The sequence below is a fragment of the Halopiger goleimassiliensis genome (genome assembly GCF_000455345.1).
Classification (GTDB): Archaea; Halobacteriota; Halobacteria; order Halobacteriales; family Natrialbaceae; genus Halopiger_A; species Halopiger_A goleimassiliensis.
The window spans coordinates 194,696-423,478 of sequence record NZ_HG315691.1 but is presented as its reverse complement, the minus strand read 5'-3'; the positions used below and the strand labels follow the sequence as shown (position 1 = coordinate 423,478).

The 228,783-nt window shown below is 64.2% G+C and carries 214 protein-coding genes, 4 tRNA genes, 2 pseudogenes and 2 CRISPR repeat arrays; of the genes and pseudogenes, 113 read left to right on the top strand and 107 right to left on the bottom strand.

All coding sequences use genetic code 11. The features are described 5' to 3' along the window. Positions 1-149: 149 nt before the first annotated feature. On the bottom strand, positions 150-380 hold the full coding sequence (locus TX79_RS16785; protein WP_049928785.1) for an Lrp/AsnC family transcriptional regulator: 231 nt from the start codon (positions 378-380) through the stop codon (positions 150-152). Positions 381-391: 11 nt separating this feature from the next. Here TX79_RS16785 and TX79_RS19435 point away from each other — a divergent pair, with 11 nt between their 5' ends. Both TX79_RS19435 and TX79_RS16780 read left to right on the top strand, forming a co-directional pair. Then, a complete protein-coding gene (locus TX79_RS19435) occupies positions 392-580 on the top strand; it encodes a hypothetical protein (protein ID WP_154660573.1) in 189 nt (62 codons plus the stop codon). 26 nt (positions 581-606) lie between these two features. Then, positions 607-1,737, top strand: a complete 1,131-nt coding sequence (locus tag TX79_RS16780; protein WP_049928784.1) for an ORC1-type DNA replication protein — start codon at positions 607-609, stop codon at positions 1,735-1,737. A 211-nt stretch (positions 1,738-1,948) separates the two neighbouring features. Beyond that, positions 1,949-3,883: direct repeats of the CRISPR family, unit length 37 nt; unit sequence GTTTCAATCCCGTTCTGGGTTTTCTGGTCCCTGCGAC. A gap of 117 nt (positions 3,884-4,000) precedes the next feature. On the opposite strand, the gene cas2 is transcribed toward TX79_RS16780, so the two are convergent. From cas2 to cas6, 8 genes are read right to left on the bottom strand one after another with little or no spacing between them, the layout of a single operon-like run. After that, positions 4,001-4,273, bottom strand: coding sequence for a CRISPR-associated endonuclease Cas2 (cas2, locus tag TX79_RS16775; protein WP_049928783.1), 273 nt, complete (start codon positions 4,271-4,273; stop codon positions 4,001-4,003). 2 nt (positions 4,274-4,275) lie between these two features. After that, the gene (gene cas1, locus TX79_RS16770; RefSeq protein ID WP_049928782.1) at positions 4,276-5,280 is read right to left on the bottom strand and encodes a CRISPR-associated endonuclease Cas1; all 1,005 of its coding nucleotides are present in this window, start codon (positions 5,278-5,280) and stop codon (positions 4,276-4,278) included. After that, positions 5,277-5,870 carry a CRISPR-associated protein Cas4 gene (cas4, locus tag TX79_RS16765; protein ID WP_049928781.1) on the bottom strand — a complete coding sequence of 198 codons (594 nt, stop codon included), beginning with the start codon at positions 5,868-5,870 and terminating at the stop codon, positions 5,277-5,279. Before cas4 ends, cas1 begins: the two co-directional genes overlap by 4 nt. After that, positions 5,867-7,750, bottom strand: a complete 1,884-nt coding sequence (cas3, locus tag TX79_RS16760) for a type I-D CRISPR-associated helicase Cas3' (RefSeq protein ID WP_049928780.1) — start codon at positions 7,748-7,750, stop codon at positions 5,867-5,869. The genes cas4 and cas3 overlap by 4 nt, the downstream gene beginning before the upstream one ends. Next, complete coding sequence (locus TX79_RS16755) at positions 7,751-8,458, bottom strand: hypothetical protein (protein ID WP_049928779.1); 708 nt, start codon at positions 8,456-8,458, stop codon at positions 7,751-7,753. Beyond that, the gene (gene cas7d / locus TX79_RS16750) at positions 8,451-9,389 is read right to left on the bottom strand and encodes a type I-D CRISPR-associated protein Cas7/Csc2 (RefSeq protein WP_049928778.1); all 939 of its coding nucleotides are present in this window, start codon (positions 9,387-9,389) and stop codon (positions 8,451-8,453) included. The genes TX79_RS16755 and cas7d overlap by 8 nt, the downstream gene beginning before the upstream one ends. A gap of 2 nt (positions 9,390-9,391) precedes the next feature. Next, complete coding sequence (locus TX79_RS16745; RefSeq protein WP_230198610.1) at positions 9,392-11,803, bottom strand: hypothetical protein; 2,412 nt, start codon at positions 11,801-11,803, stop codon at positions 9,392-9,394. A 5-nt stretch (positions 11,804-11,808) separates the two neighbouring features. Beyond that, positions 11,809-12,573 (bottom strand): CRISPR system precrRNA processing endoribonuclease RAMP protein Cas6, encoded by a 765-nt coding sequence (cas6, locus tag TX79_RS16740; RefSeq protein WP_230198609.1) that lies wholly within the window; start codon positions 12,571-12,573, stop codon positions 11,809-11,811. Positions 12,574-12,851: 278 nt separating this feature from the next. Between cas6 and csa3 the strand changes: the two genes are divergently transcribed. The 4 genes from csa3 to TX79_RS16720 all read left to right on the top strand — a co-directional run bounded on the left by csa3 (position 12,852) and on the right by TX79_RS16720 (position 19,368). Continuing rightward, on the top strand, positions 12,852-13,502 hold the full coding sequence (csa3, locus tag TX79_RS16735) for a CRISPR-associated CARF protein Csa3 (RefSeq protein WP_049928776.1): 651 nt from the start codon (positions 12,852-12,854) through the stop codon (positions 13,500-13,502). 111 nt (positions 13,503-13,613) lie between these two features. Continuing rightward, a CRISPR array of direct repeats spans positions 13,614-17,252; the repeat unit is 37 nt; unit sequence GTCGCAGCGGTCAGAAAACCCAGGACGGGATTGAAAC. Between the two features lie 380 nt (positions 17,253-17,632). Next, positions 17,633-18,409, top strand: a complete 777-nt coding sequence (locus tag TX79_RS16730; protein ID WP_049928775.1) for a TrkA C-terminal domain-containing protein — start codon at positions 17,633-17,635, stop codon at positions 18,407-18,409. Between the two features lie 78 nt (positions 18,410-18,487). Further along, positions 18,488-18,886, top strand: coding sequence for a DUF2267 domain-containing protein (locus TX79_RS16725; RefSeq protein WP_049928774.1), 399 nt, complete (start codon positions 18,488-18,490; stop codon positions 18,884-18,886). A 65-nt stretch (positions 18,887-18,951) separates the two neighbouring features. Further along, positions 18,952-19,368: a DUF2267 domain-containing protein gene (locus tag TX79_RS16720; protein ID WP_049928773.1), complete on the top strand. Its 417-nt coding sequence runs from the start codon at positions 18,952-18,954 to the stop codon at positions 19,366-19,368. Between the two features lie 341 nt (positions 19,369-19,709). On the opposite strand, the gene TX79_RS16715 is transcribed toward TX79_RS16720, so the two are convergent. After that, complete coding sequence (locus TX79_RS16715) at positions 19,710-19,976, bottom strand: DUF7553 family protein (protein WP_049928772.1); 267 nt, start codon at positions 19,974-19,976, stop codon at positions 19,710-19,712. A 172-nt stretch (positions 19,977-20,148) separates the two neighbouring features. Here TX79_RS16715 and uvrB point away from each other — a divergent pair, with 172 nt between their 5' ends. Further along, on the top strand, positions 20,149-22,206 hold the full coding sequence (uvrB, locus tag TX79_RS16710) for an excinuclease ABC subunit UvrB (RefSeq protein WP_049928771.1): 2,058 nt from the start codon (positions 20,149-20,151) through the stop codon (positions 22,204-22,206). A 418-nt stretch (positions 22,207-22,624) separates the two neighbouring features. Here the strand turns inward: uvrB and TX79_RS16705 are convergent, their stop codons facing one another. Together TX79_RS16705 and TX79_RS16700 are read right to left on the bottom strand one after the other, a co-directional pair. Then, positions 22,625-23,158 (bottom strand): hypothetical protein, encoded by a 534-nt coding sequence (locus TX79_RS16705; RefSeq protein WP_049928770.1) that lies wholly within the window; start codon positions 23,156-23,158, stop codon positions 22,625-22,627. Between the two features lie 87 nt (positions 23,159-23,245). Next, entirely contained in the window at positions 23,246-23,728 is a 483-nt protein-coding gene (locus tag TX79_RS16700) for a GNAT family N-acetyltransferase (RefSeq protein ID WP_049928769.1), read from the bottom strand. A gap of 134 nt (positions 23,729-23,862) precedes the next feature. On the opposite strand from TX79_RS16700, the gene TX79_RS16695 reads away from it, so the two are divergent. Then, positions 23,863-24,282 (top strand): hypothetical protein, encoded by a 420-nt coding sequence (locus TX79_RS16695; RefSeq protein ID WP_049928768.1) that lies wholly within the window; start codon positions 23,863-23,865, stop codon positions 24,280-24,282. Between the two features lie 21 nt (positions 24,283-24,303). Here the strand turns inward: TX79_RS16695 and TX79_RS16690 are convergent, their stop codons facing one another. Then, a complete protein-coding gene (locus TX79_RS16690) occupies positions 24,304-24,780 on the bottom strand; it encodes a GNAT family N-acetyltransferase (RefSeq protein WP_049928767.1) in 477 nt (158 codons plus the stop codon). 135 nt (positions 24,781-24,915) lie between these two features. Here TX79_RS16690 and TX79_RS16685 point away from each other — a divergent pair, with 135 nt between their 5' ends. After that, positions 24,916-25,938, top strand: a complete 1,023-nt coding sequence (locus TX79_RS16685; RefSeq protein ID WP_049928766.1) for a hypothetical protein — start codon at positions 24,916-24,918, stop codon at positions 25,936-25,938. 14 nt (positions 25,939-25,952) lie between these two features. On the opposite strand, the gene TX79_RS16680 is transcribed toward TX79_RS16685, so the two are convergent. Continuing rightward, a complete protein-coding gene (locus TX79_RS16680; protein ID WP_049928765.1) occupies positions 25,953-26,459 on the bottom strand; it encodes an AAA family ATPase in 507 nt (168 codons plus the stop codon). A gap of 99 nt (positions 26,460-26,558) precedes the next feature. Between TX79_RS16680 and TX79_RS16675 the strand changes: the two genes are divergently transcribed. Then, positions 26,559-26,903, top strand: coding sequence for a cupin domain-containing protein (locus TX79_RS16675; protein WP_049928764.1), 345 nt, complete (start codon positions 26,559-26,561; stop codon positions 26,901-26,903). Between the two features lie 169 nt (positions 26,904-27,072). Here TX79_RS16675 and TX79_RS16670 read toward each other — a convergent pair whose 3' ends face one another. The 3 genes from TX79_RS16670 to TX79_RS16660 form a co-directional block, all read right to left on the bottom strand. After that, on the bottom strand, positions 27,073-28,113 hold the full coding sequence (locus TX79_RS16670) for a hypothetical protein (protein ID WP_049928763.1): 1,041 nt from the start codon (positions 28,111-28,113) through the stop codon (positions 27,073-27,075). A gap of 110 nt (positions 28,114-28,223) precedes the next feature. After that, positions 28,224-29,252 (bottom strand): hypothetical protein, encoded by a 1,029-nt coding sequence (locus TX79_RS16665; RefSeq protein WP_049928762.1) that lies wholly within the window; start codon positions 29,250-29,252, stop codon positions 28,224-28,226. A 112-nt stretch (positions 29,253-29,364) separates the two neighbouring features. Further along, positions 29,365-30,387 (bottom strand): hypothetical protein, encoded by a 1,023-nt coding sequence (locus tag TX79_RS16660; RefSeq protein WP_049928761.1) that lies wholly within the window; start codon positions 30,385-30,387, stop codon positions 29,365-29,367. 181 nt (positions 30,388-30,568) lie between these two features. On the opposite strand from TX79_RS16660, the gene TX79_RS16655 reads away from it, so the two are divergent. Beyond that, positions 30,569-31,615, top strand: a complete 1,047-nt coding sequence (locus TX79_RS16655; protein WP_049929247.1) for a hypothetical protein — start codon at positions 30,569-30,571, stop codon at positions 31,613-31,615. Between the two features lie 7 nt (positions 31,616-31,622). Here the strand turns inward: TX79_RS16655 and TX79_RS16650 are convergent, their stop codons facing one another. Beyond that, positions 31,623-32,681: a hypothetical protein gene (locus TX79_RS16650; RefSeq protein WP_049928760.1), complete on the bottom strand. Its 1,059-nt coding sequence runs from the start codon at positions 32,679-32,681 to the stop codon at positions 31,623-31,625. A gap of 260 nt (positions 32,682-32,941) precedes the next feature. Between TX79_RS16650 and TX79_RS16645 the strand changes: the two genes are divergently transcribed. Then, the gene (locus TX79_RS16645) at positions 32,942-33,451 is read left to right on the top strand and encodes an FxLYD domain-containing protein (RefSeq protein WP_049929246.1); all 510 of its coding nucleotides are present in this window, start codon (positions 32,942-32,944) and stop codon (positions 33,449-33,451) included. A 66-nt stretch (positions 33,452-33,517) separates the two neighbouring features. On the opposite strand, the gene TX79_RS16640 is transcribed toward TX79_RS16645, so the two are convergent. The 3 genes from TX79_RS16640 to TX79_RS16630 all read right to left on the bottom strand — a co-directional run bounded on the left by TX79_RS16640 (position 33,518) and on the right by TX79_RS16630 (position 37,347). Next, positions 33,518-34,357, bottom strand: coding sequence for a PspA/IM30 family protein (locus TX79_RS16640; protein ID WP_049928759.1), 840 nt, complete (start codon positions 34,355-34,357; stop codon positions 33,518-33,520). A gap of 105 nt (positions 34,358-34,462) precedes the next feature. Next, the gene (locus tag TX79_RS16635) at positions 34,463-36,085 is read right to left on the bottom strand and encodes a M23 family metallopeptidase (protein WP_049928758.1); all 1,623 of its coding nucleotides are present in this window, start codon (positions 36,083-36,085) and stop codon (positions 34,463-34,465) included. Next, positions 36,082-37,347, bottom strand: a complete 1,266-nt coding sequence (locus tag TX79_RS16630) for a serine hydrolase domain-containing protein (RefSeq protein WP_049928757.1) — start codon at positions 37,345-37,347, stop codon at positions 36,082-36,084. The genes TX79_RS16635 and TX79_RS16630 overlap by 4 nt, the downstream gene beginning before the upstream one ends. Before the next feature lie 143 nt (positions 37,348-37,490). Here TX79_RS16630 and TX79_RS16625 point away from each other — a divergent pair, with 143 nt between their 5' ends. The 5 genes from TX79_RS16625 to TX79_RS16605 all read left to right on the top strand — a co-directional run bounded on the left by TX79_RS16625 (position 37,491) and on the right by TX79_RS16605 (position 42,950). Then, positions 37,491-38,420 carry a winged helix-turn-helix domain-containing protein gene (locus TX79_RS16625; protein ID WP_154660572.1) on the top strand — a complete coding sequence of 310 codons (930 nt, stop codon included), beginning with the start codon at positions 37,491-37,493 and terminating at the stop codon, positions 38,418-38,420. Positions 38,421-39,022: 602 nt separating this feature from the next. Then, positions 39,023-39,679, top strand: coding sequence for a dienelactone hydrolase family protein (locus TX79_RS16620; protein ID WP_049928756.1), 657 nt, complete (start codon positions 39,023-39,025; stop codon positions 39,677-39,679). 158 nt (positions 39,680-39,837) lie between these two features. Beyond that, positions 39,838-40,725 carry an FRG domain-containing protein gene (locus TX79_RS16615; protein ID WP_049928755.1) on the top strand — a complete coding sequence of 296 codons (888 nt, stop codon included), beginning with the start codon at positions 39,838-39,840 and terminating at the stop codon, positions 40,723-40,725. A 79-nt stretch (positions 40,726-40,804) separates the two neighbouring features. After that, complete coding sequence (locus TX79_RS16610) at positions 40,805-41,539, top strand: class I SAM-dependent methyltransferase (RefSeq protein WP_049928754.1); 735 nt, start codon at positions 40,805-40,807, stop codon at positions 41,537-41,539. A gap of 175 nt (positions 41,540-41,714) precedes the next feature. Further along, entirely contained in the window at positions 41,715-42,950 is a 1,236-nt protein-coding gene (locus TX79_RS16605; RefSeq protein ID WP_049928753.1) for an MFS transporter, read from the top strand. A gap of 190 nt (positions 42,951-43,140) precedes the next feature. Here TX79_RS16605 and TX79_RS16600 read toward each other — a convergent pair whose 3' ends face one another. The 3 genes from TX79_RS16600 to TX79_RS16590 form a co-directional block, all read right to left on the bottom strand. Next, positions 43,141-43,803, bottom strand: a complete 663-nt coding sequence (locus TX79_RS16600) for a helix-turn-helix domain-containing protein (protein ID WP_049928752.1) — start codon at positions 43,801-43,803, stop codon at positions 43,141-43,143. Between the two features lie 177 nt (positions 43,804-43,980). Beyond that, the gene (locus TX79_RS16595; protein WP_049928751.1) at positions 43,981-44,310 is read right to left on the bottom strand and encodes a cupin domain-containing protein; all 330 of its coding nucleotides are present in this window, start codon (positions 44,308-44,310) and stop codon (positions 43,981-43,983) included. Positions 44,311-44,497: 187 nt separating this feature from the next. After that, on the bottom strand, positions 44,498-46,411 hold the full coding sequence (locus TX79_RS16590; protein WP_081655629.1) for a multicopper oxidase family protein: 1,914 nt from the start codon (positions 46,409-46,411) through the stop codon (positions 44,498-44,500). Positions 46,412-46,790: 379 nt separating this feature from the next. Here TX79_RS16590 and TX79_RS16585 point away from each other — a divergent pair, with 379 nt between their 5' ends. The 4 genes from TX79_RS16585 (at position 46,791) to TX79_RS16570 (ending at position 49,812) form a co-directional block, all read left to right on the top strand. Beyond that, positions 46,791-47,801, top strand: a complete 1,011-nt coding sequence (locus tag TX79_RS16585; protein WP_049928750.1) for an AIR synthase family protein — start codon at positions 46,791-46,793, stop codon at positions 47,799-47,801. A gap of 137 nt (positions 47,802-47,938) precedes the next feature. Continuing rightward, positions 47,939-48,313, top strand: a complete 375-nt coding sequence (locus TX79_RS16580; RefSeq protein WP_049928749.1) for a cupin domain-containing protein — start codon at positions 47,939-47,941, stop codon at positions 48,311-48,313. 138 nt (positions 48,314-48,451) lie between these two features. Then, positions 48,452-49,510 (top strand): DUF2249 domain-containing protein, encoded by a 1,059-nt coding sequence (locus TX79_RS16575; protein WP_049928748.1) that lies wholly within the window; start codon positions 48,452-48,454, stop codon positions 49,508-49,510. A 2-nt stretch (positions 49,511-49,512) separates the two neighbouring features. After that, entirely contained in the window at positions 49,513-49,812 is a 300-nt protein-coding gene (locus tag TX79_RS16570; protein ID WP_049928747.1) for a hypothetical protein, read from the top strand. A gap of 78 nt (positions 49,813-49,890) precedes the next feature. Here TX79_RS16570 and TX79_RS16565 read toward each other — a convergent pair whose 3' ends face one another. From TX79_RS16565 to TX79_RS16555, 3 genes are all read right to left on the bottom strand, one after another. Beyond that, on the bottom strand, positions 49,891-50,364 hold the full coding sequence (locus TX79_RS16565) for a redoxin domain-containing protein (RefSeq protein ID WP_049928746.1): 474 nt from the start codon (positions 50,362-50,364) through the stop codon (positions 49,891-49,893). 193 nt (positions 50,365-50,557) lie between these two features. Beyond that, positions 50,558-50,782 carry a hypothetical protein gene (locus TX79_RS16560; RefSeq protein ID WP_154660571.1) on the bottom strand — a complete coding sequence of 75 codons (225 nt, stop codon included), beginning with the start codon at positions 50,780-50,782 and terminating at the stop codon, positions 50,558-50,560. 173 nt (positions 50,783-50,955) lie between these two features. Continuing rightward, entirely contained in the window at positions 50,956-52,818 is a 1,863-nt protein-coding gene (locus TX79_RS16555; RefSeq protein WP_049928744.1) for an ATP-binding protein, read from the bottom strand. Positions 52,819-53,030: 212 nt separating this feature from the next. Here TX79_RS16555 and TX79_RS16550 point away from each other — a divergent pair, with 212 nt between their 5' ends. Next, complete coding sequence (locus TX79_RS16550; RefSeq protein WP_049928743.1) at positions 53,031-54,281, top strand: glycosyltransferase; 1,251 nt, start codon at positions 53,031-53,033, stop codon at positions 54,279-54,281. A 931-nt stretch (positions 54,282-55,212) separates the two neighbouring features. On the opposite strand, the gene TX79_RS16540 is transcribed toward TX79_RS16550, so the two are convergent. Next, positions 55,213-55,827 carry a DUF7344 domain-containing protein gene (locus tag TX79_RS16540; protein ID WP_049928741.1) on the bottom strand — a complete coding sequence of 205 codons (615 nt, stop codon included), beginning with the start codon at positions 55,825-55,827 and terminating at the stop codon, positions 55,213-55,215. Between the two features lie 240 nt (positions 55,828-56,067). Here TX79_RS16540 and TX79_RS16535 point away from each other — a divergent pair, with 240 nt between their 5' ends. Further along, positions 56,068-56,412 (top strand): DUF7113 family protein, encoded by a 345-nt coding sequence (locus tag TX79_RS16535; protein WP_049928740.1) that lies wholly within the window; start codon positions 56,068-56,070, stop codon positions 56,410-56,412. A gap of 52 nt (positions 56,413-56,464) precedes the next feature. Here the strand turns inward: TX79_RS16535 and TX79_RS16530 are convergent, their stop codons facing one another. The 3 genes from TX79_RS16530 to TX79_RS16520 all read right to left on the bottom strand — a co-directional run bounded on the left by TX79_RS16530 (position 56,465) and on the right by TX79_RS16520 (position 60,974). Then, the gene (locus tag TX79_RS16530) at positions 56,465-57,286 is read right to left on the bottom strand and encodes a hypothetical protein (RefSeq protein WP_081655628.1); all 822 of its coding nucleotides are present in this window, start codon (positions 57,284-57,286) and stop codon (positions 56,465-56,467) included. 63 nt (positions 57,287-57,349) lie between these two features. Beyond that, the gene (locus TX79_RS16525) at positions 57,350-59,566 is read right to left on the bottom strand and encodes a bifunctional metallophosphatase/5'-nucleotidase (protein ID WP_049928739.1); all 2,217 of its coding nucleotides are present in this window, start codon (positions 59,564-59,566) and stop codon (positions 57,350-57,352) included. Between the two features lie 133 nt (positions 59,567-59,699). After that, positions 59,700-60,974, bottom strand: a complete 1,275-nt coding sequence (locus tag TX79_RS16520; RefSeq protein ID WP_049928738.1) for a DNA double-strand break repair nuclease NurA — start codon at positions 60,972-60,974, stop codon at positions 59,700-59,702. Between the two features lie 242 nt (positions 60,975-61,216). Here TX79_RS16520 and TX79_RS16515 point away from each other — a divergent pair, with 242 nt between their 5' ends. The 9 genes from TX79_RS16515 (at position 61,217) to TX79_RS16480 (ending at position 70,545) form a co-directional block, all read left to right on the top strand. Then, a complete protein-coding gene (locus TX79_RS16515; protein WP_049928737.1) occupies positions 61,217-61,471 on the top strand; it encodes a hypothetical protein in 255 nt (84 codons plus the stop codon). Positions 61,472-61,947: 476 nt separating this feature from the next. After that, positions 61,948-63,522 (top strand): 2,3-bisphosphoglycerate-independent phosphoglycerate mutase, encoded by a 1,575-nt coding sequence (gene gpmI / locus TX79_RS16510; protein WP_049928736.1) that lies wholly within the window; start codon positions 61,948-61,950, stop codon positions 63,520-63,522. Between the two features lie 211 nt (positions 63,523-63,733). Next, on the top strand, positions 63,734-64,147 hold the full coding sequence (locus TX79_RS16505) for a hypothetical protein (protein ID WP_049929240.1): 414 nt from the start codon (positions 63,734-63,736) through the stop codon (positions 64,145-64,147). A gap of 375 nt (positions 64,148-64,522) precedes the next feature. Continuing rightward, on the top strand, positions 64,523-67,171 hold the full coding sequence (locus TX79_RS16500) for an alkaline phosphatase PhoX (RefSeq protein ID WP_049928735.1): 2,649 nt from the start codon (positions 64,523-64,525) through the stop codon (positions 67,169-67,171). Between the two features lie 5 nt (positions 67,172-67,176). After that, a complete protein-coding gene (locus tag TX79_RS16495; RefSeq protein ID WP_049929239.1) occupies positions 67,177-67,872 on the top strand; it encodes a hypothetical protein in 696 nt (231 codons plus the stop codon). Positions 67,873-67,939: 67 nt separating this feature from the next. Beyond that, positions 67,940-68,116 (top strand): hypothetical protein, encoded by a 177-nt coding sequence (locus TX79_RS19430; RefSeq protein WP_154660570.1) that lies wholly within the window; start codon positions 67,940-67,942, stop codon positions 68,114-68,116. 109 nt (positions 68,117-68,225) lie between these two features. After that, the gene (locus tag TX79_RS16490) at positions 68,226-69,512 is read left to right on the top strand and encodes an O-acetylhomoserine aminocarboxypropyltransferase/cysteine synthase family protein (RefSeq protein ID WP_049928734.1); all 1,287 of its coding nucleotides are present in this window, start codon (positions 68,226-68,228) and stop codon (positions 69,510-69,512) included. A 98-nt stretch (positions 69,513-69,610) separates the two neighbouring features. Beyond that, on the top strand, positions 69,611-69,979 hold the full coding sequence (locus tag TX79_RS16485) for a hypothetical protein (RefSeq protein ID WP_049928733.1): 369 nt from the start codon (positions 69,611-69,613) through the stop codon (positions 69,977-69,979). Next, a complete protein-coding gene (locus tag TX79_RS16480) occupies positions 69,976-70,545 on the top strand; it encodes a hypothetical protein (RefSeq protein WP_049928732.1) in 570 nt (189 codons plus the stop codon). The genes TX79_RS16485 and TX79_RS16480 overlap by 4 nt, the downstream gene beginning before the upstream one ends. A gap of 361 nt (positions 70,546-70,906) precedes the next feature. On the opposite strand, the gene TX79_RS19425 is transcribed toward TX79_RS16480, so the two are convergent. Together TX79_RS19425 and TX79_RS16475 are read right to left on the bottom strand one after the other, a co-directional pair. Beyond that, positions 70,907-71,971, bottom strand: a complete 1,065-nt coding sequence (locus TX79_RS19425; RefSeq protein ID WP_154660569.1) for a hypothetical protein — start codon at positions 71,969-71,971, stop codon at positions 70,907-70,909. A gap of 279 nt (positions 71,972-72,250) precedes the next feature. Beyond that, entirely contained in the window at positions 72,251-72,517 is a 267-nt protein-coding gene (locus TX79_RS16475) for a MarR family transcriptional regulator (RefSeq protein ID WP_195892541.1), read from the bottom strand. 626 nt (positions 72,518-73,143) lie between these two features. On the opposite strand from TX79_RS16475, the gene TX79_RS16470 reads away from it, so the two are divergent. From TX79_RS16470 to TX79_RS16460, 3 genes are all read left to right on the top strand, one after another. Then, complete coding sequence (locus tag TX79_RS16470) at positions 73,144-73,845, top strand: transposase (RefSeq protein WP_230198608.1); 702 nt, start codon at positions 73,144-73,146, stop codon at positions 73,843-73,845. A gap of 170 nt (positions 73,846-74,015) precedes the next feature. Next, the gene (locus tag TX79_RS16465; protein WP_049928729.1) at positions 74,016-74,912 is read left to right on the top strand and encodes a hypothetical protein; all 897 of its coding nucleotides are present in this window, start codon (positions 74,016-74,018) and stop codon (positions 74,910-74,912) included. Positions 74,913-75,226: 314 nt separating this feature from the next. After that, positions 75,227-75,616 carry a DUF7522 family protein gene (locus TX79_RS16460; RefSeq protein WP_049928728.1) on the top strand — a complete coding sequence of 130 codons (390 nt, stop codon included), beginning with the start codon at positions 75,227-75,229 and terminating at the stop codon, positions 75,614-75,616. 23 nt (positions 75,617-75,639) lie between these two features. Here TX79_RS16460 and TX79_RS16455 read toward each other — a convergent pair whose 3' ends face one another. Then, complete coding sequence (locus TX79_RS16455; protein ID WP_049928727.1) at positions 75,640-75,870, bottom strand: hypothetical protein; 231 nt, start codon at positions 75,868-75,870, stop codon at positions 75,640-75,642. A 139-nt stretch (positions 75,871-76,009) separates the two neighbouring features. Between TX79_RS16455 and TX79_RS16450 the strand changes: the two genes are divergently transcribed. Continuing rightward, positions 76,010-76,558 carry a DUF5813 family protein gene (locus TX79_RS16450; RefSeq protein WP_049928726.1) on the top strand — a complete coding sequence of 183 codons (549 nt, stop codon included), beginning with the start codon at positions 76,010-76,012 and terminating at the stop codon, positions 76,556-76,558. Between the two features lie 533 nt (positions 76,559-77,091). Here TX79_RS16450 and TX79_RS16445 read toward each other — a convergent pair. From TX79_RS16445 to TX79_RS16430, 4 genes are all read right to left on the bottom strand, one after another. Continuing rightward, on the bottom strand, positions 77,092-77,322 hold the full coding sequence (locus TX79_RS16445) for an Lrp/AsnC family transcriptional regulator (RefSeq protein WP_049928725.1): 231 nt from the start codon (positions 77,320-77,322) through the stop codon (positions 77,092-77,094). Continuing rightward, positions 77,322-78,023, bottom strand: coding sequence for a potassium channel family protein (locus TX79_RS16440; protein WP_049928724.1), 702 nt, complete (start codon positions 78,021-78,023; stop codon positions 77,322-77,324). Before TX79_RS16440 ends, TX79_RS16445 begins: the two co-directional genes overlap by 1 nt. Before the next feature lie 184 nt (positions 78,024-78,207). Continuing rightward, positions 78,208-80,751 (bottom strand): efflux RND transporter permease subunit, encoded by a 2,544-nt coding sequence (locus tag TX79_RS16435; RefSeq protein ID WP_049928723.1) that lies wholly within the window; start codon positions 80,749-80,751, stop codon positions 78,208-78,210. 9 nt (positions 80,752-80,760) lie between these two features. Beyond that, on the bottom strand, positions 80,761-82,407 hold the full coding sequence (locus tag TX79_RS16430; RefSeq protein WP_049929237.1) for a COG1361 S-layer family protein: 1,647 nt from the start codon (positions 82,405-82,407) through the stop codon (positions 80,761-80,763). 277 nt (positions 82,408-82,684) lie between these two features. Here TX79_RS16430 and TX79_RS16425 point away from each other — a divergent pair, with 277 nt between their 5' ends. The 10 genes and pseudogenes from TX79_RS16425 (at position 82,685) to TX79_RS16385 (ending at position 104,950) form a co-directional block, all read left to right on the top strand. Continuing rightward, on the top strand, positions 82,685-83,284 hold the full coding sequence (locus TX79_RS16425) for a TetR/AcrR family transcriptional regulator (protein WP_049928722.1): 600 nt from the start codon (positions 82,685-82,687) through the stop codon (positions 83,282-83,284). Positions 83,285-83,690: 406 nt separating this feature from the next. Beyond that, positions 83,691-86,498: a BGTF surface domain-containing protein gene (locus tag TX79_RS16420; protein ID WP_081655626.1), complete on the top strand. Its 2,808-nt coding sequence runs from the start codon at positions 83,691-83,693 to the stop codon at positions 86,496-86,498. Between the two features lie 409 nt (positions 86,499-86,907). Beyond that, positions 86,908-89,997, top strand: a complete 3,090-nt coding sequence (locus TX79_RS16415) for a BGTF surface domain-containing protein (RefSeq protein WP_154660568.1) — start codon at positions 86,908-86,910, stop codon at positions 89,995-89,997. Positions 89,998-90,100: 103 nt separating this feature from the next. Further along, positions 90,101-90,733: a hypothetical protein gene (locus TX79_RS16410; RefSeq protein WP_049928719.1), complete on the top strand. Its 633-nt coding sequence runs from the start codon at positions 90,101-90,103 to the stop codon at positions 90,731-90,733. 226 nt (positions 90,734-90,959) lie between these two features. Continuing rightward, positions 90,960-91,277 (top strand): annotated as a pseudogene (locus tag TX79_RS20120) (surface glycoprotein); the annotation flags it as partial. A 561-nt stretch (positions 91,278-91,838) separates the two neighbouring features. Continuing rightward, positions 91,839-94,415 carry a BGTF surface domain-containing protein gene (locus tag TX79_RS16405; protein ID WP_049928718.1) on the top strand — a complete coding sequence of 859 codons (2,577 nt, stop codon included), beginning with the start codon at positions 91,839-91,841 and terminating at the stop codon, positions 94,413-94,415. A 518-nt stretch (positions 94,416-94,933) separates the two neighbouring features. Beyond that, entirely contained in the window at positions 94,934-97,753 is a 2,820-nt protein-coding gene (locus tag TX79_RS16400; RefSeq protein ID WP_081655625.1) for a BGTF surface domain-containing protein, read from the top strand. Between the two features lie 450 nt (positions 97,754-98,203). Further along, positions 98,204-98,857 (top strand): hypothetical protein, encoded by a 654-nt coding sequence (locus TX79_RS16395; RefSeq protein WP_049928716.1) that lies wholly within the window; start codon positions 98,204-98,206, stop codon positions 98,855-98,857. Positions 98,858-99,335: 478 nt separating this feature from the next. Next, a complete protein-coding gene (locus TX79_RS16390) occupies positions 99,336-102,176 on the top strand; it encodes a BGTF surface domain-containing protein (protein WP_049928715.1) in 2,841 nt (946 codons plus the stop codon). Positions 102,177-102,418: 242 nt separating this feature from the next. Beyond that, positions 102,419-104,950, top strand: a complete 2,532-nt coding sequence (locus TX79_RS16385) for a hypothetical protein (protein WP_049928714.1) — start codon at positions 102,419-102,421, stop codon at positions 104,948-104,950. Here TX79_RS16385 and TX79_RS16380 read toward each other — a convergent pair. Then, on the bottom strand, positions 104,947-105,855 hold the full coding sequence (locus TX79_RS16380) for a universal stress protein (protein ID WP_049928713.1): 909 nt from the start codon (positions 105,853-105,855) through the stop codon (positions 104,947-104,949). The genes TX79_RS16385 and TX79_RS16380 overlap by 4 nt on opposite strands. Before the next feature lie 139 nt (positions 105,856-105,994). Between TX79_RS16380 and TX79_RS16375 the strand changes: the two genes are divergently transcribed. From TX79_RS16375 to TX79_RS16355, 5 genes are all read left to right on the top strand, one after another. Then, positions 105,995-107,254: an ABC transporter ATP-binding protein gene (locus TX79_RS16375; RefSeq protein ID WP_049928712.1), complete on the top strand. Its 1,260-nt coding sequence runs from the start codon at positions 105,995-105,997 to the stop codon at positions 107,252-107,254. Between the two features lie 6 nt (positions 107,255-107,260). Next, positions 107,261-108,223, top strand: a complete 963-nt coding sequence (locus TX79_RS16370; protein WP_049928711.1) for a carbohydrate ABC transporter permease — start codon at positions 107,261-107,263, stop codon at positions 108,221-108,223. A gap of 2 nt (positions 108,224-108,225) precedes the next feature. Then, entirely contained in the window at positions 108,226-109,185 is a 960-nt protein-coding gene (locus tag TX79_RS16365) for a carbohydrate ABC transporter permease (protein WP_049928710.1), read from the top strand. 219 nt (positions 109,186-109,404) lie between these two features. After that, positions 109,405-109,959 (top strand): DUF7342 family protein, encoded by a 555-nt coding sequence (locus TX79_RS16360; protein ID WP_049928709.1) that lies wholly within the window; start codon positions 109,405-109,407, stop codon positions 109,957-109,959. Positions 109,960-110,124: 165 nt separating this feature from the next. Then, positions 110,125-110,412, top strand: coding sequence for a hypothetical protein (locus TX79_RS16355; protein WP_049929235.1), 288 nt, complete (start codon positions 110,125-110,127; stop codon positions 110,410-110,412). 67 nt (positions 110,413-110,479) lie between these two features. On the opposite strand, the gene TX79_RS16350 is transcribed toward TX79_RS16355, so the two are convergent. The 4 genes and pseudogenes from TX79_RS16350 to TX79_RS16335 all read right to left on the bottom strand — a co-directional run bounded on the left by TX79_RS16350 (position 110,480) and on the right by TX79_RS16335 (position 114,218). Beyond that, positions 110,480-110,800, bottom strand: coding sequence for a hypothetical protein (locus TX79_RS16350; RefSeq protein ID WP_230198607.1), 321 nt, complete (start codon positions 110,798-110,800; stop codon positions 110,480-110,482). A 1-nt stretch (position 110,801) separates the two neighbouring features. Beyond that, positions 110,802-112,088 carry an ABC transporter substrate-binding protein gene (locus TX79_RS16345; RefSeq protein ID WP_049928708.1) on the bottom strand — a complete coding sequence of 429 codons (1,287 nt, stop codon included), beginning with the start codon at positions 112,086-112,088 and terminating at the stop codon, positions 110,802-110,804. A gap of 302 nt (positions 112,089-112,390) precedes the next feature. Further along, positions 112,391-113,203, bottom strand: a pseudogene (locus tag TX79_RS16340) (DUF7121 family protein); the annotation flags it as partial. Positions 113,204-113,420: 217 nt separating this feature from the next. After that, positions 113,421-114,218: a DUF5806 family protein gene (locus tag TX79_RS16335; protein ID WP_049928706.1), complete on the bottom strand. Its 798-nt coding sequence runs from the start codon at positions 114,216-114,218 to the stop codon at positions 113,421-113,423. Positions 114,219-114,427: 209 nt separating this feature from the next. Between TX79_RS16335 and TX79_RS16330 the strand changes: the two genes are divergently transcribed. Then, the gene (locus TX79_RS16330) at positions 114,428-115,564 is read left to right on the top strand and encodes a thiolase family protein (RefSeq protein WP_049928705.1); all 1,137 of its coding nucleotides are present in this window, start codon (positions 114,428-114,430) and stop codon (positions 115,562-115,564) included. A 244-nt stretch (positions 115,565-115,808) separates the two neighbouring features. Here the strand turns inward: TX79_RS16330 and TX79_RS16320 are convergent, their stop codons facing one another. Beyond that, positions 115,809-116,066, bottom strand: a complete 258-nt coding sequence (locus TX79_RS16320) for a hypothetical protein (RefSeq protein WP_154660567.1) — start codon at positions 116,064-116,066, stop codon at positions 115,809-115,811. Positions 116,067-116,406: 340 nt separating this feature from the next. On the opposite strand from TX79_RS16320, the gene TX79_RS16315 reads away from it, so the two are divergent. Next, entirely contained in the window at positions 116,407-116,748 is a 342-nt protein-coding gene (locus TX79_RS16315) for a hypothetical protein (RefSeq protein ID WP_049928702.1), read from the top strand. A gap of 32 nt (positions 116,749-116,780) precedes the next feature. On the opposite strand, the gene TX79_RS16310 is transcribed toward TX79_RS16315, so the two are convergent. The 4 genes from TX79_RS16310 to TX79_RS16295 are packed head-to-tail and all read right to left on the bottom strand — an operon-like array spanning position 116,781 to position 121,854. Beyond that, positions 116,781-118,466 (bottom strand): aldehyde ferredoxin oxidoreductase family protein, encoded by a 1,686-nt coding sequence (locus TX79_RS16310; protein WP_049928701.1) that lies wholly within the window; start codon positions 118,464-118,466, stop codon positions 116,781-116,783. Positions 118,467-118,521: 55 nt separating this feature from the next. Next, positions 118,522-119,337: an energy-coupling factor transporter transmembrane component T family protein gene (locus TX79_RS16305; RefSeq protein ID WP_049928700.1), complete on the bottom strand. Its 816-nt coding sequence runs from the start codon at positions 119,335-119,337 to the stop codon at positions 118,522-118,524. Then, the gene (locus tag TX79_RS16300) at positions 119,334-121,064 is read right to left on the bottom strand and encodes an ABC transporter ATP-binding protein (protein WP_081655624.1); all 1,731 of its coding nucleotides are present in this window, start codon (positions 121,062-121,064) and stop codon (positions 119,334-119,336) included. Before TX79_RS16300 ends, TX79_RS16305 begins: the two co-directional genes overlap by 4 nt. A 7-nt stretch (positions 121,065-121,071) precedes the next feature. After that, positions 121,072-121,854, bottom strand: a complete 783-nt coding sequence (locus TX79_RS16295) for a hypothetical protein (RefSeq protein ID WP_230198606.1) — start codon at positions 121,852-121,854, stop codon at positions 121,072-121,074. A gap of 249 nt (positions 121,855-122,103) precedes the next feature. Between TX79_RS16295 and TX79_RS16290 the strand changes: the two genes are divergently transcribed. Together TX79_RS16290 and TX79_RS16285 are read left to right on the top strand one after the other, a co-directional pair. Further along, the gene (locus TX79_RS16290) at positions 122,104-122,838 is read left to right on the top strand and encodes a 2-phosphosulfolactate phosphatase (RefSeq protein WP_049928698.1); all 735 of its coding nucleotides are present in this window, start codon (positions 122,104-122,106) and stop codon (positions 122,836-122,838) included. Beyond that, positions 122,825-123,625 (top strand): sugar phosphate isomerase/epimerase family protein, encoded by an 801-nt coding sequence (locus TX79_RS16285; protein WP_049928697.1) that lies wholly within the window; start codon positions 122,825-122,827, stop codon positions 123,623-123,625. The genes TX79_RS16290 and TX79_RS16285 overlap by 14 nt, the downstream gene beginning before the upstream one ends. A gap of 32 nt (positions 123,626-123,657) precedes the next feature. Here the strand turns inward: TX79_RS16285 and TX79_RS16280 are convergent, their stop codons facing one another. Next, positions 123,658-123,921 carry a hypothetical protein gene (locus tag TX79_RS16280; RefSeq protein WP_049928696.1) on the bottom strand — a complete coding sequence of 88 codons (264 nt, stop codon included), beginning with the start codon at positions 123,919-123,921 and terminating at the stop codon, positions 123,658-123,660. A 160-nt stretch (positions 123,922-124,081) separates the two neighbouring features. On the opposite strand from TX79_RS16280, the gene TX79_RS16275 reads away from it, so the two are divergent. Further along, on the top strand, positions 124,082-124,507 hold the full coding sequence (locus tag TX79_RS16275; RefSeq protein WP_049928695.1) for a hypothetical protein: 426 nt from the start codon (positions 124,082-124,084) through the stop codon (positions 124,505-124,507). Positions 124,508-124,688: 181 nt separating this feature from the next. Here the strand turns inward: TX79_RS16275 and TX79_RS16270 are convergent, their stop codons facing one another. The 3 genes from TX79_RS16270 to TX79_RS16260 all read right to left on the bottom strand — a co-directional run bounded on the left by TX79_RS16270 (position 124,689) and on the right by TX79_RS16260 (position 129,531). Beyond that, a complete protein-coding gene (locus tag TX79_RS16270) occupies positions 124,689-125,246 on the bottom strand; it encodes a DUF7344 domain-containing protein (protein ID WP_154660566.1) in 558 nt (185 codons plus the stop codon). 245 nt (positions 125,247-125,491) lie between these two features. Next, complete coding sequence (locus TX79_RS16265; RefSeq protein WP_049928693.1) at positions 125,492-126,199, bottom strand: hypothetical protein; 708 nt, start codon at positions 126,197-126,199, stop codon at positions 125,492-125,494. 191 nt (positions 126,200-126,390) lie between these two features. Continuing rightward, positions 126,391-129,531: a S8 family serine peptidase gene (locus TX79_RS16260; protein ID WP_230198605.1), complete on the bottom strand. Its 3,141-nt coding sequence runs from the start codon at positions 129,529-129,531 to the stop codon at positions 126,391-126,393. A gap of 588 nt (positions 129,532-130,119) precedes the next feature. Here TX79_RS16260 and TX79_RS16255 point away from each other — a divergent pair. Next, entirely contained in the window at positions 130,120-131,445 is a 1,326-nt protein-coding gene (locus tag TX79_RS16255; protein ID WP_049929231.1) for a hypothetical protein, read from the top strand. A 234-nt stretch (positions 131,446-131,679) separates the two neighbouring features. Here the strand turns inward: TX79_RS16255 and TX79_RS16250 are convergent, their stop codons facing one another. The 7 genes from TX79_RS16250 to TX79_RS19750 all read right to left on the bottom strand — a co-directional run bounded on the left by TX79_RS16250 (position 131,680) and on the right by TX79_RS19750 (position 137,708). After that, positions 131,680-132,540, bottom strand: a complete 861-nt coding sequence (locus TX79_RS16250; RefSeq protein WP_049928691.1) for an aldo/keto reductase — start codon at positions 132,538-132,540, stop codon at positions 131,680-131,682. 287 nt (positions 132,541-132,827) lie between these two features. Continuing rightward, positions 132,828-133,439, bottom strand: coding sequence for a hypothetical protein (locus TX79_RS16245; RefSeq protein WP_049928690.1), 612 nt, complete (start codon positions 133,437-133,439; stop codon positions 132,828-132,830). Between the two features lie 139 nt (positions 133,440-133,578). Continuing rightward, positions 133,579-134,793, bottom strand: coding sequence for a hypothetical protein (locus TX79_RS16240; RefSeq protein WP_154660565.1), 1,215 nt, complete (start codon positions 134,791-134,793; stop codon positions 133,579-133,581). Next, positions 134,790-135,428, bottom strand: a complete 639-nt coding sequence (locus tag TX79_RS16235; protein ID WP_049928688.1) for a DUF3592 domain-containing protein — start codon at positions 135,426-135,428, stop codon at positions 134,790-134,792. Before TX79_RS16235 ends, TX79_RS16240 begins: the two co-directional genes overlap by 4 nt. A 167-nt stretch (positions 135,429-135,595) precedes the next feature. After that, a complete protein-coding gene (locus TX79_RS16230; RefSeq protein WP_049928687.1) occupies positions 135,596-136,174 on the bottom strand; it encodes a hypothetical protein in 579 nt (192 codons plus the stop codon). A 40-nt stretch (positions 136,175-136,214) separates the two neighbouring features. Further along, positions 136,215-136,883: a hypothetical protein gene (locus TX79_RS16225; RefSeq protein WP_049928686.1), complete on the bottom strand. Its 669-nt coding sequence runs from the start codon at positions 136,881-136,883 to the stop codon at positions 136,215-136,217. Positions 136,884-137,222: 339 nt separating this feature from the next. Then, the gene (locus TX79_RS19750) at positions 137,223-137,708 is read right to left on the bottom strand and encodes a pentapeptide repeat-containing protein (protein ID WP_195892525.1); all 486 of its coding nucleotides are present in this window, start codon (positions 137,706-137,708) and stop codon (positions 137,223-137,225) included. Between the two features lie 93 nt (positions 137,709-137,801). Between TX79_RS19750 and TX79_RS20045 the strand changes: the two genes are divergently transcribed. Next, entirely contained in the window at positions 137,802-137,927 is a 126-nt protein-coding gene (locus TX79_RS20045) for a hypothetical protein (protein ID WP_268257997.1), read from the top strand. Positions 137,928-138,363: 436 nt separating this feature from the next. On the opposite strand, the gene TX79_RS16215 is transcribed toward TX79_RS20045, so the two are convergent. Together TX79_RS16215 and TX79_RS16210 are read right to left on the bottom strand one after the other, a co-directional pair. Continuing rightward, on the bottom strand, positions 138,364-139,023 hold the full coding sequence (locus TX79_RS16215; protein WP_049928684.1) for a tetratricopeptide repeat protein: 660 nt from the start codon (positions 139,021-139,023) through the stop codon (positions 138,364-138,366). Between the two features lie 170 nt (positions 139,024-139,193). Beyond that, on the bottom strand, positions 139,194-140,192 hold the full coding sequence (locus tag TX79_RS16210) for an SMI1/KNR4 family protein (protein ID WP_049928683.1): 999 nt from the start codon (positions 140,190-140,192) through the stop codon (positions 139,194-139,196). A gap of 376 nt (positions 140,193-140,568) precedes the next feature. Between TX79_RS16210 and TX79_RS16205 the strand changes: the two genes are divergently transcribed. Continuing rightward, a complete protein-coding gene (locus TX79_RS16205; protein WP_081655623.1) occupies positions 140,569-140,904 on the top strand; it encodes a putative quinol monooxygenase in 336 nt (111 codons plus the stop codon). A gap of 359 nt (positions 140,905-141,263) precedes the next feature. Here the strand turns inward: TX79_RS16205 and TX79_RS16200 are convergent. Then, a tRNA-Phe gene (locus TX79_RS16200) sits at positions 141,264-141,337 on the bottom strand. A gap of 200 nt (positions 141,338-141,537) precedes the next feature. Here TX79_RS16200 and TX79_RS16195 point away from each other — a divergent pair. Continuing rightward, the gene (locus TX79_RS16195) at positions 141,538-141,984 is read left to right on the top strand and encodes a DUF7344 domain-containing protein (RefSeq protein ID WP_049928681.1); all 447 of its coding nucleotides are present in this window, start codon (positions 141,538-141,540) and stop codon (positions 141,982-141,984) included. 477 nt (positions 141,985-142,461) lie between these two features. Here TX79_RS16195 and TX79_RS16190 read toward each other — a convergent pair. Further along, positions 142,462-142,535 (bottom strand) — tRNA-Val (locus TX79_RS16190). Between the two features lie 61 nt (positions 142,536-142,596). Between TX79_RS16190 and TX79_RS16185 the strand changes: the two genes are divergently transcribed. Both TX79_RS16185 and TX79_RS16180 read left to right on the top strand, forming a co-directional pair. Further along, positions 142,597-143,085 (top strand): DUF192 domain-containing protein, encoded by a 489-nt coding sequence (locus TX79_RS16185; protein WP_049928680.1) that lies wholly within the window; start codon positions 142,597-142,599, stop codon positions 143,083-143,085. An 82-nt stretch (positions 143,086-143,167) separates the two neighbouring features. Continuing rightward, positions 143,168-145,123 carry an ABC transporter ATP-binding protein gene (locus tag TX79_RS16180; RefSeq protein WP_049928679.1) on the top strand — a complete coding sequence of 652 codons (1,956 nt, stop codon included), beginning with the start codon at positions 143,168-143,170 and terminating at the stop codon, positions 145,121-145,123. An 18-nt stretch (positions 145,124-145,141) separates the two neighbouring features. Here the strand turns inward: TX79_RS16180 and TX79_RS16175 are convergent, their stop codons facing one another. Beyond that, positions 145,142-145,486, bottom strand: a complete 345-nt coding sequence (locus TX79_RS16175; RefSeq protein WP_049928678.1) for a DUF5789 family protein — start codon at positions 145,484-145,486, stop codon at positions 145,142-145,144. A 109-nt stretch (positions 145,487-145,595) separates the two neighbouring features. Here TX79_RS16175 and TX79_RS16170 point away from each other — a divergent pair, with 109 nt between their 5' ends. The 6 genes from TX79_RS16170 to TX79_RS16150 all read left to right on the top strand — a co-directional run bounded on the left by TX79_RS16170 (position 145,596) and on the right by TX79_RS16150 (position 149,082). After that, positions 145,596-145,805, top strand: coding sequence for a hypothetical protein (locus TX79_RS16170; RefSeq protein WP_049928677.1), 210 nt, complete (start codon positions 145,596-145,598; stop codon positions 145,803-145,805). Positions 145,806-145,924: 119 nt separating this feature from the next. Next, complete coding sequence (locus TX79_RS20040; protein ID WP_268257996.1) at positions 145,925-146,053, top strand: hypothetical protein; 129 nt, start codon at positions 145,925-145,927, stop codon at positions 146,051-146,053. 149 nt (positions 146,054-146,202) lie between these two features. Further along, positions 146,203-146,466, top strand: a complete 264-nt coding sequence (locus TX79_RS16165; RefSeq protein ID WP_049928676.1) for a glutathione S-transferase N-terminal domain-containing protein — start codon at positions 146,203-146,205, stop codon at positions 146,464-146,466. A gap of 566 nt (positions 146,467-147,032) precedes the next feature. After that, the gene (locus tag TX79_RS16160) at positions 147,033-147,503 is read left to right on the top strand and encodes a type IV pilin (protein WP_049928675.1); all 471 of its coding nucleotides are present in this window, start codon (positions 147,033-147,035) and stop codon (positions 147,501-147,503) included. Between the two features lie 20 nt (positions 147,504-147,523). Next, positions 147,524-148,042, top strand: a complete 519-nt coding sequence (locus TX79_RS16155) for a type IV pilin (RefSeq protein WP_394324999.1) — start codon at positions 147,524-147,526, stop codon at positions 148,040-148,042. Positions 148,043-148,275: 233 nt separating this feature from the next. Further along, positions 148,276-149,082, top strand: a complete 807-nt coding sequence (locus TX79_RS16150) for a hypothetical protein (RefSeq protein ID WP_154660564.1) — start codon at positions 148,276-148,278, stop codon at positions 149,080-149,082. A 544-nt stretch (positions 149,083-149,626) separates the two neighbouring features. Here TX79_RS16150 and TX79_RS16145 read toward each other — a convergent pair. Together TX79_RS16145 and TX79_RS16140 are read right to left on the bottom strand one after the other, a co-directional pair. Then, a complete protein-coding gene (locus tag TX79_RS16145; RefSeq protein ID WP_049928672.1) occupies positions 149,627-150,691 on the bottom strand; it encodes a tyrosine-type recombinase/integrase in 1,065 nt (354 codons plus the stop codon). Further along, positions 150,688-150,930, bottom strand: coding sequence for a hypothetical protein (locus tag TX79_RS16140; protein ID WP_049928671.1), 243 nt, complete (start codon positions 150,928-150,930; stop codon positions 150,688-150,690). Before TX79_RS16140 ends, TX79_RS16145 begins: the two co-directional genes overlap by 4 nt. An 876-nt stretch (positions 150,931-151,806) precedes the next feature. Here TX79_RS16140 and tcmP point away from each other — a divergent pair. Further along, positions 151,807-152,835 carry a three-Cys-motif partner protein TcmP gene (tcmP, locus tag TX79_RS19100; RefSeq protein WP_081655621.1) on the top strand — a complete coding sequence of 343 codons (1,029 nt, stop codon included), beginning with the start codon at positions 151,807-151,809 and terminating at the stop codon, positions 152,833-152,835. Positions 152,836-152,850: 15 nt separating this feature from the next. Here tcmP and TX79_RS19095 read toward each other — a convergent pair whose 3' ends face one another. After that, entirely contained in the window at positions 152,851-153,900 is a 1,050-nt protein-coding gene (locus TX79_RS19095; RefSeq protein ID WP_081655620.1) for an SPL family radical SAM protein, read from the bottom strand. A gap of 182 nt (positions 153,901-154,082) precedes the next feature. Here TX79_RS19095 and TX79_RS19090 point away from each other — a divergent pair, with 182 nt between their 5' ends. Next, on the top strand, positions 154,083-155,366 hold the full coding sequence (locus TX79_RS19090; RefSeq protein WP_081655619.1) for an SPL family radical SAM protein: 1,284 nt from the start codon (positions 154,083-154,085) through the stop codon (positions 155,364-155,366). An 83-nt stretch (positions 155,367-155,449) separates the two neighbouring features. Here TX79_RS19090 and TX79_RS16135 read toward each other — a convergent pair whose 3' ends face one another. Next, positions 155,450-155,635, bottom strand: a complete 186-nt coding sequence (locus TX79_RS16135) for a hypothetical protein (RefSeq protein WP_049928670.1) — start codon at positions 155,633-155,635, stop codon at positions 155,450-155,452. A 94-nt stretch (positions 155,636-155,729) separates the two neighbouring features. Between TX79_RS16135 and TX79_RS16130 the strand changes: the two genes are divergently transcribed. From TX79_RS16130 to TX79_RS16105, 7 genes are all read left to right on the top strand, one after another. Next, on the top strand, positions 155,730-156,161 hold the full coding sequence (locus TX79_RS16130) for a hypothetical protein (RefSeq protein WP_049928669.1): 432 nt from the start codon (positions 155,730-155,732) through the stop codon (positions 156,159-156,161). A gap of 13 nt (positions 156,162-156,174) precedes the next feature. Continuing rightward, on the top strand, positions 156,175-156,300 hold the full coding sequence (locus TX79_RS20035; protein WP_268257995.1) for a hypothetical protein: 126 nt from the start codon (positions 156,175-156,177) through the stop codon (positions 156,298-156,300). Position 156,301: 1 nt separating this feature from the next. Further along, positions 156,302-158,170, top strand: a complete 1,869-nt coding sequence (locus TX79_RS16125; RefSeq protein ID WP_049928668.1) for a hypothetical protein — start codon at positions 156,302-156,304, stop codon at positions 158,168-158,170. A gap of 2 nt (positions 158,171-158,172) precedes the next feature. Continuing rightward, positions 158,173-158,736: a hypothetical protein gene (locus TX79_RS16120; protein ID WP_049928667.1), complete on the top strand. Its 564-nt coding sequence runs from the start codon at positions 158,173-158,175 to the stop codon at positions 158,734-158,736. Beyond that, positions 158,733-159,542, top strand: coding sequence for a hypothetical protein (locus tag TX79_RS16115; protein ID WP_049928666.1), 810 nt, complete (start codon positions 158,733-158,735; stop codon positions 159,540-159,542). Before TX79_RS16120 ends, TX79_RS16115 begins: the two co-directional genes overlap by 4 nt. Before the next feature lie 41 nt (positions 159,543-159,583). Further along, complete coding sequence (locus TX79_RS16110) at positions 159,584-160,762, top strand: hypothetical protein (RefSeq protein ID WP_049929230.1); 1,179 nt, start codon at positions 159,584-159,586, stop codon at positions 160,760-160,762. A 160-nt stretch (positions 160,763-160,922) separates the two neighbouring features. Further along, positions 160,923-161,306: a hypothetical protein gene (locus TX79_RS16105; RefSeq protein WP_049929229.1), complete on the top strand. Its 384-nt coding sequence runs from the start codon at positions 160,923-160,925 to the stop codon at positions 161,304-161,306. A gap of 68 nt (positions 161,307-161,374) precedes the next feature. Here TX79_RS16105 and TX79_RS19085 read toward each other — a convergent pair whose 3' ends face one another. After that, a complete protein-coding gene (locus tag TX79_RS19085) occupies positions 161,375-162,526 on the bottom strand; it encodes a restriction endonuclease (protein ID WP_081655618.1) in 1,152 nt (383 codons plus the stop codon). Positions 162,527-162,584: 58 nt separating this feature from the next. Then, positions 162,585-162,872 carry a DUF7692 domain-containing protein gene (locus TX79_RS16095; protein WP_049928664.1) on the bottom strand — a complete coding sequence of 96 codons (288 nt, stop codon included), beginning with the start codon at positions 162,870-162,872 and terminating at the stop codon, positions 162,585-162,587. A 324-nt stretch (positions 162,873-163,196) separates the two neighbouring features. On the opposite strand from TX79_RS16095, the gene TX79_RS19080 reads away from it, so the two are divergent. Both TX79_RS19080 and TX79_RS19420 read left to right on the top strand, forming a co-directional pair. Further along, a complete protein-coding gene (locus tag TX79_RS19080) occupies positions 163,197-164,528 on the top strand; it encodes an ATP-binding protein (protein WP_081655617.1) in 1,332 nt (443 codons plus the stop codon). 2 nt (positions 164,529-164,530) lie between these two features. After that, complete coding sequence (locus TX79_RS19420; RefSeq protein WP_154660563.1) at positions 164,531-165,109, top strand: hypothetical protein; 579 nt, start codon at positions 164,531-164,533, stop codon at positions 165,107-165,109. A gap of 388 nt (positions 165,110-165,497) precedes the next feature. Here the strand turns inward: TX79_RS19420 and TX79_RS16090 are convergent, their stop codons facing one another. The 10 genes from TX79_RS16090 to TX79_RS16050 form a co-directional block, all read right to left on the bottom strand. Beyond that, a complete protein-coding gene (locus tag TX79_RS16090) occupies positions 165,498-167,420 on the bottom strand; it encodes a DUF7845 domain-containing protein (RefSeq protein ID WP_049928663.1) in 1,923 nt (640 codons plus the stop codon). Then, positions 167,417-167,614 (bottom strand): hypothetical protein, encoded by a 198-nt coding sequence (locus TX79_RS16085; RefSeq protein WP_049928662.1) that lies wholly within the window; start codon positions 167,612-167,614, stop codon positions 167,417-167,419. The genes TX79_RS16090 and TX79_RS16085 overlap by 4 nt, the downstream gene beginning before the upstream one ends. A 2-nt stretch (positions 167,615-167,616) precedes the next feature. Beyond that, on the bottom strand, positions 167,617-168,144 hold the full coding sequence (locus tag TX79_RS16080; RefSeq protein ID WP_049928661.1) for a DUF488 family protein, N3 subclade: 528 nt from the start codon (positions 168,142-168,144) through the stop codon (positions 167,617-167,619). Beyond that, positions 168,141-168,659, bottom strand: coding sequence for a hypothetical protein (locus TX79_RS16075; RefSeq protein WP_049928660.1), 519 nt, complete (start codon positions 168,657-168,659; stop codon positions 168,141-168,143). The genes TX79_RS16080 and TX79_RS16075 overlap by 4 nt, the downstream gene beginning before the upstream one ends. Then, on the bottom strand, positions 168,656-168,913 hold the full coding sequence (locus TX79_RS16070; RefSeq protein WP_049928659.1) for a hypothetical protein: 258 nt from the start codon (positions 168,911-168,913) through the stop codon (positions 168,656-168,658). The genes TX79_RS16075 and TX79_RS16070 overlap by 4 nt, the downstream gene beginning before the upstream one ends. Next, complete coding sequence (locus tag TX79_RS16065; RefSeq protein WP_049928658.1) at positions 168,910-169,515, bottom strand: J domain-containing protein; 606 nt, start codon at positions 169,513-169,515, stop codon at positions 168,910-168,912. The genes TX79_RS16070 and TX79_RS16065 overlap by 4 nt, the downstream gene beginning before the upstream one ends. After that, positions 169,508-169,747, bottom strand: coding sequence for a DUF7563 family protein (locus TX79_RS19930; protein ID WP_081655616.1), 240 nt, complete (start codon positions 169,745-169,747; stop codon positions 169,508-169,510). Before TX79_RS19930 ends, TX79_RS16065 begins: the two co-directional genes overlap by 8 nt. A gap of 55 nt (positions 169,748-169,802) precedes the next feature. Next, positions 169,803-169,875: transfer RNA gene (locus TX79_RS16060), tRNA-Pro, on the bottom strand. Positions 169,876-169,954: 79 nt separating this feature from the next. Next, positions 169,955-170,545: a tRNA (pseudouridine(54)-N(1))-methyltransferase TrmY gene (gene trmY, locus TX79_RS16055; protein ID WP_049928657.1), complete on the bottom strand. Its 591-nt coding sequence runs from the start codon at positions 170,543-170,545 to the stop codon at positions 169,955-169,957. Positions 170,546-170,611: 66 nt separating this feature from the next. Continuing rightward, positions 170,612-171,325 carry a lipoyl protein ligase domain-containing protein gene (locus TX79_RS16050; RefSeq protein WP_049928656.1) on the bottom strand — a complete coding sequence of 238 codons (714 nt, stop codon included), beginning with the start codon at positions 171,323-171,325 and terminating at the stop codon, positions 170,612-170,614. Positions 171,326-171,433: 108 nt separating this feature from the next. Here TX79_RS16050 and TX79_RS16045 point away from each other — a divergent pair, with 108 nt between their 5' ends. Continuing rightward, positions 171,434-172,312 (top strand): hypothetical protein, encoded by an 879-nt coding sequence (locus tag TX79_RS16045; protein ID WP_049928655.1) that lies wholly within the window; start codon positions 171,434-171,436, stop codon positions 172,310-172,312. 12 nt (positions 172,313-172,324) lie between these two features. Here the strand turns inward: TX79_RS16045 and TX79_RS16040 are convergent, their stop codons facing one another. Further along, positions 172,325-172,798: a hypothetical protein gene (locus tag TX79_RS16040; protein ID WP_049929227.1), complete on the bottom strand. Its 474-nt coding sequence runs from the start codon at positions 172,796-172,798 to the stop codon at positions 172,325-172,327. Between the two features lie 193 nt (positions 172,799-172,991). Beyond that, entirely contained in the window at positions 172,992-174,479 is a 1,488-nt protein-coding gene (locus TX79_RS16035; RefSeq protein WP_049928654.1) for a serpin family protein, read from the bottom strand. Positions 174,480-174,611: 132 nt separating this feature from the next. On the opposite strand from TX79_RS16035, the gene TX79_RS16030 reads away from it, so the two are divergent. The 7 genes from TX79_RS16030 to TX79_RS16000 all read left to right on the top strand — a co-directional run bounded on the left by TX79_RS16030 (position 174,612) and on the right by TX79_RS16000 (position 181,996). After that, on the top strand, positions 174,612-175,097 hold the full coding sequence (locus TX79_RS16030; RefSeq protein WP_049928653.1) for a PaaI family thioesterase: 486 nt from the start codon (positions 174,612-174,614) through the stop codon (positions 175,095-175,097). A 286-nt stretch (positions 175,098-175,383) separates the two neighbouring features. Continuing rightward, positions 175,384-177,303 carry a TAT-dependent nitrous-oxide reductase gene (gene nosZ / locus TX79_RS16025; protein WP_049928652.1) on the top strand — a complete coding sequence of 640 codons (1,920 nt, stop codon included), beginning with the start codon at positions 175,384-175,386 and terminating at the stop codon, positions 177,301-177,303. Between the two features lie 6 nt (positions 177,304-177,309). Next, the gene (locus TX79_RS16020) at positions 177,310-178,155 is read left to right on the top strand and encodes a hypothetical protein (protein ID WP_049928651.1); all 846 of its coding nucleotides are present in this window, start codon (positions 177,310-177,312) and stop codon (positions 178,153-178,155) included. 2 nt (positions 178,156-178,157) lie between these two features. Further along, the gene (gene nosD, locus TX79_RS16015; protein WP_049928650.1) at positions 178,158-179,537 is read left to right on the top strand and encodes a nitrous oxide reductase family maturation protein NosD; all 1,380 of its coding nucleotides are present in this window, start codon (positions 178,158-178,160) and stop codon (positions 179,535-179,537) included. Continuing rightward, complete coding sequence (locus TX79_RS16010) at positions 179,518-180,489, top strand: ABC transporter ATP-binding protein (RefSeq protein ID WP_049928649.1); 972 nt, start codon at positions 179,518-179,520, stop codon at positions 180,487-180,489. The genes nosD and TX79_RS16010 overlap by 20 nt, the downstream gene beginning before the upstream one ends. Beyond that, positions 180,486-181,406: an ABC transporter permease gene (locus TX79_RS16005; protein WP_049928648.1), complete on the top strand. Its 921-nt coding sequence runs from the start codon at positions 180,486-180,488 to the stop codon at positions 181,404-181,406. Before TX79_RS16010 ends, TX79_RS16005 begins: the two co-directional genes overlap by 4 nt. Continuing rightward, a complete protein-coding gene (locus tag TX79_RS16000; protein WP_049928647.1) occupies positions 181,403-181,996 on the top strand; it encodes a nitrous oxide reductase accessory protein NosL in 594 nt (197 codons plus the stop codon). The genes TX79_RS16005 and TX79_RS16000 overlap by 4 nt, the downstream gene beginning before the upstream one ends. 21 nt (positions 181,997-182,017) lie before the next feature. On the opposite strand, the gene TX79_RS19745 is transcribed toward TX79_RS16000, so the two are convergent. The 5 genes from TX79_RS19745 to TX79_RS15980 all read right to left on the bottom strand — a co-directional run bounded on the left by TX79_RS19745 (position 182,018) and on the right by TX79_RS15980 (position 183,886). Then, a complete protein-coding gene (locus tag TX79_RS19745) occupies positions 182,018-182,170 on the bottom strand; it encodes a hypothetical protein (RefSeq protein WP_195892524.1) in 153 nt (50 codons plus the stop codon). An 89-nt stretch (positions 182,171-182,259) separates the two neighbouring features. After that, entirely contained in the window at positions 182,260-182,670 is a 411-nt protein-coding gene (locus TX79_RS15995; protein WP_049928646.1) for a cupin domain-containing protein, read from the bottom strand. Between the two features lie 55 nt (positions 182,671-182,725). After that, a complete protein-coding gene (locus TX79_RS15990; protein WP_049928645.1) occupies positions 182,726-183,241 on the bottom strand; it encodes a hydrolase in 516 nt (171 codons plus the stop codon). A gap of 9 nt (positions 183,242-183,250) precedes the next feature. Then, positions 183,251-183,448 (bottom strand): hypothetical protein, encoded by a 198-nt coding sequence (locus TX79_RS15985; protein WP_049928644.1) that lies wholly within the window; start codon positions 183,446-183,448, stop codon positions 183,251-183,253. 51 nt (positions 183,449-183,499) lie between these two features. After that, positions 183,500-183,886: a hypothetical protein gene (locus TX79_RS15980; protein WP_049928643.1), complete on the bottom strand. Its 387-nt coding sequence runs from the start codon at positions 183,884-183,886 to the stop codon at positions 183,500-183,502. Between the two features lie 141 nt (positions 183,887-184,027). Between TX79_RS15980 and TX79_RS15975 the strand changes: the two genes are divergently transcribed. Then, positions 184,028-184,642: a DUF309 domain-containing protein gene (locus tag TX79_RS15975; RefSeq protein WP_049928642.1), complete on the top strand. Its 615-nt coding sequence runs from the start codon at positions 184,028-184,030 to the stop codon at positions 184,640-184,642. Positions 184,643-184,929: 287 nt separating this feature from the next. Here the strand turns inward: TX79_RS15975 and azf are convergent, their stop codons facing one another. After that, complete coding sequence (gene azf, locus TX79_RS15970; RefSeq protein WP_049928641.1) at positions 184,930-185,679, bottom strand: NAD-dependent glucose-6-phosphate dehydrogenase Azf; 750 nt, start codon at positions 185,677-185,679, stop codon at positions 184,930-184,932. 116 nt (positions 185,680-185,795) lie between these two features. Here azf and TX79_RS15965 point away from each other — a divergent pair, with 116 nt between their 5' ends. The 3 genes from TX79_RS15965 (at position 185,796) to TX79_RS15955 (ending at position 187,620) form a co-directional block, all read left to right on the top strand. Next, positions 185,796-186,176, top strand: coding sequence for a dihydroneopterin aldolase family protein (locus tag TX79_RS15965; protein ID WP_049928640.1), 381 nt, complete (start codon positions 185,796-185,798; stop codon positions 186,174-186,176). A 143-nt stretch (positions 186,177-186,319) separates the two neighbouring features. Continuing rightward, positions 186,320-187,036: an LppM family (lipo)protein gene (locus tag TX79_RS15960; protein WP_049928639.1), complete on the top strand. Its 717-nt coding sequence runs from the start codon at positions 186,320-186,322 to the stop codon at positions 187,034-187,036. A gap of 167 nt (positions 187,037-187,203) precedes the next feature. Beyond that, the gene (locus tag TX79_RS15955) at positions 187,204-187,620 is read left to right on the top strand and encodes a DUF5790 family protein (RefSeq protein ID WP_049928638.1); all 417 of its coding nucleotides are present in this window, start codon (positions 187,204-187,206) and stop codon (positions 187,618-187,620) included. A gap of 10 nt (positions 187,621-187,630) precedes the next feature. On the opposite strand, the gene TX79_RS15950 is transcribed toward TX79_RS15955, so the two are convergent. Together TX79_RS15950 and TX79_RS15945 are read right to left on the bottom strand one after the other, a co-directional pair. Beyond that, positions 187,631-188,380 (bottom strand): creatininase family protein, encoded by a 750-nt coding sequence (locus TX79_RS15950; RefSeq protein ID WP_049928637.1) that lies wholly within the window; start codon positions 188,378-188,380, stop codon positions 187,631-187,633. Positions 188,381-188,563: 183 nt separating this feature from the next. Next, positions 188,564-188,758 carry a cold-shock protein gene (locus tag TX79_RS15945; protein WP_006184028.1) on the bottom strand — a complete coding sequence of 65 codons (195 nt, stop codon included), beginning with the start codon at positions 188,756-188,758 and terminating at the stop codon, positions 188,564-188,566. Positions 188,759-188,948: 190 nt separating this feature from the next. On the opposite strand from TX79_RS15945, the gene TX79_RS15940 reads away from it, so the two are divergent. The 3 genes from TX79_RS15940 (at position 188,949) to TX79_RS15930 (ending at position 193,777) form a co-directional block, all read left to right on the top strand. Then, a complete protein-coding gene (locus tag TX79_RS15940) occupies positions 188,949-189,413 on the top strand; it encodes an Lrp/AsnC family transcriptional regulator (protein WP_049928636.1) in 465 nt (154 codons plus the stop codon). A 433-nt stretch (positions 189,414-189,846) separates the two neighbouring features. Then, a complete protein-coding gene (locus tag TX79_RS15935) occupies positions 189,847-191,334 on the top strand; it encodes a proton-conducting transporter transmembrane domain-containing protein (RefSeq protein ID WP_154660597.1) in 1,488 nt (495 codons plus the stop codon). Further along, positions 191,324-193,777, top strand: coding sequence for a DUF2309 domain-containing protein (locus TX79_RS15930; protein WP_049928634.1), 2,454 nt, complete (start codon positions 191,324-191,326; stop codon positions 193,775-193,777). The genes TX79_RS15935 and TX79_RS15930 overlap by 11 nt, the downstream gene beginning before the upstream one ends. Before the next feature lie 49 nt (positions 193,778-193,826). On the opposite strand, the gene TX79_RS15925 is transcribed toward TX79_RS15930, so the two are convergent. Continuing rightward, positions 193,827-194,045: a hypothetical protein gene (locus TX79_RS15925; protein ID WP_049928633.1), complete on the bottom strand. Its 219-nt coding sequence runs from the start codon at positions 194,043-194,045 to the stop codon at positions 193,827-193,829. Positions 194,046-194,115: 70 nt separating this feature from the next. Next, entirely contained in the window at positions 194,116-194,817 is a 702-nt protein-coding gene (locus tag TX79_RS15920; RefSeq protein ID WP_049928632.1) for a carbonic anhydrase, read from the bottom strand. A gap of 149 nt (positions 194,818-194,966) precedes the next feature. On the opposite strand from TX79_RS15920, the gene TX79_RS15915 reads away from it, so the two are divergent. After that, a complete protein-coding gene (locus TX79_RS15915) occupies positions 194,967-195,983 on the top strand; it encodes an NADP-dependent oxidoreductase (protein ID WP_049928631.1) in 1,017 nt (338 codons plus the stop codon). Positions 195,984-195,987: 4 nt separating this feature from the next. Here TX79_RS15915 and TX79_RS15910 read toward each other — a convergent pair whose 3' ends face one another. The 4 genes from TX79_RS15910 to TX79_RS15895 all read right to left on the bottom strand — a co-directional run bounded on the left by TX79_RS15910 (position 195,988) and on the right by TX79_RS15895 (position 199,850). After that, positions 195,988-196,677 (bottom strand): helix-turn-helix domain-containing protein, encoded by a 690-nt coding sequence (locus tag TX79_RS15910; RefSeq protein ID WP_049928630.1) that lies wholly within the window; start codon positions 196,675-196,677, stop codon positions 195,988-195,990. Positions 196,678-196,744: 67 nt separating this feature from the next. Further along, positions 196,745-197,542 (bottom strand): ABC transporter permease, encoded by a 798-nt coding sequence (locus TX79_RS15905; protein ID WP_049928629.1) that lies wholly within the window; start codon positions 197,540-197,542, stop codon positions 196,745-196,747. Continuing rightward, positions 197,542-198,573 carry an ABC transporter ATP-binding protein gene (locus TX79_RS15900; protein WP_049928628.1) on the bottom strand — a complete coding sequence of 344 codons (1,032 nt, stop codon included), beginning with the start codon at positions 198,571-198,573 and terminating at the stop codon, positions 197,542-197,544. Before TX79_RS15900 ends, TX79_RS15905 begins: the two co-directional genes overlap by 1 nt. Before the next feature lie 77 nt (positions 198,574-198,650). Then, complete coding sequence (locus TX79_RS15895; protein WP_049928627.1) at positions 198,651-199,850, bottom strand: CBS domain-containing protein; 1,200 nt, start codon at positions 199,848-199,850, stop codon at positions 198,651-198,653. Between the two features lie 250 nt (positions 199,851-200,100). Here TX79_RS15895 and TX79_RS15890 point away from each other — a divergent pair, with 250 nt between their 5' ends. The 3 genes from TX79_RS15890 to TX79_RS15880 all read left to right on the top strand — a co-directional run bounded on the left by TX79_RS15890 (position 200,101) and on the right by TX79_RS15880 (position 202,342). Continuing rightward, a complete protein-coding gene (locus tag TX79_RS15890; protein ID WP_049928626.1) occupies positions 200,101-200,328 on the top strand; it encodes a hypothetical protein in 228 nt (75 codons plus the stop codon). Positions 200,329-200,433: 105 nt separating this feature from the next. Then, the gene (locus tag TX79_RS15885; protein WP_049928625.1) at positions 200,434-200,964 is read left to right on the top strand and encodes a 50S ribosomal protein L16; all 531 of its coding nucleotides are present in this window, start codon (positions 200,434-200,436) and stop codon (positions 200,962-200,964) included. 499 nt (positions 200,965-201,463) lie between these two features. After that, a complete protein-coding gene (locus tag TX79_RS15880) occupies positions 201,464-202,342 on the top strand; it encodes an ATP-grasp domain-containing protein (protein ID WP_049928624.1) in 879 nt (292 codons plus the stop codon). Here the strand turns inward: TX79_RS15880 and TX79_RS15875 are convergent. Next, positions 202,339-203,187 (bottom strand): GNAT family N-acetyltransferase, encoded by an 849-nt coding sequence (locus tag TX79_RS15875; RefSeq protein ID WP_049928623.1) that lies wholly within the window; start codon positions 203,185-203,187, stop codon positions 202,339-202,341. The genes TX79_RS15880 and TX79_RS15875 overlap by 4 nt on opposite strands. A gap of 1,480 nt (positions 203,188-204,667) precedes the next feature. After that, positions 204,668-206,473, bottom strand: coding sequence for a helicase C-terminal domain-containing protein (locus TX79_RS15870; protein ID WP_049928622.1), 1,806 nt, complete (start codon positions 206,471-206,473; stop codon positions 204,668-204,670). A 299-nt stretch (positions 206,474-206,772) separates the two neighbouring features. On the opposite strand from TX79_RS15870, the gene TX79_RS15865 reads away from it, so the two are divergent. Then, positions 206,773-206,861, top strand: a tRNA-OTHER gene (locus tag TX79_RS15865). Positions 206,862-207,017: 156 nt separating this feature from the next. Here the strand turns inward: TX79_RS15865 and TX79_RS15860 are convergent. Continuing rightward, positions 207,018-207,260, bottom strand: a complete 243-nt coding sequence (locus tag TX79_RS15860; protein ID WP_049928621.1) for a DUF7561 family protein — start codon at positions 207,258-207,260, stop codon at positions 207,018-207,020. 161 nt (positions 207,261-207,421) lie between these two features. Between TX79_RS15860 and TX79_RS15855 the strand changes: the two genes are divergently transcribed. Next, the gene (locus tag TX79_RS15855) at positions 207,422-208,372 is read left to right on the top strand and encodes a YkgJ family cysteine cluster protein (RefSeq protein ID WP_049928620.1); all 951 of its coding nucleotides are present in this window, start codon (positions 207,422-207,424) and stop codon (positions 208,370-208,372) included. A 95-nt stretch (positions 208,373-208,467) separates the two neighbouring features. Here TX79_RS15855 and TX79_RS19740 read toward each other — a convergent pair whose 3' ends face one another. Beyond that, positions 208,468-208,641, bottom strand: coding sequence for a DUF5786 family protein (locus TX79_RS19740; RefSeq protein WP_230198602.1), 174 nt, complete (start codon positions 208,639-208,641; stop codon positions 208,468-208,470). A 139-nt stretch (positions 208,642-208,780) separates the two neighbouring features. Between TX79_RS19740 and TX79_RS15850 the strand changes: the two genes are divergently transcribed. Further along, positions 208,781-209,788, top strand: coding sequence for a DUF5784 family protein (locus tag TX79_RS15850; protein WP_049928619.1), 1,008 nt, complete (start codon positions 208,781-208,783; stop codon positions 209,786-209,788). Positions 209,789-209,898: 110 nt separating this feature from the next. Further along, positions 209,899-210,801, top strand: coding sequence for a cupredoxin domain-containing protein (locus tag TX79_RS15845; protein WP_049928618.1), 903 nt, complete (start codon positions 209,899-209,901; stop codon positions 210,799-210,801). Between the two features lie 33 nt (positions 210,802-210,834). Here the strand turns inward: TX79_RS15845 and TX79_RS15840 are convergent, their stop codons facing one another. Further along, positions 210,835-211,122, bottom strand: coding sequence for a DUF5789 family protein (locus TX79_RS15840; protein WP_049928617.1), 288 nt, complete (start codon positions 211,120-211,122; stop codon positions 210,835-210,837). 161 nt (positions 211,123-211,283) lie between these two features. On the opposite strand from TX79_RS15840, the gene TX79_RS15835 reads away from it, so the two are divergent. Together TX79_RS15835 and TX79_RS19735 are read left to right on the top strand one after the other, a co-directional pair. Continuing rightward, a complete protein-coding gene (locus TX79_RS15835) occupies positions 211,284-212,063 on the top strand; it encodes a PHP domain-containing protein (RefSeq protein ID WP_049928616.1) in 780 nt (259 codons plus the stop codon). Positions 212,064-212,118: 55 nt separating this feature from the next. Next, a complete protein-coding gene (locus TX79_RS19735; protein ID WP_006066091.1) occupies positions 212,119-212,283 on the top strand; it encodes a DUF6757 family protein in 165 nt (54 codons plus the stop codon). Between the two features lie 169 nt (positions 212,284-212,452). Here TX79_RS19735 and TX79_RS15830 read toward each other — a convergent pair whose 3' ends face one another. Beyond that, positions 212,453-212,776 (bottom strand): 4Fe-4S dicluster domain-containing protein, encoded by a 324-nt coding sequence (locus TX79_RS15830; protein ID WP_049928615.1) that lies wholly within the window; start codon positions 212,774-212,776, stop codon positions 212,453-212,455. 99 nt (positions 212,777-212,875) lie between these two features. Here TX79_RS15830 and TX79_RS15825 point away from each other — a divergent pair, with 99 nt between their 5' ends. Next, positions 212,876-213,295: a thiol-disulfide oxidoreductase DCC family protein gene (locus tag TX79_RS15825; RefSeq protein ID WP_049928614.1), complete on the top strand. Its 420-nt coding sequence runs from the start codon at positions 212,876-212,878 to the stop codon at positions 213,293-213,295. Between the two features lie 36 nt (positions 213,296-213,331). Here the strand turns inward: TX79_RS15825 and TX79_RS15820 are convergent, their stop codons facing one another. From TX79_RS15820 to TX79_RS15810, 3 genes are all read right to left on the bottom strand, one after another. Continuing rightward, positions 213,332-214,120: a TrmB family transcriptional regulator gene (locus TX79_RS15820; RefSeq protein WP_049928613.1), complete on the bottom strand. Its 789-nt coding sequence runs from the start codon at positions 214,118-214,120 to the stop codon at positions 213,332-213,334. Between the two features lie 23 nt (positions 214,121-214,143). Then, positions 214,144-214,338: a hypothetical protein gene (locus TX79_RS15815; protein WP_049928612.1), complete on the bottom strand. Its 195-nt coding sequence runs from the start codon at positions 214,336-214,338 to the stop codon at positions 214,144-214,146. Between the two features lie 93 nt (positions 214,339-214,431). After that, positions 214,432-215,604, bottom strand: coding sequence for an MFS transporter (locus TX79_RS15810; protein WP_049928611.1), 1,173 nt, complete (start codon positions 215,602-215,604; stop codon positions 214,432-214,434). Positions 215,605-215,820: 216 nt separating this feature from the next. Between TX79_RS15810 and hemB the strand changes: the two genes are divergently transcribed. The 5 genes from hemB (at position 215,821) to hemL (ending at position 221,998) form a co-directional block, all read left to right on the top strand. Next, entirely contained in the window at positions 215,821-216,843 is a 1,023-nt protein-coding gene (gene hemB, locus TX79_RS15805) for a porphobilinogen synthase (RefSeq protein WP_049928610.1), read from the top strand. Positions 216,844-216,925: 82 nt separating this feature from the next. Then, on the top strand, positions 216,926-217,492 hold the full coding sequence (locus tag TX79_RS15800; protein WP_049928609.1) for a PH domain-containing protein: 567 nt from the start codon (positions 216,926-216,928) through the stop codon (positions 217,490-217,492). Positions 217,493-217,975: 483 nt separating this feature from the next. Beyond that, positions 217,976-219,697, top strand: coding sequence for an ammonium transporter (locus TX79_RS15795; RefSeq protein ID WP_049928608.1), 1,722 nt, complete (start codon positions 217,976-217,978; stop codon positions 219,695-219,697). Between the two features lie 407 nt (positions 219,698-220,104). Continuing rightward, positions 220,105-220,551, top strand: coding sequence for a hypothetical protein (locus TX79_RS15790; protein ID WP_049928607.1), 447 nt, complete (start codon positions 220,105-220,107; stop codon positions 220,549-220,551). Between the two features lie 172 nt (positions 220,552-220,723). Continuing rightward, positions 220,724-221,998 carry a glutamate-1-semialdehyde 2,1-aminomutase gene (gene hemL, locus TX79_RS15785; protein ID WP_049928606.1) on the top strand — a complete coding sequence of 425 codons (1,275 nt, stop codon included), beginning with the start codon at positions 220,724-220,726 and terminating at the stop codon, positions 221,996-221,998. 60 nt (positions 221,999-222,058) lie between these two features. On the opposite strand, the gene TX79_RS15780 is transcribed toward hemL, so the two are convergent. After that, positions 222,059-224,371, bottom strand: a complete 2,313-nt coding sequence (locus TX79_RS15780; RefSeq protein ID WP_049928605.1) for a nitric-oxide reductase large subunit — start codon at positions 224,369-224,371, stop codon at positions 222,059-222,061. Between the two features lie 304 nt (positions 224,372-224,675). On the opposite strand from TX79_RS15780, the gene hemC reads away from it, so the two are divergent. From hemC to TX79_RS15765, 3 genes are read left to right on the top strand one after another with little or no spacing between them, the layout of a single operon-like run. After that, positions 224,676-225,875, top strand: a complete 1,200-nt coding sequence (gene hemC / locus TX79_RS15775; protein ID WP_049928604.1) for a hydroxymethylbilane synthase — start codon at positions 224,676-224,678, stop codon at positions 225,873-225,875. Next, on the top strand, positions 225,876-226,703 hold the full coding sequence (gene cobA / locus TX79_RS15770) for a uroporphyrinogen-III C-methyltransferase (RefSeq protein WP_230198601.1): 828 nt from the start codon (positions 225,876-225,878) through the stop codon (positions 226,701-226,703). It abuts the gene before it with no gap. Then, entirely contained in the window at positions 226,700-227,446 is a 747-nt protein-coding gene (locus TX79_RS15765) for a uroporphyrinogen-III synthase (RefSeq protein WP_049928602.1), read from the top strand. Before cobA ends, TX79_RS15765 begins: the two co-directional genes overlap by 4 nt. Positions 227,447-227,931: 485 nt before the next feature. Here TX79_RS15765 and TX79_RS19925 read toward each other — a convergent pair. Then, on the bottom strand, positions 227,932-228,783 hold an 852-nt coding region (locus TX79_RS19925; protein WP_230198600.1), incomplete at its 5' end, for an AMP-dependent synthetase/ligase.

Sequence of the window (228,783 nt, the reverse complement as noted above, 5' to 3'; positions counted from 1 at the left end):
ACGCGAACGGCGAGCGTAGTGAGCCGTGAGCGAGGGAGCGAGTGAACGGAGGGAGGAGTGCTTTTGGTCCAGCTTTTACCGAGGGACACCGCGCTGCGTGGCAGCGTTGCTGCCACCAGCGCGGCAGACCGCAGGGTAAAAGGTGGGTCTTAGTCCATCGCGATGTACGTCTTCGTGTCGGTCACGCCCTCGAGTCCCTGGACGCTCGAGGAGACGGCCTTGAGGACGTCGTAGACCTCGGGAGCGTCTACCTCGGCGATGATGTCGTAGTTGCCCGCGACGATGTGGGCGTCGGAGACGGCGTCGACGTCCCGGATGGACGCGAGCAGCCCCTCGGACTTTCCGGCGGCCGTCTTGACCATGATAAACGCGTGAACCATCGCTCGCTGGTGTGGTACTCTCTGACACGACTAAAGCCTTTGCCCGCTGGCTGTCACGCGCGTCGGATGGACGGACTGTCGCCGTCCGGCGATCGTCGTCGGTTCCGACCGGCGCTCGAGCACCGGTCGGCGAGCGGGAAGCGCTCGAGGCAAAGATGGGAGAGTGGTGGCGAAACGCCGGCGTTCCGGCGAACAACTAAGTAGCTCCGACAGCGTGGTGAAAGTGATGGCAGACGACCCCGACGAGGGGATGTTGTCGTGGGACGAGTCCGTGTTCAGGGACGAGCACGTCTTCGAAATCGACTACGTTCCCGAGACGTTCAAGCACCGCGAGTCCCAGATGGAGGGGTTGACCTACGCGTTACGGCCAGCGGTGCGTGGGTCGCGGCCGCTAAACGTGATGGTCCGAGGCCCGCCCGGCACCGGGAAGACCACCGGCATCCAGAAACTGTTCGACGAGGTGGGGGCCCAGACGAGCGACGTGCGGACGATCCGCGTCAACTGTCAGGTGAACGCGACCCGCTACTCCGTCTTCTCGCGGCTCTTCGAGGGGACCTTCGACTACGAGCCGCCGTCCTCTGGCATCTCGTTCAAGAAGCTGTTCGGCCAGATCGCCGAGAAACTCGTCGAGGAGGACAAGGTGCTCGTCGTCGCGCTGGACGACGTCAACTACCTCTTCTACGAGAACGAAGCCAGCGACACGCTGTACTCGCTGTTGCGCGCCCACGAGGAACACCCCGGCGCGAAGATCGGGGTCATCGTCGTCTCCTCCGATCCGGCGCTGGACGTGATCGACGAACTCGACTCGCGCGTCCAGAGCGTCTTCCGCCCCGAGGAAGTGTACTTCCCCGTCTACGACCAGCCCGAGATCGTCGACATCCTCGGCGAGCGGGTGAAACGGGGCTTCCACGAGGGCGTCATCTCCCGGGACACCCTCGAGTACGTCGCCGACCTCACCGCCGAGAGCGGCGACCTCCGGGTGGGGATCGACCTCCTCCGGCGGGCCGGGCTGAACGCCGAGATGCGCGCCAGCCGCACTGTCGAGCGCGAGGACGTCGAGGACGCCTACGAGAAGTCCAAGTACATCAACCTCTCGCGGTCGCTGTCGGGGCTGACCGACACCGAGCGGACGTTACTCGAGGTGATCGCCCACCACGACGGCGAGCAGGCCGGCGAGGTCTACGAGGCGTTCCACGAGCGGACGGATCTGGGATACACCCGCTACTCGGAGATCGTCAACAAACTCGACCAACTGGGGCTGATCGACGCCGACTACGCGGACGTCGAGGGACGGGGCCGCTCGCGGTCGCTGACGCTCGCCTACGAGAAAGAGGCGGTGCTGGAGCGGCTCGAGTAGCCCCTTCGAATGATAGATTTATTGCATTCGTAGCGACCTTCGAATCGATTTCGAGAGGACTACCGACCACTGACTGACTAGTGATTCACGGTTTCTGATTTCTGCAACTCAGCTCCAGTTGGTGACCGTGTCGGTGTGCGATTTTGACCTCGTCCTAGGTTTCTGACTGCTGTGACCTGACGAGCCGATGGGCGTACGCCTCGAGGACGACGTTTCAATCCCGTTCTGGGTTTTCTGGTCCCTGCGACGCCGGCGAGCAACCGGCTCCGAAGCCGGGCATCCGCGTTTCAATCCCGTTCTGGGTTTTCTGGTCCCTGCGACACGACGGTTCTGAACGACGTAGAACTCGGCGACCGGCTGTTTCAATCCCGTTCTGGGTTTTCTGGTCCCTGCGACCGAGAATGTCCTGCTGGATTTCCTCAAGCTTGCCGTGTTTCAATCCCGTTCTGGGTTTTCTGGTCCCTGCGACCGCCCAACTGCACAACGCGGACGGCGAGCAGATCCACGGGTTTCAATCCCGTTCTGGGTTTTCTGGTCCCTGCGACACCACTCGCCCCGTATCTCGAGTGGGTGCGTCGGTAGTTTCAATCCCGTTCTGGGTTTTCTGGTCCCTGCGACACGTCGATCGCGAATCGGATTGGCCGAAGTCGAACGGCGTTTCAATCCCGTTCTGGGTTTTCTGGTCCCTGCGACACAGGTCCTCGACTGCTCCGTGTCCAATTGCAGTGTTTCAATCCCGTTCTGGGTTTTCTGGTCCCTGCGACGCAATCACGGAGGTTTCAGTTTCGAAAGTGGCGTTCTGTTTCAATCCCGTTCTGGGTTTTCTGGTCCCTGCGACTCGACCACAGCGGGTTGCAGAGCAGTTTCCGACGCGGTTTCAATCCCGTTCTGGGTTTTCTGGTCCCTGCGACCCCCTCTGAGGGCGGGAGATAGGTGTCCTTGTCGTTTCAATCCCGTTCTGGGTTTTCTGGTCCCTGCGACCGTGCCGCTACAGAACGACGACGTGGCCGTTCTCCACGTTTCAATCCCGTTCTGGGTTTTCTGGTCCCTGCGACTCGAGGTCGTCCGTCACGCTGTTGACGTGATGAACTTCGTTTCAATCCCGTTCTGGGTTTTCTGGTCCCTGCGACATGCCGAAACCTATCTCGCGTGGCTCGAGGCCTAGTTTCAATCCCGTTCTGGGTTTTCTGGTCCCTGCGACTCGACGAAAGTGTGAGCCTGCGGCGGCTCACCGTGTTTCAATCCCGTTCTGGGTTTTCTGGTCCCTGCGACGGGGATTGACGCGTTCTGCGAGGACTACTCACTCTGTTTCAATCCCGTTCTGGGTTTTCTGGTCCCTGCGACGCCGCGTCGCCGACATCCTCCGCAGTCAAGGGGCCCTGTTTCAATCCCGTTCTGGGTTTTCTGGTCCCTGCGACACGCGAGCTGCATCACGTCCAGCTCGGTCTCGACCGGGTTTCAATCCCGTTCTGGGTTTTCTGGTCCCTGCGACGTGCGAGGACCGCGTCGATGGCGGTGTGGCTCGGTTTCAATCCCGTTCTGGGTTTTCTGGTCCCTGCGACGAGACGACCGAGCGCGACATCCGATCGCAGCCGACCGTTTCAATCCCGTTCTGGGTTTTCTGGTCCCTGCGACGTCAACCCGTGAGGCGGCCAAAATCGTACCGTTCAGCGTTTCAATCCCGTTCTGGGTTTTCTGGTCCCTGCGACCGGCTTCACGAGCGCGAAGCTGCGCTCCCTGAAGGAGTTTCAATCCCGTTCTGGGTTTTCTGGTCCCTGCGACAAGACGCGACGGCGATATTGTGCTACTCTCGCTTCCGGTTTCAATCCCGTTCTGGGTTTTCTGGTCCCTGCGACATGGCTGCATCCACTCCTCGATCTTGTGACTCTGCCGTTTCAATCCCGTTCTGGGTTTTCTGGTCCCTGCGACAGATCCACTGACCGCTCGAAAATCGCGTAGTTGCGTTTCAATCCCGTTCTGGGTTTTCTGGTCCCTGCGACCCGGATCTACAGGTCGATGAGATTTGGGGCGTCGTGGTTTCAATCCCGTTCTGGGTTTTCTGGTCCCTGCGACACGTTAGGCGCGCCGGTCGGACCGAAAGCCGACCAGGTTTCAATCCCGTTCTGGGTTTTCTGGTCCCTGCGACAGGGGGTCGAGATACGGCGAGAAGGGACAAAAACGTTTCCTGGACGCTAAAATTCTCACTCGAGTTCGTCGACCGGGGCTGTACACGGTATTCAAAAAGGTCGATGAAGGGGAACCGTCAGATCACGTTCGACTGTTCGTCGGGTGGTTCGTCCCCAATATCGGTCGTCGCATCCTGGCAAGCACTACAGAGCCGGTATATCCGAATTCGGTCCCCATCGCTCGGCTCGATGTGTGACTCGAGTTCGTCTTCGAGTTCGACACGCTGGGTCTTGTCGATCTCGAGTTCGAACACGCTGTACTGCCGCCAGGCGCCGTATCGCTGGAGCGTCCGGTACACGCGACGGCGGTTCGTATCGTCGCTGATGTCGTAGGCAATCGCAAGGCGCATGGTTATCGGGCGAACGAAAGCGGGTGATACTCGTCCAGTTCTCCAGTGATCGCCTTCCGCAGGAGAATCGCTTGCTGGCGGATCGCTTTCCGCCGCGTGACAGTGTACTCGAAGTGTGGGTGGGTCAGTTCTTCCTTCATGAACTCGTCGAACTTCGAGCAGTAGGTTTTGAACGCGTCGTCGTCGAGACGGTTGTCCTTCCGAAAGTCGTCGTGAGTGATCGTTCCCCGGTTGACCAGCCGCGTGACGAACGCATCACAGAAGATGGGCCGAAACTCCTCCTGAAGGTCCAGTGCGAGCGACGGTCGGCCGTGGCGGTCGGCGTGCAACACGCCGAGGAACGGGTCGAGATTGTACTGTCGAAGTGCGGCAAGCACCTCGTTTTTTGTGAAGACGTAGGTCAGCGACAGTAGCGAGTTGATGTGGTCCTCCGGCGGCCGTTTCGTCCGTTTCTCGAACGTCCAGCCGTCGACGAGCGTCTCGTCGAGACGCTGAAAGTACCGCTCTGCGGCTTCGCCTTCGACCCCGCGAATGTCGTCTTTCGTGGTCGCGTTCTCCGCTCGAACCCCGAGATCTTTGAGGACGTCCGTTCCGTGAACGCCTTTGCGGGAGAGCAGCGTCCGCGCATTGCGAACTTTCGCCTGGATCATCCGCCGCGCGATAGCGATCTCGTCGTCCCTCGAGAGGTCGTACTGTGCTCGACGGACTTCCGCGATCGTGTTCTTCTCGGGAACGAAGCTCCCGCGGTACTTGCCGTTCTGGGTAAAGTAGTTGAGGACGATTCCGTGCTCGTTCGCCTTCGCGACGAACGGGGTCGAGAAGTTGACACCGCCGAAGACGTTGATCGTATCCAGTTGCTCGATCGGATATCCGGCGAGCTTTCGGTCTTCGTCTTCTTCGGCATCGATGTTCCAGATTACGACCTGACCGCCGTCGATCCGGACCTGCGTTCCCTGTTTGGTCACGAAGATGACCGAATTGTCGAAGACCGCTTCGGATTCTTTCATTGGTGGTCCTCCCAGCCCGTGTTCTCAGCCCTGTGGGGCTCGAGAATGGCAGTCTCTTCCGGCATGCAGTACGCCCGCGTGGAGCACTTTTCGCACTTTTTCGGGTTGTCGGTAAGCGGTGGAACGACATCGGCAGTCATGGATCGCATCGCTTCCACTTGTTCACGAACCGTTTCTCGGTGTTGTTGCGTTATTGGAATGTGCATTCGTTGATCGGTTTCGTACAGGTAGATCGCTCCTTCTCGAACCGGCTCCTCGAGATAGTCTTCGAGAAGCATACAGTAGCCTGCCAGTTGCACTTCGTCGCTCTTGTAGAAGTCACCGCTCTCCGCTCGTTTTCGTTCTATTGGAACGATCTTGTCGTCTTCGAGGTCTAGCACATCGACTTTGCCTTTGAGTCCGAGCTCTTCCGACTCGAGATACAGCTCATTAACCCAGTCACCACGAGTGGATTTGTTTTCGTGTTTGGTTTTCCCCTCGATGCGTTCGTAGTTCCGACCCTGTGTGTCGTAGAAATGTAGGTACCAGTACCGACGCGAACAGTAGCTATACTGGTTGAGATCAGCTACGTTGACGAGATCGTCCGTCATACTTGACGTTCAGTTGTATTTATTTCTGGAGGGCCGTTGCCGTCATCGTTGATGTGGATTTCGTAATTAGCAGTCGTCAGTCGGCTCGGCACGACTGCATTGGTAATACGAATAATGTCGAAGAAGCGGTGGAGAAGTTCGGTAGACACTCCGAAGTCAGCATTGAGGGCTGCCCGATCTATTTTGCGATGGATCTTCGTCTGGAGTGTCGATTCAATCTCGTGTGTTGGCTCGTCGTATCTCGTCGGTTCGGTCTCGAATTCTGGAAGACGAGCAGTAACAACAGAGGGTATGGAATCGTCCGACGGGCCGAGAACGAAAACGTCGCCCTTTTCGACGCGTTCGATGTTGTAATGGCGGAGTGTTGTCGTCAGGTCGTACGTCGTCAATCCGAGCCGGTCGCCACGGGGATACTTCACTTCGGCAGGGAGCGAACGACCCCGGAGTCCCCGGAACGTCTCGAAACAGCGTTCGGTAAAGCGCAGTAGCTTAGCTGCGTCACTCTCCTCGGTGTATTTCCCACCGAGCCCCCCGATTTCATCCATTTCGCTGTTAATCGACCGTATGAACCCGTACCACTGATCGTGTCGTTCGACGTTTTTCTCGAAGTCGTGTCGGAGTTCTTGGTTGAACCATCCATCCGATTCTTCACGGACGTACAAGGCATACGCACCCCGGAATCCGACTAGATCAGAGAGCTGGTTGAGTTCCATTCCTGGCTCATCTAGGGTATCGTAAATCAACTCTGCAAATCGAGGAAACGTCATTTCGTCTTCCCAGGGTCCTTGCCCGAGCCCGAACGTGTGGACAGTGGCCTCGGACTCGCGACCTGCGCGTCCGAATCGCTGGAGGAAGGAACTCGCTTGCCCAGGATTCTCCATGTATAGGAGCCGAATATCGTAATCGAGCCCAACTTCTCCCTTACTGGTCGTGTTGAGTACGTAGAACTCCACCTCGTCTAGATCGACGGTCTCGTCATCCGTATCGAAGCCATTGTCCTTCTCAGTGTGCTCGAAGACGTCGGGGAACTCCTCGCTGAGATACCGGTGGAACTCGTTACTGTCCTTGACGCTATTGAAGACGAGCACGACGTGAGGTTCGTTGTACTGATCGACGCTCGCTATCGCTTCGCGAAGTTCGTCTGCAATAGCTTCCTTCGCGTCGAGTATTCGTCGTTCTTCGTGGCGATGGAGCGTAACGTCCTCTCGGAAACGATCACCGTCGTCGACGTACGTGGATGAGATGTCTCGAACGTCGATGCCGATACGCTCCTCGACGAACTCGACGAACTCCTCGTTGGGGGTTGCGGATGCGAGTAATATTTTCACGTCCGGGATGCGCTCCGGGATAATCTTCGTCTGAAGGAGTAACCCGCTTGCAGCGAGTGACCCGTAAAAGTGGAACTCGTCGTAAACGATTGCATCGAACCGGTTGAAGAAATCCATCGCCTGGTTGCCGCGATACATATCCTGAATGGCAGCCTGGAGAATGTCGGGATTGGTGATGACGACTTCGTGATCCGCACCGAACCGATCGACGAACGAGAGAAGGTTCTCCGTTCGTTCGTGACTACGGCCTTCGAGGGTGTTACTGTTCAGGACAGCGGCGTCAACACCTTCCGCTTCGAATCGGGTACGTTGCTGGCGAAGGAGTGCGTTGGTCGGATAGACCAACAGCGTAAGGGGACGGCTATCGATGAGTTCGTGGAAGGTCGCGGTCTTTCCGCCGCCGGTCGGTGCTCGAAGAACGGCAACCTCTTCATCACCGTCGTGAGCCCATTCCGCAACCCGATTCTGGAACGCACGAGCGTGATCGAATCCTCGTTCCCTGTACCCGTATGTGGGTTCTTCAGTCGCCAGGGATGCACCACGAATTCGCATCTACACCACCTCAGGCACGATTCGCTCCCTGACGAACTCCGGGTCCGCTCCAACGAAATGCTGGAGACGAGGGTCATTACCACGCTGGAAGGTCGTACTGTTTTCCATGAGCTCAGTTAACAACTCATCTGAAAGATCGTACACCTCCGAGAGAAGGTACTTGTTCAGCACGAGGTCACCGAGTTCCGACCCCCGAGCGCGAAATTCACCGGTCTGTTTGATCCCCATACGGAAGAACGGACGATCAGGGAGGGGGTCGTCGGTCCAAACGGTAAATTCGAATTTCGATCCAGGTGCGATGCCGAGATAGTGTCGAATCGTCTGATAGGCCGCACCCGAATCCTCGAGTATCGAGGGAATCGATTTGGCACCCCTCCCTTCGATTTGTTCGGCGATGTCGGAATCGTTCGTTGTGAAGTGACGCTCGGACCGATAGTCGGTACTCCGGAAAGTTCGTTCGTCAGCCTCGACGGCAATCGGACGCATGTCCGTCACGAAGAACGGGGCGTCAGCCAGATGTGAATAGTCCGGTGACGTTGCCTGGTCGCCGAGTTCGACGTATCGCTTCTCCATGTCGAAATATCGGTAACCCAGCGCGTGCATGAGCGCCGTCGCAGAGAGCGTCGGCTGGGTCTTGATCGATCGCCCCTCCGAACTCGAGTAGAAGAGGGGTGTATATAGCGTCGCTTCGAAGGTCTGTTCAATCATCTCCGAATTCAGCTTTCGCTTCAGTCGTGAGGCGATCGAACTCTTCGCGGAGTACCTCGTTAGCATCGCTCGCTTCTCTCGAAGCGACCTCGTAGAGCCGGTCGTACCACTGAGGATACTCGTCGGCACCATTCAGGTCACCGTACACGTCCCAGTCGGACCGCCGGACATCGTCGATGTATGCTCCAATGATCTCCTCGAGGGACTCACCCTCGTCTCGGTACTCCATGAGAAGCTCACCAGTCGAGAGTGACGTATCGTGGTTTCCGAGGACGATCCCGAGTACGTCGTTACGGATGTTCCGCCCCGTGCGGGTCTCTCGAGCGCCGTATTTCCCAGTGTTCAGAATGTTGTGCAGAACGTAGAGCAACATCTCACCGGTCGCAGCCTCGAGCGTGATGAAGTGGACGAGATCGTTCCCGGGTTGAACCTTCACGTAGTCGAAGAGGGCCTCTGACTGTTTTCCCTCCTCGTTTCGCATCGTACCGGACTCGTATACGGCGTTTCTCGTCTCCTTGTTCATCAGGTCGTACTCACCAGTCGTGTACGTATATCCCTCTACGACACGTGATTTGATGGCGAAGTCCTGATCTCCGGTTCCTGCGAGCCCGTAGGTGAGAGTCCCTACGTTCAACGACTCGTTGAGATCGGCTGGTTCGTTGTACGTGTACTCTTCGTGAACCAGCTCGTCGTCTAGCCGACGCAAGAGGTCCAGTCCCGTGAGCCGCTCCTTGCTCGTAAACTTCTCACCGTTGACTTGGGCATGGAGCTTATCGCCGAACTCTTGCGTCTCGGCTCGGTCTTGGTTCGAATTCCGGAACAGCGTCGGTTCGGTGACGTCCCGCTGCACGACGAGCGTCACGGTCGGCTTTCGGGTCCGGTAGATATCAAACGATTCGACGAGTCCTTTGTCAGGGTAATCCAGTGTCATTGTTATTTTTGGAGCTTCTGATCGTATGCGTAATAGTACGAGTTGACGAGCGCGTCTTCCCAGTCGGAGAGTTTCTTCAGCTCGTACAGGTCGTTCTCAATGAGGTACGAGCGAAGCGCTTCGACGAACGCTTCCGCTTCGTCAGGTTCGACGTAGCCAGCGTAGTCTTCACGGTCGGCTGCTGCGTAGACCTGGCTCTCGACGTACTCGACGAGTCGCTCGTCGTTCATCTGTTGGTTCATTCCGCTGAGGAACGCGTCTAGTGCCTCGCGGAAGATTTTGGTCTTCTTGTACTTGCTGTCGTACTGTTTGCCGAAAAGGTCGATACCTCGTTCGGCGACTGTTTTCATGTCCATGAGTGCTTCTGTGTGGTAGGTTTCGAGGTATGACTGCAGTTCGCTGAGCCGAGTCGCACTGTCGTGATTGACGACTGCGAAGTCGGCGATACTGTGGAACTCGTCACGATCGAGCTGGATGTACGGGTTGGTCATCCCGGCTTCCTGCCCGATCATGCTCATGATCTTGAACAGTGAGAGGGCGCGACGAAGGTGCGAGTGAGTTTCTTCCTCGACGAAATCCGGCACCGGACCGAACCGGTCGACTTCGTCGAGGCCCAGGAGTTCTTGCGGTCGGGTGGCCTCCTGGTCCGCAAAGACTGCGTTCGCGCTGTCGAACTGCGCGAACGGTCGTCCCACGACCACCTTCATCCCGGATTTCTGGGCTGCCTCCATCGCCTGGCGGATCACTGCCATCCGATGATTTTCATCCAGAATGTAAATCGGCTGGAGGTAATACTGCGGTGCAATCAGACTGTGATTGACGTCCCTGTCGTCGAGTTCGTCGCTGTCACCTTGTACGACGTTTCCGACGCGACGTCGTCGAACGCGAACGTCGCCCAAGAAGTCGTCAAAGTAGAAGTAGGCGACTTCAACGTCGTTATTCGTGCTCACACCACTCCGCTCGCAGATATCCGCAAAGAGGGCGTACTCAAGGTTACAAACCTCACAAATCGACTTGTACTTGGCGTGTGGGCGGACGCGTTTCGAGAATTCTTGTGTTCGATAGACGCCACTATTCCCCTTCTGGTATAGTGTATCGGTTTCTGCGCCGCACAGGAAACACATCTCGCCTTTCGAACCGAGGGTCGGAAGCTTCTGCCCTTCGAAGAACCGGTCGACGACGACAGCAACGGCGTCCGTTTCCGGCTCTAAATCCTCGTGGAGTTCCGGGCGAATCTCCTCTGCTAACTCGTCAAGGAAATCGGAGTGGTCCTGATGATTCCGGACGAGGTAAGCGACGAAATGGATTTTTTTCTTTTGGACCCCAACATCCTCTTCGATTCGATCGTATGCGTCTTGGATTTCTTGGTGATCGAACGATGACTGCCCATCGATATAGATTGCTTTAGCGAGAACTGGGAAGTATTGATCAAATGACTCTGGGACGTGTTCGAACGGTTCGACCCCTGCTGTACCGCCCTCCAACAGCTCTCGATAAGCGTCCGCAATAATCTCTTCTTTGTCGTCTGTGGGGATGTCCACTTCTGCAAGGATATCGTAATCAAAGGAGTTCCAGGTGAGCTTGCAGGAGAAGTCATATTCGGCACCAATTCGTTCGGGGACGCGTTCAGTGACGAGGTCTTTGAGGGATTCTCGGTCGATCGAATCACCGAGATAAAGAACGTTATCGCTCGAGCTTCCAACCACAACACCTCGACTTCGTCCGTCAACATTACCAGCGATGACTTCCTTGACGGTTCCAAGCAGGAGATCGTTCAGGACTGGTTGCTCGAGTTCAGTGAACTCCACGAGGTGAACTTCCGATTCATCGACCTTCTCGCAGAGTTTCCGGTACGCACCATCGATACCGTCACGAAGCGCAACGGATGCAACTTGGTCACCGATACGGGCGTACCGATCCAGTCCTCGGAATTCGGTAGCTGTGCCACGAGTTTCGGAGCTATCTTCTTTGATTTCGGTGTTTTGAACGAGATAGAGGAGATCGTTGCGATAGCCATTCCCGAGGAACTCCTCGATTCCAAAGTCGTCGTCTTCGAAGTAGCGTTCGAAGGCTTCGCTGGTGTTTCCATCCGCGTCGTACCCGTACGCCTCGCGAACGTACTTGTTCGTATCGTGCAGGACCAGTGCCGCTGCCAGGACACGAATCTCCTCTTCGTACTCCTCGACGTTTCCATCGGGACCAACGGCCTGGTAGACGAAGGTGTTGACACCCACCGTAACCGCGTTGAGGATGTGTGCTGCTAGCGACGAGTTGGCTGTCGAGTCGACTTTGGCGTCGTATTGCCCCGCGTTCTCAATGACGTTTGAGAATAGATCGGTCTCTTCGACTAGCCACTCGTGGGCCTTTTGAGCGGCCTGTGCTCCATTGGCAGTTTTTGATCGCGTTTCGCTCATTCGGATCAGTCACCCAGTTCTACTGAAACAGTACCACACCCTCGAGCGACAGCACTCCCAACCCCTGAATACCCCCCGAACAGCGCGAGCGTCGTCACGGCGTTTTCGACTGACTCGCTGGCGTCTTTGAACGCGTACTCGCAGACGCCGGTGAAGCCCTGCTTCATGATACTCCGCGTCTCGTCGTCGTCGGTCTCGCCGCGGCTCACCAGCACCGAGTGCGTATCGTAGCGACCGGGATCGGGTTTCTCGAGGACGTTGCCGGCGATATCTTCCCGCGAGAGATCGAACTCGAGTTTCTCGGGTGCGGTTCGGTTCCACTTCCCGAGCAGCGAGGTGAAGACCGGCACTCGATGCGGAAACATCGTCGTCACGTCGCCGGCCTCCTCGATACAGGTCGGCGTCCGGAACCGTACCTCGAGCGTCGGATCGTCCGCGCGTGACGCACGTGCGAGGAGTTCCTCGTGGGTCTCGTTCTCGCTCTCGAAGGCCTCGACGTGAAGCGATCCGTGTGAGAGCTCGAGCGAGTCGCCCTCGAGAACGACGGCATTGACGAGCGCCTGGAAAATCTCGATGTCCGACGGGTCGATGATACCGAGCGAGAGTTGGTACTGCTCCCCGTTCCGGACGGACTTGTGATAGTCGCGGTCGCTGTCCCCGAACGGGCCGAGCAGTCCGCTGCTATGGACGCTTCCCAAGGGTGCGTCGTGGACCCGCTGGCTCACGTCGGCGTCGACCGAATCGAGCGCATCGAGTAGGGCACCGTACACAGAGTACCCGTCGGAGTACGGCACCGGAAACGTCGACTCGGCCCGGAGCGTCAGGTCGACGCGTCGAAGTCCGGTTTGCGATCGAGTGTGCTGCGATGACACAACAATATCTTCCAACCGCGGGATGATAAATATATCGGGAGTTAGATATTTCTTGCACAACGATGAGAACGAGACCGGGAGATTGCGTCACGATGAGGCAGTAGTATCCAACGATTTGGATTGCTCATTGTCGTCTGTCGGTACACCTATGGTCGTTCTCCACGAGGAATTCGGCAATGCGGACGTACGTGTCGACGCTGGGATTCGACGAGACGCGGGTCACGCGGCCAGTGTTGCGGAACGGACTCGAGGACGGCGACGTCGTTCGGCTGTTGCGTCCCGCAACAGAGCGTGAAGACGATCGCGCGACGGCTGCGGTCGATCATACGCGGGGGACGCTTCAGGAGATCACCCCGGGTGCGACGGTTGCAGTCGACCGCATCGATACGGCCGACGTTCCCGACGCAGTGCAACAGTGTGGTGCGGTCATCGACGACGCTGACGGGTCAGTGATCGTGAACTTCGGCGGTGGGGCGCGTGAGGTGTTCCTGCCGCTCTCGATGGCCGCCGCGATGTACGCCCATCGTATCGAGCAGGCGTTCCAGTACACCGATATCGACCAACAGGTGACCGAGATCGACCTGCCACATCTCACCGCGACGGTTCCGGGCCACACACGCCCAACGTTGCGGGCGCTCGCGAGGGCCGACCGACAGTTATCGATTTCCGAACTCGCCCGTAAGACCGAACACGACTCGAGTACGATAGCCAGACACGTCGACGTGCTCGAGGACAGCGGGCTGGTCACAACCCAAAGCAGCGGCCGGGCGAAGTACGTAGACGTAACCCCAACCGGGTGGCTGCTCTCGAAAGCCACTCACGGGTAAGTTTTCGTCGACCTTTTTGAATCCCGTGTACGACCCCGGTCGACGAACTGCCGGCCGAAAATGATGTATCGATAGACCGTTATAGCTCACATAGCCGCGTTTCGCCCCCCTGTCGCAGCGGTCAGAAAACCCAGGACGGGATTGAAACAACAGCCTCGAGCGACCGCACCCGACCGTGACCGCGGTCGCAGCGGTCAGAAAACCCAGGACGGGATTGAAACTCGGGCGGAACGATGCTCGCCGCCGGGGTGGTCGCTGGTCGCAGCGGTCAGAAAACCCAGGACGGGATTGAAACACCGACAATGACGGGGGAGCAGGAGCTATCGAAGGATGGTCGCAGCGGTCAGAAAACCCAGGACGGGATTGAAACATCGCCAGCGGTTCCTGGTGATCCATCCCCGCCACGTCGCAGCGGTCAGAAAACCCAGGACGGGATTGAAACCGGCCGGATCAACTCGTAGAACGTGAGGTTTGCTTCTGTCGCAGCGGTCAGAAAACCCAGGACGGGATTGAAACAGCCAGATCGCTGCGCCGAATGCCACCGTCCACTGGTCGCAGCGGTCAGAAAACCCAGGACGGGATTGAAACATCAATCGTCACCATACGCAGTGATCGACGTACCCGGTCGCAGCGGTCAGAAAACCCAGGACGGGATTGAAACACAAGTACTACGCGAAACTGAAGGCCCTCGAACGTCGTCGCAGCGGTCAGAAAACCCAGGACGGGATTGAAACAACACTACGGCCGGGGCGAGCGCTCGAGCACGCCCGGTCGCAGCGGTCAGAAAACCCAGGACGGGATTGAAACCCCGATCGCGTCGAGATCGTCAGCGTTCGCGTCGAGGGTCGCAGCGGTCAGAAAACCCAGGACGGGATTGAAACTCGATCCACTGGTCTCCGTCGAGCGGGCCGACACGCGGTCGCAGCGGTCAGAAAACCCAGGACGGGATTGAAACGACGGCCCGAATCCCTACCCTGTCAATGGCGGCGGGTCGCAGCGGTCAGAAAACCCAGGACGGGATTGAAACCCGACGACGAGGTCTTCGAGAACGTCGCGAAGCGCCGTCGCAGCGGTCAGAAAACCCAGGACGGGATTGAAACAGCAGCAGCGGCGATCGCCCCGGCGGGGGTCGCGATCGAGCCGCCGGGTCGCAGCGGTCAGAAAACCCAGGACGGGATTGAAACGAGCTGCCCGGCGGCGAGATCGTCGGCGACCTCGAGGTCGCAGCGGTCAGAAAACCCAGGACGGGATTGAAACCACTATCCGGCGGATGTCCTCGTCGGGTGGGCTGTGTCGCAGCGGTCAGAAAACCCAGGACGGGATTGAAACGCGTTTGCCGTATGTGGGGCCAACGACGTACTCGGACGTCGCAGCGGTCAGAAAACCCAGGACGGGATTGAAACCTGAATGAGGCCGTTGCCGAACCAGCGGTCGCGGTCTGTCGCAGCGGTCAGAAAACCCAGGACGGGATTGAAACGATCTCGGGAAGGCCGAACCCCTCGGTGAGAGCGCGGTCGCAGCGGTCAGAAAACCCAGGACGGGATTGAAACCTATTCGTCGTCGCCGAGGTATTCGTCGGCGTGTGTCGCAGCGGTCAGAAAACCCAGGACGGGATTGAAACAGTGTCGTCTGCCGGACCCGCGATTTGGTCGGAGACGTTAAACGTCCCGTCCTGTCGCAGCGGTCAGAAAACCCAGGACGGGATTGAAACATCACGCGCCAACTCAACGCGGCCGCCAACGGTGACGTCGCAGCGGTCAGAAAACCCAGGACGGGATTGAAACAGCGCGAAGTCGGTCTTTCCGCGCCCCATGAGCGCCGGTCGCAGCGGTCAGAAAACCCAGGACGGGATTGAAACGATCTCCGTGCTGGCGGCGGGCGACGCGCAAGAGGGTCGCAGCGGTCAGAAAACCCAGGACGGGATTGAAACGTCGCAGCCAACCAGATCATGGGATGGTTCGGCAACGTCGCAGCGGTCAGAAAACCCAGGACGGGATTGAAACTATTGTTAGCGTCGGTGGTGTTCCAACTCATCTACCGTCGCAGCGGTCAGAAAACCCAGGACGGGATTGAAACGATCAAACGCGGTGGCTCGATTTTCGGCGACGACGGTCGCAGCGGTCAGAAAACCCAGGACGGGATTGAAACAGCCCGCTCTGCGCCGACCGCGTCGGACTCCGAGTCGTCGCAGCGGTCAGAAAACCCAGGACGGGATTGAAACGATCCCGAACAGCAGGATGATCGACACGACCACGAGGTCGCAGCGGTCAGAAAACCCAGGACGGGATTGAAACCCCGGAGGTATCGAGGTACGACGGAGTATCGTCTCGTCGCAGCGGTCAGAAAACCCAGGACGGGATTGAAACGAGGATCGCTCGCGATCGTCTCCGCTCGACGAGGAGTCGCAGCGGTCAGAAAACCCAGGACGGGATTGAAACGAGGACGATGACTGACGAGACCTCAAAGTCGGTTCAGGTCGCAGCGGTCAGAAAACCCAGGACGGGATTGAAACAGGACGGTCGCCCGATCCTCCCCGATGGAACGGTTGGGTCGCAGCGGTCAGAAAACCCAGGACGGGATTGAAACGTTGCGGTTAACGACGCGGTCTCCGTACGGAATTTGTCGCAGCGGTCAGAAAACCCAGGACGGGATTGAAACGATCAGTTTACACTGCTCCGAGTGGATCAACCAGTCGTCGCAGCGGTCAGAAAACCCAGGACGGGATTGAAACTCGGCCTGGGGACTTCGATCCTGTCCGTGTCGGAGCGTCGCAGCGGTCAGAAAACCCAGGACGGGATTGAAACAATCCGAGCCCATTACGCCACACCTCCGGATCTTGGGTCGCAGCGGTCAGAAAACCCAGGACGGGATTGAAACATCCGCGACGAGAGCGGGGATCCGGTCGCGGCCTTCGTCGCAGCGGTCAGAAAACCCAGGACGGGATTGAAACACGACCTTGTCCCGGTTCTCGTCGTAGTACGTCCAGGTCGCAGCGGTCAGAAAACCCAGGACGGGATTGAAACGCTATCGACCAGACGAAAGGCCACCCGTGGACGGGGTCGCAGCGGTCAGAAAACCCAGGACGGGATTGAAACAAGTTGAGCCACCGGAAGTCGGTTATCTCGAGTCCCGTCGCAGCGGTCAGAAAACCCAGGACGGGATTGAAACAAACGGTCCTCGAGGCCCTCGACGAGTCCAAGCTGTCGCAGCGGTCAGAAAACCCAGGACGGGATTGAAACGAATTTGAGACAGTCGAATGTACGTCATGCGAACAGGACGGTCGCAGCGGTCAGAAAACCCAGGACGGGATTGAAACAGTCATCGACTGCGCGGACACGACTTCCGTCCCGTCGTCGCAGCGGTCAGAAAACCCAGGACGGGATTGAAACGCGCTGGTTATCGCGGTCGCGATTAGGGAGGCGTGTCGCAGCGGTCAGAAAACCCAGGACGGGATTGAAACGTTAGCTACCCGCTTTCATCCGGATCCCCGAGCGTCGCAGCGGTCAGAAAACCCAGGACGGGATTGAAACTTTACCGCCTAACACGTCGTGCCACGCCTCTTTTGCGTCGCAGCGGTCAGAAAACCCAGGACGGGATTGAAACGCATAGAATGTCGCTGCCGGTGTAGGACCACCGGCAACGTCGCAGCGGTCAGAAAACCCAGGACGGGATTGAAACCCGGAGGGGCCGGTAGGCCGGGTGACGGTTCTGGTGTCGCAGCGGTCAGAAAACCCAGGACGGGATTGAAACCGCTCGAGTTCGTCTCGATCGTGATGCTCGTCCTCGTTACAGGAACCAGAAAATCCAGTATAAGAGAGGATCTAAACCTCGAAAATCCTTTATGACAGCTATCGAACGAAGCGTCGAAGTTGAATTTATTCACGACGGAACCCACTCTCGTTGGCTTCTGACGAACGAATCGCGCCGAAGCGTACTATCTGGACGGATTCCTGACGCACGATCGGGTGTTGTCTATCGTCGAAAGAACGATTCACGTTCCACATACGTCGTTGATCTCGCGAATATTCGTCATGAGCGTCTCTGTGTATGATCCGTTCGTAACAACGTGATCCCTTGAATTAGCCGGCATCGAGTACAAACGATCAGCCGGTACTACCGTAGCGGGACGGATGTACGCGTTCGTCTCTCTGTTGGTCATCATCTCGCTGTCGGTGCTCGTCGTTCGGGTGGGGACCGTCGCGTTGACGATGACCGGGCTCTCGAGGGAGGTGGCCTCGTTCCAGTCGCTGTCGACGTTCTCCGGGGCCGGCTTTACGACCGACGAGGCGGAGGAAGTGACGGCCTACCCCAGCCGTCGGCGGACCGTCAAGACCCTTATGCGGCTGGGCAACGTCGGCCTCGTCTCGACGGTCGCCTCGCTGGTCGTCTCCTTCACCGATCCGGTGACGCGACTCGAGCGGTTCGTGATCCTCGCGGCCGTCTGCCTCCTGTTGGTGGGGCTCGCGCGCAGCCACCGGTTCGACGACTGGCTCACGCCGATCATCGAGCGCGCCCTCTCGCGAACCGCGCAGTTTCGACCGCGGGACTACACCGGCCTGCTGAACCTCGATCGGGACTACCGCGTCGTCGACATCGCCGTCGAGGAGGGCGAGTGGCTGGCGGACGAACGGATCGCCGACCTCGAGTTGCGCTCGGCGGAGGGGGTGACGATCCTCGGCATCGAGCGCGAGGACGGCACCTACATCGGCGCGCCGGGTGGCGAGCACGAGATCCGGGCCGGCGATCGCGTCATCGCCTACGGGCAGTACGACCGGCTGCAGGAACTGGCCGACCGCGACGAGGACGACCGTGCGGCCCACGCCGCGGCGAAGCGCGCCCACGACCGCCGGCGCGAGCACGAACGGGACATCGATCCGGAGCGGTCAGTGCCCTCGATCCGGGAGTGACGACGGCCCGTCCGCGGTCGCGACGCGGCCAGCGACTGCCGGCCCAACCCCCTCGGGCGGCTCGGTGCAACGGCCGGTATGGAACGCCAGGAGTTCTACCGATCGGTCCAGTACGAGGCCACCCTCGCCGGCGAGGCCGACGCGCGCAACGCGACGCAGGCCGTGCTGTCGGCCCTGGGCGAGCGGCTGGACGAGTCGCGCTCCCAGCGCCTCGACGGACAGTTGCCCGACGAGGTCGGCGACTACCTCGTCGAGGGCGATTCGGGCGAGGGGTTCGACTACGAGACGTTCCTCGAGCGGGTCGCGGACCGGAGCGACCGCGCCGATGTCGGTGACCCCCAGCGGCTCGTCGAGGCCGTGATCGGCACGCTGTTCGAACACGTCGACGAGGAGGAGCGCGAGGCCCTCCGGGAGCGTCTCGAGACCCTCGAGTTCGAGGGAGCGATTCCCGAATTCGGTCCTGGCGCGCGGAGCTAGCGGGATCCGTCCGGCCGGCAGTTGCCGCCCGAACCCTCAGGACGGGAGTGGCCGTGGCGACGGGTATGGAGGCGACAGCCATCGCGGAGACCGTCAGCGACCGCACCGAAGCCGACGAGGAGGGGGCCGAGGACGCGACCCGGGCCGTCCTGACGACGCTGGGCGAGCGACTCGGCGAGGACCAGGCCCGGGATCTGGCGGCCCAGCTCCCCGGCGAGTACGCAGACCCCCTCACGGAGGGCGAGGCCGGTCAGCGGTTCTCCGAGGAGGAGTTCATCTCCCGCGTCGACCAGCGACTCGACACCCTCGAGATCAGCGGCGACCGCGCGGCGACGGCCGTCCTCGGGACGATCCTCGAGGCCGTCGACGAGGACGAGCGCGCGGCCGTCGTCGACCAGTTCGAACACTACGGCTTCGAGGAGTTGCTCTCGGAGACCGACGCCGACGTCGACGTCAGCGAGCGCTCGCCTCGAGAGCGATGACCGCGGTAGTCCTTTAAGTGGTTCTGGTCACAAGGTGGAGATACGACGGGAGACCGGTCGTTTTCACGTTCTCGAACTCGGTAGCGAGTGGTCCGTCGCTCGAGTCGTGGGCGAACTCCGTTCGTACCTGATCTCGCGTTCGTGGTGTTCGCGACGAGCGTCCTGCTATCGTGGACTCGGGGAGTAACCACACCCTCCCCAGCCGGCTCACTCGCTCACTTCGTTCGCTCGTTCGCCCCTCGCGACTGCCGCCGCGTCTCGCTGCTGCTCGCCGCGGCGGCGCGCGCCGATGAACGAACTCGATCTCTGAGAAACGTCCGGTGTGTCAGCTGTGTCGATCGTCAGGCCTGTTCGACGTCTTCGCGGTAGTTCTCCGTGGCCTCGAGCGCTTGTTCGACGTGGTCTTCGGTGTCGCCGTCGACCTTCTGCTGGACCTGCCTGAGGGTGTTTAAGTGTTCGTCGAGGATCGCGTGGTCGGGTTCGTGGTCCCCGACGACGTAGTCGCGGTAGGCCTCGGCCGTCTCGCGGATGTCGTCGCGAACGTCGTCGTCGGCCGTCTTCTCCGCCTGTTTGAGGTCGTCGCGGGCCTGTTTCAGCGCCTCGGTCATACGCGGGGGGTACACGACGCGGCGTATAACGGTTGGGCGGGCAATGGCCACGTGTCGGGCGATTCTCCTCGAGACGGGGTGCAGGCGATCACGCTACGGATGCGATGCGAGCGCGATCCCGGTCGCTCGCGGATGCGAGCGGGTAAAGTGGCTCGAACCCCTGGAACCGACAATGAGTGAGTCTCGAGGTCCGCTCCAGCCGGATCGACCCGACGTCGACCGCCCGTTCGAGGTCGACGCCCCTTTCGAGCCCGCGGGCGACCAGCCCGAGGCGATCGAACAGCTCGCAGAGGGGTTCCGGCAGGGGATGGACAAACAGACCCTGCTGGGCGTTACCGGCTCCGGGAAGACGAATACGGTCTCGTGGGTGATCGAGGAGATCCAGAAGCCGACGCTGGTCATCGCCCACAACAAGACGCTCGCGGCACAACTCTACGAGGAGTTCCGGAACCTGTTCCCGGACAACGCCGTCGAGTACTTCGTCTCCTACTACGACTACTACCAGCCCGAGGCCTACGTCGAGCAGACCGACACCTACATCGACAAGGACGCCTCGATCAACGACGAGATCGACCGCCTCCGACACTCGGCGACCCGGTCGCTGCTCACCCGCGAGGACGTCATCGTCGTCGCCTCCGTCTCCGCCATCTACGGGCTGGGTGACCCGCGCAACTACGTCGACATGTCCCTGCGACTCGAGGTCGGCGAGGAGGTCGGCCGCGACGAACTACTGAAGCGCCTCGTCGACCTCAACTACGAGCGCAACGACGTCGACTTCACGCAGGGTACCTTCCGCGTGCGCGGGGATACAGTCGAGATCTACCCGATGTACGGCCGCTACGCCGTCCGCGTGGAACTGTGGGGCGACGAGATCGACCGCATGGTGAAGGTCGACCCCCTCGAGGGCAAGACCAAGGGCGACCAGCAGGCAGTGCTCATCCACCCGGCGGAGCACTACTCCATTCCCGAGACGAAACTCGAGCGGGCCATGGAGGAGATCCGCGAGGACCTCGACAAGCGCATCTCCTACTTCGAGCGCAAGGGCGACATGATCGCCGCCCAGCGCATCGAGGAGCGGACTACCTTCGACCTCGAGATGATGCAGGAGACGGGCTACTGTTCGGGGATCGAGAACTACTCGGTCTACCTCTCGGATCGGGAGTCGGGCGACGCGCCCTACACCCTGCTGGATTACTTCCCCGACGACTTCCTGACGGTGGTCGACGAGTCACACCAGACGATCCCCCAGATCCGTGGCCAGTACGCCGGCGACAAGTCCCGGAAGGACTCGCTGGTCGAGAACGGCTTTCGACTCCCCACGGCGTACGACAACCGCCCGCTGACCTTCGAGGAGTTCGAGGAGAAGACGGATCAGACGCTGTACGTCTCGGCGACCCCGGGCGACTACGAGCACGAACACAGCGACCAGATCGTCGAACAGATCGTTCGGCCGACCCACCTCGTCGACCCCGAGATCGAGGTCTCGGACGCGACCGGGCAGATCGACGACCTGATGGACCGCATCGACGAGCGCATCGAGCGCGACGAGCGCACGCTCGTGACGACGCTCACCAAGCGGATGGCCGAGGACCTCACGGAGTACCTCGAGGAAGCCGGCGTCGACGTCGAGTACATGCACGACGAGACGGACACCCTCGAGCGCCACGAGATCATCCGCTCCCTGCGACTCGGTGAGATCGACGTCCTCGTGGGCATCAACCTCCTCCGGGAGGGACTCGACATTCCGGAGGTCTCGCTCGTCGGCATCTTGGACGCCGACCAGGAGGGGTTCCTCCGTTCCGAGACGACCCTGATCCAGACGATGGGCCGTGCGGCGCGCAACGTCAACGGGAAGGTCGTCCTCTACGCCGACGACCCGTCGAACGCGATGGAGTCGGCGATCGAGGAAACCCGCCGTCGCCGCGAGATCCAGCAGGAGTACAACGAAGAACACGGCTTCGAGCCGACGACCATCGAGAAGGAGGTCGGCGAGACGAACCTGCCCGGCAGCAAGACCGAGACCACGCAGGTCTCGGGCCGCGAGATCGAAGACGAAGAGGAAGCCGCCCGCTACGTCGCCGAACTCGAGGACCGCATGGAGGAGGCGGCGAGCAACCTCGAGTTCGAACTCGCGGCGGACATCCGTGACCGCATCCGCGAGGTCCGCGAGGAGTTCGACCTCGAAAGCGACGAGGACGAGGGGATCGCACCCCCGACCGAGGAGTTCTAGGTTCACACCAGAAACCGAACTCGCAGTTCCATCTCGGACCACCGGTCGATACGGGTCGAATAGTCGAACGGTGGCGCGCGCTGCCGCCCGGCCGAACAGCAGTGAGGCCGGGCGGCGAAGCCGCGCGAGGTCTTCGCGAGCTGCGCGGGACCTGGCGGTCCCGCGAACTGACCGCGCGGCGCAGCCGCGCGACACGAAGCGAGTGAAGGCTTGTCAGAGCTTGCTCTGACAATGGATGAGCGGAGTGAAACGGAGCGAATCGGTTGGGGTGGGTGTGGCAACTCCTCGTGTCCACGATAGCAGGACGCTTCGTTTCACTGTAATTCCCACGAGTACTGTGCGAAACCAGCACGGAGAGGTACCGGTGCGTTCGGCTCACGGCCCTCGAACGCTCCCTGCGAATCGATCGAGAACTCCGTTACCGCGTAGCGAGCGCACCGCCGAGGCCGCCGACGACGATCGGATAGGCCAGCCCCGCGAGCAGGATCGCCCGGAGGAGCGGGATCTCCACGACAATCTGCGAGGCGTCGTATTCGAAGTAGACGGCACCGAGGGCGACCAGCGGGAGGTAGCCGAGCGTCGTGCTCGCGCCGGCGACGAAGCCGGCGACCGGCGAGTCGACCGCGTCCACCTTGCCCGCGACGTAGTAGCCGGACGCCCCCAGCAACACGATCGGCGTCGCGTAGTAGGCGATCGAGAGGGACGCCAGATCCACGTAGGACATCGATACCCCGTCGGCGACGATCGGAACGCGGTGGGCGTTGTAGAAGAGCCAGCCGAACATCCTGCCGGGGCGGGGTAACCCGGATCCGATGGCGCCTACCAGTGGCTTCAGTCCGAACAGCGCGAACAGCGCCACCGACAGCAACAGCCCGGCGACGTACGAGAGCGCGCCGTTGACGATCCCCGATACGAGCGGTACGTCCCTCAGCTCGAGGTCGACCCGTGCCATCCGTGGTCGTGACTGTCAGCCGGCACTAATAATCATATCGATTCCGACACGACCACGACCGAACGACGTGGTTCGTCGCGTCCCGAGCTACAACTCGAGCGTGTACACCGCCTCGGTGTGGGTCTCGTCGCCGAACTCGACCTCGGCCTCGTCGGTCCGCTCGAACCCCAACCGCTCGTAGAAGGCGCGACTCGCGTCGTTCGAGGCGAGGTCGATCGCCCGCATCCGGTTCATGCTGAGGTCCTCGAGGTCCTCGCGCAGTCGCTCGTGCAACGCGGTGCCGACGCCCTCGCCCTGGTGGTCTGGGTGGACGTACATCCGGAGGACGTCGCCCTCGTCCTCGTGGACGACGCCGTGGGTGAAGCCGACGACCTCGCCGTCGACCTCGGCGACGAGGACGGCGGTGCCGGGCTCCTCGAGGGCGTCCGCGAACGACTCGTCGCCGTACCAGTCGTCGATGGTCTCGTCGATGGTGTCGGGTGCGAGTTCGTCGTAGGTGTCGTGCCAGGCCTCGCGGGCCACGCGTCGGATGGGCTCGCGGTCGTCGACGGTCGCTGGTCGGATCTCCATACGGCGATCTACGTCACTGAGTACCAAAGTAGTTCCACCGACGGCGATCGCTGGGGTCCCGACGCCGCGCCGGGGGGTTCTCACGGCGGGAACCGAACTGCATATTCAAGGGCGGGGGGTTCGAACGAACGGTAATGAGCGTCGTTGACAGGGGGCGAGCGACGAGGGACGGGCTGGCGGTCCAGACGGCGGCCGGTCTGACCGTGACCGCCCTCGGGATCGTGGCCTTCCAGGTCCTCACCGTCCGATACGGGAGTGGGGAACCGCTGTCGATACTGCTCGGGATCGGTCTGCTGGCGGTCGCCGTGATCGGCGGTTATACGCGCCGCCTCTGGCTGGTCGGTGCCGGATTCCTGATGGCGATTCCGCTGCTGTTGTTGTTCTCGATCGGGCACCTGCTCCAACTGGGTGAACCCCTCTCCTCCGCGTGGGCGGTCGACGCCTGGTGGCTCTCGATCGGCATCATGGTTGCCGGCATCGCCATCGCCATGCTCACGCTGAGTTGGCACCTCGCCGTCGTCGTACTCTCGAGCGAGCGAACGTCGGCCCGGTGACGCCGACCCGCCTGGTGGTCTTCACAACTCGAGCGTGTAGACGGCCTCGTCGTAGCGCTCGCCCTCGATCACGACCTCGCCGGTGTCGGTCCGTTCGAACCCTAACCCCGTGTAGAACTGACGGCTGGCGTCGTTGAACGCGAAGTCGAGCGATCGGACGGTCTCGACGCCGTGGGCCTCGAGTTCGCGGATGAGCCGTTCGTGCAACGCGGTGCCGATCCCCTCGCCCTGGTGGTCGGGATGGACGTACAGCCGGAGGACGTCGGCGCTGTCACCCTGCGCGACCGCGTGGGTGAAGCCGACGACGTTCCCGTCGACCTCGACGACGAGCACGACCGTACCGGGCGCATCGAGCGGCATGGAGTCGGGTGCGTACCACTCGTCGACCGTCCGGTCGATCGTCCCGGCGTCCAGTTCGTCGTAGGTCGCGTGCCACGTCCGTCGGGCGATCTCCTCGATCGCCGCGAAATCGTCCGCCTCGGCGGGCCGGATCTCCATACTCGTACTTGCGAGAACGCGGATAAAACGACTTCGACCACCCGCCCGCTCGCGATCGAATCCGTAGTTGGGCTGACTGTCAGTCCGATCGCCAACATGGATTTACGGGACGGCTCGGTGTGGGACGGGCTTGGTATGACCGACGACAGTTCGGACGTCTCCCGGCGAACCCTGTTGCGCGCATCGGCCGCGACGATCACCGTCTCGACCGTCGGGGTCGGCAACGCGAGTGCAGGTCGCGAGCAGGCGGTCGACCTCCCGTTCGACGACCGCTGTCCCGAGGCGACCCTCCACCCGAGCATGGCCCATTGCGAGGGGGCGACCACGGCCGCGTGTGCGGACGACCACCCCGCGACGGTCGAGTTGCGGGCCGCGGTCCGAGAGACGCTCGAGCGGCGCTATCCCGACGCCGGGGCGCTGGCCGAGGCGGGGTACAGACCCTACTTCGACGCGCTGGACGTCGTCGACGAGGACGGCTGGTCTCACTGGCTCAACCCGGAGTACATCGGCGACGACCGGATTCTCGACCCCGACCGACCCGAGTCGGTGCTGGTCGACAACGACTCCTGGCGCTCGATCGGCGCGATGTTCGTCGCGACCCGGAACGGCGAGCCCGTCGTCCCGCCCGCGGTCTACCGGGCCGACGACGACGGCTTCCGGGGGCCGATCACCGACGCGAACGACCCGATCGACCTCGAGGCGGCGGGACCGAATCACGGCGACGGCCACGACGGACAGCACGACGACAGCCACGACGGACGCGCCGACGGGGCCGCCTCCGACGGACGCGCCGACGAGGCCCGCGACGCCGAGGGGGCCGCCGGGGAGCGATGTTCGCCCTGGCACTCTCACGCCGGCCTCCCCGGTCGGTTCGCGTGGTGGTTCTATCGCCAAGCGTACGGCGGCGACCTCACCGACGGCGAGAAGCGGCTGCCCTGTCGCACGCCCTGTATGCTGCACGTCTGGACGATCGACCATCCCGACGGCGTCTACGCCCACGACGCCCCGCCGGCGGCGTACCGCGACCTCGAGCCGGCCGAGGACCCCGACCTCGACACCGACGCGGTTCCGGGCGAGGACGCACTCGCCTGGGAAACCGTCCCCGACTACCTGACGCCCGATCGGCTCCCGGAGGAGTTCTCGCTGTTCGACTGGTAGGCCGCCGCGCTCCATCAGGGACGCGACGCACGGTCGGCGTCCGCGTCCCGGTCCGACTCGAGCCACTCTCCGACGGCGGCCGTCACCTGCTCGGCGGCCGCCGCGGGCGACGTCTCGTCGGTGTCGATGACGAGGTCGGCCGCCGGCGGCTCGAACTCCCGGTAGACGACGTGGACGCCCCGCTCGTCGATCGCGTCCTCGCGCCGACGGTTGCGCTCGAGGCAGGTCTCGAGGGCGGCGGTCACGCGGACGAACCGGACGGACTCGAGGGTACGGAAGACCCGTTGCCACTCGCGGCGGTAGAAGGTGCCGTCGACGAGGGTGACGACGGGCCGTTCGGCCGGTTCGGTCGATGGCGACGCCACCGCCGCCCGGGCGTACAACCGCTCGTACGTCCCCCGCGAGAAGTCGTCGGAGTGATACGACCGTACGTCGACGCCCTCGCCCTCGAGTCGGTCGCGGACCGCCGTCGTCAGGGTGGTCTTCCCGGCACCCGGCGGTCCACAGCAGACGACGATCACACACGTCGTAGGGGTCGCGGACACTTCCGTCGTCGGGTTCCGGGAACCGCGACTGCCGGTTCCCCTACCGATTTAGGCGACTCCGTCGAACGGTTGCACATGGGCTACGACGTCGCACACAAGACCGATCCGGAGTCGGTAATTCCCGAGGAGTACGGCGGCATGTGGTTCCTGAAGGAGGAACTCGAGGCCGATCACGTCGGCGTCTCGATCCTCGAACTCGAACCGGACGCCAGGGGGAAGGAACACGACGAGACCGAAACCGGACAGGAGGAGGTCTACTACGTCGTCGAGGGGGTGATCGAGGTCGAGTTGACCGACCGCGACGAGACGGTGACGCTCGAGGCGGACGAAGCGCTTCGGCTCGACCCCGACGAGTCGCGCCAGATCCACAACCGCGGCGACGAGCGAGCGAAGCTCGTGCTGATCGGCGCGCCGCTGTAGCGGTCCCGTCGTAGCCGGGTCGCCGGCGGTGAACCGGGAGAACGACGTGCCGTCCCCGAAGGCGGAAGCGCTGTCGTCCGAACGGTGACGGACGGCGGTCGCCGACGAGGCCGCCGGACATGCCGGCGGCCACGGCTTCGGTCGCCGCAGCCGCGACCGGTCCGTCGACTCACTCCCAGTCGATCTCCTCGCCGCGGCTCGACTCACGCAGGATGAACGGCCCGATCGCGAGCGTCCGCTTCGCCACCGTCGCGATCCGAAGGATGAACGCGATCAACAGGAGAAACGGCGTCGCGGCGACCGTCGCCCCGGCCGCGACGATCCAGACCAGCGCGTCGATGCCCAGGACGGTTCCCGTCACGGCGTCGGCGTCGAAAAAGAGCAGCATCGACATCGTCACCACGAGCGCGGGGACGGCGACGTACATCATCGCCCGCGAGAGGTTGATCAGCTCCCACTGGAAGTACAGCGTCTTGAAGTGCTCGCGGGCGAGGCCGAAGAACTTCAGCGACTCGAGCAGGTCGTCGTAGGCCGCGCCCGCTTCGTCGGTAAACGAGTCGGCGTGGGCGTTCTTGATCCGGCGCGCCCGGAAGATCTTCCAGGAGTAGTTGTAGTCGAGCGCCGCCTTGAGGACGGCGTAGGTGCCGAACTGGGCGTCCTCGAGTTCGCTCTGGATCGCGTCGGCGTGGGTCGTCACGTTGTCGACGAACTCGTCGACGCGATCGATCAGTTCGTCGTCCTGGCTCTCCGAGACGGCGTCCCGAAAGTCCGTCGCGCGCTCTGCGGACGCGGCGACGATCGCCCGGAGGAACGAGGACGGTTCCGGCGGACTGACCGGCGCGTCGATCGCCTGCTCGATGTCCTCGCGGAAGTCCAGCGCCCCCTCGAGGCGCTCGCGCTGGTCCTCGACGGCCCCCAGCTCCTGGGAGAGGACCAGCGAGTTAATCGTCACCACGAGCGTGACGCCGGTGATCAGCGCGGTGGTCAGCGCCTGGAAGAGCGTGTGAACGGGGTCCTTGACGCCGATCAGCGCCCGCAGGGAGACCGGGCTGAGTTCGCTCGCCAGCAGGAGGCCGACGAAGACGAACGCCATCAGGCCGGCGGTCACGAGCCAGCGGTTGGCGTTCAACAGCAGGCGATGTTTCCACGTCGGCTCCGCGCTGCGTTCGGCCATCGTGTCGCCCGGCTGGGACCCGTCGCTCGCGCTCATCGCTCGAGGGCGAGGATACCAGTCCGGCGCGGAAATAGCTACGGCAGGCGTTGCGGACGACGAGACCGAACGCGGGACCGCGGAACCGACCGGGTCCGAGTCGGCGCGAGTCAACCCAGATCTTCGTCGCGCTCCGATTCGCGCAGGATGAAGGGTCCCATCGCGAGCGTGCGCTTCGCCACCGTCGCGATCCGGAGGATGTAGACGATGAAGACGACGAACGGCGCGATCCCGACGACGAAGCCCGCGCTGGTGATCCAGACGAGGTTGTCGGCTCCCAGCGTCGTGCCGGGTAGCGCCTGCCCGTCGACGTACATCATCAACAGCGCCATGACGGTGAGTGCCGGCACGGAGACGTACAGCAGCGCCCGCGAGAGGTTGATCAGCTCCCACTGGAAGTACAGCGTCTTGAAGTGTTCGCGGGCCGGCCCGAAGAACTTCAGGAGCTCGATCATCTCGTCGAGTTCCTCGTCCGCCTCCTCGGAGAGGTCGTCGCCGTGATCGGCGCGGATCTTGCGCCCGTCGTAGATCTTCCGCGAGTAGTTGAAGTTCAGGGCGTTCCAGATCACGTCGAAGGTGCCGAACTGCGCGTTCTCGAGGTCCTCCTTGACGACCTGCGCGTTGTCCGTGATGTCGTCGACGTAGTCCGCGACCTTCCCCTGGATCTCGTCGCCGTGCTGGTCCGCGACGGTCTCCTCGAGTTCGTTCGCCTCCCGCTGGATGCCGTCGACGAGTTCGTAGAGGAAAGCGGCCGGTTCGGGCGGGGTCGCGTCCTCCTCGTCGAGCGACCCCTCCAGATCCTGCCGGAAGTCCATCGCGTCCTGCATGCGATCGCGCTGGTCGCCGATCGCCCCGAGCTCCTGCGAGAGGACGAGCTGGTTGATCGTGACGACGATCGACGTGCCCGTGATGATCGCCCCGATGAACGCCGAGAAGATCCAGAAGGTGCCGTTGTGCTGTTCGACGATCATCCGTACCGGCGTGAGATCGATCCAACTGGCTCCCACCAGTACGACGAACACGATCGACAACACGGCCGCCGTGAAGAGCCACCGATTCAGCCGGAGCAACAGCCACAGTCGCAGGCCGCCGACGTCCGCTCGCTGGCTCAACACCCCGCTCGAGTCCGAATCGCTCATTTCCGCAAAAACGAACGATGGCGGCGAGTAAAATACCCCTGCCGGAAGGTGATGCGGAGACCGAATACGCGTGGCCGTAGCGGGACGATACCGTGGGGATCGATCGCGACCGTCAGTCCTCGAGATCGACCTCCACGCGGGGCACGAACGGCCCGAAGTCCGCCGTCCGACTCGAGATCGACGCGATGCGGAACGTGTAGACCAGGAGGACGATGAAGGGGAGAAAGACGAACGTGACGGCGGCGCTGACGACGAGCACGAGGACGGTCGGATCGCCGACGGCGTCGACGATCGCCGGGTAGGTCATCGTGAAGAGCCCGCCGCCGAGCAGCGTCGGGAAGCCGACGACCAGGAGGAGTTGCGAGAGGAAGGCCAGTTCGTACTGCATGAACAGCGACTTGAACGTCTGGCGGGCGATCGCGACGTGACCGAGCAGTTCGACGAGGTACTCGAGCGACTCGAGGGCGTCGTCGGGGAGTTCCTCGGCGTGGTCCGCGCGGATCCGACGAGCGGCGTAGAGGTGGGCACCGTTGAAGTGGCCGAGCACCGACGACAGCGTCTCGAAGGTCCCGAAGTCCGTCCCCTCGAGCGATTCGGTGACGATCTTCCCCTCGTCGGCGACCGCGTCGACGAACGCCTCGAGGAGCGAGGCGACCGCCGGATCGTCGACCCGCTCCGCGACCGGGCGCAGCGTCTCCGCGCGCTCGACGACGGTCGCGACGATCAGCTGCAGGAACTCCGCCGGCGCGGCCGGACTCACGGATTCGCCGGTCAGCTCCTCGACCTCACGGCGGAACGAGGCCATTCCCTCGAACCGCTCCTCGAGGTCGCCGGGCCAGCCCAGTTCTTGCGAGAGGACGAGCTGGTTGATCGCGAGCACGATCGTGATAAAAGGGAGCGTGCCGCCGACGATCGACCCGACGAGCGTCGTCGCGGTTCCCGGCTCGGTGACGGGGATGTAGCCGGCGAGGCCGATGCCGGCGCAGGTGCAGAAAACGACGATCGAGAACACCCCCACGAGCACGTATCGGTTCCCGTCGAGGAGGATCCACCGTTTGAGCGGCGATTCGCGGAGGCGCTCGTGAACCAGATCGCTCCGGCTCACCGCCTCGTCGATCCGTTCGTCGGCGTCCATACCCCGCCACTCAACGACGGCGGGAAAAAGCGTACGCTCGGTACGGAGCGACGCGACGGGCGTCCGGGTCGTGGCCGCGCCCGATCCGTTCGGCGACCGCGAGACCGGCACTCGGCGGATCGAGTTGGCTGCGTGCAAACGACGGCAACGCTTGTACGAGCGGCGCTGGTGTGTCGTTCGTATGAGCGACTCCGACGGGAGCGCCGAGACGTCGAACGCGATGGCCGATCGCGTTCCCGGCGGCCGTCCGGTACTGTGGCTCCTGGTCGAGGGGAATCGGGTTCTCGTGGCCGGCGCGATGCTCGCCGTCTCGTACGTCATCCTCGTGGGCCTCGGCGAGTTCGGCCCCGGCTCCATCTCGAAGCTGTTCGACCCCGCGCCGATCTCCGCCGTCTTCACCCCGACCATCATCGGGATCATCATGGGCGTCACCCTCGTGTTGACGTTCAACCAGTTCGTCCTCGCGGAGGAACTCGGGCCGGTCGACGACCAGCGCAAACGGATGGCGGGCGCACTCGAGTTCCGGCGAGACGCCGAGGACGCCGTCGGCCGGACGACCAGTCCCCCCGAACCCTCCGCGTTCCTTCGGGGGCTCGTCGAAGCGACCGGCGACCGCGCCGACGAACTCCTCGCCGCGCTCGAGTCCGCCCCGGAGCTCGACGACGCGGTTCGTGCGGACGTCCGGGAGTACGCCGAGGGGGTCGCGGCCGACGCCGACCGAGTCGCCGACAGCCTCGAGGGAAAGGAGTTCGGGCGGTTCGAGGTCGTCAAGGCCGCGCTGGAGTACAACTACTCCTGGAAGATCTACACCGGCAACCGGGTGCGCAACCGACACGAGGGGGCGCTTCCGGACGCCGTCGACGACGAACTCGAGGAACTGCTCGAGGTGCTCGGCTTCTTCGGTCCCGCCCGCGAGCACTTCAAGACGCTGTACTTCCGGTGGGAGATCATCACCCTCTCGCGGGTGCTGGCGACCCTCGCCCTGCCCGCGCTGGCGGTCTCGGCCTACATGATCCTGGTCTTCGAGGTCGGCGACGTGGCGGGGACGACGGCGGGGCTCGATCACGGACTGCTGATCGTCGGCGTCGGCTTCGCCCTCGGCGTGGCACCGTTCGCGATCTTCCTGTCGTACATCCTCCGGATCGTCACGGTCGCGAAGTGGACGCTCGCGATCGGTCCCTTCATCCTGCGCGAGACGGATCGCGGATCGGACGTCGAGTGGGAGTAGCGGGAACCTACCGTTTCTCGCCGTACTCCACGTCGAAGGGGCCTTCGTCGGGGTCCTTCTGCGGGATCATCGGCCCGACCGACGCGGTGCGGCGCGTGACGGTCGCGGTCCGGAGGATGTACGAGACCAGCAGCGCGAGCGGCGTGAGGACGACGACGATCAGTGCGCTCACCACGTAGGGGAGAACGGCGGCGCTGATGCTCGGGCCAGCGAAGTCGGCGTACAGGAGGCCGACGAGGATCGCCGACAGGATCGAGGGTACCCCGCAGTAGATCGTCAGCTGCGAGAACCGCGTTAGCTCCCGCTGGAGGTAGGTCGTCTTGAACTGTTCTCGCGCCACGTTGAACAGCTTCAGGGAGCCGATTAGTTCGTCGAGTTGCTCCTTCGCGCTCGGCGACAGCGCGTCGGCGTACTCGTTGCGCAGGTGGGTCGCGACGTACAGCTGCCAGGCCTCGTCGTAGTTGATCGCCGCCGAGACGGCCGAGAACGTACCGAACGACGATTCCTCGAGCGTCTCGTCGATCCGGTCGGCCCGCTCCCGGACGCTGTTGGTGTACCGCGTGACCGTCTCGCGCACCTCGCGGTCGTCGTGGTCCGCGACGGTGTCGGCGAGCTGGGTCGCCTCGTGGCGGATCGATTCGATAATGAGATCGAGTACGCGCGTTGGTGCGGCCGGCGTCGCGGGCACGGCCGCCTCGTTCGCGACGTCCTCGCGGAAGTCCACGACGCTCTCGAACCGGTCGCGCGCTTTTCCCGCCGCGCCGAACTCCTGGGAGAGGATGAGCTGGTTGACCGAGACGACCAGCGTCACGAGCGAGAACGTGCCCGCGATCATACCACTGGCGACGCGCGTGACGGAGTCCGGGTTGACGAAGTTGACGACGCCGAGTTCGTGTAACCCGACGACTAACACGAAGACGGCCAGCGACACCAGTCCGGCGACGGCCAATCGGTTCCCCTGAATCAGGAACCACTCGCGGAACCCGGTCAGCGGTCCCGCCTGCGCGCCCACGTCGGCCCCGTAGGACTCGAGCGTTTCGTCGGTCTCGGTCTCGGCGGACCCCATACCGACACCGTCCACGGACCCGACAATAAGGGCCTGCGTTGCACACGGCACCGACGCCGAAACCGCCCGTAGTGCGTCGGCAGTCGCCTTCGCGGATTCGTTCGCTGCCGCGCGACCGTCTCGATCGCCGAGGTGGCCACCCCTCGGGGTAGGGTCGTCCTGCAGGCTGCAGGGTTCAGGGCCTACACTGAAATGCGTCGGCGGTGTCGCGCTAGTACGATGCTCGGTGAGGGAAACGACCCGTGGACGACTCGAGGGAGATGACTCGCTCGGCGTCGACGAGTCGCCGTCGACTCCTCGCAGCGCTCGGGACGGGGATCGCCGGCGCGGCCGCCGGCTGTACCGGCGAGGGCGGCTTCGGGGGCGAGCCGTCCTACGAGGAGGGGAACGTCGGCGACGTAACCGCCACCAACGCCTCCAACCGCTCGGCGTCGGAGATGTCCGCGGCGACCGCGCTCGCCCAGCAAGAGCCGAACAACTCGGTGACGCCGCTCGAGACGCTCTCGCTGGTCGATCACGAGTTCGTCGTCGAGAGCGGCTACCTCGGGTCGACGATCCAGGGAACGGTCCAGAACACGGGGAGCGACCGGATCCAGATCGCCGAAGTCCGGACCCGCATCTACAACGAATCCGGCAACCTGATCGGCCGCTATTTCGCCAGCACGGGCGACTTCGAGGGCGGCGACGCGTGGGAGTTCCAGGTCGTCGTCCTCGAGTCGCCGTCCGACGTCGCCGAGTACGACATCACCGTGCTGGGGACGCCCTCCTGACGGCTGCCGCCGATCGAACGGCGACCCGACGGCGGTTGCGCCGGAACCGACTTCCAGCGGACCGGCTCAGGCGTTCTCCTCGTCCTGTAGCTCCGCGAGTTCGGCTTCGATCTCGCTGTCGTCGACCTCGTTCTCGAGGTCCTCGAGTTCGGACTCGTCGACCTCGCCCTCGACCTCCGGTTCGGGCTCGGGGGCGGACTCGCTCTCGCCTTCGCCCATCTCGGATTTGAGCGTCTCGAGTTCGGCCTCGACGCCGCTGCCGGCCGACAGTTGCTCGAGTTCGCGGTCGATGCTGTCCTTGTCGGAGATGACGTCGTCGAACGCGCCGGACTCGTGGAGTTCGTCGAGTGCGGCGGCGCGAGCCTCCATGTCCTCGGTCTTCTCTTCGGCGCGCTCGATCGCGCGACCGACGTCCTCGAACTCCTCGCCCGTCGCGGTCATCGCCTCCGAGACGGTCGAACTGGCCTCGGCGGCCTCGTAGCGGGCCTTCATCGTCTCCTTCTTGGTGCGGAACTCCTCGATGCGCTGCTGGAGTTCGTCCTTCTGCTCGATGAGCTGGTCCTGCTGGCTCTGCAGGTCGGAGATCTGGCGCTCCAGATCCTCGATCTGGCTCATCTTCGTCTTCTTCTTCTCGAGTGCGCGCCGCGCCAGATCCTCGCGACCCTGCTGGACCGCGGTGCGGGCCTGCTCGTTGTGTTTCTCGACGTTGTCCTCGAGGCGGCGTTTCTGCATCTCGAGGCGCTTTTTCTGCGTGGTCAGGTCGGCGATGCCACGTTTGACCTCCTGAAGCTGGTCGCGCATCTGCTCGTAGGAATAATCGAGCGTCTGGGTCGGGTCCTCGGCCCGGTTGAGCAGCGAGTTGATCTTCGACCGGATGACGTAGGAGGTCCGAGAGAGGATGCCCATACTCGTACGTAACGCTCGTCACCCTTAAAAACATCACTTCAACGACAGTCCGCGTGATTGTCCGATCGCTCGTCCCCTCGAGCCGCCGATTTCGGCCCTGCAGCGCTACGATTCCGTCCCGGCCCGGGCATCTCGACTCGCTCGGCGCTCGAACGCTCGCCTGAGGAGACGCCGATCCAGCGCCCCGATCGCCACGTAGCCGGCGACGCCGACCGTCAGCAGCGCCGCCGGCCAGCGAGCGGCCGGAACGGCCGCCCAGAGGAGGGAAACGGCGACCACTCCCAGCGGCGCGCCGAACCCGCCCGGCCGCAGCATGCGGCCCGCTCTCCCCGCGAGGAGCCGCCAGCCGAGGCCAGCGCCCGCGCCCCCCGCGAGGACGAGCGCCGTCTCGAGCGCTCCCACCTCGAGTCCCGCGACGCGGGCGACGATGCCCACGAGTACCGCCGTCACGGCGGCGACGCCGACGCCGAAGGCAAAGCGCTCGAGCGTGACGGCGACCGGGGATCGCAGCGGGCCGTCCGCGCTCCCAGTCGCTCCCGATCGGCCCGCGCCGTCCGTCGCCGCCGTCGGTTCGTCCGGCGCTCGCGTCGACTCCGACGCGTCACCCGTCGTCTCCGGGCTCTCTTGCCTCGTCGACGCCGCGGCTGACGACGACTGGTCGCTCGCCCCCCGGGCCGAATCGACGGTCGTCACCCGCTGGCCGGCGGTGATCGCGGTCGGACCGCTGCTATCGGGGTCGCCGTCGGCCGCGTCCAGCCAGGGCGATTCGACGTCGACGTTCGCGAAGCGGGGCGGTATCCCGGCGGCCAGCTCGAACGTCGGATGGTCCTGGAACTGGAGGTGGAGGTGGGGTTCCGTCGAGTTCCCGGAGTGGCCACATCGTCCCACCTGCTGGCCGCGCTCGACGCGCTCGCCCGGTTGGACCGCGACGCTGCCGGGCACGAGGTGGGCGAGCGTGCTGAACTCCTCGGGCGCGTGCTGGATCGTCACGTAGTTGCCGGGAATACTGCGTTTCAGCGGGTGAGCGAAGCCGCCGCCGCGCGAGGGCTCGAGGTCGGTGTCGAGGACGTCGACGACCACGCCGTCGGCCGGCGCGAGCACGGGTTCGTCGTAGCAGTAGTACTCCTCGACGGCCGGTTTCGTGCCTGCGGGTCGTGAGTGGCCGTCCTCGTCCGTGACGACGAGGTCGTAGGCGTAGCGCTGGGTCGTCGGGATCCACGAGTGGGAGTACTCCTTCTCGAGGCTGCCGTTGACGACGGTCCAGGTGCCCTCGACCGGCAGCCGGTAGGTGATCGGCCGCTCGTCGCTCGGATCGGGTACCGAGCCACGGTGGCGGACCATCGCGACGCCCGATCCGAGCAACTGGAGGACGTCTTGGACGAGCACCGGCGGGTTGACGAACGCCAGCGGGATCGAGAGGTAGGAGACGGCCCACTCGCGCGGGTCGCCCATGTGGATCCAGTCGGTGGGTTCGGTCTCCTCGTCGGCCCCTCGCTTGAGTGCGTAGTCGAACAGGGGTTCGACGAGCGGCCACAGGAGCAGGAGGAAGAACAACACCAGCGGCTGCAGGACGGACAGCGACTCGACGAGGTAGCCCGGCACGGAGAGAAACCCCAGCAGTCCGAACCGGCCCGGATCGAGGTTCCGGAGCAGTTGGCGGAGCCGCGTCGCCGCGCTCTCCGTCCCTGAATCGCCGCTGGCCCCACGGGGGATGTCGTCGCGACTCATGGCCAGTCGTCGACGCTCTCGAGCGCCGCGGCGAGTTCCTGTCGGATCACCGCCGACGGTTCGACCGACGGATGGCGGCCGTTGAACAGCGCCGCGACGGTGACGCCGTCGGGCCGACGCTCCGCGTAGGCGAACGAGCCGTAGTGGGAGCCGTTGTAGACGATCGCTCCGGGCTCGCGAACCGCCCGGCCGTCGGCCCAGAGCCACTCGAGCGCGTCGACGGCGGCGACCAGCGAGCGCGCCCGGGCGACGTGCTCGCCGGCCCCCTCGAACGCCTCGAGGACGAATCCGCCGTCGGCGCAACTGGTCTCCCCGTCGGCCCCGAAGACGCTCGGACACTGCTCCGCGTCGTCGTACCAGATCTCGTCGTCGGGACGCTCGCTCGGGGGCGTGTGCCCGAGTTCGATCCCCTCCACACCGGCCGGTTCGAACAGCACCCGCTCGAGGTGCTCTTGGTAGGGTTCGCCCGTCACGTTCTCCACGACCCGTGCGAGCAGCACGTAGCCGAAATTCGAGTACACCGTGTCGCTGCCCGGAGCGAACTGCAGCGGCTGGTCCAGCATGTACCGGATGACGTCCGCGGCGTCCGGCGGTTCCTCGAGCTCCAGCGCCTCCATCACCACCTGCGGATTGTACAGCGGGTTCGCGTGTTCGAACCGGTCCCAGCCGCCCGCGTGGTTCAGCAGGTGCTCGACGGTCACGTCGCGGACCCGCTCGTCGGCGAGGTCGCCACCCGGCGGCTCCACCTCGAGCAAGGGGTAGACCGCGTCGTCGAGAGCGAGCTCGCCCTCGTCGATCAGCCGCAGGACGGCCTCGCCCGTGAACAGCTTGGAGATGCTCCCGATGCGGTAGAACGCGTCCGGCTCCGCGGGCTCCGTGCGGTCGGGATCGCCCCAGCCGTAGCCGCGTTCGAACACCAGGTCGCCGTCGCGGGCGATGGCCACCGCGCCCGCGCCGAGGTCCAGGTCGTCCATGTACGCGAGCGTCGCCTCGTCGACGGCCTCGAGTTCCGGGACGGTCTCGCCGGTCACCGGTCGGTCGTCGTCCTCGTCGGCTCCATCGTCGTCCTCGGGCGGTTCACCGTCGTCGCTCGGTTCCCCGCCGTCGGCTGTATCGCCGTCGGCCGCGTCCTCGTCCCCGTCGCCGTTCCCCTCGGTCCCGAGACAGCCGGCGAGCAGGACGCTACCGGCTGCACTCGCCCGCAGCACCCGTCGCCGCGTCGGGCGGTCGGTCGATCTACCCGCGTGTTCGGTCCCCGTCATAGTCGGGACGAACGAGGGGTCTTCACGTAACCGTTTTGAGAACTCGATTTCACAAGCGATGCTAACGCGTCACGCTTCCGAACCGAACGGCGGTGCCGGCCGCGACCCGGAACCGTCATTGAGGTGGCCTGCGATACCCCGCTATGGTGTCTCCGGACGGCGGCCCGGTCGAGGACGAGGCGTCCTCCGCGGGCAACCCCGACGTCGACGCCCGCGAGGCGTTCTCGCTGCTGGGCCACGAGATCCGCCTCGAGATCCTGCTCGCGCTGCTCGAGGACTGGGTGGCGATCTACACGGAGCCCAAATCCTACGCCGAACTGATGGAGGCCGTCGGGATCCGCGACTCGGGCAAGTTCAACTACCATCTCGACCAGCTACGGGGGGTCTACGTCCGGAAGGTCGAGGACGGCTACGTGCCGACGGCGAGCGCGACCGCGCTCTACCGCGCCGTCCTCGCCCACCGTCCGACCGAGCCGTTCGCGTTCGATCCGACGCCGATCGACGCGGACTGCCCGATCTGTGGCGGCGGTACCGTCCTGCGCTACGAACGAGGCTTCGTCTCCGTCGACTGCGAGGACTGCGAGGAGTGGATCGGTTTCACCTACTCCTTCCCGCGCAACGGGTTCGAGAGCCACGACGCCGACGATCTCCTCGACGTGCTCGATGCGCGCGTCCGCCACGACCTCGCGCTCGCCCGCCAGGACCTCTGTCCGGACTGTTCCGGCTCGACGACGGTCGACCTCCGGATCGACGCGCTCGGGACCGACACCCCCTGGAAGGAGCCCCTCGACGCCGACGCCCACTGGGTGGAACTCGACTGCGACACCTGCTCGTTCACCGTCGGGATGGACGTCGTCTCCGCGGTCGTCACCGACGACCGGGTCGCCGCGGCGCTCCGCGAGATCGGCGTCGATCCCGACCGCCCCCTCTGGGCGCTTCCCGCCGGCCGGAGCCGCCTCGAGTCTCGCGATCCGCCGCGACTCGCCGTCGACCTCGAGCGCGACGCCGGGACGGTGACCGTCGTCGTCGACGCGGAGCTGACGGTCGAGTCCGTCACCGTTCGCTCGTCGTAGGGTCCGGTCGCCGCGCTCGAGTCGTTCTCTAATGTTCTCGCGTCTAGTTCCGAAATGACCGTCGCCACCACGAAAGCCTCTGACACGCTCGACCCTCCGGGGCTTGCTGTCGTTCGAAAGACGCGAAGCGTCTTTCGTGATCTCGAGGTAGCAAAGCTACCTCGACGAGTCGTCGCGGAACGGAGTTCCGCGAGATGACGAGAGACCGAAGGTCTCTCGAACCACGGTCCTCGCCTCCCGGCTGCGGTCTCTGCTCACGGGCGCAAAGCGCCCGTTCGCACGGGCCGAGGGATCTTCGATCCCTCGCGGCTTGCTACGCCCGGGAGGGATCGAGCGTGTCAGCCCCTTTCATTCCCACCCAACGTGGTCTGACCGGTCAGCCGACACGGGGTGGGAATGAAAGGGGCTGGCGGTATCCGGGAAGACGGGCGACGTAAGCACGCGAACGGAGGAGCGCGCGCAGCGAGCCCCTCGACCGGATAGCGCCAGGGGCTTTCGTGGTGTTTCGAACTGCAGCAGATCCCTCACGGTATCATCCGAACACGGTCGATCCAACGCGCTCGATCCCAACTTCTGTTAGCGTCCTCGAGAGACGATGCCCTATGAGCGACGTGTTGATACCCGGCGGCCGCGACGTGCGCGGGACGCTCGAGGAGCCCGGGGACGCCGATCCCGTCCGGGACGGCCCTGAATCGATCGTCGTCGCCTGCCCGCCACACCCCCAGCACGGCGGGTCGCGCAGCGACGGCCGCCTCGTCGCCGTCGCGGCGGCGCTCACCGACGCGGGCATCGCTTGCCTGCGGTTCGACTACGGCTCGTGGGACGAGGGCTACGGCGAGCGCGCTGACGTCCGCAACGCCGTCCGCTGGGCCGCCGACCGGTACGATCGGGTCGGACTCTTCGGCTACAGCTTCGGCGCGACGCTCGCGCTGCTGGCCGCCGCCGACCTCGCGGACGCCACGGGCGGGGCCGATCCCGCCGACGACGCGACACCCGCGGCCGTCGCCGCCCTCGCGCCCACGGCCCGCCTCGCGGACGATCTGGACGCCCTCGAGGCGCTCGCGGAGGTCTCGGTCCCCCTGTTCGTGGGCCACGGCGAGCGCGATTCGACCGTCGAGTGGGAACCGATCGTCGAGCGGGCGCGGGAGCGGGACGACGAGGTTCGTTCGTACCCGGCGGATCACTTCTTCGTGGCGAAGCACGGCGACATCGGGAGCGACGTCGCGGCCTTCTTCGAGCGGACGCTGCTCGAGGGGTGACTCGAGGCGATTCCGCTCTCGACCGTTCGGCGCGTCGAACAGTCACGCCGACCGCGAGAAGCGTTTTCCGTCGGGCGCTCGAGGGGCATCGATGTGAGCGCGATTTCTCCCGACGACGAGCGGCGGCGTGATCGACCGCGAGCGCGGATCGGCCCCCGATGACGGACGATCGCATCGTCCGCGCGGAGTCGTGGATCGAGTTCCACGACCTGCTCTCGGCGGACATGTGGCTGGACGACATCGAACGGCACCGCTCGCCGTACGTCTACCGCGGCGTCTCCGACGAGTCGTTCAGCCTTCAGACGCCGATCGATCGCTTCGTCGGCGACTCCGGGAAGTGGAAACTCGAGCCGTTGCTGTTGCGCAACTTCGCCCAGTACGCTCGCGGCGAGGTCGGCGAACCCGAATCGGTCTGGCACCTGCTGGCCATCGCGCGTCACTACGGTCTGCCGACCCGGCTGCTCGACTGGTCGTTCTCGCCGCTGGTCGCCGCGTACTTCGCCGTCCAGGACGGGAACACGGCCCACGACGCGGCGATCTGGGCCGCCGACTACCGGACCCTCCACGAGGAGCTGCCGGCCCACTACCGCGAGGTGCTCGAGGTGACCGAGACGAACATGCTCGACGTCCACCTGCTGTCGAACGCGACCCTCGAGTACGACGCCAGCCAGGGGGCGGGCGCGGACCGCGAGCAGCCGCTGCGAAACCTCAACGACGTCTCCCGGATCACCGAAATCTGGCGGGAGATGTGGGGCGTGGAGGACGAACCCGACGATCAGTACGTCCTCTTCTTCCGTCCGCCGGCGATCGACGATCGCATCGTCAACCAGTCGGCGGTCTTCTCGTTCCAGTCGGATCCGCGACTGGCGCTCGACGAGTGGTTCGCCGAGCGCGAGGACTGTTACCGGAAGATCGTCGTCCCGGGCGAGCGCAAACTCGAGTTTCGCGACAAACTCGACCAGTTGAACGTCAACCACCGAACGCTGTTCCCCGACCTCGAGGGGTTGACGACGTGGCTCAAGCGGTACTACCAGCCGTCGGGATGAACCCGAACGGCCGAAGACGTTCGGCTCGGAGCCGGACGGCGACCGATAGCCACAAGCTGTCGGCGTCGAGACAGGTGGTATGGCCGTTCCGAAGACGATTCGGCGAGCGCTCGCCGACCGATCGATCGTGGGCCGGGTTTGCCTCGAGGCCGGGGCCGGCGTCGGCAACGCGACGGCCGGCCTCCTCGAGGCCGACCCCGCCGCGGTCTACGCCGTGACGAACGACGCCGACCACGCGCTCGAGGTTCGGGAGCGGATCGAGGACGATCGAGCGGCGGTCCTGTACGCCGACCTCCGGTCGATCCCGTTGCCAGACGACAGCGTCGACGTGATCACCGCCCACGCGCTGTTCAACGTCGTTCCACCGGCGACGGCTGCGGCGATCGCTGCGGAACTGACCCGGGTCGTCGCCTCCGGTGGGACGCTCGTGATCGACGACTACGCGCCGCTTTCCGACGCCGAACCGGTTCGAGAACTGTTCGCCGTCGAGAACGCGGCCACGGAACTCGCCGACGGCCGCCCGGCGCTCACGTTCTACCCCGCCGACGCCCTCCGGCGGCTGTTCGCCGGCCACGGCTGGGGCCACGATCGCACCGAGACGATCCTCGAGCCGGTGCCCTGGACCGCCGACCTGCTCGAGGCTCACGCGGACGTCGTCCGCGAGCAGGTTGCGGACCTCCCGCCAGCACTCGCGGCCCCCCTCGTTTCCCGTGCGGATCGTCTCGTGGACGAGATCGGCTCCCGCGAGGTGGGATCGATGTACAGCCTCGCGCTGCACTACGACGGTGCGCTCGAGTCGTCTTCCCGGGGGTGACGACGGTGCGCGAGCGACGAACCGGGGCTACGGAATCCCGCCTGCCATCCGCTCGAGCACCCGTGCGAGAGCCACGTTCGGCTCCCGTCGGCTCGACGAGACGGATCGGGACGCGAAGTCGACGCCCACGCATGCTAGGGGGGTGCGATACGGTCGCGCCGCCCCGGATACCGACATGAACCGCAACGATCGACAGATCGTCGGCTTCACGACGATCGGTCACGCGATGTTTCACCTCTACGAACTCGCGATCCCGCTGTTTATCGTCGTCTGGCTGCCCGCCTTCGACACCTCGCCGGCCGTCCTCGGGACGCTCGTCGGCGTCGGCCTCGCGCTGATCGGCCTCGGTGCCGTCGTCAGCGGCGTGCTCGCCGACGAGTACGGCTCGAAGACCCTCGTCACGGTCTCGATCCTGGGGATGGGCAGTTCTTTCGTCCTGCTCAGTGCCGCGCCGACGCTCGAGGTGCTGGCGGTCGGCCTGCTCGTCTGGGGGGCCGCCTCGAGCCTCTATCACCCGGCGGCGCTGTCGCTGCTGACCCGTGGGGCGGCCGAGCGGGGGACGGCGCTCGCGTACCACGGCGCGGCCGGGAACGTCGGGACGGCGCTCGGCCCGTTCGCGGCGGCGATCCTGCTGACGGGGCTGCCCTGGCGGACCGTCGCCGCGGTGCTCGCGCTACCTGCCGTCGTCGCCGTGGCGCTGGCGTTTCGGTTCGAGTTCGACGAGACGGCGGGGACCGACGGCGGGACGGCGTCGCCCGCGACCGAGACTGGGCTGACCGGCGTCGTCGGCTTCTTCAGGCAGTCCCGGGCGCTCTTTACGGCCGGCTTCGTCGTCGTCTTCCTGCTCGTGATGACCCACGGGCTGTACGCTCGCGGGGTGCTGTCGTTCCTGCCGGAGATCCTTTCCGACCTGCCGCTGTTCGATCCCGTCGCGATCGGCGGCGAATCGTTCGAACCGAGCCAGTACGTCTACGCCGGCCTGCTCCTGCTCGGCGGCATCGGCCAGTACGTCGGCGGGAAGTGGACCGACCGGACGCGAACCGAGTACGCGCTGATCGGTACGTACTCGGTCGTCGTGCTCGCCTCGCTCGCGTTCGTCCCCGCCGCGAGAACCGGTCTCTGGGCGATCCTCGCCGTCTGTGCCGTCCTCGGGATCACGATCTACATGTCGGCACCGATCCGGCAGGCGCTGCTGGCCGAGTACTCCCCGCCGGACGTCCACGGCCTCTCGTTCGGCTACTTCTACCTCGGCGTCTACGGCGTCGGCGCGGTCGGCGCGTCGCTCGCCGGAATCGTGCTGACCTACGGGACGCAGACGACGTTTTTCCTCGCGTTCGCGGGCATCGCGGCCGTCGCCGTCGCGCTCGGCGGCCTGTTGCTCGTTCGGTTTTCCAGCTACCGATTCGACTGACTCTCTGCGGCGCTCGAGGCGGCCTACGACGCGGATATCGACTTCGAGCGGATCGGTCCGCCGGCTCGAGCGGTGCCGGGGTCCGTCGCGGCGTCGAGACGCTCTCCGTCCGACTCCGGGAGGCGTTCGCCTTCGAGCGCGAGCGCGGCCACTACGAGTCCCCTCCGAGGTGGAGACGGCGGTATCGTGGTCAGTCGGCGCGGATGGAGACGTCGGGCTGGTGTTCGCAGTCGCCGCTGACGAACTGTTTCAGCACTCGCTCCTCGACGCGGTGGAGGGTTTCGCTACACGTCGATTTCGCGAGGTCGAGTTCGTCCGCGAGGTCGACCAGCGTGATCCGGCGCGGGGTGTCGTAGTAGCCCCGGTCGATCGCCTCGTGGAGGAGCCACCGCTGACGGTCCGTCAGCAACGCGTCCGACTCGGCCTCGGGCTGGATCCGATCGATCCGGTACCGGACGCCGGCTTCCTCGAGGCGCTCCCCGAGGTCCGAAAGCTGGTGTTGCGGGAGCGTCGTCTCGAGGGTCATCCGGCCGTCGGCGACCTCGAAGGGCATACTCAGCGGGACGCCGGCCCGCTGGATCGCGCTCAACACGATGGGCGTCGTCGTCTCGAGTTGTACTCGTCGGCGGTGACAGGCCGACTCCTGGACCGTCAGCGTCGGCACGGACTCGAGCGATCGCAACTCCTCGCAGACGTCGGCGGCGTCGGCCCCGATGATCTCGAGGCGGACGGTGCCGACCCCGTCGGTCACGGTCGCCGCGAGGACCCGGAACCGGGCGTCGAATCGGTCGTGGGGCAGTCGGCCGAGCCACGCGTCCGTCGGAATCGTGATAGTGAGTTCGACGTAGGGCATGGTCGAGCGGTGAACGAACCCGATCGCCGGTCGTCGCCGATCGGATCGCGTCTATCCGTTCGTTTTAGGCCGCCCTAAGAATAGGTTGGCGCGGACATATTCGGCTCGGACGGATAAACGACCCTCGAACGACGGGACGGACGGCGCGGAACTACCACGTCGGTCTCGACGACCGTCTCACGGAGCCGAGTCGTCGGAACGGGCCGCCGACTCCTCCCGTGCCAGCACGATGAGCGCCGTACTCGGTTCGACCGCCTGGGGTGCGATGTCCTGCTCGCCGTCGAACCGGGCGACGTCGCCCGCGGTTACCTCGTAGGTGTCGTCGTCGAGGTCCAGTTCGATCGCCCCCTCGAGCAGGTGGAAGACGATCTCCCGTCCCGGATGCGAATGCGGCGCTACGCTCTCGCCGTCGTCGAGTTCCAGCCGGATCGTTTTCGGCTCTTCGTCCGGAAAGACGTTTGCGTGTGGGGTACTCTCCAACTCCGACAGGGATCGAATCGTTGGCATTCGTGAGTCACCTCGTCGCCGAGCACGCGTGCCGTCGCGACGGGACTCGTCGAGACGGTCCACGTCCCCGGCGTCCGATCACGAATCGGTACGCGTTCACCGCCCAAAAACGAGGTGTCGAATCCGTTTGTCCGAACACTGATAGGGGCTCGTCGCCCGTCTCGAGGGACTCCCTCGAAGGCCGTTCTCACTCGCTGTCCGTCGCCGAGTTGTCGCCCTCGCTGTCGTGGGCCTCCGCGTCGTCGCTCGGACGCACCCGGAAGGGACGCATCATGTCGTAGTCCTCGTGTTCGACCATGTGGCAGTGCCACATGTACTCGCCCGTCTGATCGTTGAACAGCCCCTCGTACTCGCCGAAGTGGACGACGAGGTGGACGACCTCCGCGGGGTCGACGGTGACGACGTCGTTCCACCCCAGTTCGTACGGCTCGGGCGACTCGAGCGAGTCGACGTCGACGCCGTCGGTCTCCCGGTCGTAGTCGCTCAGCGACTCCCGACCCAGCACCTGGAAGTGAACGAGGTGGAGGTGCATCGGGTGGGACATCCCGGTGTTGTTGGCGATGCTCCAGATTTCGGTCGTCCCGAGTTCCGGCTCCTCGGTGACTGGATCGTCCAGCGCGTACCCGGAGGGCTGTTCTCGGTTGCCGAGGAAGTGTTTCATCCGACCGTACTCGTCGCTTCCCGCGGCGAGCGTGAGATGCCGGTGTTGCTCGGCGGCGTCGACGGGGAGGTCCGGTACGGTCGCCAACTCGTCGGGAACCGTGCCGGTAGTTCCGCCATCGTCGTCGGTCCCGGCGTCGGTCTCGCCCCCGCTTTCCCCGCCGTCGGCGGATGCGTCCGCTACGTCGATCAGCATGATCTCCGGCAGCGGCTTCGTCTCCTCGTTTTTGTCGTCCGAGCCGCGGTACAGCGACGGGGCGTCGTTGTGAAGCAACAGCGTCTCGCCGGCGTACGCCGAGAAGTCGACGACGACGTCGGCCCGCTGTCCCGCCCCCATCTCGAGGCGGCCGTCGATCTCGACCGGCTCCGAGAGGAGGCCGCCGTCGTTGCCGATCTGGACGAACGACGGCCCCGCGTCGCCCGTCTCGCCGGCGGTCTCGTCGTACTCGAGCAGCTCGAGATCGTAGAAGCGGCTGTTGGAGCCGTTGAGCAGCCGGAACCGGTACGTCTCGGGGTCGACCGAGAGCCGCGGCCAGGCCTTCCCGTTGACGACGGGGACGTCCCCGTAGAACTCTGGGACGATGCTCGTCTCGGGATACGACTCGTCGCCACCCCGGGCTTCCGAGACGGCCGACGGGTAGAACAGCGAGCCGTCCTCGTCGAGGCTCCGGTCCTGGATCACGAGCGGAATCTCGTCCTCGCCGTCGGGCAGGTCGAGTCCCCGCTCGTGGTCGCTCCGGAGGAGGTAGAACCCGGCGAGGCCGGCGTAGACGTTCAGCCGCGTGATGCCGACCGCGTGGTCGTGATACCACAGGGTCGCCGCCGGCTGGTCGTTGACGTAGTAGTAGTCCTTCTGCTCGAACTTGGGACCGGTCGCTTCGAAGTCGCGAGTGAACCATCCTTGCGCTTTGCCGTCGCTCGCGGCTTCGACGTTCCCGCCGTGGAGGTGCGTGACGGTCCGCACGCCGTCGATGTCGTACGGGATCATCTCCTCGTGAACCGTCGTATCGACGGGCAGGAGGTGCTCGTCCGGCAGGTCGTTCTGCCACCGGACGTAGATCGGTTCGCCCTGCTCGGCCTCGATCGTCGGGCCGGGGAACTGGCCGTCGTACCCCCAGACGGTGGTCGGCGGCAGGTCGCTGTGGAGTCGCTGCTCGAACTCGTTCATCTCGAGTTCGTAATAGGGCTGGCCGTCCTTCGTCCCGGCCGGCTCCGCGACGCCCGGCCGGGGCACCTCGTCGACCCACTTCTCGAGATCGGGCGAGGAGTGATCCGCGACGGTCCGCGGCTCCGCCTCGTCGTCGGACGGCGTTCCGTCGGTGTTCGAGGGGACGTCGTCCGTCGTACAGCCCGCGACGGCCGAGAGGCCCGCGACGCCCGAGGACAGCAGGAGCGTCCGCCGAGAGAGGTACGTTCCCGTTCGACTGGTGCGGTCGGTCATATCCGGGTATATGAAGCCGGTGCAAATAGCGGGTCGCCGGATTCTTGCCCCGTGGGAACCGGAAGAATATGTTCGGGCGGGAAACGACCCCTGGGAACGCGGCGGAATACGTTCGGAACGGCTGGTTATCGTCTCCAGACGGCTACCTCGACCGACGACGCAACGCCACGATACCGGCGGTTCCTCGTCCGAACGCTACGACCGCGTCCTCGAGTCGCTCGTCGACGGCGGCTTCCCGGTTGGCGCAGTTAGGGCCGCGCCGAGATCACGCAGGCAAACGGCGGCCCGACCGTCCGCGCTACGACCTGCGTCCGATGTTCTACTCCAGCTTCGCCTGCATACATTCTTGGTTCAATGACACGATAGTCGAACGCAACGAATGTGCGACGATACAGGCAAAGTCGATCGGGAGTTCTTTGAAACGTACGTCGGGTCGGAGCTGGGAACGACCCGCGAGTCGACCGCTCTCGGGCCCGCGTACGGGGTCGACTTCGGCGTCATCGATCCGGGTTCGGAACGGCTGGTCGTCGCGGCCGATCCCCTCTACGTCTATCCCGCGCTCGGCTTCGAACGGGCGGGTCGGCTCGCCCTCCACAGCGTCCTCTCCGACGTCGCCGTGAGCGGTATCCCGCCGACGCATCTGACGGTGAACTTCACCCTTCCGGCGTCGATGGCCGCCGAGGAGTTCGCGTCGCTGTGGGGCGCGATCACCGACGAGTGCGATCGCCTCGGCGTCGATATCGTCGCCGGTCACACCGGCTGGACCGGGGCGACGTACCCCGAGATCGGCGGCGCGGTGGCGCTGGGACTCGGCCCGGGAGCGGAGATCGTCCGTCCCGACGGCGCGCGGCCCGGCGACAGCATCCTGCTCACGACGGGGCCGGCCCGGGAGGTCGCTGGCCTGTTCGCGACGCTGTTCCCGGACGCGTTCGACGTCGACTCCGCCCTCCTCGAGCGAGCGCAAGCACACCTCGAGGAGACGACCGTCGTCGAAGACGCGACGACGGCGGCGGCCGCCGGTCCCGTCTCCGCGATGCACGACGTGACCGAGTGTGGCGTCCGGGGGGCGCTCGTCGAGATGGCGGCGGCCGCCGGCGTCCGGCTCGAGGTGACCACCGAGGGGGTCCCCGACCAGCCGGCCGTCGACGCGATCTGTGAGGCGGTCGACATCGACCCGTGGACGGTCTCCTCGCGGGGAACGTTGCTGTTGACCGTCCCCGAACGCGGCGTCGAGGCCGTCGGTGAGGCTCTCGAGCGTCGGGGGACGCCGGTGACCGAACTCGGGACCGTCCGGTCGGGTGACGGGGTGTCGATCGACGGGGAGCCGGCGTCGCCGCCGCGAACCGATCCGGCGTGGGAGGCGTTTCGACGCCTCCGGGAGACCGCCTGAGACGGACTCCGGTACCGACGTTCCGGGGCGACTGCAGGACGGGGTCGTCGGTCGTGCCCGAACCGACTCCCACCGGACCGTCGCCTGTGAAGATATTCGGCGAAAGACGGGAAACCGGCGGCGCGAAACCGACGCGTATGCCGGCAACGAGCGTCGACGACGAGCGCGAGTACGACGACGACCGATTCTCCGCCCGCGAGGTCTTCCGCACCGAGCGATCGAAGACCGTCTGCGGCTACTTCGAGCCGGGACAGTTCATTCCCGTCCACGCGCCCGACAGCGACGTCACGATCGTCGTCCGGTCGGGGACGGGACTCGTCCGCGACGGGGACGAGGAACACGAGGTGTCACCGGGAACAGTCGTCACGATCCCGGCCGGCCAGGATCGGGGCGTTCGCGCCGAGGGCGAGCGGCTCGAGGCCGTGCTCGTGACCGCGCCGCCGCCGACGGACGCCGAACACGACCCGGTGCGTCGCGGGCTGCAAAACGACGAGTTCGAACCGGATCGCTGATCGACCCTCTTTTCGGTCGCGGCTCGTGGGTACACCGGGTCCGATCGGCGAGGGCGTCGGCGGCCACTCGAGCCGCGAGCCGAATCGCTTCGGCACAGGGGCCATCGTTCCCGCCTGAGTATCCCCGGTAGCTTCGCGATGACGACCGAACTAGACCTCCGGGACCGACCTGCAGACGAGTATCGAACCCCGCTTTTCGAGGCGCTGACGGCGGCCGACCCCGGCGACCGCTTCGAGATCGTCGCCGACGAGGACCTCGATCCCCACCTCGTCCGGTACCAGCTCGAGCACGACCGCGCCCTCGAGTGGGCGTACGACCACCCCGATCGGGAACCGCGGAACCTCGAACTGACGGTCGGTGACCCGCTCGAGGGCGAGCGCGCCACGATCGACGTTCGCGATCTGAAACCCCAGCGCCGCCACGGCGTCCTCCTCGAGATATTCGACGAGCTGGACGCCGGCGAGGGGTTCGTCCTGGTGAACGACCACGATCCCAAGCCGCTGTACCACGAACTCCGGTCGATGCACGGCGACGTCGTCGGCTGGGAGTACGAACGCGAGGACGATGGCGAGTGGCGCGTCGCGATCGAGAAGACGGGCGCGTCGGCGGCGGCCGACGGCGACGTCGTCACCAGCTACGACGTTCGCGAGATCCCGAAACCGGAGCGCCACCCGACGATTCACCACCGGTACGGGATGATCCCCGAGGGCGGGACGATGGAGATTATCGCGCCACACGAACCGCGGCCGCTCCGCCAGGAGTTCCACCAGCGCTACGGCGACGCTTTCGAGTGGGAAATCGTCGAGCAGGAGCCGGGACGGTGTCGCGTCCACGTTACGAAGCGGAGCGACGCCGGGACGGACGCGAACGCAGCCGAGTCCGACGCCGACGGCGGCGACGACGGATCGGATGCGCTCGAGATCACCGAGGAACTCGACGTCCGCGACCTGCCGCCGGCCCAGCGCCACGAGAAGATCTTCGACGCGTACGCTGACCTCACCGGCGGCGAGGGGTTCGTCCTGGTGAACGACCACGATCCCAAGCCGCTGTACCACCAGTTCGACGCCGAAGCGGGTCCGGAGTTCCGGTGGGAGTACCGGACGCAGGAGCCGGGTGAGTTCCGCGTCCTGATCGGGAAAACCGAGACGGCGGCCGCCGCGTCGGACGAACGCGACGCCGCGGACGCCCCGTTCTGAGCATGACCGAACGTACCGGCGGCGACTCCGAGACCGGCGTCGCCGTGACCTTCCACCCTCAGGAGTGGACCGACACCTCGGCACAGTCTCACGAGTGGAACAGAAAGCAGTTGGTTCCCGCCCCGGAACGCGAGCCGGTGACCTACGTCGTTCCGCTCGAGGACGGGACCGACGAGACGGGGACCGTCTACGCGGACGAATCGTACGAGGCGAACCTGCTGCAGGATCATCCGGCGGCTCCGACGTGGGTGCGGGAGTGGGACGACCCGTACTACGTTACGACCGAACTGATCGAGGCGTAAGTCCTCGATCGACGGCGGCTCCGACGCCGACGGAATCGCCTGCTATTCCGACTCGAGCGCACGGTGTTCGCTCACTCGCTAGGCCGACTCGACGGCCTCGAGCAGGTCGTCGTACGGCGGTTCGTTCGTCGGATCGTCGGCGACCCACCGGTACGCGACGGTACCCTCGTCGTCGAGGACGAACACCGCCCGGTTCGCGATGCCGTGGAGGCCGAGGTCCGGAATGTCGGTCTCGACGTCGTAGGCGCTGATCGCCTCGCGGGCCATGTCGCTGACGAGGTCGAACTCGATCCCGTGTTCCTCGCGGAACGCTCCCTGCGAGAACGGCGAGTCCGCGCTCACGCCCAGTACGGTCGCTCCGGCGTCCTCGAACTCGGCCAGTCGGTCCTGCAGGGCGACCATCTCGTTGGTACAGGGCGGCGTGAACGCACCGGGGAAAAAGGCGAGGACGATCGGTCCGCCCCCGAAGTAGTCGTCGAGATCGAACGGTTCGTGGTCGCTGGTGCCGATCGTCGCCGTGAACGTCGGTGCAGTATCACCGGGTGTTGGCATACGTGGTCGTGTTGGACGACTGGCAGCATAAACGCCGTCCCGAACGCTCGAGTTCCCGGCCACTTGTCCGCGATGTCACCGCACCAGCGGCGGCCGTGGTCTAACCGACCTCGTCAGGAACGTGGTCGTTCGGTCCAGCACTCCGCTAGCTGTGAGTAGCTCCCGAATCCGGTCGGAACGGAGTGTCGGATCGTCACCGCTCACGGACGATAGACACCACACTCACGGCGATGACGGCGATGCTGACGTAATAGAGGAGAAACAGGACGGGAACGCCAACCCAGGGGAGGGCTTCAACGCCGCCGTACCTGACGAGAAAGAGCGCGCCGACGAAGCTATCGACGAGAAACCGCGGATCGAACAGTGCCCGCATCGGAATGGCGTCGACGAGAACCGTAGCGATACCACTGAGCAGCACCGTGCAGAGACCGAGACGCAGTTCAGAACGGCCGGATGAGTACATAGGTCGTCGTGTCGGTTTACGCTGCAAGTGTTTTCTGATGTGTCATATTCACGCCGGCGTCTCGAACGGTCGAGTTCGGACGGAACGCGACGGTCGGCTCGTACCTGGTTGATCGCGTTGCGAAACGCTTAGTCCCGTCCGTGGCGGGTAAGACACTTCGAGAGCCCGATCAACTCGACCGGCTCCGAATTATCGGGCGAGTAGACGACCATCTGGCCCTTCTCCATGTAGGGCACTTTCGACTCGAGGTTGCTGGGGATGTTGACGCTCTTGATGGCGTCCTCGTCGCCGAGGTTGAGGACGACGGTGGTGTTGATCTGCTTGAAGACGGCGTCGTCGATGTCCTGTGGGTCCTGCGTGATGAGGAACAGACCGAGGCGCTCCTTGCGGCCTTGCTTGGCGGCCTCGGTGAACTTTTTGATGACCTTCCCCGCCTGCACGCTGTCGGCGTCGGTGAGGAAGTTGTGGGCCTCGTCCATCCCCAGCACGAGCGGCGTCTCCTTGATCCGGTCGTAGGTGGGATCGTTCGAGAGCTTCTGGTCGATCAACAGCGAGGAGAGCGCGAGGACGACGGTTTCGGTCGCCCGGGTGTCGGTGATGTGGTAGGTCGGGACGACCGTCAGCCCGCCGGGGCGGACGAACTCGTGGATCAGGTCGGTGATCGGCCGGGCGTCCTGGTCGAAGACGTGGCCGAAGCCGAGCACGCGCCGACGGACGGCGTCGAAGGTCGCCTCGTGAACGCGGCCGGACTCGTCGAGTTCCTCCCGCAGCGCGGGGTCGTCGAGAAACGTCGTGAACTCGTCGTAGGTCGCGTCCGCGCCGTACTGCTTGCGAAACCGCGGCAGGAGAACGCTGACCAGCGCGCCGTACTGGTTGTCGTTCAGGCCACTGCCCGCGACCAGCCACGGGTTCTCGTGGACCATCGCGAACGGGATGGTGAACTCGACCTGCTCGGCGCGGTGGTGGTCGGCCGCGTAGCTGGCATCACCTACTTTCGGGACGAACGCCGTCGTATCGCCGACGCCGCCGTAGGCGACTCCCTCGCGCTCGAGCCGGCGGGCAAAGTCGCCGTCGAGGTCGGGGTTGTCGTCGTGCATCTGGGCGTACTCGTCCTGCGGGTCGAACTGGACGACGGCGGGCTGGACTTCGCGGCCGTCAGCCATGGGATACGTGCGTTCCTCGGCGAGATACTGCCGGAGGATGTTCTTCGCGCCGTGGGTCTTCCCCGATCCCGTGCCGCCGGCGATCAGCGTGTGGCGGAACACGAGGGGATCGCCGGCCTCGTAGTCGTCTTTCAGCCGGTAGTCGATCGTCGGCGGCGAGGCCGCCGTCTTCACCTTCTCGCCGCCGACCGAGAGGTGACCGAGGAAGACGCCCTCCTCGGGCATCTTCAGCCCGGTCTTGATCTGCTCGGTGTCGTCGGCCGCCCGGATCACTGTCTGGGGTTTCGGGACCCGGTCGGTCATTCGCCGCTTGAGTTCCCCGTCTTCTCGGTAGAGGACGGCGACGGGCTCGAGTTCGGCGACGAACTTGTAGTCGGCCTCCTCGATGCCGTCCGACCGCATCGCCCGGCGGGCGTGGATCTCGGTCGCGTCGTCGGCGTGGTACTGCTGGGCGTACTCGAGTCCCGTGATGCGGCAGAACAGCGTCTCACCGTCGGGATAGGGGGCGAGCAGGTAGCTGCCGATGCGGACCGACGAGCGGTTGCCCTGTGTGACGTAGGCTTTCAGCGTCGTCTCGTCGCCGTCCTCGGCGACGCGCAGCCCCTGGGAGACACAGAGCGCGCCGATGCCGACGTCCTCGCCGCGCGGTTCGACGCTCGTGGTCTCGAACGCGTCGTCGGTCGCCGGCCCGTCGTCCGTTGCGTTCGCGCTCGAGTCGGCCGTCGCGGCACTCGCGCCGTCCCCAGCGTCGCCACCGGACGTCGACGCGTCCGCCTCGCGTCCCGACGAGTCGGCGTCGAAGTCGGTGAAGTCGCCCAGATCGCTCATGTCCTGTCCAACAGGGCGGGTCCACAAACACGTTTCCCTCCGCGCGAGTGTCAGCCGATCGCGACGGTATCGCCTTGACGGACGTCCGCTAGAGTGATACGGCCGCCGCCTCGGTCGCAGTGACCGGTAGTTCTCCGGTCGGGTCCGACCGCTGGCGGACCGGACGGAATCGGTCGACAGGATTAGGACAGTCGGCTGGAAACTCGTGGTCGATGATCGGTTTCGTCCTCGAGAACCCGCTGGCGGGGGCTCTGCTGGTTGCGTCCTGGCTCGTCCTCTGTCTGTACGCGGGATCGGCGCTGTGGTGGCTCTTCGAAACCGTCGTGCTCGCCCGGGGCTGGCGGACCGATCCCGACGCCTACGAGTGGGGACTCGAGGACGTGCAGGTTCGGATCCTCACGATCGACGCCGAGGCCGTCGTCCAGGCGACGGTCGACGCGGTGCCCGATGCGATCGAGGACGTCCACGTGATCGCCGAGTCGGACCTCGCGATCGACGGCGCGACGGTCCACGTCGTTTCCGACGAGTTCGACTGCGAGGCGACCGCCAAGGGACGCGCCGTGGAGTGGGCGCGCCGGAACGTCCCCTGCGACCGGGAGTACGTCTGCTACCTCGACGAGGACACGATCGTAACCGGGTTCTCGGGGTTGCCCGACGCCGACGTCGTCCAGTTCACTGAGAAACCGCTCTACACCGGGTCGTGGCTCGCGTACTGCTGTGAGGTGTTCCGGATCGGCTACCAGTACGAGCAGTTCGGCTTCCACCGTCTCCGGTACCCGCTCTACGCGTGGGGCGGCGGGATCGCGATCCGTTCGTCGCTCGAGGGGGCGATTACGTGGGACGCCGAGACGGTCACCGAGGACACGAACTTCGTCTGGCGGGCCGCTTCGGAGCGCGACATTTCGTTTGCGATCGTCGACGCCCGGTTTCGCAACCAGGCACCCCCGTCGGTGTGGACCATGATCCGCCAGCGGCGGCGGTGGATCTCCGGGACGCGCGCCGACGGCCACCTCCTGCCGCTCCGGTATCGGCCGCTGTACTACACGCGGATCGTCGCGTGGGCGTTCTCCCCGTTGCTTCCGGCGGTGGCGATCGCGTCCGTCCTGGCACCCGACGCCGTGCCGTCGCTGTACGTGTACGGCGGCCTCTCGGTCGCGCTGACGGACATCCTGTTCGTCTACACGTTCGCGGGGCTGGTCGCCTACCGCAAACGCCTGCTCGCCTGGCCGGTGCTACTGCTGGTGACCCCGGTAGCCGTCACGGCCCACGCAATCGGCGCGCTCTGGGGGTTCGTCAGCCCGGTCGAGTCCTTCGACGTGACCGAGAAGGTCCCGCCGGAGACGATCGAGCGCGTCAACGCCGGCCTCGAGGCCGGCGACCTCACCGCCTACGACGGGACGGAGCGACTCGTGCGTGATACCGACGAGGCGAACACCCTGACGGGGTCGCTGCTGGACGACTAACCCGGACGCCGATCGGACGGTGGACGATCGATCGCGGACGAACGGTCTACCGCAAAACAGTCACGTGGAACGGTCGGACGCCCGAGGCTGCCGAACTCAACACTCCGCGTCGTCGACCCCCTCGAGGATGTTCGGCGCTGCTGACTACCGTCCGATGCTCGGATGAGCGATACGGCCGTCAGCGACGAGTTCTCGAACACTGATTCGGGTGCTCCCCGCCGATTCGTACGTCCGGTGACGCCGTGTACCGGTAAGCGAGAAACGACCATCAACGATCAATCCGCGTCCACGCCGCTACTCGTCACTTGCTCGGTAGCTCCCCAGCCGTCGGTCACGTCGAGGCTGGCGTGGGACGGGAGTCCGGGCGCTGCTGTGACTCGCACTAACCGAGACGGTGTCGTTACGACCGCAGGACATTCGCCGTCACCAGACGGCTCTCGTGATTCCACGCTCCCGATGAGAATATTATCGTCCGATATCTCGAGCGACTGCACGCGGAGACCGTGACACCCATTCGGGGCTCGAGTCTCGACGTAGAAGAGCATCGCCGTCTCGAAGTCGGTCTCCTCGATAAACGTTGCTACCCCGTGTTGTGCATCGCCCGAGGAACTCTCGTAGGCGAACGCCGCTTCGGCTTCCTCGGCGGACGTGACGTGGACAGCGAGTGAGTGGTCATCGCGACCGACCTCGTCGAACGTAAGCGACGGTGTACTCTCGGACACGTCATACTCCCACTCCTCGACCGGCTCCGAGCGTTCCCCCGCTCCGGGACCAGAACCGAGACACCCAGCGAGGTGGAACGAGAGGGCGCATCCTGTCGTGGCGACGAGTTTGCGGCGTTTCACGTCGCACGCATTCAGGTGAGCCGACAAGTGTTTTTTGCACGGTCTACCAGTGCTATCGAATACGGCTGTCGGACGCTCGAGCAGAATCAGTCCTCGTCGTCGCAGGTGGCCTCGAGGAGACCGGAGTCGGGATCGTAGGTTACGAGACCGGCGTTCTCGAGGGCGGGGACGTGCGAGTGGTGCAGTTGGATCGCGACGCGGTCCTCGTCGACCGGTGCGGCGGGTTCGGTCGCCGCGAGGGTCGCAGCGAGGTTCTCGAGCGGGAACGGCTGGCCGTGGTCGCCGAGTTCCTCGAGGATGCGGAGTCGGACGGGGTCGACGACGTCGGCGAGCACGTCCGTCACGTCGCAGTCGCGCTCGAGCAGGGAGCGGAAGGCGGCGGGCGGCACCGGCGGTTCGCCGGTGAGTCGCACGCCGACGTCGGCGTCCCACTCGAGCAGGTCGTGATCGGCGAGTCGGGGCAGGTGGTTGTGGACGAGGTCGATCCGGACCTCGTGTCGGCGCTTGCCGTCGGCGACGTCCTCGCCCTCGCGTTCGAGCAGTTCGGTCGTCACCTCGGCGAGCGACCGGCGACGATCGCGCTCGAGGATCTCGAGCAGTCGGATCCGGCGCGGATGACGGAAGACGTCGTATCGGTCGGCCGGGACGTCGGTCAGTGGGGACGTGTCGCCGATCCCGCCGAGGTGAGCGTCCGAACTCATCACCTGTAGTCACCGGTGCAACCGGGTTAAGCGCGTTTCCAAAACGATTTGGGTTAGTGAAATGATGTTTTATCCGGGTTCGACGCGCACGGACGACACGCCTGCCGGCATGGGGGCTTCGGGACCGACGGTCGACCGATCCGCTGGAACGCCTCGAGCGGGAGCGACGACACCGCCGTCCGGTACCGGCGGACGGGTCAGCCCTCGGCTTTTTGCGTCTACGCGACGTAATCTCGGGACATGCTCATGGTCCGCGGTCGCGCAGGGGGGACCGAACTCACCGGGACGCTGTACGAACGCGGTGAGCGAGCGCCTTCCTTCCAGGGTGCCCCAGACGAGGACGCCGCCTACGTCTGGGTCTGTGACGAGTTCTACGAGGTCGACAGCGGTGGGACGGTCCAGCGCATCGACGGCCGCGAGGTCAACGTCGCCTTCGAGTCCCCGATGCCGCGGGGGTTCGACACCCGTGAACAGGCCCTCGAGGGGGCCAAGGAACACGTTCGCACGCAGTTCGCCCGCATCGGCGTCGATCCCGACGACGTCGAACTCGAGGTCGAGCGCACCGACGTCGCCCCCGAACGGTAACGCTCGACGCCTCCTCGACGAACCGCTCGGCCGATTCTGCTCTCCTGGCCAGTTATCGATTCCGTCGCCGACCCATCGCGAGCGCGGCGACGACTGCGGCCGCCGCGAGCAGGGGACCTACCCCGGGAATCGAATCGGTACCGTCCTCGCTGGCGTCGGCTGTCGCGGTTCCGTCGGCGTTCGAGTCGTCGCCCGATTCGTCGCCGGTCTCGGTCGGCTCGGGGTCGGCGTCGAGGGAATCGGGGTCGGGATGGTCGAACGCGACCGCCTCGTCCCCGCCGGCGATGGTGACGTCGACGGGCTGGTCGTGAACCGGCAGCGGCCAGTCGCGGACCAGGTCCACGCTGGTCTCCTCGAACGTGATCGCCGCCTCCGCAGGGTCGGCGTCCTCGGCCACTTCGACCGTCAGCGTCGCGAGTCGGTCGGAGCCGGTAGCCCCGTCGGCGACCGGATCGCGCCACTGCTCGAGGACGACCGTCCCCTCGTCGTGGGCGATCGTCTCCGCGGCGTGGACCTCGGTTTCCTCGCCCTGCTCGAGCCACGGGCCGGGGTCGACGTCGGTGATCTCGAGGTAGTCGGGGTGGTACTGGGCGACGAGCGTCACGCGTTCGACGCCCTCGCCGTCGTGGCCCCCATCACTCATCAGTTCGACGTCGACGTCGAACTCCTCGCCGGGCTCCGCGTCGACGGTGTACGGTGAGAGCGTGATGACGGCTACCTGATCGCCGGCGAGCGCCGAGCCCGCCGCGAGCCCGGCGCTCGCGACGACGAGCGCCACGAGAACGGCCGTCAGCAGCGTCGATCGGCGGCTGGTCGTACCGGTCGAGGAGTCAGCGGCGGTCGAATCTCGCGTCGGATCGGTCGGTCGGGTCATGGGTTTCTCTCGTGCGTTCGAGTCGATGCCGCGGGCCGCCGAAATCGCCGGTGTCGGGACCGATCAGGCGTCGCCTTCGGGTTCGTCGGTAGCGTCGTCGGTCTGCCGGCGCGCGTAGAGGTAGGTGCCGCCGGCACCGCCGGCCAGCGCCGCGAACGGTCCGAATCCGGGGATTCCGTCGTCCCCATCGTCCGCATCGGTCTCGTCCGGTTCTTCGTCAGTGCTCTCCGTCTCGCTTTCGGTCTCGGTCGTTCCGTCGTCGTCGCCCTCCGTCTCGCTTTCGGTCTCGCCGGACCCCGATTCGTCGAGGACGGCGCTCGCGTCGACGTCGGCGCGGAGCTTGAAGTAGTCGTAGCCGCTCGAGGTCGGCACGTCGAACTCGTACGGCCAGTACTCCTGGTCCGGCTCGTAGCCGCCGAACAGCCGGAGGACGGGGTCGTCGACGTCTGCGAGCTCCTCGAGTGCGTCCGCGTCGAACGTCACCGCGATCTCGTCGTCGTCGACGGTCGCGGAGTCGGCCGCGACGTCGTCGCCGGTCCGGATCACGGCACGGAACGAGTCGTCGACGATCCCCTCGGCACCGTCGGGGACGGGAACGGTGAGCGTGATTTCGTCGCCGTCCTGGGAGACCGTCGCGTCGCCGACGCGTTCGTCGACGCGGATCATGCGGTTCTCCCGTTCGGGCGCGACGACGTCTCGCTCCGCTAAGACGTCGAGTACGTACGGCCCCTGGAACTGTCCCGATCGGAGGACGACCTCGGCCTCCGAGAGCACCTCGGAGTTGCCGATGGTGTAGTCGTTGTGCGCGAAGCGGTAGGTCTCGTCGGGATCGATCGGTTCGCCGCCGACGAAGACGTTCTCGACCCGGCTCTCCCCCTCGTGGCCGGTCCACTCGTAGGAGACGCCCGACACCTGGATCGCCGGCTGGGCACCGTACTGTTCGTCCGGCAGCGGCCGGATCTCCTCCTCGAGGTAGGCGACGACCTCCTCGCCGGTCAGTTCGACGACCTCGATCTCGTTGGGGAACGGCAGGACGTTCATCACGTCCGCGCCGGTGATCTCGCCGGGGCCGTACGTCGAGTCGCTACGGATACCGCCGGCGTTGTTGGCGGCGATGTCGACCTCGACGTCGCCGACGGTCCGCATCGCGTCGGTCATGAGGTTGCCCCAGTTGGTCTCGATCGCGTAGTTGTCGTAGGTCGCGTCGAGTTCGACTTCGCTCTCGAAGGCCGGCTGCCCGAGTCGCTCCTCGAGTTCCGCGGTCCACTCCTCGGTGAGGTCGGCGAGGAACTCGTCTTCCTCGATCGCGTCGGTGTACCGCGCGGAGATCGCGTCGTACTCCTCGACGGCCGGCAGCGGGTCCCAGTCGGGCAACAGGAGGTCGGTCCGCTGCCAGTCGACCAGTTGGCCGTCGGCGTCGAGCGTGATCGCGCCGACGTGGTCGAACTCGTCGCCGAACTCGCTGATGATCGTCCCGTCGACCAGTTCGGGTTCGTCGAAGGTGATCCCGGAGTGAGAGCCGACGATGGCGTCGAGTCCGTCGACCGCCTCGGCGAGACGGTAGTGGACGCCCGACTCGACGTGGGAGGCGAGCACGACGACGTCGGCACCCGCCTCGCGGAGCGCGTCGACCGCCTCCTGGGAGGCCTCCACGTAGCCGAGCACTTCCCACTCCTCGGGGTAATCCGTCAGCGAGTGGAAGTTCTCCGAGACCAGGCCGAAGACGCCGACGGTCAGGTCGCCCGCCTCGAGCGTCGTCCAGCGTTCCGTGCCGGGGACGGCCTCGCCCTCGTCGTCGAGCAGGTTCGCGACGACCCAGGGGAACTCGCTCTCCTCGAAGCGTTCGGTCGCGACGTCCGCCCCGAAGTCGTACTCGTGGTTGCCGACGCCGACGACGTCCAGATCCATGTAGTTCATCGCCTCGATCATGTGTTCGCCCTCGTACTCGAGGCCGAGCAGCGACGGCGCGAGGTCGTCGCCGTTGCCGACGAACAGGCCGTTCTCCGCGTCGGCGAGGACGTCCTCGACGACTGTGTAGTAGCGAGCGAGGTTCAACTCGTCGGCCTCGGCGTCGCGAAAGCGCCCGTGGAAGTGCGTGTCGTGGACGAGCGTGACGGTCTCGCCGTCGCTCGCGGCGACGCTGCTGGCCGACGCCGGGAGCACCGCCGCGGCCGAGAGGCCGGCAGTCCCGGCCAGGAACCGCCGGCGACTCGCGCTGTAGTCGTCTGTCTCGACATCGTTCGTTTCGGACTGGTCACCAGCCGTGAACTCCCAACCCATACCTACGTCCCGTGAAATGAAGGCTAATACTGTTACGATTTCCTGAACGATTGTCAATGTATTTCACAGGACTGCCTGGGGATCGACCGCCCTCGACCGCCGCTGCTACGCTTGGTCCCTTCGCAGTCAGTCGCTACTCCCGGTCCCAGCGCAGTCCGTCGTAGGTCCGTTTCCGGGTCGTCTCGAACTGCGTCTCGAGGCGTTCGCGCAGCGACGCCTTCTCGGAGCGGCTGATCCGGGCGAGTTCGTCGGCTTTCTCGACGATGGTCGGCGGCCCGTGGGCGACGGCGACCTCCTGTAACACCTGCATCGCGAGTCGCTCGCGACGCTCCGGATCGCGGGTGAACGCGTAGGGGGCCTCGACGCGGTAGAGCAGGTCGTCGCGCGGATCGTAGATCACGAAGAAGGTCACCTCGTAGTTCTCGAGCGGGAGCCGTCGCTCGACGCCGAGCGCGTCGCCCGCGGCCGAGAGCGGTTCGTCGACGCCGCCGCGCGAGTGGAACCAGTTCGTGTACGTCAGCGCCGAGGTCTCCCGCTCCCAGCGGGTTCCTTCCACGTCGTCGACGTACTCGCCGCGCTCGAGCAGCCGGGTGAAGAAGGCGGCGTCGTCGCCCCAGGGGACGCCCACGTCGACGTCCCGGTTCCCCTTCAGCGTCCGGGTGAGCAGCCGCGTTGCGGGGTTCTTCACGAAGCCAAGCAGCGGCACGTCCCGCTCGACGAACCGCTCGACGAGCCGTACGTAGTTCTCCAGCACCGTCGTCGGCCGCGGGTCCTCGAGCAGGAAGTCGGCGAGGTCGGGATGGAGGTCGGCCCAGCGCAACAGCCCGCGGGGATAGAGGGGGCCGTCCAGCACCAGCAGGTCCTCGACCCGCTCGGCGTGCTCGAGGGCGTGTTCGCTCTCGGCGAGATAGAGCGCGAGCGCGTGGACGACGCCCTCGGCGAACCGGTCGACGTCGCCGACCTCGATGGCCCGCCGCCGGCTCTTCCCGCGGTCGAACTTCCCCCAGCCGTCGTCCTGCACGTGGGCGGTCTCGTCGTCCGAGTGGACCGTCATCACGACCGTCCGGGACCGGTGCAGGTCGAGGTCGCTCGGCGTGGCGCTCATCGCGGCCTGCGCGACGTCGATGACCAGTCCGTTCTTGAAGGTGGTCGGGTTGATCGTCCCCGCGTCGAGCCCGTGGACGGTCGGGAACTCCCGGTCGCGCAGGGCGACGGCCTCGCAGTCGACCAGCCGGCGGGCCTGCTCGTCAACCGGCTCGAGGATCGCCGTTCCGTCGGCCTCCAGTGGGTCGAGAAACTCCGCCCAGACCGTCTCCGCGAGCGAGCGCCGGTCGCGGTCGTCGGCACCGGGATCGATCCGCGCCGCGAGTGCTGCGATACCGTCGTAGTGGACCGGATCCAGGGTCATGCCCGTTCGCTCCCAGCCCACCCCCAAATATCCAGTGGTCGCTGCACTTCGGGTGTGCGCCCGCTCGTCGTGTCAGTCGACGTACTCGTGAGGCCGTCAAGACGATCGGCAGGTCGTCGGAACCGGTGAACCCGATCGGGGCGGGCTCCGCGATCCGCTCCCGGGCGAGGCGTTAACTCGAGGGCGAATAAACAATTATCAGAAAACGTATATATGGTGGCGCGGAGTATCCGGACATCCAGATGGCATCCCGACGGACGACCGGCGACGCCGACGCGGCGGCGATCAACTGGCGACAGTCCGGTTCCGCGGTCACGGTGTACGACGAAGCGAACCCCGACGCCTGGATCCGACTCGAGTTCGAGGCGGGCGTCCCGCCGGAACATCGACTCTACATGATCTGCCCCGACTGCGGGGCCGTCTTCGCCCAGCGGAGCGCGCCCGGCAACGGGTCGGTCTGTGGCGACTGCGGGGCGACGTTCGATCACGACCGGTAGTGTCGGTTCGATTTTTCTGCCGATACGAGCCCGGTTCGGGTCTGGTCGTTTTGATTGTTGAACCTACTGTGGATATGCGTACAGAATAGCGCGATCGAACGGAGAATATCGAGCCGAAGCGTCCTGCTATCTGCTATCGTCGGATCGAATGGAGAATATCGAGCCGAAGCGTCCTGCTATCGTGGACACGAGGAGTGGCCACGCCCTCCCCAGCCGATTCACTCGCTCCCGTCGGTCGCTCGTTCATCCCTCGCGCGGCTTCGTCGGCCAGCCTCACATTCGTTCGACTGGCCGACAGCGCGCGCCACCGCACAGTAGGCAGCCACTGATACGTTCACAACCCGCCCCGACCGCGGGTTTCTCCTACTGAGCGACTCCTCGAGTCCGACGACGCGAGCAAATCCCCCGAATCCGCCGACGGGAGCCGATCTGTCGGTTCCGACAGCTAGTTACGCCCGGCTCGAGTCCCGTCGCACATGGACGGAGCCGTAATCGTTCTCGACGGCTGGGGTCTCGGGACGGACGCGGGCGGCCGGGACGCCGTCGCGGCCGCCGACACCCCGACGTTCGACCGGCTGGCCGAGACCGGCGCGTACGGGACGCTCGAGGTCGCGGGCCGACGGGTCGGCCTGCCGGAGGGACAGATGGGCAACAGCGAGGTCGGCCACCTCAACATCGGGGCCGGCCGGGTCGTCTACCAGGAGTACACCCGGATCTCGGATTCGATCGCCGACGGCTCCTTCCGGGAGAACGACGCGATCAACGCGGCCTTCGACGAGGCGCTCGCGAACGACGGCACGATTCACTTCGTCGGGCTGGTCAGCGACGGCGGGGTCCACTCCGACCACGAGCACCTCCACGCGCTGATCGAACTCGCCGGCGACCGCGACGTCGAGGCGGTCACCCACGCCATCACGGACGGCCGGGACACCTCGCCCACCGGCGGGCGGGAGTACCTCGCGACGCTCGAGGACGTGATCGACGAGCACGGCACCGGCCACGTCGCCACCGTCTCGGGGCGGTACTACGCGATGGACCGCGACCAGAACTGGGAGCGGACGAAACGCGCCTACGACGCCATCGTCGAGCGCGAGGCCGAGTACGAAGCGGCGTCGGCAGTCGAAGCGGTCGAGAAATCCTACGAGCGGGACGTGACCGACGAGTTCGTCGAGCCGACGCTCGTGGAGAGCGAGGCGCTACGCGGCTCGGAGAGCGAACGGCGAAGCCGTGAGCAGGGCGGGCCGGCGCTCGAGGACGGCGATTCGGTCGTCTGGTTCAACTTCCGGTCGGATCGGGCCCGCCAGTTGACGCGGATGCTCGCGGACATCCGCCCGGAGGACTGGGCCGACCAGTTCGAGATCGACCCGCCGGAGGCGGAGGTCGTGATGATGACCCAGTACGACGAGACGTTCGACCTTCCCGTGGCCTACTCACCGACCCAGCCCGAGAACGTGCTGGGCGAGGTGCTGGCCGACGCCGGCAAGACCCAGTTGCGGATCGCCGAATCCGAGAAGTACGCCCACGTCACCTACTTCCTGAACGGCGGTCGCGAGGTCGAGTTCGACGGCGAGATCCGCGAAATCGTCGAGAGCCCGGACGTCCCCACGTACGACCTTCAGCCGGAGATGAGTGCACCCGAAGTGACCGATATCGCGATCGAGACCATCGAGAGCAAGGATCCCGACGCGCTCGTACTCAACTACGCCAACCCCGACATGGTCGGCCACACCGGCGACTACGAGGCCGCCATCGCGGCCGTCGAGGCCGTCGACGAACAACTGGGACGACTCGTCGAGACGCTCGAGGCCTACGGCGCGCACGTCCTCGTGACGGCGGATCACGGCAACGCCGACGACATGGGGACCGAAGCCGATCCCCACACCGCGCACACGTACAACGACGTCCCGCTCGTTTACCTCGCAGCCGACGGGACGGACGACGGTCGAATGGTCCGCGAGGGCGGCACGCTCGCCGACATCGCCCCCACGCTACTCGAGTTGATCGGCGTCGACCGGCCGCCGGAGATGACGGGCGAGTCGCTGCTCGAGTAGGTTCCTGCACCCTCGCGTCTCTCCCGGCCCGACCGGCGTCTCGGACGGATCGCTTGACTGTCGAGGTCGCTCTTGACACTCGACGGTCCGGAGGCCGCCACTAGTGACAGGCGAGTCACGAACGGAATCCTACGGACGCCTCGGGAGTAAAATATAGTGGTAATATACACGTTCATTACTCGGCTCGAGGCGGATACGGATGGAGACGCTCATGTCAACGTCCGACAGCGCCACCGACGGTGACGGGTCGGTCGTCGAGGAGTACGTCCTCGGCGTCCGCATCCTCGAGACCGACGGTCCCGACGAACGCTATCGATTCGAAGCTCCCGAACACACCGAGATCACGTTCGACTCCCTCGAGGACGCCAGGCTGTACGCCGACGTCTACTTCGACGTGAACGGCTTCGTCGAGGAAGGGACCGGCGAGCGCGGGGTGCCCCCGGAAGTCGTGCAGGCGGGGAAGGATACCCTCGCAGCGTATCTGCTCACGTTCCCGTGGGCCGACCGCGACTGGGTCACGTCCTTCTACGGTTCGACGCCGACCGAACTCGATCGCTACCTCACGTGGGTCCGCAGCCGCGCCGAGGAGGTTCGGTCCGAAGCGAAGGCTCGCGGACTGGATTAACGCACGTATCGGCCGGGGACGCCTTCGGGTCCTCGAGTCGATCGGTCACCGTTTTCGTCGTCACATCGTTCGATCGTCGTTTCGTCGCCGCTTCCGCGGTCGTTCGAACCGCCGTATCACTCGACGTGTCACGAGTCGCCGGTCGGTCAAGTCGTGTTAGTCGCCGGTCGGTCAAGTCGTGTTAGTCGCCAGTCGGTCGAACTCCGGCCAGTCGGAATCAGTCGCCAGTCGGTACTCTATCTGACTGGATATCGCTCAATAGCTGTCAGAGTGCTATTGCCTGCACATTTTTCCACCCGGTGCTATATTTCATACATTGATTTATAGCTAAATATTATAAACGCTCTTCAGGTAATCGAAGGTCGGTCCGGCTGCATGGTCGAATTCACCAGGCGGACGCTGATGGCATCGTCAGTGGCAGCGGCAGTCGGTGCGGGGACGGTCGGCCTCGCGGGAGCGACAGACGATCCCGAGGAACACGACACGCTCGAGGCTCCCTACGTCGAGGGCAACATCGATCGGTTTTCCACGACGGCGTTCGGGGCCGAAGTAACGGGGCCGTTCGTCTTCGACACCGGGGAACTCCTCTACAGTCTGCAGGGACCCCACGACGGCAACGTCGAACCGTTCGACACGGGCGGCGTCGGCGTGTTCGACGACTTCCAGTTTACGTTCAACGGGGCGAACGACGAGTTCGAGGAACTCGAGCCGCCGCAGACGGATCTCGAGGAACAGCAGGTCCTCGCGGCGGCCGGCGAGTACCGACTCCTCGTGCAGACGGGCGACGAGATCAACGGCGGTACCGAGCGGTTCGGCCACCCGCAGACGCCGGACGGGACCGAACTCGTCGAGATCTGCGAAGACGAGTACGAGGGGATCGGCGAGCAGGCCGACATGAACTTCTTCGTCCCGACGAACGAGGAGGGTACGGAGGGTTATCTCTTCACCAACAACGAGATCCGGCCGGGCGCGATCACGCGAACCCCCCTCTACCGCGACGAAGACGGCTACTGGCAGGCCGACCTCGAGAACGCGATGGAACTCGAGAACACCGAGCCGTTCCGCGAGATCGGCGGGACGAAGATCAACTGTTACGGCGACCTCAGTCCGTGGGAGACGCCGCTGTCGGCCGAAGAGGAGTACGGCCACCCGCGGGTCAACGGGCTCGCGACGGTCGGCGACATCGTCGAACGGGGTAGCGGCGTCGGCCTCCGCGGCGGTAGCGAGTTCTGGAACCGGCCCAACATCCTCGAGGTCGACGACGCGCTCGAGGAACTGTTCGGCGACGAGCATGCGTACCCGATGGGGCTGCACAACAACCGGAACACCGAGAAGATGGCCTACCACCTCGGCGTTGAGCCGGTCGATCAGGAGGACGTCGAGGACGAGGACGGGACCAGAACCGTAAACACGCCCCATCCCATCGGCGACGAGGCGTTCCCGAACCGCTATCGCTACGGGAAGATCGTCGAGATCACCGAGCCGACCGCCGAGGTGCCGACCCCCGTCAAACACCACGTCTTCGGTCGCGCCGCCTGGGAGTGTCCCGAAGTGCTGCCCGACGAGAAGACGGTCTATCTCGCCTCTGACGGCGGCGCGAAGGGCATCTACAAGTTCGTCGCCGAGGAGCCGATTCCGGAGTACGACGACCGGATGGACGTCCGCGGCACCCTCTACGCCATGAAGGCCACCGAGATCGGCGAGGGGCCGGTCGCCGAGACCGACCTCGATATCGAGTGGCTCCCCCTCGGAACGGCGAGCAACGCCGAAGTCGAGTCCTGGATCAGCGACTACGACGACGTCACGCAGGTCGATTACCTCGAGACCCACGCCGAAACCGACTGGACCGAGGACCTCGAGCAGGCGCTGCAGGAGGCCGACGAGGCGGTCGCGATCGACGGCAACCAGGATTACATCACCGACGAGGAGATCGTCGAGTGGGCCGAACAGTACGAGGAGTACGGCCCCGACGGCGTCGACGAGGAACTGCGCCGCGTCCCGTTCCTCGAGACCCGCGCGGCCGCCAAGGAGATCGGGGCGAGCATCGAGTTCAACAAGGCCGAGGGGATCGACGCCCACGACGAGGCCGAACCCGGCGACTTCATCTACTTCGGCATCTCCTCGCTCGGCGGCTCCATGGCCGACGAGCACGGCGACCTCCGGTTCGACGAGGTCCAGACCGGCGTACTCTATCGCGCCGAACTCGAGGCGGAGTACGACGTCAGCCGACTCGAACCGGTCGTCGTCGGCCCGAACGAGAGCGATCCCGAGTCGGTTCTCGACGAGTCGCTCATCAACGTCGACAACGTGATGGTCATGGACGACGGTCGCGTCCTCCTCTGTGAGGACAAAGACAGCTTCGGCCGCTCGTATCCCAACGACGCACTGTGGGTCTACGAGCCGCCGACGACGATCCACGTCGACTCGCTGGCGGTCAGCTACGACGGCACCGGCGAGGTCGACCTGACGCTCTCGTCGCTGCCCGACGGCCTCGCCGGCGGTCGGGTCTCCGTCTCCGTCGACCATCCCGGCGTCGCCCGGATCGTCGACGCCGACTACCACGACGGGCTCGAACTCACGTCGGATCCGTCGATCGGCGACGGCTCGAGCGTCGAGTTCCGCTTTGCCGACATCGAGGACGAGATCGGCACCGGCCGACAGGTGACGCTCGCGACGATCGAACTCGAGGGCGTCGAGACGGGAACGACCGACCTCTCGATCGACGTCCACGCGCTCGACGACGATACGGGCGCGTCGATCGAGCCGGACCCCCGTCCCGGCATCGTCGTCACCGGGCCGCCGCCGATCGGCGGCGGTCCCGGCGGCTCGCCGCCCCAGGACCTCGACGGCGACGGGAAGTTCGAGGACGTCAACGGGAACGGCCGGTTCGATTACGACGACGTGGTCACCCTCTTCGAGCACATCGAGGACGAGTCGGTCACGCTCAACGAGGACGCGTTCGACTTCAACGAGAACGGGCGGATCGACTACGACGACCCCGTCGCGCTGTACGAGATGCAGTGACCTCCATGACCGATCGATACGTCGTGGCGGTGGCGCTCCTGTCCGTCGCGCTCGCCCTGGTCGCCGCCGGCCCGGTCGCCGCCGGTGTCGGATCCCCTGCCGACGCGGGCCAAGAGGCCGGTCCGGCCGTCGTCGTCGCCGACGAATCGGTCGCGGTCGACGACACCCAACGCCACCGCGTCGCGCTGACCGACGCGCCCGAGGGGCTGGCCGGCTTCGAACTCACGCTCGAGGTCGACGGCGAGGTCGCGACCGTCGCCGACGCGGCCTACCCCGACCACTTCGGCCCGACGACCGATCCCGTCGTGACGGCCGACGAGCGGTCGATCACCGTCGAAGCGGTCGACCTCGACGACGAGATCACGACCGGCGAGACGGACGTCACGCTGGCGTGGATCGACGTGACCGGCGTCGCGGCCGGCGAGACGGAGCTTCGAGTGACGGCGTCACAGGTCGACGCCGACGACGGCAGTCCCGTCGATCCGACGGTCGACCCGGGAACGCTCACGGTCGGCACCGTCGACGGCGACGCCGATTCGGTCGACGACGCTGACGGCGATTCCGGTCCGGCTGACGAGGCAAGTGACGCTGCCGACGAGTCGGACGCGACCGACTCGATTCCGGGGTTCGCCGTCGGGACGACCCTCGCCGCCCTCGTCGTCGCTTCACTCCTCGCTGCCGGTCGGCTCCGGCCCCGTTGACCCCGCCGGGGTCGTCCGTAATGGAAAGAGGAGTAGTATTATCACTGTCGCGGCGGAAGTGTCTCCAATGAGTAACGAGAACTCGACGGAGCCGGTCGAGGACAGTGACCGGGAGGAAGAGATCGTTCGCACGATGAAGATCCTGATCGCCTGGATCGCCCTCGTCGTCTTCGCGGGCCTGCTGTTGATCCTGTTCAGCGACCCGTTCGCCGCGCTGTTCTCGATGCTCGCACCGGTCGTCTGATCGGTCGACCCTTCGGACCCGCAATCGTCACGCCCCACGCGTCATCGACCGCGGACCGTTTTGCGACAACTGTCGGTTTTACGGTCGCTCGCTCCGACGATTCGGACGTATGAGCGACGACAGCGACGAACACGAGTTCGCCACCGACAGCATCCACGCCGGACAGGAACCCGATCCGACGACGGGCGCACGCGCGCCGCCGATCTACCAGACGACCTCCTACCAGTTCGAGGACACCGACCACGCTGCGGCACTGTTCGGCCTCGAGGAGGCCGGAAACATCTACTCGCGGATCATGAACCCGACGAACGCGATGCTCGAGGAACGCATCGCGACGCTCGAGGGCGGCGTCGGGGCGCTGGCGACGTCGTCGGGGATGGCCGCGTTCGACCTCGCGACGTTCATCCTCGCGGACGCCGGCGACAACATCGTGAGCGCCTCGTCGCTGTACGGCGGGACCTACACCTACCTCACCCACACCGTCGAGAAGCGGGGCATCGAGACGAAGTTCGTCGACACGCTCGACTACGAGGCCTACGAGGAAGCGATCGACGACGACACCGCGTTCGTGCACTGCGAGACGATCGGCAACCCCGCACTGGTGACGCCCGACATCGAGCGACTCGCCGACATCGCCCACGACCACGACGTCCCGCTGTTCGTCGACAACACGTTCGCCACGCCCTACCTCTGCCGACCGCTCGAGCACGGCGCGGACCTGGTCTGGAACTCGACGACCAAGTGGATCCACGGTGCCGGATCGACAGTCGGCGGGGTGCTGGTCGACGGCGGCTCGTTCCCCTGGCCGGAGGGTGACTATCCCGAGATCACCGAGCCGAACCCGGCCTACCACGGCGTCAACTTCTACGAGACCTTCGGCGAGGCGGCCTTCTCGGTCGTGGCCCGCACCCGCGGGCTGCGCGACCTCGGCAACCAGCAGTCGCCGTTCGACGCCTGGGTCACGCTGCAGAAACTCGAGTCGCTGCCGCTGCGCATGGAGAAACACAGCGAGAACGCGATGGCCGTCGCGGAGTACCTCGAGGACCACCCCGACGTCGACTGGGTCACCTACCCCGGCCTCGAGAGCCACGAGACCCACGACAACGCCAGCGAGTACCTCGAGGGCGGCTATGGCGGCATGATCACCTTCGGCCTCGAGGGCGGCTACGACGCGGCCGAGACCGTCTGCAACGAGGTCGAACTGTTCAGCCTGCTGGCCAACGTCGGCGACGCGAAGTCCCTGATCATCCATCCCGCCAGCACGACCCACCAGCAACTCACCGAGGAGGAGAAACTGGCAAGCGGCGTCACCGACGACCTGATCCGCATCTCGGTCGGCATCGAGGACGTCGACGACATCATCGCGGACCTCGATCGAGCGATCGAGCAGGCCTGATCGGATCGGTAATCCCGTTTTCTGGAATACCGGTGCCCCTAACGGGGGCTATGCTCGGCGAAACGGTTATCTGCCCATGTGCAGAACGTGCACATGGCATGAGCGCAAGCGACGACCCTCGGCGAGTACACTTCCAGTCGCCCGAGTACCTCGTCGAGCGTCTCGATGCAGTCGCCGAACTGTTCGACACGGATCGGACTGATTTGCTCGTCGAGGCGATTCGCGACTACCTCGAGGAGACCACCGACAGCGACACGTTCCAGGAGCTGGTCGCGAGGAAGTACTACGACGATCAACTCGAGTTCGAGACGGTCACACAACTGGTGGGCGCTGAAACCGCCCAGCGACTCCGACTGCTCAAGGCGGATTTAGACGACGAACCGCTCGACCTCGACGCACCTAGCGACGTCGACGTCTACGGTGACGACGCGGTCGCGGTCGACCCGGACGATGCTGCCGAGCGATGAGCGAGCCACGACTCCGGACTGTTGTCGCCGACACGAGCGCACTGGTGAGTCTGGCTGTTCCCCGTGCCGACGCGACGTACGATACTGACGCTGGGCCAGACCCCTTCCAGTATCTGCTCACCTCGTGTGAGGTGTCTGTCCCGCCCGAGGTCGTCGACGAACTCCGTGACCTCACGCAGTACCAGGACATCCACGGCGCTGCAGCGACGAACGTCCTCGCCGCTCGAGAGCACTACACGGTCGAAGACCCCTACGAACGGACCGAGACGCCGGACTCGCGACCCACCTTCGGGCTCGACGACGGTGAGACCGACGGGATCGTCCTCGCGAACGCGCTCGAGGCCGACGGGTTCCTGACCGACGAGTTCGGCGGGACGAACTTTGCGGTGATCCACGCCGTGTTACAGGGCCCGCGCATCGTCCCGACGCCGCGGCTCATCTGCGATTACGCTCGGAACGGTCATCTGAATGTTGGTGCAGCCCGAACGCTGTTGACAACGATCGGTGCTCACTGCAGTTGGGGTGACAGTCTGTACGTTGGGAAGTTTCGGGAGCGCCTCGAGTGACGTCTTTTGTGGACGGTGCTATGTGAGAGTTGCCGGTTTCTTCGCTATTGGTGGACTCTGAGTCTAGCCGGCGCTGTACTCGCGTCCGTGGCGGTTTCACGACGACCTCAGTTTGTGGTTCGGCTTCGACTTCCCAGATCACGTGTTCGACGGACTCCTTGTTTGCGGGAAGATCGCGCCTCGCGTTCGGCAACCTTGAATATGAACGAGCGATGAAGGGAGCGAAGTTCAGGTGAGAATGAAACCAAAGGACTATATTTATCGGACCAGTAACTGCTACTGGAGTCTTTGAGAAAAGACTGATTCCTAAGGTCTCCCGCCGGAGACCTAATTACTACTCATTGAATAGTGCTTATAGCATCTATAAGATCAATTGAGGATCTATGTTATCAGTAAGGAAATTAAGTGTCTCAGATCGATCAAGAACTTTTGCAGAATACTTTGAGTTCAATTCTTCATAGTCAATAAAGTCATCGGAGGTGTTATTAAGACAAATTATTAGGTCTCTTCCCGATAGGTGATGACGGTCATTAGACTCGTCAAACAACTTCACACATCCGCCATTTTGTTGAGCATATGCGCAAGCAAATTTGAAAACGTCTAATGTAAATAGACGCTTTTTCTCCATATTTCCTTTGTGAATATGGATTGTAGGATCTGGCCTTAGTAAATCTGTCCGGACATTTTCGGTCTTATGTGGTACAATTTTGTTTAGATCGTCTTTGTGAACTCTTTCAGTTTCTACATATGCAGGTGTATCATCCTGAATAAATTCCTGAATCTCTTCTCTTCGAAGTGGATATACTTCTTGCTTTAGTAGACCGGTTACTAAATCCGCCATTGAGAGGGCAGGATATGTGATATCTCCATAAGGAATTGCATCAAATCTATCACAGTACTCTCCAATCTCTTCATATGCTTTCGAAACATTGCCTGAAAAGTCGTCAGTCATCACATTAGTGTATGCAGATCCTCCGTTGTTATATCTATCAAGATATTTCCATATTGAGATTATATCGTAGTATTGGAAAAGTACATCTTCGACAAAATCATGTGATATTTCACGTCGGTATTTACCATCTTCTTCTCCATAAAGTTCTATCCAAAATGGCTGGAAGTATGTTTCTGTCACATAAATCGTATCTAAAACATCAATTGATAAGAGTTCTAATACAATGTCTATTCTTGCTTCCTCTTGCTGCCATAATGGAACGTATCTATTTATGTATTTATCTTTAATTATTGGTGTTGGAGTTTTCATCCCATATTTGTCAATCTTATCCGAAATTATATCGAAGTATTCCTGATTGAACTTAGACTGATCCTCTATAGCAATCGCTACAGAGATCGCACTAAATCCATGTGGATGTTGGTCATGAAAATCGTTCTTCGTCGCATCTGATGCAATTACCCCTTCAGAAGTCATTAGCTATCTATTGGAGAGGATATAAAAAAAGTTAGGGGACAGCACTAAATTATTATTTCTAACTCTATTGATCCTTAAGGTCCACATTGAGGAATCTGACTCCACCAATATGAACACAACTGGCCCGAATTTGTGTCCATAATCAAAACTCGCGGTTTTGATACTGTCAACGACTTCTCAGACGATTTTCCTACAGACACCTATTCGATTCCGATGCTAGAACGCACGAAACGCAGAGTCTGTGTCCATCACCGAGTGATTCCAGCCAGAGTGGAAAGCTTACTTAGAATCCTGGATTGGCTCAAGCTCACTCGCGTCGAGCTCTTCGTCGAGATATGCCTCCCCCTTGTCGGTGATTCCGTACAGCCCTCGGTAGACTCGTTCGAGAAGGCCGTACTTTGCAAGCTCTGCGCATCGTCGGCTTGCGTGCTGCCGAACTGGTCCGCCGAAAGCCTCGATTGCCTTTGGCGTCAGGTTGCCGTGCTCACGGATCAACTCGAGGATTCGATCGTCAGATGGCACCATCCAGTCGGCAGATTCCCGCATGTCGTCCATTCCTGTAACGGCTATGTTCATAGATTCACCGATGTAAAGGGTCTAAATACGGATATTAATTATTCATGCAATACCCGAAACCTAGCGATTAACGATCGTCAGTAAATTACTTGTGGGTAGAGACGAAACACGGTGAACGACCCGCCCCTTTCGGCTAGAAGGCCGACGTGTTAAGGGCACGCCGGGGTCGGGTCACCCTCTGCACGAGGTTTCCGACCATGCGAAACGAACGCTCGAGGGGCAATGAATATTGCCCAATAGACGATGGTACAGCCGGCCAATCGGCAGGCCACGAAAACACCACCCAGAAAACGGCCCCGCATCACACCACGACACGGACGAACAATAGTACACCCCCTGCATCCGTCCAGTTTCCCGCAGCGACACCGACACGCCACACCACTACGCAGTACGACGAACTCCTCGTCACAGGCGACGATGCAATCCTCTTCGAAGCCACAGGAGGTAACCGCCGATGACTCGCGGCGGCTACACACACCACCGACACCAAACCACGACCAACCGCCCCTCCAACCGCTACCGAACGCTCGAGTCCCAGAACGCCGCTGAACCCGACACCCCCTCCACTGCCGACGAAAGCTCGCCAGGTGATCGCGATGGATAACCCCGACCGCACCCCGATCGGCGTCGACCTCGGCGAGTACAACCTCTACACCGCCTGTCCAGCCACGATGCCGGACTGGACGGGGGCCTACAGGATCTCCGGCGACGAGATTTGCGCTCACCTGGACGACCTCCGCGAACGAGTCGCCGTACTGCTCGCCAGCGACTCGGATCGCGACACGGTCGTCGCGTACGTGAGACAACGTCGCGCCGAGTTGCTCGAGACTCTCGACGGCGCAGCACGAGCGCTCTGCGAGTACGCGAGCGCGTACGACCGTCCCGTGCTCGTCACCGAGGACAACCACTACGAGCCGGACCTGTGGGCCTGGCTCACCGATCCCGACGCCCATCGCGGGACGGCGTGGCTCCTCGCGATGGCCCACCTGCGGCTTCGAGCGGTCGCCGCCGAGTACGCCGTCGAGGTCGCGACGGTGCCCGAGACGCACTCCTCGCAGGAGTGTCACCGCTGCGGCGTCATCGGTGACCGACCGCAGGACAAGACGCTCCGCTGTCCCAACCCCGACTGTCGCGTCGACCGGGTCCACGCGGATTACAATGCCGCGAAGGTCCTCGCCCAGCGGTACCACCCCGGCCAGCGGTGTACATACCGTTCCCCGCCCCCGGTCACGCCAGGCGAGCGTCCAGCACTCGTCGCCGACGGCGGCCCACCACAGCCGCAACCGGACGATGCCTAACCCCCGCCAACCCCGAGGCGACGGTCGCGTCGAGAACGGACCGCCTCGAGTCGCCGCTGTAGCGTCCACGCATTCGACCGGTCACACCCTCCGTGTGCCGACGCCGCCCGCGTGACCGCTGCGCGGCAGCTGTATCGCCTTCTCAACCATCCATCCACGGACCCGAAGCCATGAGTACGAATACCGAGCCATCCGGACCGAACGCATCGATCATCCAGACGCTCACCACCGAACTCGAGTCGCTTCGCGACCGGATCGACCGACTCGAAGCCGCCCTCGAACGGAAAGACGACCGGCTCGAGGAGCTGGAAGCCGAACTCGAGCGAGAACGTGCGGAAAACGACCGCCTCGAGGCACGGATCGACGAGCTCGAGCACGCACAGACACCGATCGAGGCCCGATTGGACGCCCACGAGAAGAAACTCAACGCGAACAAAGATCGCGTCGGCGAACTCCAGGCCCGCGAACTCGAGAAAGGCGCACACCTCCGCGCGGAGCACGTCGACGAACGCGAGATCGACGTTCCCGATGGCCGCCTCGAGCGCATCAGGAAAGACGACGGCAGACAGTACTACCGGCTCCCCGAGAGCGACGACCCGCTCGAGCGCGGCGGCGAGGTCGCGCTCGCCCACGGCGATCTCCTGCCGATCCAGCAACTCGCGAGGCTGGACGACGACATGCTCCATGCAACCACGTCCTCGCTGCCTACGCGTCTCGCCGCCAAACTCTGGACGGCACGAACCGATCCGAGCGTCGGCGACAATCCCTGGAAGAACGGCACTGCAGGCGTCCGTGAGTACGTCACGGCCAGCGACATGAAACACTGGATTCGTCGCCAAGAACAGGGAATCAGCGACGACTACGCGAAAAAACTCGTCTCGAGAACCATCGACGCCCTGCTCGAACTCTCGGGGAACCGTCTCGCGATCGAACGGAAACGACAGCGCAAGAACGGCCTCGAGTACACAGAGCGGTACGTCCGCCTGATGGAGGACGCGGATATCCCTGGTGATGGAACAGGAGCGACTGACCGGACGAATCCGGGGACAGGTGACGTCGACGGCTGACGCCGTCCCCGGATCGCTCACACCTCCCTGAGAAGGGTGTCACTCTACAGGGGTACGAAGAACCCGCGCGAGTGCGGTCGATTGCCCGTCCGGCTACTCGTCCGTCCGTCGCTCGATCGGTCGTCGTCGGTCACACACCGCCGACTGCTCGAGACCGCTCACCGACGACGTCAGGTGTCACCGGGAAATGGAGAACAGCTACGCACGGAATCGTGGCCGCTACTGATCCGTGCCGGGGAAGAACACGTTGTGCTGGTTTTCAGCGGTGGACAACAGCCCCCGCGGTTAAGGAGTCGGCCTTCGACCCGTCGACTATGGGCACAGGGTTACTTACCGAGGAGGCGGCCGAACGGATCGTCACGACCTGCCGGACGGCGATCGGCGACAGTCTCCGGTCGGTCACCTACTTCACGCGCGACGACTACGAGCAGGTGTATCTCCGGGAGGACTTAGAGCGCGATGCGGACCTCTCGACGTTCATCGGCCACGAGTGGCGCGGGTTCAAGACCGCCCGGACCGCCTACCAGGGTTCCGAACTCGGCGATTACAACTACACCATCCGGGTCTTCGACAACGGCTTCCTGGTCCGCGTGACCAGCGACAGCGACGGCGTCTTCGTCACCACGGACGGCCTCACGGTCAAGGACTTCGAAGAAGTCGCGACGGCGATCAACGCCTTCCTCGAGGAGCGATCGCTCGAGTAGCCGGTAGCCTACAGCGGCGGGTCTCAGTCGGCGGTGTTCGTTTCGCGCGTCGAGTCGAGATCCGGGGTCGAGCCGGGGGTGTCGCTCGGATCGGTGTCGTCGTGATGGGAGGAGGCGTCGTCGCGACGGCTATCACCCGCGCCACGTCCGTCGCTCGCATCGGAACCGATCGGGAGCCCACAGCCGAGTTCGCCGTCGGTCCCGAGCAGGCGTGCGAATCGGCGACGTTCGGCGGCGTGTTTGTCGAGACACATGCCGACGAGCAACGAGAATATCGGTTGTAGTAATGGACGGCGTTTCCGCTGGAAACGATCGACTACCGTCGTGAAACGGTTGCCGCTCGCAGGACCGAGGGCGTAACACCCTTTTTCGCGACGCCCCTCCCTCCCCGTAATGACCACGACGCTACCCGACCCGGTCGAACGCGAACTCGAGGCTCACGAGGCGTTCGAGCCGGCCGCCGAGGGCTACGAACTCACGACGACCGTCTTCGACGCGACCGTCACCGCCGACGCGGGGGAGGGCAAACGCGACGGCGAGTTCACGGTCACCGTCTCGCTGCCGACGCTCGACGCCGCGGTCGCCGGCGAGACCGTCGCCCAGGTCGTCGAGGACGACTGGTTCGAAACCCTCGAGCGACGCCTCCAGGACGTCTTCCGCGTCGCGCACACGAGTACGCACGACGACCCCTCCGTCTCCCGCGAGGACGAGACGGTCCGCGTCACTCTCGAGTACACGGCCTGGAACGCCGCCGAGGGCGTCGCGGACGCCAAGGCGCTCGTCGAATTCGTCGAGGGCACCTTCGCCGAAGGGATCATCCCCGGCTACGACTACCGAGGCCCGGCCGCAACCTTGCTCGAGAACGCCCAGCAACGCGGCCAGGAGGCCGCCGACGGCGACGGAGGAAGCAGCGGCCCCGATGGAGGCGGCATGCCGATGTAAACCGAAGTTTTGCGCTGCGGGTGCGCCGCAGGCGCACCCTCGGCAAAAATTCGATTAAAAGCACCGGAAGACGCTCCGGGCCTTCCGAGCCTTCGTTCGCTTCGCTCACGAAGACACTCCTCCTTCCGTTCCACTCACTTCGTTCGTTCCACGTCAGTCGTCGGCCCGAGCGCGAAGCGCTCGGTGAACAGCTTCGCTCGGGTTCGTTGAACCGCTCGCTCGCTGATGCTGCACCGGTGAATGGTCACCGGGCTTCATCCTGATCGTTCGAGCGGGCATCCCGAATTACGAAGCTGGCCGGGAGCGCGACTCGAGCAGACGCGAGAGTCGCACGATCCGGGGGAGGGCAGGCTGTCACCCGTTACCGACCGCGAGCGACTGAAAGGAGCGAGCGGGCCGACGACCGATGTGGAGGCCCCGAGGGGCCGGAACGGAGGGAGGAGTGCTTTTGGTCCAGCTTTTACCGAGGGACACCCCGCTGGTGGCAGAAAAACTGCCACCAGCGGGGTAGACCGCAGCGTAAAAGGTGGGTCTTAGTCCATCGCGATGTACGTCTGCGTGTCCTCGACGCCCTCGATGCCCTGGATCTGCGTGGCCGCGATCTCCTTGACGGCGGCGGGGGAGTCGACGCGGGCCTTCGCGATGATGTCGACGTCGCCGGCGACGATGTGGGCCGACTCGACGCCCCCGATCGATTCGATGCTGTCTCTGAGCCGATCCGCCTCGCCCGTGTTCGCTTTGATCATGACGAACGCCGTAACCATCAGTTGACACCTCCTGCGCCCGCTCTCGCGGCGGCTTGCGTCGCTGTCTCCCCGACCAGTAGCTGTCGCACCTCGCTCAACACGTCGAAATCGGCGAGGACGACCAGCCGATCGCCGTCCTCGATCGACTCGTCCGGCGAGGGAATCTCGAGCGCCCCGTCGCGCTTGCCGTGGGCCAACACCCGGGCGTCGGCGGGCAACTCGAGTTCGTCCATCGTGTAGCCGTCGACGGGCGCGTCGTCGGTGATCGTGAGTTCGACGATCTGCAGGTGGGGCGCGACGTCCGCGATCGCGCGGATCGTGCCGCCGAGCAGGGCGTTTTTCGCGCCGATCGCGCCGAGACGCTCGGGATAGATCACTTCGTCGACCTCGTCGGCGTACTTGCGGTAGATCCCCTCGCGGTAGGCCTCGTCGATGCGCATGATCGTCCGACAGCCGTAGTGGTTGGCGATCATGCAGGCGGTGAAGTTGACGTTCAGGTCGCTCGTCAGCGCCCCGACGGCGTCGGCCTCGCTGATGCCGGCTTCCTCGAGGACGGACTCGCGGGAGCCGTCGCCGTCGACGACGGTGAACTCCTCGTTGCGGGCCCGGCGGACCATCGCCTCGTCGCGCTCGACGAGGGTCACGTCGTGGCCTTCTTCCCGGAGGACGCGGGCGGTACGCAGTCCAACCCGGCCAGCCCCGATAATTACGAACCGCATGGAGGGGCGTACGTCGGCCCACGCCAATAAGGTTGCCCCAGTGTGACACACCACCACTGTTCATCCGAAGCGAGATCGCGGACGGCAATGGCGCTGCCTCGAGCGTCGCAGGCGTTCGACCGCCCGGGTCGACTCGGGTCGAAAGCGTTCGTGGGTCAGGGGCGGTATCGGAGCGCTCGAGGCCTCAGTGAAGCGCGGGGAAGCCCGGTATCCGGTCGCCGAGACGGGTCCAGACGACCACCGTCGAGGGAACGACGAGGAGCGAGGTGAGCCAGGCGTAGAAGACCCCCAGCGCCAGCAGAATCCCGAACTCCATGATCAGCGGAATGAGCGCGACGTAGAGCACGCCCAGCCCGCAGACGGTGGTGAGCATGCTCCCGGTGAGCGCGCCGCCGGTCCCCCGCACGGTCACGAGCAGCGCCTCCTCGACGCCCATACCGGTCTCGAACTCGTCGACGAACCGGTGGATGAAGTGGACGGTGTAGTCGACGCCGAGGCCGATCGACACCGAGAGGATCGGCGCGTTGATCGGGCTCAGGGGGATGTCGAAGTACCGCATCGAGCCGGCGAGCATGGCCACGGTCACCAGCACGGGGATGATGTTGATCACGCCGTAGGCCGCCCGTCCCTCGAGCCACCAGTAGGAAAACACCAGGAACGCCGTCGTCAGCACGAAGGCGACGACGAGGCTGGTGACCGCCGAGTCGAGCGTATCGGCGATGATGGACTCGAAGATGACGAGTTGGCCGGTCGGGGTCGCGTCGAGGTCCATCTCGGCGGCCAGTCGTTCGGCGGCGGCGACGGCCTCGTCCTGGTCGGTGCCGACCACGATGGGGACGTCCAGCCGGGTCGCGGTCCGATCGCTCGTCATCCGATCGGCCGCCTCGTCGCCCGCGACGGCGAAGAGTTCGTCGTAGACGGCGTCGACGTTCCGGTCGGGCACCCCGTCGCCGCTCGAGTCGTAGCGGGCGACGGTCGCCCCGAACGCGGGGTCGGTCGCGGCCTGGGTCTCGATCACGTCGAGGATCGAGTTCGCGTCGGCCCGCCGGTCGGTCGATTCGAAGACGTCGGCGGGGTCGTCGAGGGCGCGATCGAGTTCCGTCAAGCCGCGGTCGGATCGTAAGTCCCTGTCCTCGACGTATATCGTGACGCTCCCCTCGAACCCTTGCTCGAAGTCCTCCTCGAGGTGGTCCAGAAACCGCATGAACGAGTAGTCGCCGGGCGCGAGCGGGCCGGGGAGCGACTCGTACTGTTCGATCCGGTCTTCCTCGGGGAAGAAGGCCTCGTCGTCGAATTCGGTGTCGACGCCGGTGCCGTAGGCCGCCGTGCCGAGCGAGCCCACGAGGATCGCGACGAGAAAGAGCACGGGCGCGACCGACGCGATCCGGACGCCGACCGGAAGAATCCGTCCGAGCATCGATCCCTCGCTCCCCAGGGGCGTCGTGCCGAAGTCGGGGAACCGCGTCCCCTCGCGCAGCCGGTCGAAGCCGACCTTGCCGGCCGGGAGGAAGACCCCGAAGATGAGGAAGGTAAAGGCCATCCCGAACGCGGCGACGATCCCGAAGTGACGCAGCTGTTCCATCGAACTGACGAGGTTCGCGACGAAGCTGAAGACGGTCGTCAGCGTGACGATCAGAAACGCCGTCGTCAGCTGTTTCGTCGTAATTCCCATGGCGTCGCCGATCGACGCACCCGTGGACCGTTCCTCGCGATACCGGTTGATGGTGTGGATCCCGAAGTCGATGCCGACGGCCAGCAACAGCGGGAAGACGGTGATCAGCGAGTCCGAGAACGGGATCCCAGCGAAGCCCATGAAGCCGAACGTCCAGATCAGCGTCATCACCAGCGCGACGAGGCCGAGTCCCAGGTCGATCGGATCCCGGTAGGACACAAGCAGGAAAAAGAGGATCAACAGCATCGCCGCGGGGAAGACGACGATCGCAGTATCGCCCAGCAGCTGGAGCGTCTCCTGTTCGAGGATCGCGTCGCCGAAGACCACGACGTTGTCCTCCGTATCGAAGCCGTCGATCGCGTCCGCGATCGCCCGCGTCTCGTACAACAGGTCCGCGTGGTCGTTCGTGTCCGCCATCGACGGCGTGTCGTAGGTGATCGCCACCTGCGCGACGCTCGCGCGCGCCGACTCCCGCGTGAAATCGGTACTGACCGGGAGGCCGGCGGCCTCGTCGGCTTCGGCGATCGCCGCCTCGAGCTGGCGTTGCGAAGCCCGTTCGACGGCCCGGTACTGTTCCTCCGCAGTCGTCGCCGACGGGTCGAGTTGATGGCCGACCAGCGAGGCCGGACTCGTCGTCGACGCGACGCGGAGGTCGTCGGTCGTCTCGAGGCGCTCCTGGAACTCGAGCATCGACAGCAGGTTCCGTTCGGAGAGGACGTTGCGGTCGTCCTCGATCATCACCTGGCCGGTCGTCCCGCCGGCGTCGCGCCCGCTCCGTTCGAAGTTCCGTTGAACGTCCTCGAAGGCCTCCTGGGCCGGCGAGTCGTCGGTGTACTGGTCGGCACCGGCCGCCTGTTGGCCGCCGCCCATCCCCGCGCCGACGAAAAACACCGCCGTCACGAGCAGGAAGACGAACACGACCGTCCAGGGTCGGTTCGTGATCAGCGGGTTGATCCGCCGGGTAAACGGATCGTCACCGCCGGCCGCTTCCCCGCTGGCGTCGCTCGAGTCGCGGTCGATCGACTCCTCGCGGGGTGTGCGATCAGGGTCGGTCATCGGTCGTGGTCACCGGCTCCGCCACCAGATGGTCGCCCCGAGGCCGCTGGCCGTCAGGACGGCCATCCACGGAAGCAGCGATCCGATGATCCCGGAGCCGCCGTCGTCCTCGCCGGGCGTGACCTCGACCGGATGCTGGTAGACGTCCGAGAGCACCGTCTCGCCGCGCTCGGTGTCGTACTCGAAGTCGAGTTCGATCGGGTGGGTCTCCGTCGCCGCGTCGTCGTCGGCTTTCACGTCGAACGGCAACTCGGCGGTCTCGCCCGGGGCGAGTTCGGCGACGAACGCTTCGTCGTTTCCGGTCTCGAGCGGGTCGTCCGTGTAGAGTTTCGCGTCGACGTTCGACAACGTCTCCGCGCGCTGGTTGGTGATCTCGAGGACGAACTCCGTTCGCTCGCCCTGCTCGACCGAGACGTCGCCCGCGAGGGCGAACTCGTCGGTCTGTGGGTCGACCTCGACGCGCTCGGAGATCGGCCCGTCCTGGAGCGTCGTCCCGTCGCCGTTCGTGTACTCGACGGTGAACCTGACCTGTCGCGGCCCCGCGTCGGCCTGCCCGCTGACGTCGGTCGGATACCGGAACGACGCCGTCTCGCCGGGCTCGAGTTCCGGCAGCGCGTACCGCGTGTCCTCGACGAACAGCGATTCGGACATCGGCTCGATCGTCAACACGGCGTCGTCGACCGGCCGTGGCCCCTCGTTCGTGATCTCGCCGACGATGTCGCCGTCGTAGCCGACCGCCAGGGTGTCCTCGAGGGAGTCGATAGCGAAGCGCTGCTCGGGGGCCGGCGTGAGACTCGCGATCTCGCTGGTCGCCGTCCCGTCGATACCCGACCCGTCCTCGTACTCGAACAGCACCTCGAGGGGCGTGGCACCAGTCGTGGCGGTCTCCGAAATCGCGACCTCGACGGTGACGGATTCGGACTCGCCGACGTCCAGATCGCCGAGGAAGATCTCGCTGGTGCCGCCCGTCGATCCCTGCGCGGCGGTACCGGAGGCCGGGTTGACGGTGACGTCCCCGTTACCGGAGATCGTCGCCGTGGTCTGGTTAGCGGGTTCGGTCCCGACGTTCTCGATCTCGAACGTCGCGGGGCCGTCGCCGCCGGCTTCGACGTCGGTCGTCACGTCGCCGATCTCGAACCGCGGTTCGTCGGGGACTTCGACCGTGAGATCGATCTCCTCGGTCGTACTTCGGTCCTGCATGTACCGGTTGGTTTCGGAGATCCGGTAGGTGTAGGAGTAGTCGACTTCGATCGTGATCTCGTACGATCCGGGGTCGACGTCCTCGGGGACCTCGAGCCGTTTCGTCACCGGTTCGGAGCGCTGACCGTCGGGGATCGCCCCGACGGACGTGGTTCCGGAAGTCACGTCGAAGGGGCCGTCGTCGACCACTTCGACGGACACTGCGCGCGCAGTCAGCAGATTCTGTCTGTCCATTCCGGACTGGAGGTCGCCGTCGTTCTCGAGGAGAATCTCGAGGGTATCCTCGGTTCCGGGGACGACCTGGGAGTCGGTGAGATAGGCGTCGATGTCGGGTTCGCCCTGCGGGAGTTCGCCGGCCTGGCTGCTCGCAACTGCCGTCGCGCCGACGGCCAACCCGACGGTAGTGACGAGCGTAAGTGCAACGAACACGCCGATCGGCCGATCGGTACCCGTCATCGTCGGCACCTCCCGGCGACAGTTCGCATCGATTCGGCGGGGATCGCTGGACGGGTCCTCCCCGGCGGCCCGTCCGTCTCGAGATCCGTGTCAGTCATCGTTTCCTACTTTGTTGGTACGGCTATAGTTCTTGTGATTGAACGTTCAATCACGCCGCTTATACGGGTGGCCGCTGGACCTCCGATATGGAGTCGACGAGCGATTACCGACGATCCCCCGAGACGACGACAGCGAATCCTTCGCACCGTCGGTCTCGCAGTAGTGGGGGCGGTCATAGATGAGCGACGATCCGTTCGGCAACCCCGAGGACACGCGGGAGCAGATTCTGGCGGCGACGTACCGCACCCTGCGTGATCGGGGCTACGCCGAACTGACGATCAGCGCGATCGGCGAGACGTTCGAGAAGAGTCCGTCGCTCGTCTATCGTCACTACGACAGCAAGGACGAACTGGTGCTCGACTGTCTCACGTACATGCTCGATCGGTACGAACGCCAACTCACCGAGGACGAGATCACCGACCCGAAGGAGCGTCTCGAGGCGTTCGTCGAGTGGGGGTTCGAGGACGCGCCGCCGGAACGGGAGGCGTTCCTCTCCGCGATCATCGAACTCCGCTCCCGGGCACCCCACGACGAGTCTTACGAGAGTCACTTCACCCGCAGTGACGACGTGTTCGTGGGCTATCTCGCCGACGTTATCCGATCCGGTATCGAGCGCGGAACGTTTCGGGAGTGCGATCCCGAGCAAGCCGCACAGCTGCTCGTCACCACGCTCTCGGGAACGCTGTTTCGCCGTTCGACGACCGATTCTTCGGGATGGCTGGACGACGTTCACGAGGAACTCCAGACCTATCTCGAGACGCGGCTCTACCGGGACTGAGTGCGACCGGTACTGAATCTACTAATAAAACGGTTTGAGGAACCGAGTTCTGCCGAGATACGACTCACAATTGTATCTCTGTTGTCAGTTATATGTCGGTCTGACGATCCCGTACAGCCGATAGTGTATTCTCTATGAATAGTTAGAGAAAGCCTATATACTGCCAGTATAGGTGACAACTTGCCTGTCTGCAACCCGCGTATACGTGCGGTAACTTCTACTTACGAATAGGTAATCTCGGACAACTCACAACAAGAAAGCTTATTACACACTTCTCTCAACAGTCTGCTACCCCTACCCGGAGGCTGAGTAAACGGCAGGGCACCCGTGCCGGGCGGTCCCCGCTGCCGAACTCGTCCCGGTGAATCGCTCGCTACCAACGCGAAACATACAGCTAACACAACACATGACACGAACCCAAACCTCCATTCGCGAAAAGGGACGCGCAGTGTTCCTGGCCGCGATCATGGTTATGTCCGTCGTCGCGATGTCCGCAGCCTTCGCGGGTGCGGCCGCCGCAGACGAACACCAGGTCGAACTCTCCGACCTCGACGTCTCGGACGGACAGACGATCTTCGACTCCGTCGACGACATCGACGGAGTCACCGACGTAGACGCACAGACTCACGAAGTGACCCTCGAATTCGACTCTATCGCTGCGGATGCGACCGATGAAGCGGTTACCGTCACTCTCGATGAGGATCTCGATGACCTCATCGGATTCGAGAACGTGGGCTATTCCGGTGTAGTCGAGGATACTGACGGAGTCTCCCTCACCGCAACTGCTACGGATAACGACCCCAGTGACGGGGAGCTCACGCTCGAAATCACGAACGACGACACCAGCGAGGCAACCGATACGTGGGTTACCCTCCAGCTGACTGTCAACGCTAGCTCCGACTGGGAGGCTGACGACGGTCACGAGACCTTCAGCCACTCCGCCGAGCACGGCGATGAAGTCGTTACCGGCTCCTTCGAAGCGCTGAACGTCGAAGATACCGTCATCTCGTACGCTGACGTGGCGGACAGCCCGTCCTCGGAAAGTGACCACGAATATGATGGCGACGTCTGGGAGGGTCAGCAGGTGACCCTCGAGAGCAATGAAGAACGAGACGTCATCACCGTCTACGAGTACGACGAGTACGACAGCGGCGTCAAACTCGGCGACGAGGTCGACAGCGTCGGTACGACGCCCGGCGTTGCCGTCAACTACGACACCTCTGCCCTCCAAGGTGGGGAAGAGTACGTCTTCGAGATCAGCGACGGTACCGACGAGCAGCACGTCATCGTCGAACTGAACGAACTCGGCCTCGGCGCTGACCTCGTCGACGACGAGATCACGACCAACCAGGACATCGAAGTCAACGTCACCAGTGACGACCTGACCGGTAGCGAAGTCGTCGCGACGGTGTACGACTCCGACGACGATGAGTTCGCCAGCGACGAGACCGAACTCGACAGCAGCGGTGCAGCCGAGTTCAACTTCGCCCTCGACGAGGGTGACGAAGGCGACTACCACGTGGAAGTCGAGCACATCGAGTCCGGCGTAACCGTCGAGACGGACACCGTCTCCGTCGACGAAGCGCCCGACTCGGACGTCGAATTCCGCGACAACGTCAACGAACACATCGGTAACAACGCCTCGATCGTCGTCGACATCGAGGACTACGACGGCTCGGTCTTCGTCCAGGTCGGTGACCAGGACGAAGAGAACTACCAGGCCATCCTCGAGGTCGAGGACGCAGACGATAGCGGCAACGTCACGATCGTCCACGACACGACGGCCGCTGACAAGAACGCCTACTCGGTCGTTGGCGACGACGAGCTCACGGTCCGCAACGAGCCCGGCGTCACCAACCCGCCGCTCGAGGCGGGCAGCTACACGCTGAACGTCGGCCTCGACGGTAACAGCAGCGCCATCGACGAGCGACAGGACAGCGCCCAGTACAACCTGCAGGAGCGAACCGAACTCGCAGACGACCAGCTGAGCACGCACGTCGCACCTGGTGACGACACCCTCGGGTCCAGCGACGACCTCGAGAACACCGTCGTGACCGCCGACGACACCGTCGCCATGCTCGACGGCAACATGGACCACCTCATCGCCCAGCTGGACAACCCGCACCTCTATGCCCTCCTCGACGAGGGTGACGACGAGACCGACCTCGCCGGAAACGACCTCAACGTGACGATCGAAGAGGTCAACCCCGGTCCGAACGCCGAAGCCGACGTCTGGAACGCCGAGGAACACTTCGGCGTCACGACGCTCGTCGCCGACCAGGACGAAGGCCAGGCGGTCTTCGGTCTGAACAACGACGATCTCGCTAGCATCCTCGACGAGGACGCGGAGTACTACCTCAACGTCACGCTCGAGAAGAGCAGCGACCTGACCCCTGACGACGAGGACGCGGACGAAGAAGTCGCTTCGGTCACGTTCGAGACCGAGGAAGCTGAACTCGAACTCGACGACGAGGCGAACGCGAACCTCGCGAACGCGAGCGCCGAGGACGTCGTCGGCGAGACCAACGTCGCGCCCGGTAGCGCGATCCAGGTCTTCGCCCAGTCCGACGGCTACTTCTTCGACGACAACGAGACCACCGTCGGCGACGACGGCACCTTCGCGGCCACGTTCGACTTCAGCGAGCAGCCCGCCGACATCGACGTGAGCCTCACGGCTGAGGACGCTCACTTCGACCTCGAGGACGACGGCGACGCCGTCCTCTACTCGGCGGACGAGGCCGAGCCGGCGAACGTCGTGCTCGACGTCACCGTGCCGGACGCAGTCGAGGAAGGTGACGACGCCACCCTCGACGTGACGCTCGAGAACGCCGGCGAAACCGCCTCGGACGAGTTCGACTTCGACGTCGTCTTCGACGGCGAGACGCTCGAAGAAGACACCAAGCAGCTCGAGGCCGGTGACGACTTCACGGCGTCGTACGACCTCGACACCAGCGCGGCTGGCTCCTACGAGTGGTCGGTGACCGCCGACGGCGAGGACGTCGACGCCTCGGAGTCCGGCACGCTGACCGTCGAAGAACCGGAGTCCGGCAGTGAGGAACCCGGTGAGGAACCCAGCGAAGAGCCCAGCGAAGAACCCAGCGAAGAGCCTGACGACGACGGTGACGACGAGGACGGCGTGCCCGGCTTCGGGTTCGCGGTCGCCATCTTCGCGCTGATCGCCGCCGCGATGCTCGCCCTGCGCCAGCAGGAGTAAGCACTCGTTGAACCACCGGCTCACGCCGGTCCTCGGATCGATTCCATTTTTTCGGTACTACGCCCGCGAGCGACGGCTGTCTCTCACCTCTCGACGGCACGACCGCTGTTGTACCCGTCGTAACGCGAGCCGTACTCCTGAGCCGTCATCGACCGATGGATACCGGCTGGTACAGCCGTCCGACCTCCGGCCGGCAGCACGACAGTCCGATCAATACAGTGACTGGTACCGAGCGAAAACAATACAGCGGCGTGAACCGTCAGCAGAAAGTTTATTACACACATCTCTAAACGCCCAGTTACACCTACTCGAGACGCGACTCCACGGCGGCCCGGCTCCAGATGCGGTCCGGGGCGTCGATCTCCCCCGGAGGATCACGCTATCCGCTCGAGACAACCACACAGATACTATGATACGTAACCGACCATCAGATCGCGAGCAGGAACGAGCGCCGTTCCTGGCCGCGATGCTGCTCTTTTCGGTCGTCGCGCTGGCTGCGGTGTTCGCGGCCCCAGCAGCGGCGACGGTCGCCGACGCGGGTACGCCGAGTTCCGTACCCACGGGCGTCGACGACGCCGATCAAACGATCGAAGGAATAGCCGTCGACGACGACACGGACGTCGTCATCGACGTGAGTGCCCTGGCCGACGAGGTCGACCTCTCCGGCGCAGCGGCCGGCGTCGAAGCCGGCGGATCGACCGGTCTCGACGACGGTGACGTATCGCTCGATCGCGATGCGAGCGAGATCACCGTCGACGCCGACGGGAACGATCTCACCGCCGGTTCGTTCGACGTCGCGATCACCGGTATCGATACGACGGCTACTTCGCCCGCGGCCGATCTGACCTACACGGTCCAGCAGGGCGACACCACCGCCGAGACGAGTTCGTTCGGGCTCGTCGGCGTTACGGTCACCGATCTCGAGGTGACCGACGGCCAGACGATCTTCGACGCTGCGGCCGTCGACGCCGTCACGGACGCCGGCGCACAGAGCCAGACCCTCGACGTCAGCCTCGACGTCCACGCGAACGCCGACGAGACCGTGACGATCGCGCTCGCGTCGGAACTCGAGGACGTGCTGGCCGACGGATTCGACGGTGTGACCGTCGTCGGTGCCAGCGACGAGCAGAACCTCGCTCCCATCGGATCGGGCGACATCTCGCTGTCCGACGGCCAGCTCGAGATCGACGTCGACGCCCAGAGCACCGGCGACGCCTCGTTCGCGGTCGACCTCCAGATCGACGGCGAGGACCTCGAGGCCGACGACGGCGACCAGGCCCTCGAGCACGTCGTGGCGGACGAGGACATGATCGACGCCTCCTTCGAGGTCGTGAACGTGCAGGACGCACTGCTCTCCCACGCGGAGGCCGGCAGTCTCAGCACGGCTCCCATTCGCGAGGATATCTGGGCGGGCCAGTCCGTAACCGTCGAAGCCGCCGGGGCGACCGACGTCGTCACGATCTACGAACTCGAGGACGTCACGGATCCCACGCTCGGCGAGGAAGTCGACGGCCTCGGTACGACGCCCGGCTTCGCGGCGAACACCGAGTTCGACTTCGAGGGCGGCCAGGCCTACGCCGTCGAGTTCCCGGGTGACGAGTACGTGATCGTCGACCTGCAACCCCTCGATCTGCAGGCGACGCCGGTGACGACCCACCTCACCGCGAACGAGGACCTCGAGATCGACGTCTCGAGCGCCGATCTCACCGGGAGCGAGGTCACCGCCACGGTGTACGCCGACGCGGACCACGAGGAGGTCGTCTTCGACGACGCGGCCGAACTCGACGCCGAGGGAGAGGCGCAGTTCGTCATCGACCCCCAGGACGACCTCGAGGGAGCCGGTAGCTACTGGGTCGAGATCGAACACGAACCGTCGGGCGTGACGACGATGGCCGGCGAGAGCACCGTGGACGAGGCACCCGACGAAGACGTCGCCTTCCGGGACAACGTCGTGGAGTCGCTCGGGAACACCGCCTCGATCACTGTCGACATCGAGGACTGGAACGAGCCGGTCTACGTTCAGGTCGGCGACGAGGAGGCGTCGAACTACCAGGCGCTGCTCGAGGTCGAGGACGGGAACGAGGACGGCAACGTGACGATCGTCTACGACACGACGAGCGTCGACGCCGACGCGTTCTCCGTCGCCGACGACGAGGACGACCTGACGGTCCAGGACGTGAACCCCCTGGGGATCGACGCGCCGCTCGAGGCGGGCCAGTATCACCTGATCGTCGGGCTCGAGGCCGACGGCTGGGACGCCGCCGTCGAACAGGACGCCGCGCGTCTGACGCTCCAGGAGCGGTCCGGAATCGAGGAGTCCCTGACCGTCGCGACGGCACCCGGCCAGGACGCCCTCGCCGACGCGACGGACCTGAACGCGACGACCGTCACGGCGACCGAGACGATCGTCGAGGCCGATCACGCGCTCGGGTCGCTCGCGGCGTCCGACGTCTTCGCGTTCATCGAGGACGGCGACGACGCGGACGCGCTCGACCGGCGCGGCGTCGACGTCTCGATCGAGGAGGTCGATCCCGGCCCGAACGTCGATCCCGAGCGGTGGTCGATCGCCGACGGCGACCTCACCGGGGACGACGTCCAGGTGCTCGAGGCCGATCGCGAGGCCGAACGGGTCGACTTCACGATCGACACGGGTGCGCTCGAACTGGGCGAGCCGTACGCCCTCAACGTTACGCTGACCGAGGCCAACACGTTCGTCGCCGACGAGGACGACGAGGAGACTGCCACCGGGACGTTCGAACTCGTCGCGCCCGAACTCGAACTCGAGGACGGAAACGAACGCTTGCCCAACGCCGAGGACGCCACCGTCACCGCACGGACGAACGTCGCACCCGGTGCCGAGGTCACGCTCCTGGCGGACTCGCCGGACGGTCTCTTCTGGCTCGACGACGATCAGCCGGTCGAGTCCGACGGGACGGTCGCGACGACGTTCGACTTCAGCGAGTTCGAGGAAGGGACGCCGGTTCTCCTCGAAGCGTCGCAGTCGTACTACGATATCGAGGACGACCTCGAGGCCGAACTCGCCGAAGCGGAAGCGCCGTTGCTGCAACTCGACGCCGACGCCCCCGACGAGGCCGCCGTCGACGAGACCGTCACCCTCTCGGTGGCCGTCACCAACGCCGGCAACGTGACGGCCGAATCGGTTCCCGTCGGCGTCGAGGTCGACGGTGCGGTCCTCGAGAACGAGACGCTCGCGCTCGCCCCGGACGACACGTGGTCGGCCAGTCACGAGATCACCGCCGACGAGCCCCGTGACGTCGCGTGGTCGGCGACCGCCGGCGACCGGGAGACGAACGACGTGGTCTCGTTCAGCGAGGCGGAGTTGGCCGCCGGTGAAGAGGGTGTCAACGCGGCCGACGATACTGACGATAGCGCCGACGCCGGCGACGACGCCGACGACGGGATGCCTGGCTTCGGCGTCGTCGTCGCTCTCGCCGCGTTGCTCGGTGCGGCACTCGTGGCACTGCGGACGGAGCCCTGACCGCCTGAGCGGGTTTTCTCGAGCGGTTCCAGTGGTGAGCGCGGGTTCGAAATCGGGACAATCACAACGACTAATATATCGTCGCGAGAAGGTCACGAGCGACGTGTCGGAGCTTCACGAACGCCTCCGCGACCGGCCGCAGGTCGACGTCCAGCGCAGCGAACTGGGCTACGAGGAGCGCCACCTCGTGCGGGTCCTCCGGGTACGACGCTCGAGCGGCCAGACCAACCCCGGGCCGGGCGAGTTCACGTCGGTCGCGTATCTCGCAGGGGACGAGCGCGCGGCCGCCAGGCGGTTCGTCGAGGCGAACCGGGACCTGTTGGAACGCATCGACTTCTCCCGGCGGAACCCGGTCCAGGAGGCGGTCCCCCGCGAGGTCTACGACTGGATTCTTCACTTCCTGGGGGAGCGCCGACTGCGGCGGTACCGACGGGTCGTCTACGAACGCCGCCGGGACGGCCTCGAGTGGGTGATCGACCGCGAGCGGTACGAGCGCGCGCCCACGCGACGGTACACGACGCGGGAGGGGGTCGCGGCTCGCGTCGAACCCGACGTCTCGCTTGACGCCGTCTACGAGGCGTTCGACGATCGGATTCTCGAGTGCGACCTCCGCGAGCACGCGTCGGTCTGGGGGACCTACCGGTACGTGCTCGAGTACTTCTGTGCGGCCGGGCCGTTCGACTGCGAGGCGATCTCCGTAGACGGCGAGGCTGGTGTCGCGAAACTCGAGGAGTGACGCGTTCTCGGTGCGTGTCCCGGAGCGCCGTCTCCTCGGATCGATCCTAACGCTCGTTCTCCGACACGGTGACGAAGACCTCGTCGCGCGAGAGTCGGTCGTCGAAAACTGATTTCTGGGATCACATTACTCGACGATGTGTTTTCCATTCTGACAGCTACGAATATAAAAATGGAGTGTATATAGAACATTTCACTTCTAATCGGATGAACGGATATTCTGGCGTATGTGGGTCCGTAGGTTGTGTTTTCCTTCCCGCTCTAATGGTTGGCATAGATACAAAATGCCAGAAGGCATATATAATATCGAGAGAGTCTCCCGGATACCCCTACCCGGGTGGCCACGTCGGACGACGCCGACCGGTTGCGAGACGCCGGTGGCCGCCTCCCACGAATCGCACGCTAACCAATCGATCGCAGACAACAACGAAATACAACACAACATGAACGACAACACATCATATCGTGAAAAGGGACGCGCGGTGTTCCTGGCAGCGATTATGATCGTCTCAGTCGTCGCAATGTCCGCGGCGTTCGCGGGCGCTGCGGCGGCAACTGTAGACACTATCGAGAACGCCGGTGCAGATAACGTTCTCGTTGATGAGAGTTCAACTACGCAAGAAGTAACGTTCGACGTATCAGTCGCAAATGAAGCATCTGACGAAATTGTCGTCGATGTAAACGAGATCCTCAATGAGGATGTCGGCGTTTCTCTAACTGGTGTCAGCTCAAGTGACACTAATGAAGTGTCCATCAGTGGTGACAGTTACGACAGCACCAATGGTGAGGTCTCGTTTACAGCATCTGATGCATCTGGTGCTGACGGTTCGTCTGGTGATGCTACTATCACCGTGACGCTTGACCTCAACACCGAGGATGTCGCAACAACAGACAACCTCGACTACGCTATCGCTGCGGGATCTGGTGAGGGTGCAGACACTGCTTCCTTCGACCTCGTCGAGGCAAACCAGTTCTCGCTAGAAACCATCTCCGTCGATGATGGTTCTAACACGATCACTGACGAAACCGTCAGCACTGTCGGTCCGACCCCTGATCAGGGCGTCACGGTGAGTGTCTGGGCTAGCGAAGGTATTTCCGACGAGACGGTGACCGTCGACCTTAGCGAGACGTTCGACGCTGATATCGACATCACTGACGTAACCGTCGGTAGTGTTGCCGACCTGTCTATCACTGACAACAGTGATGCGGTCGTTGCCGATGACGCGAACCTGCAACTCGACATCAGTGACAACGGTATCACTGCCGGTGACACGTACGAGATCCCCGTTACTCTGACCCTCGACGGCACCGACCTCGACGCTGACGGCGGTGACGAGTACATCTACCACAGTGCACAGGATCCTGACGGCAACCAGGACGACACGCGCTACCGCGCGCTCAACGTCGGTACCTCCCAGGTCGTTGCCGGCAACGGTATCGCTGCCGACTCCGGAACTGACTGGGACACCTACTCCAACTACGACGACACGAACACGGTCGAAATTTACCAGGGCGAGACCGTCACCTTCGAGGCTGACGGCGAAGGTGACATCGTCACTATCAACGAGTTCGAAACCGATAATGACGACATCACGCTCGGTAGTAGCGCCGAAAGCTCCGGTACGACGCCGGGCAAGGCGACCAACATCGACACCGCCGACCTCGAGGGCGGCGAGGAGTACCTCGTCGAATTCGACGGCGACAGCAACGAGTGGTACGTGCTACTCGACGTAGCGCCGCTCGACCTCGATGCGACGGCTGTCGATACGAACATCACGACCAACAACGACATCGAAGTCAACGTCACGTCCGAGGACCTCACCGGGACCGAAGTCCAGGCGACGGTCCTCGACAGTGACGACGAGTCGACCGGTGTCACTGCTACGACCGAACTCGACGCGAACGGTGACGCGACCTTCGCCTTCGATGCTGCCCACGACGACCTCGGTGCGGGCGAGTACACCGTCGAAGTCGAACACGACGAATCCGAAGTAACCGCCACCACCGAGACGATCGAAGTCAGTGAAGCACCTGACCCGAACGTCGAGTTCCGCAGCAACGTCCAGGAGAACATCGGTAACAACGCCTCGATCGTCGTCGACATCGAGGACTACGACGGCTCGGTCTTCGTCCAGGTCGGTGACTCCGAGGAGGACAACTACCAGACGATCCTCGAGGTCGAGGACACGAGCGAGGACGGCAACGTCACGATCATCCACGACACGTCGACGTCGGGCGATGGAGCGTACACGCTGGCTAACAGCGACGACGAACTCCACGACACCCTCGAATCTGCCTCCATCGATCACGACGCACTCGAGGCGGGCAGCTACACGCTGAACGTCGGTCTCAACGGCAACAGCACCGCCATCGACGACCGACAGGACAGCGCGCAGTACAACCTGCAGGACCGCGAGGAGCTCGCTGACGACCAGCTCAGCACGCACGTCGCGCCCGGTGACGACACCGTCGCGTCCAGCGACGACCTCGAGAACACCGTCGTGACCGCCGACGACTCCGTCGCGCTTCTCGAGGACGAGAGCGCAATGGATCACCTGCTCGTCCAGCTCGACAACCCGCACATCTACGCGCTGCTCGACGCTGGTGACGACCAGGACTCCCTCGGGGACTTCAACGTGACCATCGAAGAGGTCAACCCCGGTCCGAACGCGGAACCCGACGTCTGGGCGACCGACGATAGCCACGAGAACGACGGTTCCAAGATTTCCGTCGACGTGCTCGTCGCCAACCAGACGGAAGGCCAGGCGATCTTCGCCTTCGACAACGAGGAGCTGGCCAACGAACTCTCGGAAGGCGAGGAGTACTACCTCAACGTCTCCCTCGACCAGACTAGCCCGATCGTTACCGCGGACTACTCCGAGAACGCCTCGACGACGTTCACCACCGAGACGGCCGAACTCGAGCTCGACGAGGACGAGAACGCGAACCTCGCGAACTCGAGCGCCGAGGACGTCGTCGGCGAGACGAACGTCGCACCCGGCAGCGAACTGACCGTCACCGCCGAATCGGCCGGTCACTTCTACGACGACGCCGACGCCGTCGTCGCCGAGGACGGCACCTTCGCGGGGACGTTCAACTTCAGCGAGTACGAGGCTGGACTCAACGTGAGCCTCCAGGCTGACGACTTCCACTTCAGTCTCAACGACGAGGCTGATGCGGTGCTGTACGCGGCCGACCAGCCCGAACCGCACAACGTCGCGATCGACGCGACCGCACCGAACAGCGTCACCGTCGACGACGACGCCACGCTCGACGTGAGCGTCGAGAACCTCGGCGAGCAGGACTCGCCCGAGTTCACCTACACGGTGACCGTCGACGGCGAGACGCTCGAGGAAGACACCAAGCAGCTCGAGGCCGGTGACGACTTCACGGCGTCGTACGACCTCGACACCAGCGCGGCTGGTTCCTACGAGTGGTCGGTGACCGCCGACGGCGAGGACGTCGACGCCTCGGAGTCCGGCACGCTGACCGTCGAAGAGGAAGAGCCGGCTGACGACGACGAACCTGCTGACGACGACGAGCCCGCGGACGACGACGCGCCCGAAGATGACTCCGACGACGATGACAGTGAGGAAGAAGACGGCGTGCCCGGCTTCGGGTTCGCGGTCGCCATCTTCGCGCTGATCGCCGCCGCGATGCTCGCCCTGCGCCAGCAGGAGTAAGCTCGCACTGAACGACCGGACTCTCGTCCGGCCCTTGCCGCATTTCGCTTTTCTTTCGCGTCCTTCCCGAACAGCGACGGTACTGGTTCTGGACGGCTTCTATCGACCAGTCACACCAGTGTCGTGACCGGTGTCCAGTCTCGAATCGCTACCAGATCTCGAGAACAGACAGCAACTGCCCCAATACGCCACTCTCGGGAGTTAATTCTTTCACTATAAGTGTTATGAGTTAGATACTACTATATTAAAAATGCTCTGTACAAAGAACGCTCCAAATCTTTGGTTGGATGGGATACAAATTCCGTTAGAGGCCTTATACGCGCTGAATTTCGCAAATTCCTGGCACTGTCTTAGAAATATATAACTCCACAAGACTTATACCAGGTCGTGAAAGAACGTCCGAACACCCCTACCCGGGTGGCCTGTCGGGAGTCGACGACCCGTCGTGGAACGCCGAAGATCGCCTCCCCGAATCGCGCGCTAACCAACTCGCAGACAACAACGAAATACAACACAACATGAACGACAACACATCATATCGTGAAAAGGGACGCGCAGTGTTCCTGGCAGCGATTATGATCGTCTCCGTCGTGGCCATGTCCGCCGCCTTCACGGGCGCGGTGGCCGCGCAGGAAGACACCTTCGACGTTACGGACGCTTCCATTACGGCTGGGGAGCGGACGGTCGTCGAAGCGGATAGTCAGACGCAAGACATTGAAGTAGAGTTCCATATCGGTCAAAACATTGACAGTGAGGAGATCGCGATCGACATCTCCGACCTTGACGACGTCACCGATATTGATGGTGATAACGTCTCTGTTACCGTCGACACATCATCGACTGGTATTTCCGCCACGGGTGCAAGTCTTCAGGCATCTGATGAAGAACTGGTAATCTCCGGCATTGCTGGGGAGCACACCGATGGCGCTTCGGAAGGAGAGACCATCACCATTCAGGTCACCTACAACATCGATGGTGACTTCGAAGTCGACCTGGGTCCTGAAACGGTTCAGTACACTACTAACGGTGAGTCGGTCTCCTTCAACGCGCTGAGCGAGCAGGATATCGTCTTCGATAGCAGCGACACCACCAGTGATTGGGCTGCTACTACTCCCAGTGACATTACCGCTGGCAACACGTACGACGAGGACACCGTCTGGGAAGGTGTCTACGTAACGACGTACACCGAGCGAGTCGAGGACACCGTCAACATCTACGAGGCAGACGAGGACGACAGTAACAACTACCGCCTCGGCGACCGCGTCGACCGAACCGGTACGACGCCGGGTGTCGCGACGAACTACGACACGTCCAACCTCGAGGGCGGTGAAGAGTACATCATCGAGCTCGAAGGCGACACTGACGACACCTACGTCGCGATCGAGCTCGAGGAGCTCAGCCTCGGCGCGGAAGCTGCCGACACCAACGTCACGACCAACAACGACATCGACGTCGACGTCACGTCCGAGGACCTCACCGGTAGCACTGTCTACGGGACCGTCTACACGGACTCGGACCTCGACGATGAGGCCGACGACTTCGACACCCAGACCGAGGAACTCGACGCGAACGGTGACGCTAGCTTCACCTGGGACCTCTCCGAAGGCAACGAGGGCTCCTACTGGGTCGAAGTCGAGCACGAACCGTCCGACGTGACTGCCTCGACCGACGAGATCGAAGTCAACGAGGCTCCTGACACGGAAGTTGAATTCCGCGACAACGTCCGGGAGAACATCGGTAACAACGCTTCGATCGTCGTCGAGATCGAGGATCACGACGGCTCCGTCGTCGTCCAGGTCGGTGACCAGGACGAAGAGAACTACGCGGCCTTCCTCGAAGTGACGGACGAGGACGACAGCGGCAACGTCACGATCGTCCACGACACGACGGCCGCTGACAAGAACGCCTACTCGGTCGTTGGCGACGACGAGCTCGAAGTCCTCAACACGCCCGGCGTCACCAACCCGCCGCTCGAGGCGGGCAGCTACACGCTGAACGTCGGTCTCACCGGTAACAGCACCGCCATCGACGACCGACAGGACAGCGCGCAGTACAACCTGCAGGACCGCGAGGAGCTCGCTGACGACCAGATCAGCACGCACGTCGCGCCCGTTGCTGATTCCCTCAGCTCGAGCAGCGACCTCGAGGACACCAAGGTGACCGCCGACGACACCGTCGCCTTCCTCGAAGAGCAGGCGATGGACAACCTGGTCGTCCAGCTGGACAACCCGCACATCTACGCCCTGCTCGACGAGGGTGACGACGAGGATGCGCTCGAGACCAACGGTTTCAACCTGACCATCGAAGAGGTCAACCCCGGTCCGAACGTGCAACCGTCCGTCTGGGCGACTGACGATGGTCACGAGAACGGCGGTACTAAGATCTCTGTCGATACGCTCGTCGCCAACCAGACGGAAGGCCAGGCGGTCTTCGCACTGGACAACGACGACCTGGCAGACGAACTCGAGGAAGGCGAGGAGTACTACCTCAACGTCACCCTCGACAACCACATCACGGACTACGCAGAGAACGCTTCGACGACGTTCGAGACCGAGGAAGCTGAACTCGAGCTCGACGAGGACGAGAACGCGAACCTCGCGAACTCGAGCGCCGAGGACGTCGTCGGCGAGACGAACATCGCTCCCGGTAGCGAGCTGACGATCTTCGCCGAATCCGACGGCTACTTCTTCGACGACAACGAGACGACCGTCGCCGAAGACGGCTCCTTCGTGGGCACGTTCGACTTCAGCGAAGAGCCTGCCGACATCGACGTGGAGCTTTCCGTCGAGGAATCCCAGAACAACTTCGGCGTGAGCGCTGAAGGTGACGCGGTGCTGTACGCGGCCGATCAGCCCGAACCGCACAGCATCTCGCTCGACGCGACCGCACCCGACAGCGTCGAGGTCGGTGAAGACGCCACGCTCTCGGTCGACGTCGAGAACGTCGGCGAGCAGACCTCGCCCGAATTCGAGTTCACGGCGACCTACGACGGCGATGAACTCGCCTCGCAGTCGTTCGACCTCGAGGGCGGCGAGTCTGAGAGCTTCGAGTACGAGCTCGACACCAGCGCGGCTGGCTCCTTCGACTGGTCCGTGACCGCCGACGGCGAGGACGTCGACGCCTCGGAGTCCGGCACGCTGACCGTCGAAGAGGAAGAGCCTTCGGACGAGGAACCCTCGGACGAGGATCCCTCGGACGAGGAACCCTCGGATGAGGAACCCTCGGACGAAGACGAGGATGACGACGACGAAGAAGACGGCGTGCCCGGCTTCGGGTTCGCGGTCGCACTCTTCGCGCTGATCGCCGCCGCGATGCTCGCCCTGCGCCAGCAGGAGTAAGCACTCGCTGAATCACCGGATTTTATCCGGCCTTCGCCGCATTTCGTTTTTCTTTCGGCCGCTACCCGAACAGCGACGGGTGTATACCTCCTGTGATTTCGACGACTGACGCGAGTAGCGCGTTTCGATCGCGATACCTGGTCGTCGATCGTGGGCCTGCTCGAGACGATCGGTTCGAACGCCACGCGAACGTCCGCACACGCCCGCTAGCTCTCAGTCGAGACGGTGCTGCACGCCGATAGAACGCGCGCCAGGACGGCCCGCTCCGTCATCCCGTCGATCGGGTTTTGGCGGGCCTCCGGGCGGCAACGCTCGTTTCTACACGTAACGGGTTGTTCTATCAGAATATAGTTACGAAAGGAATTTTAATACAGCTGTCGTATCGGGGGATCGAACCCCACTCGGCGTCGCTCTCGAGCCCCGAGGGACGCCGACCGCCCCCGCCCTCCAATGACGACCCTGTACGAACGACTCCGGGAGCGGCCCCGGACCAACGTCAACCGCTCGCAGCTGGCCCCCCTCGAGCGTGCCGAGGTGCGCGTACTGCGCGTCACCCACTCGGGGAACGCCGCCACGGAGTCACGGGGCCGGTTCGACGACGTCTACTATCTCGAGGGCGACGAGCGGGCGGCCGCCAGACGGTTCGTCGAGGAGAACCGCGAGCAACTCGAGGCGATCGATTTCTCGAACCCCGACGTCCTCCAGTCGTCGCTCCCGCGGAGCGTCTACGACTGGATCCTCCACTTTCTGGGCGAGCGCGAACTCCGGAAATACCAGCACGTCGTCTACGAACGCCGGCGTGACGGTCTCGAGTGGGTGATCGACCGCGAACACTTCGAGGGGTTCCCCAGCCGACGGTACTCGACCTATAGCGGATTGGCGGCACGGATCGGCTCCGAAATTTCGGTCGACACGCTCTACGAGACCTTCGACGAGCGCATTCTCGCCGGCGACCTCCGCGATCACGAGGCGGTCGGCGGCGACCCGCGGTACGTCCTCGAGTACTTCTACGCCGCGGGGCCGTTCGATTGCGAGGCGATCACGGTCGACGGCGAACCGGCGATCGAGAAACGTGACGCTCGAGCGGACCCGGCCGATCGTTGACGCCGCCGCTGTGTGACTCCGGGTTCGCGTCGCTACCGCTTCGACTACCGTAGAAAGGCCGCCCCAGGAAGAGAACGGTTCACTATCCGGGTGGCCGTTCGCCCCGTGACGGCACCGTGCTTGGCCCCCTAACTGCCAAGCGGGTACAGGCGCGCGCGTACCCAAATCACACTTAGTATGCAACCCAGTTCAGCGTTACGGCTCCGTCGACGGCCGGGGTCGGGCACGCTATCGGGGCGCGAGCCCCGACCTGTATGCTTCCGAAAATACTCGCTGTGACTGCTTCTACTGCACGTATTAAGTTCAAAATTCGAAGACACATAATTCCACAAGACTTATGCCTGGACGTTGACGACTCTTCGGATACCCCTATCCGGGTGGCCAGGTCGGCACTCGACGATCCGTTGCGAACGTGCCGACGGTCGCCTCCAGCATCGTGCGCCAACCGATCCCCCTAACAACCCAATACGACACACCAATGAACGACGACACTTCGTATCGCGAAAAGGGACGCGCAGTGTTCCTGGCAGCGATTATGGTCGTCTCCGTCTTCACGATGTCCGCGGCGTTCGCGGGCAGTGCAGTGGCCCAGGAGGCCACTCTCGACGACCTCGACGTGACGGACGGACAGACGATCGCAGATAGTGACGAACTCCAAGCGATAGACGATGTCGACGCACAGGACCACGAAATCACCCTCGAGTTCGAGACGATCGAGCAGAACGTCTCGGACGAGGAGATCACCGTTACCCTCGACGAGGACTTCGACGACCTCATCGGCTTCGACGATCTGGACTTCAATGAGGTAACGGGCTCCCCTGATGGCCTCACAGCCGAGGTCGTCGACAGTGACCTCGAGGAGGGTGAGTTGACGGTTGAGATCACTAACGACACCGAAAATCCTGAAGAAGACATCGAAGACGGTGAGGTCGTCCTCGACTTCACTGTCAAGGATGGCTCCAGCTGGGAGGCCGACGACGGTCGAGAGACCTTCAGCCACGAGGCTGACCACGACGGCGTCTCCGTCAGCGGTTCCTTCGAGGCGCTGAACGTCGAGGATACCGTCATCACCTACGAGGACGCATATAGTTCGATCAATGAGGCCGTCAACAACACCGTCGAAATCTGGAACGGCGAGTACGTGACGCTCGAAGACGAGGAAGAACGGAGCGTCATCGAAATCCACGAACTCGACGAGGACGACGACTACGAAACTGGTAGCAACGTCGACAGCGTCGGTACGACGCCCGGTGTTGCGGCCAACTACGACACCTCCGAACTCGAGGGCGGCGAGGAGTACGTCATCGAGTTCGAGAACGGGAACTACTTCGTCATCGAACTCAAGGCCCTGGACCTCGACGCCGACGCGGTCGACAACAACATCACCGCGAACCAGGACCTCGAGGTCGACGTGACCACCGAGGACCTCTCCGGTAGCGAGGTCGAGGCCATCGTCTACGAGGACGAGGACCTCGACGACGAGGCGGAGCTTGACACGAAGTCGACCGAACTGGACAACGAAGGTAACGCCAGCTTCGCCTGGGACGTCGACGACGAAGACCAGGGCTCCTACTGGGTCGAAGTCGAACACCTCGAATCCCACGTGACGGACTCGACCGACGAGATCGAAGTCAACGAGGCACCCGACGAGGACATCGAGTTCGAGGACAACGTCAACGAACACCTCGGTAACGAGGCCGAAATCGTCGTGGACATCGAAGACTACGACGGTTCGGTCTACGTCCAGGTCGGTGACGAGGACGAAGAGAACTACCAGACGATCCTCGAGGTCGAGGACGATGACGACAGCGGTAACGTCACGATCGTCCACGACACGACGGCCTCGGGCGACGGTGCGTACACGCTCGCAGACGACGACGACGAACTCCACGAGACCTTCGAAGTTGCCTCTATCGAAAACGCCCCGCTCGAGCCGGGCAGTTACACGCTGAACGTCGGCACCGGTATCGATAACGAGTCCGACGAGAAGAACGCGAGCCTCACGAACCGACAGGACAGCGCGCAGTACAACCTGCAGGAACGTGACGAACTCGACGACGATCAGCTCAGCACCCAGATCGCGCCCGGAAACGACGATCTCGCCAACAGCGACGACTACCACAACAACGAGACCGTCGTGACCGACGAGGACGAGGTTGCGCTGCTCGAGGACAACGCGATGGACCACCTCATCGCCAACCTCGAAGGCCCGCACATCCACGCGCTGATCGAGGAGGGTGACTCCGAGACCGACCTCACTGGCAACAACCTCAGCGTGACGATCGAAGAGGTCAACCCCGGCCCGAACCTCGAGCCCACGGTCTGGTCGAGCGATGACGACTTCGACGTCGACGTGATCGTCGCTAACCAGACGGAAGACCAGGCGGTCTTCGCGCTGAACAACGACGACCTGGACGACTTCCTCGAGGAAGACGAGGAGTACTACCTCAACGTCACCCTCGACCAGAACCACCCGATCGTTGACACGGACTACGACGAGAACGCCTCGACGACGTTCGAAGCCGTCGAAGCCGAACTCGAGCTCGACGAGGACGAGAACGCGAACCTCGCGAACTCGAGTTCCGAAGAGGTCGTCGGTGAGACCAACGTCGCACCCGGCACCGAACTGACGGTCTACGCCGAGGCCGACCGTCACTTCTTCGACAACGCCGACGCAGTCGTCGAGGAAGACGGCACCTTCGCGGGCACCTTCGACTTCAGCGAAGAGTCCGCTGGTCTCAACGTGACGCTGACCGCTGAAGAGGCCCACTTCGGTCTCAGCGACGAGACCGAAGGCCAGCTCTACGCGGCTGACCAGCCCGAGCCGTACGAAATCTCGCTCGACGCGACCGCACCTGACAGCGTCGAGGTCGGTGAAGACGCCACGCTCTCGGTCGACGTCGAGAACGTCGGCGATCAGACCTCGCCCGAGTTCGAGTTCACGGCGACCTACGGCGGCGAGGAACTCGCCTCGCAGTCGTTCGCCCTCGAGGGTGAGGAAGTCGAGACCTTCGAGTACGACCTCGACACCGACGAGGCCGGCACCTACGAGTGGGGCGTCACTGCCAAGAACGAGTCGGCTGAAATCGACAAGGCCGAATCCGGCGAACTCACCGTCGAAGAGGAAGGTGAGGACCCCGGTGAGGACCCCGGCGAAGACCCCGGTGAGGACCCCGGTGAAGATCCCGGCGAAGACCCCGGTGACGAGGACGAAGACGACGATGACGATGACGACGACGGCGTGCCCGGCTTCGGGTTCGCGGTCGCCGTCTTCGCGCTGATCGCCGCCGCGATGCTCGCCCTGCGCCAGCAGGAGTAAGCTCGCACTGAACGACCGGACGTCCGTCCGGCCCTTGCCGCATTCCGCTTTTCTTTCGGCCGTCACACCGACCAGCGACGCGTAGCGCCAGCGCTGGCGGTCCGGGACCTGTCCTCGAGTACGACACTCTTCTGCCAGAGAGTATATTACGCCCTGTTGCGAATACCCGACAGGAGCAGCCGGTAGCCTCGATACACGTGACCCCCCGTTCACCCCCTACACGACGAGTCACCCGAGCGAGCGTGCTCGCAGTCGTCCTCGGTGTCGTCTGTCTCGGCATCGCCGTCGGCGGCGCGAGCGGCGCGACCGGGGACGCGACGACAGCCATAGACACGGAGGTCTTTCTCCAGGACCGACCGAACACACCGCAGGCGGAACAGCCACCGGACGACGAACACGTCGTCGTTCACTACGAGGACGACCACGTCCTCACTGCCGAGATCGCTGGTGAGTTACCGCCACGCCCGTACGTGACCGTTAACGGGTCTACTGACGATGGCTTCCTCGTCGTCGACGAACACGAGGACACCGAACTCGACGCCCTCCAGACCGAGGACGGGACGAAGGCGCTGGTCGAGGTCGAGATCGACGGCGAGGTCGAGAAGCGGCCGGTCGTCCGGACCGACCGGACCGTGGAGGAAGGAACCGACCTCGCCATCATGGGCGAACGCGGGGTCATCCACGACTGGATCGAGTTCGACCACGGCGACCGGCGAGTCGAGACGGTCGACGGAGGGAACCCGGTCGAAGTCGACGGGAATCCGATCGAGTATCCGTGGTACGACGAGACCAACTACGTCCCCGAGATCGTCGACGTGACGGACGTCGACGAGGGGGAGACCCTCGAGGTGGAGGTCGAGGTCACCCACGACCGCTGGGTGGATCACTCCGAGGTTCTCAGTTTGACGATCGTCGGTTCCGAACGGTGGAACGACAGACCGTACCTCGCGGATACGACCTCCCTCGAGCTGTCCGGGAACGAGTCCGAAACGGTGACGCTACAGTACGAGACGGACTGGAAGGACTACCACGCCGACATGGTCGTTGTCGATATCGACGGGAACACCGATTCGCAGAAGATCGACATCGGCGCGTCCGGCGCGGCCGTCGATATCGAGGGGACGAACACGCCGATGGCGGGCGACGACCTCGAGGTCGACGTTCGGATCGATCGGTTCGGCGACTATCCGTCGGGGAGTCAGGTGTATCCGATCACGCTGTTCGTCGACGGCGACGAGGTGGAGACGAGAAACGTCGAACTCGGGCCGGGGAGCGAAACGACGAGGACGCTGACCTACGAGACGACCGACGACGACCCCGATGCGGTCGACGTCCGCGTCGCGAGTAAAACCGACGACGACTCGGCGACGGTACCGGTCGTCTCCCACGAACGGTTCCAGGAGGACGTCGAGGTCGATATCGTCGAGACTGACGTCGGCGACCTCGAGGACGAGTTCCTGGTTACGGCCGAATTCGAGTACACCGGCAACGTCACTGAGGGGTGGACCGAGTTCGACGCGATCCTCGGAATCGACGGCAATCGGTCGGACAACCGAACGGTCAGGGTCCCCGGGTCGGGAACCGAGACGGTGACGTTCGAACACGATCGCGAGACGGGCGATCCGCCGGCCGCCTACGCGACCGTCGAGACGCCGCAGGTAACTGCCCACCACAAGTTCGATTCCGGGGCCGAGGTCGCGTTCGTGGAGTACACCGATCCGGTGCCCAAAGGCGGCGAAATCACGGCCGACGTCGGCATCGAGAACGCCGGGGAGACGCCGGGGCTGGTCACCGTCTCGACGGCGGTCGACATCCCCTTCGCGGTCGAATCCGACGCCGTGTTGAACGAGTCGGCACCGTTGAACCCGGGCGAGACGTTCACCCAGGAGGTCGCGTTCGACCTGCGCGAGGAGGTCCCCTCGCCGATCACGCTCGAGGCGACCGCCGAGGGTGGACAGGACCGCGTCACGATCGACGTCCGCGAGAACGAGTCCATCCTCGAGATCGAGGAGGCGACGATCGACGGGATCGTAGACGAGGACGAGGAGCTGACGATCACGGCGTCGATCGTCAACGCGGGCGGGGCGACGGAGTCCCGCGAGGTGACCTTCTCCTTCGACGGCGAACCCGTCGGCACGGAGACGATCTCGCCGGCACCGGACGAGGAACGGACGGTCTCGACGACGTTCCCCGAGCCGGACGAGGAGGGGACCTTCATCTATGGCGTCGACACCGGCGACGATACCGTCAGCCACACGGTGGCAACCCCGGGTGCGAGGGCGGACGACGGCCTCCTCCCGTCGCTGTCGCTGGTCGAGCAACCGTGGCTCCTGGTCGTCGGCCTGCTGGTCCTCCTGGCTGCGGCGGGGATCCTCGTCGCGCGCCGGGTGGACGCGATCCGGCTTCCCGACTCGGTCCAGGTACCCGAGCAGCTACAGCCCTACGTCGCGCGGGTCCAGGCAGGGCTACGTGCCGTCAAGCGAAACGTCCGGACGTTGCTGGGCGGCGAGGGGACCGTCGTCGTGGAGAACACCTTGCCGAAGACGGTAACGGTCCGGGTGCTCGTCAGCAGCGACGGCGAGGTCGTCTTCAGGGAGGACCTCACGCTCGAGGAGGGGGAACGCCGTGAGTTCACCTGTCTGCCGTCCTCGAGTACGGTCGAGGTGGGGTCGGGCGTCGACGACGTCGCCGCCCACCACGAGGTGTTCCCGCAGGGGACGAGCAAGGTCGGCATCGTGTTGCAACCCCAGGGGATCGTGATCGGCGAACTCTAGATTCTGGGCCACAACGCCCGGACGCGATCGACGAGCGAGTCTCCGGTGGGTCGTTTCGCAATGACGAGCGGGACGGTGATCCGCTGGCCCACCGAGGCTGCGACGGAGCCGACGACGCGGTTTCTGAACTGTCGTTCCCGGGTGGCCCCGAGGACGACCACGTCGCGCGTGGCCCCGTCGGCGACGATCGCGTCGGCGGCGTCGTCGACGGTTTTGACGTCGGCGTCGACGGTGACGTCCTGAAGCCGGGTGGTGACTGCCTGGACGTGGTCCCGTGCGTCGTCGGGATCGTCGTCCGGCGAGACGTACGACCGGACGGTGACGGTCGCGTCGTTGGCGCGTGCGATCGCCTCCGCGAGTTCGACCGCGGGGCCCATGTGCGGGCCGCCGTCGGCCGGTAACAGGATCTGCTCGACGCTGTCGGCGGTCGTCCCGATCCGTTCGACGTAGACGGTGCAGGGGGCCCGGCGAACGACGGGATCGACGGTCGTCCCGAGGACGATGTCCGCGGGGCGGGGCTGGTCCTGCCAGCCGAGCAAGAGCGCGTCCGCGTCGGCCGCGTCGACGGCCGAGAGCAGTGCCTCGCTGACGTCGCTGCCGACGAGCAGGCGCTGTTCGACCGGGACCGACGCCGACTCGCCGACGGCGACGGCGTCGTCGAGGACGGCTCGCCGGTCGTCGGCGAACTCGCGTTTGATCCGGTCGTCGGAGAAGAGGCGAAACGGCGAACTCGCGTGTTTGTGGGCGACGCTGACGACGCGAATCCGTCCGTCGCGGGCCGTCGCGACGTCGATCGCGGTTCGCATCAGCTGGTCGACGTGGTTGGGGTTCGCGACGGCGACGACGACCGTATACGAGCGATCGGTCGCGGCCTCCTCCGTGAGGACCGTCGGTGCGGTACCCATTCACACGACGTACGCGCTCGAGGGCCATAATGACCACCCCTCGACTCGGCATTTCCGGCGCGTAACGACCCATTTCGTATCAACGATCCGGACGACGGGAGTATGATTGATATGCGGACTCGGTGATGTACGGTACCGGATGACACACATCGAACTCGACGACGTCAGCAAGTACTTCGACGCGGGCGAGACCGTCGCGAACTATCGCCTCTCGCTGTCGATCGACGACGGCGAGTTCCTCGTCCTGCTCGGCCCGTCGGGCTGTGGGAAGACGACGGCCCTGCGGCTCATCGCGGGCCTCGAGAACCCCTCGGAGGGGGAGATCCGCTTCGACGGCGAGCGGGTCAACGCCCGGTCGCCCAGCGACCGGAACGTGGCGATGGTGTTCCAGAACTACGCGCTGTATCCCCACATGACCGTCGGGGAGAACATCGCGTACCCGCTGAAGATACGCGACGTTCCGCCGGCCGAGCGCGACCGGCGGGTCGCGGAGGTGACGGAGCTGTTACACATCAAGGACCAGATCGACAAGCCGCCCGCGGAGTTGAGCGGCGGCCAGCGCCAGCGGGTGGCGCTGGCCCGTGCCATCGTCCGGGAACCGTCGGTGTTCCTGCTCGACGAACCGCTCTCGAACCTCGACGCGAAGCTCAGACAGGAGATGCGCTCGGAACTCAAGCGACTTCAGGACGAACTCGACATCACGACGATCTACGTCACCCACAACCAGGAGGAGGCGATGAGCATGGCCGACCGAGTCGCCGTCATGAACCGGGGGACGATCCGGCAGGTCGCGCCGCCGTCGGAACTGTACCAGCGTCCGCGTACGGAGTGGGTCGCCCGCTTCGTCGGCTCGCCGCCGATGAACCTCTTCCGGGGCCGCCGTCGCAACGGCTCGATCGACCTCGGGGAAGCCGGTCGGATCGACCTCGAGGGCATCGCCGACGGCGACCTCGAGGAAGTCGTCGGGGGCCGGACCGAGGCGGAGCCCCGACGCCGCGAGGTCGTCGGTGCCGCCGGCACCGACTCGAGCGTCGACGAACGAGGTGGTGGTGCCGACGAGGGAGAGGGTGGCGTGGTTGCCTCCGACGCCGCGGGTAGCTCCGACGAGAGCCCCTCCGGTGGAGAGGGGCCGGCTGGCGAGAACACCATCTCGCTCGGCATTCGCCCGGAGGACCTCACCGTCCGCCGCGAACCGCCGCCGAACGGTAACGCCATCACGGGGACGGTCGACACCGTCGAGCCCCTCGGCGAGTACACGCTCGTCAACGTCACCGTCAACGACCAACTGGTCAACGCCAAGGTCTCGGAGGCGGAGTTCGAGCGCGGGGAGCGAGTCGCGCTCGCGTTCGACGACGAGGACGCCTACCTGTACGACGAGGCCGGCGACCTCGTCGCCTGATCGTCCATGAGTCTCGGAGATCGGTTCGGCAACCTCGGGGCGGATCGGGAGGCGGGCCTGCTCGAGCGCGTCGACCGCGAGAAGGCGGTGGCGATCGTCATCTTCCTGGTGCCCGGCCTCACGCTGTTTGGCATCTTCTCGGTGGGACCGATCGCCTACTCGGTCGTCGGGAGCTTCTTCTCGTGGGACGGGTTTTCGATGGGGTCGTTCGTCGGAGTGGACAACTGGATCCGGTCGTTTCGTGATCCGCTGATCCTCAACTGGTCGAACGTCCGGGAGTGGCGGTATCCGATGGGGGCGCTGACCCAGAACCTGCTGTGGGTAGTGTTGCACGTCCCGCTGAGTACGCTGCTGGGGCTCGCGCTCGCGCTCCTGTTCGCCGACCTGAAGGGCCGGCGGATCCTCCGCTCGATGGTCTTTCTGGGCTTTACCGTGCCGACCATCGTCATCGGCCTCGTGCTCATGTTCGTCTACGACCCGCAGGCCGGAATCTTCAACGAGTTGCTCCGCGCGCTGGGTCGGGAGGAGTGGGTCCGCAACTGGACCCAGTCGCCCCAGGTGGCGATCTACGCGCTCGTCGCCGGCGGCATCTGGGTCCAGACCGGCTTCAGCATGCTCCTGTACAGTTCGGCGCTGGCGGCGGTCGACCCCTCGTTGATCGAGTCGGCCAAGGTCGACGGTGCGGGTCCCTGGCGTCGTTTCCGGGACGTCATCTGGCCGCTGGTCAAGCCCGTCACCGCGGTAGTCGTCATCATGGGGATCATCTGGGTGTTGCGGGTGTTCGACATCGTCTACGCGGCCGGTGGCTCCGCGGGCGGCCCCAACCACGCCTACTCGGTGTTAGGGATCGAGGTCTACCGCGCCGCGTTCGAACCGCCGATCGACTACGGCAAGGCGATGGTGGTGGCGCTGGTCCAGTTGATCATCGTCGCGCCGCTCGCGCTGTACATCGCACGGATGGGTGACTGACGATGTCGGACGACGATCCCCTCGATCCGACGATCGATCCGGGCGACGGGAACCAGCGGTACCACGAGATGGCGGACGTTCCCGACACCGCTCCCGCACGGGACCTCGACTGGCCGACGCGGATCGCCGCCGCCACCCCGTCGGTCAGGCGCGTCCTCACGTATCTCGTGGCCATCGCCGTCGCCGTCCTCTGGATCGTCCCCTTCCTGGGGCTGTTCGCCGCATCGGTGCGCCCGCTCGGCGAGATCCTGGACGGCTGGTGGCACCTCGAGGGAATCACGCTCACCCTCGAGAACTACTACCGGGCCTGGTCCTACAGCACGGCACCGATGCGTCGAGCGCTGTTCAATACGGCCATCGTCACCGTGCCGTCGGTGCTCGTGGTCATGCTGCTGGGCGCGATGGCCGCGTACCCCTTCGCGCGCTTCGAGTTCCCGCTACGGACGACGCTGTTTTTCCTCATCCTGCTGGTGATGGCCGCGCCGCCGGAACTCGTCGCGATGGGCAACTACAACACCCTCCGAAACGTCGGTCTCTTCGATACGTACATGGGACTGATCCTGGTCCACATCGGCTGGGGGCTGGGCTGGGTGGTGCTCTTCCTGCGGAACTACCTGCTGGGTATCCCCGAGGAACTCGAGGAGGCGGCCCGCATCGACGGGGCTTCCCGGTACCAGATCTTCCGGACGATCATCCTTCCGCTGTCGACCCCGGCGCTGGTCTCGGTCGCGGTCATCCAGTTCACCTGGGTCTGGAACGCCTTCTTCTTCCCGCTGGTGTTCATGCGCTCGCCGGACCTCTATCTCGCGCCCCAGGTCCTGCCGCTGATGACCGGCCGCATCCAGGTCGACTGGGGACTGGTCGCCGCCGGCTCGGTGATGACGCTGGCCGCTCCCGTGTTGCTGTTCCTGGCGCTCGAGCGCTACTACAAGCGCGGGATGGTCGCGGCGGTGACCGATTGAAGTCGAGCGGTTCGTTCACCGCTCCCCTCTCTCTTTCTGATTGCACGAAACCAACCCGTCGGCTTCATCCCACGGCTTTAGCCGTGGGCTTTTGCTTCGCTACGCTGTAGTTCGCACGGTAGTGTCCGGTCTCCGTTCTTCGAGAGTATCGCTCCCCTAGATGCCAAATATCTGGTCCGCATACCAAATTATTAGTTCAGTGCGACGCTATCGTCACCAATGAGCGACCACTCTCGAGCGTGGCCGGAGGAGATGGACGCTGCTGACCGCGTCAGACACGTCGCACTGACTCGAACGACGCCACGCAACGCCGGCTGGATCGCTACCGAAGCCGACGTCTCGAGGGAGACGGCCGTCAAATATCTCGAGCGGATGGCCGATCGGGGCGAACTCGAGATCACTGAAACGGCCGACGGAACGTGCTACAAGCCGGACGACGTCACGCAATTCCTTCGCGAGGTCCGCACTCTCGCCGAAGAACAGTCCGCCGACGAACTCACCGAGGAGTTGCGAGCGATCGGCGACGAGATCGACTCGTGGAAATCGACGTACGACGTCGACTCGCTCGAGGAACTTCGCCGGAGCGTCGGAAACGAGGACCTGTCGGCTACCGATCGCCGGGAACGCCTCGAGATCATCGAGGAGTGGGAGTACAACGTTCAGGTACGGGAGGCCCTTCAGCTCGCCATCAGCCTGCAACGCTCACTGACGAGGCTCGATACGGATCCGCGTCTCGGGGAGCGTGGTTCGGAGACGCTTCCACAGGAGTGGTAGCGAACAGCGATGGTGTTGTTTCTCGCAGGTGGCCGGGGATACACTCGGCGCCAGGGGCTCCGTCGAATCAAAGAACGTCTCGAGAACGAACCCGGCTTTTCCGGGGTCCGGTATCGCCCGTCGCGGCTCCGTCCCCGATCCGTCGTTGCCGACGTCGATGTCGAAATGTTCCTGGGGAACGAATTTCCGCGCGAGCAGGCGACCGTCGAAGTCACCTGGCGTCCCCGTGCTGACACCGACGTTCAGCGCGTTCAGTGGGTGGACGAGGCGGTCAGTCTGGGGTGGCACAAAGACGACGATCACGACGAACTCGGGACGACCCACTTCCAGATCGAAACGGACGAAAAACGGGTCCACGAACCGGGACGCCTCGAGGCGGAAGCGCCACTGAGTTTTCTCGAGACCTGTCTCCAGCGACTCCCTGCAGTGCTCGAGGAAACGATTCCGGAGTGAGTGTGGTTGCTCTCGATCCCATCTCGTCTCGCGTGGTCTTCTATACTGTACTACGCAAAAGCGGAGGTCAGAGCGGCATGTACCCCGCCTCCGTAACCGCGATACTGATCGCGACGGCGAGGACGTTGGCGACGAAGAAGGCTCGAGTCGAGTGCCACGCGAAGTAGCAGAAGGTCGCGAGCGGCAACGCGGCGATCACAGCCGGCCAGAACCCCCGGACGGCGAGCGTGGCGAGAAACGCCGTCGTGAACACGTAAAGGACGTCGACGCCGACGGCGCTCGCGTTCCGTCGCCGGAGCTCCTCGCCGAGGACGAACAGGGAGTCGACGGCGTCTCCGCGCCGTCCCCGCGGCTCGTCTCCGGACCCCCGTTCGCGGTCGGTCGCCACGCTACACCTCGTCCATGCTCTGGACGCTCTCCTGGAGCACGCCGTCGAGCCCCTCGAGGGTGCGCTCGACGTCCTGGTCGGGCTGGGCCCAGAGGCCGGTCAGCGAGGCCCAGAACTCCGACTGGAAGGGATCGCCGACGGTGTCGTCCAGGTCGGGAACGAGTTCCACCTCGTCGGCCAGCTCCGAGAGGTCGCGCATGATCTCGACGTCGTAGGCGTCGTCGGGGACTCCGAGGTTCGAGGCGATGAAGCCGCCGCGTTCGGCCCAGACCTGCTGGCCGTCGGCGGAGACCATGGCCTCGACGGCCGCCCGGGCCGCATCGACCTCGTCGGAGTACTGCGGGACGGTAAACCAGTTCTCGGCCGCGACCATCGCCTCCGTACCGGGCAGCATGAACACGTCCAGGTCCTCGGGGTCTTCGATCGCGTCGAACGTCGGCGTCCACGACCCCATGAAGTACAGCGGCGTCTCGTTCCCCCAGAAGTACTCGTACTGGATCCCGAAGTCCCGGACTTCGCTGAAGTAGCCGCCCTGTAACAGCTCCTGGATCTCCTCGAAGGCCGAGACGACGCGGTCGTCGGTGAACGACGCGGAGCCGTCGATGAGGTCCCGCTGGAGCTGGGCACCGTCGTCCTGGCGCAGGATGAACGCCTCCGTCACGTCGCTCAACGGCCACCCCTCGCCGTTGCCCGACGCCAGCGGTGCCTCGACGCCCTCGATGCCGTCGATTTCGTCGAGCAAGTCGAGAAACTCGTCGTAGTCGCCCGGTTCCTCGAGTCCGTGTTCGTCGAAGAAGGAAGGTCGGTACCAGAAGCCGGGTTTGAGGTCCATCTTGAACGGTGCGGCGTAGACCTCGCCGTCGACGGCTACCTGATCCGGGTCGGGTGCGAACTCCTCTGGGTCCCAGGTGCCCGACAACGGGGCCAGATGGCCGGATTCGGCGTCCGACTGGATGCGTGCCGGCGAGGGCATGACGACCACGTCGGCGGTCGCGACGCCGGTTTCGTAATCCATCAGCGTCCCCGTCAGGATCGCCTCCGTATCGCGGGGCTCGTACGTGATGTCCAGCCCCGTCTCCTCCTCGACGTGCTCGACGACGGCCAGAAAGTCCTCCTCCTCGCCTTCGGTCCAGACGCCGGTGACGCTGATCGACGTCCCGGGCTCGATATCCTGAATCGTCGCCTCTTGGCTGCCGTCTTCGCCGAGACAACCGGCAATGCCAACGGCACCGGCACCGAGACCGGTCAGGACGGTACGTCGATCGACTGGCGTGGGAGTGTCTCCCATGTGGTGTCGTATGACCGATCCGAACCTTAATGATTTATTCAGAAGGACTGTACTCCAGCAATACCGGAGAGTCTCCGCGAGCGTGACGTCGCGACCGTCTCCCTGGACCGACGAAACCGCGATCCGCTCGCGACGGTCGCCGGCCCCTCACGGGCGCGGCCGTCGATCGATCGTTCTCGGGCCCGACAGCTGTCGGAGGTTCGAGGTATCGCGACACCTCGCTCGTCGCTCGAGTTCGTTTCGGCCGCCTCGCACCGGAGGTGTCGCGGCGGCTGACCGTTCGAACGGTCCTCGATCGCCCCCTGGATCCGCCGGAGGTCGTCCTCGGTCAGGGCGTCGCCCTCCTTGAACTGCTCGAAGAGTTCGGCGGCCTCCTCGCCGCTCTCGTCGTCGGGTACGTGCTCGCGCTCGTCGAGTTCCTCGAGCCGTCGCTGGACCCGGACGAACGCCTCGTGGTGGGCGTCGGCGGCGTCCTGGGCCGCGACGAACGCCTCGTGGGCCTCGTCGGCCCGGTCGTGGATCTCGTCGGCCTCGCGGTAGGCCTCGATCATCCGCTCGTGGTGGTCCTGCGGCCGATCGGCGAGTACGAGGACCCGTTCGTGGTGCTCGGAGGCCTCCTCGCGGGCCGCCTCGGCCCGGCGTTTCAGCTCCAGCAGGTCCGCCTTCTCGAGTCGGTCCCTGCGCTCGCGGATCCGCTCGCGGGTCTCCTCGATCCGCTCGACCAGCGACGCCTCCTCGTCGGCGCTCAACACGCGGGTCTGCTGGCGGTGTTCCAGCTCCTCGAGTTCGGACTCGAGTTCCTCGAGGGAGGCCTCGCCGTCGAGGTCGAGGTCGGCTTTCAGCTGGCCGATCTTCCCGTACAGCTGGTCGGCCGTCCGGTTCAGTTCGTCCCGTTTCTCCTTGTGCTCCTGGACGCGCTCGTTCAGTTCGTCGCGCCGGTCGGCGCGCTCGCCCACCAACCGGTTGAGTTCCTCGCGGCGGTCGCGTAACCGGCCGGCTAGCCGAACGAGGTCGCCTTTCGACTTGCCGACCAGGGAGTCGGCCGCCTCGAGAAGGGATCGGTCGTCGGGCGATACGTCCGGCGTGTCCGCGCTCGATTCGGTCGCGATCGCCATACTATCACCCTGGCGACGTCCGGCCCGGACCGCGAACTCGAGTGCCGTCGGCGAACGGACGACTCGATCTCGCGGGCCGGAAAAGTCACTCGAAGCTAGGGTCGTGAATTCCTTAGATGTGGCGATTTCGGTCCAAATCGGGCCTGTGTCGGGTGATGGGCCGGATCGTCGATCGGCAGTCGATCGCTCGAGCCGACGGTTGCGACCGGACGGGGAACTACTCGAGGTCCTCCTCGCGCAGTTGTTCGCTGGCCTCGCGGACCTCACGCATCACCGACGAGATGCGCTCTTCGGCCTCGAGTTCCTCCTCGACGGAGAGGTCGACGCCCTCGACCTCGAGCAGGAACTTGGCGACTTCGGTCGACTCGTACATGACGTCGTCGAGCTCTTCGGCGGTGAAGAAGTCACACATCGCGCCGTAGAGGAAGGTCGCGCCCGCCTTCCGTACCTTCTCCTCGAAAGAGGCCCGCGCCTGGTTGACCGCCTGCGGGGTGTAGGTGTCGGTCATGAACGGCACGAGTTCGGGAAGGTTCTCGCCGATCTTGGTCATCTCGACGCCCGTCTCCGTGCGGAAATCGGAACAGAGTCGGGCGATGGCCCACTCGCGGGCCGTGATGTAGGTCCGGTCCCGCAGGAACTCGTTGACCCGCTCGTACTCCGCGCCGTCCATCTTCTTGAACCGGGCGTACTTCCGGACGTCCTCCGGCACGTCCGAGTCCTCGGCCTCGGGATCCGGGACGTTCGGCATGGGGCCGTCGTCGTCCGCGTCCGTCTCCGCCGCAGCCGATTCGGATTCCGCGTCGGCCGCCGTCTCGGAGTCGGACTCGTCGGTATCGACGTTCGTCTCGGGCTGCGTCTCGCCGGCGTCGGGTGTCGTTCCAGGTGCCGTCTCGTCGTCCGACTCGTCCGTTTCGACGGCCCCCGTGCCCGCGCCGTCCATCTCCGCGTCGCCCGCCTCGCTCGAGGCTTCGGGGGACTCGTCGCGTTCGATCCCGTCCACTCCGTCGTCGTTCATGCGCGCGTATTCCCACAGGCGCGGGATAAGCGTTGTTCTCGTCTCGTCCCCGCGCGAGCCGTTCCCAACTGGCCGGCCGACGAGCGACACCTGTCGGTACAGCCCCGGAGTACGGTCGGGCCCGGTAAGCCGCCCGCGACGCCGTAAACGGCTGGCCCGTCCCCCCGAGTTCTACCGGATTTAAGTCCGTGAAGGCTGTTCGCTAGAATATGTCACAGACGCCAGTCGTGGTGCAGGCAGTCCGGACGCCACAGGGGAAAGAAGACGGTGTGTTCGCCGACGTCCGCAGCGAGGACCTCTCGGTCCCGCTGATCGACGAGATCCTCGCCGAGACGGGCCTGTCAGGTGACGAGATCGACGACCTGATGTGGGGCTGTGCCCAGCAGCGCGACGAGCAGGGGAACAACCTCGCCCGCGTCATCGCCCTCCTCTCGGAGCTGGGCGAGTCGGTTCCGGGGACGACGATCAACCGCTGGTGTGCCTCCTCCATGCAGTCGGTGATCTCCGCGTCGGACGCCATCGCCGCGGGCAACCGCGACGCGATCATCGCGGGCGGCGTCGAGAACATGAGCCGCGTGGCGATGGGCGAGAACACCCACAACGTCCACCCGCGGATGGCCGAACTGTACAACATGGGCGAACTCCAGATGGGGATGACCGCCGAGAAGGTCGCCGAGGAGTACGACATCTCCCGCGAACAGCAGGACGAGTACGCCGCCCAGAGCCAGCAACGCGCCGTCGAGGCGACCGAAGAGGGCCGCTTCGAGGACGAGATCGTCCCGATCGAGACCGACGAGGGTACCGTCGAGGAAGACGAGGGCCTGCGGCCCGGCACCACGCCCGAGAAACTCGCCGAGTTGCCGACGGTCTTCAAATCCGACGGCACCGTCACGCCCGGCAACGCCTCCCAGATCTCCGACGGCGCATCCGCGCTGCTCGTCACCAGCGAGGCGTTCGCCGAGGAACACGACCTCGAGATCATGGCCGAGATCGGCCAGAATAACGTCGCCGGCGTCGACCCGACCGTCATGGGTATCGGTCCGGTGCCCGCGACGCGGGGCCTGCTCGAGCGCAACGGCCGCGACATCGACGAGTACGACCAGGTCGAACTCAACGAGGCGTTCGCCAGCCAGACGATCTACTGCCGCGACGAACTCGGCATCGATCAGGACATCTTCAACGTCAACGGCGGTGCCATCGCAATCGGCCACCCGCTTGGTGCCTCGGGCGCTCGCCTCCCCGTCACGCTGATCAACGAACTCCGTCGCCGCGGCGGCGGCCTCGGCCTCGCGACGCTCTGTGTCGGCTTCGGCCAGGGTGCGGCGATCGAGTTCGAGGTCCACTGAGGGGCGGTCGCTAGGCGTTTTGGTCCAGATTTTGCGAGGGCGCTCACGTAGTGAGCGGCCGAGACAAAAGGTGGTCGCGCCAGGGTGCGGCGATCGAGTTCGAGGTCCACTACGACGGAACGGTAGTCGTCTCGCATCTCCGGCTCGTTTTCGCCGTTTCGGCGCGGTCGTCGTTCTCGGTCGACACTCGAGAGCGACCGCTCACCGTCGTTCGAAAAAGCGAGCGCCGTGGTGCTGGCTCCGGCTAGAGCGGGACCTCGATCGTAACGTCCGACAGGATCTCGGAGACCGGCTCGAGCAGGTCCTCCTCGATCGGTGCGACGACGTCGTCATCGACGGGGTCGTCCCCCGGTAGCTCCGTCGTACTCTCCTCGACGGTCACCTGTTCGGAGACGTCGATGGAGACCTGTTCGGTCGCGTTCTCGACCGTCCGTTCCTGTTCGGTGTCCGCTGCCGCGAGGCCGCTGGTCAGCGCGAGCAACAGGACCAACGCCGCCGACACCGCGATTACTCGTCCGTACCGCTGCGCGCGAGTCGTCGATGTGTTCGCGTTCATCGCTTGTCTACCCCTTCGGGCAGTGGTGGATCGACGGCCTGCACAGTAAACGAGCCGACCGTACGACGGGTGAACGGCGACTTTCCGCGCGACAACCGCGAGCTAGCGACGGGACCACCGCTCCGGCCGTCGATCGCGAGACTGGGCGACGATTCGCGTGTTCAAGCCGGGGTATCGACCTGGTAGGCGTCCCCTTGTGTGGCCGACGACCGCCGACCCCGTCCGGACCTATCAGTCGAGCCGACGTATGGCGGCCGATTTAGTAGCTGCGGACCCAACGTGGGGTATGAGCAGCCTCCTGCTGGCCGTTATCGTGGGCATCCCCCTGGCCTGGCACCTCGGGTTGACCGCGTTCGTCTACTACGACGCCGGCCGGGTCGGCCTCGAGCCGCCGCGAAAGTGGGCGGCGATCACGGTCTGCATTCCGCTGTTCGGCTTTTTCATCTACCTGTTCGAGCGCAGCGAACTGTCCTACGAGCCGGAAACCGACCCCTACAGGGGCAACAACTTCAACGTTCATCCCTCTCGAGCGGACGACGCGCCGCTTCGGTCGCGGGGTGACGACCGTCTCGAGGCCGACGGGGACGCCCAGTCGAAGGCAGACGGCGAGAACGACGGCCGGGAGTGAGCCTGTACGCCGATCCCGGCGGGGGAGTCAGATCAGTCGTCGGCGGGTGCACCCCTCGAGGACCCGAAGCGGTCGGCCGGGACGGTGCCGTCCTCGTTCCAGCCCCGTTCCTCGTAGTACGCCTCGAGGGCGGCGTCGAACTCCGGCAGGTCGTAGGGGAGGTCGTCGTCGGCGCGGTCGAAGCCCCGCTGGTTGTTGAAGTGCCGTTCGAGGGAGACGACCTCGCCGCCGAGGTCGAGCAACGCCTCGTAGTCGGCGTCGAGTAAGGTCTCGATGCGCTCCTCGGTGAGGAAGTCCCGCGAGAACTTACAGAGGACCGCGCTGTCCTTGACGGCGTTGCGGTTCTCGAGTTCGACGAGTTTGGGCGGTTTCCCCTCGAGTCCCTCCTTGGGGAAGGCCTCCTCGCTGTCGACGAGCGGGTACTCGTAGGGGTAGAACTCGGCGTACATGTGGTCGGCACCCCGGTTCGAGGTGGCGAACGCCAGCCCCTGTCCCTGGAGCGTACGGCCGTCGTGGGCGGGGAACTCCATGCCCTTCGTCGTCCAGTTCTCGACGCCGAGCTCGTCGTGGAAGCGATCGATGCCCTCCGCGAGCGTGTCGCCGACGCCCTCGCGGTACGCGATCTGTTCGACGAGGTCGTGGATCAGGTCGACGTTGCCGAACTCGTCTTCGGCGGCGAGGTAGGCCGCGACGGCGTCGCCGGCCGAAATCGCGTCCAGTCCGAGGTCGTCACAGAGCTTGTTCGATTTCATCACGTCGACGATGTCGTCGACGCCGGAGTTCGGCCCGAAAGCCATCAGCGTCTCGAACTCCGGTCCCTCGGTTTCGACGCCGCTTTCCTCGTCTTTCGTCGGGAGTTTGCAGGCGAACGCACAGGCCGAGCAGGTCCCTTTCTTGTACTTCTTCTCGGCGACGCGGTCGCCGGTGACGCCGTCGATGCCCTCGAAGGACAGTTCCGAGAAGTACCGCGTCGGCAGCGCCTCGACCATGTTGGCGTACTCGGTGACCGACGTGGTGCCCGACTCCTTCATGGGGTGGTCGGCCTGGGCGGCCTCGCCGTGGATCTCCATCTGGAGCGGCGGAATCTCGACCTCGCGGGTCGAGTCGCCGTCGAAGGTGATCGCCTTGACGTTCTTCGATCCCAGCACCGCGCCGAGACCGCCGCGGCCGAACGCTCGCTCCTTCGAGGTCATCATCGAGGCGAAGCGCACTTCGTTCTCGCCGGCCGGCCCGACGACGACCGTGTGCTCCGACTCGAGGCCGTGCTCGTCGGCGACGTACTCGCAGGTCTCCGAGACGGTCGCCTCCTCGAGCTCCGGTACCGCCTCGAACTCGACGCCCTTGTCCGTGACGTGGACGACGACCAGTTCGTCGCTCGCGCCGGTGATTTCGACGGCGCTGTAGCCCGTCCCGGTGAAGTTCCGCGAGAGGAAGCCGCCGGCGTTCGACGAGAGCAGGCCGTCGGTCAGCGGCGAGACGCCCGTCGCGGACATCCGGCCCGTGAAACTCATCGTCGAGTGTTGCAGCGGTCCGGTCGCGAAGAAGACGCTGTTGTCCGGCCCCAGCGGGTCGACGTCGAACGGGAGGCGGTCGTGGGCCAGTTTCGTCCCGAGCGCCCGCCCGCCGAGGTACGACTCGAGGACGTCGTCGATCGCTTCGGTATCGGCCGTCCGCTCCCCGACGTCGATCGTACACAGCGGTCCTCGTACGTGTTTCATAGTCGATAGTGTGGAACGTACGGCGGGAAAACGATACCGGTCGGTTCACGGCCGACTAGAGGAACGGGAAGACGATTCCGGCGACGATCAGCGCCGACCCGCCGAGAAAGAGCACGTCGAACCGTTTCACGCCGAGTCCGCCCAACTGCAGTTCCCGGCTCTCGTCGTCGGCCAGCGAGCGGGAGAATCCCCGCGTCTCCAGCGCCTGGACGGTGACCTGGCTCCGCTTGGCGACGTTGAAGATCATGGGGTAAAACGCCCGCACGGAGAGTCGGATCAAATACAGGTAGTAGCGCCAGCGGAACCGGCCCGGATTCTCGGGAGCCTTGCTCCGGAGTCGGTGGACGTTCACGAGGTCGTGATACTCCTCGATCAGCACGGGGAGCATCCGGTAGCCGTAGCTGATCGCGAACGTGAACTGCCGGGGAACGCCGATGCTCATGAACGCGCGGCTGATGTTCTTCGGGGACATCCCCGAGAACACCGCGATGGACGCGACCGAGATGATTGTCAGTTTCGTCGTGTACGGCAACAGGGCCAGCGCGCTAGTCACGAAACTGCCGCCCATGAGTACCGTAACGAACGCGTAGAGGACCACGTTGCTGACGACGCCGAAGGCCAGCAGGCCGATGAGGTACTTGCTCACCCGCGAGAGCACGGCCAGCGCCGAGACGAACGCGAGCAACCCGCCGAGGATCCGCATGTCGTAGAACAGCCACGGGATGACGAGGAAGGCACCGTACCAACAGAGCAGGACGCGCGGATCGAGGCGATCGAAGATCGTTCCCTCGTTGTCGTAGGCGGTTCGCAGCAGGTCCTGCTTCAGCCCCTCGATGGAGAGGAGGCCCTGGGCGTTTTCGTCGTAGGTCACGCGTCCACCTCCGATCCCGTGGTCGATCCATCGGTCAGGTGCGCCGCCAGTTCCTCGACGGTCAACGCGGGCGGGGAGCGCCCGAGATCCCGGCTCAACTGGACCACCTGTGGCGGGCGGAGGTTACACGCCTCGAGCAGGTCGGGATCCGCGAGGACGTCCCGCGGCGGGCCGTCGGCGCGGACGACGCCGTCGTCGAGCGCCACGACCCGCGTGGCCCACTCGGCGACGAGTTCGAGGTCGTGGGTCGCGACGATCACGGTCTCGACCCGGTCGTCGGCCCGCTCGATGGTCCGTCCGACCTCCCGACGGCTCGCCAGGTCGAGGCTGCCGGTGGGTTCGTCGAACAACAGCACGGCCGGATCGGTCGCCAGGCCGATCGCCAGCGACGCGCGACGCTGTTCGCCGACGCTGAGGAGTCGCCCGTCCCGATCCGCGAGCCCCTCGAGGTCGAGAAACGAGAGGATCTCGTCGACCCGCTCCTCGACGTCGTCCGCGCCGCGTTCGCGGAGGTAGTAGGCGACGTCCTCCCGAACCGAGTCGCGGATGAACATCTCCTCGGGGTTCTGATCGACGTAGGTAACGTCCGAAGCGAGCGTCTCCGGGAGGACCTCGCTCGTATCGGTGCCGTCGACGACGACGGTCCCGCCGTCTGGTCGTTCGAGGCCGGTAACGAGCCGCAACAGCGTGGATTTCCCCGCGCCGTTGGCACCCACGAGCGCGACGCGTTCGCCGACGCCGAACTCGAGGGACAGCCCCTCGAAGATCCGGAGGTCGCCGTCGCGCAGCGTCGAGTAGCCGTGATCGACGTCGCGGAAGGTGACGATCGGCTCGCGGTCCGCTGGAGGCTCCGTACTGGCGTCCGTCCGGTCTCCGTCCGCTTCCGGCGTCGAGACCGAACGGAACCGGCCGAGCGCGTCCGCAAACGTCGTCGGGTACGGCCCCTCCTCGAGCACCCGTTCGGCGACGCGGGTCACCTGCGGCGGGTGGAGCCGCCGCTCGCGGAGGTCCTCGAGCCGGTTCAGCGCTTCGTCGGTGGGGCGTTTCCACGCGACGCGGCCGTCGTCGACGAGCACGACGCTGTCGCAGTACTCGGCGACGAACTCGGTGTGGTGTTCGATGGCGACGATCGTCATCCCGCGGTTGTTGAGCCGTTGCAACCGGTCGTACGTCGCCTCGGCGTGCATGGGGTCGAGTTGCGCCGCCGGTTCGTCGACCACGAGTATCTCCGGCTCCATCGAGAGCGCGGCCCCGAGCGCGACGAGGTGTTGCTGGCCGCCGCTTAGCTCCCAGACGAACCGGTCGTCGGCGTCGGGCAACTCGAGGTCGTCGAGCGTCTCGTAGGCTCGCTCGCGATAGTCGTCGCGGCCGTAGTTCAGCGGGCCGAACGTCAGTTCCTCGAAGACGGTCGGCGTGACGAGCTGGTTTTCGAACTCCTGGAAGACGTAGCCGACGGTCTCGGAGAGTTCGGCGACCGACGACGCCTGGACGTCCGTCCCGGCGACGGTCACTCGCCCGTCGAAGTCGCCGTCGAAGAAGTGGGGGACGAGCCCGTTGAACGTCTTGCACAGCGTCGTCTTTCCGCTCCCGTTGCCGCCGAGGATCGCGACGAACTCGCCGGCCTCGATCTCGAGCGACGCGCCGGACAGCGTCGGCTCCGTCGCCCCCGGATACCGGAAGCTGACGTCAGCTACCTCGATCACGGTGGCGTCCTCTGTCCCTGTCATGGTCGGCTCAGGCGGTCCGTCGTTTCGCGATTCCCCAGACGGCCAGCGCGACCAGGGCCGCGACCGCGATCGGGACGAGGATGAAGTTCTCGCCGTAGACGTCCATGAACTCCGGCTCCCAGACGACGTTCAGGCCGTAGCCGGCCTCCTCGGCTGCCTCGAAGGCGAACGCGAGCGGGAACGCGACCAGCACCAGCAGTGCCGCCTTGGGGGAAACGCCCTCGAGCATCGAGCCACCGGGCGTACCGCGGTAGGGATCCATCCCCATCAGGGGTTCGATCTTGCCGTGGAGCTTCGGATAGAGGTACAGTGCCGGAATAACGCCGAAGATAATCCCGGTGACGACCATCTGGACGACGAAGTCGACCCCCTCGAGGACGATGATGCTCTCGGGGAGGCCGGGGACGGCCTCGAGTTCCTCGACGCCGATGTAGAACTTTCCGATGTCGACGAACATCGCGAGGAACTCGTTGAGCCCCTCCGCGATGAGCACGACCAGGGCGAGCTGGACGCGGTTGTCCGGGTCGCGGAAGAGCAACGCCGCGAAGAAGAAACACGTCGAGACCAGCAGAAGGTCTTCCATCACGCCGAGTCCGTTGAAGTCCCCGAGCAGGATGTCCTCGAAGACGACCTCGCCCATCGGGACCGCGAGGGCGGCCCAGAACGTCCGGAACAGCAACACCAACACGATCGGAATGAAGATGAAGTCACCGACCCCGACTTCGAGTGGCCCGACGTCGAACTCCGGGATCACCTCGGTGACGGCGTACTGTAACCCACTGAGGGACATTACGAAGATAAACACCGTCATGTCTCGCTGATCGAAGCTAAACCACCCTGAACTGTCCGCCGTCGGCGTCCGTGCCATTGCGTCCGGAGACCGGTCGTCACGGTATTTGAGCAGTTATATTTCGTATACGAGAGCGGTGATATATGTACGTTCTAGCTGGTGTGACTACGGACCCGACATTCCGGATACGTACGGGTATGCCCCGCTATTAGCGGCGTTTATCACTGGTTGGCGAAGACGGGACGGACGATGGAACGAACGATACCAGACCGGTCGTTCACGGATCGGCTCATCGACGGACGGGATCGCTTGCCCCGCGTTCCCGACGCAGGCGACTACGTCGTCATCGACGTCACCCACTTCTCGACGACGGTAGCCGAACTACTGGGGCTGGGCGCGCGGTACGTCCACGTCACCGACGAGCGCGGCGACGAGTTCGCCTACCGGGAGTCCCATCCCGAGACGCTCATCGGCGGCGGCAAGACCGACGACTACGAACCGATCGAGGGCTACGACTTCTTCAACTCGCCGAGCTACGTCCAGGAACTGGACGTCGAGGATCGACCGACGAGCATGACCTCGAAAAACGGCGGGACGGCGGTCGCCCGTCTCCGTCGCCGCGGCGGGGACGACGTCGACGTCTTCGTCGGTGGCTACACCAACGCGGCCGCCCTGGCCGACCATCTCCGGACGCGCGACCGACCGGTCTACCTGGTGAGTTGCGGCTCGAGCGGCCGATCCACGATGGACGACCATCTCGGGGCGGTCGTCGTCGACCGCTACCTGCGGGACGAACCGCTCTCCGCGGCCGAACGCGAACAGTTCGCGTCCTTGCTCGAGGCGAGCAAGGCCCCCGACTACGCCGACAAACCCGAGATCAGGCGTCGCGACCTCGGGGAGTACGCGACGGCGATCAACAGCCGGGAGGTCGTCCCGAAACTCGAGGACGGCGTGCTCGTCGACGTCGCCGATGACGGGGCGTAAGCTGCCCCGGATCGGCGCGTCGCTAGATATCCGCTACGATGAATCCGTCGAGTCGATCGTCGAGTTCCTCGTCGATCGGGGATTGAACCACCTCGAACTCCGGCATGGCTATCTCGACGTCCGCGGGCGACCGTCCGCCGAGCGCCTTCGCGAGATCGCCACCGACTACGACGTGACGTACACCGTTCACGCCCCTCACATCGACGCGACGCTCGCGAACGTCAACGAACGGCTGCGCGAGGCGTCCGTCGAAGCGGTGACGGATGCCCTCGAGTTCGCCGCGGCGATCGACGCGGGCGGGGTCGTCGTCCACGGCGGATCGACGCGCAACCGGTACCCGGACGCGGTCGATCGACACCAGCGGGAGCAGGCGATCACATCCATCCGCGAGTGCGTCGCCTGCGCCGACCGCGTCGGCGTTCCGCTCTGTCTGGAGAACCAGCGCGAGACGGCGTCGAAATTCCGATACACCGCCACGCCGGACCGGCTCGAGCGGTTCCTCGAGTCGGTCGACGCGGGGAGCGATCGCCTCAAACTGACGCTGGACGTCGGCCACGCCAAGGCGACCGGCGTCGACTACGAGTCGTTCGTCGAACGGTTCGGCGATCGCATTCACGTCGTCCATCTCCACGACAACGACGGCACGGCCGACGACCACGAGCCGTTGCCGGGATACGAGGCGGTCGTCGACCGCGTCGACGCGCCGTACAACGTCCTCGAGATGAAGTCACTCGCTGACGTGGACCGCTGCGTTCGCGGCTCAGCGTCCGACCGAACGGTGCCGTAGCGCCGCTGACGCTATCGCGAGCACGGCGTCGCTCACTCGAACAGGAGCGTCCGATCCGCCGAGACGTGGCACTCGTCGTCGAGGACGACCTCGAGACGGTCGTCTTCGATCAGGTCGTCGATCTGGTCGTGGGTGAACCGGCCGTCGCACTCGGGACCGATGAACGTCACGTATCGCTCGGTCCGCTCGACGACCGTCGCGAGCGAGGCCCCGGAACGATAGTGGTACCGAACCGTCGTCCCCGGAAAGAGCGCGTCGGCCGTCGTCCGGACGTACCGACTCCGTTGGAATACCATACGGGGGGACTCGCGAAGGCCGGTAAATCTCTTCTGTCTCCCCGCCGTTCAGGTGATTCCGCTTTTGGCCCGGACGACTGACACCGGACTCGATTACGTCAGGTTGGGACGACGTGATGGAAAGCTTTTACTACTTCGTGTAAACTGTGCTTTACATACGATGGTCGACGCAGCGAACCTACGGGAGTACGCCAGTAGCGCACTCATGGTCGTCAGTGTAATCGCGATGACTGCCGGAGCGGACGTGGTCGACGACCCCGGCCTCAGCGCCGCCCTGGCTGTCGGTGGGGGCATCGGACTCGTCGTCGGCGGATTCGTGGCGTTTCGAGTGCTGGAACGAGGCGACGAGGTCGACGAGCGGAGCTTCCAGATCGGTCTCCGGAGCGCTGCCGTCTCCCTCTGGACGCTCGTCTGGGGGCTGTACGTCTGGTCACAACTCCAGGACAACACCACCGTGACGATGCCCATCTTCGATTCGTCGCTCGTGCTGACGCTGCTGGCGGTCGTCGTCTTTCTCGGCGCTTACACGTTTTACGACCGCGTCCTCTGGTCGGGATCACCCTCGAGTGTCGGTGATGCCCGCTGACGCGGAGGGCGGCCTTCGACGATTGGTACGCGACACCAGTGCGGTGAACGGGAGGAGACGAGACTCCACGACCACCGCGACGGTCCGTCGGGGAACTGACCGTGACGGAGGGGCTGTGAGACGGTCCTCGGCCGTGATCGGTGGAGGGATCGTCGCACTCTCGCTGGCTCCGCACGTCACTTTAGAGAAGGAGAACCGAACACAGCACCACGATGAGCAACGATTCCAGGATCAGTATCGTCGTCGTGTTGTTCCGGATGCGCTGTCGGAGCGTCGACGCCGTGGCTCCCGCAGCGGGATCGGACTGACGAGGGTCCGTATCGATGGTCGCGTCTCCGGCCAGCGTTATCGGTTCGTCCGAGACGGGTTCGGCCTGGCTCCTCGCCCGGGGTTCGGTGTCGATCCGTCGTAGTATATTGTCGATTCGATCGAACCGATCCGACCGTTCGATCACGTCCGTAGCGTCGTCGTACGTGATCACGTCCAGTTTCGATAGCTTCGGGATGTGATTCTGTTTCAGCGACACGCGAACGCTATTTCTCGACGAGGTGTGCGGTGCGTCCTGGCCGTCCGTTTCGACCGTCACGATGCAGTCGACCACTTCGTTGAGTTGGACGCGGTTGCCGCGCTCCCTCAGCACCCGAATGAGTATCCGCCGGCGTCCGTTGGACAGAATCTCGAATATCCAGTCCCGGTCGGCGTCACGTTCCGGCGGCTCTCTTTCCCCTTCTATACTCATATATAGTAATCAATATCAGTATACCATCTAACTAAATATTGGAACATTATTCTTTTGATCGACCATTTATTTTCCTCTTTTTATCCCTGTTCGAATATCGTTCGGGAACTCGTCTTTGCGAATTTATTCGCGTGCTGTGTGTCGAACGGTGGTAGCCGGCGACGCCGTCTCCGATTCGGATAGCGGTTTCCACGAGGATTTCCTCGTTCCATCGCGATTCGGTACATCGGTCAGGGGGCGGACAGTCACCGGGAGCGTTTTCCACGACGTTTTCCGTAGACGAATGTCCCGGCGATCACTCCAGTGAGGACGACGCCTGCAGCGAACGTAGCCAACGCGACGGTGAGCATCGAGAGTCCGTCGTCATCGGCGTCGTTCCCGTCGCCTGCAGCCGTCGCCCCTTGTGCTTCGACGCCGGCCTCCGTGATCTCGAGCGTGGTCGCTTCCGTTCCAACGTCGCCATCGTCGGCTTCGTAGACGGTCAACGCCTCGGTGTTGACGAGCGTATCTTCCTCGATGAACCGCAGCTCGGCTTCGTCGTCTGCCTCGCCGACGACGTCGAACTCGAGGACCGCCAGCGTGGGATCGTCGTGGCCGTCCTGGTGTGAACTGGTGAGATACACCCAGCCGTCTTCGGCATCGGAGTTCGTGACTGGATCGGGTAGGTCCTCCCCCGACGCGTTCGCGAACTGCACGACGGACGGATCGAAGGAGACGTTCGCCTCGTAGCCGGCAACGTTCTCACCCGTTGCGAGGAGCGACACCTGTGCCGTCCCCTCCGGCGCGTCGGCTTCGGCCCGCAACTCGAGTTGGAAGTCCGTTTGCTGTTGGGTGTCCGCTTGCGCGAACGTGGCTCCCGTTCCGGCGGCCGCAACTGGCGACACGAGCGCGGGCACTACGAGGAGGGCGACCAGGGCGGCGACTATCCGTGATCCTGTGATCGAGACTGCCATGGCTACTACCAACACACCACAACCAATAAAAATTTCCATTGATGAATACGATAATTGATACGCCGATAAAATAGATAACAACCGCACTGCGTGGCGGCTGTTTTCGAGAGCGAGCGGAAATATAACTCGCTCGTAACGATTGACGGCAGCGGTTCGTTCTGCCGCCGTGGGTCAGTGACTGCTACCGTGGCTTAGCCTGCTAGTGCCTCCGATCCTGCCTCTTCTTTGGGTTCGAACCCGGGGTGGTCGGGTTCGGTAACGTACTGCAGGATGCCAGTCACGTCGGCGGACGTGACCACTCCGTCCTGGGTGACGTCACCGTAGGTTTCGACCTTCTCGGGCTCGACCGGGATGTCGTGGCCGGCGAGGTACGCCTGCACGACGACGGCGTCACCGGAGTGGATCTCGCCATCGCCGAGGACGTCGCCGAGTTTCTGCCAGTGGTGGTGGATCTCGCCGTCCTTCTGGTAGGTCTCGAGTTGCATCCCCATCTCGTCGTTGACGTTGCTTTCGTCGTCGAGCGAGAGGGACGTCGTTTCGCCATCGTCGAGACCGGACGCGTTGAACGCGATCTGTGCGAGGTCGGGATCGTCGTGGCCGTTGGCGTCCGCGCCAGCGATGGACAGCGTGCCCTCTTCGTTGTCCAGTTCGTACTCCATGCCGATGTCCTGTTCGTAGACGCCGTCGATCGTGACGTCGTCCGGATCGAAGTCGATGAACGCCTGGAAGCCGGCCACCTCGTGGTCGTCGGACTCCGCGGACAGCGTGGTGACGGCTTCGGGGAAGTCCGAGGACACGTTCTGGTCCTCGATAGCCATCGTCGCGTCGACGTCGGGTTCCTGCTCCTCGGTGAAGTAGTCGATGGCGTTCGTGAGGACGTCGAGGCTGTCGTCGGTGTGGTCGCCGGGTTCGACCCAGCCGTAGCCGACCGCCGTCAGGAGCACGTCGTTGCGGTCGTAGTCGACGGCGACGCCGTTGTCACCGTCGTCCTGCGTCGCGACGACCATGGCGTCGGTGGCGGTGAACGAGGCACCGTCTTCCCAGGTGTCCGTGTGGACGGTCACTTCGTCACCCGGTTCGGCGACGCCGTCGAAGATGGGGTGTGCCTCCTCGACGTGCCAGGTCGTCAGTCCCGTGGTCCGAGTGACGTCGTCCGGATCGTCGATCGCCTCGGAGCGGTCGTCGAGCGAGTCCGGACCGAGGTTCTGTGACGTGTAAACGGTGCCGACGTCGTCGGTCGCCTCGAACCAGTCGTCGACGACGTCGTCGTCGAGACTGTGGACGAAGTACGAGTCGTAGGCGTCGACGTCCTCCAGCGCCTCGCTGGAGTCGACGTGTTCGACGGCGTACATCGGCGCGAACTCGTCGTTCAGCGTGTCGGCCCAGTCGTCACCGTATCCTTCGGTGTCGTCGATGACCGCGATTTCGACGAACTCCTCGAAGGCTTCGGTCGGACCGGTCGTGACGGTGAGTTCGTCGCCAGCGCCCTCGAACGTGTGTTCGAGTTCGATCATCCCGGGCACGTCGGCCTCGGTTTCGACGGTCACGTCGACTTCGTCGGACCAGTCGTCGAGGTCGAGCGACACGGGTTCGCCGAACGCGGCTTCCTCGCCGTCGACGTACAGCGTCAGGTCGCCGTCGTAGCCCGCGACCTCCTCGACGGTCACGGTGTCGGCGTGTGCGGGTTTGACCGTAACGGTGAATTCGTCACCGGCCTCGATCGCGTCGGGCTGGTCCGCGAGCATCTCGAGGTCGAGCGCAGCCTCGAGTTCGAAGTCCTGTTCGGCGGTTTCGTTCTCGTTCAGTTCGACGGTTTCGGTCATCGCTTCGTGACCGAACCCGTCGGCAGTCACGGTCCAGGTCCCCTCCTCGTGGAGGAGTTCGTAGGTGCCGTTGTCGTCGGTCGACGCGCTGAAGCCGGTTTCCTCGACTTCGACGGTCGCATCTGCGAGGCCCTCGCCGTCGGCGGCGAAGACGGTTCCGGCGATCTCCTGGTCGTGAGCGACCTGCTGGACGGCCGCTGCGGTGTCGATGATACCCGAACCGTAGATGTCCTCGTCGCTGACCTCCCAGGCGGTCTCCTCGACGATATCCTGGAAGAGTTCGTTGTCGGTGTCACCCATCGCCGACGCCATCAGCGCGAAGGTGCCGGCCTGGTGGGGCTGGGACATCGACGTTCCGGAGAGGTACTCGTAGTCGCCGTCGTAGGAACTGAGGACGCTCACCCCTGCCGCGGAGGCATCGGGGGTCAGGTACTCGTCGGGCCACCACTCGGGGGCCTCGTCGCCCCACGTCTCCTCGGGGTCGATCTCGTCGTAGACCGCGAACTCGGCGGGGTTGAGGTCTTCGTCGACCGCCTGGCTCGCGAACGAGGAGTAGTAGTACCCGGGGACGCTCGCGTCGTAGTTCCCGTTCGACGCCGAGACGATGGTGCCGGCCTCGTACGCGTTCTCGGTCGGTTCGATCAACGCGTCCTCACCGAGTCCGCCGCCGAGGCTCAGTCCCATCACGTCGGCTTCGACTTCTTCGACGGCCCACTCCATTCCGGCGGCGATCTGTTCGAACGATCCGCCGCCGCCGGGGATCACCTGTCCGTGGTAGACGTCCGCGTCGGGGGCGACGCCGTACTGGGGCACGTCACCGTCGGGATCTTCCGGTCCGGCGATCGTGCCGGCCACGTGCGTCCCGTGACCGCTCGAGTCGGAGGGTTCGCTGTCGATCGGCTCACCGTCTTCGTTCCACGTCTGGAACTTCTCGTCGGTCACGCGATCCTCCCAGTCGGGGTGTTCGTCGTCGATCCCCGAATCCAGGCTTGCGACCGTCGCGCCCTCGCCGGTGATGCCCATGTCGTGGACCTCGGTCACGTTGTGGAGATCGAGTCCGTACGTGACGTTCTCTTCGTTGGACGGTTCGACGTCCCGCTCGGGCTCGTCGATTTCGTACTCGTAGCTCTCGTGTACCTGGACGACGCCCGGGTGATCGGCCACCTGCTCGAGATCGATATCGTCGGTCCGGATGTCGACCGACACCGCGTTGGCGATCCAGAACGTGTTCTGGACCGAGACGGCGTCTTCGTTTTCGGCCCAGGCGAGGAATCGATCCTGCGTCGTCTCCGCGTGCGTCTGGAGCGACTCTACGGCCTGGTCACGGTCGGCCGTCGCCAGCCGATCCGTGTCGATCCGCTCGAAGCGTACGATTGCGCGTACGAACTCTTCTTCGTCGGCCTTCTCTTCCAGTGATGAATCGATTTCGGGGGAATCGATGGTCGATACGCTCGCCGTCGATGTCGAGCCCTGGGCGGCTACACCCATGCTCACCATCGACATTGCCATAACTACCGCGAGAACGATAGCGAGTGACTTCGATCGTAGTTCTCTCATGTCTCTCATGACACCCCGGATGGGGTGGATGAACCCGCTCTGGTAATTCACATAAGTATACACTACTGGTAATTCAGTCAGCTATCGTTTGACTCATCCCACGGACGATTTGGAAAAATCAACTTAGTGACTGCTGTATGATTCGAGGAATGACGACATCTCTATAAAACGCTACTTTCGGAAGTTAGGTGTGCTGTAACTCCGTATTTTGAACGGTACTGTGAACGTATCAGTAGCTACAATTAGTGAAAATAACTAATAGGTGTTATTTATATCCGTCTTCCCGTCTGTGTCGGTGGTTGGCGGATGAAATACGCTATTTGGTTCCAAACTGTGTATTTGAATCCGGAATAACTACGTATTCGTCTAGGTTGGGGCGGGGTACGATTCCGTTCTGAGATGCTGAGGTTGGTGGGGCGCGTCACCGATTCTCGTCCTGTGATCGGCGCTGATCTCGCGGCACCGTTCGACGCCGGCCTCGACCCCGACCAGCACATTTCCGGTCCCCGTGTTATCCCGCTCCGTCACGGAGACGTGGCTATGGAAGTGGATGGTTCCCACGACCCGGGCGATGCATCCCGTCGCAACGCGGCCCTCGGGTGGTTCGTCGTGGTTGCCCTCTTCGCGTTCGCCGCCGTTCACGCACTCGAGGCGTCCTACCGGTGGTTCGTCTTCACGGCCGTGGCCGTTCTGATCGTCCTCCTCCCGGCCGCCGCACGTCGCGATCCGTTCGCGGTGCCGTCCTGGGAACTGCTGGCGCTCGTCGCACTGCCGGTCGTCGACGCGACGATGTTCGGGGAGACCGTGATCACGGACGTCGCGGTCTACGTCGCCGTCGCGGCCGTCGCGCTCGTCGCGGTCGTCGAGATCCACCAGTTCACGGCGGTCCGGATGACCCACGCGTTCGCCATCGTCCTCGTCGTGATGACGACCCTCGCGGTCGCCGCCGTGTGGAACGTCGCCCTGTGGCTCTCCGACGTACTGCTCGAGAGTTCCTACATCGTCACCGGCCGCTCGGAGGACGCGGCGAACCACGCCATGATGATGGATTTCGTCTACGCTGCGGTGGCGGGATTCCTCGCCGGCCTCGTCTTCGACCGGTTCGTGATGGACGGCGCGACGATCACGAGACCCGGATCGACCGACGACGCCGAGACTACAGATACTCCCCCGGTGGACGGCGACGAAACGACCGACGATTCCGAGGCACCCGAGGACCTCGCCGAGAGCACCCCCTCGCTGGTCCGTGGCCTGCTCGACGTCCCCGAACGCACCGTCAGACGCCTCTCGAGGGCGCTCCAGGTCGCGTTGGCGCTCGTGTTCGTCTACGGGCTCTTCGCGCGTGACGTCCCGACGATCGCCAACGCGGGGATCGCGCTCGGCGTGACGTTCGTTCCCGGCTTTCTCGAGCGCGACTTCCGCCTGCCGCTGGAACCCGAACTCGTCTGCTGGATCACGGGTGCGGTCTTCCTCCACGCGATCGGGTCCGCGTGGCTGTACGACCTCCTCGGCCCCTGGGACAGCCTCACCCACGCCATGTCCGCCTCGATCGTCGCCGCCGCGGGCTACGCGGTCGTCCGGGCGATCGACCTCCACACCGACGAGATCTACCTCCCGCCGAAGATGCTGTTCGTCTTCATCCTCGTGTTCGTGCTCGCGTTCGGCGTCGTCTGGGAACTCATGGAGTTCGCCCTCGGACTCTTCGCCCAACAGTTCGGCTACGAGGTCGTCCTCGCCCAGCACGGTATCGGCGACACGATCGGCGACCTCTTCTACGACCTCGTGGGTGCCGTCGTCGTCGCGGTCTGGGGTTCGGTCTATCTCACCGACGTCTCCTACCGGATCGCCTCGCACATGGAGGGATGAACGACGAATGTAGCGATATCTCGATCTCTCGATCACGGCTAACGGTGTGAACACAACGAAAGCCCCTGCCCCTTTCATTCCCATCCACCGGTGGCCGCCCGAGCAGCCGATACGGGTTGAAAGGTGCTGACGCGCGTTCGGTGAAGCCGCGACGGTAGAGGCAGTCGGCAGAGCCGACCGCCCGTCCGATCCTTCCCGGGGAAGCATCGACGACGGTCTCCCTCGAGGTAGAGATCAGCGTCCCGCCTCGGTTATCCGATCGACCTCCGCGTCGGACAGCGACACCTGCGAGGCGGCGACGTTCGACTCGAGGTGGTCGGGATCGGAGGTCCCGGGGATCGGAAGCATCACCGGCGACCGCTCGAGCAGCCACGCCAGCGCGACCTGCCGGCGCGTCGCGTCGTGGTCGTCGGCGATCTCGTCCAGCAGGTCGCCGTGGGTCTCGAGGTCGTCGGCGTCGATCGGTGCCCAGGGGATGAAGCCAATTCCTGCCTCCTCGCAGGCCTCGAGGACGTCCGCGTTCGACCGGTCGGCCACGTTGTACCGGTTCTGGACCGTCGCGACGTCGACCTGTTCCCGGGCCGTCTCGAGCTGGTCGACCGAGACGTTGCTCACCCCGACCGCGCTGACCAGCCCGTCGTCCTCGAGTTCCGCGAACGCCGCCACCGAATCCGCGTACGGCGTGTCCGGGTCGGGACGGTGGAACTGGTAGAGGTCGATCGTCTCCGTCCGGAGCCGATCCCTCGAGGCCAGCACCTGATTCCGGACGTAGTCCGGGTCGCCGTGAGGGAGCCAGTCGCCTTCGCGGTTCCGCAGGAGACCGGCCTTGCTCGCGACCAGGACGTCGTCCGGATCGCCGATCGACTCGCCGATCAGCCGTTCGCTCACGCCCGGGCCGTAGGAGTCGGCCGTGTCGATGAAGTCGACGCCGCAGTCGACCGCGTGCTGGAGGGTCTCGTGGGCGGTCTGCTCGTCCGCCGGCGGGCCGACGATCTCCTCGCCGCAGAGGCGCATCGCTCCGAACCCAAGCCGGTGGACTGTTCGCTCGCCGATCTCGAACGTCTCACTCTCGTTGGTAGTCGAATTGCTGCTCACGCTCGGAGTCCCGTGTGCACTCCGAAAACCGTTGGCCGCTCAGGTGCCAGTTGCCGACGATTTTGGTCGCCAGCGGGGAGTGTTGTCGTCCCGACCATTTGGCCCCACGTTCGATCACTGCCACGACCTCTTCACCGCGCCGTCACGGTTCCCTCGCCAGGAGCGTGATCACCGTTACCAGCACGATCACCGAGAGCAGTCGGCCGAACCGACGCCGACTTCGCGCACAACGTAGCTCGCCAGTGGGGTCGTCCAATCCCATCTCGAGACGGCCGACGGTCCGAGGGTTACGAACCGAGCAGCAGCCCGACGATCCATCGGAGGGTCGTGAACCCGACGAGCCAGAGGAACACGCCGGCAAACACTCCTCCGACGACGGCCCAGAACACGGCCCGGAAGAGGTCACCGGTCCCGCCGTACTCGTGACTGAAAACCCACCAGCCCACGACCGGCGCGAACAGTGGATAGACGAGGACGATGCTTATCACGAGGGCGTACACGATTGGTTCAGTCGTCTCGCCCCAGCGCTTGAGTCGACCGCGAACCGTCGTGGCAGTCTCCGTCGAGTCGTTCGTCGGTGCGTTCGGATTCGCAGCGAGATACCACTCGTCGTTCTCACTGGCGACGTCTACGACTTCGTCGACGAGTTCCGTCTGTGCGTCCGCGAGCGAAACCCCGGCCTCACGACAGAGCGTGACGAATCCCTCCCTTTCGTCGTTCGTTTCTGGGACGGGGAACCGGTCGATGCTCTCGATTAGGTCCCCCTCGCCAGTACCGATCAGGTAGTGTACGAGAACGTCCCCCTGAACCGGATCGAATTCGACGTCCGTAATCGTGGCAGTCACCCGATCGTAGCTCCGTACGGAGGCCTGCTCGAGTTGTTCTTCGAGGTCGGTCATACCGTGATCCCTCCAGCGGGATGCGGTTCCAGTGGTACGCGAGCAGTTGCTGCTGTCGTCGAATCGTGGCCGAACCGACTGAACTGCCCTGCAGTAGCGACGAACACAGTCGGTCGGAACGGAACGAACCGCTCTCGTCTCATGGAACCACCCAGGAGCCGTCGACCGTCACTGCAAACACCATCCAGCGATCGAACCCGATGGCGAGTGAAACCCCGAGAGCGACACCGATCCAGACGAGTATTCCACCAATCGTTCCGGCGATGGCCCTGCCAATCCCGTAGCGCGGCCAGAGGTAGACGAACAGGAGCGGGGCGACGAGAGGAAAGACGACTCCGCTCAGGGCGAATATCCCAATGTCGGACAGGTTCGAGAGAGCGCCGGAGTCGTTCGCGCCGTCGTTCGGCACCCGAATCCGCCATTCGTCGTCCTCCCAGTGAATCGGCACGGAGCGCCCGATCAAATCCTCGTGTGCGTTCGCCAGTGGGACGTGCACCTCCTCACAGAGGCGAACGATATCGTACTCCGGAGACTCGACGTCCGGGACTGGAAAACGGTCGCTTCCCTCGATTTCCACGCCGTACTCGCCGTGTTCGTATCGGTACGTGACCACGACGTCCCCCTGTTTCAGTTCCAGATCCGTGATCGTCGCCCGGAGATCGTCCGTAGACCGGAGGTCCGCCAGGACGAGTTCCTCGCGAAGTTGGGACGCACACCACTCCCGGTATCGATCCATGGCCACCTCCTCGTCGCCGCCAAAGCGGTGCTGCGCGTAGCGTACCGTGGCTTCTTCTTTGAGTCGGTCGATATCCTCCTCGTCGAGCTGATCGCGCTGTGCGAGTTCCTCACGTGGGGCGTCGTGGAGATCCTCGACCGTCCGGTACCCGCTCATCCAGAGTTCGTACAGTTGCTTGTAGTCGAGGCTCTCGAAGTCGACGTCGTCGATCTTCGATGGACCGACGTTCGGCTCCGACTCGGCGGACTCTTTCGCAAGCGCCGTCTGCTCTAACTCGTGGGACCGATCGAACGTTTCTTCCCACAAGCGTCGGGTGTACTCCGTTTCGATTTCCGCTTTGAGTCGCTCGACGTCCTCCTCGTCGAACGCCTCGATCCGCACGAGATCCTCCGTGCGGGCTTCGTGGACGTCCTCGAGGGACTGATACCCGCGTTCCTCGAGTTCGCGCCGTTGTGTATCGTCGAGGTGTTCGAACTCGACTGCCGAGAGCGACACCGTAATCGGTCCCTCTGCAGGTGGTATCTCGCCACTTCTCGATTCCTGCCACTGCCAATACGCATCCAGTTCGGCCGTGAAGGTTCTCCTGTCGGCCACCGATCCCTGATCGTCCTCGCTCATCGTTTCACCCCGAACTGTTTCGTGACGAACGAACGGATGGACGGGGCCGTGATCTTCTCGAAGGCAACCAGCAGCCAGCCGCCGAGCCAGAAGTACCCGACGACGTATCCGGGATCTCGCAACGGGTTGGTCCAGACGAAGTGGCGTTCTTCGATGTACGAATCCGACGGCTCCTCGGGGTCGACGAAGACGGTAACCGAGTCACCGGGGTCGTATTGTGTTACCCGCTGGAGTGCACTCTCCTGCGTCAAGACCGCGTTCGACGACCCTCGTGGCCAGAGGGTGTTGCTGGTGAACCGCTCTCCGTCGTACTCGTACTGGTACTCTACCGTGACGAAGTACGGAGCGCCGTTTCGGTCCGTACCGACGTATCCAGTTCCGTCCTGCCCGCTGGGTACGGACAGTGTACTACTCGAGTAGTCACTGCCGACCACGGTCCCTTCTACCGCTACAGCCGAGTCCATCGTCTGAACGTACCCGACGTAACTATTCGCGAAGAGCAATCCGAAGGAAAGAACCAGAACGAGCAAAACGAGGTACGGGCGATCGGACCAGCGGACGCCGATGGCCCCGCCGATCGCCGCGCACGTACCGACGACGGCGAGGGCGACTACCCATCCTTCGACCCCTGTCATCACCGATCACTCCGCTGGTGCCGGCCGGTCCGGGTCAGCCACTGCCCCGTGAGCAAAACTGCCCACCAGTCTCGCCCACGACGGCGCATCGCAACGCCAGGTACTCCGTGCTCACGCGACGACGATTCGCCGATACGACGGCTGAAAGGGGGTAGCCGGAACATGCGTTAGCGAAACACCAGCAGGTAGCGAACGACGGACCACCAGAGCAACAGCCCAACGCCGACGACCAGTACGAGTCCGAGGACCACTGTGGCGAAGGTTCCGGGGGAATCGTCTTCGGACGTTTGCATCTCGCGGTACGTGCTCAGGGTCAACGCCGGAACGAGCAGCGGGAACGCGATGACGGTAGCGACGTATCCCGCATGGGCAAGCGCCAGCCCGGACCGCCCGTAGACTCGAAGTCGTGACGCGTCAGCCGATGTCGACTGCTCGTCCGGAACCAGCGTCCATTCACCGTCGGCCGTCGTCCCGACCTCGAGACTCTCTCCCGGGAGTTCCTCCGGTGCTGCAGCGAGGGGGACGCCGACGCGTTCACAGAGGGCAACGAAGTCGTGGTCGGGATCGTCGACGGTCGGAATCGAGAACCGATCGATCGCCTCCAAGGTCCGCCCGTCACCGGCGGCAATGCTGTAGGTAACTTCGATCGACTCGTCGCCGGTCGCTTCGACGTCGACGATCGTCGCCTCCACTCGGTTTTCGGCGCGGAGAGCCGCCTCGATGAACCGCCGCTCCAACGGCTCCATTACGTTCGTCGTTGCAGTTTCTTCTAATCAATCTTTTGAACTAATCCGGAGAAACGGACGTAGGCGACCCGAACGACGACGGATACGGGATAGCGCTCCGATGTCCCGGCGTCCCGACGACCCGGGCTGCGGGTACGGCAGAACCGACGTACAGCAGACCGTACGACTGGGACTGGAGGAGCGTCAAGGCAACCAGAACCCAACCGAAAAGCGTCAGCAGCGTTCCGAACAGTGCCCGGGGAGCCCCCCACCGGGGCCAGAGGTGGACGAACACCAGCGGAGCGACGACGGGAAACGTCACGGCGAGCGCGAGCGCGAGCGAAGGGCTGAGTTTTGCGTCATCCCCCAGTGGCACGCCGCGTCGCTTACCGGCACCGGCATCTTCGTCGTCCAGTCGAATTCGCCAGTCGTCGCCAGTCCAGGTGATCGGCACCTGCATACCGACGAGGTCCTCGTGTGCACTCTCGAGCGGAACGTGAACGGATCGACAGAGGCGCACAAAGTCGTACGAGGCGTCCGATTCGGTCGGGACAGCGTAGACGTCGTCAGTGTCGATTCCAACGTCGCTGGCCTCGTCGACGAATTCGTAGGTGACCCGGATTTCGTCGCCGTGCTCTCCGGGGACGCTCTCGACGTCCAGAATCGTCGCGGAGAGTTCGTCGGCGGCTCGGAGTTCCGCCAATCGAAGCTCTCTCGAGAGCTCTCCCATGCGACCAGTTGCTCTATCGACAGAAATGAATGCACCGGTCCGTTCCGTCAACGACTGATGGGCATCAGTTCCTCACACCGCCTCTCGACCGCAGACTCGCTGACGATGGTCGACGACGTTCCCCACGGTGACGGTAGGTCACTTCCCGGCGCTCGACGCCATACGGATTCGCTGTTCGGTTACAGCGATGTCGTCACGGAGCCGGTGACAGACGACGAAAAACAGAGCCTCGTCCAGCGGTTTCGCACTGTGATCGCGTTTCGGAGCCGACCCACGACGTACGCTGTTTCAACGTCTCCCGCCTGCTGGAGAGGGGATCTCCGCCGAAAGCGAGCCGCGTCAGAACGTCGTATTCGACAAATCGGCAAACCCGATGTTCGCACCGTTGACGTCGACGAAACTGAAGTAAGTGTCCGAGAAATCGGCATCCCTGAAATCCGCGTTCGAGAGATCGGCACTTTCGAGGCTCGCGTTCGAGAAGTCAGCGTACTTCAGGTCCGCATTCGTGAAGTCGACGCTACCGAGTTCCGCGCTCGAGAAGTCGGCGGCGACGAGCGTGGCATTCGAGAAATCGGCCTCGTCGATCGTCGCGCCGGAGAAGTCGGCTCCGTCGAGGTGTCCTTCCGAGAAGTCCGTCCCGTTGAACTCTCCCTCCGAGAGGTCGGCATCCCGAAGATTGGCACCGGCGAGGCTGGTCCGCCAGAAGTTCGCCCCCGACAGGTCACTCTCGCGGAATAACGCACGCTCGAACGGATGTCTCTCTTCGTCGTTGAGGGTTTCGAGGGCCTCCTGGGCCCGGTCCGGGTCAGTGAATACCTGTTCCACAAACTGTTCGGTAGCGGCTGATTCGAAGTTGTCCGTCGATGATAGGTTTCCACTCCCGAAGCCGATCCCCGACCGCTCCGCGGTAGAAGGCGTATGGTAGCCGATCTCCAATCCAGACAGATCCGCGCCGTCCAGTACCAGTCGTCCAGTCTCCGTCGGGAGGAGCGACTCGACGATCGACTCAGCATCCTTCTCGACGACGTCCGTATCGACGTGTAACAGACATCGATCGGCCGAGGCTGAAACGGTCTCTCGCCAGCAACAGCTCTGCCGGTCGGGAGTATCGTCGACCTCGTGGTCCTCGGGCCACGTGTACCCACAGCGATCGGGTGACGACATGCTGACGAGACTTGTTCATATCTATCCAAATTTAACGTTTCGAAACTGACTAGTTGAGCACTCCCTCGACCGGTTTTGACTATTGAACGTGTACTTCGTTCGATCGTGGTTCTCGTGGCGTTCGATCGGAATGCTGTACGCCAGTTCCGGCACGACTGTCGGACGTATTCCGGCCGCACCGATCCATCGGTACGGCGTTCCGTATGAGGAGGACAACAGTCTTGCCAAGACGAACGATTCCACCGAACGGCTACAGCCTCCAACATGTGGCATCGTCTCGACCGTACCTCGTCCTCGACTGCCGGCGGTCGTCGTACTATCGCAGGTGGTCGATCAGGTCTCGAATCCTGTCGCGTTTCTCCTCGGGAAGGTCGGCGTCCGCGAGCCAGGCGTCTAGGTAGCTGAAATCCCAGCCGGCGTCGAACACGCCTGCACAGCGCTCTCGGTACTCCGTTTCGCGCTCGCTGATCGGCTCGTCGAGTGCAATCCCAGCGGCGAGCGTCAGCAGGAGACTTACCGCCCGCTCGTCCGGCGCATCGCTGCTCTCGAGTGCGTCCGTGGCGTCCTCGAAGGCCTCTTCGTAGGCCCCCGTCAGTAGCCTCGTCTGCGCCAGTGACTGCTGGAGGCCTACGTCCTCCGGGTCCAGGTCGACTGCCGCTCTGAAGTCTTCGACTGCTTCCTCGTACTCTCCACGGTCGCAGTTCACTACCCCCCGCTGGTAGTGAAACTGGCAGTTCTCGGGATCGATCTCGATCGCCTCGTCGAAATCCTCGATAGCTGCCTCGTACCTCCCGGCGTCCTGCTTGAGAGCACCACGGAGGGCGTACTCGTTGCTCATCGCGGTTGGGTTCCCCTCTGCTTCCAGTATCTCGTCCACTACTGTGATCGCTTGGTCGTACTTTTGCCGGCGTTTAAGGGACATGACCGTATCCAGCAACTCGTCCAACCCCTCCGCGCTGTCACCGTGTTCACTCATGCAACAACATTCCAATACTATTACAATAAAAACTAACTATACGGTATCAACTGTACACCGTCTCTCGCAGTTGGTGCCAGTAGGAGTTCGATGTTCAGCCGTTTTCCTGTAATCAAACGGTGGCTGGAACGTCGATTTCGCTTTTAAATTACCGTGAGGGGACAGTTGCATCACAGTTTCCGTTCCCGTATCTCGACGATGTCTGCCACCTCACTATCGTACACCGTCGAGAGAATGCGTTTGGTGACTGCCGCGGCGGGTTCGGCGTCGACTGTCGGCTGCGTTGCGGTGATAAACACGTCTCCCTCTTCGACGATCGCTAGGTCTTCCTCCTCACAAACGTTTTTCGCGCGGCTGAGCTGACCGTCCTCGACCAGTTCCCTGATGGTGACCGACCCCCACTGAAACTGTACCCGGGATCCCACCTCCCCCTGTCGCTCCAAACAGACTTCGACGACCCAGTTGGGTACACTCTCGTGGTTACCGTCCGGCGGACATCGCTCGTAGTGGCGCTCGAAGACGGGCTGTAGATCCTCCCTGGTGGGATTCTCGATACGCTCGGGAGGAAGCGAAGCTAGCTCTTCCGGATCGGCCATCATCGAGTTGGTCTGTTCGGAGTAAACTAGCTCATCGGTTTCGATCGCGGTCGCATACTCCGCGAACCACGAGTGGAAACTCGGCCCGCGTACCGGCCGTGCCGGCATGTCGTGCCACACGACGATGACCGGTCCTTCGTTCCCGTCGGCACCCGGCGCAAGATCGAGACACAGGAGATTGCCCGACGGGTCCTGGGCAAATGGCACCCACGATTCGTGCCACCACACGTCTTTGACAGCCGCATCCTGATTTTTGAACCGGTCGGGAAAATCGTCGACTTCCCCAGTGAACGCATCGTCTTCAAGTAGGTCTGTCATCCGTTCCCACTCGGCTCTGATGCTCTCTGTCGAGCAGAGCCCAAATCGACGCAGCAGCGGTCTCGAACCGCTGGTCTGGCCGTTGTGAATCCGAAGGAATTTCACGAACGCGTCCGGCAGATCGACGCCAACTGTTGACTCGACAGCATCGATCTGCTCGTCGGCTGCAGGAGGTGACAGAACGGAACGCCCGTCAGAATGATTCGTGGCCAGCCAGTTTTCGATGACAGTCCAGCACTCACGGATGGATCGCATCGGTTCCGTAAAGTGTATTCGTGGTTATATCTTTTCTTATCGGAGATCAGTTACCGAGCGAATACTGGTGACGTGGACTCTCGATCGCATCATGGCTCGGCAGATGGCGAACGAGTTGATATCGTCTCGAGGGGCCGACGACTACGGGGCGAACGTCTTCGGGCTAACCGAGACCCTCACGCCCGACTGCGTCGGGGCCCGAGTGGAACCATGGTCGAATCTAATCGGGATTTGCTCGAGATGAGCGCCGTAAGGCGTTGTTGTCCGTCGAATGTCGCCGAGTAGAAAATCGATGCCGTCTCCCGGATTTGAACCGGGCCGGAACACTCCGGAGAGTTCCCAAAACGTATACCAGTACGTTCGCTGAAACGAAAGTATGATCGTTGTTCACACGACCATCCCCCTTAACCCCGACTGCGGGGACGAAGTGATGAACCGCATCGATGACCTCGTCGAGCGCTCCCGGAGGGAAGACGGGACGGTTCGGTACCACGCGATGAGAGACCTGACCGATCCGAACCTGATCCGGTTCTTCGAACAGTACGAAGACCCAGAGGCGGCCGAAGCCCACACGGAGTCGGACGAGTACCGGCGATTCAATGAGCTACTGCCCGAAGTAGTCGACGGCGAGATCGAGACGCTCCAGTTCGAGACCGCCGACGTTCACGCCGTGGAATTCACTGCGTCCGAGGCAGTCGAAGCGCTCGACTGACAGTTCGCTGGGCTCGTGGTCTTGATTTCGTAGGAGTACCGCCTCCCGGATTGTGAACCACGCCTGAGAACCTGCTCGCTTCGCTCGCGGAGACGGGACAGCGCGACAGACGCTCATGGGCACTCGGTGAACCCCATAACGAAGAACGAACTCGAACCCCTCTCGCCTGCAGAGGTGAAGGAGATGTACCTCGACGCACGAAACGTCGCTCGGATATAAATCGCGTAGAAACCAGATGCTGCCTCCCGGATTTGAACCGGAGGAAGACTCACTTCGTTCGTCTTCGCGTGGTTCAAATCCGCTCGGCGTCGTTTCTTCGACGGACCGCTCGCTACGCTCGCGGTTGCGGTCTCAGAATATGCCGCCTCCCGGATTTGAACCGGGGACAGCTCGATCTTCAGTCGAGTGCTCTCCCAGTCTGAGCTAAGGCGGCGCACCTACACCTCCGTCCATGGTATAAAAAAGAATTTCGAATCCGATCGCGTCGGTGCGTCGTCACGAGCCGCCAGTTGCACGAGCAAGCATCACGCTGGTAAGGCGAGGATACAGCTCCGTAATCTCGGCCGACTGCCGTCTGTCGGGTTTTCGGATATTCAAGACACCCTTTTCCGCTCCGGCGAGTAAGATCGTGTTATGGAGGCACTTACCTCGGATCAAGGAGAGCAGGAACTCTCGGCGGATACGATCCTCGAGTTGCTGGCCAACCGCCGGCGTCGCTACCTGCTGTACGCATTGCGCGGGCGCGAAGAGCCGATCGAGCTGTCGACGCTCGCCGAACGCGTCGCCGGCTGGGAGCACGACGTCCCGCCGGACGAAGTCGCGAAAAACGAGTACAAGAGCGTCTACGTCTCGTCCGTCCAGTGTCACGTTCCCAAGCTGGCGGACGCTGGCGTCGTCGACCACGACGAGGACAACCACACCGTCATCCTCGGGGACAACTTCGATCAGCTCGAGCCCTACCTCCGCGTCGTCATCCGGGACGAGCCGGAAAACTCCACGCTGCACGCGGCCCTCGAGGAGGAGACCGGCGACGGCTTCTTCAGCCAGATCCGCGAGAACGTCGCCCGACTCAAGCAGTAACTACTCCCGAACCGACCCGTCGGCCGGGGACTAGTGGCTCCTTTCGTTGGTCAGATACACTCGACCGACGATCCGTGATCCGTACCGTCGGTCACCGTCTCGATTCTCGGCGTCGTCGATTCGGGGTGGTTCCTCGAGTGGGTCGGTCCGATCGCCGAGTGCCTCCGCGTCGATCGTAGACGATCGGCCTGCGTTTTCCGCTCGAGCATCCTCGGAACCTGCCAGTCGGCATCCCTGTCGCTCGCGTAGCGTGGCTGGTCGCTCGCTCATCGGCAGGACTGCCGTTCATGCGGCGTTACTCGTCGGTAGGAGCGCCGTGTCGGCAGCGCGTTGGGCTCGAGCCCCGTTCCCGTGGCTCGGGTGGGTTCGAACCTCGCCCAGACGGTCGGCCTCACTCCGTTCGGCCGCTGCGACTGGTCTGGTTCGAACCGCCACTCGCATACATTTCTCTGGCTCACGAGTTGTTCGCCAGAGAAATGGGCTCGGGCGGGTTCGAACCACCGACCTCGGCCTTGTAAAGGCCGCGTCATGACCAGCTAGACCACGAGCCCGCATCCGCACCAAGTTCCCGCGTCCGAATAACCTTTACTTTCTCGTAGCGCACGCTCGTCCATGGATTCCGGGCGGCTCGTTCGGCTGGGACTGGTCGTTGCGGCCGCCGCGCTTTTCGTCTTCCTGCTGGTGGAACTCGGCGTCGTCTCGGCTCCCTGGACCGAAGACCGTGCGGAGATTCGGGTTCTCGAGGACGGCGAACCGATCGCCGTAATCGACGCCGCGGTCGCCGACACCATCGGGGAGCGCTACACCGGGCTGAGCGAGCACGACTCCCTCGCGTACGGCGAGGGGATGCTGTTCGTCCACGGCAGCGAGGGCGAACGGACCTACGTCATGCGAGGAATGAGTTTCGACATCGACATCGTCTTCGTCGGTAGCGACCGCGAGATCACGGCTATCGAACACGCCCGCGCGCCCGGCCCGGGTGAGGACGGATCGGATCTCGAGTACACGGGGCGAGCGAAGTACGTCCTCGAGGTGCCTCGGGGATACGCCAACGAGACGGGCATCGACGTCGGCGACGAACTCGAGATCGAGTACCAGTGAGCCCCGGTCGCGACCCAGCGAGAACCGGAACGTTTCGATTCGTAGCAAACCCTTATTTCCCCCGCTGCCCGAGTGCGTGGCTATGGAGGGCGTCGACTGGGACAAGGACGACCCGTTCGAGGAGCAACGGGAACACGTCGAGAGTCCGATGCGGCGGTTGCTCTTCGAATACGGGCGTCCGTACTGGTTCTCCGTGACGGTTGGACTGATCTCGAGCGTCTTCGCGCGGGCGCTGGATCTGCTGCCGGCGCTGTTGCTCGCGGTCGCGATCGACTCGCTGTTCGGCGAGCAGGAGTTCTCCGAACAGGTCCCGCTGGTGGTGCTGCCCGAGTCCTGGCTCCCGAACACGCCGCCCGAACAGTTCGCCTTCGTCGTCCTCGCCATCGCGGGCTCGTTCGTCTTCGGTTCGATCTTCCACTGGCTGCGCAACTGGGGGTTCAACGCCTTCTCCCAGAGCGTCCAGCACGACGTCCGCACCGCGACCTACGACAAGATGCAGCGACTCGACATGGAGTTCTTCTCGAACAAGCAGACCGGCGAGATGATGTCGGTCCTCTCGAACGACGTCAACCAGCTCGAGCGTTTCCTGAACGAGGGGATGAACTCCGCGACGCGGCTGATCGTGATGGTCGTCGGCATCACGTTCCTGCTGTTCTGGCTCAACCCGCAGCTGGCGCTGGTCTCGCTGGCTCCCGTCCCCCTGATCGCCATCTTCACCTACGTCTTCGTCAAGAAGATCCAGCCGAAGTACGCCGCCGTCCGCTCGTCGGTCGGGAAGGTCAACTCCCGCCTCGAGAACAACCTCGGCGGGATCAACGTCATCAAATCCTCCAACACGGAGGAGTACGAGTCCGAGCGCGTCGAGGACGTCTCGAAGAACTACTACGATAAGAACTGGGACGCCATCTGGCTGCGGATCAAGTTCTTCCCCGGCCTGCAGGTCATCTCGGGGATCGGGTTCGTCCTCACGTTCCTCGTGGGCGGCTACTGGGTGCTCATGGGGACTGCGCCCGGTCCGTTCACGGGCACGCTCCAGACGGGGACTTTCGTGGCCTTCATCATGTACACCCAGCAACTCGTCTGGCCGATGGCCCAGTTCGGTCAGGTCATCAACATGTACCAGCGCGCGGAGGCCTCGAGCGAGCGCATCTTCGGCCTGATGGACGAACAGGGTCGGATCGAACGCGACGACGAGGCTGAGGCCCTCGAGGTCCGCGAGGGCCGCGTCGAGTACGAGGACGTCAGTTTCAGCTACGACAACAACCCCGACGAACGGATCATCGACGACGTCTCGTTCGAGGTCGACGGCGGCGACACGGTCGCGCTCGTCGGACCGACCGGGGCGGGGAAGTCGACCGTCCTGAAGCTCCTCTTACGACTCTACGACGTCGACCAGGGATCGATCCGGATCGACGGCCAGGACGTCCGGGAGGTCTCGCTCGCGAGCCTGCGCCGGTCGATGGGCTACGTCGGCCAGGACTCGTTCCTCTTCTACGGTACCGTCGAGGAGAACATCGCCTACGGCACGTTCGACGCCGATCGCGAGGAGATCGTCGAAGCCGCCAAAGCCGCGGAGGCCCACGACTTCATCCAGAACCTGCCCGACGGCTACGACACGATGGTCGGCGAACGCGGCGTCAAACTCTCGGGCGGTCAACGCCAGCGGGTCGCCATCGCCCGCGCGGTGCTCAAGGATCCCGACATCCTCGTATTGGACGAGGCGACCAGCGACGTCGACACCGAGACCGAGATGCTCATCCAGCGGTCGATCGACGACCTCACGGAGAACCGGACGACGTTCGCCATCGCCCACCGCCTCTCGACGATCAAGGACGCCGACCAGATCCTCGTCCTCGAGGACGGCGAGATCGTCGAACGCGGCACCCACGAGGAACTGCTGGAAAACGACGGGCTCTACTCGCACCTCTGGGGGGTCCAGGCCGGCGAGATCGACGAGTTACCGCAGGAGTTCATCGAACGCGCCCAGCGCCGACAGGCCCGGACCGAGGTCGAGGCCGACGCCGGTAACGACGACTGATCCGGGTCCGACTCCCGCTCAGAACGACTCCTGTCCTTCCTGCCCTTCCTGGTCCGGCGCGCCTTCGTCCTGGCGCTGTTCGCCCGCGGCCGGCGGCGTCCGGTCGCTGTAGTTCTTCCGCCCGATCGCCTCGTCGCCCACCATGTTCATGATCGAGTTCTCGAGTTCCTCGACGTCCCGGTACTCGTCCTCGCCCAGCGGGCCGATCAACTCCTCGAGCGTCGCCGTGTTGCCCTCCATCTCGATCTCCTCGTCGCCGTAGTTCTCGAGCAGTTCCTCGTGACCCAGCGGGAATTCCTCGTTCGCGAGGTCGTCGTCGAGGTCGCCCAGATCCACGCCGAGTTGGCGGTCGTCGTCGGTCATACTCCCGCTACCGAGTCCGCGCGGAAACGCGTTCGGCCTGCCGTCGCGGGGCCTGCCGCGTAGCTATGTCAGGGAGCGGGCTTACCCGCGCTCGAGACCGAGCGCAGGTATGAACGTTCCAACGGATCGGCTCCTGATCATGGTGATCGTCGCGACGGGGTTCGCGGTTCTCGTCGGTGGCTGGGCGATCGGCCTCGTCCAGGCGGAAGTGTCGGGGATCGAGGAACTGGCCCTGCAGGCCGGGATCGGGGTCGCGTTCCTCCTCGTGCTGTTGGCCGGCTGGACCGTCTTCAGCGGCATCGACGAGGAGCGGAGTTGAGCGCGCCTGGGACGGTCGTTCCGGGCTCGTCCTCGACTGGCTCCGCTCGAGATTGCTTCCAGGTCCAAAGCAACTGGGGCGTAGACTGATCAGTGAGTTCTCACTAGCGTCCCTGCCGGATGCAGGCTCGATGTCCGAACTGTGACGATGGGCTGGGGGAGCTGGTCGACAAGCGCGTCTCGTCGGGCGAGCCCGTCGCCGAGTTCGTCTGCCGGAACTGCGACTACGAGTGGTCGATCCAGCTGTGATCTCCCCGTATCCCGGCTTTTTCGACCCGATCGGTCGGACTCCCGGCACCGCTCGACTCGTGATCTCCCACCGGTAGCCGTCACGAACGCCGGCAACACCGGCTACTGGACCACAGTTTATCACCGCGGTACACGTAGCTCCAGGCGTCATGCTCGAGCTCTACCAGTCCGAAAACTGTCCGCACTGCGCCAAGGTCCGCGAGAAGCTCTCGGAACTCGGCCTCTCCTACGTGATCCACAACCCCCGGCTCCCCGGGAACGCCGGCGGCGACGAGACGAACGCCCGGACGGTCGAGGAACTACGGGAACTCGGCGGCCAGGACCAGATTCCGTATCTCGTCGACACCGCTCGCGAGACGGCGCTGTACGAGAGCGACGACATCGTCGAGTACCTCGAGGAGCACTACGAGTAACGCGGGCGTTCGTCGGTCGGTCGCTGGAACGGTACGGCCGACGCGGACGCGTGGTTCGAGACGGGTTCCCGTCCGTCAGTTCCGCCGTACCCGCGATCCGGCGGCGGTACATCGGTACAGCAATCCGTCTGCGCCGGCCGCTACTGGGGGGCCGATTCCCCGGCCGGCTGCGACCCGGCCATCGCCGCGGCCGAACTCCCGTTCGGCACTGGGACCGGTCGGGGCGTCCACGATCGGTTCCCATTCTCGAGAGTGCCTCGGCTGCCCGCTGTTCCGTCTTGGCCGGGAATCGCCAGACGGCGGCGCTTCAAGAGGGTGCTGTAACCCTTCTACCCCTCGCTAATTCTCAATACTGAAACCGACTGAACGCTTGAAAGTCATGAATTCTACACACTATCGACTAGTTATATATAGGGTGGTTTCCAACGGTGATTCAACACCAGAAACGGCACCGGGAAAGGTGACGTGCGGGGGGACGGACGGTGTTCCCCAATCCCCTCGCACGTGGGTGGTATCATACCACCCGCCAAAACCTTTCCGCCCGTTTACTGGTGGGATTGACAATCATGTTCGACGGAAAACAGGTACCACGGAAGTTGGTGGGATCGGACGATGAACGTGCGGTGAGCCCGGTGATCGGGGTCATCCTTATGGTCGCGATTACGGTCATTCTCGCGGCCGTCATCGCGGCGTTCGTACTGGACATGGGTCCGAGCGAGCCAGAGCCAACAGCTGCGATTTCGATCGACGATGAGGGAACGAATGAGGCCTCGGTCACGCTCGAGTCAATCAATGAGGGTGATGGAATTGCTGTCTTTGAGGAGGGTTCCACTTCCAACAACGCGATAGTTACTGTCAGTGGTGACAGTGCTTCCTTGGGCGATGAGCTAACTGCAGCGGATTCCACATTCCACGTAGTGAGCTTTTCTGGAGAATTGGAATCCAGTGACATTGATAGCGCCAGTGATATAGATGCCCTGGCTGAGACCGACGGAGTTACTATCTCAGTCGAAGACAGCTTCGAAGGTTCCAGCTAACGATGTTTGATGGTGAGCAAATGACACGGAAGTTGGTAGGATCAGACGAGGAACGTGCGGTGAGCCCTGTTATCGGGGTTATCCTAATGGTGGCTATCACTGTTATCCTCGCTGCGGTGATCGCTGCCTTTGTTCTTGATATGGGTCCGTCTGAGCCTGACCCACAAGCCGCAGTTGACATCGAGGCAAACGGAACCAGCGAAGTCACCGTTACTCTAGATTCGATGACTGACGGTGACGGAATAGCTGTTGTCCCACAGGACAATTGGAACGACCTGGATTCTAGTTACCAGATTGAATCCACCAGTGTGTCTGGCAATAGTATCGACGTTACCTATTCCGACGACTTGGATAGTGGTCTTGACGATGGTGACTATCGTGACTTCACCGTTATAGCCTACACTGGAGAGGATCCACAAGGCTGGGATGACAGTGAATCGTTCATCGATACAAGCAATGACCCAGTGAACGATCTCGAAGACAGGGACGGTATCAATATCGTCGTGGCTGACGAATTCAGTGTCGAAGGAGAAACCTAAATCCTAAACAACTTCTATTGTCTTAATATATATGTGTTGTTTCCCCATTGGTGAAGCACCGTAGGTATACTTTCTCTCTTATATTTGATGTTGCTTGGTTCGAGAGTGTAACCTCCGTTATTCTATTAGTAACTGTGATCCTCGCGAAATAATACGAACCGCTGTAAGCGGATTCTCCAAGTGCAGCAATCCAATATGGTGTTTTTATATAATGCAACTATAATAACTGCTGCATGAAAGGCCGGACAGCCTACCTCATCATGGCCGTCCTTGCGCTCGTGTGCTTCGGCATGATCCTGTCGGTCGTCTACCCGTTTTCGACGATCGAGTCACAGTCTCGTGCTCCGTCTGAGGAACGATTCTCGGTTGCCGATGCTGAAACGTTCTCCCACGAGGTGGCGTATATGATCGATGGCGACATCGAGATTGCACACGAAGTCGTTACGATCGAAGGGGGTGCAACCCACTTCGTCACAAAGAGTTCTAACGGCCGATCAGAGAGGTTTCAGGCCGCTCCTGACAAACCAAAATATTTTCTCAACGAGATCAGCGACGAAGAGACCCTCGAATACGTCCGAGAGTCTATCCAAGACGATACGAACATGACGCTGCTCGCCGAATCAACAGACGGCGAGTATACGACGTTGTATGTTCGGGATGACGACCCCTCTTTCGAGATAAGTTCAGATACGGTGTCGGGCAACCTCTTGTACGTCGAAAAGATCGCATACGAACAGACTGAAGAGTCGGCTGAACACCGGATTTACGAACCGCAAAACGGCTGGTACCGCTTCTACGAGCACGTTCGGATAACCGATGCTTCGGGTGAAGTCCGGGTCGATCCAGATACCGATTCTGTTCAGTCAGCCAACGTCTCCTGGGACCAAACGTCGCCGGCCGAAACCTACGCACACTACGCCGTTGCTCGCCTGCTGGGCGGAACCGAACGCCATGCGGTCACGTTCGAGTACGAACCCGGCGAGGCCACTGTCGAGACGCCCGACTGGGTCGAGGCCGTTCGTGACGGCCACGAACCGTAATCGCCTCCGGTAGGTGACGGAAACAGCTATCGTTGCGCTGCGGGAACTCACTGTCACCGTCTTCGGCCGTCATTCTCCCGCTTCGGCTGGCTAGTGTCTCGGCGTCCGTTCTTCGTCGCCGGACTCGTGAGTTCCACGGCCAGCCTCGTCCTCGAGTCCCCACTGATCGCTCTCCTCCTGACCTCGGTCTCGAGTCCCACCGACCTCGAGTGGATATCTTGCGTTAGCAACAGCGGGCTCGTCGCTCGAGCGGGGACAGTGCGTACACAGCCGGCGCAGATGTCGAACAGATGCGAGACGGTCGCGCTCACTGCGTTCGCGCGCTGCGACTCGCATGTTCGAATCTGCTTGGGTCCATTTCTCCCGCATTACGGACTCCTCGCTCCGCTCACGGCTTTGCCGTTCGCGTTGCCGTGACGCTACCGCGTCACGCTTCGCTCGTCGTCGTGAAATGCGGGAGAAAGTGGGCCGGCGCAGTTTTGAACTAACGTAATTGACACTACTCTCGCCAACCGCTCGCTGTCGATACGTCTCCGTGTTTCTGTTAGTTGTCATAATTCGCTGAATCTAACTTCTCGAGGTGGTCTCGACGTCGCTCCATGTTCTCGCGGAAGCGACGCCACCGCTGTTCCTCCGACGCCCAGTCGTAGTGATCGTAGATCACCTTCTGCGTGGCGTTCACCCGGTCAGCGACGACCTCCGGCGGGATTCCGCGGTTCAACTGCCAGGTGATACTCCCCGCACGGATCTTGTGCGGCGAGCGGCTCGAGGGACACTTGCTCGCGTGAGCGTACTCGGTCCACTTGCACCGCTCGCGAACCTTCCCGTGCGGGCAGGAAATCCGGCGACACGGCTGTGTGGCGAGGTACGACCACACCCGTAGGGTATTCGTCCCCGGCCGGCCTCGAGCGCTCGCGAGCAACGGCTGGCGGCCGTGATCGTCGCGGACGTCGTACCGGTGATCGTCGATGTACTCACCGATAACGTTGCCCACGACTGGCGGGATCGCTACCGGTCGCTCACCGCGCTGTTTGTTCTTCAGCGGGGTGTCCGTCTCCGGTCGGTGATGAAACTCGACGTAGTTGCGCTCGAGGTCGACGTCGCGAACGTCGAGTGCCCGAAGCCCACCCTGCCGAGCCCCGGTGTACCAGGCGAGTTCGAGAAACACGTGTTCGCGAGTCGCCCGGTAGCCCCTGGAGTTACGGTAGAACTGGAGCTGTGGCAGAGCTTCGGTGGCCGCGTAGGTCACATCATCGGTCCGATCCTCTTTGTCGAGGTCCGGGATACGGACCGACTCGGCGAGCCCATCGTCGACAGCGCCCAGCTGCTCGAGGTACTCGACGAACTTCTTGAGCGTCCACATCTCGCCCTCGAGCGTCGCGGGTGCGATCTCCGAACTTCGTAGTTCGAAGTACTCGTCGAGGTCGTAGCCGCGAATTTGCTCGACTCGCTCGATGCCGATCCCTTCCGCCCACTCGACGAACAGCTTCAGGCGGTACTTCCACGCTTGAACGCTCGAGTCCGTCGAGTCAGACCGTCGTCGGCGCAAGTACCGCTCGACGGCTCGCCGGGGTGAAAGCGAACCTGGATCTCGTGACCGGTCCGTCATCGTTTGGGATCGGTCTCGAGATCGCGGTCACGAGCCTGTTCGTAGGCGGCGGCGATCTTGTCGGCGCAGGAGTCGCAGACGTACCCCTCCGGCGTGATCACCGCGGCGTCACCGTCGCAGGTGGGCGTGTCGCAGCTGCTGATGTCGGCGGGGCCGAAGCCGTCGACTGTCGCCGGGTGCGTCTCACTCTGATTACAGTATCCGGTACTCTTACCGTGGTTGCGTGTCTTTCTGGGCATGGTCTCACGCTTGTGGGACCGCGGACTCACCGTGCGCGCCCCTGTGTAGGAGCCTGTGGCGCGCGCGGTTGGTGTCCGTCGGCTAACAGGTCGGTTGTTATTGCTCCCTCTTAGTCTCAGTCGCGTCACTTCCGATATTTCCGATACCAGTAGCTTCCGGTGACTGTCACAGATAGCGATGCTCTCGCAATCGATTTTCGATTTCCGAAGGTAGTTCCGATACCGTTGCTCGAGGCCGTGGGCAGTGGGCCGCAGGCCGATCGATACGATCGAACGGGGACCTTTTTCTCCCCGCAGGTTCCGTCTTTGCATGCTTCCGTACCTCACCTACGGAAGCCAGCGGGCCGGTGCCCCTAACACCGGGTCCGCGTTTTCACATGGACCCGACCGGGTACCGGCGGGTCCGTCTGGCTTCCGTTGTTCCTTTTGTAGAACGTGTGCCACTTAAATCTAATTACGGTTCCGTTATCTGCAGTTACGGTACAGTAACCAAATGATGACAATAATATCTCGCTCAAGTGTATCGGTGATCAAGTGTGTCGATTCGAGAACGGCCGAATTGGATGTCACGTGAGGATTACCGGATTTTGGAGGCATTAGCAGATCCGGATATCTTAGTAGTACAATCTCCAGCAGTGATCGCATATAACCTCGATTTGACACGTCCACATGTGTCCAATCGATTAAGAGTCTTTGTCGAGAAGGGTCTGGTGAGTAAGATCGACGATGGACGATATCAGATCACCGATCTAGGTCATTCATATCTTGCTGGTGAACTTGATGCTGCTAATCTTGAAAATTCAAAAGACTAGTTGTACTTCCATGCCCAATATTTATAGTAAGTAATAACCATCAGAATGTCATAGGAGAATCATAATGGACTCGTCGGAATACATTAAGAAACGAATCCAATCACTTACGGAAAATTCAGAAGAGATTAGGGATCAATCACCAATAACGAACGATTTTGATAGTTGGTCGGCTCTGAAGCTAATCCTACACTCTGCTGCAGTTAATATGTATACTACAGTTTTAGAAAATAATAGCTACTTCAATGATCTCTACTACATCGACGCACTCGCTGGATCAGGGGTCTCCACATATGGTGACACAGAATCTTGCTTCTTAGGGTCGCCAATAATCGCTGCAAAGGTTGCTCAAGAACCCTTCAAGAAGATGTATTTTATAGAATATGATCAAGAAAAAGCAGATGCTTTGGAAACTCGGATGGAATATGTCTTTTCCACACATAGTGATGTTCAGGAACCCGAAGATTGGGAGGTGATTAGAGGAGACGCAAACGATGAAATCACTAATGTCGTAGGAGAGATATGGGAAGAAAGTAATAACGGCTTCAATTACTATTGCTTTATCGACAACCAGGAGCTTAATGTCAAATGGGAGGCAATTGAGGCATTAACTCCAAAGCCATGGGGTGATCTCTTAATCAATCTCCCTACAGCCTCTGCAATTGGTCGCAATGCTACAATGGATCCTGTTCCTCAAGAGTTGAACGATTTCTATTGTGTTGATTTGAATGAACAAGATCTTCCAGACAGTGATATTCGACCAGTAATGAAGCAACTGTATGCTGACTGTTTAGCACAAAATGGTCGACCGGTACAACGAGTAACGAATGTTGATGCTAATGTTGGAAGTTATGAATACGATCTCATTTACGCCACTAGGAATATCGAAGGAGGAAACGACTATATCGAGGTCGTAGATTATGTTAAAAAATTCATCGAAGATGTACATGCCGGTGATGTTGATAATATACTTAATGTTCTATACGATGGTCAAGCGTCCTTCGAGCAATATCTTCCGTCAGAGGATATTGATGATGAAATTCCAGACACAAGGTCAGAAAGAGACGAAAATCAGACAAGCTTAGATGATTTTTAACAATGAAGTCTCTACTTAGTCGGACTCGACTGGATAGGACGGAACGGTATTACTAGGCATCTCCCGCTCAGCAAACTCTTCCGGTGATTGTCGATCACGCCAAGACTGTAACCAAACTGCTTCCTCTTCCGACACATGTTTTATTAACTGCTTGTCTGGCCATAGATGAATAGGCAAACCTAGTTCAGTACCTATTTCGTGGACCCATCTAAGATGTTTTGTAGCATATTCGACCCAGTTGTCACGATCGGAGAGACGCTTTAGTTCAGTCACCAGTTCATCTTCACCCGCATCTCGTGCAGCTTGTACTGTCATTTCGAAATTTCCACCACGAGGATTAATTGGTTCATGGAAAACTACAGCAGGATTGCATTCTGCGATCCTTTCTAATTGTGATCTTAGATCAGATTTGCTTTGAGTAGGATAGGTAGGACTCATACTAACAAACGTTTGCACACCGTGTTTATCGAATTCCTTGAGTCCTCTAAGGCGGTGTTCTGGTGCTGGGGCGTTAGGCTCAATGGCCCCTACCTCATCGGATTTCATGCTTGGAATTGAAGATCCAATAGTAACATATTCTCCCGCTTCCTCAAACACGTCAATATCCTGCAAAGCCAAAATCGGGTTGCGAGTTAACACGCGAGTGTACTTTTCATGTTTAGAGAGAGTTTCGACAACATTCCGTGTTATCTCTCCTGCTTTACCATCCATATAACAGTCTGTTGAGAAAGAAACTCCAACAACACCCTGTCCACGCCGAGTTTCTCGCCAAGTTCGCTTATTTTCTAAGTGTTCATCCAATCGATCACCAAGGCCTGTTCGATAGAGAACATACTTACCCCACTCCTTTTGAGTGTTATTCACGCCTACTTTATTTTTGAGCATATCTGGTCTGGCCCGAATATTCGGAGTAGATGGGACGTAGCAAAACTTACAGCCATGTCGGCATCCAGTGGCAACATTCACAACATAATCACACAGATGTTTACTATTGAGGCCTGATTCGCTGAGGATTGCTTTTGTTGGATCCTCGCTAGTGCGTACTTCCTCATGCGGATTCGACATGGATTATTTTGTTCTAGTTCTGTTGTCCCATACACAAATGCGTTGGCTTATTAACGGGTACTAATGGGTTATGATCTCGTCATGCAGTTTACTCCGCTACCCCAATTTCCACTTTCACTTTCACCATGCTCTCGACTTGCCTTTAATAGGCTGAGAAACACTTTTTCAAATAGTGGAAGCTGATGCACCTTCAGACTGAGCGCGATCCGGACGGGGGATGGTATGACCGATTCGTCCGTATCGTTGACGACGAAGGGCGCATTATAGAGGACTTTGGAAAACACCCGACCCTCAACGAACTTCGTGAAGCCGAACGTCGGTACGGCGAGCGAATCAATCTCTGGCAGCAAGGACTCGTCTGTTACGAATGTGGAAACCAGATCAACGATCGTTTTTCAGCTCGTCTTGACGGCCATATTGTTTGCTGGGAATGTGCGATGGGCAAGGCGGAAGAGCAACAGGGGGGACTACAAATCAATGCTGATCCGACAAAGTCTGTCCTGAGTGAATCAAAACTCCACAAAAAGAGTCTCTGTGATTATGTAATAAATGTTGCAACAGGTTGTCGGCACGGTTGTAAGTTCTGTTACGTCCCGAGTACACCGGCAATCGATAATCGAGAGGAAATGCTGGCAGAACAAGCGGACGTAAACAACCCACAGGAAGATTGGGGAACCTACCTACTATATCGTGACGATCTCCCTGAACGGGTTCATGATGGGTTGCAACAAACAGATTTCAGCGACTGGAAAAAGACACGCCGCGGTCGTGGTGTTGTAATGCTATCTAGCGGTACCGACTGCTATCAGGATCGTCGTGCAGCACAGATTACGCGGGGGTGTGTTCAAGAACTCATCACTCATGGAGTCCCTGTACGTATCTTAACTCGAAGTCCGAATGTTGTCCGAGACATTGACCTCTTCCAAAGAGCAGGTGAAAAAATCGCGGTAGGCTGCTCAATACCCTCATTCGACACCTCACTCGTTAAAGCAATGGAGCCTAATGCACCCCCACCGCAGGCGCGTTGGGAAGCGCTTGATAAGCTATTCCAAGCAGGAGTTCCTCGCTTTGTTTCTTTTTCGCCGACATATCCGACAATGGATAGAGATGAGATTCGCGAAGCGCTCAGCTGGTTTGCAGCTATTGATCCAGATGTAGTCTTTCACGAGCCAATGAACCCACGTGGTGCCAATTTCAAAATGTGTCTTGATGCAGCCCGCGAGATTGGATACGAGGACATGGCTGAAGAGCTACAGAATATACAGAAACGTGACCAGTGGGTGGAATATGCAATCGAGCATATTGATTTAGTTCTGGATGTTGCGGCACAGTTTGATAATATAGAAATCCACACTTGGCCTGATCGGGAATTGCTTAAAGAGACTTCTGGGACACGGCATCACAGACTCAAGAAAATGAGGGAAAAGGTATCACCCGAACAATTCCCGTTTGAGGCTGCCAAATAGGCTGTCGCAATCAACTGACGATCGTTGTAGGCGAGCACTTATTGTGTATGTCGAATCCGAAGAATCGGCTATAGCGGATTCTCTTATGGTTCGATCCCGTCAACAAGCTCGAGCCGCCATTCTCCGTCGTCGACGTGGCGGATGTGAAAGTAGTGCTCGCCGGCGACGGTCCCGTCGTCGTCAACAAGCCCTTCGACCTGGAGGTCGCCTTTCGGGAGGGTGATTCCGGCCGAGTCACCATCCAACTGTCGTAGTTTATTCAGTGCCATGATCCGGGGGGCAACCTACTTCGTAATAAGGTTGGTGAACCTAGGTTTCACTGACATTTTAGGCGGGGTAGATTGAGCGCTCGGGCGTTGCAGTATGGCAACGAGTTCACTTCCGGGGGCGGGAGCCCTCAACCGAGAAGACGGTATCGACGTGATCGACAGCGTGCTCGCGCCGCTGTTCGTTCTCGCGACCATCTCCATGACCGGCCTGTTCGTGCTCGAGACAGGCACGTTCCCGTTCGACTGGTCGTTCAATGACGCGATCTACAGCGCCTACGGATCGGAAATTACCTGGGCGTTCGTCATCACGATGACGACGATTTTCGTCGCGTGGATCTCGAACGGGATCACGAGCTGGGACGATCTGAACGATCTCGAGTCGGTGACGGTGCTGCTGATGGTGATCCTGAACATCCTGATCGCGCTGGTTCCGGCGGTCAACGAGACTGTGACTCAGTTCTGGTGGGTTGGCACGTTCATGGTGGTGTTGAACGCGGCCGGATTCTGGGTACTCGCGTACAAGTAAATCGGAGGAACTCATGTTCGAGACACCAATTTTCGACGGAACCGGAGAGTGGTACAGTCGCGTGATCGTCGGCTACGTCGTCACCGCTTCGCTCGTCGCGACCGGGCTGACGGCCGCCATGTCTGTGGGGGTGGTCTGACGTGTCGCGTAGCCCACAGCCCACGGACGACGGCTGCTCGAGGCGCGAATACCTCCGTCGCGTCGGGACTGGCGCGGCGACGGTCGGCGCGATCGCGGCTGGCGGTTCGCAGGTCGCTCCGCGATACAGTCCCGTCGGGCGGGCGCAGGCGATCCCCCCACTTGTCGCTCTCGGGGCGACTGCCGGCGTTGCAGCGTTTCGGGCGGGCTGGATGCTTCGCGATTCCGAGGTTCTTGGGAGTGATGCCCCGCCGGAAGGGCTCACCCCTGACGCGCTGCATAATCAGGTATACGAGACCTGTCGGAAGCGCCTCAGTAACGACGAGTCGATGTTCATCGACCAGAAGAACCTGATCCAGACGATGGATGACGCCGCCTATGGAGAAGGAAAGCTGGCGGCTATCGAGGCGCTCAATGACCAACAGAGTCAATCCGAGGTTCAGGAGGCTGCGTTAAATGCGAATGCGGAGTACTGTACGACTGTTATCAGGAACTTCCTCCGCAGTTGGAATGAGTCTGCCAAAGAGTTCGACACAATCCAAGAACGAATCCACGAGCACCCCGACCTCGAGATCGTCGAGGTCTTCGGTACCCCCTATAACGACTACGCTGACGGCAGTGGTTGTTCAGGGGATAAGGGCGGAACGACCGATGATCCTGAAGACTTCACGCTCGAGGAAGACATGGTTGAGCTTCCAAACGGCGAAGAATTCGGCGTGTACCGGCCAAATTGGGAGGCTGGCGATAGTAAGGGCGTAGGTCTCTCCCCTGTTCCTGAGGAAGCCTGGCACGCAGACTATCAAACCAGTGCCTCCTGTTTCGACTACAACGAGAATATCGAGCCGTACGTTCTGGTGAAAGCGCCGGATGACGACGGTCACAATTTCCGGCACCTGGAGATGGCACTTTACCAGGAGGTATACGAAGAACTCCTGCAGGTCTATAACGACGTGAGTGACGGCCTGATTACCTGGGTTGATGGGGTGTATGAAGACGTCCAGGCTGGCGAACTGGACACCGGAGACCTACTGACACCCCGAGAACTGGCCGAGATGACCGCGGACGAAGAGCAGGTCAATCAGGCTATTGCGGATCTGATGGCTCTCAACGTCTCGGTCAATCTCGAGCGCGAGGCGGAAATCTATCTGCCAGGATCCGACGCTACGTTGTACGGGTCGCTTGCGGTCTCTGAGAACATGACGCTGGAGGCTGGCCAGACAATCGATCCTGATGAGGAAGACGCCGGATTCTACCTCACTTACGACATCTCGCAGGGGGAAGGCCAATGGACGGCCTACGACGACGAGCGGGGAGTAGACGGCGGCTACGTTTCCTTCACAGAGGAGCCCTTCGAGCAAGTCGAATACGATATTCACACGACTGCCGGAGAGGTGGCGACGGTCAGTGCATCTGACTTCGAGCCGGACGACGCGGACACCCCGTCAGAGTGGGAGGTCGACATCGGCGATCAACTCGATGACAAGATCACGGACATCGAGCGGGTCAACTACTACGCAGCCAGCTCGGAGACGCAGTACGAGACGATCCACCTGACCGAACCCTTCGAGATCGTCACGTTCACCGATTCGGAGGGGAACGAACACGAGTCGGCGGATTTTGAGCCGGAGCAGGACCCACACGACGACCAGAATTACATCACCGAGGAGGAATGGGAGGAAATGCAGGACCGCTACGAGGAGATGATCGAAGAGTACGAGGACTCCCAAGAGAGTAACTGGTCGCTCCCGGGGAACCCACTCGAAGGTATCGGAGACGGCGTACAGTACCTTGGACTCGGGTTGATCGGACTCGTTGTCCTGGGCGCTGTCGGGTTCGTGACCGACCTGCTCCCGTTCCTCGGAGGCGACTGACCATGCCAAGCTTTTCGCGATTGCTCACGGTCGGAGCCCTGGCCGTTGCGATCGCCCTCGCGATGGGCATGGGCATGGGCGCGGTCGCCGCACAAGACGACGCGGGTAACGAGAGCGACGGCGACGGCCTTGAGGACCGCCACGGGTGGACGATGATCGACTCGGAGACGTACATCACCGACTGGGAGTACAGCGACCAGACGTTCAGGGTCGACGTCCACGCGAAAGAGCGCACGACGATCACGATGGCCGAGAGCGCCGATTGGGACGAAGGCGAGGGGCAGTATGCAACTCGGTCAGAGACGGTCCCAGCGGGCAACAGTACGATCGTGGTGGAGACGTACGCCGACGAGAGTGACGGCGTGGCGCTATCGTTTGCGACCCAGTTGAGTATGCAGCAGGAACGCGGTCCGTACATCTCGACCGGTTCGAGCGCTGAAGACCCGTTCAGGCACTTCGGCGGCACGAGCGGACTGTTCTCCGGCGTCGGGATGACGGTCGGACTCGCCGGACTCGGGGCGTACATCGTCATCCGTCAGGAGGAAAGCGGGGTGGTCAAGGCGTGAGCGAGACGAGCGCGACCTTCAGCGGCTGGGCGGACCGCGTGACCTACGTCGTCGCGAACGCCCAGCTCGTCGTGCTCGGGTTGCTCGTCTCGGTCGGCGCGGCGATCGTCTGGTTGCGCCCGTCTTTACCCGGCGTTCCGCCGATCGTCTGGGGCTGGCTGGCGGCGCTCACGCTTCTGGGGCCGCCGTTGCTCGCGCTGTTCGTCACCGGGGTCCGGAAGCTCCGGAACCGGAACATGGTCCCGGTCCACCACATCAACGGCGTCAAAGACGTCCGTGAGAAGTACTACGTCGAACCGGCGGTCTGGGAAGAGAAGACCGTCGAGGGACCCGCGCCGTACTGGTGCGACGAGAGCGAAGTCTGGGAGGTTCGCGAGTTCGAGTATCACGAGGATACGGGCGACCTCATCGTCACGGGGTGCTACTTCTCGCAACTCGCGGATAGCAAGCTCGTGACGGTCAAAGCGATGCTCGAGGACATTCACGGCGCGCTCGTCGAGGAGTATCTGGCGGCGAACAAGCTCCGCGGGCGCATCTCGAAGATGGGGCTCCAGATTCAGAAGGACGTGATCAACGAGGAAGCAGAGGCCGACGAACGCGGGCTGATGAATCCGAAGACGGCCGTCAAGAAACGCTTCGAATCGGCGCGTGACGACGCCGAGCAGAACGCGACAGACGGCATCGAGAGCATCCCCAACTACGTCGAGGACTACGCCGACGAGCACGGGATCGAAACCGCCCACGGCCCACCTGCTACGCTCGAGCAAACCCAGGAAACAGCGACCGGTGGAGGGACCGAACCATGAACGACAAACGCACCGAGTACCGGAAGAACGGCAAGCGGTTGATGACGGACGGCGGACGCGAGCAGGATAACTACACGGTCGGCGGCTTCCGCGAGTATCAGGACGGCAACCTCGAGCGGGACCCGGATGAAGTGCTCCAACACTCGGGATTCGTTCGCGACGAGAAGGTCGACCGCCAGCTCGCGATGCGCGCCATTCACCACGACGTCGATAGGTGGGACGGCAAGCCCGCCAAGGACTACATGGCCGTCGGGAAAAACCGGGACATCCTTCGCGCCGAAGGGAGCGAGACGGCCCGCAACGCCCTCGAGAACGGCGACACGCTCACACTGAAGCACTACATCGGCGACCCGTCACAGGAAGCCGACCTCGCCGGGATCAAAGCGATCACCCGGTTGCAGGAGATCGTCGCCGGGCCCGCTCCGGTCATCGTTATCCTGGGCGAGATGGGCGACGGCAAGACCGACTTCGCTGGGCTGTGTGGGCAGCTTCGCGAGCGGTGGGTCGACGGCGATCTTCTCGTTGCGAGCAACATCCGTACGCTCGAGCGGATCGACGACTGGGTTCGCGACGACGGGACCGTCGAAGACGGTTGGATTCCACACTATCCGCTGCTCGAGGAGTGGGTCCAACAGGACGGCGATCCGGTCGAGAACCCCCAGCAACCGAAGCTGTTCATCGGTGACGAGTTCTCGAGCAATGCTAGCGGGACGGGCAAGGACGGCCACAAGGTCCGCCAGAAGATGGGGCCGCTCGTCTACAAGATTCGGAAGTACGGCGGTGCACTCATCTATATCGCGCACGGTGAGTCGTCGATCCACCCGATGCTCTGGCGCGTCGGGACGATCATCAAGAAGAAATCCAAGAAGCGAGCCGTCGTCGCGGATCGGGTTTCCGGTGGCAAGCTCGTCGACGTCGATCCCCGCCCGCTCGAGGGCATCCCGCCGACGGACTGGAACTTCAACACGAAGGACGAAGCGCCCTGGAGTTGGGAAGCGCCCAGCAGCGGCGACAAGGACGACGAGCCAATCGCCGAGGAGGACGTCAAGCGGGTTGCGGCCTGGACGATGGAGGAATGTCGGCAACAGGGTATGTCGGCTCGCGAAACCGCCGAGTTCGTTCCCTACAGCCACGCAACCGTCTCGAACTGGTGGAAAGAGATCGACGAAGGCGGCGAAAAAGCTGACTGGGTTAACACCGTCGAGCAGGTGATTGCATGACCACGCCGGGGTGGCTCGGTGTAAAGCGTAATCGCCCCCTCTTTAGCGGTGGGCGGCGCGGCCCGCCAGGGCCGCGTCCCCGCGGCCCATCACCGCGACCGCGATCGCGACGATGGCAGCGGAGGAGTATATATAGCGGCGCGCGATGCGCGTGGTCCGCGTGAATCGCTCGAAGCGCGCCAACCACTTCGGGACGATCTGTGAAAAACGGATGGCCCGGAAGCGACGGTTCGAACTCCAGCGCTCGAGCTGGCACGACGCCCGCTTTCAGAACGGTACGCCGGTCGAGATCAAGAGCACGATGCTCGAGCACTCAGACGGTCAGCCGGGGAATTTCAAGGTCTATCGCGAGTACCACGAGAAACTCCGGCGTCACGACGGCTGGTACTGTTTCGTCGTCTATCGGCCGCATGGTCGCTCAGGCTGTACGATCGTCAAGGACAAGATGGTTCGAGCGGTCGACCTCCCACTGCTCCGGTGGCACGGCGGTGGGGATCATCGCGGGACCGAACAGGCAAAAATCCCGATTGGTGACGTATTTTGAGCCTTCTGTTACATTAATCTATTTCGGAAGTTGATCCCCGATATATACACGGTTTTGTGATCTCGTCATCAAGTCGACTCCTTAATATCACTAACAATATCGTCACCGAGACGGTGATTTTCGACAAGTTCGGTTTGGAGAAGCAACTCAACCAAATCAGCGGCTGCAAACAACCGCACCGGATATGTAGTCGAATTCTCTTTTTGTGCGCTGTGTGTGAAGTGAGAAGTGGTAAAAAACAATCCAATTTCACCATCATCAATTCTAGAAGCCAGTCTGCTGAGTTCCTTCCCTGATATACTGCTGCCCGTATTTTTCACTTGAGCTTTGAAATCTACAGTTGTTTTAGTATCACTCAGATGCGAATCTGCAAGAAGATCAATACTCCCTGTGAGATCTACTCCCCTGTCACCGCTTGAAGGGGTCAACTCTATGTTAGTGAATGTCGGGAGTTGTTCGAGAAGGTATTTAATGAGATACTCAAGTTGAACTCCCTTATTTGGACCATCGAGACGTCCCCGAATATCATCAAGCAATTCTTTCTCCTGTCCATCTGGGTATTGGCTATCCTTTGTACGAATATTGTCTTTGTATATCGAGTACCGCTGAATTCGACCCTCAGTCACCCATTGGTTCCATGCATCAGGTCCACCCTGATCGACACCGGTCCGAGCCTTTCGATGAATCCATTCCAGACTAGCAGTATCGGTATCAAGAATCGCAAGCTCGATCAAGTAGTTGACAGCCATTTCACCCTCATCTTTGTGACGTTCAATTCGGAGATCGGTAATCACGCAAACTCCACGGAAGATGACTTTACCTGATTCTGGCTGTTCAAATAACAATACTGGTGGTGCGTCCGTACGGTTGCCCTGTGCATAGGTTTCAATATAGTCTGTTTTGACCCAGTTGTTCCCGGTGGCGGAATCTGGATTAGGACGGTGCTTTGCTTTAGCATCGCCCCAGTAGTGAGCTACCCCATCAGACATATTGATAACGTCTTCCCAGGGGTTTTGAGTCTGAGAAGAGCTGGAATCAGAGTAGAAGACAAGGAATTCCCGTTTGCCGGTACTCGGATTGTTAATGGAGCGGATACCGCCTGAATTTCGGATTCCTGTGTCGATTGGGCCGTTCAACCATGTCTGGAACTCGTCCTTTTCTGGATCACTCGAACTCCGGTAAGTCTCATTGACGACGTATTTGTCGCCGTAACTGGTCATACTGCATGATTCTACCACGGGTGTTTTGCTCTTACCCCCGTTCCCCTTCAGAAATGCACTAGTCGCCTTTTCGCGTGATAGTGATCGACGTTTCGACGTCGAAGGTAACCGCTCGAGTCGAGAGCGTCTCGGCGATTTCCTGGCGCTGCTGTCGAGTCAGATCGTCGCGCTCGAGGACCTGGCGAGCTGCACGAACCAGGTGGTCGACGTCTTCGCAGGCGAAGGCGACGGCGTTCGATCGGTTGCAGTCGTAGAACCTGGCGGCCTTTTCGATCGCGTCGTACCGCCACTCGTTACCGTCGTCAGTCCGAATCCGAACCGAGCCGGGTGTGTCGTTGCGGGCCATGTTCGTGAACACAAGCCGCTATTCCTAGATTTTTGCGGTCACTCACTCGGGGTTTAGTTATAAACGGGTGCCGGGACCCGGCGTGATCGGGCCGATCGGTGAGTCCATCGCGACGGCGAGCGGCGAAATATGAACACGGCCGATTCGCCCTCGTGTTCATATCCGGGAAATCAATCTTCGCGACGTGCAACCGGTGGGGGGAGACGAGGACACTGGAAAGGTAGTTGTGATTAATATGGGAAATGGTTCTCAGTGAATATAGATCAAGTAGATGTGATCTATCGAAGGACTCAACACGAGTCGGCAAGAAGTTACGGCTAACTAATGACCAATATTACTGACCTTCGAATTAGTGGATTTAAGGGGTTAGGGGATTTAAAATATGATCCCAATAGAATAAATATTATAACGGGTAGGAACAATACTGGCAAAACTTCGGTATTAGAGTCAATAGACTTGGCATTCAACCCCACCTCAATAAATAGGTTTTCTGATAATATAAATAAGGTAATAAATGCCAATGAAGAATATTGTACTATTAGTGTAAAATACACCCAAGAACAACAGACTCTTTTAGATGATTTCAGCGAACCAAAACCAGAATCCAACCATCGTGAGATGGGGATTCAGGAACCACGCAAACAGGAAGCTATTGATATATTCATCGAATCCCTTCAAGAAATCATTGAGGTAAATGAAAGGTATCCTATTAGATTACGGGGAAATATTCGTCCAGATCTTAGCGAAGATGAAAAACTTACCGAGGTTATGCAGGATGTCCTTACTGAAACCGTGACTGAAATGTCTGAAAATATACCTTTGCCGGCTGCTGAGAATAATACCATAATCATGGATGTGGATGGGGATGAATACGCGTATATCCATCTTGGAGAGTACTACGAAGAAATTCGCAATCATATTGTATCTGAGGCATCACCTAAAATACTAGATAAAATAATTGAGGAAGATCCGTCAATAAATGAATTAGAGGAAAAAGAACTTGACAGACTTCGTCATGATATCCGGAGAGGGTTAAATAACCAATTAGTTCCGAGATTCGGTGCAGATCGTTTTGTAGGTGATGAACCAGAGCCTGTCGATGGTGTTCGAATGGTTGATTCACCTATTCTTGAGGCAGAAGATGTGGATATGTCTCAAGAGAATGCAGCAGTAAGAGTAAGCGATATAGAGGACTACCTAGTCACGCATAATATCTTAGAAAACCTTGAGGATTTTTCCTTTGATAAATTAGTCTTTAAGGAAGATGATGGGAAGTACGAAATCCCATACTCATTCATGGGTGATGGGTTTAGGACAATTGTTGGAATCCTTTGGGAAGTTTTATCTAATAATCGAAGAGGAAATGTGCTTTTACTTGAGGAGCCAGATGTGCATATGCATCCAGGATATATAGAGAGTCTCTTAACACAACTGGTCAAGATTGTCCGAGAGAAAGATCTTCAAATATTCATAACAACACATAACTCGGATATGATTGAAGGGTTCTTCTCCCAACATCTTAAGGCAAAGGAAGAGGACTTCCTTTCAGACAATTTTAAACTGCTTCAATTGACAGAACCAGTTCCTCGTTCGTTAAGTTATGAGAGAGCAGAAGAAGAAGTGGAAGAACTGAATATTGATCTGCGGGGGATCTAACGATGAAAAAGGTCGTTTTCAGTGAGGGTAAGCATGATGTATATCTTCTAGAATTAGCACATAAAAAGAAGGACATTGGTGATAATTACGATAAATACCTCACAGAAGAAGCGAAAGACGATCAAACAAAAAGATTGAGGCAGCACCTAGCAGATGATCAATTCGAAGTCCTATATAAATCTGAAGAAGGATATGGGAACTTGATAAAAAAGTTCAGGAGTCACTCGCTTATGTTTACCTCTTTCTCGCTTTATATACTAATTGATCTCGATGGCGACTCTTTATCAGGATTTTTTGATGATTTGAATAGATCTCTAACCGAGGAGTATCAAAACAAGGTGGAAGTAGTACCTGGGGATAACATCTCAAACCAGGATATGGTGATATCTGACGCAGTGTTGAAAATTGAGGGTTCTGATAATCGATCACTTCCGGTCATGGCCTTCTATGAAAGTCTAGAAGATGTCACTACGATACAATACTCAGATGACAGATCTGAGAAAATTAGGAAGATATACCGGTATATGGATAATAACCCAGACATTTGTGATGATATTATTTCAACAATATACAGTCAATAAGCCCCCCTGGGAATACCCTATCACGAAATCGGCAATTATGTTCTATTAACTGAAGTCCTGAACACGGCAGGACCCCGTTTCGTGAGCTTCAACTGGAGAATTTTGCGCAGAGGGTGGGATGGGGCGCTGTAATTTTTTGGCGCTATCGCCATGGCGACAGTGCGGAAGCGGGGCGGTTGATTTGGACCTTTGGCTTTAGCCACACGCCCTAACCCGGAATTCGACCCGCTGGGTCGGATTCCGGAATGGGTGCGGCCAGGGCCGAACGGAGCGAATGCGAGGATCGGCCCTGGTCGCACACGCCAGGACCCTCGTTCATCGAGGTAATACAGTCGTGAAAACGTGAAAATAAGTCCGGACGATAGTGTTGCCACTACCCAGGGCCGCGCTACCGGGGCGCGATCGCGAAGCCGCGTCCCTGCTTGGTGACGATCTCCCCGCGATTGACGAGGCGCTCCTCAAGGCGGTCGACGTCCTGGGCGATCGTCGAGAGGATCAACCGGAGCGTCGAGTAGTTGACCCACTCGTCACGGTCGGCGAACTGCTCCCACGCAGCTTCCAAGTCGATCGCGTCGGGATCGATCTCCCGACCGTCACAGTCGGCCTGCTCCTCGAGCTGGCGCTCGCGCTTCCGGCGGGCCTCCTCGTGGTCCCAGTCGGCCCCGGCCCATCCTTGATCGAGGTCGTGGAACGTTCGAACCGAGCCGTCCGCGAGTTTGACCCGCATGTGGACGCCGCGAGCGTTCCCGTAGCGCTCACAGACGGCCAGTTTCGCCTCGCGAGCAAGGTACTTCGCGTCTTCGCGGTCGGCAGCGACGTACCGGGGCTTCAGCAAGAGCCGACAGTCGTTTCGCGTCTCGTCAACCCCGACGTCGTAGTTGCGGACAAACCGATCGAACGCGTCGCTCTCGACGCCCTGGACGTCGTTCGCTACCTCCATGACCGTCGACCCGATGGACCGCCTGAACTGCTCCTCTGCCGACCGGACCCGTTTCAGCATCGCCTGGGCCGCGTAGTCGCTCTCGATCGCCAGCTCGCCGTAGGTGTGTTGCACGAATCCCTCGAGGCGGTCGACCGCGCGGAGAATCGTATCGTAGCAGTAGCCGGTTTCGTCGGCGACGTCCTTCGGCGCGATCTCGCCACCGTCCGCGAGCAAGGTGTCGACGACGGCCTCGTCGGCCGGGTTCATATCACCCCAGAGCCGCATGATCGCGGCCTCCTGCTCGCTCTCGATCTCCGGCAGCGGGCAGTCGACGAGTTTTAGCGACCGGCGTTCACGTTCGTCAGGTTTGAAATACGCGTCCTTCTGGTACTGCTCGCCGCCCGTTACGTCGAGTCCGGCCCACTCGAGGATGTTCACCAGCACCTCCTCGAGTTCGCGACGCATATCGTGGCGGTCGAGTTCGCCGTCGTCACGGTCCCAGTAGACGGTTTTGTCCGTGACGCTCGTCTGGTAGCTCACCTCGAGTTTCGGATGGTAGCCGAACTCGTCGGGGTTGTACGTCTCGGGATCGCGCATGTAGTAGTGCTTGCACTCTTTCCCGAGTTCGTGCCCGCGAATCAGTTTCCCGGCGCGGACGTCGCTGATTACGCTCGTCACGTAGTCACCGGGGCGATCCCGGTTGTCTTCGACGTGCTTTCGGTAGCCGGATCGATCCGACTCGAGCAGTGAGTGAATGCGGGCGAGCGGCCCGTCCGGTGCGTAGATTGGGCCGGACTCCGACCGCTTGATTCGAACGTACACCGCCGCGTCGACTACGTTGCTCGTGTGGTGGAACTCGTGGAAGTACCGCCGGGGGATGCCGAACGCCGCAGCCGCCTCGGCGAGCAGGTCAGTGTAGCAGTCGAAGTCGATGTTCGATCCCTGTACCTGGGCGTCCAGGTACGGCACGCCGAGGTCCATGTACCCCTCGACATCTTCGATCACGCCGGTCTCCTCGTCTTGTTTCTTCATGTCGGGCCAGCGCGGCCGGAACGTGATCGTTCCGCCTTTCACTCGGTTCGAGCGGTCGGCGCGCTCTCCGTCGTCGAGCGAATCCTCGCAGACGAAATAGATCCGGTAGAGGTATGCCGTCTCGAGCTTGTACGACGGGTCTGACCACGGAAGGATCGGCTGATCGTCGTAGTCGAGACAGACGCGCCAAGTCTCGCCGTCGAAGTCGAAGGTGCCGGTCGGCTTCCCGTCTGCACCCCAGTCGTGGTTTTTGCGGACGTCTGTAAGCGCGTAGTAGGGTTTCAGCCCCGGACGCACCACGTGAAAGTGGGCGTCGAACTCGTGGCACTGGAACCGGAGGAACTTCCGCGCGCTCACAGTAATCCCTCCCGTTCGGCGAAACAGGCCGTACAGAGCGGCACCGACTGGCCCAGCCGGGATTTCACTTCCCGGCCCACGTACCCACAGTCGATGCACGCCGGCCACTGACTCGCAGGCTCGTCGGGCTCGTCATCGTCGTCGCCTGCCGGTTCCTGCGGATCCGAAACCCCGAATTCCGTCAGATCCGTCATCGTCAGGCCTCCGGGGTAAAGTCGGTCAGAGCCGCGTTTTCCGGCCCATTCTCGTCGGTCTCGTCGCTCCCGCTCTCGAGGTCGATCGTCCGCGGGTCGGGCCGGTGAACGACGTCGATCTCCTCGAGGTCGGCGACGATCTCGCTCGCGAGCGGGCGACGGTGACACCAGCGACAGTCCTTTTCCCAACAGACGAGCCAGACGTCACGCTCGAGGGCACGCTCGCGCAGTTCGTCGAGGACCCGCTGCGGGCCGGGGTAGCTTCGCAGGTAGTTCAGATACCGCGGCTCGAAATCGACGGTCCGCCAGGCGACCGCGCTGGGGTAGTCGGCCCCGTCGTCTTCGGCGGTCCCTTCGACCCGCTTGTAGGCATCGAGGAGGTTCTCCGGCGGTGCTACCGCTGGAATGTTCCGGTCGGTCACCCGGTCGACGAAATCCTGCGGATAGCGAACGACCCCGAAGATGTCGGCCTCCTCGCTGGGTTCGAACTCCGTGGTGAGCCCGCCGAAATAGCTCGTGTAGACCGTCACGGACGACCACCTACCGTTCGCTCCGAATCGACCGCAACCGGCTCGAGGACGTGCGACCACGCGAGTTTCGCGACCTCGCTCTCCGACCGGTTCCCATCGACGTCGTACCACCGACCGGCAAGCAATTCGTCGACGATCGTCGCGGGAACCACCGCCCGCGCGACCTGGGGAAGACCCGGCCGCGGGAGGTAGACGACGAACAGGTACATCCCCGCGGCCTCGAGCAGTTGCTCGTGAGCGTCGCGCTTGACGTAGAACCGTCCGCGAGTCGATCGCGAGCCGTTGCTCGTCCGGATCTGGCAGCCCTTGATCTCGACCGGTGTCTCGGGTTCGACAACGACAATCCCGTAGAACGGCAGCGTCTCGCGCGGCTCGAGTAGCGCGGTGGTCCGGGCGTCGTGCCAGGTGGCCGTCCGGTCACCGACGTACTCGAGGGCGTCGATCGCCTGGATGACGTCGGCCTCGAGGGCGTCCCCGCTGGCCTTCGGACTCTCGAGGGTGGAAGCGCGACTCACAGCGGACCACCTCGGGCTTTCCGGACCTCGCGAGCACAGTCGGAACAGAGCCGCCGCGTCGCGGGAACGGTGGCGTCGCACCGCTCACACTCGTCGGAGTCGACGAGTCGGTTCGTCCCACCGCCGTCGGTACGAACTTCTCGCTTCTCGACCGCTCCGCGAACGTCGGCGTCGGTCACCTGGTGGGCCGGATGGGCTATGGGCGTCCGACTCTCGACATCGTACAACTGACTCGCGGGGACGAACCCGGTCATCGGGAACCACCCGCGTTGTCCGCGGTCAGTTCGTCGTAGGCATCGCGAACCCGCTGGAACTCGGTAGCGCTTCCGCCATTGTCGGGATGGGCGTCTTTGACCTTCTCGCGGAAGGCGTGGCGAACCTCTGCTTCACTCGCGTCCGGTTCGACGTCGAGAACGACGTACGGAGGTTCTTCACCACCGACCGCCTTCTCGTCGGCACTCGGCAGTGCTTGCGTCGAAAACTCCGACTCGACGGTCTGCACACCGTATCGATCGAGCGCCCGCTTCGCGTTCAGGTACTTCGCGATCGCCTGGGCATTGTCCCGGAGGTTGTCCCACCGATCGCACGGCACCGCGAACTGCTGGCCGTCGCGCTCGAAGTAGACCACGACGCCCGGATCATCGGGATCGCGGTCGGCGTATGGACGGTGCGGTTCGGCCTGAGTGTGCGGCGCGGCCGTCTTCACTTGGACGTTCCGCGCATCCATCTTCCGCAGCTCCTTGAGGATGTTGTCGAACGCGGCAGTGCGCGAGACGCGGAACCCGTGCGGGTAGGACTCGCGCTCGTCGGCCGGCGTTCGCTCGAAACCGGCCGGCCACTCGAGGCGCTCAGACATCGGGCTCACCTCCCTGACGACCGTTCGCCGTCTCAGGGTCCGGCACGTCGACCTCGAGCCCGGCGGCGGACCCGCGGCTCAGGCGCGCGTAACTGTCGCACTCGCCGCAACGATGGGCGCGGTCGAGATCGTCACCGAAGACGCGGCGGAACTGCTCGGTGACGTGAGCACCGCAGTGAAGACAGGTCGACCGCTCGACAGGAGTCCACGGCGTGGTGCTCACGCGCACCACCCCGCAGAGCGGCCGCTAACTGTCAGAGAATGCGGGAAAAGGTATATGTATCCAGTGGGCCGGCGCAGATTCGAACTGCGGTTACGGCCACCCGAAGGCCGAAGGATACCAAGCTACCCCACCGGCCCGCAGGTGAAGTGTGCGCGTCCGAGCGTTTAACGCTTCCGAAAGCCCATCGGGCGGGGGACTCGAGACCGCATCACGCGACTAGAATCGCTCGTAGCCGTCGGTGTCCAGAAAGTGGTGGACGACCGTGATCGCCTGGTCGGCGTGGAGCAGTTCCGGTCCCAGTCGGAGCCGCTCGTCGACGCGCTCGGCGAGCAGCGACGCCTCCTCGGCGGTGAAATCCCGGTGATCCGAGAGGACGAAGATGGGGTCCGAAATGGTGCCGCCGTCGACGACCGGGTCGCCGTCCTCGTGAAGCTGGACGACCGTCCCCTCGAGGGCGTCGAGCGTCCCCTCGAGTCCACGGCGGTAGACCTCGACGCCGGGGCTGGGTTCGGCGGGGAGCGCCCCGATGGCCTCGTCGCGGTGCTCGAGCGCGTTTCGGACCAGCGCGGCGGTCGAGCGCTCGTCGGGGTTGAGCCGACGCAGATCCGATCCGTCGAAGGTGATCGTGAGTTCGTCCCGTGCGACGAGGTGGACGCGGACGTCCTCCCGGATGCCGTGGGAGGTGACGAACGCGGACGTGATCGACCGGCAGAGGGCGTCGAGGCGGCCGGCCCCGCCCGCGAGGTCGTCGAGCGAGAAGTCGGGTTCGGTCGGCACCTCGTGACCGATACAGACGAACTGGCGCATATCCCGACGACGGCGGGCGGCGGCAAAGCCTCCACGGTTTCGCCTCGAGCCGACTGCGTCGCTCGATCAGTTGTCGTCGAGGACTGCCGTCACCGACCGAACGCGTGGCTCCGCGTCGTCGACCAGCGCCGCCTCGAGCGCCACCCGAACTGCGTGGGGGTTACCGGTACCGCCCGCACTCGCGACGGTGCCGACGGTCGCCGGATCGAACCCGACGCCGAGCGCGTCGTAGACCGCCTCGAGCACGTCAGCCAGCGCCGCTCGAGCGTCGACGAGGACGATCCCGGCGGTGAGCGCGGCGTCCTGGCGGACGCGCTGGGCGATACCGACCACTTTCCGCCCCGTCGATTCGTCGTCGACGACCGACAGCGAGTGGGTCCCCGGACAGAACGAGTCGTCGGGTTCGCCACGCTCGAGGTCGAGTCCCAGCCCCTCGAGTCCGCGTTCGACCGCTGTAGTCGCCCGTTCGTAGCGCTCGTCGGTCCCGCGACGGAAGTCCTCGACGGGGTCCGCGCGGGCGAACGCCAGGGTCGTCTCGCCGTCGTAGGCGACGGCCCGGCCGCCCACCGACCGCTCGACGGGCGGGAAGCCACGCTCGCGTGCGCGGTCGCGAGCGCGATCATACCCCTCGAGACGCCGGTCGCGCCGCCCGAAGGCGACCTGTCGGTGGGGCGTCCAGACCCGGACCGCGGGCTCGCCCTCGGCCGCCCACGAGTGGAGTCGATCGGTCACGCGCCGGTCGGCGGCGATCGAGTCGGCGCGACCGCGGACGACGTACATGGCCGTCGGTAGGCGATCGAGCCGGATAAACGGTCCTCCGGATCGACGGCGCATCGGTCGCGGTCGAAAGGGGCGACCTTTACACGCTATCGGTACCGAATAGTGACGATGGTGACGCTGCCGGGGTCGCTGCTCGAGGAATACGCGCGGTTCTCGCTGTACAACTCGCCGTATCCCGCCCACGACGGGGGCTGTGCCGTCGACCTCTACCCGGACACTCTCCGGGACGGCCGGACGACCGCCGCACCCAGTCCGGTCTCGGGAACGGTCCGCGAGGTTCGAACCGTCCGCGCGCCGCCGAAACCCTACGCCGCCGAGCACGACCACCTGCTCCTCCTCGAGTGCGACGGTCCCGACTCGCTCGCGGGACTGATCGCTCGCATCCTCCACGTCGAGCCGGCGCTCGAGGCCGGCGACCGCGTCGAGCGCGGCGACTCCCTCGGGAGCCTCGTCCGCGCCGGCTTCTTCGCCCCCTGGGTCGACAACCACCTCCACGTCGGCTTCCGGACGCCGGAACAGAACCCCTACCGCGCGTCCGGATCGCTGGCGCTCGAGCCGGCCGTCGACGTCCGGCCGCTCCCCTGGGACGGCACGGGAACCGTCGTCGCGGCCGGCGACACGTACGCCGTCCTCGACGCGCCGCCCCATCCAGCGCCGGGCGAGTCGTTCGTCGGCATCCGGACCGACGACGGCGGCGTCCTCGACGGTGGCCTGCCGCACTACGACGGCGGGGGGCTGTACGCGGACGACCGATCGGCGGGGAGCGTCGTCTCCCTGAACGGCGACCGTTGCGGCGTCGTCGGCGAGGATGGCCGGACCGTCGCGTGGGACGACGTCGTCGTCACGGCGAACGGCGATCCGATCACCGGTCTATCGACCTTCTGCGCCCGCGACGGCGACTTCGGCGCGAAACTGATCTGTCCCGACCGCACGTTTCGGGTCGGCGACGCCGTTCGGGTGCGGATTCGCTCGAGTGTCGAGCGCTGATTCGGAGCGCGCTCACTCGGTCAGTGCGACGGTGACGGTACCGAGGACGGTCCCGTAGGCGGCGTGTCCGACGAGGCTCTCCGTCTCGAGGTTCGGGATCGCTTCCAGCCCGAGGTCGACGCCGAGGACCCAGATCGGCATGACGACGACCGCGAGCACGGCCCAGAGCACGAGGCCGTAGACGACGCCCGCGCTGACGACCTGGGTCGGCGTCTGCGCGTACTCGCCGAGCGGCGACGCCTGGAGTACCGCCCCGAAGACGACCCCGAGGATCGCCGCGTGGACGAGGTGGACTGCCCAGCCGACGATCGCCCCCTCCTGCCCGTACATCGACGGGATCGTGATTTCGAGGGCCTCCGGCGTCAGCACGGTCATCACCAGCCCGAAGAGCAGTCCGCCTGCGAGGCCGCCGACCACCCCGGCTTGCCACGGTTGGAGTGCGGTGATCGTTCCGGTGCTCGCGGTCGTCGAGGTTCTGGAACTCATTACGCCCATAACATATAGACAAAGAACAATATTTCTATCGCCGACGGACAGCGATCGGTCGGTATCTCGACACTGACGGGGGAATCGGTGTCTCCGATCGGCGCTAGTTCGGGGCGGCCCACTCGGTCGCACGACTGCCCCTTCAGTGCGTCCCCGTCGACTCCCGAGAAGGACACCGTCGACCGCGGTTCCGTCAGCCGTCCTGTAGCGTCCCTCCATCGACGACGCGGCCGAGGAACAGCGGCGTCTCCGTCGGTCGGTCGCGCACGTAGAAGAGGAACGGTCTGTCGACGGTCATCTCGACCGTTTCCCCCGTCATCGCGGCGGTCGTGCTCACCACGACCGCCGTCGCGGCCGCCGCCTCCGTCCCTTCCTCGTCGACCTCGAGGAAGCTCTGGTGGACGACGTCGTCGACGTAGAGCTCCTCGTGGTCGCCCTCGACCATGTCGCCGAGGTCGGCGGCCTCCGTGAACGCCCGCTCCATCCCGAGCGACTGCATGGTCTCGACGAGGCTGAACTCAGACTCGATACCGAACGTCGGGAGGCCGAGGTCGACCTCGCGCGGCGAGGCCGCCTCGAGCATGGTCGCCAGTCGATCGACCGAGAACGACTCCTCGAAGCGCTCGAACTCGCCCTCGGCGGGAAGGAGCACGACCATGCTGGTGTCACCGTTGGCGTACGGCAGTTCGACCAGCTGGTGGCCGTCGACCTCGGCGTAGGGGAACTCCTCGATCTGGTGCATCATCTCGACCTCGGTTTCGGTACCGTCGAGACTCGTGAACGGCTCCGGTGCCGTCGCCGCGGGATCGAAGTCGTGTTCCCAGGCCGCGAGGAAGTACACCGCGTTCGTCAGGACGAGCCGCGTTCTCTCGTCGATCGTGTCCTCCGACAGCAGGTCCTCGATGCGGTCGTTCGTCCGCTCCTCGACCCAGTCGTTGATCTCCCGGCGCGCCCCCTCGGGATCGCCGCGGAAGTCTACGGTGTGTTCGCCGGCCCCGTAGTAGCGCTCGAGCAGCGCGAAGTAGTCGTCGTCGAACGGGTAGCGCTCCTCTGCCCAGAGGGCGTTCGCGCTCGAGAACTGGAACCCCAGATCGTCCTCCTCTCCGTCTTCTTCGGCCCACTCCGGCGGCTCGACTTCCTCGCCGTCGCTCGCGGACTCCGTCCGCTCGCCATCCGAGGCGCGTGTCGCCTCACCGTCCTCGTTCCGACGCTCGAACTCGTCCTCGAGCGCACCGAAGGCGGTGTGGAGGTCCTCGCCCCCGAGTTCGTACCGCAGCGCCTCGCGCATCTCGTCGGCGGTCTCGCTGTCAGCGCCCGCATAGGTCATCGCGAGCGCGACCGAGACGCTGTACGGCGAGAAGAAGAGGTTCGCGTCGGGCTCTTCCTCTCGAAGGCGAGCGAGCAGCGCGAGCGAGAACGCGACGTTGCCCCGGACCTGCCTCGCCAGCCGGCCGGTCTCGATCGCGGGCTCGGTGACCGGGTCGATCTCCGGGAACGCGGGCGCGTCGTCCCACTCCTCGCCGGCATCGCCGTTTCCGGCGTCGCCGTTGCCCGGGCCGTTTCCGCCATTGCCCGGATCACCGGTGCCGTCGTCCGTAGTGTCTCCGTCGCTCGTACAGCCGGCCACCCCTGCCAGGATGGCACCGGAGAGTGCGAGGACGGTTCGTCTGTCGGCGGTCATACGTGAGCCGACGGCCGAGACTGATAAGGGCTTTCGCCAGGATGAAAGAGCGGTTTGACCCTGCCCGTCCGAGCGACGGCGAATCGAGCGGGAAACGTTGCGGTAAAGACACTCCCGAACGGAGCCCGTTCCATGACCGACTTCCAGGACGTGATCGAGGAGTTCGACGACCTCGAGTCGTTGCTGCAGTACTTCATCGACGAACACCAGGAGTTCCTCTCGTGGCTCGGCACGACCGTCGAGAACGTCGAGACGGGAACGATGACACTCGCGGCACCGTACGACGACAAACTGACCAACACCCGGCCCGGCAGCGGCGACGAACGGGCGGACATCCACGGCGGGGTGGCCGCCACCCTGATCGACACCGTGGGCGGACTCGTGTTGCGAACGAAACTCGACGATCCATTCGGGGCTCGGATTGCGACGATCAACCTGAACGTCAACTACCTGCGGCCCGCGACGGGCGATCTCTCGGCGACCGCTGACGTGATCCGCGTCGGTCGGAGCGTCGGCGTCAGCGAGATCACCGTCGAGAGCACGACCCCCGACGGCCAGACCCGCGAGGTCGCCACCGGGCAGGGCGCGTACCGCATCTTCCGGCCCGAGGATCGGTGAGACTCCTCCTGTCCGACGATCCGGTGCAACGCTGATCCGTAGCGGTTGCGCCGGGAACTCGGTACTGGGTTTCGAATGCGACTGGGTGGCGTCGCGACCCCGCTCGCGACGGCCGATCGATCGCTCGTCACCTACCAGCGTTTTCCCGAACACGTTTGCGTGTCTTCCTACCCGGTAGGAATTACTCTCGGTGAGTTGGAATTGCTGCGTCGCTCTAATACCTGTAGTACCGACGTTCGACCTGTGATGGTCGGAGCCCGTTCGAGGTCTCCGACGTCCGCCTACCATGACCGACGAACATACTGCAATCGAGGGGGAATCGGGCGACGAGTCGGCCGACCGAGAACCGCTGTTCGACCGCATTCCGCGACGTAACTTCATGAAAGCCGGCGCAGCCGTCGGTGCGATGGGCTCACTCGCCGGCTGTACCGGCGTACTCGACGACGGCGACGACGGCCTGGCGTCCGCCGGCGACGTCGACGCCTACGTCCCGCCGGGAGAACACGACGACTACTACGCCTTCCTCTCCGGGGGCCACTCCGGCGAGATTCGCGTCTACGGCGTGCCGTCGATGCGCCAGTTGATGCGCATTCCCGTCTTCGGCCGGGAGAGCGCTCGCGGCTACGGTTTCGACGACCGAACCAGCGAGATGCTCGAGGAGAGCGGCGGCTACACGTGGGGCGACACCCACCACCCTCGAATCAGTCAGACGGACAACGACTACGACGGCCGCTGGGCGTTCGTCAACGACAAGGCCAACGGCCGGATGGCACGGATCAACCTGAAGTACTTCGAGACGGACGCGATCGTCGACATCCCGAACCAGCAGGGGACCCACGGGGCCTGCTGTCTGCTGCCGGACACGAAGTACGTCTTCGGCGTCGGCGAGTTCCGCGTCCCGATGCCCAACGACGGGCGGGACCTGGACGACCCCGACAGCTACACGTCGACCATCGCGGCGATCGATCCCGAGACGATGAACGTCGAGTGGGAAGTGCTGGTCGACGGCAACATGGACAACGGCGACGGTGGCAAAGACGGCCGCTGGTTCTTCGCGACGGGCTACAACAGCGAGAACGCCACCACCGTGAGCGAGATGTCGGCGTCCGACACCGACTGGGTGAAAGCCTTCGACGTCCCCGCGATCGAGGAGGCCGTCGAGAACGGCGAGTACGACGAGATCGGCGGCGTTCCCGTCGTCGACGGCACCCGAGACAGCCCGCTGAACGACGGTGACCGCCCCATCGTTCGGTACCTCGACGTCTCGAAGAGTCCGCACGGCGTCAGCGTCACCCCGGACAACAAGTACGCCATCGCCAGCGGGAAGCTCGATCCGACGTGTTCGATCATCGACATCGAGCAACTCGGCGAGGTCGACGATCCGAACGACGCGATCGTCGGCCGTCCGAACCTCGGGATGGGACCGCTACACACCGCCTACGACGGCCGCGGTCACGCGTACACGACGCTGTTCATCGACTCCGACGTCGTCAAGTGGGACATCGAGCGAGCGGTCGAGGCGTACCCGGACGAGGAGCCGGAGCCCAACGGCGACAACGAGTCGCCGGCGGTCGTCGAGAAGATCGACGTCCACTACAACCCCGGGCACCTGATCGCATCGGAGTCGTACACGGCCGATCCGCAGGGCGACTGGCTGATCTCGCTGAACAAGCTCTCGAAGGATCGGTTCCTCAACGTGGGGCCGATGAAGCCCGAGAACGACCAGCTGATCTACATCGGCGACGACGAGGAGGGAATGCAACTCGTGAAGGATACGCCCTCGTACGCCGAACCCCACGACGCCTCGATCGTCAGCGCCGACAAGATCGATCCAGCCGACGTCTACGACCCCGCGGACTACGACGAGGAGTACGTCGAGTTCGACGAGTCCGAAATCGTCCGTGAGGACGGTCGCGTCCACGTGAAGATGGGCTCGCAGCGAAACGAGTTCGGCTTCCACGACGTCACCGTCCAGGAGGGCGACGAGGTGACGTTCACCGTCACCAACATCGAGACGACCCAGGACATCCTCCACTCGCTGGCGATCCCCGAGCACGACGTCAACATCAAGCTCGCACCGCAGGAGACCCGCGAGGTGACGTTTACGGCCGACGAGCCCGGCGTCTACTGGATGTACTGTGCGTTCTTCTGCAGCGCACTGCACCTCGAGATGCGTTCGCGACTGATCGTCGAACCCGCGGAGTGATCACACATGTCCACGTCCCGCCTCGGCAAACTGGCCGAACTCCGACGCGCCCTCCCGTTGACAGCGGCGGGACTGTTCGTGCTCGCGCTGACGATGCCGGTGTGGCGGATCACGTTCGAGGCTCCCCAGTACGTGCAGACGCTGGTCGTCGAACTGTACCCCTACCCGAGGATCGCCGGTGACTTCCAGGAAGTCGCGTCGCTCAACAAGTACGTCGGGTTCTACTACCCGGATCCGGTGTACGTCGATCCCAACTACGCCGTCCACGAGAAGGCCATCGACGTCCCCGAGTGGGTCCTCGGTCCGGTCGCGTTCGTCGGGATGGCCGCGGCGGCCACCATCGTCTCGCTGCTCCCGACCGGGAAACTCGAGCGCGGCCTGGTCGCCCTGTTCGGCGGGACGATCGCGGTCTTCGGGGCGATGGCTGCGATCATCCAGTTCCGGCTCTACCAGGCCGGCCATACGCTCGATCCGGACGCACCGCTGAACGGCGTCGACGGCTTCACGCCGCCGCTGTTGGGTGACTACGGGGTCGCCAACATCGACGGGACCGCCTGGCTCGGCCCCGGCGGCTACCTGCTCGTGGCCGGCGTCGGCCTGTTGGCCGTCGCCGTCGTCCTGCGGGACTCGCCGGCGACGATTACGGACGCGCCTGCGCTCGTCCGGAGCGGCTGGAGTCGGCTCCGGGACCGCGTTCGACGACGGGGGGCCGACGGCGACGCGAGCGACGAGCCCCCGACCGACGACGATCGACCGGCGGACGATCGACCGGCCGCGCAGAACGCGTCCGAACCGATCGCGGAGGGATCGAACGCAACCGACGACCGACCGACCGGTCCGGAGGGTGAGTAATCGTGACCGAACGCTACTTCGCCGCTCTCGCCGCGGTCGTCCTCGTCGCGTCACTTGCCGGTGCCGCCGTCGCCGCGACCGAGGACTCGAGCGGCGAGCGACGCGTCGAGGGCTGGAGCCCGGACGTGCCGGACGTTCACGACGTCGAGGAGCCCGCCGGCGACGGCGTCGCGACGGTCGGCGACCGCGAGTTCGACTCCGTGCAGGCGGCCGTCGACGCCGCCGAGCCAGGGGAGACGATCGTCCTCGAGGGACGGTTCGACGAACGCGTCACCGTCGATACGCCGGGCGTGACGCTCGAGGCCGTCGAGCGCGACGCCGCGGTGATCGACGGTGGCGAGGAGGGGACGGTCGTCGAGGTCGTCGCCGACGACGTGACCGTCGAAGGCGTCTGGATCCGTAACTCCGGCTACGACAAGAACGTCGACGACAGCGGCGTCCTCGTGAACGGCTCGAGCGCGACGCTCTCGGAGCTGCGGCTGACCGAGATCGCGTTCGGGATCTGGATCGGGAGCGTCGACGACGTGACCGTCGAGGACAGCCGCATCGCGGGTCGCGAGGACGTCCAGACGGTCCAGCGGGGCAACGGCATCCACCTCTGGGAGACGACCGACGCCGAACTCCGGAACAATTCGATCACGACGGTTCGCGACGGCATCTACTACCAGTGGGCCGAGGGTATCCACGCCGCCGAGAACGCGATGTGGGACATGCGCTACGGCGTCCACTACATGTACTCGAACGACAACGTCCTCGAGGGCAACGTCGCGTTCGACAACGACGTCGGCTACGCGCTGATGGTGTCGTACGACCTGACGATGCGGGGCAACGTCGCGGTCAACAACGACGGCACGAGCGGCCACGGCATCCTGCTGAAGGACGTCGAGGACAGCGAGATCGTCGGCAACGAACTCGTCGGCAACGATAACGGCCTGTACGTGTACAACGCCCAGGACAACCGACTCACGGACAACCTCCTGCTCGAGAACGCGGTCGGCGTTCACATCACGGCCGGCAGCAGCGGCGAGCTGGTAACCGGAAACAGCTTCCTCGGCAACGACGAGGCCGCGTTCGCCGAGACCACCTCGCAGACCAGCTGGAACGGTACCGAGCGGGGCAACTACTGGGCGGACGCTCGGACGGTCGACCTCGACGAGGACGGGATCGGCGACACGCGCTACCGCCCTGCCGGGGCCGTCGAGCGGCTGACCCACGAGCACCCGCAGGCGGCGGTGTTCGCGGAGAGTCCGGCGTTCGATGCGGTGCGGCTGGCCGAGAGCTCGTTCCCGGTCGTCGAGTCGCCCGGCATCGTCGATCAGCGACCGCTGGCCGAGCCGCCACACGACAACTGGAGGGACTACTATGCAGATCACGATCACTGACGTACGCAAGCGATACGGCGATGTCGTCGCCCTGGACGGACCGTCCTTCGAGATCCCGTCCGGGTCGACGTTCGGCGTCCTCGGGACGAACGGCGCGGGCAAGACGACGCTCTTCGAGCTGCTGGTCGGCCACGACCGGCCCGACGCGGGCCGGATCGAGGTCGGCGGCCTCGACGTACAGCAGGCGGGGCACCGCGTCCGCGAACGGGTGGCCTTCCTGCCCGAACACGCCGGCTTCCCGTCGGCGATGACCGGCCGCGAGGTGCTCGACGTCCACGCACGCATCCGCGGGCTCGACGCCCGCCGGGAGCGCATCGACGACGCGCTCGAGACGGTCGACCTGGCCGACGCCGCCGACCGTCCCGTCGAGGGCTACTCGAACGGGATGGGCAGACGGCTCGGCCTGGCGGCGACGCTGCTCGCCGAGCCGCCGGTGCTGGTGCTCGACGAGCCGACCGCCGGGCTCGACCCCCGCGGCGTCGCGACGTTCCACGAGATCATCGAGCGGATCGGCCGCGAGACCGACGCCACGGTCGTCCTCTCCTCGCACGTTCTGGGGGAGGTAGAGCGGCTCTGCGACGAGATCGCGATCTTCCAGGACGGCGAGTTGCGCGCGGTCGGCCCCATCGACGAACTGCGTGCTGACGCCGGCGACGGCGTGACCGTCTCGCTGGACCCGGTCGGCGATCCCGGCAGCCGCGAGCGCGACCGGCTACTGGAAGCCGTCCAGGACTGGGGCGCGGTGACCGACGACGGCGACGCGATCGAGGTCGTCTGCGATCGCGACGACGCGCTCGAGCGCCTCTCGACGCTCGAGCCGGCCCTGGTCGACCGCTTCGAGGTCCGCGAACCCGGACTGGAGGCGGCGTTCCACGAGGCGCTCGGGGCGGACGACGCCGCGGTACCCGAGGCACGGACCGGGACCGACTCCGCGGAGGTGAGTACGTCATGAACGGCCCGCATACGGCGGACGACCGCGAGCGTGACGGGCGGACGCCGAGGCCCGACGGGGGGTACGAGACGACGACCGCCGCGGCGGTCGACCGGGAGAGCGCGTCCGGCGACTGGTACCGACAGCTGCTGGTCGTCGCCGAGACGGAGTACCGGCTCGCGGTTCGCGGCCGGTGGGCGATCGCCCTGACCGCGATCTTCGCCGCTTTCGCCCTCGGGTTGACGACGTTCAGCGGCTCGAGCGTCAGCCCCGAGGGGTTCGAGCGAACGGTCGCCAGCCTGGCCGTGCTCGCGGTTTATCTCGTCCCGCTGGCGGCGCTCGCCTTCGGATACGACGCCGTGGTGGGCCGGGAGGAGAGCGGCTGGCTCCAGACGCTGTTTGCCCTGCCGGTCGATCGTTCCTGGCTCGTCGTCGGGACGGCACTGGGCCGGGCGGTCGTGCTCGCGAGCGCGACGATCGTCGGCTTCGGGGTCGCGGGCGGCTTCCTGTTGCAGGAGTTCGGTCTCGGCGGATTCGACGCCTACGTGCGCTTCCTGCTGGCCGCCGTCGGCCTGGGTCTGGCGTTCCTCGCGATCGCCGTGCTGGTGTCGACGCTGGCCCGCGAGAAGACCCACGCGCTCGGGGCCTCGCTGCTGATCTGGGCGTGGTTCGTCCTCGTCCACGACCTGCTCGGCCTCGGCGTGATCGCGGCGTTCGACCTCTCGGAGACGGCCGTCTCCGCGCTGCTCGTGGCGAACCCGACCGGCGTCTTCCGGGCGCTGGTTCTCGGCTCGCTGGGCGCGGCGGGCGACGCCGGCTTCGCGTCGGTGCTGGCCGAGGCCGGCCTCTCGACGGCCGTGCTCGCGGTCGCGCTGGTCGCCTGGATCGTCCTGCCGATCGCGCTCGCGGCCCTCGCGATCCGGAGGCGACGCCTGTGACCCGCTCGAGTCGATCCGGCCGCGACCGCGGCTGTGGGAGTCCCGATCGGTCGCGCCGTCGCCTCCTCGCGGGAACCGGAGCGTTGCTCGCCGCCGGGCTGGCCGGCTGTACGGGCGACGACGGCGACGGCGACGAACCGCCGGCCGAACCGATCGCGCTGGCCGACGGCCAGGCCTGTGACGTCTGCGGGATGGTGATCGCGGACCACTACGGGCCCGCCGGACAGCTGTTCTACGCCGACGGCGAGCCCGCGGATCGCGACGGACCGGCGTGGTTCGACAGCGTCGCCGAACTGCTCACCTACCACGAGGAGCAACTCGCCCGGGACCGGGAGCTCCGCGCGGCGTTCGTCACCGACTACTCGACGGCCGACTACGAACTCGAGGAACGCGACGGGACGACGTACGTCTCGACGCACGTGGAGGCTGACGCCTTCGCCGACGCGACGGACCTGTCTTACGTCGTCGATAGCGGCGTGGAAGGTGCGATGGGCGAAGCGATCGTTCCGTTCTCGTCGGTCGACGACGCGGAGGCGTTCGCGGTCGAACACGGGGGGTCGGTCCGCGACTGGCCGGCGCTCGTCGACTGACTCCCTTACCGACGGCTCCGGCTATCCGTTCGAGCGTGAGCCCGGGGCTCCCCCGTTCTCGCCCGTTCGACGATGCGTCAGCCAGAGCCGGCCGTAGAGGGCACAGCCGAGCGCCGCGACGCCGAGAAGGTAGACGTAGATCGCCGGTTCGACGAGGGCCGGAAGCGACTGCATCGATCGACGGATCGGACTCGAGGCCGATAGCCGCTCGCCTCGATCCGTGCAGTTACTAAACCGGGGGCTGCGACGAGCCGCGTCCGGCCTCACTCCTCCTGCAGAACGATCTCGTCGTCGCCGTTGGGGACCGCACAGAGGAACGCCCCCGGTTCGTCGCCGTCGTTGCGATACCAGTGGACCGTCCCGGCGGGGATCAGCAACGAGTCGCCCGCCGACACCTCGTAGGTCTCGCCGTCGGGATCGGCAGGCGCACCGATGCCGACCGTGTACTCGCCCTCGAGGACGTACTGTTCGTGTTCGACGGCGTTCGTGTGGGGCGGCACCTCGCCGCCGGCCTCGAGGACGAACCGGCGGATCGCGAACGTCGGTGCGCCATCGGACTCGTCGATGAGTACGCCCTTCTCGAGGCCGTCGGCCGCGTCGACGGTCTCGTACTCGATCGCGTCGCCGTCTCGAACCAGTGGCTCCGGTGCCGGCGTCGATTCGGAATCGGCCATGTCGGCACGTACTCCCGCGATCGAATAATACGTTGCCGTTCGGGGGCGGTGTCACTCACCGCGAGTCGGCCGATCGGCGCAGGTCGAGGACCTGCCGGCGGCCGACGATCGTCAGCGCCCAGCAGAGCACGACGAACTCGACGACCAGCATCACCGGGTGGAGGGTATGCCCGACGTCGCTCAGCGGTAACTCGAGCGTCACGGCGACGTCAGGCATCGTCGGCTCGGGATCCGGGCGCAGCCAGAGGACGTAGTCGGGGACCAGCGCGAGACCCTGCGTCGTCAGGACGTTCACCGCGTCCGTCACGATGTGCACCAACCAACCGATCGCGAGTGCGACGCCTCGTCGTCCGGCGAGCGCGATCAGCGCCAGACTAACCGGGATCGCGACCGCGAGCGAGTGAGCCACGGTGTGCGGGGCCGGCGTCAGTCCGGCCCAGTACAGTGGCCGGCCGACGACGTCGGGCAACGCCGAGCCGATCACTAGCGCGGTGACGGGAAACCGGCTGTAGACGCCTCCCAGATAGCCGACCGCGAGATGCGTGGGGAGCATCAGGTTGAGCGGACCCATGTTGCACCCCTAGCTTTCGTCGGTCGCGTCGGCTCCCTCGTCGCCGTGTACCTCGGCGGGGGTGGATTCGGTGTCCATCGGCAACCGCGCGTCGGCCGCATCGGAGTCGATCCGGATCGGCGTCACGTGGGGTTCGGTTGCCCTCGTGACGGCTGTGATCGTCTGCTCGTCGAAGGGGTCGGTGATAGCGGCGGGATGCGACGCCATAGCTCCAGTATGCCGGCCCGGGGGTTGTGATTGCTGCCGGCAATTGAACCCTCACAGATCCCGGAGCCGTATGCCGTCGGCGACCAGCCGGGCGTTGCGCTCGCGCTCGAGATGGTCGCCGAGGTCGTCGTGGTCGTACAACTGGGCGATCACGTCGGCGTACAGGGTCCGCCACGCGATGGCGTAGATGGGCGACTGGCCCCAGGCCCGCAGTTCGGGCACCAGCTCGTCGTAGGTCTCGTACCGTTCCTCGAACCGATCGATCGCCTCGAGCACCCGCCCGGCGGCCTCGCGTTCGTCGTCGGCCTCCTCGATCGCCCGATTGAGCCGCCGTTCCCAGCCCGCCACGGCCTCCTGCATGTCGGCCGCGGCGTCCGCGTCGTCGTCGGGCAGTCGCTCGAGGATCGGCTCCGGAACGCCAAGCGAGATGGGGTCCATGCCACCGCCGTTCGACGCCAACCGGCATGAAACCCCGTGTCGCCTGCGGCCTCCCTTCGTCACTCCTGTCGTCCTCGCATTGGACTCGTCGGCGACAGCATACAGCGATACGCCTTCGAGGCTCGAGCCCGGAGGTGAGGTATGGACGAGCGGCTTCGGGCGGGCACGGCCGTCTTCAACGACGGCTACTACCACGCGGCCCACGACGCCTGGGAGGATCGCTGGCTCGACCTCGAGTCGGGGACCGACGACGAGCGGCTGCTCCACGGGTTGATTCAGTTCTCCGCGGCGGTCCACCACGCCCGCGAGGGCAACTGGGTGGGAGCGACCGGGCTGGCCGACAGCGCCGGCGACTACCTCGCGGGGCTGTCCGCCGACCACCGCGACGTTCGGCTGCCGCCGATCCGGGCGTTCCTCGAAACGCTAGCGGCCGATCCGGAACTGATCGAACGCCGGCGGCCGCCCGTCCTGGAGCACGACGGCGACGCCCCAACGCTCGCGGACCTCGGGTTCGAGCCGACGGCTATCGCGGCGGTGGTCCTCGGCGAGGAACTGGGGTACGATCCCGAGCCGCTCGAGGCTGCCCGCGAGTACGCCCGGTCTGATCTGGCTGCCGGCGAGGACGACAGTCGGTTCATCTCGCTGCTGTTCGACTTCGTCCGCGAGGACGACCACCGGGGAATCGTCTACCGGCGGCTGACGCAACACGTCGGCCGACGGCAGTCACGCGAAGCGGACGTCGACGGGCTGTTCTGACGGTCCCGAACCGTCGGCGGGCGACGACGGTCGCCGGCTCGAGGCGTTCCGAACCCCGTGACTTTTCCTGCTCGCGTGCCAATCGTCGCTCGAACCATGTCCGACTTCGTTACCGTCACCTGCGACGAGTGTGGAACGGAGTTCAAAGCGTACCCGGACGCCAACGCGGCGCAGAAAGAGGCCTGTAGCCCGACCTGCGAGTGATCGTCGGGCGGCAGTTCCCGGGCGATTTTTTCGAGCATCGTGTCGCCCCTCGAGTGGGTTCGTAGCTGCTCGAGACGAGGGAGTCAGTCGTGTTCGGCGGAGTTGTCCTGCGGCTCGTACCCCAGGACCTCGCGGGCGCGCTCGAGCGAGTAGTACTTCCGGTCGTTGTCGCTAATTCCGTAGACGATCTCGTAGCCGTAGTCGGCCGTGACGCAGCGGTCGAACAGGTGCGCGCAGTCGCGGTAGGAGAGCCACATGGCCTGGCCGCGCTCGTAGTCGATCGGCGGGTGGTTCTTCGTGAGGTTACCGATGCGGACGCAGACGACCGAGAGGCCGTACTCGTCGTGGTAGTAGCGTCCGAGCGACTCGCCGGCGACCTTCGAGACGCCGTAGAGGTTGCCGGGGCGGGGCTGTTCGGTCCCGTCCAGCAGGTAATCGTCGTGCGTGCGGTACATCTCGGGGGTACGCTCGTCGGTCTCGTAGTGGCCGACGGCGTGATTGGAGGAGGCGAACGCGACCTTCTCGACGCCCGCGTCGACGGCGGCCTCGTAGACCGTCTGGGTGCCGTCGATGTTGTTCGTCAGGACGCTGTCCCACGGGGCGGTCTTCCGCGGATCGCCCGCGAGGTGGATCACGGCGTCGATCCCGTCCATCGCCTCACGGACAGCCTCGTCGTCGGTGATGTCCGCGACGACGAACTCGCCCGGGTGGTCCTCCGTCGGCGGGTCGCGATCCAACAGGCGCCACTCGTACTCCGGGTCGTCCGCGAGACCGCCGAGGATCGCCTGCCCGACCCGGCCCGCAGCCCCGGTAAGCAGGACAGACTGTGCCATTCGTGTGGAGGCAGGGACAGCGTCGATAAGAACCATGCGGTTCGCCCCTCGAGTGAACCGCCGCCCCACGGCAGGGGGATCGCAACGTCCTTGCGCCCGGCCGGCGAGGTCGACCTATGAGCGACGGGAGGCCCCCTTCCGAGGCCGAGGAACTCTGTTTCGAGGCCGGCATCAAGTTCGGAACGCTGTACCACCAGTTCGCGGGAACGCCGGTCGCCCTCGAGAGCGCGCGGGAACTCGCGACCGCGATGGAATCGGCCATCGAGAACCAGCCCTACTGCGAGTCGGTCACCGTCGACGTCCGCGAGGCCGAACTCGAGGCCGCTCTCGCGGCCGGTGCGGCCGACTACGTCGAACTGACCGGCCGCTTTCTCGAGGTCGAAATCGTGGTCGCCGACGGCGACCGCGAGGTGCTCGCGCGCATGGAGATGGACGACGGCTACCCGCTGATGCGCGTCGTCTCGGTGGACGACGGGACCGTCGACGACGGCCGGTAGCACTGTGCGTTCCCACGCCGCCATCGTAGAGCGCGTTCCCCTACGGTCCGAACCGGTAGCGCTCGACCTCCGCGCTGCCGGATCCGTTCTCCGCTCGTCCGGAGAACAAAAGTCCTAAGACTGGTTGAATTTATAACACTAATATGGATCGAGAACGATCGGGACGCGTTTACCTCGCGGTGAGCGTCGTCCTCGTCGCGGCAGTCGCGATCGGTCTGTTCGCGACGCCGCACGTCGCACAGGAGGAGGGCGATTCGAAAGTGGCGATCACGGTGACGGCGGACGGCGAAATCGAGTCCCAGCACGTCGTCCAGGAACTGCCACCCGGAATCGGAGAGGGGATGGACTTCCTGAGCGCGTTCGGCGACGTCGACAGCCTCGGTGAACAAGTGGCCAACGCGTACGTCGAGGACGATAACGGCATCGACGACTACGAAGGTCTCGAGGAACGCGACACCGACGACGCCTACGTCGTCGAGTTCACGCTGGTCGACATCGACGTCGACGAGATGTCCGACGTCGATACGACCGTCGAGGACGGTACCGTCGCCTTCGAGATGACGGGCGGTGAGGCCCAGATGTACCAGGAGAGCCCGCTGGACGAATCGTACCTCGATGCCGCCGGCGGCAGTACGGTCGTCGTCGAGATGCCCGGCGAGGTCACCGAGACCAACGCCCTCGAGACGGACGGGTCGACCGCGACCTGGCACCTTCACGAGGAACTCCCCGACCAGTTGACCGTCGAGTCCGGTACCGAGGGCGGTGGCGACGGCGGCGGCGACGGTATTCCCGGATTCGGTCCCGCCGTCGCCGTGGTCGCGCTCGCGATTGCGGCACTCGCGGTCGGTCGGCGTCGGTGACCACTGGCCGGCGGTCGGGTTCGGTGGTCGGGGGTACCGCCCGTCACGGTCCCTCGAGAAGCCTTTCGGAATCGTACCATCGTTCGTCGTGTACGGGGTCTCACGAGCCTGGTTTCACTTTCACTTTCGGGCGATCTTTTAACCCGAGCGGCCGTGAAGTGGGTGACATGAGTCAAGCGACGCTCGGCGACGACGAGGAACTGTTCGGCGAAGCGGCCTCGGAGATGCGCGAGGACGTCGAAGGGTCGCTCGAGGCCGCCTGGGAGAGCCTGCCCGACGCGGACGACGTCTGGGAGACCGACGCCGACAACGTGCTCGGCGTGCTCAACGGCCTCAACTCGGCGCTGGACGCCGGCGACGCCGAGGAGCACCTCCGGGACGCCAAGAAGTGGTTCACGATGGGCCAGCGGGCCGACGCCTTCGACGACGCCGAGGACTTAGAGGAGGAGATCGAAGAACTGGAAGCGACCGTCGAGACCCTCTCGGAAGCGAGCGAGCAAGTCGGCGAGCTCACCGCGACGGTTCCGGAACTCCGCGGGACGCTACAGGAGACCGCGGCGGACGACGAGGGCGAAGACGAGTAACGTCGCGTCGTCAGGTTCCGCCGTCCCGCCGCTCCGGCGATGAGACGTCGCGTTCGGCGACGGCCTCGCACAGTCGTTCGAGCGCCGCGGCCGCCAACTCGAGCAGTTCCTCGCCGCGCTCGGCGGATCCGTCCGCCGGGTCCCCGACCACGCCGTTTTCGGTGAACGCCGCCGCGTCGTAGGCCAGGTTCACGTGGCTGACCCACTCGCCCCAGCCGTCGGCGGCACCTGTACGGGCTTCCTCGATCCGATCTTCCTGCACGAGGTCCGGGGCGATTCGTCGCAGGAGTGCCGTCTCGAGCGGGCCGCCGTGGCCCATGTCCCTCGAGTGGTCGCCGACGGCGTCGAACCAGGTGAACGGGACGGTGTAGGCCGTTCCGTCCCGGGTGAGGCGTGCGCCGACCTCCCGGAGGGCGTCGACGTTGCCGCCGTGGCCGTTGACGAGGACGACGCGGTCGATGCCGTGGTGGGCGAGGCTGGCGACCGACTCGCGGACGTAGTCCCGAAACGTCTCCGGCGAGACCCACATCGTCCCCGGGAACTGGCGGTGTTCCTCGGCGACGCCGATCGGGATCGCCGGCGTCCGAACGATCTCGCGGTCGCTGCGATCGGCTACGGCGTCCGCGACGGCCTCGGCCGTGAGTACGTCGGTGCCCAGCGGCGCGTGGGGGCCGTGCTGTTCCGTGCTGCCGACCGGCACCACTGCGAGGTCGAACTCGCGATCGGCGACGTCCGTCCAGGTGGCCGACGTGAGGTCCATACGGCGTTCGAGGACCGGTCGTCCCTTGTATGCATCGTCCACTGCCGACGCCGTCGCTACGCGGTGTAAAATACTGCAATCAAGTGCCGATACCGTTACGAACCGAGTACCAACTGAAACGAGTTATACCCGCTTGCACGGAATCGTGCGAGCGGCGTACACTGGCGTTCAGTTGCTACTCCCTTACAGGCGCTCGACGTTCGTCGCGCGCGGGCCCTTGGGGGCCTGCTCGATGTCGAACTCGAGTTCCTGCCCTTCCTCGAGGTCCGGGCCGCCGATGTCTTCCATGTGGAAGAACACGTCGTCGTCCGCGTCCTCAGTCTCGATAAAGCCGTAACCGCCAGTGTCGTTGAAGAAATCAACGGTTCCTTGCGCCATTGCCTCTAAAGAGACTGGCCGGATACGTATAAACGCTCCGGCTCGTCCCGGCCCGTGATCTGCGGTCACACGATCGCCAGACGACGCCGCAGTCGCCGGGGTCGGCGACCGCGGATTCCGTCGCCGGGATCGACGAATCGCGGGTGCTGACAGGCGAAGTCCCTTATATTCTCCACGCCAAACACGACGTATGAGCGAGTACGATCTCGACGCGGTCGACCGGGAGATCCTGTACGCGCTGCAGGAGGAGGCGCGGAACCTCTCCTCGAGCGAGATCGCCGAGCGAACCGAGGCCTCCTCGAGTACGGTCCGCAAACGCATCCAGCGACTCGAGTCGGAAGGGATCATCAAACGCTACACCGCCGACATCGACTACACGAAGTCGGGGTATCCGATCCGCATGCTGCTGTTCTGTACGGCACCGATCCCGGAGCGGGGTGAGTACCTCGAGTCGGTGCTGGAGGTTCCGGGGGTCATCTCGGTCCAGGAACTGGTCACCGGCGAGGAGAACCTGCTCGTGACCGCCGTCGGCGAGACTGACCGGGACATCACGCCAGTCGCACAGGAACTGTCGGACCTCGGGTTGACGATCACCGACGAGGTACTCGTCCGCAGCCACGAATCGACCTCGTTCGACGAGTTCGCCGACGAATAGCCGGCGAACGCCTGCCCTTCTCACCGGCGTGAGACCGAGGTCGGCGAACGGATCCGCCGAGGCGACCCGACGGAATCGATCGTTTCGTTCGTCGGAGTACGCGGATCGTTCCCAACCCGGCCCGGCCCGTCGGGCGTTCTGCGGTATCGATCGACTCCCGACTCTCGTCCGAACCCGTCCGCTGATACCGTCCGTATTCTCGAGAACGGGCGTACTCACTCTCGCGTAGGGTCCGGGTATCGACCGCCACGCGATCGAATCGATCCGTGGAAGTCGTTATCACGAACGATTTGTTCGAACCAGAGGATATAATAACCACCTTGTCCAAATAGCGTTCGAAGACGACCAGTTCGGTAATACTTGCCTGTACTCGCGACGTGCCGTTCGGGCCGTCCGACCTGGTCGGAGGGGATACCGAAGAATGTCCGACGAAATGCCGTCACACGAGGGTGAATCGTTCGCAGAACCGCCGAACCAACTGACGCCGACGCTTCCGCGGGCTGCGACCTGGACGGTCTGGACGCTGTTCCTGTGCAGCGTCGGAGTGCTCGCGCTGACCGCACTGCGGGGGTACGAGTGGGGCGTCCCCGGCGTCGTCGTCCTCGACGGGTTGACGGCGGTGATGTGGGTCGTGGTCACGTTCTTCAGCGGCATCGTCCACAGCTACTCGCGGCGCTACATGGCCGGTGACAGCGGTATCGACCGGTTTTTCGCGTCGATATTCGCCTTCACGCTCGCGGTCATGACGCTGACCGCGGCGGATCACGTCGTCCTGTTCGCGGCGGCGTGGCTGGTGATGGGGCTGGTGATGGCGTCGCTCATCGGCCACGACCGCGAGTGGGCGCAGGCCCGCGCGGCCGGGGCGCTCGCCGCCAAGTACTTCCTCACGAGCACCGCGTTGCTGGCGGGTGGCCTGGCCGTTCTCGCCTGGACGACCGGGACGACGTCGCTCTCGGAGATCCTGACGAATCTCGAGACGGCTCCGACGACCGCCGTGATCGCCGCCGTCGGCGCAATTTTCCTCGCGGCGATCGTCCAGTCGGCGCTGTTCCCGTTCCACGGCTGGCTCCTCTCGTCGATGACCGCGCCGACGCCGGCCTCCGCGCTGATGCACGCGGGATTCGTCAACGCCGGCGGGGTGCTGCTGACCCGGTTCGCCCCGGCGCTCACCGAGCACCTGGCCCTCATGTCCCTCGCCGTCCTCGTGGGCGCGTTCAGTGCCCTGCTGGGCCAGGCGACGCTGCTCGTCCAGTCGAACGTGAAGCGGGAACTCGGCAGTTCGACGATCGCCCAGATGGGATTCATGATCCTGCAGTGCGGGCTGGGCTTCTTCGCGGCCGCGATCGCCCACCTCATCCTCCACGGCTGCTACAAGGCCTACCTCTTCCTCTCGGCCGGGGCCGCCGTCGAACACACCGTGCCGAAAGCGGCTGATCGCACCCATCTGGGCTTCTCGGGTGTCGCCGTCAGCCTCCTCACGGCCGTCGCCGGCGGCGCGCTGTTCATGGTCCTCACTGGGAAACTGTCGGGCCTGACTGTCACCCTCGACAGCGGCGTCGTGCTGGCGCTGGTCGTCGTGTTGACGACGCTCACCGCGGCCCGGGACATCCTCCAGCGGTCGACCCTTCCGGCGTCGCTCAGACTCGTCAGCGTTCCGGTCGTCGTGCTCGTCGCGATCGGCGCTTACGCCGCGACGTTCAACGCCGTCTCGACGATGCTCGCGGACGTGCCGATGACCTACGCCCCGACCGAACTGACGGTCGTCCACTACCTCGTCGTCGCCGCCTTCGTCGGTGCCTATATAGTCACGGAACTCGGCTGGCACCGCTCGAGCGAGCGCCTCTACGTCGCCCTGCTGAACGTCTCCCAACCGTCTCCCCCGACCGTGCTCACCGATACGGAGGACTACCATGACGCGTAATCAGCCCACGACCGAGATTCAGGACCACGTCGCAGAGCGTATCGACAGCGTCGCCGACCGCATCGGATCGGTCTGGCCGCTCCACTCGTTCGTCACCGCGAACCCCCTCTCGGGGTTCGAGGACCGACCGTTCCGCGAGGCCGTCGCCGAGGGCGAACGACTGTTCGGCGGCCGCGGCTACCCCCGACCCGAGGTCTTCCGTCGCGCCTGGGAGGACGGTCGGATCGATCCGGACGTCCTGCGCGAGGAACTCGCCGTCCACGGGATCGACGACGACCCCGAGTCCGTCCTCGAGCGACTGGCCGAGCGGGTGCCGGCCCGCGGCGACGAGACGGACGACGCGATCGAGACCGTCGACCGCGTCCTCGCGAAGTGGCTCGCCGCGTTCCTCGACCAGGGACACGCCAACTGGTCGATGCCCAACCGCGAGGCGGGGTTCTACGCGGCCTGGCGCGAGCTGGCTCCCTACGACGGCGACGTGCCCGGCTGTGACGACCCCGACGACCTGCCCGAAACCGCGATGGACGCGCTCGAGGCGGTCCTGGGGGGGTATCCGGAGCCGAAGTGGGACGTGATCCTCGAGCACCACCTCGCCGCACTGCCCGGCTGGACCGGGCTGATCAAGCAGCGCGCCGACGACGACGCGGATCCGTGGCAGTCCGCGTACCCCATCACGCTGGCGGAGTACCTGGCCGTCCGGCTGACGCTGTGTGACCTGCTGGACGCGCCGATCGAGCCCGACGACCCGTCCGGGGCCGACGCCGGCGCGACCGACGACGGGGACGAGCCGCTCGAGGAAATCTGGCTCTCGGCCTGGGAGCGCAGCTATCGCGACCGCCTGCTCGAGGACGTCGACGACTCGGTCACCGAGTCCGCCCACGGCGACGGCGAGCGGCCGGACGCGCAGCTGGTGTTCTGTATCGACACGCGCTCGGAGATCATCCGCCGCCACGTCGAGAACCAGGGGAACTACGAGACACACGGCTACGCGGGCTTCTTCGGCGTTCCGATGCGGTACCGGGGCCACGATTCACACGCCGAGAGCGAGGCCTGCCCGCCGATCGTCGACGCCGAACACCGGATCGTCGCCGCACCCGATCCCGACGCCCCCGAAGCGACCGAGCACGACCGCTGGACGGGCCTGGCGACGGCGGCCCGCAAGCACTGCAAGCGGCTCAAGACCAACGTCGTCGCCGCGTTCACCTTCGTCGAGGGTGCCGGCAGTGCCTACGGATCGGCGCTGGCCGCGCGGACGCTGGTCCCCTCGTGGATCGCGAGGCTCCGCGACGCCGTCGACGAACGCGTGCCGAGCCCACACGAGTTCACCGCGCCGGCACTCGACCCACAGGCGTACGATCACGACCACGGCGACCACGATCTCGAGGGGGGGATGAGCTTCGAGGAGCGCGTCGAGTACGCCCGGACGGCCTTCGAACTCATGGGCTGGACGGAGTTCGCCCGCCTGGTCGTCTTCACGGGTCACGCCAGCCACACGACGAACAACCCGTTCGACTCGAGCCTCGACTGTGGCGCTTGCGCCGGCAACCCCGGCGGTCCGAACGCCCGCGTCCTCGCCGAAATCTGCAACGACGAGAGCGTCAAAGCGGAACTCCGCCAGCGTGGCTTCGATATCCCCGAGGATACGGTCTTCCTCGCCGCCGAACACAACACCACGACCGACGAGATCACGCTGTTCGACGACGGCGTGCCCGAGAGCCACGCGGACGACGTCGAGCGCCTTCGTGTCGACCTCGAGCAGGCTCGCGCCGACGCCGCGGCCGAACGGACCGACTCGATGGCGGGCGACTCCGCCGACGGCGTCCGCGAGACGGAACGCCGCGCCGTCGACTGGGCCGAGACCCGGCCCGAGTGGGGGCTGGCCGGCAACGCCTCCTTCGTCATCGGGCCGCGGGAACTGACCGACGACGAATCGCTCGACGGGCGGGCCTTTCTCCACTCCTACGACTGGTCGACCGACTCCGACGGTGACGCGCTCGAAGCCATCGTGACCGGCCCACTCGTGGTCACCCAGTGGATCAACAACCAGTACTACTTCGCGACCGTCGACAACGCCGTCTACGGCAGCGGCTCGAAGGTCACGCAGAACCCCGTCGGCAACGTGGGCGTCGTGCAGGGCAACGGCGGCGACCTGCTGACCGGTCTCCCGCTGCAGTCGCTGAAGGTCGCCGACGACGAACCGTACCACCTGCCGCTGCGCCTGACGGCGGTGATCCACGCGCCGCTCGAGCGCGTGACCGAGATCCTCCGCGAGCACGAGGACGTGCGCACGCTGGCCGACAACGGCTGGATCGGCGACCTGACCGTCGTCGATCCCGCGCAGGCTAACGCCGTCTTCCACTATCAGGGCGACCTCGAGTGGGAGTCGCCGGCCGAACGGTCGGCGGAACCGCGGGCCGCAGAGGCGAGCGTGACCTCGGACTAAGCGGCCCGTTGTGGCCGAGCACAGACGCTTCGTTCCCCAGTCGCTTCGTTCACGTCTGTTCGCGCTCCTCGAGTCGGTGGACCGTCACGGAGACGAAGTACACCAGCATGAACAGCAGAAAGCCCACCACGAGCCCCCCGAGCTCCCGGGCACCGATTCCGGCGGGGCCGACGAACGCGAGCGCCGCCAGGGCGACGACGAAGATCGCGATCGTGAACGCCCCGATCGCGTAGTAGAAGCCGACGTCGGAGTCGAACCGGTCTCGCATAGGCGTCCGTTTCGCCACGACCGACAAAACGGTACCGACGGCCGTTCCCACTTCCCGTTCGTCGGTCGCGTCAGAACAGCAGGCTCTCGGTCGCCGTCGCGAACTCGTCGGGGACCAGCGCCGCGATCCGCTCGGAGTCGGTCTCGCCGTTGACGTTGACCAGGTAGGCCCGGCCGTACTCGTTGCCGTAGACGCCCTGGAAGTCGTAGACGAAGCCGTAGACGTCGACGTCCTCGGGTACGTCCTCGGACTCCCGCAGGAACTGCGCCTGGTGGTCGACGTTGTACTCGACGAGCTGGTTCACCACGGCCGACTCGGCCGCCTCGCGGTCTATCAGCCCGCACTCGAGGGCCTCCTCGACCACGGGAACCAGCAGTTCGACCCACTTGTCGACGCCCTGCGGGCCGGGGAGGTCGCCCCCGGTCGCGACCCGGTAAGCGGCCGTAATCGCGCCGCAGCCGGTGTGCCCGACGACGGCGACGACGTCGGTGTCGGTGTGGTAGATCGGGTAGAGGACGCCGCCGTCGACGATCCGCTCGCCGTCGTCCGTATCCCAGACCTGGTTGCCGATGTTGCTCGGGGTGAAGATCACGCCGGGGTGGTCGAACCCCCACATGTGCTCCTGTGGCACCCGCGAGTCCGAACAGCAGATCGCGACGGTCTCCGGGTGCTGGCTCGTCTGGACCTCGGCGAAGTACGCCTCGGGGAGGGACTCGACGTGGCGCTGGTTGCCGGCGAGCAGTTCCTCGAGGAACTTCCGAGTGGTTCCCATGGCCCCACTCCGACGAACGAGGGCAAAAAAGTTCGAGGCGATTCCCACCGCTGGCGGTACGTTCCGCCGGTCGCTCGCCGACTGGTGGTCCGTCGATCTCGCCTTCCGGGAGGCAAATCTTCACCTGTCGGCGCGTTCACGAGTCGGGTATGGCCGAGACACGCCAGTGGCGACTCGCCAGTCGCCCCGTGGGCGAACCGAGCCAGGACAACTTCGAACTCGTCACCGTCGAACGACCCGAACCCGGGCCGAACGAGGTGCTCGTGAAGACGCTCTACCAGTCGGTCGACCCCTACATGCGCGGCCGGATGCGCGACGCCGAATCCTACGCCGAGCCGTGGGACGTCGGCGATCCGATGAAGGCAAACGTCGTCGGCGAGGTCGTCGAGTCCAACAGCGCGCAGTTCGAGGCGGGCGACGTCGTCACCGGCGAACTCCTGTGGGCCGAACACGCGGTCGCCGACGCGGGCGAACTGCAGGCAGTGAACCCGGACCACGGCCCCGTCTCGACCGCGCTGGGCGTGCTCGGCATGCCCGGCGTGACCGCCTACTGGGGGTTGAACGACGTCTGTGACCCGAAACCCGGCGATACGGTGGTCGTCTCCGCCGCGGCCGGCGCGGTCGGCTCCGTGGTCGGCCAACTCGCGAAACTCTCGGGTGCGCGCGTCGTCGGCACCGCCGGCAGCGAGGCGAAGGTCGACTGGCTCACCGACGACCTCGGGTTCGACGCCGCGATCAACTACAAAGCGACCGACGACCTCTCGAGTGCGATCGACGAGGCCTGCCCCGACGGCGTCGACTGCTACTTCGACAACGTCGGCGGCCCGATCACCGACGCCGTCTGGCCGCGGCTGAACGTCGACGCCCGCGTCGCGGTCTGCGGACAGATCGCGCTGTACAACGCGACCGAGGTCCCGACCGGCCCGCGAAAGCTGGCCAAACTCATCGAGTCCCGCGCGACGGTCGAGGGCTTCCTCGTCAGCGACTACCAGCAGCGATGGGGCCAGGCGCTCGAGCGCCTCTCGACGTTCGTTCAGAACGGCGACGTGAAGTACCGCGAGAACGTCGTCGAAGGGTTCGAGAACGCGCCCGACGCCTTCCTCGGGCTGTTCGAGGGCGAGAACATCGGGAAGCAGTTGGTGAAGGTCGCCGAGTACGAGGACTGACCGCTCACGGTTGCGGTTCGAACTCGACTCCTTCCGTCCCCGCGCGGATGAGTTTCGCCTCCGCCTTTCGCAGGTGTTCACTGGCCGTCGCGGCCGCACAGCCGAGCGCATCGGCGACGTTGGCGTGGGTAGCCGCCCGCGGTTCGTCGTAGTGCCCCAACGCGAGAGCGGCGGTGACCGCCTCGCGCTGGCGCTCGCTCAGCGCCGTCGTCGGTCGGTCCGGATCGCCGCGGCCGGTCCCGATCTCGTCGATGCGGACGTCGATCGCGTCGCCGACCCCGTCGAGCGCGGCCTGCAGGCGGTCGGGATCGCCGACGACGTGGCCGTAGACCGCGCCGTCGCGGTAGACGAGCGGGCGCTGAATGACGAGTCCGGGCTGGGAACACGCCCGGTCGGTCAGGTCCGCCATCGGCGTCTCGAGGGGACGCATCTCGACGAGCGCGTACCGCTGTCCCCGCTCGTCGGCCGACAGCGCGATCGATTCGATTCCGGGCGTCCCCGCGACGCGGTCCCCGAAGTACTCGGCGTCGCCGTCGATGGCGAACAGCGCCGTCTCGCCGTCGTCGCGGCTGGCGTTCCAGTTCACCTTCCGCGCTTCGTCGATTCGCTCCCCGTTCGCCAGCACGTTCAGGAACGTCGGCGCGGTGTCGGGATCGACGGTCGCGGTGGCGCGGAGATATTTCGTTGCGCACATCTCTGTGGCGGATCACACAAAGGTCTCATGCTCGAATCGACTCGGCGACGAACCGAGGCGGACGCCGTCAGTCCGTCAGCCCGTAGCCGATCTTGAACAGGTAGATATCGATCGCGATCACGACCGCCGTCAGCAGCGTGAGGATCCCGAGCGAACCGAACGGCGCGAACTCGGCGTAGGCGGCCGGCGCGACGTGGTGCATGTCCGAGTAGCCCAGCAGGCCGTACCGGACGCTGTCGACCATGTAGACCATCGGGTTCAGCAGGGAGACGTACTGCCAGATCGGCTCGAGCATGGTCAGCGAGTAGAAGACCGCACCGAAGAACACGAGCGGCCGCAGGATGAACTGGTTCATCACGGTGAGGTCGTCGAAGTCCCGCGCCACGAGGCCGCCGATGATGCCGAAGCCCGCGAACAGCGCCGCGATGATGATCATCGTCGCGACGAGGAACGCGGGGTTCGAGACGGTGACCGGGACGAACAGCGCCCCGATGACGGCGATGATGACGCCGACGATCAACCCGCGAACCGCGCTCGCGCCGACGTAGGCGACGACCATCTCCGCGTAGGACAACGGCGAGGTCAGCGTCTCGTGGATGTACTCGTTCCACCGGCCGTGGAAGATCGAGAAGGAGGCGTTCTCGAAGGCGTTCGAGATCGTTCCCAGCACCACGAGGCCGGGAATCAGAAAGAGGATATAGCCGATGCCCTCGACGGGTTCCTCGATCCGGCCGCCGAGGATCACCCCGAAGACCGCGAAGTAGAGCACGTTCGTGATCGCCGGCGGCATGAACGTGTTCTTTGGTCGTCGGACGAACCGCAACACTTCGCGCCGGAACAGCGAGCGAAAGCCGGTCGAGAGCATCAGGCGACCCCCTCCTGTTCGCGCTCGGATTCTCGTTCGCCGGTCGCGGTATCGCTGTCGTCGTCACCGGCGCTCGAGGCCGACGACCGCGTCACCGTCCGGTCCTCGCTGCGGGTCATGTCGACGAAGATTTCCTCGAGGGACGTCCGCGAGATTTCGAGGTCGGCGATCTCGTACCCCCGGGCCTCGAGGTCGTTGAGCAGTCGCGGTGCGGTCGAGCCGCCGTCGTCGACGCGGACCTCGAGCCGGTCGCCCGTCGCCGAGACGTCGTGGACGTACGATCCGAGGTCGGCCTCGAGCGACGCGGAGTTGATCGTCCCCGTGGACTCGAGGCGGACGGCGATCGTGTCCGTCCCCCGTTTCTTGAGTTCGTCCGGCGTCGCGACCGTGATCTTGCGGCCCTCGTTGAGGATCGCGACCCGGTCACAGAGGCGTTCGGCTTCCTCGATGTAGTGGGTCGTCAACAGGACGGTGGTCCCCTCCTCGTTGAGTTCCGTCACGAGGTCCCAGAGGTCGTGGCGCAACTGGACGTCGACGCCCGCGGTCGGTTCGTCCAGGATCAACAGGTCGGGATCGGTCACGAGTGCCCGCGCGAGCAGGAGTCGGCGTTTCATCCCGCCGGAGAGCCAGTCGAACCGCTCGTGGCGCTTGTCGTAGATGCCGACGCGTTTGAGCACCTCGTCGGCGCGTTCGGCGGCCTCCTCCGTCGGCACACCGTGGTAGCCGGCCTTGTGCATCAGCACCTCCTTGATCGGGAAGAAGCGATCGACGTTGAACTCCTGGGGTGCCAGCCCGATGGCGTCCCGGGCCTGCCGGTAGTCGTCTTCGACGTCGTAGCCGAAGACGCGGGCCTCGCCGCCGGTCTTGCGAACCAGACCGACCAGCGTGTTGATGAACGTCGTCTTCCCCGCGCCGTTCGGTCCGAGCAGGCCGAAGAACTCGCCTTCCTCGACCGTCAGCGACAGTTCCTGCAGCGCGCGCAAGTCGCCGTACTCCTTCACCAGATCGACGGTCTCGATGGCCGGTGGCATCGCCGGACCGTCGGCCCCGGCCGCGGTTAAAAATGTTGGATCCGGCACGCGAGCGCGAGACGCGTTCGATTTTCCGGTTACTGTTGCAACTGACTCGCCTGTCGTGGACGGCTCGTGAGGTCGATCGAACCGCCGCTTTGCTGGACGATGTCGAAGGCGGTCATCAGATCGGACCGGGAGATGATGCCGACGAGGTCGCCGTCATCGACCACGAGCAGCCGACCGATGTCGTGTTCGCGCATGCGCTCGATGGCGGTCATCGCGTCGGAGCCGGGCGTGATCGTCTCGAGGTCGGTCGTCATCACGTCTTCGACCGTGAACGCTTCACGCTCGATCGGATCCACCTCGCGGGCGTCCGACAGCGTCACCAGCCCGATCAGGCGTTCGTTTCCGAATCCGTCGATTTCGACGACCGGATAACCGGTGTGGCGCTCGGTGAACATCCGCTGGACGAGTTCGGCGACGGTCGTATCCGGCTCGACCGTGTGTAGATCCCTGGAGGGCGTCATGATGTCCGCGACCGTCACGTCCTGGAACGCCGCCTTCATCGTCACCTGCTGGGCCTCGCTCGAGGCGGCGATGTAGATGAAGAAGGCGAGCGCGATGAAGACGACGTTGAACAGGAACAGACCGAGCAATCCGAGCACCACCGCGAACCCCTTGCCGATCGTCGCGGCCTGCTGGGTCGCCCGGGCGTAGGGCTGGCTCCGGGCGAGCAACGCACGGAGGATGCGGCCACCGTCCATCGGGAACGCGGGGAGCATGTTGAAGACCGCGAGGACGACGTTCAGCATGCCCAGGTACAGGAGGACGAACCGGGCACCGTCCAGTGACTCCGGCGTCGCGAAGAAGAGGCCGAACGAGCCGATCCCCACGAGTACCGAGACGACCGGCCCCGCGATGGCGATGCTGAACTCCTGTCGCCAGTCCTCGGGCATCTCCGAGAGGGCGGCGATGCCGCCGAGCAACCAGAGCGTGATCGAGTCGATCGGAAACCCGTACCGCTGGGCGACCAGCGAGTGACCGAGTTCGTGCAAGAAGACGCCGACGAACAACCCGAGCGCGGCGGCCAACCCCAGCGCCCACGGCATCCACCAGGGACTGGTCACGGCCGCGGCGTCGATGATCTCCGTTCCCAGCTCCCGGTTGAGCGTCCCTACTAACTCCCCGACCTGGATCCCGATGAGGTACGCGAAGATCGGTAGAATCAACAGAAATGTCACGTCGAGTTTGATCGGAATCCCGAATACGGATCCGATCCGGAAACTCCACATCATGCACAGAGCTAGCAGTGGTGGCCCCTTAAATACGCCGCCGACCTCCCGCTCTCTGGAGGTGCCACGACCTGCGCTCTCGAGACGCGGTTCGTCTGGGGTCAGGACGGCCGCTCCCCCGCGTTCGGTCCGCGCGGATTCCGACCCGATCGATGCCAACGCGGAACAATACATATAATCACGTACCGATATTTTATCGTCTATCCATGCGATGCACCACAGAGTTATATGTGGGTTCGTCGACCGTCCGAACATGGCTCACCAGTTCACATCCACTCAGTTGTCCCGCGTCCCCGCCGAGATCACGTCACCCCAGGGGAAACTCGTCTACGTCTACCTCGAGGCGACCGACGGCGCGACCGTCGCCGACCTGCACCACACGCTCGCGATGAGCAAACTCTCCGTGCTGAGCGTCCTCGAGTCGCTCTCGAGCGAGGAAGTCGTCGAACGAACTGGTACCGAGTACGTCGCGGCCGCCTAACCTCGGATCAGTCATCGGACCCGCGAAGCTACCCGTCACCGCCGGAGCGCGCTTCGAAGGCTTTATCCCCACAGTAGCGTTTCGTTTTCGTAAGTAACCACAACCATGTCCGAGAAACCCGCCTCCATGTACCGGGAGATCAGTAAGCCGGCTTACACGCGCCGCGAATACATCACTGGGATCCCGGGCTCGAAGATCGCACAGCACAAGATGGGCGACATCGGTGCCGACCCCGAGGATTATCCCATCCAGATCAGCCTCGTCACCGAGGAAGAGGTCCAGATCCGCCACGGGAGCCTCGAGGCCTCGCGCCTGTCGGCGAACCGCCACATGCTGAAAAACGCCGGCGAGAACAACTACAAGATGATCCTGCGCAAGTTCCCCCACCACGTCATCCGGGAGAACAAGCAGGCGACCGGCGCGGGTGCGGACCGTGTTTCCGACGGGATGCGCCAGGCGTTCGGGAAGATCGTCGGTACCGCCGCGCGCATCGACGCCGGCGACCGTATCTTCACCATCTGGTGTGACGTCGACGACGCCGACTTCGCCAAGGAAGCGCTCCGTCGCTCCTACAACAAGATCTCGCCGCCGTGTCGCATCGTCGTCGAGAAGGGCGAAGAGAAGCTGATCGCCTAGAAACCACCTTTTGCCCTGCGGTCTGCTGCGCTGGTGACTCCGTCACACAGCGCAGCGTCCCTCGGCAAAAGCTGGACCAAAAGCACCGGAAGACGCGAAGCGTCTTCCGAGCCCTCGTTCACTCCGTTCACGAGGACACTCCTCCCTCCGTTCCGAACGCGTAGCGTTCTCCACATCGGTCGTCGACCCGCTCGCTCACTGACTCACGGCTTCGCCGTTCGTCTCACCGCGGCGCTTCGCGCCGCGCTTTCGTTCGCTCGCGGTCGGTGACGGGGTGACAGCCTGCCCTTCCCCGTTGAGCGAAACCGTAGGTTTCGCGAGGCTGTCGGCGCGAAGCGCCGACTGCTCGAGGGGCCGGAGGTCCCTCGCAGCTCGGAAGAGCTTGCTCTTCCGTAGGGTCGTGGGACTCTCGCGTCTGCTCGAGTCGCACTCCCGGCCGAACGGCCGATCGAGCCGCCGTCTCGAGCACCTTTTTGCCCGTTCCGCCCCGACTACGGGTATGATCGATCTCGCGGTGGCGAACGACCAGGAGACGTTCCAGCGGATGCGAGAGCCGCTGGCCGAGCGGGGGATCCGGGTTCGTCACGTGCCCGCGAGCGAGCGCGTGGTGCCGCTGGGTGCGGACGCGCCGTGGGACCCCGACGCGTACGACGTCGGCTTCGTCTACCCCGGGCGGCTGATGGAGGGCGGCGTCGCCGACGCCCTGCTCGAGATTCCGTGGCTCAACGATCACGAGGCCGTCCTCACGTCGCGGAACAAGGCCGAGGTGCTCGCCCGCCTCGAGCGGGCCGACCTGCCGGTTCCGGCGTCGGTCTACGTTTCCAACGACGTGAGCGAGGCCGAACTGACCGACGTCTTCGACCGGTTCGAGCCGCCCGTAGTGGTCAAACCGAACTCGACGACCCGCGGCGTCGGCGTCGCGAAGGCCCACGACCTCGATTCCTTTCTGGGAATCTGCGACTACCTCGCGCTGGTTCACGACTACCGCGCGACGGGCGATCGCTCGTTCCTCGTTCAGGAGTACCTCCCCGAGGCGACCGACTACCGGGTGATGGTCCTCGAGGGCGAGTACGTCGGCGCGGTCGAACGCCGACTCCCCGAGGACGCCGTCGCGGAGGGACAGTGGAAGCACAACGTCCACCGCGGGGCCGAGGCGACTGGCGTGGAGATCCCCCGGGAGTGGCAAACCCTCGCCGAAACCGTCGCGACGGAACTCGAGATTCCCTTCCTCGGCGTCGACCTGCTCGAGACGGACGACCGAGTCGTGATCAACGAGACGAACGCCCGGCCGACGATCGACGAGGCGACGAAGTACGAACCGGACTTCTACGATCGACTCGCGTCGGCGATCCGGACGGCCGCCGGCCGCGAGGCTTAGGAGAGCCAGGTCGCGAGCAACACCTCGTCGACGTACGCGCCGTCGATCCGGTACTGGTCCTCGCGTTCCCCCTCACGTTCCCAGCCGTTCGCTTCGAGAAAGTCGATCGCGTCCTCGTTGGTCGCCGGGACGCCCTGCGTGAGTTTGTGGTAGTCCTGCTCGACGGCCCACTCGCAGCCGTACTCGAGCAGCGCCGAGCCGAGCCCCTGGCCCCGGTAGTCGGGATCGACGCCGACGGTGATCTCCGCGGTGTGGGACCGCGAGTGGTGATCGGGACCGTCGAGGTGGAACCAGCCGGCGATCTCGGCGGTGTCCGTCCGGTCGTCCCCGCCGGCGCGTTCCCCGTCGTCGGATTCCCTGGGGGCGACGCTCGCGACGAAACAGATCCGGGATCGATCGCCGTCGACTCGGACGACCGCGGAGTCGCTCTCGAGGCGTTCGGCGAGGTTCTCGGCGACGACGTAGCTGCCGTCCTGGGCGACCGTCCGCATCGTCTCGAGCAGTGCCTGTCTGTCGGCTTCCCGGGCCGGTCGGAGGGTCGTGAGACCCGCGTCGCACTCGCGCTCCTGTGGAGTCGCCGAGAGGGCGATCCGGAACTCGCCGTCGGCGTCGGTGAGATAGCCTTCCGACGTCAGCTCGTCGACGCACGACCGGATCTCCTCGGGCGAGGGGACCACCTCGTGCGTGTAGCTCCCCGACCGGGCCGGCTTCGACTGGGAGGCGTTTGACTCGAGGCGGATCGAGCGCACCAATTCGGATTCGGTGACGCTTCCCTGCCGTTCGACGTACTCGTAGATCCGTCGCTCCAGCGGGTCGTCGAACGACGCCTGCGCGTGCTGTTGCATCACTCGAGACGGCGTCGACCGACGGTATGAGTCTGGTGCACGGATACGCCGGGCCAGCGTGGGTTTGCTTGAACGCCGACTCGAGGCTCCAGTTCGCCTATCCAGCCTGCTTCGGGAACCTGGTTCGGACAGCTCCCCCTTTCGCTGCGACAGTCTATTTTATATATCGAAATATGGTTTATCATCTCAATCCGGTGCCGCGATTCGCCCGTCTCACGGTCGCGCCAGCCCGGGATGGCGGCCTCTCCCGTCGAAGATGCGTTGCCGAGAGCCCGAAAGCAGACCTTCGGGGGCGATTGGGTTCCCTCCTCGCTTCGAACGAGGCCGACCGATGTCCATCCGTTCCGAAGCGGACTCGTCGGAACGCCTCGATCTCCAGGTCTCGCGAATATCGATTCGACGCGAAGTGATCGTCACGGGATCAAACCCGTTCGTCGTCCCTCGAACCCCTGCCTCGAGACGGTAGGTCGGCCGTCCCGAACGGTCGCCGGCCGTTCGTGCCCGGCGGTAACCGGTCATCAAGCCAGTACCCCACTGCGGAACCAGTCGTCGGCGGTTCTACCAGTCGTCGGCGGTTCTAACCGTACACGCGTGCGCGTACCCTGATTCGGCCCTGGTTTCGAAGGACGGATTCCCGGTCGTACTGGTCGGCTCATCGGCGACCGTGGCTGGTCGCTCGAGTTACGTGATCCGGCGAACGCTCGGGGTGGCGAGCATGTCAGAGAACAGTGTATGTGAATGGCGAAACTGATCGGTTCAAGTTGTGTACTGAACGGGGTGTTCGTTGGGACTTCCGGTGAAACGAAGCGTTCTGCTATCGTGGACACGGGGAGTGGCCACACCCTCCCCAGCCGACTCGCTCACTCCGTTCGCTCATCCCTCGCACGGTGTCGGTCGAGCGCCCTCCCTTTCGGTCGGTCACTCGACAGCGCGCGCCACCGCAGGCGGTTGAGCAGGTACGAACCGGTAATCACACGCCTTTACTGATCGTCGAAACCGATTCTACGATACGCCGAGGGCGGTAGGGTATCGAGCGCGATATCCTCCCAACGATCGTGCCGTTCTTTTGGGTGGTCTTTCCCGTTCTACTCCCCCGTCGATCCGGCGCTTGGCGATGAGACGCTCGTCGGACCGCCGCTCGAACCCGGCGACTGGCTCCCGCTGCCGAACTGCGAACGCGATCGCGCTCGAGTTCCTGGCGGTCGTTGCAGTCGGCCGTCGAGGAGTTCGAGGTGCTACGGGACGCGGTATCGAAGCCGCGATTCGGTAGATTAGGTGCTTTACGGGCGTCGTTCGGACGGAACAGGGATTTCGACTGTAATCAGACGATAAATCCTATATCGCGATATAGAATACTCGTCACACGAGCCGAGTCACTGGCGCAGTCGTAGCGTTTCGAGTCCCGCGATCGGCTACGTCCGACAGTGAGTACTCCTCGAGCCGAATCACGGTCGAAACTGCAAAACGAATCAGTCCCGCGCTATCCGTCCGTGTCCCAGACGTCGGTCAGTGGACTCGAGCGGGACGACCGCCCGGAGCGCCGACTGGTGCCCGATCCGCCGCCTCGAGCCGTACTCGAGGAGCGACTCGAGCGGCCGGTGGTCGCTGTGGAGTCCCCGACCGCGGCCGCTGGATCGAACGCGGGGAGGTCGGGTTCGGTCATGCGATCGACCTGCGCGGCGAACCAGTCGGGCATGTCGCTGCGCGCGCGTTCGAAACAGTCCAGCAGGCTCGCGTCCGCGAGGTAGGTCGCCCCGTGGTCGTCGGGGGCGCGGACGACGCGCCCGCAGGCCTGGATGACGGTCCGGAGTGCGCTCCGGAAGTACCAGGCCCACTGGCCCTCCTCGAGGCGGTGGGCGACTCTCGAGTCGCTCGTGTTGAGGAACGGGGCTTTACAGATGACCTGCCACCGACAGAGGTCGCCCTTGAGGTCCAGCGCCTCCTCCATCTTCACGGAGAGGAAGACGTCGGGGTCGTCGCTCGCCTTCCAGGCCTCGAGGGCGGCGTCGCGGTCCTCGCGGTCGTGGACGCGGATCCGCTCGCCGACGCCGAAGTCGGAGAGGAGGTCCGCGAGCCGGCCCTGGATGTCGTAGGAGTGGGCGTGGATCAACCCCTTCTCGTCCGGATGGCGTTGCATGAGTCGCACGATCGTTCGGGCGATCTTCGGCGTCGTGTCGTCGCGGTGTTCGTAGGTCATCTTCCCCTGGGTGACGTCGTACAGCGGCCGGTTCTCGACGGGGAAGGTGTGTTCGACGTCGACCAGCGCGACGTTCTCGGGTCGCAGGCCGACCTGCCGGCAGAAGGCCTCCTTGTTGAGGATCGTCGCCGACAGGAGCGCGAACTTGTTGCCCCGGTCCCAGACGGTGTGGGTGAGGTACTTCTCGGGGTTCATCGGTTTGATCGTCAGCGGACCGCCCCGGGGATCGTCGCCGTCGTTTGCGTCCGAACTCCGGGGCTCGGACTGATCGACCAGCCACGTGGTCGGACTCTCGGGGTCGCGGTAGTCCGAGACGAACCAGTCGAGTTCGCCGATCAGTTCCTGCAGGCGGTCGCGTTCGCGGACTTCGGACGGGGTCAGCGAGTCCTGGCCGAGCAGTTCGTCCTTGCGGCGCTCGCAGACCCCGGCGAGGTTCTCGGCGTAGCGGACCGCCCGCTCGATGGAGTCGATGTCGGGCACGCGCAGGTCGTCCCAGATGGGGACCGTCCGCGGCCCGAGCTGGATCGTCGCGTACATCTCGGCCCACTCGGCCAGGCCGTGAGCCTCGTCGATGACGACGACGTCCCGTTTCCGAAAGACCTCGCTGCCGGCGGTCTGCATGAAGTACGCGAGCGTCATCGCCGCGATCGAGCGATTGGAGGCGATCGCCCGGTCCGAGAAGTACGGACACCGGTGTTTCACGGAGCAGTCGTAGCCCCGCTCGCGGACGCAGGGGGCCTGATTCACCGGCGTGTTGCGCTCGTTCGGCAGGATACAGGTGTAGTTGGACTTCCCGCGGATCACGTTCAGGTCGGCCAGCAGGTCGTCGGCCGCCACGTCGTCGAGTTGCGAGACCTGCGGCGTCGTGTAGTAGGCACCCGTCGCGTCGCTCGGGTCCGCGTCCTCGATGCGCCGGGCGCAGCCGGCGACCGCACGGGCCAGCAGGGACTTGCCGCTGCCCGTCGGCGCTCGCACGAGGACGACGTCGTTGCCGTCCGCGAAGGCGTCGCGGATGTCCCGCAGCGCCGCCTCCTGGGCACCGCGGTAGCTCGGCGCGGGAAACTCCTCGAAGATCCGGTCGGGGTTCACCGTTCGAGTCACGGTGGGGGTCGGTCCTAAAGGCTACGGACCGTCTCCTCTCGCGAACCGTGCCGTGGAAGACCGCCGCCGGACGTCGGACGAGGACCACGCTACGGCCCGTCGAAACCGGAGGCTACCGAACCGACTGGATGGCGAAGCCGGCTCCTACCCGTCGCTCGAGTCGGCGAAGCCGACGGCTACCGCCTCCGTGGCCGGGCCGGTAGAACCGTACCGGCACGGGTACGGGACTGCTACGCCCCGGTATCCGACCGATTACAAATACGAACTCCGCCCTTCGTCTCACGTGCGGAAGGGTCGCTCAGCGGCAGAGCACCGCGGTGCCCTTTGGCCCGCGGCGGCGTAACAGCCTCGTGGCGTTCGAATCCCACCCCTTCCGCTTCGGGGGCCGCGATGACGACCGTGCCGGCGTCATCTTCGGTTCCCTGCATCTCGGTTGCGATCCGACTCGCGCTCGACCACCGCCAGTGCCAGTGTCCGCCTCCAGTACCCCTACCCGTCCATTTTTTGCGGTTCCTCGATACAACGGTCCGTCTCAGAGGACGCCCAGAGTGGACGTCTCCCCGTCCTGTTCGAGCCTGGCCACGTCTTCGGCAGTCGGCTCGTCCGGCAGCGCCTCGAGACACGGGTAACAGAGCAGGTGCTCGGATCCGTCCGCGAGTTCGAGGGTCATCGCGGTTCCCTCGCTCCCGTCGCGCTCGCCGAACGTCCAGAGGTTCTCCATACCGCCCGCCACGGAGACCGTTCGGCCACAGCCGTCACAGGAGTTCTGTACCATGTGTGCCCGTGGGTTCCGAACGCTGAAAGTCGTTGTCCCCGGATAGGTCGTGACGAAACCGACGCGACTGCACGGGGCGAAATCGGCACCCTGCGCCGGTTTCGTTGGCCGACTGCCGGCTGCGGTTCACCGTTATGAGAGTCGAGTCCGTAGCGGACCGCATGGAGGTGAACTGCGAGGGCTGTGCCGGCTGTTGTATCGACTGGCGAGCGCTGCTCGAGGAGTCCAGGGGGACCGGTGCTCGCGGTTCGATGGCGGACGACGAGGCCCGGCGCGACCCCGTGGACGCCGACGCCAACTTCGTGCCGCTGACGCGCGACGAGATCCGGACGTTCCTCGAGCGCGGCATTGGCGAGGCCCTGACGCCGCGGTTCTGGCACGCCGCGGACGAATCCGAGGCCGTCACGATCGACGGCCACGAGATCGCCGCGGTCGCGGACCGGCCGGTCTTCTTCGTCGGCCTCCGGAAACCGCCCAAACCCGTCGCCCCCTTCGGTCGCGAGGCCGAGACCTGGCTCCCGACCTGCGTCTTCCTCGATCCGACGACGCTCCAGTGTCGGATCCACGGCGACGACCGCTTCCCCGACGAGTGCGGCGCGTATCCGGCCCACAACCTCGCCCTCGAGCAGGAGACGGAGTGCGAACGCGTCGAAGCGGCGTTCGGCGGGGAGCGTCTCCTCGAGGCGTCCGTCGACGGCGACCCCGAGACGCTCCTGTTGGGCTCGCAGGCTCTCGGCGGGAAACTGTTCTGTCATCCCGACCCCGATCGACTCGAGGGAACGATCGAGCGACTGGCCGCCGGCGAACCGACCCGGGAGGATCGGGCGACCTGCGTCGCGGTCGCCGCCGCCTCGAGCCCGGGGACGCTGGCCGTCTCCGAACACCACCGTGAGTGGGCTCGAGAGCGGCTGCTCGGAGCGCAGGACGAGACGGACGAGGAAGCGACTGGCGAAGAATCGGCGGACGACGCGTGGGTCGGCCCGGCGATCCGTGAGTGGCAGCGGCGCTACGCGCGAGCGGACGACGAGGTCCCGTCCGCGGCCGTCGCCGTCGACGTCGAGGAGGCGCGCGGGGCTCCGGAGACGCCGGGCTGGGAGTGTCTCGAGGACTAACGCCCCGAGCGGCTGAACCCGTTCTGCCAATTCGGGCCGGAGCCGGGGCTACTCGCCTCGAGAGCGGGAGAACGAGAGCCGTCGTGGATCGACCACTAGTTCGACTTGATCTCCTCGAACTTGCTCAGCAGTTCGTCGGTAGAGTCGCCGGCGTCGTACTCGACTTCACCGTGGTAGATCGTCCGCTCGTCGTCGAAATCCGCGTCCACTCTCGAGGCCTGCTGTTCGCGGCGCTCGTGCTCATCTTCGTCATAGGCACCCATTGACATGGTAAGTATACACATGTAGGTGATTATCGCACATGAATGTAACGGTCGTTCATCCGAGGCCGGCGGGGCGCACTCCCGATCGGCGAGCACTGTGGTCGGTAACGAACAGTATATCCGATTCCGCGCCGTAGGTACCGGTGTGGCACGGCCGCTTCGCTTTCGATACTCGCCGGAACACTGGAGCGAGCAACGGGTCAGGCAGGAGCTCCTCCAGCCGCTTCGATCGAACATCGGCGCTCGCGCGGTGACGCCGCGGTTCGAGATCGGTGCCGACTGGGAGACCCACCGCTTCGAGATGCAAAACGGGGACGTCGCGCTGTTCGCCCGCAACGACGGGGAGGCCTACTGGATGGGTAACACCGAGACCCCGTCGGCGCTGTGGCGGACCGACAAGTTCGGCTGGCGGGAGATCCCCTACCACGTCGCCCGCTGGACCCAGCGGGAACTGCTGGCGACGCTTCACGAGGCGGAGCCGTGGCTGGCTGACTACCCGCACATCTCGTGGTACTTCTTGCCGGTGTTCATGTCCAAGGACGGCCGCGAGGCCACGCGAGCGTTCTTCCGGGAACACGCCGGCGGCTTCCCCGATGCCGGCCGTCGCGAGACTACCCAGTTCTTCGAGGACCTGCTCTCGACGGGCGTGCTCGACGAGTACCGACACGTCATGTCGGGCAAACTCGGCACGAGCGAACACGTCGACCGCGTGCGGATGAGCGCCGCGATGGCCGAGTTCATCGCCGCGAAAATCCTCACCGACGCCGGCTACGACGTCGAGCCCGAGATCGAGGTCACGACGGGTCACTCGCTCGATTTCCGGGCGACCGACGGCGACACTAACGTCCTCGTGGAAGTCACCCGTCCGCAGCCGCCGACGAACCGTGCGGCGGCCGGCCCCGTGGCTGCCGTTCGCGACACCGCCGAGACCAAAACCGACGGCCAGCTTGCCCAGCACGGCGGCGGCGCAGTGCTGTTCGTGGACTGTTCCTCGTTCCGCGACGACGCCTGGAACGCCGTCCGCGGCGAGCGACCCGAGGTCCACCACCGCCCCGCCGTCGTTTATCGCGCCCGCCCGAACGGCCGCGTCGAGGGCTACCGGAAGGGGTCGGTTCCGCTCGAGCTCGAGGACGCCGTCGCGTTCGTCGACTGAGTCCGTTCGACGGCCGAAACGATGCCGAAAGCCGAGCGGTTCGTCCCGGCTGACAGTCGTTTCGCTGCGACGACACTTTTATTCCGCCGGTCGTGGGAGCACGCCCCGCGATGACGGACAACAACGATCAGCGAGACGATTCGTCCACGGCGTATCCGGCCGGAGTCGATAGACGAAACGTGCTGCGAGCACTCGGTGCCGGGACCGCGGTCGCGGCGCTCGGCTCGAGCGCGGCGGCCGGGGCCGACGACCGCGAGAACGGCCACTCGGAGCCGGCGGACGAAGCGATCCACCCGGTGTTCGGCTTCCCGGCACCGTCGGGCGAGGTTCCACCGCCGGTCGAGCCGGATCACGTCATCGAGGCCGAGATCCGTCCGCGGACGGACCGCGAGATTCCGGAGTTCTTCTTCGAACCGACCGGACTCGCCGTCGAACCGGGCGCGACGATCCAGTTCACCCTCGCGTCGCCCCACCACTCGGTGACGGCGTTTCACCCCGCGTTCGGCACCGTCCAGCGCGTCCCGGACGGCGTACCGCCCTTCTCATCGCCGGTCCTGCCGGTGAACGCCTACTGGCTCTACACGTTCGAGCGCTCCGGCGTCTACGACCTTCACTGCGGGCCGCACGAACTCTTCGGACACGTGTTCCGCCTCGTTGTCGGCGAGGCCGCGGGTCCGGGGGCGGAACCGCTCCCCGAGCCGGAACTGGGCGCGGCAGCGGCTGCCGAGGGCGACGAGTCCCCGCACGAGGCGGTGAACGATCGACCCGGTGGTGACGAACCAGGAACCGACCCGGATCGGGAACCCGACCACGAGGACCGCCAGCGCGGACGACCAGCGGCGGGACCGGACGACGACGGCGAGCCGCCGACCGACGATCCGGAACTCAGGCCGCCGGAGGGTGCGGCGTTCACGGTTCTCGCCGATCCTGCGCTCGAGCCGGAGCGGATCCTCGAGCGTGGGCGAGTCTCCTGGGACGAGATCGAGGACGCGAACAAGCGGATTCCGCTCTGATCGACGGAGCGGAAAATCGATTCGAAAACCGGTCTAGAACGAGACGGCGTCGGGCGCGTACGGGCTCCCGACCGGCGTCGGATCGCGGTCGCTGTAGCCGACGCGGCCGACGGCCTTCTCGCTGACGGCGGAGTAGACGGCGAGACGCGCGTCGTCGGGCGTCTCGAAGGTTTCGGACTCGAGGCGGGCGAGTACATCGCCGACCGTTTCGGAGCCGTTGGGCAGCTCGAGGGTACGGTCGCCGTACGCCTCGATCAGTTCCTCGGTGGTCGCTGGGTACTCGTGGTCGTCGATGACGTCGCCGGTGCCGTTGAGCAGCATTACGCCCGCTTCTTTGTGAACAATGATTATAAACATTGTCCATAATCGATTTCTAGGCCTCCCCCACTCCTTATATGTCGCGTGTTGGCACGTCGCCGTCTTGCGGTCGGTGGCGGTCGGACTGAGAAACGCCTTTGGTCGGCCGGCCGCTCGAGTGGGGTATGCCCTACGCCGATCTGCACGTCCACACGACGCGGTCCGACGGCAGCCTCGACCTCGAGGAAGTGCCGGCGGCCGCGGACCGCGCCGGCGTGGACGTCGTCGCGGTGACGGATCACGACCGGCTGCAGCCGTTCGACGTGCCCGCCGTCGACCGCGACGGCGTGACCCTCGTCAACGGGATCGAACTCCGCGTCGAGACCGACTCCGGCCAGCGACTGGACCTGCTGGGGTACGGCCTCGAGCCGACGTCCGACCTCGAGTCGCTGGTCGAGTACGTCCAGACGGATCGGGTCGAACGCGGCCGCGCGATCGTCGAGAACGTGGAGGATCGACTCGGGATCGACCTCGACGTGACCGTCACCGACGGCTTCGGGCGGCCACACGTCGCGCGGGCGATCGAGGCCCACCCGGACACCGACTACGACTACGAGGGCGCGTTCGACGCGTTGATCGGCAACGACGGCCCCTGTTTCGTGGCGCGTGACGTCCCCTCGTTCGACGAGGGGCGGCGCGTTCTCGCGGCGGCCGGCAGACTCGTCGCGCTCGCCCATCCGCTGCGGTACGACGACCCCGAAGCGGCGCTCGAGCGGGCGGCAGCCCTCGACGCGGTCGAACTCCGCTACCCGTACGGTCGGGACGTCGACACGACGCCGGTCGAGCGTGCCATCGATCGCCACGACCTCCTCCCGACCGGCGGCAGCGACGCCCACGACGACCGACTGGGACTGGCCGGCCTCTCGCGAGCGGCCTTCGAACGCCTCGGCGTCCTGTCGGATTGACAACTCCGGTTCCGAGAGCGGAGGGTTCAATGCATCGTGGTCCCAATGCCCCCGTATGAACTGCCACTACTGCGATCGCGAGGCCGCGTTCGCAGCCGAATCGGAGGGCCTCAAGGTCGGTCTCTGTGAGGAACATTTCCGAGAACGCCTCCAGGAACTCGCCGAAGCCGACGGCCTCGAGACCCTCAAGGAGAAAGTCGACGTCGATCGGGCCGAGTAACGACGGCTCGAGCGTGCTGAACGGTGCAGCGTGTTGCCGGCGTAACCGTCGCTCCGAACACGGATTCCCCGGAGGCGACGTACCCCGGCCCGTCTCATGCGATTCCTGTCCGTCAGTTCCGGCATACCCGTGACCCGGGGTGGTGGGGACGTCGGTACAGCGATCCGTCTCAGGCGGTGCGGCCGGCGTCGACGTCGATGGCGTCGACCGGGCAGACGTCGACGCAGAGCATACAGTCGATACACTGGGCTTCGTTTGCCGGATCGGCTTTCTCCTCGCTCTCCGGATGCCCCGGCGTCTCGACCCACTCGAAGACGTCGACGGGACAGTCCTCGAGACAGGCACCGTCCGCGATGCAGAGGTCGAAGTCGACCGCGACGTGGGTGCCGTGGATGCCGAGTTCCTCGGGTTCGTCGACCGGCCCCCAGACGTCGTGACCGTTGTGCTCGTCGACTACCTCTCGGTTTTCGTTGAACTGCGGGTCTATGGCCATTGCTAGCAGTTCCAAACGACGGACGGAGACTTAAAAGTACGGACTCCCACCTTCGCCCGAAACCCGCGGTTTTTCCGCGTGTAGCCCGTCCGTTCGCCCATGGAATCCGCACGATCGACCGGCGCTCGAGGGAGGGGGAAGCGCGTCGAGGGGCCGCCGCAGTTAGTATACGACGACGACTGTGGCTTCTGCACCTGGTGTGCGGCCTTCGCGGCCGAACGTGGGACGTTCGACCTCGTGGGATTTTCGGAGCTCTCGCCGGCCCAGCGCAGGCGGCTGCCCGACGACTACGAGTCGTGTGCCCACCTGTTGACGGCCGACGCGGTCTACTCCTGCGGCGAGGCGATCGAGGAGACCCTGGCCCGCGTCGAGACGCCCTCGCGGGTTCTCGCGGCCGCGTTCCGGCGACTCCCCGGCGCGGAGGCGGTTCGCGAACCGCTGTACCGGGAGGTCGCCGACCGCCGGGGACTGTTCGGTCGGATCGTCAGCCGGGAGCCGCCGGTCCGGGACGACGACTGACCGCCGTCGCGGTCGCGTAGCATCGGTTCGCGGCGGCTAGACGCCCGCCTCGAGGTCGACGAGTCGGTCGTCGAGCAGTTGGCGCGTCCAGACGGCGAAGCCGTGATCGCGGCCGTATGTCCAGACGGCCGTCTCCTGGAGGACGTCCGGCAGGTCGCTCTCTTTGATTCCCGTGGCGACGATGGCCTCCTCGTCGACCAGCAACAGTCGTCCTGGCCACTCGCCGTAGACGGCGTTCGTGGTCTCGAGGTCGTCCGCGACGACGACCGTCGCCCCCGAGTCCGCGTCCGCGAACGTCTCGCGGACGTCGTCGGTAGGTACCTCGACGACGACGTCGACGCCGCGATCGACGGCGTCGCGAAGCCCCTCGTGGACGCGCTCGTCGACCGTCTCTTCGGCGGCGACGATGAGGTGGATCGACTCCGACGCGTCTTCGAGGAACGTGTCGATTCGGTCGGCCACCTGTTCGGTCCGGGAGATCGCCCACATGCCCTCGTTCTCCCGCGAGTCGGGTCGCTCGAGCTGTTCGAGGGCGTTCTGGGCCGCGTTGATCCGGGAGTCGTAATCGTCGCGGATGCGGTCGATGGCCGTCTCGATCGAGACGGCCTGGAACTCGCGCGGGTCGGATTGCTGGACGCTCACCAGCCCCTTCCGCTCGAGGCGTTCGACGGTGTCGTAGACGCGCGAGCGGGGGACGTCGGCGACGTCACTGATCTCCTTGGCGGTTCCGCAGTCGATGCGGGCCAGGGCGACGAAACACCGCGCCTCGTACTCCGTGAGCCCGAGGTTCGATAGCGTCCGAATCGCCTCGTCGCTGTTCGACACGGTCGGCGTACGCGCTGGCGCGGTTAAAGCGCCGGGCCGTCGCCTGACGAGTCCGCCGTCTGCGGGCCGGTGCCGAGCGGCCGGAACTCGGTGCTGCCGCAGGGACAGCCGTCCGTACTGCCGATCGGATGCTCGACCGTCGTCCCCGAGAGCCAGACCGCGAGCGCCCGACCGCAGTCGATACAGCGTGCCGCACCGCGGGTTCTCCCCGTCGTCATGCCCGTACGTCGGTCGGTAGCCCCCATAAGCGACGCGTGAGTTCGCCGGTGGTAGCCGGGACGGTGTTACGGCTGTAACGACAGGTGTCGGGATCAGTACCCAAGGGAGAACGCCCAGTTGATCGCGAGCGCGACGAAGACGGCCGCGAGCAGCGCCGCGAGGACGCCGAAGGCGACGCCCCAGCCGAACAGATCCGCCAGCAGCCCCGTGAGAACGGAGCCGAGCGCGCCGACGAAGCCGTAGACGCTGCGCACGAGGCCGAACCCGGTGCCGCGTTCGGACTCGGAGAGGGCGTCCATGAACCGCGGCAGGAGCGCCGCACCCCAGCCGAGCCCCGTGCCGACGAGGACGACGGCGGTCACGACCGCGACCGGCCCGGGGACGGCGATCAGCAGGACGAAGCCGACGGCCGCCAGCACCATACAGCCCGCCGTCGCGAAATCCCGACCGATCCGATCGGAGACGATTCCGACGCCGACCTGCGTGATCGCCTGCACGACGAAGTAGCCCGCGAAGACGACCCCAGCGAGTTCGGGCGACTGTTCGCGGTGGTCGATCAGGAACGTCGGCAGGAACGACGACACCGCCTGCCAGACGAACGCGGCCGCGATGGCGAGACAGATCGGGAACGCGATCTCCGGCCGCGAGAGGACTCCGAGCACGCCCTCGAGTTCGAGTTGTTCTCCCAGCGGCTGGTCGGGGTGGCGTGGCTCGGTCGGGCGGACCCGCCAGGCGAACAGGACGAAGACGGGAACGGCCATCGCGGCACCGATCGCGACGGCGGGCCGCCAGCCGTAGCGGACGCCGATCCAGGCGGCGATCGGCGGCGCGACGAGGCCGGCGAGGGGACCGCCGCTGTTGTGGACGCCGATCGCGGTCCCGATGTCGTCGTAGGTCCGGGTCAGCAGCGTCGTCGCGACGCTGTAGTGCAGGCCCGCGACGGCACCCAGTCCGATCGTCCCGAGCAGGAAGAGGACGAAGACCGGGGAGACGGCGAGAAAGAGGCTCGCGACGGCCGTCCCGCCGACCGCGAGCAGGATGATTGGCCGCTCGCCGTAGTGATCGGCCAGCACGCCGCTGGGGAACTGCGCACCGAAGTAGGCCATCCACATCCCGGTCAGCGCGACGCCGATCACCGTGTTCGAGACGCCGAACGAGTCCGTGATCTCGGTCACCACGGGACTGATCGCCAGCCGACCGACCATCGTCGCGAAGAACGCGAGCGTACACAACGCGAGCACCGTCTCTCGGTAGCGCCACCTCATCGATCTCCCTCCGTCGTCTCGTCGCCTTCCGCCATCGTCGCCGTCATCGCATCGCCTCCCGTCGTCATCGTCGTCGGTTCCTCCGTCCCAGCGCCATCGATCGTTCCGGTCTATCCGTCGCTCCCTCTGCCAAATGAGGGTGTCGCTCCCGGCAGGCGACGCCTCGAGCGCGACCGCGAACGCACCGCTTTTGCCCGTTCCGTGGGTACCACCGGTATGGACCTCACACATCGCCCGCGGCGACTCCGACGGGACGGCGTCCGCGGTCTGGTCAGCGAGACGAGCCTCGAGCCGTCGGACCTGATCGCGCCGGTGTTCGTCGACGCGACGACCGACGAGCGGGTACCGATCGAATCGATGCCCGGTCACGAACGCGTGCCCGTAGACGAGTCGGTCGCCCGCGTCGAGGAAGTCCTCGAGACCGGCGTCGAGGCGATCATGCTGTTCGGCGTGCCCGAATCGAAGGACCCCGAGGGCACCCGTGCCTGGGCCGAAGACGGCGTCGTCCAGGAAGCGACCCGGCGGATCACCGACGAGACGGACGCCTACGTCATCACGGACGTCTGTCTCTGCGAGTACACCGATCACGGCCACTGCGGCCCGCTCGAGGAGGAACTCCGCGGTGAGATCGACCACGAGCACGGGTCGGCCTGCGACCCGACGCTGACGGTCGACAACGACGCGGCGCTCGAGTCGCTCGAGCGCATCGCCGTCTCGCACGCCGAGGCGGGCGCGGACATGGTCGCCCCAAGCGGGATGATGGACGGCATGGTGGCGGCCATCCGCGAGGCACTCGACCGCGAGGGATTCGAGCACGTCCCGATCATGAGCTACGCGGCCAAGTACGAGAGCGCCTTCTACGGGCCGTTCCGCGACGCCGCCGACGGCGCGCCCGCTTTCGGTGACCGTCGCCACTACCAGATGGATCCCGCCAACGCCCGCGAGGCCCGCCGCGAAGTCGCTCTCGACGCCGAACAGGGTGCGGACGTGTTGATGGTCAAACCCGCGCTCCCGTACCTCGATATCGTCTCCCTCGTCCGTCGGGAGTTCGACCACCCCGTCGCCGCCTACAACGTCTCCGGCGAGTACGCCATGCTGCACGCCGCCGCCGAGAAGGGGTGGCTCGACCTCGAGGCGGTCGCCCACGAGTCGCTGCTGTCGATCAAGCGCGCGGGTGCGGACCTGATCCTGACCTACTTCGCGGAGGACGTGGCCCGATCGCTGGAACGCGGTCGGTGATCTCCGCCGGGGACGATCGTATTCCCCGAGGAGACGTTCGTTTCCCGGTGAATTTTTGGGGCTGAGGCAGAACGTCGGGGACATGAGCGACGCTCGAGACGGGGTCGAGACCCGGTACGACGAACGCGAACCGACGGACGAGGATCCACACCGAACGGCGTCGGTTGCGGACGGACTGCCGCTGCTGCCCGACGAGACCGTGCTGGTCGACGCGAAACCGACGTGGTGGGTGTGGGCGGCCCATCTCACAATTGCCGGTCTCGTCGGCGTGGGCGGGCTCCTGTCCGCGTTCGTCGACGCTATCGTTGCGATACCGGCGCTGGTCTTCGCGTCGCTCGTCGGCGGCTACGTCTGGTACCGACGCAACCGGGTTCGCTATCTGGTGACCGATCGTCGAATCGTCGTGATCACGGGGTACTTCGGGAAGACGACGACCGAGACGTGGATGGAGGACGTTCGCGGGATGCAGACGAGTGCGTCGCGGTTCGAACGCCGACAGGGGTACGGGACGATCACGATCTCCCACGGCGTGATCCCCACCGGATTCGTCCGCACGAGAGGGCTCCAGCTGGCGGGTATCCCCGACTACGAGAACGTGGCTGCTGCGATTAGACAGCGCCAATCCGAACGGAAATCCGGCACACGCTGATCGGACGACCGCTTACGGGGTGCCGCTGGCGGCAATCGGTGTCGTCTCGAGGCGACCCGTTCCCGGGTCGCGGACCTACTGCCATTCGGACGTTCGTCCATTGCGATCGAATTCTTGCGTCAGTCCGGCAAGTTCTGCCGCGCGCGAGCAGTATCGGCCTGCTCGAGCCCCGACTGTGTCCGCTCAGGACAGTGATCGCGATTCGGCCCGGTTATTCTGGGTTTACGAACTGCGAATATATAACCACGACGCGAAACATCCGCAAGATCGAATTCCCTTATACACATTAGATCACCTCTAGATTTGTTCGCTTGTGCCTATTACGGCAAAGTTATTCGACGATCTTCAACACTAATCCTTATATGGTGGTGGTACATCGGGAACAGACGTGATTCAGAAGACAACCATGAGTACGAATGGGGATTACATGGACAAACGTCTATTCGGTATCGGTGAGACGAACGAACGCGAGGTGATCGCCTGATGGATCCGGTTCTCCTGCAGGCGGCGACCGACCTGTCGGCCATCGTCGACGGCGTCAACCTCGCGTGGGTGCTCGTCGCCACGTTCCTGATCTTCTTCATGCACGCTGGCTTCGCCATGCTCGAGGCGGGGCAGGTGCGCTCGAAGAACGTGGCGAACCAGTTGACGAAGAACCTGCTGACCTGGAGCGTGGGCGTCGTCGCCTTCTTCTTCGTCGGTGCCGGCGTGGCCGCCCTCACGGGCTCCGTGACGGGCGGCGGCGACTACGGCGGGATCTTCGCCACGCTCGAGGCGGCCGATCCGAACGAGTGGGTCGAGTGGCTCTACGGCGCGGTGTTCGCGATGACCGCCGCGACGATCGTCTCCGGGGCCGTCGCCGGCCGTGCGAAGCTTCGCGCGTACGTGACGTACACCCTGTTGCTCGCGGCGGTCATCTACCCGGTCGTCGAGGGGTTCACCTGGGCCGGTGGCCTGCTGGCGATCAACGAGAACGCCGCGAACGGGTTCATCGCTGACGCCATCGGCGTCGGCTTCCACGACTTCGCGGGCGGCATGATCGTCCACGGGATGGGCGGCATCGCCGGCCTCACCGCGGCGTACGTGATCGGGCCGCGCCTCGACCGGTTCAACGAGGACGGCTCCGCGAACGTCATTCCGGGTCACTCGCTGACCTTCGCCGTGCTCGGGACGCTCGTGCTCGCGTTCGGCTGGTACGGCTTCAACGTCGGCACCGCCGCGACGGTCCTCGAGATCAACGAGGCCGGCGAGATCGTCCTCGGCGACTTCGCGTTCGTCGGTCGCGTCGCCCTCGCGACGACGCTCGGGATGGCCGCCGGTGCGATCGGTGCCGGCGGCGTCGCCCTCGCCAAGACGGGCAAGGTCGACACGCTCTACGTCGCGAACGGACTGCTCGCCGGTCTCGTCGCGGTCACCGGCATCGCCGACGTCGTCACCTGGGTGGGTGCGCTCGGCATCGCCTTCATCGCCGGCGCACAGCTACCGATCGTCTTCGAACTCACCGAACGCGTCGGCATCGACGACGTCTGTGCGGTGTTCCCCGTCCACGGGAGCGCGGGCGTCATCGGCTGCCTGCTGATCCCGTTCGCCCACGTCGACGGCTTCTCCGTCGAGTTGCTCACGGCCCAGGTTGCGGGAGTCGCCGTGATCGCCGTCTGGACGGTCGTCGCTACCGCCGCCGTCTTCGGCGTCTTCAAGGCGATCGGCCAGGCCCGCGTCTCGCCCGACCACGAACGCGACGGCCTCGACGTCTCCGAACACGGCGTCGACACCTACCCCGAATTCGGCCAGCCCGACGTCGCCACGGACGGCGGGACCGAGGAGAAGATCATCCGCGCGGACGGGGGCGAGCCGAACGACGGCGAGATCAAGATGGTCACCGCGATCATCCGCCCCGACAAACTCGGCGAGGTCAAGAAGGCGCTAGCGGAGGTCGGCGCGCCGTCGCTGACGGTCACCAACGTCTCCGGCCGCGGCTCCCAGCCCGCGAAGAAGGGCCAGTGGCGCGGCGAGGAGTACACGGTCGACCTCCACCAGAAGGTCAAAATCGAGTGCGTCGTCGCCGACGTGCCCGCCCAGGAGGTCGTCGAAGCCATCGCCGACGCGGCCAACACTGGCGAACCCGGCGACGGCAAGATCTTCGTCCTCCCCATCGAGGACGCCTACCAGGTTCGCACCGGCAAGACCGGTCAGGACGCCGTCTGAGCGGCCTGACAGTTCGGACGCGGTATCGATTCCGTCGGTGCCGATTCGAGGCCGCTCGTACTCCATCCGGGAGCGGCGTGCGGTTTTCGGAGCCTCGAGATGACGCCAGGCGGACGCAGTGATCGGTCTCGAGGGCCGCGACCGACTGCTGGCGTCGGACGGGGGTGGATCACTGGTCGGTGGCGTCGGATCACGACTCGGTGCCGGTCGTCGACGGGACCCCGTCGCGCGGACGGACCTCGCGACGTCGTGATCGCCGGCGTCTATTTTCAGTCGTGAAATAATTAGGAATCCACTATTACGTCACGCACCGTAGAACGTGGCATGTCACCACGCAACCCGGGGGCGGGTGCGGATTCGGTTCGTATGGGGGCGAACCCGGTCGGCTCGAGCGGCGGTGATCGGCCGTGAGTCGGGGCGAGGTCTGGCTGCAGTACGGCGCGGCGGCGACGCCCATCGATCAACCCAACCGGACGTTCGGCTTCCTGGGGCGGGAGGAGCCCCGCTTTGGCACGTTCCCGACGGAGTTCATCTCGGTCGTCGACGTCGGCCTCTACGAGGACGAGGGGAAGATCGAGCTATCGGCCGTCAAAGACCGCCTCTACCGCCGGTTCTCCAACGGGTTCGAGGAGGTCGAACTGGCGACGCTGCTCGAGGTGCTCCGCGAGGAGACGACGTTCACCGAGCCGGAGATGCGCGTCCTCGTTCTCTACGGCTGGTTCGACGTGGACGCCGACCTGGCGGCGGAGTTGCTCGGGTGCGACCCGGGTGCGGTCGAATCGACGGTCGAAGCGATCCACGAGAAACGCGAGCGGGCGGAACGGACGGCCACGATTACGTTCCTGCCGGAGTGAGCCGACTCGCGATCGTCGTTCGTCGTCGTTCCTCGAGTTCGCCGCCGTGATCGGGTCCTGCGGGTGGGTCGCCGCTCGAGGCCCGAAGCGGCAGGGGTCGGATCGACCTCGGTGCGACGTCGCTCGGGACGACCTCGGTACTACTTTGCCCGAGGATTCCTAACGCCCGCGTATGAACGACGACAACTCACGGGAGCTGTACGACCGAGCGCTGTCGGTCATGCCGGGTGGCGTCAACTCGGCCGTCCGGGCGGCGATCGAACCGTATCCGTTCTTCGTCCGGAAGGGCGACGCCGGCCACGTAATCGACGCCGACGGTACCCGTTACGTCGACTGGGTGATGGGGCTTGGACCGCTGTTGCTGGGTCACGACCTGCCCGAACCCGTTCAGGCCCGGATCCAGCAGAAAGCCAGCGAGGGGCCGATGTACGGCACGCCCACGGAGATCGAGGTCGACCTCGCGGAGTTCGTCGTCCGCCACGTCCCCAGCGTCGAGAAGATTCGCTTCGTCAACAGCGGTACGGAGGCGACGACCTCGGCCGTCCGCCTCGCTCGCGGCTACACGGGCCGGAACAAGATCGTCGTCAACCAGGGCGGCTACCACGGTGCCCAGGAGTCGACGCTGGTCGAGGGCGACGCGGAGAACCCTCGACCCTCCTCGGCGGGGATTCCCCAGTCGTTCAGCGAGCACACGCTCCCGGTGCCGTTCAACGACGAGGAAGCGGTCCGCGAGGTCTTCGCGGAGCACGGCGACGACATCGCCGCCGTCCTCACGGAACCCATCCTCGGTAACTACGGGATCGTCCACCCCGAAGAGGGCTACCACGAGTTCCTGCGTGACATCACGGAGGAACACGACTCCTTGCTGATCTTCGACGAAGTGATCACGGGCTTCCGCGTCGGCGGCCTCGGCTGCGCCCAGAGCGAGTTCGGCATCACGCCCGATATCACGACCTTCGGCAAGATCGTCGGCGGCGGCTTCCCCGTCGGGGCGATCGGCGGCCGCGCCGAGATCATCGAGAACTTCACTCCCTCCGGCGACGTCTTCCAGGCCGGCACCTTCTCCGGCCACCCCGTCACGATGGCCGCCGGCCTCGAGACGCTCAAATTCGCCGCGGAGAACGACGTCTACGAGCACGTCAACGGGCTGGGCGACCGCCTGCGCGAGGGCCTCGAGGAGATCGTCGCGGATCAGGCCCCCGAGTACACCGTCGCCGGCACGGACTCGATGTTCAAGGTGATCTTCACCCGGGACGGCGAGGCACCGACGAACGCCGCCGACGTGAAAAACGCCGAAACCGACCGCTGGCGGCGCGTCTTCTGGGGGCAGATGAAAGCACAGGGCGTGTTCCTCTCGCAGAACCAGTTCGAGTGCCAGTTCGTCAGCTACGGTCACACAGAGGAGGACGTCGACCGGACCCTCGAGGCGTACAAGCACGCGCTGTAGCGACGGCCGGTACCGCGTCCGCCACCGACCAACCGGACGTCATCCCCGCCGAGAGCGCGCTCAGTCGTCGGCGCTGCTCGTTTCGTCGTTTCCGAAGATGCGGTCGGCGACGACGTGATCGGCGCTCTCCGATCCGGTCGGCTTCCGCTGGAAGAGGAGTTTTGCGGCAACGTCCCACGCGAAGAGGACTGCACCGGCGATCAACAGCGTGTCACCCGGCATCCGCAGCCAGAACAGCGTCTGGACGAGTCCGCTCTCGTAGAACTCGAGGCTTCGCGCGGCGGCGTAGCCCTCGGTGAACGCGGTCTCGAGTTGCAGGAAGCCAACTGGCAACAGCGACAGGACCAGCATGAGCGCCAGCCCACTGTTACAGAGCCAGAACGACCACCGGAGGCGTTTCTCGGACCACGTCTCGGTCCGGGTCGTCACCCGGAGGACGTAGACGGCCATTCCCATCGCGAGCAAGCCGAACGCGCCGAACATCGCGCCGTGAGCGTGGGCGACGGTGAGGTAGGTGCCGCTCTGGAAGTAGCTGATCACCGGCAGGTTGATGAAAAAGCCGGTGACGCCGCCGCCGACGAAGTTCCACACCGAGGAGGCGACGATGAAGTAAAACGCCATCCGGTATGGAAACGTCGTCCCGGCACCGTCCATCGCACGGTACTGGCCGAGCGCCTCGTAGAGGATAAACAGCAGCGGGATGAACTCGAGCGTCGAGAAGACGCTGCCGATCGGGAGCCACACCTCGGGCAGGCCGGCCCACCAGTAGTGGTGGGAGACGCCGATGACGCCGCTGCCCATCACGAGCGCGGCCTGAACGATGACGGCCTTCTCCGCGGATCTCTTCGAGAGGAGGTTCATCGAGACCAACGTAAGGGCGATGACGACGAGGATGAAAAACTCGAAGACGCCCTCGACCCACATGTGGACGACCCACCAGCGCCAGAACTCCGTCGTGACGAAGTTCGTCTCGGGCGTATAGAGGAAGCCGGCCATGAACAGCAGACCGATCGAGCCGCCCGCGTAGACGATCATGTGGGCGAGTCCGTAGCGCGGTTCGCGGTCCAGCAACGGTTTGAACCCGCGGGCGACGAGGGCGATCCATCCCAGGAACCCGACCAGCAGGCCGGCCTGCCAGAGCCGGCCGATCTCGAGGTACTCGAGGCCCTCGTTGCCGAGCAGCCACCAGAGCTGGCCGTCGAAGACGTTGTTGACGCCGAGCCAGATCCCGACGAGACCGCCGACGGCGACGACCAGCAACGCGCCGATCAGACCCTTGATATACAGCGCTTGCCGGCGCGGCTCGCGGCCGGTCAACAGCGGCGCGAGAAACAGTCCGACGCCGAGCCACATCGTCGAGATCCAGAGGATTCCCAGATCGACGTGCCAGGTTCTGGCGATCGTCCACGGCAGGTACTCGAGGACGTCGATCCCGACCAGTTCCTGCAGTCCGAAGAAGCCGTCGCGCTCGACGTAGTAGTGGGCGAGCAGGCCGCCCAGAAACGTCTGTAGAACGAACAGCAACGCACCGATGAGGACGAATCTGGTGCTCAGTAACTGGCTCGGCGTGAGATCGATCTCGTTCGGGTGGGGGATCGAGACGCCTTCGGCGTCGGGTTCGGGGATCTCGATCGCCCGGTAGAGCCAGATCGCGACCCCCGCGCCGGCGACGAGCAGCACCATCGAAACGACGCTCCAGGTCATCACCGGGCCGCCGGCGTCGTTGCCCGCCGCGGGCGAGTACGGGAAGTCGTTGGTGAAGGAAGCCTCCGAATCCGGACGCTCGGTATGGGAGATCCAGGCGGTCCACAGCGCGAAGTCGGCGAACCGCTCGGCCTCCGCCGCGGTGGGGATCAGCCCCTCCTGGATGCCGCGTTCGCGATCGCCCTCGTGGTAGCGCTCGACGTACTCCTGCCGGACCTGTTCGTGGGCGTACGCTTCCGCCCCGGAGTACTCGACTCGGTCGCCGTCGGTGTACTCGCTCGACTGCAGTTCCTGCCGGACCTGCGCGTCGATCGCAGCCTGTTCCGACGCATCGAGCCCCTCGTAGGCCGTCTCGTGCTCTTCCTGCGCGTAATAGTCGCGCATGTACTCGGTCTTGGACTCGAGCGTATCGGCCGTGTAGTCGACGTCGTAGTAGCTTCCCCGGCCGAGCATCGACCCCTGGTTCATCAGGCCGTTCTCCTGGAAGACTGTCTTCCCGTCCCGGACGTCGTCGGCGGTTGCGACGGGTTCGCCGTCGGGTCCGACGACCGTCTCCGGAATCTCCGGTTCGTTCTCGTAGGAGAGCCACGCTCCGCCGGTCATGACGACCAGGTTCACGACGAAGATCGCCGCGAGAAACGTGGCTAACTGCTTTCTTGTTACGTTCACGCGGAACGCTACCGGATAATAGCCCGTTAAGCGACCCCCGGTTTCCTACGAACTGGCAACCGGTCCGAACCGGTTCGGGAACGCTACTATTTTATTCCGAATTATATTTCGAAACTAACGGTTAGTTCAATGCCTGGCTATTCGTATTGCTCCCCGTCGCGTTCCGGGGAGACGGGACCGAACGCCAGTCCGGAACGGTCCCGATATCCGTCCGCTTGCTCGTTCCCGTTCGGTTCGACGTGACCAGTTGCCGACCCGCCGAACAAGCGAGCGCTTTTCATACCCGAGGCCACCACTACCGCCTATGAGAACGCGCGGGACGTTACGACTGGCGACGCGGGGCTCGGCCCTCGCCCGGCGGCAGGCGGGGCTGGTCGAGGAGGCCCTCGAGGACCGACGGTACGAGGTCGAACTCGTCACCGTCGAGACGACGGGCGACCAGGTCAGGGACGAACTCATCCACCGGCTGGGCAAGACCGGTGCCTTCGTCCGCGAACTCGACGAGCGCGTCCTCGAGGGCGACCTCGACGGGGCGATCCACTCGATGAAGGACATGCCGACCGAACAGCCCCGCGAACTCGTGACGGCCGCCGTCCCCGAGCGGGGAGCACCGGGCGACGTCCTCGTGACCCCCGACGGCGCGTCCCTCGAGGACCTCCCCCAGGGCGCGACCGTCGGCACCTCGAGCCTCCGACGCCGCGCCCAACTGCTCGCCGAGCGTCCCGACCTCGAGGTCGAGCCGCTGCGGGGCAACGTCGACACGCGCCTCGAGAAGCTGCTCGCGCCGTCGCTACAGGCCGAACACGAGCGTCGCCTCGAGGCCGAGGAGAGCGAGGACGACGAGACCGAGGAGAGCGAGGACGACGAGACCGAGGAGAGCGAGGACGACGAGACCGAGGAGAGCGAGGGCGACGGGGACGACGACCCCGCGTACGACCGCACCGTCGACGAGTGGTTCGACGACCGCTCGGAACTCGAGAAGCAGGCGCTCGGCCGGGAGGTCGAGACGGAGTACGACGCGATCGTCCTCGCCGAAGCGGGCCTCGAGCGCAGCGGGCTCGCCCACTACGTCCGGTACCAGCGACTTCCGACGGAGACGTTCACCCCGGCACCGGGCCAGGGGGCGCTCGCGGTGACGGCGACCGACGGCGAGACCGCCCGGAAGATGCAGTCGGCGATCGACCACCCGCGGAGCCGGGTGGAGACGACGGTCGAACGGACGATCCTCGCGGAACTCGGCGGCGGCTGTATCGCCCCCGTGGGCATCTACGCGATCGTTCAGGGCGAGTACGTCCACACGACGGTCCAGGTTTTCGACCGGGACGGCCAGGAGTCGGTGACCGGCACCCGCGACTTGCCGATCGAACGCCACGCGAGCGCCGCCCGTGAATTCGCACAGGATCTGGCCGACCGCGGGGCGGCAGAACTGATCGAACGTGCAGAAGACGAGGCCGGGAGCGCGGATTCTGCCGTCGCCGAGGAAGATAAACCGGCGGGCAAGTAGATGCATGGTACGGAGATGGAAGGAGCCGAACCGGACGCGGCGCTCGGGACCGTCTATCTCGTCGGCAGCGGCCCCGGCGATCCCGAACTGCTGACCGTCAAAGCCCGACGACTGCTCGAGGAGGCCGATCACGTCCTCCACGACAAGCTTCCCGGCCCGCGGATCATCGACCTGCTCCCCGAGGATCGCAGCGAAGACGTCGGGAAGCGCGCCCACGGCGATCGAACCCCCCAGTCCGAGATCAACGAGCGACTGGTCGAACTCGCCCGCGAGGGCAAGGACGTGGTCCGACTGAAGGGCGGCGACTCGTTCGTCTTCGGCCGCGGCGGAGAGGAGGCCCACCATCTCGCATCGCACGGCATTCCCTTCGAGGTCGTCCCCGCGGTCACCTCCGCGATCGCCGCACCCGGCGTCGCGGGGATTCCCGTCACCCACCGCGATCACGCCTCGACGGTGTCGATCGTCACCGGCCACGAGGACCCGACCAAGGCGGAGTCGGCGGTCAACTGGGAGGCGCTGGCCGAAACCGGCGGCACGATCGTCGTCCTCATGGGCGTGACCCGGCTCCCGCAGTACACGAGCGCCCTCCACGAGGCGGGGATGGCCGCCGATACGCCGGTCGCGCTGGTCGAACGCGCCACCTGGCCGAACCAGCAGGTCGCGACCGGCACCATCGAGACCATCGCCGACGTCCGCGACGAGGTCGGGATCGAACCCCCCGCGGTGACGGTGATCGGTGACGTCGCGGGCACCCGCGAGTCCGTCGTGGAGTTCCTTCAAAACGACTACGGGAACCCGGCCGAAACCACCGCCCAGGAACCAGGATGAGCGACCAACCCACCGTAGCCGTCTTCCGCCCCGACGACGACCGCCTCGCGGACGCCCGCGCCCTGCTCGAGCGACTCGGTGCCGACCCCGTCGCGGATCCGATGCTCGCGGTCGAGCCGACAGACGCCACCCCCCGGACCGACGCCGACGTCGTCGTCTTCACGAGCAAGACCGGCGCGGAACTCGTCGCCGCGGCGGGCTGGGACCCCGACGACGAACGCGTCTGTGCGATCGGCCCCGCGACCGCCGAGGCGCTCCGCGAGGCGGGGTACGCGGTCGATTTCGTCCCCGAGACCTACACCTCGAGCGGCCTCGTCGAGGCGCTCACCGGGAGCGACGACGTCGTCGTCGAGGGCCGGCGCGTCGAGGTCGCCCGCAGTGACCACGGCAGCCCGGTGTTGCTCGAGGGACTGTGCGACGCCGGGGCCTACGTCCACGAGACGATCCTCTACCGGCTAGTCCGGCCCGAGGGAAGCGGCGAGTCCGCGGCGCTGGCGGCCGCCGGCGACCTCGACGCCGCCTGTTTCACCTCGTCGCTGACCGTCGAGCACTTCCTCGAGGCCGCCGACGAGCGCGGGATCCGCGAGGAGGCCACCGCCGGACTGGAGGCGGCCGTCGTCGGCGTCATCGGCGACCCGACGGCCGAGACGGCCGCCGATCACGGCCTCGCGGTCGACGTCGTGCCCGCGGAGGCGACCTTCGACGCGCTCGCCCGCGAGACGCTCGCGGCGCTCGAGTCCTGAATCGGCACTCAAGGACGTTCGTCACGGGCGACGTCGCAGCCGTCTCTAGGGGCTGTTTCCGACCTCTATTCGCTCCGAGTGGACGATCAGTAGCGTTGCGTATTGATCGGTGGGTTCGTAGCGGATTTTGGTGAAACGAAGCGCTCTGCTATCGTGGACACGGGGAGTGGCCACGCCGCTCACGGCTCACTCCGTTCGCCGTTCGCTGTTCCGAGGTGCTCACGTTCGTTCGCACCTCGCTCTCCCCAGCCGATTCGTTCGGTCGCTGCGCTCCCTCACTCATCCCTCGCACGGTCTCGGTCGAGCGTCCTCCCTTTTGGTCGGCCGCTCGACAGCGCGCGCCACCGCACGTGGTAGACCATATACGGAACGGGAACTCCACACCATGTACCGATCGATTCGCGGGCCTCGTATCGGCGGTGGGCGATCCGATAGCCGGTTCCGGTCCCGGAACACGCAGTCCGGTCACGTATCCCGCCGTGACGTTAGGCGTCCGCGTAGATGCGTTCGACGCGGTCCTCGAAGCGGTCGAGGATGACGCGGCGCTTCTTCTTCATCGAGGGCGTCAGCATGTCGTTTTCCTCGGTGAACTCCTGGGGGACGAGTTCGAACTGCTTGATCGTCTCGTGTTTCTCGAAGTTCCGGTTGATCCGATCGACCTCCTGCTGGACGTACTCGCGGACCCGTTCGTCGTCGACCATCTCCTGGAGGTCCTCGGGGAGGTCAATCCCCGATTCGTCGGCCCACTCGCGGACGTGTTCGGTGTTCGGAACCAGCAGGGCACCGACGAACTTCTCGCCGTCGCCGACGACCATCGCCTGTTCGATCACCTCGCTGGCGGCGAAGGCGTCCTCGATCGGTCCGGGTGCGACGTTCTTCCCCGTCGAGAGGACGAGCAGTTGCTTGACGCGCTCGCGGAACTCGAGGTAGCCGTCGGGGCGGACGTGGACGATGTCGCCGGTCCGGAACCAGCGCTCGCCGTCGTCGTCCTCGGTGAACGCGGCGTCGGTCTCTCCGGGCTTGTTCCAGTAGCCCTCAGTGACGTTCGGTCCCTTGACGAGCAGTTCGCCGACCTCGCCGTCGTCGTCCTCGAAGGTCGACTGATCGACGACGCTCTCGTCGACTTTCACCTCGACGTTGGAAAGCGGCGCGCCGATCGTGCCGATCTTGACGGCCTCCGGCGGATTCGTCGAGACGACGGGGGCGGTTTCGGTCAGCCCGTAGCCCTCGTAGATGGGCAGGCCCATCGCGTGGTAGAGCCGGCAGAGTTCCGGCGAGAGGCTGCCGCCGCCGCTGATCAGCAGTTCGACGTTGCCGCCGAGCGCCTCGCGAACCGT

Excerpts from the sequence above, each read along its gene's own strand:
- TX79_RS16425 (WP_049928722.1), top strand. The coding sequence starts at position 82,685 with ATGAGCGACGATCCGTTCGGCAACCCCGAGGACACGCGGGAGCAGATT.
- TX79_RS16650 (WP_049928760.1), bottom strand. The coding sequence starts at position 32,681 with ATGGGGTCCGCCGAGACCGAGACCGACGAAACGCTCGAGTCCTACGGG.
- azf (WP_049928641.1), bottom strand. The coding sequence starts at position 185,679 with ATGGCACAGTCTGTCCTGCTTACCGGGGCTGCGGGCCGGGTCGGGCAG.
- TX79_RS16605 (WP_049928753.1), top strand. The coding sequence starts at position 41,715 with ATGAACCGCAACGATCGACAGATCGTCGGCTTCACGACGATCGGTCAC.
- TX79_RS16630 (WP_049928757.1), bottom strand. The coding sequence starts at position 37,347 with ATGACGGGGACCGAACACGCGGGTAGATCGACCGACCGCCCGACGCGG.
- TX79_RS16555 (WP_049928744.1), bottom strand. The coding sequence starts at position 52,818 with ATGAGCGATCTGGGCGACTTCACCGACTTCGACGCCGACTCGTCGGGA.
- cas2 (WP_049928783.1), bottom strand. The coding sequence starts at position 4,273 with ATGCGCCTTGCGATTGCCTACGACATCAGCGACGATACGAACCGCCGT.
- cas3 (WP_049928780.1), bottom strand. The coding sequence starts at position 7,750 with ATGCGAATTCGTGGTGCATCCCTGGCGACTGAAGAACCCACATACGGG.
- TX79_RS16690 (WP_049928767.1), bottom strand. The coding sequence starts at position 24,780 with ATGGAGATCCGGCCCGCCGAGGCGGACGATTTCGCGGCGATCGAGGAG.
- trmY (WP_049928657.1), bottom strand. The coding sequence starts at position 170,545 with ATGCGCCAGTTCGTCTGTATCGGTCACGAGGTGCCGACCGAACCCGAC.
- TX79_RS16030 (WP_049928653.1), top strand. The coding sequence starts at position 174,612 with ATGACCGACTTCCAGGACGTGATCGAGGAGTTCGACGACCTCGAGTCG.
- TX79_RS16520 (WP_049928738.1), bottom strand. The coding sequence starts at position 60,974 with ATGACCCTGGATCCGGTCCACTACGACGGTATCGCAGCACTCGCGGCG.
- TX79_RS15955 (WP_049928638.1), top strand. The coding sequence starts at position 187,204 with ATGAGTCAAGCGACGCTCGGCGACGACGAGGAACTGTTCGGCGAAGCG.
- TX79_RS15815 (WP_049928612.1), bottom strand. The coding sequence starts at position 214,338 with ATGACGACGGGGAGAACCCGCGGTGCGGCACGCTGTATCGACTGCGGT.
- TX79_RS16600 (WP_049928752.1), bottom strand. The coding sequence starts at position 43,803 with ATGCCCTACGTCGAACTCACTATCACGATTCCGACGGACGCGTGGCTC.
- TX79_RS16140 (WP_049928671.1), bottom strand. The coding sequence starts at position 150,930 with ATGCCCAGAAAGACACGCAACCACGGTAAGAGTACCGGATACTGTAAT.
- TX79_RS16170 (WP_049928677.1), top strand. The coding sequence starts at position 145,596 with ATGAACGTTCCAACGGATCGGCTCCTGATCATGGTGATCGTCGCGACG.
- TX79_RS16460 (WP_049928728.1), top strand. The coding sequence starts at position 75,227 with ATGGGCACAGGGTTACTTACCGAGGAGGCGGCCGAACGGATCGTCACG.
- TX79_RS15880 (WP_049928624.1), top strand. The coding sequence starts at position 201,464 with ATGATCGATCTCGCGGTGGCGAACGACCAGGAGACGTTCCAGCGGATG.
- TX79_RS16675 (WP_049928764.1), top strand. The coding sequence starts at position 26,559 with ATGGGCTACGACGTCGCACACAAGACCGATCCGGAGTCGGTAATTCCC.
- TX79_RS16665 (WP_049928762.1), bottom strand. The coding sequence starts at position 29,252 with ATGAGCGATTCGGACTCGAGCGGGGTGTTGAGCCAGCGAGCGGACGTC.
- cas7d (WP_049928778.1), bottom strand. The coding sequence starts at position 9,389 with ATGACACTGGATTACCCTGACAAAGGACTCGTCGAATCGTTTGATATC.
- TX79_RS16430 (WP_049929237.1), bottom strand. The coding sequence starts at position 82,407 with ATGACGGGTACCGATCGGCCGATCGGCGTGTTCGTTGCACTTACGCTC.
- TX79_RS16780 (WP_049928784.1), top strand. The coding sequence starts at position 607 with ATGGCAGACGACCCCGACGAGGGGATGTTGTCGTGGGACGAGTCCGTG.
- TX79_RS16685 (WP_049928766.1), top strand. The coding sequence starts at position 24,916 with ATGACCGACGACAGTTCGGACGTCTCCCGGCGAACCCTGTTGCGCGCA.
- TX79_RS16625 (WP_154660572.1), top strand. The coding sequence starts at position 37,491 with ATGGTGTCTCCGGACGGCGGCCCGGTCGAGGACGAGGCGTCCTCCGCG.
- TX79_RS16065 (WP_049928658.1), bottom strand. The coding sequence starts at position 169,515 with ATGTCTGAGCGCCTCGAGTGGCCGGCCGGTTTCGAGCGAACGCCGGCC.
- TX79_RS16210 (WP_049928683.1), bottom strand. The coding sequence starts at position 140,192 with ATGCGATCCATCCGTGAGTGCTGGACTGTCATCGAAAACTGGCTGGCC.
- TX79_RS15935 (WP_154660597.1), top strand. The coding sequence starts at position 189,847 with ATGCCGTCACACGAGGGTGAATCGTTCGCAGAACCGCCGAACCAACTG.
- TX79_RS15800 (WP_049928609.1), top strand. The coding sequence starts at position 216,926 with ATGAGCGACGCTCGAGACGGGGTCGAGACCCGGTACGACGAACGCGAA.
- TX79_RS15765 (WP_049928602.1), top strand. The coding sequence starts at position 226,700 with ATGAGCGACCAACCCACCGTAGCCGTCTTCCGCCCCGACGACGACCGC.
- TX79_RS16205 (WP_081655623.1), top strand. The coding sequence starts at position 140,569 with ATGATCGTTGTTCACACGACCATCCCCCTTAACCCCGACTGCGGGGAC.
- TX79_RS16480 (WP_049928732.1), top strand. The coding sequence starts at position 69,976 with ATGAGCGAGCCACGACTCCGGACTGTTGTCGCCGACACGAGCGCACTG.
- cas1 (WP_049928782.1), bottom strand. The coding sequence starts at position 5,280 with ATGAAAGAATCCGAAGCGGTCTTCGACAATTCGGTCATCTTCGTGACC.
- TX79_RS16390 (WP_049928715.1), top strand. The coding sequence starts at position 99,336 with ATGAACGACGACACTTCGTATCGCGAAAAGGGACGCGCAGTGTTCCTG.
- TX79_RS16620 (WP_049928756.1), top strand. The coding sequence starts at position 39,023 with ATGAGCGACGTGTTGATACCCGGCGGCCGCGACGTGCGCGGGACGCTC.
- TX79_RS16235 (WP_049928688.1), bottom strand. The coding sequence starts at position 135,428 with ATGACAGGGGTCGAAGGATGGGTAGTCGCCCTCGCCGTCGTCGGTACG.
- cas4 (WP_049928781.1), bottom strand. The coding sequence starts at position 5,870 with ATGACGGACGATCTCGTCAACGTAGCTGATCTCAACCAGTATAGCTAC.
- TX79_RS16505 (WP_049929240.1), top strand. The coding sequence starts at position 63,734 with ATGTCAACGTCCGACAGCGCCACCGACGGTGACGGGTCGGTCGTCGAG.
- TX79_RS16785 (WP_049928785.1), bottom strand. The coding sequence starts at position 380 with ATGGTTCACGCGTTTATCATGGTCAAGACGGCCGCCGGAAAGTCCGAG.
- uvrB (WP_049928771.1), top strand. The coding sequence starts at position 20,149 with ATGAGTGAGTCTCGAGGTCCGCTCCAGCCGGATCGACCCGACGTCGAC.
- TX79_RS16570 (WP_049928747.1), top strand. The coding sequence starts at position 49,513 with ATGACCGAACGTACCGGCGGCGACTCCGAGACCGGCGTCGCCGTGACC.
- TX79_RS16110 (WP_049929230.1), top strand. The coding sequence starts at position 159,584 with ATGACGGACGGCGGACGCGAGCAGGATAACTACACGGTCGGCGGCTTC.
- TX79_RS16315 (WP_049928702.1), top strand. The coding sequence starts at position 116,407 with ATGAGCAGCCTCCTGCTGGCCGTTATCGTGGGCATCCCCCTGGCCTGG.
- TX79_RS16155 (WP_394324999.1), top strand. The coding sequence starts at position 147,524 with ATGACACGGAAGTTGGTAGGATCAGACGAGGAACGTGCGGTGAGCCCT.
- TX79_RS19430 (WP_154660570.1), top strand. The coding sequence starts at position 67,940 with ATGAGTAACGAGAACTCGACGGAGCCGGTCGAGGACAGTGACCGGGAG.
- TX79_RS16165 (WP_049928676.1), top strand. The coding sequence starts at position 146,203 with ATGCTCGAGCTCTACCAGTCCGAAAACTGTCCGCACTGCGCCAAGGTC.
- TX79_RS16700 (WP_049928769.1), bottom strand. The coding sequence starts at position 23,728 with ATGGAGATCCGACCAGCGACCGTCGACGACCGCGAGCCCATCCGACGC.
- TX79_RS16040 (WP_049929227.1), bottom strand. The coding sequence starts at position 172,798 with ATGAGTTCCAGAACCTCGACGACCGCGAGCACCGGAACGATCACCGCA.
- TX79_RS16150 (WP_154660564.1), top strand. The coding sequence starts at position 148,276 with ATGAAAGGCCGGACAGCCTACCTCATCATGGCCGTCCTTGCGCTCGTG.
- TX79_RS16465 (WP_049928729.1), top strand. The coding sequence starts at position 74,016 with ATGAGTACGAATACCGAGCCATCCGGACCGAACGCATCGATCATCCAG.
- TX79_RS16255 (WP_049929231.1), top strand. The coding sequence starts at position 130,120 with ATGGAAGTGGATGGTTCCCACGACCCGGGCGATGCATCCCGTCGCAAC.
- TX79_RS20040 (WP_268257996.1), top strand. The coding sequence starts at position 145,925 with ATGCAGGCTCGATGTCCGAACTGTGACGATGGGCTGGGGGAGCTGGTC.
- TX79_RS16035 (WP_049928654.1), bottom strand. The coding sequence starts at position 174,479 with ATGACCGCCGACAGACGAACCGTCCTCGCACTCTCCGGTGCCATCCTG.
- TX79_RS16135 (WP_049928670.1), bottom strand. The coding sequence starts at position 155,635 with ATGGCACTGAATAAACTACGACAGTTGGATGGTGACTCGGCCGGAATC.
- TX79_RS16270 (WP_154660566.1), bottom strand. The coding sequence starts at position 125,246 with ATGAGTATAGAAGGGGAAAGAGAGCCGCCGGAACGTGACGCCGACCGG.
- TX79_RS16020 (WP_049928651.1), top strand. The coding sequence starts at position 177,310 with ATGTCCACGTCCCGCCTCGGCAAACTGGCCGAACTCCGACGCGCCCTC.
- TX79_RS16420 (WP_081655626.1), top strand. The coding sequence starts at position 83,691 with ATGACACGAACCCAAACCTCCATTCGCGAAAAGGGACGCGCAGTGTTC.
- TX79_RS16755 (WP_049928779.1), bottom strand. The coding sequence starts at position 8,458 with ATGATTGAACAGACCTTCGAAGCGACGCTATATACACCCCTCTTCTAC.
- TX79_RS16400 (WP_081655625.1), top strand. The coding sequence starts at position 94,934 with ATGAACGACAACACATCATATCGTGAAAAGGGACGCGCAGTGTTCCTG.
- TX79_RS16475 (WP_195892541.1), bottom strand. The coding sequence starts at position 72,517 with ATGCGGGAATCTGCCGACTGGATGGTGCCATCTGACGATCGAATCCTC.
- TX79_RS16275 (WP_049928695.1), top strand. The coding sequence starts at position 124,082 with ATGGTCGACGCAGCGAACCTACGGGAGTACGCCAGTAGCGCACTCATG.
- TX79_RS16085 (WP_049928662.1), bottom strand. The coding sequence starts at position 167,614 with ATGACGGATCTGACGGAATTCGGGGTTTCGGATCCGCAGGAACCGGCA.
- TX79_RS19090 (WP_081655619.1), top strand. The coding sequence starts at position 154,083 with ATGCACCTTCAGACTGAGCGCGATCCGGACGGGGGATGGTATGACCGA.
- TX79_RS16070 (WP_049928659.1), bottom strand. The coding sequence starts at position 168,913 with ATGACCGGGTTCGTCCCCGCGAGTCAGTTGTACGATGTCGAGAGTCGG.
- TX79_RS16705 (WP_049928770.1), bottom strand. The coding sequence starts at position 23,158 with ATGGCACGGGTCGACCTCGAGCTGAGGGACGTACCGCTCGTATCGGGG.
- TX79_RS15835 (WP_049928616.1), top strand. The coding sequence starts at position 211,284 with ATGCCCTACGCCGATCTGCACGTCCACACGACGCGGTCCGACGGCAGC.
- TX79_RS16595 (WP_049928751.1), bottom strand. The coding sequence starts at position 44,310 with ATGCCAACGATTCGATCCCTGTCGGAGTTGGAGAGTACCCCACACGCA.
- TX79_RS16640 (WP_049928759.1), bottom strand. The coding sequence starts at position 34,357 with ATGGGCATCCTCTCTCGGACCTCCTACGTCATCCGGTCGAAGATCAAC.
- TX79_RS16470 (WP_230198608.1), top strand. The coding sequence starts at position 73,144 with ATGGATAACCCCGACCGCACCCCGATCGGCGTCGACCTCGGCGAGTAC.
- TX79_RS15905 (WP_049928629.1), bottom strand. The coding sequence starts at position 197,542 with ATGCTCTCGACCGGCTTTCGCTCGCTGTTCCGGCGCGAAGTGTTGCGG.
- TX79_RS16615 (WP_049928755.1), top strand. The coding sequence starts at position 39,838 with ATGACGGACGATCGCATCGTCCGCGCGGAGTCGTGGATCGAGTTCCAC.
- TX79_RS16585 (WP_049928750.1), top strand. The coding sequence starts at position 46,791 with ATGTGCGACGATACAGGCAAAGTCGATCGGGAGTTCTTTGAAACGTAC.
- TX79_RS16120 (WP_049928667.1), top strand. The coding sequence starts at position 158,173 with ATGCCAAGCTTTTCGCGATTGCTCACGGTCGGAGCCCTGGCCGTTGCG.
- TX79_RS16730 (WP_049928775.1), top strand. The coding sequence starts at position 17,633 with ATGTACGCGTTCGTCTCTCTGTTGGTCATCATCTCGCTGTCGGTGCTC.
- TX79_RS15990 (WP_049928645.1), bottom strand. The coding sequence starts at position 183,241 with ATGGGTCCGCTCAACCTGATGCTCCCCACGCATCTCGCGGTCGGCTAT.
- TX79_RS16195 (WP_049928681.1), top strand. The coding sequence starts at position 141,538 with ATGGAGGCACTTACCTCGGATCAAGGAGAGCAGGAACTCTCGGCGGAT.
- TX79_RS16580 (WP_049928749.1), top strand. The coding sequence starts at position 47,939 with ATGCCGGCAACGAGCGTCGACGACGAGCGCGAGTACGACGACGACCGA.
- TX79_RS16300 (WP_081655624.1), bottom strand. The coding sequence starts at position 121,064 with ATGACAGGGACAGAGGACGCCACCGTGATCGAGGTAGCTGACGTCAGC.
- TX79_RS16360 (WP_049928709.1), top strand. The coding sequence starts at position 109,405 with ATGAGCGACCACTCTCGAGCGTGGCCGGAGGAGATGGACGCTGCTGAC.
- TX79_RS16645 (WP_049929246.1), top strand. The coding sequence starts at position 32,942 with ATGACTCGCTCGGCGTCGACGAGTCGCCGTCGACTCCTCGCAGCGCTC.
- TX79_RS16435 (WP_049928723.1), bottom strand. The coding sequence starts at position 80,751 with ATGACCGACCCTGATCGCACACCCCGCGAGGAGTCGATCGACCGCGAC.
- TX79_RS16185 (WP_049928680.1), top strand. The coding sequence starts at position 142,597 with ATGGATTCCGGGCGGCTCGTTCGGCTGGGACTGGTCGTTGCGGCCGCC.
- TX79_RS16355 (WP_049929235.1), top strand. The coding sequence starts at position 110,125 with ATGTTCCTGGGGAACGAATTTCCGCGCGAGCAGGCGACCGTCGAAGTC.
- TX79_RS15985 (WP_049928644.1), bottom strand. The coding sequence starts at position 183,448 with ATGGCGTCGCATCCCGCCGCTATCACCGACCCCTTCGACGAGCAGACG.
- TX79_RS15950 (WP_049928637.1), bottom strand. The coding sequence starts at position 188,380 with ATGGACCTCACGTCGGCCACCTGGACGGACGTCGCCGATCGCGAGTTC.
- TX79_RS15845 (WP_049928618.1), top strand. The coding sequence starts at position 209,899 with ATGACGGACAACAACGATCAGCGAGACGATTCGTCCACGGCGTATCCG.
- TX79_RS16515 (WP_049928737.1), top strand. The coding sequence starts at position 61,217 with ATGGCATCCCGACGGACGACCGGCGACGCCGACGCGGCGGCGATCAAC.
- TX79_RS16670 (WP_049928763.1), bottom strand. The coding sequence starts at position 28,113 with ATGAGCGCGAGCGACGGGTCCCAGCCGGGCGACACGATGGCCGAACGC.
- TX79_RS15900 (WP_049928628.1), bottom strand. The coding sequence starts at position 198,573 with ATGCCACCGGCCATCGAGACCGTCGATCTGGTGAAGGAGTACGGCGAC.
- TX79_RS15860 (WP_049928621.1), bottom strand. The coding sequence starts at position 207,260 with ATGGTACAGAACTCCTGTGACGGCTGTGGCCGAACGGTCTCCGTGGCG.
- TX79_RS20035 (WP_268257995.1), top strand. The coding sequence starts at position 156,175 with ATGTTCGAGACACCAATTTTCGACGGAACCGGAGAGTGGTACAGTCGC.
- TX79_RS16130 (WP_049928669.1), top strand. The coding sequence starts at position 155,730 with ATGGCAACGAGTTCACTTCCGGGGGCGGGAGCCCTCAACCGAGAAGAC.
- TX79_RS16180 (WP_049928679.1), top strand. The coding sequence starts at position 143,168 with ATGGAGGGCGTCGACTGGGACAAGGACGACCCGTTCGAGGAGCAACGG.
- TX79_RS16260 (WP_230198605.1), bottom strand. The coding sequence starts at position 129,531 with ATGGCAATGTCGATGGTGAGCATGGGTGTAGCCGCCCAGGGCTCGACA.
- nosZ (WP_049928652.1), top strand. The coding sequence starts at position 175,384 with ATGACCGACGAACATACTGCAATCGAGGGGGAATCGGGCGACGAGTCG.
- TX79_RS19745 (WP_195892524.1), bottom strand. The coding sequence starts at position 182,170 with ATGCAGTCGCTTCCGGCCCTCGTCGAACCGGCGATCTACGTCTACCTT.
- TX79_RS16590 (WP_081655629.1), bottom strand. The coding sequence starts at position 46,411 with ATGACCGACCGCACCAGTCGAACGGGAACGTACCTCTCTCGGCGGACG.
- TX79_RS19085 (WP_081655618.1), bottom strand. The coding sequence starts at position 162,526 with ATGACCAGTTACGGCGACAAATACGTCGTCAATGAGACTTACCGGAGT.
- TX79_RS16265 (WP_049928693.1), bottom strand. The coding sequence starts at position 126,199 with ATGGCAGTCTCGATCACAGGATCACGGATAGTCGCCGCCCTGGTCGCC.
- TX79_RS16610 (WP_049928754.1), top strand. The coding sequence starts at position 40,805 with ATGGCCGTTCCGAAGACGATTCGGCGAGCGCTCGCCGACCGATCGATC.
- TX79_RS16490 (WP_049928734.1), top strand. The coding sequence starts at position 68,226 with ATGAGCGACGACAGCGACGAACACGAGTTCGCCACCGACAGCATCCAC.
- TX79_RS15980 (WP_049928643.1), bottom strand. The coding sequence starts at position 183,886 with ATGGACCCCATCTCGCTTGGCGTTCCGGAGCCGATCCTCGAGCGACTG.
- TX79_RS16280 (WP_049928696.1), bottom strand. The coding sequence starts at position 123,921 with ATGGTATTCCAACGGAGTCGGTACGTCCGGACGACGGCCGACGCGCTC.
- TX79_RS16565 (WP_049928746.1), bottom strand. The coding sequence starts at position 50,364 with ATGCCAACACCCGGTGATACTGCACCGACGTTCACGGCGACGATCGGC.
- TX79_RS20045 (WP_268257997.1), top strand. The coding sequence starts at position 137,802 with ATGGTAGCCGATCTCCAATCCAGACAGATCCGCGCCGTCCAGTACCAG.
- TX79_RS15855 (WP_049928620.1), top strand. The coding sequence starts at position 207,422 with ATGGAGGTGAACTGCGAGGGCTGTGCCGGCTGTTGTATCGACTGGCGA.
- TX79_RS16330 (WP_049928705.1), top strand. The coding sequence starts at position 114,428 with ATGTCACAGACGCCAGTCGTGGTGCAGGCAGTCCGGACGCCACAGGGG.
- TX79_RS19740 (WP_230198602.1), bottom strand. The coding sequence starts at position 208,641 with ATGTCAATGGGTGCCTATGACGAAGATGAGCACGAGCGCCGCGAACAG.
- TX79_RS15795 (WP_049928608.1), top strand. The coding sequence starts at position 217,976 with ATGGATCCGGTTCTCCTGCAGGCGGCGACCGACCTGTCGGCCATCGTC.
- TX79_RS15915 (WP_049928631.1), top strand. The coding sequence starts at position 194,967 with ATGGCCGAGACACGCCAGTGGCGACTCGCCAGTCGCCCCGTGGGCGAA.
- TX79_RS16290 (WP_049928698.1), top strand. The coding sequence starts at position 122,104 with ATGGAACGAACGATACCAGACCGGTCGTTCACGGATCGGCTCATCGAC.
- TX79_RS16365 (WP_049928710.1), top strand. The coding sequence starts at position 108,226 with ATGTCGGACGACGATCCCCTCGATCCGACGATCGATCCGGGCGACGGG.
- TX79_RS15945 (WP_006184028.1), bottom strand. The coding sequence starts at position 188,758 with ATGGCGCAAGGAACCGTTGATTTCTTCAACGACACTGGCGGTTACGGC.
- hemC (WP_049928604.1), top strand. The coding sequence starts at position 224,676 with ATGAGAACGCGCGGGACGTTACGACTGGCGACGCGGGGCTCGGCCCTC.
- TX79_RS19080 (WP_081655617.1), top strand. The coding sequence starts at position 163,197 with ATGACCAATATTACTGACCTTCGAATTAGTGGATTTAAGGGGTTAGGG.
- TX79_RS16380 (WP_049928713.1), bottom strand. The coding sequence starts at position 105,855 with ATGGGTACCGCACCGACGGTCCTCACGGAGGAGGCCGCGACCGATCGC.
- TX79_RS16635 (WP_049928758.1), bottom strand. The coding sequence starts at position 36,085 with ATGAGTCGCGACGACATCCCCCGTGGGGCCAGCGGCGATTCAGGGACG.
- TX79_RS16335 (WP_049928706.1), bottom strand. The coding sequence starts at position 114,218 with ATGAACGACGACGGAGTGGACGGGATCGAACGCGACGAGTCCCCCGAA.
- TX79_RS16240 (WP_154660565.1), bottom strand. The coding sequence starts at position 134,793 with ATGAGCGAGGACGATCAGGGATCGGTGGCCGACAGGAGAACCTTCACG.
- TX79_RS16660 (WP_049928761.1), bottom strand. The coding sequence starts at position 30,387 with ATGGACGCCGACGAACGGATCGACGAGGCGGTGAGCCGGAGCGATCTG.
- TX79_RS16415 (WP_154660568.1), top strand. The coding sequence starts at position 86,908 with ATGATACGTAACCGACCATCAGATCGCGAGCAGGAACGAGCGCCGTTC.
- TX79_RS16225 (WP_049928686.1), bottom strand. The coding sequence starts at position 136,883 with ATGGGAGAGCTCTCGAGAGAGCTTCGATTGGCGGAACTCCGAGCCGCC.
- TX79_RS15875 (WP_049928623.1), bottom strand. The coding sequence starts at position 203,187 with ATGCAACAGCACGCGCAGGCGTCGTTCGACGACCCGCTGGAGCGACGG.
- TX79_RS16145 (WP_049928672.1), bottom strand. The coding sequence starts at position 150,691 with ATGACGGACCGGTCACGAGATCCAGGTTCGCTTTCACCCCGGCGAGCC.
- cobA (WP_230198601.1), top strand. The coding sequence starts at position 225,876 with ATGCATGGTACGGAGATGGAAGGAGCCGAACCGGACGCGGCGCTCGGG.
- TX79_RS16245 (WP_049928690.1), bottom strand. The coding sequence starts at position 133,439 with ATGACCGACCTCGAAGAACAACTCGAGCAGGCCTCCGTACGGAGCTAC.
- TX79_RS16285 (WP_049928697.1), top strand. The coding sequence starts at position 122,825 with ATGACGGGGCGTAAGCTGCCCCGGATCGGCGCGTCGCTAGATATCCGC.
- TX79_RS15810 (WP_049928611.1), bottom strand. The coding sequence starts at position 215,604 with ATGAGGTGGCGCTACCGAGAGACGGTGCTCGCGTTGTGTACGCTCGCG.
- TX79_RS15825 (WP_049928614.1), top strand. The coding sequence starts at position 212,876 with ATGGAATCCGCACGATCGACCGGCGCTCGAGGGAGGGGGAAGCGCGTC.
- TX79_RS16495 (WP_049929239.1), top strand. The coding sequence starts at position 67,177 with ATGACCGATCGATACGTCGTGGCGGTGGCGCTCCTGTCCGTCGCGCTC.
- TX79_RS16445 (WP_049928725.1), bottom strand. The coding sequence starts at position 77,322 with ATGGTTACGGCGTTCGTCATGATCAAAGCGAACACGGGCGAGGCGGAT.
- hemL (WP_049928606.1), top strand. The coding sequence starts at position 220,724 with ATGAACGACGACAACTCACGGGAGCTGTACGACCGAGCGCTGTCGGTC.
- TX79_RS15975 (WP_049928642.1), top strand. The coding sequence starts at position 184,028 with ATGGACGAGCGGCTTCGGGCGGGCACGGCCGTCTTCAACGACGGCTAC.
- TX79_RS15940 (WP_049928636.1), top strand. The coding sequence starts at position 188,949 with ATGAGCGAGTACGATCTCGACGCGGTCGACCGGGAGATCCTGTACGCG.
- TX79_RS16540 (WP_049928741.1), bottom strand. The coding sequence starts at position 55,827 with ATGAGTTCGGACGCTCACCTCGGCGGGATCGGCGACACGTCCCCACTG.
- TX79_RS15965 (WP_049928640.1), top strand. The coding sequence starts at position 185,796 with ATGAGCGACGGGAGGCCCCCTTCCGAGGCCGAGGAACTCTGTTTCGAG.
- gpmI (WP_049928736.1), top strand. The coding sequence starts at position 61,948 with ATGGACGGAGCCGTAATCGTTCTCGACGGCTGGGGTCTCGGGACGGAC.
- TX79_RS15910 (WP_049928630.1), bottom strand. The coding sequence starts at position 196,677 with ATGTGCGCAACGAAATATCTCCGCGCCACCGCGACCGTCGATCCCGAC.
- TX79_RS16175 (WP_049928678.1), bottom strand. The coding sequence starts at position 145,486 with ATGACCGACGACGACCGCCAACTCGGCGTGGATCTGGGCGACCTCGAC.
- TX79_RS16525 (WP_049928739.1), bottom strand. The coding sequence starts at position 59,566 with ATGGGTTGGGAGTTCACGGCTGGTGACCAGTCCGAAACGAACGATGTC.
- TX79_RS19735 (WP_006066091.1), top strand. The coding sequence starts at position 212,119 with ATGAACTGCCACTACTGCGATCGCGAGGCCGCGTTCGCAGCCGAATCG.
- TX79_RS16575 (WP_049928748.1), top strand. The coding sequence starts at position 48,452 with ATGACGACCGAACTAGACCTCCGGGACCGACCTGCAGACGAGTATCGA.
- TX79_RS16530 (WP_081655628.1), bottom strand. The coding sequence starts at position 57,286 with ATGACCCGACCGACCGATCCGACGCGAGATTCGACCGCCGCTGACTCC.
- TX79_RS16725 (WP_049928774.1), top strand. The coding sequence starts at position 18,488 with ATGGAACGCCAGGAGTTCTACCGATCGGTCCAGTACGAGGCCACCCTC.
- TX79_RS19420 (WP_154660563.1), top strand. The coding sequence starts at position 164,531 with ATGAAAAAGGTCGTTTTCAGTGAGGGTAAGCATGATGTATATCTTCTA.
- TX79_RS19425 (WP_154660569.1), bottom strand. The coding sequence starts at position 71,971 with ATGACTTCTGAAGGGGTAATTGCATCAGATGCGACGAAGAACGATTTT.
- TX79_RS16655 (WP_049929247.1), top strand. The coding sequence starts at position 30,569 with ATGAGCGACTCCGACGGGAGCGCCGAGACGTCGAACGCGATGGCCGAT.
- TX79_RS15885 (WP_049928625.1), top strand. The coding sequence starts at position 200,434 with ATGTCCGAGAAACCCGCCTCCATGTACCGGGAGATCAGTAAGCCGGCT.
- TX79_RS15925 (WP_049928633.1), bottom strand. The coding sequence starts at position 194,045 with ATGCGAGACCGGTTCGACTCCGACGTCGGCTTCTACTACGCGATCGGG.
- TX79_RS16440 (WP_049928724.1), bottom strand. The coding sequence starts at position 78,023 with ATGCGGTTCGTAATTATCGGGGCTGGCCGGGTTGGACTGCGTACCGCC.
- TX79_RS16295 (WP_230198606.1), bottom strand. The coding sequence starts at position 121,854 with ATGTCCCTCAGTGGGTTACAGTACGCCGTCACCGAGGTGATCCCGGAG.
- TX79_RS16095 (WP_049928664.1), bottom strand. The coding sequence starts at position 162,872 with ATGGCCCGCAACGACACACCCGGCTCGGTTCGGATTCGGACTGACGAC.
- csa3 (WP_049928776.1), top strand. The coding sequence starts at position 12,852 with ATGCGGACGTACGTGTCGACGCTGGGATTCGACGAGACGCGGGTCACG.
- TX79_RS15895 (WP_049928627.1), bottom strand. The coding sequence starts at position 199,850 with ATGATGTGGAGTTTCCGGATCGGATCCGTATTCGGGATTCCGATCAAA.
- TX79_RS16230 (WP_049928687.1), bottom strand. The coding sequence starts at position 136,174 with ATGGAGCCGTTGGAGCGGCGGTTCATCGAGGCGGCTCTCCGCGCCGAA.
- TX79_RS16375 (WP_049928712.1), top strand. The coding sequence starts at position 105,995 with ATGACACACATCGAACTCGACGACGTCAGCAAGTACTTCGACGCGGGC.
- TX79_RS16715 (WP_049928772.1), bottom strand. The coding sequence starts at position 19,976 with ATGACCGAGGCGCTGAAACAGGCCCGCGACGACCTCAAACAGGCGGAG.
- TX79_RS16160 (WP_049928675.1), top strand. The coding sequence starts at position 147,033 with ATGTTCGACGGAAAACAGGTACCACGGAAGTTGGTGGGATCGGACGAT.
- TX79_RS16010 (WP_049928649.1), top strand. The coding sequence starts at position 179,518 with ATGCAGATCACGATCACTGACGTACGCAAGCGATACGGCGATGTCGTC.
- TX79_RS15995 (WP_049928646.1), bottom strand. The coding sequence starts at position 182,670 with ATGGCCGATTCCGAATCGACGCCGGCACCGGAGCCACTGGTTCGAGAC.
- TX79_RS15830 (WP_049928615.1), bottom strand. The coding sequence starts at position 212,776 with ATGGCCATAGACCCGCAGTTCAACGAAAACCGAGAGGTAGTCGACGAG.
- TX79_RS16370 (WP_049928711.1), top strand. The coding sequence starts at position 107,261 with ATGAGTCTCGGAGATCGGTTCGGCAACCTCGGGGCGGATCGGGAGGCG.
- TX79_RS16045 (WP_049928655.1), top strand. The coding sequence starts at position 171,434 with ATGGTGACGCTGCCGGGGTCGCTGCTCGAGGAATACGCGCGGTTCTCG.
- TX79_RS15920 (WP_049928632.1), bottom strand. The coding sequence starts at position 194,817 with ATGGGAACCACTCGGAAGTTCCTCGAGGAACTGCTCGCCGGCAACCAG.
- tcmP (WP_081655621.1), top strand. The coding sequence starts at position 151,807 with ATGGACTCGTCGGAATACATTAAGAAACGAATCCAATCACTTACGGAA.
- TX79_RS16535 (WP_049928740.1), top strand. The coding sequence starts at position 56,068 with ATGCTCATGGTCCGCGGTCGCGCAGGGGGGACCGAACTCACCGGGACG.
- TX79_RS16395 (WP_049928716.1), top strand. The coding sequence starts at position 98,204 with ATGACGACCCTGTACGAACGACTCCGGGAGCGGCCCCGGACCAACGTC.
- TX79_RS16455 (WP_049928727.1), bottom strand. The coding sequence starts at position 75,870 with ATGTGTCTCGACAAACACGCCGCCGAACGTCGCCGATTCGCACGCCTG.
- TX79_RS15890 (WP_049928626.1), top strand. The coding sequence starts at position 200,101 with ATGGCTCACCAGTTCACATCCACTCAGTTGTCCCGCGTCCCCGCCGAG.
- TX79_RS16550 (WP_049928743.1), top strand. The coding sequence starts at position 53,031 with ATGATCGGTTTCGTCCTCGAGAACCCGCTGGCGGGGGCTCTGCTGGTT.
- TX79_RS16720 (WP_049928773.1), top strand. The coding sequence starts at position 18,952 with ATGGAGGCGACAGCCATCGCGGAGACCGTCAGCGACCGCACCGAAGCC.
- hemB (WP_049928610.1), top strand. The coding sequence starts at position 215,821 with ATGGACCTCACACATCGCCCGCGGCGACTCCGACGGGACGGCGTCCGC.
- TX79_RS15930 (WP_049928634.1), top strand. The coding sequence starts at position 191,324 with ATGACGCGTAATCAGCCCACGACCGAGATTCAGGACCACGTCGCAGAG.
- TX79_RS16450 (WP_049928726.1), top strand. The coding sequence starts at position 76,010 with ATGACCACGACGCTACCCGACCCGGTCGAACGCGAACTCGAGGCTCAC.
- TX79_RS16695 (WP_049928768.1), top strand. The coding sequence starts at position 23,863 with ATGAGCGTCGTTGACAGGGGGCGAGCGACGAGGGACGGGCTGGCGGTC.
- TX79_RS15960 (WP_049928639.1), top strand. The coding sequence starts at position 186,320 with ATGGATCGAGAACGATCGGGACGCGTTTACCTCGCGGTGAGCGTCGTC.
- TX79_RS15840 (WP_049928617.1), bottom strand. The coding sequence starts at position 211,122 with ATGCTGCTCAACGGCACCGGCGACGTCATCGACGACCACGAGTACCCA.
- TX79_RS16050 (WP_049928656.1), bottom strand. The coding sequence starts at position 171,325 with ATGTACGTCGTCCGCGGTCGCGCCGACTCGATCGCCGCCGACCGGCGC.
- TX79_RS16005 (WP_049928648.1), top strand. The coding sequence starts at position 180,486 with ATGAACGGCCCGCATACGGCGGACGACCGCGAGCGTGACGGGCGGACG.
- TX79_RS16310 (WP_049928701.1), bottom strand. The coding sequence starts at position 118,466 with ATGAAACACGTACGAGGACCGCTGTGTACGATCGACGTCGGGGAGCGG.
- TX79_RS16215 (WP_049928684.1), bottom strand. The coding sequence starts at position 139,023 with ATGAGTGAACACGGTGACAGCGCGGAGGGGTTGGACGAGTTGCTGGAT.
- TX79_RS16745 (WP_230198610.1), bottom strand. The coding sequence starts at position 11,803 with ATGAGCGAAACGCGATCAAAAACTGCCAATGGAGCACAGGCCGCTCAA.
- TX79_RS16345 (WP_049928708.1), bottom strand. The coding sequence starts at position 112,088 with ATGGGAGACACTCCCACGCCAGTCGATCGACGTACCGTCCTGACCGGT.
- TX79_RS19095 (WP_081655620.1), bottom strand. The coding sequence starts at position 153,900 with ATGTCGAATCCGCATGAGGAAGTACGCACTAGCGAGGATCCAACAAAA.
- TX79_RS16500 (WP_049928735.1), top strand. The coding sequence starts at position 64,523 with ATGGTCGAATTCACCAGGCGGACGCTGATGGCATCGTCAGTGGCAGCG.
- TX79_RS16485 (WP_049928733.1), top strand. The coding sequence starts at position 69,611 with ATGAGCGCAAGCGACGACCCTCGGCGAGTACACTTCCAGTCGCCCGAG.